We start from the raw sequence: 216,785 nt of genomic DNA on the forward strand, positions 1-216,785 counted from the left end.
CTTGACTAAATAATGTCAATAAATCATAACTTCCTGCCTTGGAGTGTGTACAAGTTGAATCCACCAAATGGGGAACACACCTACGAGCGCGTCTGTCACATCTCCATTTAAAATAGAGTTTCAGCAGTACATTCGTTCCATATGCGCTTTATTAAAAAGAAAGAATAAACTTTCCTCACCCCTTCTAAATAGATAATTTAAGACTGTATAGAGCATCTACTTAAAGAAACTAACTTTTTAAAAAAGGGTTTGACACGTATAGCTTTCGTCCATCTATAGCGAACATCGTGTCAAACCGGATTGATTATTCGACTTTCATGCCTATTGATTCTAAGACGAGATCGTAAAATTTGGAAACGTGTTGTTCAATCGGTACTAAAATCCCGCCATTCTTGTATGATCTTGATCCCATGTTTTCTTGACACCACTCGCACGCTTCAAAATCTTGCATATTGACACGATGGAACAATTCAACAGCATCTGCTGGATCAAAATCTGGCTTTTCAATTTCTTCCGGATCAAATAACCATTCACAAATAACTTTCGATTTCTCCGGACTAATTGGAAGGATACGATGAATAATGACATGATCCGGTGTTAAGTTAATGAATACGAGTGGAAGAATCGTTATGCCATAATATAAACGATCATCTTCTGGAAGTAAGCCTTTTAACATCGCTCTGCTACCTTTGCCGCTTATTGAGAAAGCTTCCAGCTCATCATTAAATTTGGCTGCTCCACTGACTGTATTTTGTGTACCAATGCCTGAACGGAATTCCGGAAGAGTCGCTGTTAATTCAGGATGAATAGAAGAGCAATGATAACATTCTTGGAAATTTTCCACGATGAGCTTCCAATTTGCCGCTACCTCGTACTCTTTACGATGAGCGACTTTTAAATTTTGAATTTGATATCGACTAAATGTAGCAAGGTCGCCAAAACGGTCAAATATTTGTGTATCTAATTGTTGTTCAACCGGCAGTGGATTTTCAGATAGGTTCAGCCAAATCATTCCATGCCATACTTGGAGATGCACTGGCTCTAAGCCATAGTTTTCATTGTTAACTAACTCTTCACGGCACTCAGTTGTATTTGGAACTCCAAGCAAGGAACCATCAAGACCATAACTCCAAGAATGATAAGGACAGCGAATAATTCCCGTTTTGCCACAAGGGTTATTGCATAGTGTCGCTCCACGATGGCGGCACACATTTAAGAACGCACGAAGAACATTGTCTTTTCCTCTGATAATTAGAATATTTTCGTTCTGCACCTTTGTTGTAATATAATGACCCGACTTCCCTACCTCATATTCAAAGCCAACAAAAGTCCATTTTTTTGTGAAAATATGCTCTTTTTCTAGTTCAAAAATTTCCGGAGATGTATAGAGATCCCCTTTTAATGTAGCCTGTAATTTTCCTGGATCACTTACTGTCGTCTGATTCATTTCCATCTTTTTTTCCTCCTTTATCCGCTTGGAAAGATTAAATAGAGCATCTATGGCTGATTCACAACTTACTGAAAAACAAAACGCTGGGGGCTGAATAAATCTATTGGGTGATTTGTTTGTCCATTAATCACTAAGTCTGCTAAAATCTCCCCTACAACACTCGCAAATTTAAATCCATGTCCGGAAAATCCAGCTGCGACTGCCACTTGCGGATAATCTGGATGATTGGAAATAACAAAATGTTCATCTGGTGTATTGGTATACATACATGTTTTCCCTTGTAAAAATCGACCATTTAACTGTGGAAGGCCTTGAGCAAGATACTCTCTAATCATTGCAACTTCATAGTCATACACAGTGCGGTCAATGGTTTCAGGTGTACAAGGTTTTCCCTTGCGAAAGAAAGCGACTTTTGCTCCTTCAGCACCTACTCCGAAAGAAGGAAAACCATATAACTGCACATTATCATCTGCTTCCCATACATAAATCGGTTGCTTCCCAACACGGAAAGGCTCTATTCCTCCTGTCGGCTCAAAGAACATTTGAATATGACGTTCAACTTGTAAGTTTACACCTATGTCTTTCAATAACTGGGGTGCCCAAGCCCCTGCCGAAATAATCATTTTCCCGGCTTCATATGTTCCATTATTTGTCACAACACGTACACCTTCACCAGAAGGGTGAGCTTCCCATGATTGAACAGCTTCAAAGAATCGGAGTTCAGCACCATGCTTCTCCGCTTGAAGAAGATGAGTATACACACTTAGTTCTGGTCGAACAAACCCAGCCTTTTCTTCATATAATGCAAGTGTGTTAGATGAAGGGGTGAAAACCGGGAAACGTCTGTGTATATCATTCGCTTCTAGAATCTCGTAAGAAAGATTCCACTGTTTGGAACTTTCAATACTGCCGGATACTGTTAAACTGTCAGGGGGTCCCATCATCAATCCCCCTGTAATAGTGAGAATTTCCTCTCCGCTTTCCCGTTCAATCTCATTCCATAATTCGTAGGCACGAAGTAATAAAGGAACATATGCAGGATCTTCAAAATAAGATTGTCGAATGATTCGTGAACCGCCATGACTTGACCCTTGGTCATGTGCCGGACCAAACTGTTCAAGTCCAAGTACCCGTTGACCTCTCTTTGCTAATTGGTATGCAGCTGTACTACCCATTCCTCCTAAACCGATAACTATGACATCATAATTGTTGGACATATCTATACCTCCTGTTATTGAGAAACTACGACAGATTGTGCCAGGATCTTCGCTCTGTGCCGCTGTCCGAAGTATTCAATACTTAATACATTACCTTCTTTTACAACTTCAGGTAATAGCAACGCATATACCACCCCTTTGCCCAGACTGTATGCATATCCAGCGCTCGTCACAAAGCCAACTGTCTTTCCTGTATGAAATACCGGTTCATACCCCATCACAACCATTGACGGATCATCCAACACTAACGTAGTTAACAATAGCTTAGGTCCCTTTGCCTTACGAACAAGCAATGTATCTTTTCCAATGAAGGCTGGTTTATTAAGGTCAACCATATGATATAGCCCTACTTCGTATGGATCATGTTCACTCCAGAAGTCTTTCCCGCTTCTTGACGAAAGTGATTCGATTCGAAGATTTTCAAGTGCACGGTCACCTGCAGCAATAAGCTGATGTGGGCGTCCTGCTTCAATTAATAAATCCCATAATAGTAATCCTTGATCAAAAGTCGTAAATAACTCCCATCCTTCTGTACCGAAATAGGAATCATAAACAGCTAACACCGGAACATTTTCAATAAATAGTTCCTTTGCTTTGCCAAGTACCCATCCTTCTGATGTAAAAGACTCAGAAACAAAAGGTTGCATAATTTCTTTTGTCTTAGATCCTATTACACCGAGGCTGCATATCCCAGCTGTTAAATCTTGGATCAAAACTCGGCTGGATGCTTGTAATTGTTTATTAATCCAACTCGCTTCAACGGCTCCCGTACAAAGAACAAAGAAGGTCGAAGCTGCTGTACGAATCACTCTTATTCGATCTTTTATTCCAGCTAATTCATGGAGCATCAATGTATCCGTTACATGACCAACTGGAATATCGATATTGCTTGTCGTTAATTTTTGTAAAAACTCTAGTGCCCCTTCACCGCTGATCTCGAGCCGTTTTTTGGTAGCCGTCATATCATAAAGCCCAGCATATTGCCGAGTATGCAGCTGTTCAGCCTCAATAACTGGTGACCAATACTGAGCTGCCCATCCTTCACGTTTCAAGATGTGTTTTTCATATTTTGCAACAAGCGAATCATTTGCTTCATACCATTGTGGCTGCTCCCATCCAGATCGTTCACTAAAATAAGCCCCTAAGGTTTTTTGACGCATATAATATGGACTTACACGCATATCACGCGATGTTTCCGGCGGCATAAATGGATGATGGATATCATATACTTTTTCATATTGTTCAATGGAACGCTTTTTAAAATAAGTAGGGCTTTGTGCATATGTGTCAAAACGATTAATATCACATAACTCCAGATCAAGGTTTGGCGCTCCATTTACAATCCACTCAGCCATCGCTTTCCCAACACCAGCAGAATGGGTCACCCATATAGCTTCTGCCACCCAAAATCCACGTACTTTTTGTGATTCTCCTAACAGCGGCATTCCATCAGGTGTAAAGGAAAATATACCGTTTATTCCTTTTTTCATGCCTGTTTGTTTTAATGCTGGAATAAGTTTAAGGGCATCATGCCATGGTTTTTCGAAGTCTTCAGGTGTAAAGGGCTTTACAGATGGCATTTCTTTCGCTTCGCCATACTTGGTAATCTCACTAAGCTCGACAGGCAATGGACGATGCTGATAAGAACCGATACCTAAACGATTGAATACTTGGCGGAAATATATGGCATCATCTTGTTGGCGGATAAGCGGTGCGGTTGCCTCTTCTGTTTCATCAGCCAGTTCTTGCAAATCATTGGTAAACACATATTGATGTGCCATTGGTTGAAGAGGAATAGTTACTCCTGCCATTTCTCCAATACGAGGTCCCCAGAATCCAGCACAGCAAATTATTAAGTCAGCTTCAAATCTTCCAGCACTTGTTTCGACCGCTTTTACTTGACCATCCACAATGTCGATTCCTGTTACCTCTGTGTGACCATAAAACTTAGCACCTAGAGATTTTGTAAAATTCGCCATTTTATCAATAGCACGAAGCGGTTTAGCAACTCCATCTGACGGTACATATAGTCCTCCACAAATGTTATCCGGATTAATTAGCGAGCATTTTTTGGCACATTCCTCGGGTGAAAGAATCAATGCTTCGATTCCCCACGATGCTCCCACACCTGCTTTTCGTTTCAAATCTTCTAAACGCTCAGGTGTAGTTGCAATTTCCAGACTCCCTACCGAATAGAAAGAAGGTTGTCCCTCAGCACTTAAATCCTTAAAAGTCTCCACTGTTTGAGAGGCTAAAGTAGTCAATACTTTAGAAAAACTAAGTTGAAACACAAGCCCTGGTGCATGAGAGGTTGATCCCCCTGTTTCAAACAACGGTCCTTGCTCAATGACTGTAATGTTTTGTTGCCCCATTTTGCTTAAGTAGTAGGCAGTACTGCATCCAACAATACCGGCTCCGATGATGACAATTTTCTTTTGCTTCATAACTCTGCACCTCACTCCCTAGTAAAACAAAGTCGTAATATTACGATTGGGCCAATTATAATTTTAAATTTTAGAATATTAAAAACATTTTGTGAGAAAATCTAACCCGTATTTTTTTTAGGTATTTTTCAAAAACGTTCGGAAAAGTCCTTTCATAGTTGTTTCTATAACAAAAATACACAACAACTACTTTCAATTCCCGATGATTTTATATAATACCAGCTTGACTTACTTTCCCTTCCTTTTTCAATAAGTGTGTTATTTGTAACTATATGTTTTATAAGTGCGTACTTTTTTTTTTGAAAATTACCACTTAGACTAAAATTACACCAAAAAAATAAGGAGTGAAATTGGATGGAACTTCAATTAGCATTAGATCTTGTTAATATTCCTGAAGCAAAGAAAGTAGTAAAAGAGGTTCAAGAACACATTGATATCGTTGAAATCGGTACACCTGTGGTAATTAACGAAGGTCTCAAAGCCGTAAAAGAGATTAAGGAGGAATTTCCTTCTCTAAGAGTATTGGCTGATCTTAAAATTATGGATGCAGGTGCATATGAAGTAATGAAAGCTTCAGAAGCCGGCGCTGATATTATTACCGTTCTTGGAGCAACAGACGATGCGACAATCAAGGGGGCTGTGGAAGAGGCTAAAAAACAAGGAGCGAAAATCCTAGTTGACATGATTAATGTAAAAGACCTTGAACAACGTGCGAAAGAAGTTGACGCACTGGGAGTAGACTATATTTGTGTCCACACAGGTTATGACCTTCAAGCAGAGGGAGAAAATCCTTTTGAACAGCTTCAAACGATTAAGCGTGTCGTAAACAATGCGAAAACTGCAGTTGCAGGGGGAATTAAGTTAGCCACACTTCCGGAAGTGGTGCAATCACAACCCGACCTAGTTATTGTAGGTGGAGGTATTACAGGTAACGAAGATAAAAAAGCTGTGGCGGCACAAATGCAAAACTTAATTAAACAAGAAACTTTTGCATAAGAAAGGTTACAACCATTATGCAGACAACCCAATACGTTAATGAAATTATCGAAGAGCTAAACCGTTCTGCTGATTTAATATCCAGTGAAGAAGCTGAAAAGCTGGTAGATTATATCCTCGAATCAAAGAAGGTTTTTGTGGCTGGGGCGGGGCGATCCGGATTTATGGCTAAGTCTTTCGCCATGCGGATGATGCACATGGGCTTAGACGCCTATGTCGTAGGAGAAACCGTTACTCCTAACCTGGAGAAGAAGGATATTTTGATTATCGGTTCTGGATCGGGAGAAACAAAGAGTCTGGTATCCATGGCTGAAAAAGCAAAAAAATTGGAAGCAACAGTAGCACTTGTCACAATATTTCCTGATTCCACTATTGGAAGAATGGCTGAAGTTTCTATTAAATTAGCGGCTCAATCTAAAACTGAAACAGGCAGTGAATATAAAACGATACAGCCAATGGGATCCCTATTCGAGCAAACTCTCTTATTATTCTTTGATGCTGTTATATTAAAGGTTATGGAGAAAAAAGGGATGAATTCGAAAACAATGTTTAGCAGACATGCCAATCTGGAGTAGAATCAGAAGCTCTGATCTTGGACTCAATAGAACCGTTTAGTTCATTTTTATTCAATGGGCATAAATGTAAGCAGCAGATCTTTTACTTCTGTTTACGAAAGAAAGAGCCTTACAGAATAGAAGAAAATCCTTCCACCCTTACGGCTATTTCTAAAACTAACAGGATTTCCACGAGACTGCACAGTTTGGAGGCTTGGGCTGTTTTAGGTAGAATTCTGTTAACATTTCTAATCAAAATCTTATGAGTAATTGTGTAGAGTGATTTTGGAGGATTTAATGATGAAACAAGATAAGATGATATATGATATTACAATTATTGGTGGAGGTCCTGTAGGCCTATTTGCTTCTTTCTATGGAGGTATGCGAAATTCATCCGTAAAAATAATTGAAAGCTTACCTCAGCTTGGCGGGCAGCTCTCTACCCTATATCCAGAAAAATACATTTATGATGTAGCCGGATTTCCTAAAATTCGGGCAAAAGACTTAATCACGGGCTTAAAAGAACAGATGGCGCAGTTTAATCCAAAAATTTGTTTACAACAAACAGTGAAAGATCTTGATATTAAGGAAGACGGAACAATTAAACTCACCACTGATATAGAAGAGCATCTAACAAGAACAGTTATTATCACAGCAGGAATTGGAGCTTTTAACGCTAGAAAAATAGGGCTTGAAGGATCAGAAAAGTATGAGAATAAAAACATTCATTATTTCATCGATGACTTGGAGAAATTTCGTAACAAGAAAGTAATGGTTTGTGGAGGGGGAGATTCCGCTATTGATTGGGCACTTATGCTCGAACCAATTGCTGAGAAAGTCATTCTCGTTCACCGTAGGGAAAAATTCAGAGCACATGAACACAGTGTGACCCAATTAGATTCTTCGAACGTTACTTTAAAAACTCCTTATGTTCCAGTGGAATTAGTTGGAAACGATGATAGGATTAACAAAGTAATTTTAGAAAGGGTGACAGTAGGCACTGAAGAAGCCATTGAGGTTGATGAAGTAATTATTAACTTTGGTTTTGTATCTTCTCTTGGTTCTATTAAGAATTGGGGGTTAGAAATTGAAAAAAATTCGATTGTTGTCAATTCCAAGATGGAAACTAATATCCCCGGAGTGTACGCTGCCGGAGACATTTGTACATTTGACGGAAAAGTAAAATTGATAGCGACTGGTCTTGGAGAGGCACCTACTGCTGTAAATAACGCTAAATCCTATTTAGATCCAAAAGCAAAAGTTCAGCCGCTTCATAGCACTTCTGTATTTGCTTAATAATGAAAGGAAATCGATAAAAAGATTCTGTAACAAAACCTTAAAACAATGGTAGCGCATGTATTCTTTTGGAGAACATATATAAAGGAAGAAACTCGACCATTATTAATGGATAAACCATGGAGAAGCGAAAAACAGTCGATTGTTTTTAGAGGAACCAAAGGAAGAACAGTGAACAGAAAAGTAAGGACAACAGTAACAAAAAAAACCAATATAAACTCCACTGGCTGCCGTTCTTCGGAGTTTATGAGTAATAATCATGTAAATGCCGCTTTTCCTTAAAAAGGATTAGCGGCATTTTATATTCCATTTGAAAGAATAGCTTTGTTTTAACTATCTGATAATAGATGTTCCATTTTGACTATGTGTTCTTCATCCATACATAGCCTCGGCACTTTTAAGTTATCCCGATACGTTTTATTCATATGGTCTGAAAAAGAACGGAAGAGCTTTTTGATTACAATAATTAATAAACTTCTTACACCCTTTTACTACTGCAGCGATTTGTTTGTATCCTTCAATACTTGGATTTAATAATATTCCTTCTTTTATACATGCGCTGGCTGCATTCATGAAAAATTATCATCGTGTTATGATGCTTTCTGTTGCTTTGATAAATGCAAATTCTAAGCCGTCTGCCTCAACATTCTTCCAGTCAATGTTCCCCCGCAAGTGTGAAACATCAATACCCTTTGTAGCATTCCAAACACTCACATTAGTCTTCCCCGCACGTCACAAACTGATTTCGTCTGCTATTCTGAGCAGCTTCCGCACTCCGCTTCGTATCTCGTTTTCGTTCACGAACGAGTAGCTTAGCCGAATCCACGCTTTTCTTTCTTTTAGCGGGTCACAAATTTCTCCAGGGACAAATGAAATCGAGTTTTTCAGGCATTCGTCCAGCAGGCGTTCGACGGGGATATGACCGGGAAGCTCTACCCATAGGTTTAATCCCCCTTTTGGACTTACCCACTTCCATCCTGATTTGTCCAGTTCTTCTTCCATAATTTCTTTACGAATGCTTAATGCGATTCGCAGCTTCTCCAAATGCGTTTGCATGCGATCTGAAAAGAAATAATGAAGAAACATTTTCTGATTTAAAAGCGGGGCACCGTTATCAGCCAAAGACTTGGCCGATTTGAGAATATTCATCAGCGGCGCGCGGCAGGCCGCAAACGCAATTCTTAGTCCGGGACTGACATATTTACTGTAGCCGCGAATGTAAATGACATACCCTTCCGTATCATACGAAAAGATCGGCGGCGGCGGTTTCTCATCAAAATAAATATCGTAATTCGTATCATCCTCCACGAGCAGGCATCCGTACGCTTCAGCTAGCTCAACCAGCTGTTTTCGCTGATCGGCAGGAACGGTGTAGCCGGTCGGATTATGAAACGTTGGGTTCAAATAAAATAGCCGTGGTTGATGCTTTTTCATCAGCTGCTCAATCTCAGCTATATCATAGCCGTCCGGAAAAAGCTCCACCGGAATAATCTCGGCACCTTGCTGCCGGAACGCGTCGATTGCCATACTGTAGCTCGGGCGTTCCAACAATACAGTGTCTCTTCGTTTCACAAAGGTTTGTGCCACGAGGTATATCACCTGTTGAGCCCCGGAAAAAACTACAAGTTCCGCAGGGTCCACATGCATATTATTTTTTTCGATAAAATAGGAAGACATATGCTTCCTCAATTTTTCATCGCCTTCAATCGTCGAATACGTCCCAAGAATTTCAGGCTCTGAGACGAGGACATCCTTTAAATATTCTGAAAAAAATTTGGTTGGCAATAGCTTAGGGTTCACAAGAGCTTTTGAAAATTGATAATCCACCTTAACCTGGTGAATTTCCGACAAGTGATTTTTATGGACATAAGAAGAAACAATCGGATTATCTGTTTGTGTAAAAACGCGTATGCCCTTAGGCTGAACATAGTAGCCTGACTTGTCTTTTACATAGAGATGGTTATCGTTTTTCAGCATTTGGTACGCTTTTAAAACAGTCAACCGATGCATCTTCATTTTAGCTGCCATGGTACGGACAGAGGGAACTTTTTCGTGCTCCTTCCAATCACCGCCTTCAATCCTTCTTAAGGCGAAATCATAGACTTGCTTAAAAAGCGGGATTTCATTATGAATTTGATTTTTCACACCCGTCGTCCCCCTTTTTTTCTATCATTTTATCATAATTGCAGAAAACTGTTCTATTCAATGATAACTGTTCTATCTCTTGTTATTTATGATGGAGAAAAGGAGGAATTTTAGTGGTTTACGCAGCTTATTTAACGATTTGTTTTATTTTTGGAACTACATTTTTGGCTATTAAGATTGGAGTAGATGAAGGGTTTCCTCCATTTTTATCAGCAGGGATCCGTTTTTTTGTCGCAGGGCTGATTCTTTTTTTGTGGATGGCATGGAGAAAAAAAGCTTCATTCTCTTTATTGCTTAAAAAAGAAATGATGATCACTGGCATGTGCTTAACATTCGGTACATTCGCTACCATTTATTGGGCAGAGCAATATATCTCTTCCGGAATCGCAGCCGTTTTATGCGCCACTGCACCGCTGATGATCGTAATCATTCAAACGACAGTGCTTAAGCAAAAAAGCAGCCGGTTGGGGTTTATCGGCTGTGTTGTTGGTTTATTAGGAGTAGTTTTGCTTACGCTGCCAAGCTTGAAAGGTGAAATGCACGTCAATTGGCTTATAGGGTGTATCGTTGTGTTGCTTGGCCAAGTGTTCTATGCATCTGGCTCCGTATATATGAAGCACATATCCCATAGAATGGGTGATGCTTCGCCTGTCACTCTTAATGCAGCACAAATGATACTGGGCGGACTGATGCTGATTGGCCTTTCACTAGTAACAGAACCTGTTTCGTTCGAAGCTTTTTCTTCTGTGCCGGCTGTTAGTTCCGTTCTTTATTTGATCGTTGTAGGTTCAATGATCGGGCATAGCTTATACTATTGGCTCGTCATAAAAACAGGACCGGTTTTCCCTTCCACATGGTTATACGTGGCACCATTTATCGCTTTAACTCTAGGGGTTCTTTTGTACAACGAATTCTTTTCATGGACCACTGTTCTTGGAGGCTTAACTATCGTTGCAGGAGTGCTGATGGTGAATGCTAACCATTTATTGCGCTTGCTCCGAAAATCACCGGTGTCCAAAACGACCTCTTATCAATAAGTATGTGCGGGCAATATGCATGTACGTTAACAAGACAACGGAGGTTTGTCCTTGATGCTAAATGAGAATAACAAAAATGGTTATGATATGGGGATTTAACATGAAGGTTATTGGCCTAGCATTACCGTTTATGAAAAAAGAATCAACATAAATATCTTTGAATTAAACTATCTATCCTCCGAAAAACAAAGCATTAGTTAATGTGTCTAAATATTTTTTGGAGAAACAATACTTTCGAATCATTTCATAGAAATTCACTATAATATATAATTTTCAGATGCTATAATCTCTTACCAAAGGAATAAATTGGAAGCAGGGAATTGGTAAAGTTTTTGAAAGATACATTAACTTCAAGCAATGAAAATCAGGATACTTTTTATTCTGGTATGAGTGACACATTCACAGCTACTGTTGCATATTCAACTGTCGTTGCGAAAACAACTGTCTCTAATGAATTTAGTTCGTTTACTCTTAAAAGTCATAGACCCTGACAAATTGGTAAGGAAGTGATCGTTATGGGGAACTTTAGCATCGAAGGTTTAATCGTGTTAATTATTTGCATCGCACTAGTAGTAATGTTAGTAAAAATGATAATAAGATCCGCTTTAAAAGATAAGTAATTCAAATTTAACTGGATTTTTCAGTTGTTTACCTCGTTTTCGTAAAACAGAGCAGAAACCTCGAGAAGTTGAAATAGTTTTAAGCCCCTCCAAAAGAAGGAAGGGCTTTTTCTTATAATAGTTAATAAGGTTCCATAAACCCTTTTGTTACTGCCGCGATTCACCTGAATCCTTCATTGGAAGGGTGTAAACCGTTCCAAGTGTATAAAGCGAGAGTCTTTTTCGTGAAGCCACTTCCCCTGTATTCTCGCTGTTCCCCCATCTAGCTACAGCCCACTTTGCATCAACAGAATAAGTGTTGTGAACTAGCAATCAATCCATTTGCATCAACGAAACAATCTTCACGTCCCCTGCTGTCTATTTAATCAACGATCGTTTCTTTCTGAGGATTTCTTAAAAACTCAAACAGCAGCTTTATTTGAGACTCTGTATTTCGATTAAGTGAAAGCTCGGGCAAATTGGATTCTGAGAAAAAACGAACATCATTGGTTTCTACACCCATACTCGGGGAGCCTCCAATCAATTCACATTGAATGAAAATTTTATAGTAATGAAAGATATCTGGCGGATGAGGATGCTTGTGATAGTCCAATACTGCAAGCAGCTTTGTACTAACTGTATCATAGCCTGATTCTTCTTTGATTTCTTTTACAGCATTTTCGGCAGGCGATAAGCCGACATCACAGAAACCGCCAGGCAATGCCCACCGTTGATCGCTATTTTCTTTTACTAGCAGGATTTTGTTTTCCTTAAAAACGACTCCCCGAACGTCTACTTTAGGAGTTTGATAGCCAGTTTCCTTCGAAAAAAATAGTTTGATTTTTTCCATACCAGAATCGGTATATTCGGCAAAAATCTCAGTACTAAGGCGCAGCAATTGTTCATAACGTTCTTTATCGTATACGTCCTTTGAATAAGCCAATCCTGTTTGCGAAATCGCGTGAATTTGCTTTGCCCAATCCAGCCATTTATTACTCATTCAACACATCCTTTTCCTCCATTTTTCGATAAAGCTCAATTTTATCCTCAATCGCTTCCAGGTTATGCTTCAACTCTTCGATTTGACTCGTCACCTGCTGATGGTGTGTTTCCAGCACCTGTAAATGGGTGCAAGTTCCTTACTCGTTTTCGTTCACGATTGCCAATATTTGATGATCCTCCCATTTTCCGTTGATCTTTACATTTTTCTTCGCTATGCCTTCTTTGTGAAATCCCGCTTTTTCCAGTACCTTCATGGACCCTTGGTTGTGCGGCATAACCCCGGCTTCGATCCGATGAAGATTCAGGTCATGAAAGGCATAGTGCACGGTGAGCCTGACAGCCTCTGTCATATATCCTTTCCCATTATGTTGTTTATCTAAATAGTATCCAATGAAGCAGCCTTGAATAGCCCCTCTTACCACCTCTGATAATGTGACTTTTCCGATTAATTCTTCGCTGCCGATTATGTAGATTCCAAAGGAATATTCCTGCTCCAGCTCTCTATTTTTCACGATTGATTGTATACGCTTTAATTGTCCTTCCATCATGTAAAAATTGTTGTTGCGTAATGGAGTATACGTCTGAAAAAACTCTTTGTTTCGTAATTCCAGCTGCAGAAAAGCCTCTGCGTCTGAAGTGTCCATCGTTTTAATAAATATGTTTCTCCCCGTCATTTTCATGACATCCCCTCCCATTTTTACTAAATAAAAAACACCACAGGGATCCTGTGATGTATCAAAATGACATACCACAGAAAAGCGAGCTGTGGCATGTCCTCCACGTATTCCTTCTAATAAAGAAATGAATCGCTAAGGCTTCCGTTTATAGACAGACTTCTCCCGTGATCCACAACTTTAAAGAAAACAGCAGTCGAGTACCCAATACCTTTAGATAGATTTGAAATAGATCTCTTCTTCATCCGGGCACCCTCCTTTCATGTTTTCACAATACTATTATTTTATTTCTCTTAATGCCAAATAGCAAGCAGAAATCGGGTGATAATCCGCTTTGGTCGCCGGGCTTTTCAATTCTGAATATTTCTTGTTTTGACGAGAAAGCAAAGCATACCAGGCACCATATTGATGATCGATAAAATAATAGTGGCTATATTGAAAGACTTGACGGTAACAATCCCAATACGCTTCATTTCCTGTTCTGGCAGCCAGCATGGCAGAAGCGGCTATTGCTTCGGCCTGGACCCAATAATTTTTATCATCATCTATCATTTCAAATTGCTGAGTTAAAGAATAAATCAGGCCGCCGTATTTTTCATCCCAAGCTTTATTCCATGTGTCTTTAAATAACGTTTCTGCTTTTTCTACAAGCCCTGGTTCATTTTGATATTTATCCAGCCAAACAAACATCTTGCACCATTCAAATTGATGACCCGGAACAAAACCGATCGGACGAAATTCATCACGTGTTTCGTTATTTGTTTCATTACTGTATTGAAAATTCGCCTTCCATTGTTCATCAAAGTGCTCCCAAATCCAGCCTCCGCTTTGACTAGCCAGCTTATTCACTACACTTTCTGCAAGCTCATGTGCTCGTTTCAAATATTTTTCATCCCCTGTTGCTTCATAGGCTGTCAACATAGCTTCACATGAGTGCATATTAGCATTTTGCCCGCGATAGCTTGAAAAATTGCTCCAATCTGCGTTTGCAAAATCCCTATATAAGCGGTGCTCCTCTTCCCAAAAATGCTTCTCCATTGTCTGATAAACGTCCTCGATCACCTTTTCTGATCCAGATATTCCGGCTTTTGCTGCCATTGAAGCGGCTAAAAGAACGAATGCATGCCCGTAAGCGTTTTTTGAGGAATCTGCCACCTCTTGACCGCTAAGCTCAGTAAAATACCCGCCGTTTTCCTTATCCAAATGAAAGGACTGCAGAAATCTTAATCCATGTTCAGCCGCTTCTTTGCACCATTCGGGTCCGTCTAGCAGAGCTCCGACACTAAAGGTATAGATGTGACGGCTCGTAGCAACAAGATGCTTCGTTTTGACATCAACTATGGTTCCATCATCCAGCATCTCTCCCACGTATCCGCCATTTTCGAGGTCCATACATTTTGGATAATAAAAATTCAACGCGGAAAATATCTGTTCTTTTATATATTCTTCTGATTTCACATTCACATTTAGGTCCCCCTTATTTGTTTTTTTAGATGTTTCCCTATCATCTTTCTTGATAAACTCTCCAATTTTATGTTTACTAAACATGCCAGTGGTTTTATTATGTAGATTTTGCAGGACGTGGTTCGTAACCATCCCACGATAAAAAACTAAGGAGAGAGAAAAATGAGTACCAAAACAATTGTAGGAAATGCTTTGTTTGCTGCTTTATACATTGCAGTTTCAGCTTTAATCCAGCCATTTGGGTTTACGAATATCCAATTTCGCATCTCAGAAATGTTCAATCATTTGGTCGTTTTTAATAAAAAATTTATTTATGGAATTATTTTAGGTGTATTTCTAACGAATTTGTTTTTTTCTCCATTACTTGCCTATGACCTCGTTTTTGGTGTCGGGCAATCTCTGCTGGCCTTATCAATTACGATTTTTTCGGCACGATTTGTCAAAAGCATTGTTGCCCGTATGGTGATCAACACACTCGTTTTCACATTTACAATGTTTTTGATTGCGATCGAGCTTCAATTGGCGATGGACTTCCCCTTCTTTGCGACATGGCTTACGACCGCCATTGGCGAATTTGTCGTCATGTTCGTTGGGATGCCGATCATGTATGCGTTGAATAAACGGGTGAGGTTTGATAAATTAGTTTAGTTTTTAGAATGATGCATACTCTCGCAATACTGCTTCACTTCCTATGAAAAATGCAATTCGTATACCCTGCCTTTTGTGTTGCCGGAATGCTTTAGGTTCATGGATTTGAGAAAATAGACGGAAGTAGTTCTAGAAGAAAGGTACAAGAAATCTCTAAGCTGTCGATTGGTGATTGTCGGCCCTATTAAAAGCGCGTAATCTTTCAATGATTCAATATGGGCATCTCTTAAAGAATATGAACAGGATTTGCAAAGCCATGCTTTATTCTTTCTCAACATTGGCAAAGAATGACACTTTGGACAGTATACTCCTTTAACTAATTCCGATTTCTTAATGTCAAACCTTTTTAATAGGTCTGGATTGCTCACTACATGCATTTTCTTTAACTTATGAGCAAGTTCTTTCAACTGTTTCATCGGGATGATTTTAGGAGGGTGCTTTTTGCCAAGATCGGTTATCTTTTGAGGAAGTAATGTTCCATGCATTACCGTTTCCTTAAGAAAAGTATTATTTGTCGTGGACTTAATGATTGTGGAAGGGTTGCTAATTACAACAAAGGTTTCTATGGGGATTTCAGGGAAATTTTTAAAATCATTAGATAACCAATGCATCAACTCTGACTGCTGCCTTCTGATTTGCAGCAGCGGGTCTAAAAACCCTTCCTCTTTTCCATCGGATGATCGAATAAGTTGATTAAAGTTGTCATCAAAATAGATGGTCCCTTTTATATTTTTGATTTCAAGGATTACAAGAAAGCTCTGGGAAAGAATTAACGTATCAATCTGAAAAAATCCGTATTTGTTTGCAAGTCTCAGATCTTGGAGAATAAAATATTTTTTATCCGGCAAAAAGCGCAGATGATAGTCAAGGGACTGCTCTCCATAATAACCTGCTTTCTGTTTAAGCAGCTCCTCTTCAATTAATGCTCTTTTTGATGAAAAGGAAGGTTTTTTAGGTAATCTTCTTAAGATTGCTTCAAGCTTCTGAATTGATATCGGGTATTTCCGTTCTTTAATGATCATCCTATCAAACTCCTTATGAAAAGTTTGATAGGATTTTCTATAATTATCTGCAAACGACCTGCTTTATTGTGAAAATAGTGAAATAATCATTCAAATTCAATTTTTATAAGGGGATTATCATGCGATCATTTCGGGATCATGTCAGCGCCGTAGACCAATTGAACAATTGAAACAATTATTTGCACAGGTTTAACCTAAAATTGAACAGATGCACTGCATAATTGAACAGATGTGCCCGTTTATTGAACAGGTTCGTGTCATATTTGCACAAAAACACTTCATAATTGCACATGGGTCTTCTGCCCACTATTCCTTTACATACAATTTATTTCACCTTTAACCGATCAAGAGCCAACTCCGCATTCACTCTCGCTTTTTCCACTGTGTCTGATGAAGATAGCACTACAGCGACACGGCGACCAGGTGTAGCCACGGGTTTCCCAAATACTCGGATCTGTGTCTCAGGAACGCCAAGAGCTTGTTCAACTCCGTCAATGGTGTAATCGCTATGTTCCTCCGCAGCTTTTAGCGGACGGCTTGCTCCTGGGGTTGTAAAAGTAATTTCCGGAATCGGGAAGCCTAAAATAGCACGCACATGCAAGGCAAACTCTGACAGGTTTTGTGTAACAAGCGTGACGAGGCCGGTATCATGCGGACGCGGAGATACTTCACTGAAATAAACTTTGTCCTTAGAAAGAAAAAGCTCCACGCCAAACAAGCCATATCCGTCTAGACCGTCGGTAATTGCTTGGGCAATCCTTTTCGCTTCACGTATTTGCTCCTCTGACATATCGTGAGGCTGCCACGATTCAATATAATCTCCGTCCTTTTGTTTATGGCCAATTGGGGCACAAAACTTGGTTCCGTCTACTGCACGAACGGTAAGCAGAGTTATTTCTGAGTCAAATGGAATAAACTCTTCGACAATGACTCGTCCTTTTTGCACTCGTCCGCCTTCCATGGCAAGGCTCCATGACTCTTTGATCTCTGCTTCAGTGCGGCAGACACTTTGTCCTTTCCCAGATGAACTCATAATAGGCTTGACTACACAAGGAAAGCCTATTTCGTGAACGGCTTGTACAAATTCCTCGTACGTATCGGCAAATTCATAATTTGCTGTTGGAAGCTGCAGTGTCTCAGCCGCAAATCGCCGAATTCCTTCACGATCCATTGTTAATTGAGCAGCTCTCGCATTCGGAATGACTCGAAATCCTTCTTTTTCTAATTGAATTAACTCAGCTGTCGCAATCGCTTCAATTTCCGGGACTATTAAATCCGGTTCTTCATTCTCGACAATTCGTCTAACTTCCTTCGGATCCATCATATCCACAACATAACTCCGATGTGCAACCTGCATCGCTGGCGCATGCTCATAACGGTCAACAGCGATCGTTTCCACACCAAGACGTTGTGCTTCGATGATCACTTCTTTCCCTAATTCTCCTGAACCTAACAACAGAATTTTCTTCGATTGAAACATATCATTAACCCTCCAGACATATACACTGCCATTATAAACGAAATATAGTATGATAAAAACAATATTTTATTCGGTTTTTAAATAGTTCTTGAAGATAAAATGATTAAGATTAGGAAAGAGAAGGCTTCATAGCCGCACAATAGAAGTGAAAGTAAACTGTGGTCTAATAGAGGAGAATTTTAATATTGATGGTTTAAAAGTCAACCTACATCCAAAAAAAATGCCCCCCATTTCAACTAAAATGGGGGGACAAAACCAAATTACCTTCCTTTTTTAACAAGCTCAACTGCTTCTTTGGATACATAGAACTTGCCGTTGGATTGAACCGTTACACTGTTAAGCTCCCGGTCTTTTCCATTCACAGTGACGATATTTTTGTTTACTGGAAGTTTCGCTTCTTTTTTGTCTTTTTTAACAACTAAAACCGGATTTTGCGAATCAGAGGAATCGATGCTTACTTTCGCTCCAATTTCTTTGAACGCTTTTTCTGCGTCAACGAATAACTGCTTGTCCAGTTTCTTTAAGTCAAAGCCTAAAGCTCCGGCTACTGTATGAGCGATGTCGGTATTTTGAACAAGTCCCTCAGGCTTTCCTGGTCCGTATGAATACAAGAACAAATCTTCACCTGTATGTCCTCCGGTAGTAAAGCCAATGTTAGCACGAGCAGCTAATAGCTGTACGAGCGTTTTTCCTAAGTCAGAAGATTCTTCAATCGCTTTTCTTTCTTCTGCTGAAGGGTGATCGATTCCATAGAGTGCTGCAACTTCAAGAGCATTCGATTTGTCAGGCTTAAGCTGTTTCAAAGCTCCTTCTAGAGTCATTTCTGCCTTCTTCAAAGGATCTACATATGCTGAAACAGGTGTAGAAGGATAAGACTTTGACGTATTTTGGTTTCCAATTGAAATCCCGCTATTTCCATGATCAGAAACAGCAATTACCATCGTATTTTTATCTTTTTTAGCATAATCCAAAGCTTCCTTTACCGCTGCATCATAAGCAAGGACATCACTGATCATTCCGACCGGATCGTTTGCATGTGCTGCCCAATCCGGCTTACTTCCTTCTACAAATAAGAAGAATCCATCTTTATCCTTAGAAAGAGTAGAGATCCCTTTTTTCGTCATTTCAGCAAGCGTTGGTTCATTAGGCTTCGTTTGAGGACGATCTAGATCGTAAGCCAATTCTGCGGGTGCAAAAGCCCCCCATAATTTGCTGGATTTTGATTTCAACAATTCGTCACGCGTATCGACGAAATCGTAATCCTTGCTCTCAATGACTTTTGTTAAGTCTTCTCCGTCTTTTCGATTGTTTTTGGCTGATCCTGTCGTAAAGGAGTCTTTTCCGCCTCCCAATACAACATCCATTCCTTGATAAACCTGCTGTTCAGCGATATTGTCATATTGACTGCGGTGGGTCGCATGAGCTGAAAATCCGGCAGGTGTGGCATGCTGAATTTCAGAAGTTGAGATAATTCCTGTCGCTTTTTTGCTTGTTTTCGCACCTTCAAGTACATTAGCCACGGGTTTTAACGGGTTGTCCGCCAATGAAGGATCCACTCCCGGACTTGTTACTGTTTCCGGTAATACGCCTACCAATTTATCATTTGATTTATTCCCTGTTGCAAGCGCCGTTCCTGCAGGAGCTGAATCAGTAATTGCTGACTCTGCTGAATATGTACGAACTCCTCCTGTTAGAATTCCGTCCATCGCAAGCGGCTCTCCCTTATACCAACGAGCGAGCGTTGTTGTACTTGAACTTACTCCATCCATAACCAGAACGATGACATTTTTCGCTTGTTGTGGATCTTTCTTAGCCTCTACTTTTTCATCACTGCTTCCAAAGCCAAGTGATCCTATAGCTAAACTGCCAGCCAATGTAATTCCCATTACCTTTTTACTTAATTTCATCACTGAATCCTCCCTGCTTGTGATACCAAATATAAGAATAAAGATAAAAAATTAAGCTTGTTTGTGGAAAATATAAATTTATTTTTACATAAAGATTTCGGAAATGTTTTTCTCATACTAATGGAGTGGGTAAAATGTCACTGTGATTCAGATTTCGATTTCCGTTGGATTATTATTTGAAAAGGATTTTCCATTATGCAATTTTTCTTCAACCTTGAATAAACAGCCAAACCGAGGACATTCTAACACATGAAAAGGAGGAGCTTTTTTGATGACGCAAACAAAACGCAATAACGCCATGACGATTGTTGCAATTGGTTCAATACCTCTGATATTAACACTTGGCAATTCAATGCTGATTCCAATATTGCCCCAAATGAAATCTGAATTGCAATTATCACAATTTCAAGTCAGTCTCGTCATAACAGTGTTTTCGATAACCGCGGCAGCCTTCATTCCCATTGTTGGCTATTTGGCCGATCGCTTTTCCCGAAAAATCATTATTATTCCTTGCTTAATTCTTTATGGAATAGGCGGGTTGTTAGCCGGTTTTGCCGCCGGTTTTTTTAACAATGCCTTTCCTTGGATTATGGCAGGGCGGGCTCTTCAGGGACTTGGGGCTGCAGGCACAGGACCAATCGCAATGACCCTTTCAGCTGATCTGTTTAAAGGATCTGAAGAAAGCAGAGTGCTCGGGATTGTCGAGGCGTCGAACGGGATGGGGAAAGTTCTTTCTCCAATTATCGGTTCTCTTATAGCTTTACTTGTTTGGTATGGAGCTTTTTTTGCATTTCCTGCTTTTTGTATCATTTCAGTATTATTGGCTTGGATTTTTATTAAGGAAAAGAAGAAAGAAAAAGAGCCGCCTCCAATCGGAAAATACGCAAAAGGAATGGTGAGTGTTTTTAAGCAAGAGGGCAGATGGCTTTTCTCCACCTATTTAGCTGGCGCAACATGCTTATTTACATTATTCGGCATCCTGTTTTATTTATCAGATGTATTGGAAAAAACGTATGACAGGGATGGTGTATTTAAAGGGCTTATTCTTGCGATCCCCTTATTGGTCATGTGCGTGACTTCTTATATTACCGGCAGCAAAATCGGCAAAAATCAAGCATTGATGAAAAAATTGATCGTTCTAGGCATGGTAATGATGACGATTTCGTATGTTGCATTAAATTTTTTTGAGCAGCTTGTACTTTTTATCAGTATTCTCGCATTAAGCTGTATTGGAACAGGTATTGTGCTCCCTTGCATCAATAGCTTTATTACCGGTGCCGTAGGAAAAGAAAGGAGAGGCTTTGTCACTTCATTATACGGATCCGTACGATTTTTAGGTGTCGCGATCGGACCTCCGATTTTTGGACGATTAATGGAATGGTCGCGAACAGGAATGTTTTTATCTATTGCAGGTTTGACGCTGCTTGTCGGTATTCTGGCTCTCACCATGATACATGCGAAAAAGGATGATGAAGAACCTGCAGAAAAAGGGAAGCAAAAGATTCCAGGTAATGCTTTGCAGCCCGCTGAAGAAAGCTAGCGAATACAGCAGCCAATTTATGATGATGGTTCTGTAGATATCACTGAACCATCTTTTCATTTCATGTCATTTATATATAGCCGCCTTCATAAAATAAAAGCAGTGGGACGAGTTCTGCATCCAAGTATTATTAAAGGAGTCTTTATCGTTCATGACAGGATGGCTGATGAAAGTAAAAATTACATTGATCATTTTAGCTGGAGGACTATTGCAAGGCTTGGCCATGTCCTTATTTTTATTTCCACATGACATTCCAACAGGCGGAGCAGCAGGCATAGCTGTTTTACTGAATTATTTATTTCATATTCCTCATGGATTATCAGTCTGGGCTGTAAATGTCTCAATGCTCTTCACCGCAGTAAAATGGCTGGAGGTACGAACTTTTGTCGGAACACTCGCTTCGATTACAGTTACTTCTGCATCGGTCATGGTTTTCGATATCATTTTTACTGAATTCTCGTCAAATCTTTGGCTTGATTTAGCCGGCGGAGCGGTTTTGTTAGGTCTTGGAATCGGTCTCTTATATAAATACAAAATTTCGAACGGAGGCTTTGGAGCGCTTGCTCTAATGATTTCGATCTATCGAAGCGGAAATCCCGGTACGATCTTACTTATAATGAACTGTGTAATTTTTATGGTTACCGCCTCTGTAATCGCATGGGAAATTGTAATTCAAGCGCTTCTTTGCCAATTCATCTCCACCAGAATCATTGATATCATCTATCAATACCGCTTTAAATCGCTTCCTATTGCTGCTCCCATTTACCGGTTTAGAAAGTAAATAATTCACTCACTCCCGCTATAGGAGTGAGTTTTTTCATGGATTTTTATGTTAAAATGTACGTGTTATTAACTATGTTGGATGTGACAATCTATGAATGAGAGACATTTTAACTTGAAAATCGTTGAGGCTGAATATGATGCCAAGGGAATTCTTCGGAATTTACTTAATCTTTATGCCTATGATAGAAGCGAGTTTACTGGCAATGATTCAAACAGTTTCGGAGTGTTTGAGTATGTGTACCTTGACCATTATTGGACGCCGCAAGGAAAAGATGAAGGCAGAATCCCATATTTGTTTGAAAGTAAATAACAAATTAGCAGGTTTTGTATTAGTAAATAGCGTATCATGTTTAAATCGAAAAGATATTACTCACTCAATAGCAGAATTCTTCATTATGAGAAAGTGGAGAAGAAAAGGAATTGGAAAAGCTACTGCTTTTGAGCTTTTCAATAAGCTTCCAGGTAAATGGGAAGTTTCTCAAGAGCGTAAAAATAAGAATGCTCAAATTTTTTGGCGTTCTATAATTAACGAATATACACAAGGGAGTTACGAAGAATTTAAAACTGATGACAAGTTTGTGCAAATATTTAAATCATCTTCGATCTATAATAAAGGAGCAACCTAGATGAAAAAAAGAGTCGCTTTAATTTTAGCAATTTATGCAGGAATTGTTGTTCTTTTAAGTGAATATTTATTGGATGATAATATTAGATTGTTTGTTGTTATTCCTGTTTTGATTGTTGGTATATTGATAATTAACCAATTCTTAAAGCCGCGGTGACTCTTCTTTTTGCGGGTGTTTAAAATAACTCTCCCTTGCTAAATAGAGGAAGCAGACAAGAGTTATTTTAAACACTTTTAGTCTGTTCGTTCTTCGATTCAAGAGAGATAGAAAGTATCCGATCTTAACCCTAATCTCAGTGTTTCTAAGGAGATTGCATCACAAAATGCGATATTTGCCAAATTTACATTAGGGCCAAGTTTTTTGATGAAAGTTGTCTGTAAAGTCTTGTTCGGCGCTTCAAAAATCAGCTGATTCATATCAATGCGAGACGACAGAATGTCATCCACAATCTCTAAACGCATTTCTCCGTTATTGGAACACAGCCCGCCTGTCCCGCTTTCTCTAGTTTCCGTAATTACTTTTTGTGATCCGGCTTCAATATCCTCGTGAATGTATTCGATCCATTCAGCAGAACTTTGCTCATTTGATAGGATAGGGTCCTTGCTGCCGACTTCACTGAAAACATGAAATTGATCTGAAAATTCAGCAATATAACGTGCCTTTTCTTTATTTGTTAATGGAAAGGTCCCGTTCGATATTTCAATATATTCACATCCGTACAAGCTGCAGTATGTGTAAAATTCGTCGACTTTGTTTTGGCTTACAAATTTTTCGAATAACGTACCGCCAAAAAAGTACTTCACATTGTTCTCTTTCAAACAAACAATCTTTTCCTCAAGGTCTTTCGTTATTAAAGAAGTTCCCCAGCCAAATTTCACAAAATCAATAAACTCGCTCGCACCGTTGATCGTATCCTTAAAAAAGTGAATAGGAAATCCATTATCAATTAAAACAGTCAAACCCGTTTGCCGCGGCTTTCTCGTTCTCTCTGGCAATGTAAGCGCCAAATTTTTCATCTTACAACCCTCTCAATCGTTGGAACTTTACGTTCTTGGTTCACTCTCATCACGAAATTACCCGGTATTTCTTTCGTGCAATAGGAAATATCCTCTTCATCGAATAATGGATTTTCACGATCAAAAAATTTCTCAGCAACTGAAGAGTTCTTGATCCTAGCAATTGTTTCAGGGGCTGTTATCGATTGATTATCTAAAATAATGCCTTTGATATAATCAGCACAGGCGAGGTCATCATCACCTGTCGGATGCGAAGCAACGATATTGATCACTGAAGTATTTGGATTCCCGCAGATGCTTCTGACATATTCCGCTGTAGTTTTCGCATTGGTAAAACCAGTAACAAAAACATGCCGGGCAGCTAATGCTCGCAACGTAGCATTGACACCATTTGTGGTTTTTTGGACGAGGCTCTTCCCTTTCAATTGGTGCTGCGTGATGCGTTTTGGAGAGTTATCAAAATCAAAGCCTTCGATGCCGACGCCCTTCACCTCCCCTGTTAATAAATATTCCGGACATTCTTCCTTCAATAGAAAAGCTTCTTTTTGCGTTTGCACCAGCAATATCTCTTTTACACCTTCTAGAAAAGCATAATGGGCGACAGTAAATGCTCTGATGACGTCGATGACAATGTTGATATCTGAAGGACTTAAAACATGGTGATTGCCTTGATAAATCGTTACCGGCAACATAAACCCTCCCTATCGCTCAAGTAGGCATGAACCCACTATACACGTCAAAAAAGTATATTCATAAGAGCGTCTATAGGTTCCAAATTGCTAATATCTAAAAAATGTGTAAAAAAAGAATGGATATTATCTCCATTCTGCGCTTATCTATGTAAAGCTGAGCTGCAATAAATTGAGCTCAGCTTATTTAACTGCTTAAGAAGCATACAATTCCTTATCCTCTACCTTATGCGTAAGCACCGTAAGTGCCAGGCCGAACACGATTATCCCTGCAGCAACGATTGTGATCATGGTGTAGTTAAAGCCGAAATTCAATAACATGCTCCCTAATGTTGCTCCAATACAGTTTGCTAAATTAAAAATTGATGCGGCAATGGTGCCGGATAAAGACGGCGCCTCGCGACCAGCAATAATAATTTTAGAGTTAAGAAGCGGCGTTGTACCAAACGTCCCCATTCCGAAGAAAAAGCAAATAACAAACGCCAAAATTGTAAATTGCAGAAAGAAGGTAAACAATACTAAGACAATCGCTAACATCACTAATGCTGCCATCAGTCTCTCTGTTAATAGACTCGGCCGGATTCTGCCAGATGCGAAGTTCCCAATCACCGCACCAAGTCCAAAACAAAACATTCCAACTGTGACACCAGGAACTCCAAAACCTGCGTACTCTCGCAGCATTGGCTCATTAAAAGTATATGCCGTGAAGACACCGGAAAATCCAAAGACGATGATCGCGAGGACCATTAGGACATTTTTATTTTTAAAGACGCTAAGTTCTTTTTTCAAATTAGGCGCTTCTGCCGGACGTTCATTCGGTGTGACGAGGATCAATCCGATCAATGCAATCACACCCAGGAATACAATGAACCAGAATACGTAGCGCCATTCAAACATTCCGCCTAACAAAGAGCCAAATGGCACACCAAGCATCACAGCAATCGTAAGCCCTCCTTGAACCGCCGCAATTGCACTAGTACGTTTCTCCGGAGCGGATATATTATAAGCTATAGACATAGTTAAGCCAAAAAACGGCGCATGCATAGCTGCTGATAACAAGCGAGAAACCAATAAGATCTCAAAGTTTGCCGCAGTTGCAGCAATGATATTACTCAGAATAAATACTGCCATTAGACCAATAAGCAAAGGCTTTGGCGGAAATTTTATCGTAATCATTCGAAGGAGTGGACCAAAGACTGCTACACTAATCGCATAGACACTCAATAGTAATCCTGTCGTTGATACTTCCACATTCAAATCTTCCGCGAATTGAGTGAGTAATCCTGTAACAACATACTCCACCATTCCAATGGCAAATGTACTAATCATAAAGAAAGCTAAAACAGTTGTTCTTGAGAAATTTAAACGAGTCATTGACCCACACCCCTTTTCATAATCTTTTTTAAGCACAAGATGAAATAATAAGACAAAAAAAAGATTATGTCTAGACGATTTGATAAAAAAAAATAAAAATTTAACTGTAATTGAAGTAGACGATTTTTGATTAATATTATTTGCTCAAAATGAGGATATTATTGATTAAGGTGAGGATGAAGACACCAATTATTAGGGCAGTCTTGAGGTTAATCCACGAAGGACTGAATGAAGTTGAAAGAACGAATCGGCAAATACCATATGTAATGAGCACGCGGGAAAAGTTAAGAAAGTTCATTACATTTTCTTAGGCATATTTATACCTGAAAGCTCTTTGTATTCAATTTTATATAGGAATGATACAAAGCGAACCAACACTAAAGCCCTGCTAAAATCACAGCAAGCAAGAAAACAATTTGAATAAGAGTCCGTGCTTTAATCAGCATCGCTTCTTTTCCAGCAAGCTGCAATTTTTCACGTGATGCACGGATATTCGCCGGAAACATGGCCAATAGCATGATTGCAAGGCTAATTGATGCTGCCGTAGAAGTGAATGGAATCACAAGTAAGACAGCACCGATGATTTCGAGCAAGCCAGTTGCCGTCACAATCCAATCTGGACGCGGGAAAATCATGGGTACCATTCGAATAAGATCCGGCCTTCTTTTCCCCCAATGAGCCGAAGCTGTCAGCAAAAACATTGCTGCTACAGCTCCTTGAAGAGCATGCTGCCATTGAGCCATGTATGTCCAGCCAAGTAAGCCACCAGTATATAATAAAATAAAAGCAAAAATAAGTGTGATAAATGGTGCCATCTGTTATCCCCTCTCTCCATTTAACGTTACTTTAAGAAATGAAGCAAAATCATCGATGTGAAAGGATGAATCTTTATCTGTCAGGAAAGATCGCATCCGAAGCCCGAATGAAATGAGGACGAACAGCTCCCCCATTTTGTTCGAATCCACCGAAGCTGGGATTACGCCATGTTTTTGCCCCGTTGCAATCCATTGGCGGGAAAGCCGAACAGATTGGTGGTAAAACCGATCGAGCACCTCGTCAATTTCCTTCTGGCCGTTTTTTGCGAGCAAATATACAAGGATTTGGTTCGTCACGCTTTCAGGATCTTGAAGTTCATCGAATCGTTTGGTGATTTCATTTAAAGGACCCTGAAATTCTTTTTTGCCGCTATTCACTCGATCGGTAAACCTTTGGTCAATGTCATCCAGTCCTTCCTGCAGGACCCATGCAAAGATCTCGTTTTTGCTTTTTACGTAATGAAAAATAGCCCCCTTGGAAAGACCGGATCTGTCCACAATGTCTTTCATCGTAACCGAATTGCACCCTTTCTCGCGAACCAATTGATTTGTGGTCTCAAGTAATAATTGTATGGTTTGTTGCCGCCTTTCTGCCTGCTTCAATTTGAATCCTCCATTTTAAACTGATTCTGATTGCTGTTTACCTCTACTTCCGCCGGCTTCCGTATCAATCCTATCCCAAGCAGTATAAGTCCTGCTGCTAAACTGAAAGCTCCTACGTACGCCAAATAGATAAAACCATTTGGCTCGGTTGCATCAGGGGTAAGAACAGAAAAGAAAAATGCCATTGGCAAGAGTATGGCCGATGCGGGAATCGCCGAGCGAATCAACCGCTTCATTTGCTTGCTCCAATTTGTACGATCAATGTAGAGAAAGGCCACTAAAGACAAAATAAGCAATATACCGGCAGGGGCATGGCCGGCTCTCCATAAATCTTGGCGAAGCGGATTTTCCTGATAGGCGGGTGAACCTATTAATAGCGATAAAATACTGACACCGCCAATAATCACTGTTGGCAGGATAATGATAAGCCATCCGGCAGACTTTCTTGTTTCCTCACTCATAAATAATCCCCATTTCATAAACAAACCGTCAGTCTGTTTTTATTTATATTATAAAAATCCTCTCCTCTATTTGTCAATTTATTTATTGTATCAATCGAAAAAGAAGCCAGCATCAACCAATACTGACTTCTTTTTGTTTCTATATAAGGTGTAACGTTAATCAGTTGAACATTTTTCTTCGTCTTATTACCAGCAGTAATGTTCCTGCAATCAGCAATATACCTCCTGCGGCTAACCAATTATACACATTTGTTGCTGTGTTCGGCAGGTTTTCATCGATTGGATCAAAAGATTCGTCTTGGCCATTATCATCGTTTTGCTGATCATGATCATCTGGATTGTAGTCAACTGGGTCCGTGTTGATTGGATCCTTGTCATCCGGATTTTTATCAATCGGATCTTTATCACTTGGGTCCTTATCGACTGGGTCTTTTTCATTCGGATCCTTATCGACTGGATCTTTATCAATCGGGTTTTTATCATTTGGATCCTTATCGATCGGATCTTTATCATCTCCGCCATCATCACCTGGTGGATTTGGAGATTCGGCAGGCCCTGTTGAGAATCTGTAGATGTCGGAACGTCTGGTAGCGCCATATTGGTCTGTAATGTTCATGTACCAGAAATATGTTTCGTTCGCTTTTAGATTTCTCCATTTAGCTGACGCAATTCCTCCGGATTCTACGTTCTTATGCTCGCCAATTTTTTCATTAGAGTACACGTTCGCAGCAAAGTAATCGGTCGCCACTCGTTTGTTGTAATCCTTCAGCTGAATGTCTTCGGTAAAGGTGTCCACATCTCCATCATCAAAGAAATTATAGTCGTTCTTATATGGAGAATAGGTTACTACATCCAGCTTTCCTGCTTCAGGATCAAAGGTTAAAAACCGTACATATCCTTGACCGCCTTCAGGACCTCCTTGATAGTCAGAAAGCATTTCCAGCACTTGTCTCTTGCTTCCGTCAGAGTTCGTAACGGTTGAAACTCTGCGGTTGGCGCCATGGTAATGTCCGCTGACCGTCATTAACACATTATCATTTTGCTTAACGACTTGATCGAATACATTTTGGGCCATTTTAGACAGAGTTGCATTTCCTTCTAGATAGGCATGCATGGCTAAAATCGCATTGCGGTCCGAATGTTTTTTCAACACTTCATTCGCCCACGCAATCGTTTCTGGTGTATCCTCGGTGCCAAATCCTATATAAAGGATAATGAAATCATGGCCGCCAAACGATACAAGATCGTAATGGTTGCGGTTGTTGTCCATGTCTCCGCCAAACCACGGCTTATTCTTATATCGATCAGCACCTACGTACTTTTTGTAATAGGAGTAATCCACACCGTCGATGATTACATCATGGTTTCCGCCCAGAACCCCGTACGGGACGCCTGCATCATCTAATTTTTTCAAGTTGCTGTCTGCTACTTTCCACTGGGCATCATCATTCGCTTTATTGACCAGATCACCTGTGTTAATGGCGTATTCAAAAGACCCTTTCTTATATTCATCAACGATCCAGTCACCGAGTGTGTCAAAAATATGCGGATAGGATTCAGCGTAAAACTGGGTATCTGTAAACCAAAGCATCGTAAACGGATCATTTGGATTTTTAATTTCATCCTGAACCATTGCTTGGATTTTTCCGTTTTTCACATACTTACCGATCTCGACCTCTGACGAAAGGACAATATCTTTTTCTTCTGCGTTGCCGGTTTCCGCTTTTAACGCCTGCCATTTTTCTTCTTGATAATCCCAAGCATAAAGCGTAACTTTTCGATTAGGTAAAGTTTTTCCTTTCCAGTAAAGCTCTACTGTACTGCCATTATTTAATTGCTCATCAACAGAAATTTCAAATCTGTGATATGGGAATCCAGAAGGACTGTCATTAACAAGGTATTTCCCATCTTCATAGGCAATTTTTGCTTGGTCGTTTTTTTCAATCGCGGTTTCCCCTGAAGGTGCCACTGTCAGCGGAGGTTCCCTGTCCGCAATGTTCGTAAAACCTTTGATATGGCCTTTTCTGGCAAAATCATATTTGCTGCCCTTGTAAAATCCTACATCCATGCGATCGCCGCTCGGATCTGTTACCTTTGCTCGAAGTGTCGCGTTTCTCGATACAGAATCAGCAAAGTCTTCTGGTGAAACTTGACCGGGCTCAAGCGGCTTCTCCTCATTGATATTGAACGTTACGGATTTCGTTGCCTGATTTCCGGCCCCATCATAGGCCGTTACAGAGATGACATGCTCGCCCGGCGAGAGAATAGCAGAAGAAGTCTCGTAAGGCAGTGAAATCTTTTTATCATCTAACTTTGCTTCCACTTTAGAAATACCTGTGAGATTATCATCAGCTTCTACTGAAAAAGTAATTGGCCCTTTAGGACTCTTCGAATCTTCCAAGTAATCTTCTGTACCGTATTTAATACCTTTTATTACAGGCTTCGTATTATCTATCTTTGTTTCTACCTTTTGAATTGAATCATTGCCTATCTTCATTTCAAGAGAATAGGTTCCATCAGCTAATTTTGACGTATCAATTTCAGAATATCTCGCCGTGTACTTGTCAGAAGGAATAGGAAATTTAAATTCGCTGATCAGCGGTTTATTTAAATTACCGCTGCTCCCGCCGCCGCCATCTCCGAGAGGGAAATAGACATTTTCACTATATGAAACTTCTGTTTCCGATTTACTTCCCAGGTAATTGCGGACTGTTTCCGGTTTAACAAGCGTACCGTCCGGCAAAATAATATGAACGTTTTTCACATCAAAATCATCGTAATTCGTTTTTCCAAAATATTTATCATGTGTGTCTAAGTCGTAAGGCATATTCTCGTTGCCCGTATGGATGGATACAGACTGATTGGATACGAAATAATCCGGCGACACATCATAGAGATACCACGCCTCTTGCAAATATTTCGGAAGCAATCTTTCAATAAATTTACTTTCACCTGCAGGATTTTTTGCACTCGCAGATGCTTGATAAATTTGATCAATGCTTCTTGATTGGAATCCGAACTGAACAGGTCCAGGCAAAGCAGGTCTCAGATTAAGCGGATCCCCATTGAGAGTGACCGTAATTTCATCGTTCGCATGTTCCCCGTACGCATAAAAACCGACATTTTCCTTAAGCATTGCTCCTTCGTTCAAGGACAATCCTTTTTCCGGAAGCGCTACTTCTCTTCCTTTTTCATTAACAGTCAGGACATTTCCTAATGAATTATAAGGAAACTTCGTTACGTTCCCGCTCTTATCTTCTGCGACAATCATATAGCGATAAGTTCCCGGCTCTGATATGGTCAGGGAACCCTCGTACACATAACGGCCGTCCGATTTTTCTTTCAAGGTAAGATCCATGCTCCCTGTAAAGTCGGTGCCTTTGTCCGTAGTTAATCCATATTTCAGTTCAGATTTGGAAAGTTCTTCATCACTTTCGATCGTTATTTTTGTTGCATTATTTTTTTCGACATTATAAATAAGTTGATCATGCTTAATCGATGGAGCAATCATATCATTCCCATCTATTAACGGCACCTGGCCTTTATCTAGATTGCCGGGATTGGCGTAATTTCTTGTATCAAGTCTCTCCATTTTTTTCCCTGAGTCAGGATACGAATATCGGATAACGCCATTTCTCACATCGTTTACCAATCTGTCAGGGCTTGAAGCATTCGCAGAATCATACCAAGCCTCAACGACAATGTCATTCACGCTGTCAGAGCTTGAAATCGCATACCCGCGATTCGTTGCATTTGGCAAATTGAAATCGGCAGGCTTGCTGTTGTCATAAAAAATAACGTCATTGTCTTTTAGTGTTGAATTGTAATGTGTATTAAAATCAGCTACGTTCGTAAACCCTGCGCTGATCGCTTCCTTTGCAAACCAAATGACACCCGTACTGTACGGTTCGATATTCGTATCCACAGGGATTGTCCACTGTTTAGGATCTGTGTTCCCAGGGTATAAATAGAAGAGGGAATAGCCTTTAAGATTAAGAGGTTTATCGGAATTATTGTAAAACTCGATAAACTCATATTGATTACCCGTACCTAATCGAAAATCTCCTGCAGGATGCGGTGCAATTTCCGTGATCAGAACAGGAGGCGTCTTAGGATTTGCTCCATGAACAGGGACAACATAGTCTGTTGAACGTGACACAGTTTCCCCGTCACTTGCTTCAAGATAATAGGATACTTTACTGCCTGACAGCTCGTCTTTTGGAATCGTATAAGAAAAATTGCTGCCTGATTCTTTAGTCATCTCTTTTTTTGTGTATTCCGCAGACTCAGATGTTTTATAATACAGCTTTAATGTCAACGGATCGCTATCAGCATCTGTGGCTTCAGCGGTCACCTTGAAATCCGACTCTGCTTTCACTGACTCCAATGGCTGATGCTGGATCAGCGGTTCTTTATTCTCAGAAGGGATTAGCTGATCCGGCGCTACATCTCCGGCTGATGTGTTACCCTTTTGAAGATAATTCACTAATAGCGAACCCGATTTCGGAACTCTTAGATGCTGACTTTTCCCGTCAGCTACATCATCGTTTGTATAAAAAACTTCGCTGATGATTTCATTATTGTTTTCTTTATTTGTAATCTGGAATCCCCTGTCGGCATTCGCAAGCCCGTCTTGGCCGCGAAGCTTAAATACGGGAACAGATTCCGGAATGTTATGATATGCTCTAAAATCTGCTTCAGTAACATTTTTTGCATCTCCGGTAATGCTTCCGCTCGTGCGCTCTACCCACAAAACTGCAGGGTTGTTCGCCGGGATGATTACGTTTTTATCTTGAGAGTCTGTAACAGATGTGACGGACAAATCCTTGAGATTTGAAACGAAATTGTATCTAACTTTATAACGCTCGTTAAAATTGATATCACTGCTCGTATTATTATAGATTTCAACATACTCATAAAGATCGTTCGATCCTGCTCCAGCGATATCCGAATGCGCTTTGTCATTTGGATAAACCTCTGTCAGCAAAACGGGCATGGCTGGTTTATTATCCTGAGAACCTGCCTTTTTGAGTGAAGCTTTTTTCTCGTCAATAGCTGTTGCAAATTCATCAGATTGTACCGAGGCTTTTCCATCACTAGCAGTTATATAGTAGGAAGCTTTATTCCCCGATAACTCTTTCGCTGGAATCGTATATGTATACTTTGTGCCAGACTCTTTTTTCATCTGGTATTCTTTATAGTCGTTACTCTCTTTTGATTTATAAAATAGTTTAACAGTTAATGGATCACCGTCAGTATCTGAGGCTTCTGCTGACACCTTGAGGTCAGAACCCTGCTCAACGGAATCAGCCGGCTTATGTTTTATGATCGGCTCACTGTTTTTCTGTGGAACGAATTGTTCGTTTTCAATTGTTCCGGCAGTTGGTTCTCCTTTTTGTTTATAGCTTTGTGACTTTGTACCCGAAGCCGGCACTCTTAGGTGCAAGCTTTTGCCGTCAGCTACATCTTGCTTTGTATAGGAAACTTCACTTAACACGTCTTCCTTATTGTCTTTTTTGGAAATGATGAAATCCCCATCACTATCAGCAATCCCGTCCTGACCGCGTACCTTGAAGACCGGGACATTGTCCGGAATGTTATGATAGTTTCTAAAATCGGCCTCAGTTAAGTTTCGGGCAGCTCCGGAAATCGATTCATTCGTTCTCTCTACCCAGAATACTGCCGGGCTGTTGGCAGGAATAATGACATTTCCATCATTTTTATCGGCAGAGGCTACTGACAAATCCTTATGCTTTGAATCGTAGCTGTAGCTAATGCCGTACAGCTTATTAAAATCTGCCTTTTCATTCGTATTGTTATAGATTTCAACATACTCAAACAAATCTTGATCGCCGGCACCTTCAATTTTCGGACTTGCCTTGTCATCCGAATAAACCTCCGTTATCGATAACGGCTTTGAACTTTTGTCAACATGCAATGGTACTAGCCTTTGATTCACATTCCCTACTGCATTTGCGCTCGAAGCAAACGTAGTACCGAATAGAGATAAACAAAGTAACATAGAAAGCATTCTTCTTCTCATAATTTTCTTTCTCCCCGCCCATTCCTTGTAACATTATTTTGTCCAAACAGCTATGGAGTCCCTTGACGTTACACTGTAGTAAGTTGAAATCACCTTCCCCTCTTATGTATCAAACACATTTAGTTTATAATTTGAATGTTAACCGTCCGTAAATATAAGAATTATTATTGTAAATTAATTATAAAGGTTGTAAATGATCTGAATATTCATTTAATTGATAGCGGATTCTGGTCGAGGGAAATTACGGGTGATACATCCTCTACATCATGTGGAGTGACTAAACGTAAAGCTTAGATCACCAAATGAAGATATTTCTGCTGCAATTGCACGATTACAGCATGGATTTGCACAATTCTTTCCGCTTTTTGCACAATTGGCTGAAATAATTGCACAAGTTCACGTCATAATTGCATTGTTACGGGGGATAATTACACAGTTCCACTCAATAATTGCACAATCCCTAGTTTTCAACCGAATTGAATTTTCTGGTATAATTTATCTAACTAAAATTTGGACAAGGAGAAAAGTACATATGTGGAAATCTTATGAGGCAGCAATTGAAAGCTTATATATAGCGGAAAAACAAAATACATTTGTAACTGAGCCCATCAAGCAGGCTGACCTTGATTACGGCGGCATTCCCGGTGATCTGCACTTCGGCCTTACGAAACTCGCAGGTGCAAGAGAACCGATGTATCCCAGAAAAACAAAGATTTTTAACCGCCGGCAAATTTCCATTGTTTCCGTAGAGGAATGTGCTGAGATTGCAGACATATTGGGAGTAGAAAAAATCCTTCCTGAATGGCTTGGAGCAAATATCGCCATCAGCGGTTTCAGTCATTTTACGCAGCTCCCTGAAGGAAGCAGAATTGTATTCCCGAGCGGTGCCGGCTTAGTGTGCGAAGGAGAAAACCACCCTTGTGTTCAGCCAGGAGAAATCATCCAACAGGCTTATAAAGATGAACCAAAGCTGGCTGCAAAATTCGTAAAGGCTGCTTATGGCAGAAGAGGAATTGTATGTGTCGTAGAGTGTCCAGGCAAAATCAAAGAAGATGATCAAATCGAAATCATTTCCTATCAGCCGCCTAAATTAAAATTGGATCCGCAGTTAGTCAAAAACTAAGAGAGAAGCAGAACCTGTTTATGGCCCTGCTTCTCTTTTAGGAGTATCTGTCGATGACATCGGATAGTTTATCAGTTAACGTTGATACATCATTTGGACCATACGTGAAACGAACAATGTTTTCGTCCATTTCGAGGGCTTCAAACAGAAATCCGCCCTTCCGATCAACCTGAAGGATAACTTCTACTTGATATTGAGAAACGAAGAATATCGCTTCCAGTTCATCTAACCGGCCTCTATACCTTCCGCTTGCCGGCGTAAATTCAAACTCTTGGACGAAAGGCGTTCTCTGCCTTAAATAACGCGGCGCTTCCTCGCAATCTACTTTATGTATGCGGAATCCTAACGTTTGAGCAGATTGCAGAAAAGCATTTACTAACGGATGAGGCAGAATTTGAATGTAGTCACGATCTTTCGGGTCGATCGCGTTTTTAATGTCCAGCCCAGTTTGAATCCAGACCTTCGTTTTGCCTTTCGTTATCGGAACATCGTAAGGCAATACAAATCGGAAAGAAACATTTTTGGTTTCATTAGGAGAAATCACAAAAGGGTCAAGCAGCTTATGGCGGAATAATTCAATCGTATCTTCATACTTTTTATCGTTTGACTCCCGGGTATAAGTACTAAATACGGAAAGATAGATGTCATCAATGTTTTGTTCCGTACTCCCTCCTTGAACTTCCACTGTACCTTCCACTTCTTCACCAGGTTCAAATTCAGTTTTTAATAATTTAGTTTCAACTCTGGCAGAACCAATGCCAACAGAACTCAGAAATTTTTTCAGCATGTAAAGTAAATACCTCCAGTATAGATATTTTTCATCCCTTAATTAATTTCAACAGTTCTCGTAATTCCCCTCTTAGAAAAAAAATGATAATAAAAAGTCTCCCACCTAGAAGTGTAAAAAGTCCAGATGGGAGAGCTTGATGTAATTGGTAACTCACGTAATCTGCTCTCGCAATTCTTCAGTCATTTGATCGACTAATTCGGGCATGCCATGAAACTGGGCAAGAGTATTCTGAAACAGCTGGATACGCCATTTTCCATCGATATTTTCGACAACTAGAGTCTGGTGTGTGTTAACTTCAGGATTGAGGTCTGATTCTCCGCGAGGCACCATCCCTGCTATCGCACGTAAAATGGCTGCATTTGTACCTAAAAAACGCAGCTCCTTCACTTTGCTTACAAACCGGGCAGTCGGGTGATCCTTAAAAATCGGCTTAAGGTGGGAAAATATCTCTTCCGGTCCGATCGAATGACTCCCGTCAAATCCGATACTTTCACCATCCTCGGCAAACAGATCCGCCATTCCACGAGCATTGCGATCATTCCACGCTTCTATCAACTGCTGATAGATCGCTTTGATTTCATTCGATTTTGACTCTGGCATCATCATTCCTCCTGAGATAGGCATTATTATCATTTCCCAATTTATCGTAAGTGCATATCCTACCCTCAGTCAAAGTTAACAAAAGCTCTTCTCTTTTATCATGTGATCAACTTGACTAACAATTTCGCTCATAATGTCTCTGGCTGATTTGTTTTTGCTTAATCTAGGTGCTTGTCCGGACCACATTGACATCCATTCCGGCCTATTCTGTTTCGCTGCTTCTTTTCTAATATCATTGGTTAAGGTGTTTTGGGCAGGATAAGCCAGCAGTTTATCTTCATGTCCTTTCATAGCTTGAATAAATTGATTATCGATACCTCTGGCAGGCTTGCCGCTAAAAGCTGAGGTCATTACTGCTTTCTCTTCTGATGTATTTAATATCGCTTCTTTATGTTGTTTTTTGGCACCGCTTTCTAAACATGTAACGAAAGCTGTTCCCATTTGGACACCTTGAGCTCCCAAAACTTGTGATGCGAGAACACCTCTTCCGTCCATAATACCGCCGGCTGCAATTATCGGTGTATGAATATGGTCTGCTGCTTGCGGAATCAAAGCCATTGTCCCTATCATAGCGTTCTCAAATGGGACAGAAAAAGTACCTCTGTGCCCGCCCGCTTCACTTCCTTGGACAACGATGAGGTCAACTCCTATTTCCTCATTGATCATCGCTTCCTCAACAGTTGTTGCAGTGCCAATCACCGTAATATTTTCTTTCTTTAAATCCTGAATGAGCTCTTTTGAAGATATTCCAAAGGTAAAGCTGCATACAGGAACTCTTTGTTCTAGAATCACTTCCATTTGTTTTTCAAAAAGAGACTCAGACTGTTCTGGAATATTTTTTGTTCTAATCTGCAATTCTTTCCGAAAAGGTTCTAACAGCTTGTTCGCTTCTTCGATCTCTTCTTTTTTCACTTCTGGATATTCCGGTATAAATACATTCACACCAAATGAGTTGGACGTGAGTTGTTTGATTTTCTGAATGTTCACAGCTACTTCATCTGAGCTCATATAACCTGCACCTAAGGTTCCCAGCCCGCCAGAATTTGAAACGGCAGCGACTAAATCAGGAGTTGTAATCCCTCCTGCCATACCAGCCTGTATGATCGGGTACTCAATTTTCAATCTTTGTGTAACTAGATTGTCATTCCACATTTTTGTAGATTCCTCCTTATCAATCATTTATTCTGTAGTTAGCAAATATCTCCTTCTCGTTTTTTCAGATGTACGTTCGTCAAGAATCACAAACCCATGAAAATAGGTGAAGATAATGATGGAATTAGAAACGTTATATAAGACATATCAACCGCTGCTTTTTTCCATTGCATACCGCATGCTTGGATCCGTTTCCGATGCGGAGGATATCGTGCAAGATTTATTCCTGCGTGCCGAACAGCTTGACACTGAGAAAATAAACGACATAAAGGCGTACCTGACAAAAATGACGGCAAACCGTTGTTTAACCTTTTTAAAATCTGCCCGCAAAAGAAGAGAAATTTACACAGGGCCCTGGCTGCCTGAACCACAGATAAACCAATTGAATCAGCCGGCAGAACGGGCTGAAGCCGAAGAAACAGTTTCTTATGCCTTTCTCGTTTTGTTAGAATTGCTGTCACCTATAGAAAGAACTGTATTCGTTTTGCGAGAATCATTTGAGTATGATTACAATGAGATTGCCAGAATGATAGACAAAACCGAGGTGAATTGCCGGAAGATTTACAGCCGCGCTAAGAGAAAATTAGAGAATGATACGCCGGTCCATCCGGAAAATACTGAACGGGTAAATGACCTTGCAAAAACATTCATTCATGCTTCGAAAACCGGAAACTTTGAGGGATTTATTAATATTCTGACAGAAGACGTTGTACTCATTACAGACGGTGGCGGAAAAGTAAGATCTGCCTTGAACCCAATTGTAACAAAACAGCGCGTTACGGCATTTATTAATGGAATTTCTTCTAAAGGAAGCTTCTCAGGCGAGCTTTACCCTGTAATCGTCAACAGTCAGAGAGGAATCGTGCAAGTAAAAGAAGACCGTCTCATCAGAGTGATTTGCTTTGGGATGGATTCGACCCAAAAAAACATTCAGAGAATCTTTATCGTTTCAAACCCTGATAAACTAAAACATATTCAGCTGCCTTAAGATTTTATATTTTGTTGTCACAAATCAATCCTCTATTTTGTCTTAATTAGTGAAAGACAAAAACTTATATTAATGGAGGAGATCATTTTGAAACAGCGTATAAATCACATGCAGGTAAATCCTGAAGCTATCAAATTAATGCTGCAGTTAGAGGAGTACAAGAATACAACCGGGTTTGACAAAAAATTAATCGAACTGATTAAAATCCGCACTTCGCAAATCAATGGATGCGCCTATTGCTTGGATATGCATACTAAGGATGCCCGGGCCATCGGGGAAACGGAGCAAAGAATTTACTGCTTGAATGCGTGGCGAGAGTCGCCTTTCTATAGTGAATCAGAACGTGCTGCGTTAGAATTAACAGAAGCCGTAACGAACATCTCGGTAAACGGTGTGCCTGATGAGCTGTATGAGCGAGTTCGCGAGCATTTTGATGAAAAACAATACGTCGATCTCGTGTTCCTCATCATGACGATCAATGGATGGAACCGTTTGTCGATTTCAGTTAATAATATTCCTGGAAGCTATAAGCCTGCCACTGTATAGGTATTCCAATAGAAGGGCCGACCCGTAGGAGAAAAAACCATTCTTATAAGGGTCACCTATTTTTTTGCAAATGAAATCAGGGTTTCTTTACATCTAAGATTCACTTAGACCTCTTAAACAATGAATGAAAGTCGATGCTTCCTTAACGTAGGAAAAATCGGCTTTTTTCATATCGAAATTTGCTTAGTGTCCGTTATTAAGACCTAAATCGTAAGAAGTCATAAAAAATAAGATGTGATACATATTATACATGACTAATATGTATCATCCCGTTTACTTTGTTTCACAATCGGCCCGATTCTTGAAAATCGCGCCATCATTATTACCAAAGAAAAAAAGCCCACCGCTGTTTTCAATAAGATTAAAAAGAGATTAAGTTACCAGTTCTATTTATAACAACTTCAGGAGTGCTTTGTAAGTTTTTTACTTCCATAAAAATTTTTAAGTTATATACAAAAAACATGCTTTGACATTGTCTAAAGCATGGTAATTATTTAAACAAATATAAAACTGCTAAGTTGATTTTTTTTAGCTCATCTATTTATTGAATTCATTAACTGAAAGAAATATTCAGGTTGATGAGTCTTATTTAGGTTATACCATGAATGTAATGTATCTGGTGCAAATACATCTAATTTTTTCAGTACTTCCATCGCAAATTCCAAAGGAGCTACTCCTGATGCAGTAACCAAATTCTCACCAGATACCGCAGGTCCCATCTCATAAAATTTTTCTCCTCTATAATTAGGGCAGACCATTTTAATATACTCTAGGTTATTGCTTGTATGCTTTCTAGAATCCAGGTATCCAATATTCGCGAGGCCCTCAGTTGCACCACAAATTGCAGCAACAATAGTGCCAAGCTTTAAAGCTTCGCCAATTTTTTTCAAGATAGGTTGATGAATATCTTCTCTCCAAGTATTCCCTCCAGGTAAAACTAAAAGATCTTTACTCTCAAGAGTACATTCATCAAGGGAAATATCTGGTTTTATGCTCAGTCCTCCCATCGTAGTAATAATTTCTTTATTAGCTCCTACTGTAACTACTTTTAAAGGTGCTAAATCTTTTTTGAAATATCTTCCTGAGTTTAGTTCAGCAATTAAATATCCATATTCCCAGTCTGACATTGTATTAAATACATAAAGATAAACTTTTTTTGTTTGCATCCAATGACACTCCAAATCACAATTGATATAGCCTATTATAATATAACTTCCCTGACAGCTAACGTCAGGGAAGTTATATTACTTGAAGATTCCGACAGAACTTCAATAAGTCTATTCTTAAGACTTATTGGCTCAATAACTTGAATAGATTTACCGTACGGTAAAAGTAAATAAGGTACATATGTATGTATGATATTTTTTTCAAGAAGAAATACTGCTTGATTTGAAGTCCGTTCTTGTAAATAATGTCCTAAATACCAATGTTGGCAAATATAACACAACGCTCGTGTTATTAGTTTTCCACTAAAGTCCCGTTAATTTAAAAATAGTCTTTCAACATAAAATTAGTTTTTAACAGTGCATTTTTTATCCATATGTTTTCTTTTTTCTGTATAGTCTATTTTCCACGCTTTCGTTTGTTCATCATAATATTCACAATGCTGCTGAATTTGCTTAGTCTCTCTCCATTGAATATATAAATATCTTTCTTTCGGATCATCTTTAAATATAACGTATGCAATGGTTCCTTTGATGCGCCCAGTATTATGTTTTAGATTATATGTAGCTTCAATATTAGAAATTTCTTTCTCCGTATATCCTTGTTCTAAAAGATATGCTTTTGTTTCCCTCTTCATCAGATAGTCACTAATAGGATTTCCATTTATTGCTGTATAAACGGCTAAAAATATTCCTAGTAAAGCTAAGATGAAAAATGATAATATAATAGTCCTTTTCTTCTTTTTCAAAACCTCACTCTCCCCTGAATTACTCATTTAACCGTGTGTTTGCTTCTTGTTTATCAAACGAACTAAACCATCGATACTGCTGGTCGTCAATAATTCGATAATGTTGGCTAACTAAATTTTGCTGTAATCGAAAACTCCCTTTTTTATCAATTTCTTTCCACCAGATTCTTTCTAGAGTCTATTAATCTATCTGGCACAATATTACGGATCTAGTCATGTCAGTATGCTTTATATCTTTTTAATCGAGTAGATGCTGCTAAGAACGCTGATATTTCTCGAATGATTTTGTATCGTAAAATGCATGAACAAAGAAATCGACTAGGCACCCATAGAACAAAGGATTTCCAATTGGGCTTGGTCATGCATCCACTTCGCTCGTAACTCCAGTAGGTTTTCCAAGTTGTCTTACTCTCCATAAGATAAAGAACGAGAATATGACAAGTACCAGACACACCCAAAAAACATTACGGTACCCAACAAACTGAGCAATGAAACCGCCACCAAGACTTCCTATTAACCTTCCAATGGTGGCTCCGTTCATATAGATGGTTGTGGTAATTCCTGGTGAATTAGGAAGCAGATCATTGAAATAGCTTAATCCATTACCCATGATAATAGCCACAAACGTTGCCTGTAGGAGCTGCGCTGCGATCAGCTGCCAGGTATGGGTCGACACACTTAAAATGGTGTAATAAATAACAGCGATCAAGCAGCCGTAAATCATTAGGGAATGGTTTGAAATCTTTTTACCCAAAGCACCCAGCACAAGCATAATCGGAATTTCCAAACCAGCACAAATACTGACTACTAATCCGACATCCATATGTGTCCCCTGAAGCTCATTCACAATAAATAACGGTGTGATGATCATACTAATGGTATTGACCACAAACAGAAAGATAAAAGCAATAAGCGGCTGATTGATTTCCTTGCTTTTGAGTGAATAGGTATCTGAACTTTTTTTCTTCTTGGTATTCTTTTGAACCGCTTTTTGTCTTTGCAAAAACAGGTATACAAGAGATGCAGTGATGAGAAAAATGGCGGCTGTTCCTAGAAAGAGACCCTTGTATCCAAGAGATCCCAAAATGACTGTCCCGCCTAATGGACCTATTAGGAATCCTAGAGATATAAGGGACCGTAATGTAGACATCGCAAAAGTATTATCGTCGGAGTTACTTGCGTTTGCCGATTCCTGTGCGGAAGCATAGATTTGCGGTATGGCTGGAGCCCCAAATGCGTTAAAAAGGCAGACAACAATCAGCAGAATAAAGAAATTATGAAATACTAAATAGGAAGCAAACCCCAAAGCAGATGAAATTGTGGCTACAATAATAATCCACTTTCTGTCTACCCCTCTATCTGAATGTTTTGCAATGAGAGAGTTCACGATCACGCCGCTTAACAAAATCACCGCCATGAAAATGCCAAAAGCTCCCGTACTCATTCCAAAATCTTCAGTTAAATATAGAGGTAAATACGGGTTTGTAATAGAAGAACCGATTCCAATCAGCAGTAAACAAATGACGAATAAGCTATATCCTTTAATAGTAAACAGTTTTTTAAACCGTGTATACAAATTTTAGTCCCCCTTTGATGTAATATTACTCATCGAACGATGCAAATTTAAGCGCTTTATTTTTTGTTTTTATTTAACGCTTCTCGTTTGATTGGCTGATATCTAATGAATAGAATAATAATATGAAATCAAATGAGGAGTTACTAATAAATTTAAAGATTGAGCTGTAACGCATCGATTCAACCAGTGCAGAAGTATATGACAAGTTGCGAAAAGACGGCCAACTACATAGCCGATTATTAGGGAGCTTTAAAAAGTCTGATCATATTGAAAAACACAATACATGGATTTTCTGTTTTTTTATGACAAACGTAAGAAAGCGCTTCAATATGTTGAAGCTATTATAACAAATATTAGTAGTGACAAAGCAAACGTTAAATCATTACAAAATGGAAAAGTTGTTGACAAAGATTTACACCAATCGTTGATGATCAAAAAGCAAGAACAATGACTAAACATGATAATGCTCAATAAAAGATATCATAACGGAGAATAAATATGTTGGAGGAGGAAAGTTAGCCTCCCTCCTCCAACATCAAACAAAATAAAAGCCGGCTCAGATCAGAGAGTACGATTTTGAATAGTTTTCCCTTACACAGACTTTCTTGACACAATCTTTCCCCAGCCTATTTTTTCTTAATTATACAAAAAAGCACCCTAAGATAGACCTTTTTTTAAAGTGTCTAGTCTATAGGGTACTTTTTGAAGGAGGTCGTTTTTTTTGCAAATGCTTCTCCAAGTTTTGCATGAATTTTTTAGGATTTATGGTTGTCACCAGATATTTACGCTAAGAAGACACCGATAGTCAAAAGATAAATACTTAATTCTAGTGTACTGAGACCGACTTTAAGTCCAAGCTGCAAAAGATCCGTATTTAAATAAAAATGGGCGTCATACAGAAACGCCCAATCAATCTGTGATTATTCAATTCCAAAGTGTTGTTTTGCTAACTCTAGAAATTTATTTTTTTCAATCTTTTCTTTGATCAGTTTTCCATCAACCCATTGTGTAAAGGAAGTATCGGTTAACGTTACATTTCCTGCGTTTGTAAGCTGGGTGATTAATCGCTGTTTATTAAACGTAGACTCTTCATTTTCGCTAAGAATTTTTTGGATCTGATTAAATTCTGCGACATCGCTTACAGGGCGTTTTGTATCAAAAATATAACCTATTTTCCAATTTGTATCTTTATATTTCCGCTTCATCTCAAGAATATAATCTCCGAAGTCATGATCAGCCTTTTTGATCCGAAATTCACCGTTAGGAGACGATACAGGTTCTCCATTTATAGGAACAGGTCTAAGTGGCAAATTAGCTCCAAAACCAGTATCAACAAGATATGTTTGTTCTTCGTGTTTTAATAAGATTGTGACATGGGTTCTTCCAAGTTGATACCATTTTTGTGTCTCATCATTGTATGTAACTCCACGAACTAAGGCTGCATCAAAGCCATTATCCACTAAGAAAAAATAAAGGCATGAATTTAATTCGTAGCAAAGCCCGCCTTCTTTTTTCACCAGCAGTTTATCTATCAAATTCTCTTTGGTAATGTCACGTGTTTTGTTTTCAATCATACGTAAATTTTCAAAAGGAAATGTTTTTGCCATTTTTTCAAGAACCTTTCCCAACGACTCAAATTTGATTTGTTCGGTTTCGGGAATATCGATCCTTTTACGAAATAATTGATTCATGTCTTTCACTGTTCTAACTCCCCCGATTGTATTTTTCTCATATTACTTTCTAACTTGGCCTGTAATGGTGGATGCAAGCGATCTCATCCCATCTTCATTTAATAATTTCATAGTAAGACGATATTTAATACACAATCAAACAATTGAACTTAATTCACACAAAATTCACATAATTTTCTCACATAAACGTTGACCTAGAGTACACTCCAGGTTCTATACTTAAAAAACCTTGATCTTAGTAAGGATGGTTTGAATTGAGAAATGTTGAAGGTAAAGTCGTTATTATTACCGGAGCTTCAAGCGGAAACGGTGAAGCTGCTGCGAAAGTGCTTGCTAATAATGGAGCTAAGGTTGTACTTGCTGCCAGGCGTGAAGAACGCTTGAAGGAACTTAAGTCAGACATTGAAAAACAAGGAGGAACAGCAGTATTTAAAGTGACTGATGTTGCTTCAGAAGAGGATATGGAAGAGCTTGCCCGTTTTACTCTCGAAACCTATGGACAAATTGATGTTCTAATTAACAATGCTGGTCTCATGCCGCTATCTTATTTACATGAAAAGAAGGTAAGTGAATGGGACCAAATGATTGATGTCAATATTAAAGGTGTGCTTTATGGGATTGCCGCGGTTCTTCCGCATATGCGGGAACGAAAGCAAGGACATATTATTAACGTGTCGTCCGTTGCAGGACACTTAGTCAGAAAGACATTTTCTGTCTATTCAGGAACAAAATATGCAATACGAGCGATTTCTGATGGCTTGCGGCAAGAAGAAGCTGAGAATAACATTCGCATTACAATTCTTTCACCTGGAACAGTGGGAACAGAGTTGTTTCATACGATTACGAATGAAGAAGTCCTACACAGTTTAGATGAGGTTAAAAAAATTGCCATACCTGCAGAATCCATGGCTCATTCCATTCTATTTGCAATCTCTCAACCTGAGTATACGGCGGTCAATGAAATGATTGTGAGACCAACAAAACAAGAAATTTGAGAAAAAAATATTTCATGGGGCTGTCTGAAAAGTCCCTTATCTTTCTTTATATTTACATAATCAAAAACATTATCGCATTAATTATTACAATAGTTACAACCAAGCCGAAGATAAATTTTTTGACAGTGAAAGTCATTTTGCCGTTTTTGACTCCCCTAAAAATTAATAGGTAAATGATAAGTACCACTAATAGAATCGAAGTTTGCATTATATCACCTCTATTGAAGTTCAGTCTAATAAGCTGCCATCCATGACATATGTACAATAAAAATACCACTTGTATGGCCAGTATTTCTAGTCGTAACAGCATCTGCTATCTTAGTAAAATAAACATCTGCTCACCTTTTTTGCAGGTGGGTATTTATTTTAAGTAAAATGAAATTGATTGATTCCAAATTATTTGAGAATATGAAAATACATGCTTAATAGAATCACGTAAATGATATTTATACAATCGTCAAAAATTGAATGGCAGACCCCTTTTTTATCTGATGGTATTTCTAATTAATAATTAATACTGGAGGAATAAAGTATGAACTATTCGATTGGTCAAGTATCAGATCAAACAGGTTTATCAATCCACACTTTGCGATATTACGAAAAAGAAGGCATTATTCCATTCGTTAACCGTAATGATAACGGCATTCGCATGTATGAAACGAAAGACATTGAATTGCTTAAATTTGTCTGTTGTCTCCGCGCTACAGGTATGGCAATTTCCGATTTAAAGGAATTTGTACGTTTGATCATACAGGGAAACGAAACAATTGACCAACGTATCATCATGCTTGAAAAACAAAAAGAAAACTTAAAATCACGAGTAGATCAACTAGTAGCTTATCAAGGTATGATTAATCAAAAAATTAATATTTACAGCGATATGCTGGTTAAGAATAAATAAGAAGACTTGCAATGACCAGATCTTCCTTGGGAGGATATGGTGCCGATCGATATCGATGGGGAATACCAAAAACAGTATTCTTCAGCATGAGTATTCATGCTCTTGTCTTAATTTTCTTATCAATTCTAACAGCTACAGGAATGACAGCTGCCATTTTGGTGGCGTTATGGATTGGTTCTGCATGGATGACGTCACCAACACTGCAAACTTATTTTATTTAGCAAACACCGTAATCCCCCGATTTGGCGTTAAGTTTAAATACGTCAGTCTTACAGTTTGGCATTGCTTTTGGCGCAGGATTAGGCGGTCTTATCGTGAACTCGACAGGGACTGTAACAAACACGCCATTGGTGGGCGGATGTTTGGTAATCGTGGGAATGATTGCTGCTTTTGCTTCCTTTTCGATTCAAACGAAGAAAAGTAATTATCCTTCTGTCTGATTATAATTGCTGAAAGCTAGAGCAAACTTCAGCTTAACATGCGCCAAACATTCTATACTCTTCTGTTTAAACTGAATAAGAAGATTAACTACTGGATTCCCCTTATTCCGCAGGCGATTATTGCAATGATTGTTATCGGGGTGATAATGATTGGTGTAGGTTAAGTATCCTGTGGAAGCACCAAAAACTACAGCAGGAAAAGGATTCTTTTTGAAGGTTATTATCATCTAGCCCAAAAAGAAAATCACCTCTTACGATATTCATATCCTAAGAGGTGATTTTGACTGTTCTTTTGTATATCATATGCTTTAATCTTAATCTAGTAACTTGTTCCCTTCATTTGCAGCATCCTTCATCGCTTCCTCAGGTGTTTTTTGATTAGAAAGCGCAGCTTCAAGATTATCTTGTATAACTTTATAAATACGTGTACCGCTTTTTCCGGAATAGTTATTCCATGGAACCATATTCGAAGTTTGTGTATAGGTTACGGCAGCCAACGGGTTTTCTTTTAAATATCCACCCAACAATTCTTCCTTTTCAACCGCACTTTTACGCGTTGCCATATAACCGACTGTTTTTGCTACACTTGCAGTGCTTTCAGGAGAAGTAAGATATTTCACTAATTCCCAAGCGCCTTTTTCCCTCTCGCTTGTCGATTTCATGATGAAAAGATTGTTGCCTCCGGCAGGAACTTTTCGTTCATGTTCTCCATCCGTCGGGAAAGGAGCAACTCCTAAATTAAATTTACTCGATGATCGAATGGAACCTAAAGAAGCAGTCGTAGTAATATACATTCCCAATTTTCCAGAAGTAAACGATTGAAGCGCTTGTGCCGCTTCTACTTTCGGCATTGACTTATCTTTATTCACAAGATCTGTCCAATGCTGAAGGGCTTTTACGCTTGGCTCTTGATCGAATCCAACCGATTTGCCGTCATCAGAAACCATTTGACCGCCCATTGTTTCAACCATTGCTTGGAAGATCCAGGCTCCTGTCATTGTATAATCATAGAAAATACCCTGCTGGCCGCCGGTTGTTAGTTTCTTGGCAGCTTCGCGGACTTCGTCAATTGTTTTCGGAGGATTTTCAGGATCTAATCCAGCCTTTTTAAACAAATCTTTATTGTAGTAAACGACTGGCGTACTTACCGCAAAAGGAAGGGCATTCTGTTTTCCTTCTTCACTCTTGCCTAAATCAAGCATGTTCGGGAAAAAATCAGACATATCGGTATTCTCTTCATCTATAAATTTCTGAGCTGGAACAATCGGCATATTGCTGTTTAAATATTTTGTGTATCAACCATTTATTAATATAGTGTTTGATTATTATTACTACTTTGTAAAATTTAGAATTTCCATTTTTGGAATTTCTCGGAGCACCCCTGAACTATTTCCCTCTAATTTTCTAATCTCCATATTTTAAAAATTCATTCTCGCTGCCATAAAAAACATTCAGGTCAATGAACTTTTCTTTTTCACTTCCATTATACCCTTCCAAAAGCCCTCGGTCTGTGTACTGCCAAAATGTCCAAGCCCTTTTATCTGACAAAGAAGGTTTCGTAAAAACATCTCTTATCCATATATCACATTGGTCATAACTGCCCTGTATGTACAAATTATAGGCTTTTTGTGTAGTGTAAAGAATAACTCGTTTACCGTAATGGTCTTCTAGCATTTTCACCATTTCTTTGAGCTCTTTTTCTACTTCCATGCGATTAGGAGGATTTTTTTCTTTGTCCCCATAAAATTCAACATCAATTACTGGAGGCAATGCTTGTTCGTCTATGGGTACATTTTTTATATAGTTCTCGGCTTGCCTCTTGCCTTCACTGTCATAACTAAAAAAGTGATAGGCTCCTATTCGCAAGTTTGTACTTTTTGCATTTTTCCAGTTGTCAGAAAATTGCTTATCAACAAAAGTGCTCCCTTCAGTAGCTTTGATAAAGGCAAATCGTATATTCTGTTCCTGAATTTTTGGCCAACTTATTTCACCCTGATAAGCTGACACATCCACGCCTTTCACTGAATATTTTTTGACATTGGAAGCATTAGGAATAAAGATACCTCGATGCCATAATACAAATGTCAAGACTACCGCGGCTAGCAAAAGAATTATGAGGGAAATAAATAATTTTTGTTTCTTATTTTTCAAACTCACTTCTCATCACCATTTACTTTTAATTTTGTATAAACTTTCTCAGAACTATCTATCTGTTTATTTTAACATAAAATTACAATTTGTTGGTTCAGATTTTTCGGGTGAACCACCTAAGATAGAATATGTCTTTTTAAATACGGAAATTTAATAGAAGCTATCTCCATAGCTTTTCTTCACAGTGGGACTAGCGTGGAAATTCCTCTTCAATTGGACCAATTATCTATACCAATGTTTGCTGTAACATAAAATATGAATAATAGTTGTATTTAATAATCTAACTTCATTTATACCATTCACCTAATCTAATATTCTTGGACACAGATTAATAGAGAAATTCTTTTTTCTAATAATAAAAGGAGAGGTATACTTATGACAAATGGATGTAATCGAAATCCAATAGGATTCTGTTCGGAAGCGGAAGGATTAAATACGACAGCAAATGGGGCTGCATCCCACGCCGAGGGATTTCAAACAATTACAAATGCTGGTTCTGCCCATGCCGAGGGAAGCATGACCACAGCAGGAGGCTCAGCGTCACATGCAGAAGGATTCCGTACGCAAACGACAGCCGATACTGCACACGCAGAAGGAACCTCTACCACAGCTAGCGGATTTACCTCCCATGCGGAAGGGCATTTTACAGTTGCTAGTGGAGCACATTCCCATGCCGAGGGAAATCTGACTACCGCGTCTGGCATTGCGTCTCATTCCGAGGGCGAAAATACGGTCGCCAGCGGAATCGTTTCTCATGCAGAAGGACAAGGGACAATAGCTCAAGGAGAATCTTCACATGCTGAAGGCGATAATACGGAAGCCAATGGGAGGGCATCTCATGCAGAAGGAAACTTAACAACTGCTGACGGAATTTTTGCCCATGCAGAGGGCCAGCGTTCAGTCGCTTCCGGCGATCTTTCCCATGCTGAGGGAAACCAGACGCAGGCGCTCGGCCAAAACGCACATGCTGAAGGAGCACTTAACATTGCCAGCGGTTTTACTTCGCACGCGGAGGGTGTAAACACAGTGGCATCCGGAACCTTTTCCCACACAGAAGGACAATCGACGAATGCAAACCTTTTAGAAGGTGTTCATGTCATGGGAAGATTCGGTGCGGCAAACGAGCTACCGTATTCATGGTATCTTGCAAATGGTACGGATGCCTCAACACCGGGGTTGGCTGCAAAAATATTAAGCAACGGCAACGTCAAAATTGATGGGGCTGTTACAACTCCTGCAGCAGATTATGCGGAAATGTTCGAAACGGCAGATGGAAATCCGATCGATTTTGGTTATTTCGTCACGTTAGAAAAGAATAAAGTACGCATCGCAAATGACAAAGATGATTTTATACTGGGTATCATAAGCGCAAAGCCGGCTTTCTTGGCGGGCGGCTGGGAACTTCGATGGAAAGACAAATACCTGACTTCCGAATGGGGAGAAATTTTGTACGAAGATAGCACAATTCCTTCGATATTTGACGACGAGGGTAATATGATCTTGCCCGAGCGAACAGAACGAAAACCAGTACTTAACCCTAATTGGGATTCTTCGAAGGAATATATTCCACGTTCCAAAAGACCTGAATGGGTGGCAGTTGGTTTAATGGGGCAGCTTCTTGTCCGGGATGATGGCACATCCCAAGAAAATTATTACTGCAAACCAAACGCTTACGGTATCGCAACAGCTTCAAATCACGGTTACAGAGTACTGAAACGTATTAGTCAAAATCAAATCTTGGTTCTCGTTTCGCAGTTTTATAGAAAACAAAGTGACAATTCAGTTGAGCAGCTAGAAAAACTAGCAAGATTAAAAGAACAAGGCTTCCTTACTGAAGAGGAATTTTTGCATGAAAAACGGAAGATATTATCCTTATAAGATTCTGAATGCACTCAGTGCTTAATTTCCCTCAAAACCATCTTTAATCCATATCACATCATTCGCTACTGTATTCTCTGCGGAAAGCCTCATTTATTATCACATTTTAAAAAGAGAATCACCTATTAAGACCATCGTGTTCTAAGAGGTGATCACTCCAAAACTATATTTTTCCTATATTAGCATTTACATATAATCCCTAATTGCTTCTGATCTATAATCTATTAAATTTTGACTTGTGTATGCTACTACTTCAGTTAAAGGTTATTTGCAATTCTTGTAATGATCTAAAACCCATTAGGTTTCTCCAGTGTAGGTCTGGTGTAACCAATTGGAGATTATCCATTCGCTGCAAGAGAGTTACAATAGCAATTTGTGCTTCAAGGCGTGCTAATGATGAACCTAAACAAAAGTGAATTCCATATCCAAATGCAAGATGAGGATTCGGATTCCTCGTGATATCAAGCACATTAGGATCAATAAATTTTTTGGGATCACGATTGGCTGCCCCAAGCAGAATGTAGACTTGCTCGCTTTTTTTTATGGTGATTCCATTCATTTCGGTATCTTCCGATGCAATGCGCGCTGTCATCTGTGTCGGGCTCTCATAACGTAAAAATTCCTCGACGGCCATTTTAATAAGGGATGGATTTTCCTTTAACTTCATTAATTGCTCGGGGTGGTTCAATAAAGCCAGAACCGAATTGCTAATGAGATTTACCGTTGTCTCATGTCCGGCGATCACAAGTAAAATACATGTAGCGAGTAATTCTTCATCTGTAAGCTTCTCACCTTGCTCTTCCTCTAGTATTAACATGCTGATGAGGTCATTCTGAGGAATATGTTTTCGCTTATTTATTAACTGTTTAAAATAAGCGATTAACATCTTGGTTGTATGGTTTCCATTTGCTAATGTCTTTCTTGACCGGGTAAAGTCAATCGTTTGGATTAAGCTTACAGTCCATTCTCTAAATTGATAGCGCTCTTCTGCTGGAACTCCTAAAATTTTTGCTATAATAAGACTTGCTAAAGGAAACGCAAAATCTGAAACAACGTCCATGCTTTTCTTATTCTGTACCTGATTAAGCAGATCATTTACAGTTTCTTCAATAAAAGGACGATATCCTTCGACAACATTTGGGGTAAATACTTTACTAACCATCATACGTAAACGTTTATGATCGTGTTGATTCTTAAAAAGCATCATATCATTCTGGATATTTTTAAGATGTTCATATTTTTTTGATGTTTGAGTCAGAGGTATACGATTTTTAAATCTGGTATCTTTAAGAACCGCAACTGCCTCCTCATACCCCGTTACATACCAACCTGGATATTTAAATGAATGCTCCTTAAAAATAGGATGTTTAGAACGCAGCTTGTCGTAAATAAGATAAGGATTTGTTAAAAACTCATGAGAAGAAAGTGAAAATGGTGCTTCTAGCTTTTGATTTAAATCATTTGTCATTCTATGCCTCCAATCCAACTTCACTTGATATAGATTTTCTCTCAACTCAGTATCCGTTCCTGTTAAAAATATCCGTTTATTTAATTATGTTCAGCTCTTTTCCTATTGCATCAAAAGTCTTTAACAAGTAATCTATTTCTTTTGAACTGTGGTCAGTTGTGACCGTTAATCGAATACGGCTTTCTCCATATGCTACAGTTGGCGGACGAATCGCTGGTGCGAATATTCCTTCTTCCTGCAGTCTTTCCGCAAATATCAAAGCCTTCCTGGCTTCTCCAATGATGACAGGAATAATCGGCGTATTGCCACCCTTTACGGTATAACCCATTTCAACTAAGCCTTTTTTAATCTGGATTACTTTTGAAAGCAATTGATGGTGTTTCTTTTTATGTTCAATAATCTCCAGGGCTACGTATGAAGCAGCACAAATTGACGGCGAAATCGAAGTTTGAAAGATAAATGTTCTGGCATGGTTTAGCAAATAGTCAATTAACACTTTCGATCCCGCTACGAACCCGCCTTCTGTACCAATTGCTTTACTAAGAGTACCAATAACCACATCTGGAGATACACCGAAATATTCGCTTGTACCTCTTCCGTTCTCACCTAAACAACCCGTTGCGTGTGCATCATCAACGATTACGAATGAATGATAGTGTTTAGCAAGTGACATTATTTTATCAAGCGGCGCGATCGTACCATCCATGCTGAATACTCCATCTGTTACAATAAAACGTCGCTGATAAGATTCTGATTCTTTCAATTTTTTTTCAAGATCATCCATATCAAGATGGTTATAAATCATCGTGTCAGCCTTTGATAAACGACAACCGTCGATAATGCTCGCGTGATTTAATCGATCGCTTAGAAGTACGTCTCCTTTTTCAGGTAAAGATGACAACACACCGACATTAGCTAAATAACCACTTGAAAACAGGAGGGCTGCTTCCGTTTGCTTAAAGTTCGCGATTCTTTCTTCAAGTTTATGATGCCATTTTGTATGACCAGTCGTTAATCTTGAGCCGCTGCTGCCTACCCCGAATTCATGTAAAACCGTTTCAGCTGCATATACCAAACGTAAATCATCCTTCAGCCCTAAATAATTATTGGATGAGAAGACAATTTGTCTTTTTCCAACACTAAAAACCTCCGGACTTCGAGAAGTATTTATTGATGGTAATTGCCGATATAAACCTTCCTCTTTTGTTTTATCTAATCGATGACTTAACCACCCATCAAACTTCAACATTCGTCACCTCGTTTGTTACTCGTGTACTGATCAGCGGAAGCATAAAAACATTACCTTTCGATCTCGTTTGCATATCAAACTCTCTCATTTTTAAGTAACCTGATAATCTAGCAAGAAAGGGCTCTTTTTGCCTTCATTGGCGAATAAGGCAGCTGGGTTCCTTCTTTCAATTAATTTTTTGTGTTCTTCTCTTCCTCCCATTGAATAAAAACCGGCTGTTTTTCTAAATAGTGTATATATGAATTCAATTCTTTTGATAAATCAATAAAGAAGATTCGGCAACCTCTTTCTTCTCCATATTCTTTCAGCTTCGTAATGCGTTGATACCCCAGCTTTTTACTTGCAACATAACCAGTTATGTATTCCGGATCATCTGACCAGCATAATTCTGCGACAGTAGCTGGATGCTCACAAACCTTTGTTGCAAGCGTAAGTGCCTCCTTCACTCTGGAATTCTTAGGCATTTTATAGTAGTCAGCCCATCTTTCAAAATTGGCTTTCAACCAGTCCATTCTGGAAACGCGTACACCTTTTTTGTCCCTGTCATCAATTCGTTCACCTGAATGACTATCAATCAATATCGCTCCATTAATTCCCGAATATTCAGTCATATGTTTATATGCTTTTTCAATGACATTCCTTTCGATACCAGATTTTTCTATAAGCCACCAAGACACCTCAAGTCCCATACCTGCTGATTCCACTTCATGTGTCTTTATTTGTAATGGCTTGATTCGTTTTATAGGCTGATCAATTGATTCAAACTGAATCTGCATAAAATCCGGATTTCCTCTTGAATGACTTAAGCCCTTTTCCAATAAAGCATTTACAGCATGTTTCATATTGCTATAGGTTGAAATGAGTTCTCCACCAGATATATGTTTTCCACCCTCTTCATGAGATCCATTCTTGGCAGCTCTCATCCTGACACTATAATACTTTTGCTCTTCCATACTTCTTATCCACCAACCTTGCCAACTGATTTTGAACACCATGAAAAGTAAAAAAGTTTTAAATAGACTATCCTATTGTTCATATACTAAGCGATCCAATAAATTTTCACTTTTCAATTGTTAACTTAAATATATAGTAAGTTGACAATTAAACAATAAATTTGTTAACCTTTTGTGTCAATAGGTTAACAAATTTTTAATTAGAAATTTATTTCTTTTCGGAAATTTTTATGTGGTAATATTATATTATTAGTTTTTCAATTATTTGATAAATCAATGGTATGAAAAGGTTTCTCACTGACACAAAAACAACTATGAATCAACCCTTTGATGATAAAGGATTGATTCATAGTTGTTTTTTTAAGATGGAATTGTATGATGTATACAGCCTTGAAATTGAGGTTTTAATCCAATCAACGGATCTAAAGATTGATTGTAGAGGGTTAAAGTTTTTCCATATCAGTAAGTAAATGCAACTTTCACTGATAAAACTAAAAATGTAAGAAATCCAATATCATTTTTTTTCATTTTGACAACCCCTTTAGCTTTGATACTTCAAACATACAGTAGTAAGAAATGCTTGTAAGTATTTCGGGAAGGTTATCTAACATAATTTTTAAAAGTTGCTTTCTACTTATCCAAATATGTAATAAATAGTAATTTTACTATTACTTTATTTCTATAAAAAGGCATGTTTGGAAAATATATAAAGGATTATATATTAGCCGGACACTCTGCCTTCGGTAGCAATGGCCTAACATGGAGAAGAAATAGAGTCTAATTGTCTGGGAACAACAACCTTTTGTAAGCTGGATATATTTATCATTCTAATCATTTGTAAAGTAAGCGATGCTTCTGCTTCTCAAACTTCTTCAATTAATCTCTCGTATTTTTTCCCTCCCAAAAAATCTTTAATTTTTCCCAATAGAATTCCCTGTTTCTTGTAATATTACACATTAACCATTCATTTTTTAACAAATATTCCTCTTGCTAATGACGTTACGTAATGTAATAAAATACTTGGTATATCAAAACCCTCTATGAAATCAATGGTTTGAAGATGCTAAGTTTGGCGTGTTTATCCACTGGGGGCCCTATTCTGTCCCTGGATTTGCACCCCTGGGTAGTTTTGCAGAAACTTTAAAGACAGATTATGACCGGGCAATGCTGGTCTACCCATATTCTGAAGGCTATTGGAATGCAATCAAAGATCCTGATACACCATCCGCTCAATATCACAAAGCTAATTATGGAAAGATGCCTTATCAGGAATTTAAAGAGATCTTTATGGATGGACTGGTAAATTGGGATCCTTCTGCTTGGGTAAAAACCTTTAGCGACGCCGGAGCAAAATACGTAGTAATCGTTTCAAAACACCATGATGGTTTTTGCTTATGGCCGACTGAAGTAAAAAATCCCCACGAGGAAAATTGGTTTAGCAAGCGTGACATTATAGGTGAGTTAGCTCAAGCAGTTCGAAAGGAAGGAATGCGTTTTGGCATCTACTATTCAGGTGGAATTGACTGGACGTTTCAGCGCAGGGTTTCAAAGACGTTTATTGATTATTCGTTTTCTACACCTGGTGGTAATTATCTGGACTACGCCGATACCCAAATCCGTGAGCTAATAGACAGGTACCACCCAGACATTTTATGGAATGACATCAGCTGGCCAACTAACGAGGAACGACTATTCCGATTGTTTGCCTATTATTATGATGTTGTTCCAGACGGTGTGGTAAATGATCGATGGAAAGCTGCAAGCCCGGTCAACAAGCTGTTGGGACTGAAACCTGTACGAGCATTGATGGATTTAATGGTGAAGCAAATGATCAAGAAAAATCCCGATATTCACTCTGCCTTTTCCCAACCTGTTATTCCCCATAGTGATTTTACGACACCGGAATACACTAAATTCACCGATCATACAAGCAAAAAAATGGGAGATGACACGTAGAATCGGAAATTCATTCGGCTATAACCGCAATGAGAGCGATGATGACTACACCTCCTTTGAGACATTATTTTTAGATTTTATCGATGCTGTGTCCAAGAACGGGAATTTACTTCTAAATGCAGGCCCTCGCGGTGAAGATGCACAAATACCGGATAAACAACTTAGCAGATTGTCAAAATTCGGGGAATGGCTGAATCAAAATGGGGATGCTGTCTATGGCACTAGGCCATGGACACAGGCAGAAGCAATCACAGAGACCGGAGAGGCTATCCGCTTTACTAAAAAAGACAAAAAGCTTTACCTGATGTTACTGGGTAATCATAGCGGGTCAAAAATAAAAGTAAAGCAAGTATCCATAGATGGTGAGGCTTGCCTGCTAGCTGATGGCAGTCAGGTAAAGTTAGAACGAGAAGGAGATGACATGGTCCTTACCTTTGCGCGGCAGCTTGATGATCTATTTGTGCCGGTTGTTCTTATTGATGGTGTGTGAAAAGTTTAAACATATTTCAAAGGAGTGTAGTTCTACAGAAGAAAGTTCACTTTGATAATAAAATCTCATCATGATTAAGAGCCTCTTCTTTTTTTGGAAAATCTCTTTACTTACTGTTTTCTTTTCTTACAGGTAGTGAACAGCACTCCGGGCTTCATTATATTGAAGTATGGGGCAAGTTTTCTCCTCTCGGCTACATCTCAGGTAGATCCTTAGACAAACTACGGCCGACCTGGCATAAATAGTAGTATCGATTGAAGAATCACGGATGTATCTGGAAATGTGAATAACAGATAAAAAGAATCTAGTTTTATTAGTTTTCTTGTTTCTTGACTTCTTAAGGGAAATTTACATCTTATTCCCTGTTATAAACCATTAATCTACCAGCGTTAGTATAAATTACTGGTTGTCCCTCCCTCCAAAATGTTTAACAATTAAAGTGCAAGCATTCAGTCAAACACTTAGGAGGGTATTATGAAGAATAAGAGATTACTACTTTCACTAATTGCATGCATGACCATTATTTTGTCTGCTGCTACTATTCAGCCTTCTGTTTCCAAAGCACAAACAAATGACCATGATCCAGTTATCTTCATTCACGGTGCTGGCGGTATTGGCGCAAGCTTTTACGGCATTGAAAATTATCTGAAAAAACAAGGCTGGTCCGATGATGAACTGTATGCTATTGAAATGAGTGATAAATCTGGTAATAATGAAAATAATGCAAAACAGCTGGCTTCTTATGTAGATGAAGTGTTAAAGAAAACAGGAAAGAGCAAGGTTGATATAGTTGGACACAGCATGGGAGGTCCTAATGCCCTGACTTATATTCTCAACGATGGAGGAAGCAAGGTGAACGATGTCGTCACATTTGGCTCTCCAAACAAAATGGTAACATCGAAAGCTCCAGTGGGTACCGATCCTAACGATAAAATTCTTTATACTTCGATTTACAGCACCAACGACTTTGTCGTGAACAATCGTCTTTCACCCCTTGATGGAGCGAAAAACGTTCAAATCAGCGGTGCAAGCCACTTGGGATTGCTCATGAACAGTGAAGTCAACGAACTAATTAAAGATGGATTGAATGGCAAAGGGGAAAATACAAATTAACAAAAGATTCTTATCTTGAGCTTAGTTATTTTAACAATTACAAACTGAAATACATCTATAACAAAAGAGCCTTCCACTCAGGAAAGGCTCTTTTCCTTCTGTTACATCTTTTCTTTCATCTAATTCTTTCTTTACAAGCAGTGAACAGCACTCCACATGACTCTAATAGTAATTGTAGATTAATATTGATGTAGCAGTGTTTACCTTAGACTATCTATTTCGAACTTCCATTCCTGAAAGTAGAAGATTACTTAATTTTGAGGGAAAGCTGGATTGAAGTGTCAAGTGATTATGATGAAGGGGCAATCCCTAGACAGAAAATCGGACAAGCAGAGACAAAAGATTTTTGTTAGAAATTGGGGCAATGAATTATGGTTTTGAATTAGATGGTATTATTGGACTGGATTTTTTGCAGCAAATAAAAGCAATCATTAATATAGACAAATTAACAATAGAGTTCAATTAAAAGGCAAGTAGAGACGATTATTCTGTACTTGCCTTTTAATTTACACGCTTCTGTAGATCAGTGTTCAATTTATGAGAAAAACTAATTATGTGGTGACCATTTCTAATGTATTCACTACAATTTATTAATTACAATTGATAATTTATAGTTCACATGCTTGTTTAAGTCTATCAAGAATTGATCTAATATTTCATTAGAGGGAAATTTACATTCAAGAAGATAACAACCATCCCCACTAATTTTATAATTATTTAACACATAGTTTTCTTGTGTTTCTACAAAAGAGAGATAAGGCTGATGATACGTACTTTTGGTATAAATCGTAATCCACGCATGTATCAAATACCCTAATTTAGAATTGTTAACTTTAATTGTATATCCCTCAATTACACCACTATCTTCTAATTTCGCTACTCTAGTCGCAGCTGCTTGGCCAGTTAAATGGACCTTCTCACCCAATTCTTTCATCTTGATACGACTGTTTTTAGATAGCTCATGTAAGATACTCATATCCGTATGATCTAACATATTTTCAAATCCTTTCAAAAATCAAGTCAAACGGATAAAAGACTTGATTTTATCTATGTATTGAGGCACTGGACATAGTATAAGCTATACGTAGATTAAAGAAAAGGAGTTGTCTTTTATGAACATTCAACAAATTCGAAATGCCACAATCGTTGTTAAATATGCAGACAAAAAGTTTTTAATAGATCCAATGTTAGCTGAGAAAGGTACGTATCCACCTTTCTCAAATTCAATAAGACAAGATCAATATAACCCTTTAGTGAGCTTACCCACATCAATTGACAATATTATTAATGTAGATGCTGTCATTGTCACTCATCTACATTTAGACCACTTTGATGAGGAGGCCCAAAGAATATTGCCAAAAGATATTAAAATGTTTGTACAAAACAAAGAAGATGCTAAAGAACTGAGAAACGTTGGTTTTCAAAATGTAGAAGTGTTACAAGAAGATACGGTCTTTAAAGGTATCCAATTAGTGAAAACCAAAGGTGAACACGGAAGAGGAGAAGAAACTTTAAAAGCTATGGGTGAAGTGTGTGGTGTTGTCTTCAAGCATCAAAATGAGAAAACGTTATATGTAGCAGGAGATACGGTATGGTATGATACTGTTCAGGACGAGATTGATAAACATAAACCTGACATCATTGTGGTCAATGGTGGAGATAATCAATTAATAGAATTCGGTTCTCTGATTATGGGAAAAGATGATATCTATGAAGTGTATAAGGCGGCTCCTAATGCCAAAATTATTTCAGTCCATATGGAAGCTGTGAACCATTGGGGACTATCAAGAGAAGAGCTGAAAACATTTATTCATGAAAAAAGAATGTCTTCTCATATTTTAGTTCCAGATGATGGCGAATCCTACACATTTTAAGGTAAAAAAACGGTCCAAAAGAGTAGTATAAATGTTAAGAAGAGCAAAGGAAAGAAGCTTATGATTATGTCGTGAATAATCATGAGCTTCTTCTTAATGATTGGATTCATTATTGACTGAAGCAATTGATAAAAGACCACTTTGCAATTTGCTTAAACTTATTTATCAAGCAATCATGAAGTTCAGCCTCTTCTGATGAGAAAGATAGTTGAATATGAATATATCAGAATCCTAAATGGAAGGATAATAGGATACAAGAAAATAGCTAATGGTTTGTCGTACTTGTCTTAATTTCAGAATGTTAGATAAAACACCTTCATGTCCTGTTTCTACTAAGAATGATTGGGTGGATGCGGTGAAATGGAATCATAAATCGATAACCTTCTGCAAGGCAAGCACGAGAAGCTAAAAAATTACTTTATTAGGAGGTGCCGTTTATGACCATTAAAGCAAGAGATAGCTTTCAATCAAAACAGCAACCGATTTGGTTGCAAGACTATATAGATTCACCAAACAAACAAAAGCAGCTCTATAAAAAAACATTGAGAGTCGTGGTTTTTTCGCAAATTTTGGGAGGAGCAGGGCTGGCAGCCGGTATAACGGTAGGCGCACTAATTGCCCAAGATATGCTTGGAACAGACAGTGTATCAGGGATTCCTACTGCTTTACTCACTTTAGGATCTGCAGGAGCTGCTTGGCTCATAGGTCGGTCTTCTCAGCGTTTTGGTCGAAGAGCAGGACTGGCAGGCGGTTTTCTTGCAGGCGGGCTGGGAGCAATCGGCATTATCATGGCTACCTTAATCAATAGCATCACACTTTTATTTATTTCTCTTCTTATTTATGGATCAGGTACTGCATCCAATTTACAAGCACGATATGCAGGTACAGATCTGGCAACAACTAAACAGCGAGCAACAGCTGCCAGTACGGCCATGGTGTCTACGACCTTTGGTGCTGTAGCAGGTCCTAATTTGGTCAATGTGATGGGAGAATTTGCGGATTCTATTGGAGTCCCGACTTTGGCTGGTCCCTTTATTTTATCAGGAACTGCTTTTATCTTAGCCGGATTGGTTCTTTTAATTTTTCTTCGTCCAGATCCTTTAGTGGTGTCTACAGCTTTAGCAAATGCTCAAAAGAATTATGATACAGATGCTGTCGATATAGAATCACATCAAGGAAGTTCCACTATAAACAAAAGAGGAACAGTCGTAGGGGCTACAATTATGGTTTTGACTCAACTCGTTATGGTAGCCATCATGACCATGACACCAATACACATGGAACACCATGGCCATGGACTGAAAGAAGTAGGATTGGTCATAGGGTTTCATATAGGCGCTATGTATTTACCTTCTCTTGTAACCGGCATTCTAGTAGATAAAATTGGTCGTATGGCGATGGCTATTGTCTCTGGTGCTACACTTCTGGCTTCTGGTATAGTGGCAGCTTTTGCACCAGCAGACTCAATGATACTGCTTATCTTGGCGTTAGTACTACTTGGTATGGGCTGGAACTTTGGCCTAATAAGTGGAACAGCTCTCATTATAGATGCAACACATCCATCTATTCGTGCAAAAACTCAAGGGTCGGTTGATGTCTTGGTTGCTTTATCAGGGGCTTCCGGCGGGGCGTTATCAGGAATGGTAGTCGCTCATTCTAGTTATGCAGCACTATCAATTTCTGGAGCGGTTCTGTCACTATTGCTTATTCCTGTAGTTGTTTGGTCTCGTAAGAGTCAGACCAAATAGCTAATATAAAATCATTCTAATTCATCTCCTTTTGATTAGTTAGACTGGTAATGTATAAGTTGATCTAGCAGGATACAATTAAATTCTAATGAATAAAGGCAGCTTTCAATTTCTTACCGAAAGCTGCCTTTTATATATATATTCATGTTACTCCAGTTATGAAGGAAAAAAGCATCCAAGCATTTAGCGATTATCTAGAAGGAAACAGTAAGTAAAATCACAAAAACCCCTGATTTCCCGAATGTGGTCAATTCACCTTTTCGACAGTTAAATAAAACCCTATGATTTAAGGGATAAACTCGCTACACACTCCACGTGCATCGTATGTACAATCGATGTTATGCGGATATATTTCGATATGAATGCCCAATTTTGATCGAGATTTTAGTATTGGGGGAATATTCATTATAGGGTGGAATATGACCCAATATGGATAAAAAGTGGTCAATTTGGTGGTCATGTGGTCAAGTTGTTTTGAATCAATATATAGGAGTCGGAATGGTCGTTGAAAGTTATTGAACTTAAATAAAAGGAGCCTACCCTATCGGTGGGCTTATGGTATTCCGGTGCTGTCCATCCTTTTCGAGAATAAAGAAGTTATGAATCCCAAGAGAGATTCGAACTCACGATCGACGGCTTAGAAGGTCGGTGATCTTTTTGCAGAGGTTTGATAAATGCTGATAACAAAGAAAAGGATTAAATTAAAGCAATTTACTCATTATTATTTCAAACTTAACAAATTTCAATATATTATAGATGTTGGGAGGTGGAATTAATGGATTGCACAAATTGTGGCAAAAATTCACTTATACAAGTACCAGAGTTTGAAAAAACTTATACTGTTTGCTTGGATTATGGGGAGGTGTTATCAATAAAGTTTGAGAATCTAGACAAATTAAAAAAATATAAGAATCACAAAAATTAAAATGAGATATTTTATAGTTACCTCTTTTTTCGAGGTCTTTATTTATGCTCTTCTTAACATTTCAATAAATGTTGATAAATTTAGAAAAACAAAAAAGGACTTGATTGTAGTCCTTTTTTGAACTCTTATTACACTAAAGCACCAGTTAGCTTAATAAGCGTAGGTAGCTTATGTATCTTTAGACCCCGAATATATATAATGGCTTTTATTAAAAATAAAGGATTCTTTTTCTTTAGTAAAACCAATTTTCTCTGCCACACGAATTGATGGAATATTTCTTGGATTAATGATGCTTATCAACTTATTTAAGCCTAATTGATAAAATCCATATTCCTTGCAACCTTTAGCTGCTTCCGATGCAAATCCCTTTGACCAGTACATCTTATCGATATGGTAACCAATTTCAACTTCCGTTCTGCCATCCACTTTTTGTTTAACCAGACCGCAATCACCTATTAATTCGTTATTTTCTTTTAAACAAATTCCCCATAATCCATAGCCATCTTCTTGGTATCTTTCTTGATTTCTTTTAATCCAATTTTGAGTTTGTTCAAAGCTAAATGGAGATGGGTAATATTTCATTGTTTCAGAATCTGAAAAAATAGAATAAAGAGAAGACATATCCTCTTCTTTATACTGTCTTAAAAACAACCTTTCAGTTTCTAAAATAATCATTCCTTTGAATCCTCTCCATTTCTTATATATAAGATAGTCATAATGTTCTTATTGTACTAACTGCCTCGTTACTTGAATAAGAAAAAATACTTTACTCTTTATTAAAGTAAAGCACCCGTTAGTTCAACAAGAAAACATAAGACAACTACCTACTTTTTTTCAACGAAATGCTCTGGGTTCTTTGGCAAATTATTTAGAGCCGTTCTTAAAAACTCTGGGTATAACGCTACTTCTTCAAGCTTCTCTATCGGCATCCACTTGAAAATCAACCGTTCTCCTTCCACTCCATAAAAAGATTCTTTATCAACTAACAGGGAATTTTCATCTGATAAAATATTGTAATAAAAACCTATCTCGTGAAAACTTCTGCCATCATATTCAAAGAAATTTTCTACTACCCAAAGCAGTCTAACTACCTTTATATCTATTCCTAATTCTTCCCGAAATTCCCTTTTGATACTTGATTGTGATTCTTCCGTGATTTCAACTCTTCCTCCAGGAAGTGCCCAATTTTTATCATTAACATCCTTATGTAAAAGAACGTATCCATTTTTAATCAAAATTCCTGCTACATGATAATTAAAAACTGCTTTTTCCGTTTGAAAAACTACATCCACCAACTCGTCCCCCTTAATAGTTAATGTTTTAATATAATATTTTCCTTAAAAAACTACAAACTCCTTGTTAAACTAATCTGCCCCGTTAGTTTAACAACAAAATCAACAACAATCTTAAACAAACCCTAAATGATTGAGGATTTCTTATAGAAGAATGTCACTTTAAGTTTTTTTGTCTTCTAATATTTCCAATTTCGCCGTTTTTACGTCCTAGTTACATTAAAAAGTCCCCTATTGTAAACAGATAATAAACGTTCTTATCTCTGTCTACAATATGGGGATCATATCAACCAAAAAGCTTTTTTCTTTTAATCTTCCCAAACATCATTCATTAAATTTTCTACTTCTTTTCTACGCTTTTCAGTCTCGTTTTTTAAAACTCTTACTTTATTCCCCTCAATTTCAACAACATCACCAACAGTTGCTTCTTTTGGGAAAATGGCTTTATCAAAGTCTTTGGTTACTCCTTCAACCTCAACAACAACTATTTCACCTTCGAAACGATCAATTATTCCTTTTAAAACTTTACTCATTTCTTTGCTGGACTCACAGAAATTTTAGTTCCACTGCTAGTGATTTTAACTGTGCTATTTTTATCGGTTCTATACACTTTCGATTTAACCGTCTTTAGTCGATTCAACGTCTCACTTGTAGGATGCTTATAACGGTTTCCTTTACCTACACTAATAACTGCATATGTGGGTTTAACTTTGTTTAAGAAATCCTTAGATGAAGAATCCTTGGACCCATGATGCCCCACTTTTAAAACATCAACTTTTGATAATAATTTTTTGGAAAGCATGTCTTTCTCAGATTTTAACTCTGCATCACCAGTAAATAAGAAAGAGTTTTTGTTGTACTGAATATGTACGACTGCACTCCAGTTATTTAGATCACTTTTTGAATAGTTTTTCACAGGGCCAATAAATTTGGCTTTAATAGACTTGTCCTTTAAGCCCAAAGTAGCACCGTTTTTTGCAGTTTTAATGGTTTTCTTTTCTCTTTTAACTGCTTGTAAAAAGTCCTTGTATGCTTGTGTGGTATGAGATACTTTTGGAGCATAAATATTTTCTACTCGATAGGCAGCAAGAACCTCGTCTAAACCACCAACATGATCAGCATCTGGATGGGTTGCAATCATCACCTCAATGTCGTCTACTTTTTGCTTTTTGAGATACTTAACAACATCGTCTCCTTTTGCTTTGTTGCCAGCATCGATTATGATGTCGTTACCTTTTGGTGTTTTGATATATATTGCATCACCTTGTCCAATATCGATGTAATGGACGACAAGATTTTTGCTTGCTGCAGAAACATGAGTTGCTAACTAAAGACAAAAGAAAAATTTTTAATTTTTTCATAGATTCTCCTCCTCTAAGATAATACACCACTATTTTCCTAGTATTTCCTACCTATTCATGGAAATTTTTTCAAGCAAGGTCAGAAAACAGGTTGCCCTCTAATCTGAAAACAATTTTTCGAAGAACATTGATCATGAAACATCAATTTTGTTAGCACAAAATGTCATTTTTAACTTCTTTCACCGAACCTACTGCCTTACAGACTATGAGCAGACCCTTCGGGCGATCCCAATAGATATAGTTGAATCAATCATCTTATAGGGACTTGATACTCCAAAAACCGTTGCATAATAACAAAACGTTTTTTTGGAGAAAACAGGAGGATTTTGGGATTATATGCCGAATAAGATTTTTCAAGTCAAAACGGGAGAGGAGGAATGAGTATGAAAAATTTGAAAATGATTGTCGTTGCATTGGTAGCTGCGTTGTTGGTCCCTTCTTCTACATTTGCAAGCAGCATAGAACCATTGAGTTCCGGATGGGATTACTTAGGAGAAGAAACCCTTTATTCTTATGGTGCTGAAAGTCATGTGTATGCCTCTACTGGCGGAGATTATAAGATTTGTCGGGATAGATACGTGGGTCCAGATAGTGATTTAAAAGTTGAATTATGGGAGTACGATCCTACAAGTTATAATGACTATGTAGGAACAAGATATCTAAAACCAGGCGAATGTGGGTATTTCTGGGGTATTGGTAACTTTGTTGATGGAGGAAATGAAGCGGAATTTTTTGCGAAATCAAGGACTAGCAGTGATATGCATTTAATCTTTTATGATTAATTAACAACTGAATGAAAAAAAGACCTGGTCCTTGGTCTGGTTGGCTCATAGCAATAAAATCGGCATTTCAAGGGCGGTCGACTCACCCTTCATGACTCTGGAGAGAAGAGGGGTGAGATCTTCATGCACTTTATCTCTTCTGTTTATCTGCCAAAAAACACGCACTATACTTTTCAAAGGTTGTTCCCCATAACGATGGATATTTTTTCTTGTTGAATAAAGAACGTACGCTCTATATAAAAAGCCTGAGTAAATTGAAACCCGATTAATTATATGAAGAGTGGAAATTGATTTTAGAAGCATTAGCGGTAGGGATTTCACCCAATGATAAACGTGATTTATTTTAAACATCTTATCTATCTTTTTTGCCGTTTTATTTCATTACTACTTTATGAATATTTTCCACTTTCACCCTATACCCTTGTACATTTCGAATTCATAGGACGAATCATACTATTAATAGTGAAGGAAATTCGTTTATTTAAAATGAAACTCCTTCAAAATTATTATAGAAATGAGGTAAACCTATGAAGTGGGAAAAACGCAAAAACCTCTGTCAGGAATTTGCCAGGATTCTTGGGGGAATGGGTAGTGTAGATGAAAATGATGTTTGTCTTGTGCAAAAGTTCAGAAACATAGATTTTACAATTCTTGGACGCCCAACGAAATCTCCATTGGTCATTCCGCAATTTTTTACTTTTGAAGATGTCGATAGTAGAGGAAGAGCTTTGAATTTAGGTGAAACAGTGCTATTACAAGAAGAAGTCAATCCCTTATTAACTGAACTTAGAAAACGAGATATTATTGTAACAGCAGTTCATAACCATTGGTTATTCGAAGAACCACGGGCTATGTATATGCACTTTGAATCAGTTGAACCGCCATTGGATTTTGCTAGGAAAGTAAGAGAAGCATTTAAAGTTTTGAGAGCATAAGCGATCGGCAGAACTAGATAAAGTTCAGAACAGAAGATATTCATATTTCTAATATTGTGCCCACCTGATGGTGGGTATTTTTTCTTGTTGTATAAAGAACGTACGTTCCCATATAATAAGTTCAAAAAGGAGCTTTATGAAATGAACGACATTGAACGAAAAGTCTTTCGAATTATATTCAATAACACAATTTCTCATCAGCCCGTAACACTGAAGCAACTTAAAATCAAAACTGGCCGGAATGAAAAAGAGCTGCGGCAGATCATAAAAAGCCTTATCGCTCAAAACAGGATTAAATGGGACAAAGAAAAGAATAAATGGATTGTGTACATGGAGGATGGATTTATTGTTTGACTAGTTTGTGAAGGATACGAATTTTATTAGGTTTGTGGATGTAAGAAAAAAATAAAAAAAGATCCGTTTGACGTTTTTTGAAAAAAGATGTTGGAATACACCCCAACATCTTCTTTATTGCTTTCGTAATTTTCTCATCAACTATAGAACAACAACACAAAAAATCAATTAAATTACGTATAAACGTACCGTATTCATCTTTGTTCGTATGTATGAATGGGGCTATAAATGGTAATAGGAAACGGTCGAAAATTCTTTTATTTGTTTCCAGGAGCCGGTTGGTCTACTCCCTTTATTCGATGCCTATGTCCATCATCAACAGAAGTATAGAAATCATAATAATGAACATGCATTCCATTTCCTACTGAGATAGCTGGACCAGACCAAGCACGATAATGATGGGTGTGCCCATCCTCAAATAACACATATCCTTCTGTATAATGAATATGATTTCCTTCTTCAGTGATTGTAGGGGGATACGTAACATCTAAACATTGATGAACGTGTCCGCCTTCAATTGAGGTGTAGTCAACAGACCCATGTGTATGTTGGGGGACAAATCCTTTAACAAAATCATCTTTCCCTACATTTTGCTTCATCGAAGTTCCTCCTTATATTTTATGTAACTGTAATAACCTAATTACCTTGGTTTTCTTAACATTAATAAAAGAAAAATCACCAAAATATCGGCGTTATGACAGGGAACTCAAGGATATTTCCTTTCATTATTCTACTCTTAGAAAAGATATAGAAAAGATAAAATATATTGTCCATTTTTTATGTCCTTAAAACATAAAGCCATTATACGTTGTTTATATTAAACACACACATAACATACTCTTGCTGCCAATTAGGTAAAAACCGGATTCCTGAGAAAATTCGGCTTTCTAGTTAAGTTGAGTTACTAATATAGAAAGAAATTTTTTACTATGAAATTCTTTTATTCTTTAATTCGTGGTTTAGTGGGATCACAGTTTGGCATATTAAGATTCGATGACTCAGCTAACTTCATTAGATAATAACATTCTTCACGAATCATATGATCTGCTATTAAAGGGGCGAATGTGCCTAATGCTTGGTAACTTAGCTCAAGTTCTTCTATTTCTTGTAAAAAGTTCTGAAATAATTTGATTTCCAACTGGGTGTCTGAATTCATTTTCATCAAAGCAGGAAACGTAGTTAAATTGGTTCTGAAATATCCTGCCATTTCTACTGCTTTCAAGTAAAAATCTTCAAAATGCTTCGTAAATGAATCACTTTTCTCCCTTAATCTTTTTTCAACACTGTCTAATTTTGAGGAAATCGCTTCTGAATGACCAGAAGCATCTAAAATGTAGTTCATGATAAACAGGAGGAACTTGCCCAGTTTTTAAATGTTTTAAAATTCTTAAATACTCTTCTAATTCATTTACCATATGATTAATAAAAGTAGGTGAAAGGTGAATTTTTATTTTTCCGATAAGGTGTTTTCTTAGTAATTCTAGCTTTAATTCTCGAAATTTAAAAACCTCTGCTTCAGCTTTGGCTGATAATTGTATAGGATCTTCAGTTTTTGCTTGATCCAGAAGTGTATCAAATACTCGAATAAATGTTGAAGCCGTTTCTATCTCTTCTTTTTGAACTGGTGATAAAGATTCATGAATAAATCTAGAATGATCGCCTAATATTTGAAGCCAAAAACGATGTTCAAATCTTGCTTTCATGTCAAAAACATCATTCATGCACTGCCTCCTTATGAAAATCCCCATACTATTTAATACCAAATTCTATTTATGGTTTATTGATAGCCATCCTGTAGAGTTTCATTCTTGGTATGCATTAAATACTTAATGCTAAGACCTATTGCCATGTAGGAGATGGAATCGGCCTGTCGAACGTATAATTTTGAATAACTAAATCTAATCGTTGGGTTCAAGGATTATTAAATAAGAACAGATAGAAAACCTTTATAAAAGATATACCCTTTTTTGTGTTATACCCATACATGATTGATTATTCAACTCGTACATTAGAGGATGCTTTACCGGTCAAACTTGCTTCAAACATATCTATAATAAATAGGAATCGTTCGGCTTCACGGAAAACGTGATCAGCGAGCAATGGATGGATATTACTTTTAATTCTGCATGCTTCAATCAAATCTCTTGCTGTTTTCTTAAAATTACGCAAAGACACAACTGATACACGATTCTGGTCAAGGAATTGGTCTAAAATTGGCGCAGTTTCTGATTGAGGACGCATGGAATCTAAATCAATTGCTTGATAAAGAAGTTGGTCAAAGTCATGACTAAAGTCCCTAGCTTGTTCGACTAATTTTCTTTCAGAAGGATCTAGAAGATGACCGATAAATTTGGCATGGTCTGCCATAATTTTTAAAAAGAATACATTTTCTTTAATGATTGCTGTTGGTAAAGGCACTAGTTTACCCTCATTTAATTCTTTTAATCGATTCGCAAAATACGCTGCTTCGCGGCTAGTATGGTCAATTAATAACGCATAGTTATTAGATCTAACTTTACATTGCAAAGTGAGTCCAAGTACTTTTCGTTTATAGGCATAAATAGATACAGCGGCTTGGTAAACCTGGTTATTAAATTGAACAATTTGCTGAGGATCAGAGTTTATAGAAAATCTACTAAGTTGCTCTTCAATTCTTTCAAATAAAGGAATAAATTGCTTTGCTTCTTGAATAAGTTGTTCATCATCGTAATTAAATCCTAAGCTTAAAAATAAAGCATGTTCCTTCATGATCCTTGACCAAAAACGTATCTCATCCAAAGATCGCGATACAAATGAATTAGTCATATTCCCACCCCTTTAATTTTTAACCGTTTAATTTATATTCACTTTGAAAAATGAATATGTGATATTTATGTACAGATATATAAATCCTTGTCTATTTTGAAATTAGATTGCTCTATACTTATTAGAGATTCTTTTTTACTTCTCATGCATACCATTTATTAAAAGAACCGTTTCAACGATATAACATAAAATTTTGCTTGTAATATTAAAGGATTTTTAATACATGAGGGACCATCAATAATTTTGTGTAAATACCAGAAATCCGTTTCTTAATAGATAGCTGGTTATTCTTTCGATTTGAACATAGCTGCGAGCTCAGCACGAGCTTGATCAAAACCAATATGACAACGTGTGGTTGTAATCATCAAACTGTGACACCAGGAATCGTTCCATTGCTTCTTCATTAGGGAATTGTTCTTTCCGTTTTGTATATTTCTTGATCTGTTTATTAAACGACTCAATTAAATTCGTTGAATAAATGCTTTTCCAAATAGATTTAGGAAAGCTGTAGAACGTGAAGATATAATGATTTTCACTGAGTGACTTCGTCACTTTTGGATACGCTGATTGCCATTTGGTACAGAATTCTTTCAATGCTTCTCGTCCTGCTTCTGCACTTTCAGCACGATAAATTGATTTGAAGTCATAACAAATTTTCGGACGGTCATTTACACGTACCTTATGGGCAATATTACGGGCTAAATGAACACAGCACGTTTGATAATTGGCATCTGGATACACACTAAAAATACTATCTGTAATACCTTTTAAGCCGTCCGAAATAAAGAGCAGGATTTCTTCTACACCACGGTCTTTCAAATCGAGCAGAAGTTCTTTCCACACATATTAAAAAAGGTTCCTCCGATATAGGAGAAACCTTGTCATATCAACGTTTATGTATAAGCTTCCAAGCGGGCTCGAACCGCTGACCTCTTCCTTACCATGGAGATAATGGTACAAGGCAGCAATATTCGACTTTATGACAAACCCTTATATATCAATGTTTTACAGATTGCCATTAGGCTACTTCATGACACTTAAAATCAATTTCTGGTCAGTTTGGTCAGTTGTTTAGTCAGTTTGGTCGGTTACCATACCTACTATTTAAAAGGTGTGGAAAAATGGATTATAAAAAATTAGATCTCGAATGGAGATTGTTGGTCTTGCACGCATTGGAAATAGGAATCAAGCCGGATGAAATCAAGGAATTCTTTAAGAAATATGAGATAAAAAAGAGAAATAGATGAACCGTTGAATATGTAGAAATAACCTTTAGAGCTCAGTTAGCATATGAGTTTTCTAAAAAATACCGTGCTTTAAGTTGTCAAAAATCTGAAAATTCCTTCAATGTGACTTCCCATTCTATAATGCTTGAAAAGATAGATAAAAAGATTAATGTTAGCAAAGAATTGTTTGTTTTACATCATAAAGAAAATTATAATAATCAATTCCCTTTTGTGGGTTGCTGTTGAATTGTTTTCAATGGATATGCTATCAAAATTCTATAAAAATATGCTAAACAATGATAAAAAAGTAATGTCAATTTGGGAAATGAGTGGAAAAAATGTTACTAGTATGTTACTTTGGTAAATGTGAGAATAGAATTTGGAGGGTTTAATTTTGAAGAAACTTTTTGTTGCTGGGATTGTAGCTTGTTTAACTCTTTCTATTAATATTGAGTTTCCTCAATCTACAAAGGCAGCTAGTGAAAACAAGTTAAAGGCAGACATTAGCAATGACGAACAGAAATGGTTAGAAGGATTAGGTTTTACCTCGGACGAAATTGTAAATATGTCTAAAGAAGATTTAGAACATACTTCTAAACGATTCAAAGGAAAAAAAGGGAAAATCATTGCAAAACAAGAAGAGTATTTTAAAGTTGATAACTACATCGATGAAAACGGAAAACAGCAAAAAAAAATGATAAAGTCAACAAAAGATGAAGCACTTAAAGAAGTTGAAAAATTAAAAAAACAGAAAGAAAATAAACATGGTTTAATAAATTTTAACAATGCTAGTGCGGCCTCAGATACTGAAAATGACGGGTGGATTACACAAACTACAACTGTATCTGATATTGGTTCTACATATCTCGCAAAAACATCCTATAAGTGGTTATCTAATCCTGATATTGGATTTTCTGATACTATAGCAATCACACATGGAGACAATGTAGATAAAATTGCTGGTTCAGAATATGCAAGACATTGGTATAAAGATGGTATAGGGACTCATTATTTACCAGCTGATTATAGTGCTGACACAAAGAATTATTATGGGTATGCAGACAAGTTTGACCTTAAAAAAGTGGGTACTAATCATCCACCTTATGATCATCAAGGATATTTTTACTTTGAATTTAATAGAGATAAAACTAGTGATAATACGGCTGATTTATATGGTCACTATGCTCATGCTTTAACATCACCTTATTACTCTGTTTCACTTTCTCTTGGTGCTATTTCTCTATCAGGAAGTGCAGCATCGAATGCAACAGATACTCATGTTGATTGGACTTACTAGTAAATAAAAAATGGCCCATTTTGTATAATGGACCATTTTTTATTATTTTTTTAAATTAGGTATTATTTGGTCGTCTATAGCATCATCTATATCTTCTAATTTCCCTTCTATGTTTGTAAATAAAAGCTCATATTTATTTAGTTGTTTGTTTTGTTGATAAATTACTACTAGCATTACTAAATTAATTATTAAAATAAGTGATAAAAGTATGTTGATTTTTTTCAAAGTTTCACTCCTAAATTATTGATCCAATAAAAAAAGTTATTTACATACATAATATCAAAAAATAGAGAAGAATTTTAGAGAGTAAGGAAACTTTTTTGTTACTTCATTGTTGTGCCGGGCAAATATCACAATTTTTCCACTGTCTTTGAAAGCTCTACGTATTCCATCAAACTTAAAATCACTTCACTTACTATATTTGTAAGTAATTTTTGATCTCTACCCAATTAATTTGATGAGATAAGTTATGGAAGGAAAAGCCCCTCTAAGATCATACATATCTCGAAGGTTATACCTGCCTAACTAGCGGGTGTTTTTTCTTATTGAATATAGAACACACGTTCCTATATAATTACCCTTAAAAGGAGGAATTACAATGAAATCAAATATGTTAACGCCGGGATCTAACATGAGGTGGGAGTCTTCAAGAATGATGCTGCCAGAACACCGTGAAGCGCTGCTGGCCCGTAAAAAGGAACAAATGAAGGTCGAAAAGCCGGAGCTGGATGAGCAACAGATTGAGAATATGGAGACCCTAATCTCTGAATCAATGGAGTTTGTTTTTCCGTTACTGTTTAAAGTGTATGATGATGGACATTTTCGTGAAGTCGCAGGGCTTGTGGAATACATAAACGAACGAACAAAACATCTGCATGTTGTGGATAGTAAAGATGATACGAATTTTATTAGGTTTGAGGATATTGTGGATTTAAAAAAGAATTAGTATGTACCGGAGAGAATTAATCTCTCCATAATGACAGCAAAATAATAGGTTTAGTGTTTGACCCATTTTTGTTCCATTAACGTTGGTTTAATTTCAGTTGAAGATTCATTTTTATTTGAGGATTTGTTTTCAGTTGAAGATTCTTTTTCAGTTGAAGAGGTAGGGGATCTATCTTCTTCATAATGTTCGCTCATGGTTTTTATCACTCCAATTTCTCAACTTTTTTATTTACTCAAAAAATATATTTTTCCTTTTTTTCAAACATATTAATAATCATATTCTGAGTAAGGTCCAAGTGCTTGTGCATATTCGCTAAGTATTATAAAAAGGCATAAAACTACAAGAATCGGCGCCAGGGGTATGTTGTGTACATTTTGAACCCCCCTCCAATCGGAAGGGTAATTCAATGGAACTTGTTTTTCCGTTACAGTTTATTGTGTATGATGATGGACATTTTCGTGATGTTACAGGGCTTGTGGAATACATAAGCGGGCGAACAAAACAGCTTCATGTTGTGGATAACAAGGGGGATACAAATCTGGTCAAATTTATAGATATTGTGGATGTACGGAAAAAATAAAAATCCTTTCCGCTTGGAAAGGGTTTATTAAAGAAGAATGGCATATTACCGTAAGATCCCAGCAAAAAATAAAAAAGGATATACTTACTCATTTACCATTGAACTCGGTAGAGATCCAATCACAAAGAAAAGAAAACAAATCACCAGAAGAGGATTCGCAACAAAAAGAGAAGCAGAGAAAGTAGCCAATGAAATTGAAAACCAAATCAACAAGGATACTTATATTGTTGACAGCAAAATGACTCTTAAGGAATACCTTAACAAATGGTTAGATTTAGCCGCAAAACGAAAAGTAAGAGATACGACGTTTACCAATTATAAGAGAGCAATTGATTATCGAGTCATTCCGGTTCTTGGCCATTTTCAATTAAGCGAACTAAAAAGTACTCATTACGAACAATTCATTAATTCATTATTACAAGATGGGTTATCCGATCGATACATCGAATACATTTACACGGTACTTTATGGTGCTCTTGAAAAAGCAGTTGATTGGGAGCTAATTATAAAAAACCCATTAAAGAAAGTCGATATTCCCCGAGGTAGAAGAAGAAAAACAATTACATGGTCACGTGAAGAATTAAATCGATTCCTGGGTCATGCTAAATTTGGTGATATTACCTACTATATGGCTTTTAAATTGGATGCCTACACTGGATTAAGACGCGGGGAATTATTAGGGCTTAAATGGTCTGATGTAGATTTCTCGGAAAATAGAATAAACGTATCCAGATCACTAATATACGACAAACAAGGATTTCGTTTCGGTCCTGTGAAAACGGAAAAGTCTGAACGTAGCGTAAAAGTAGATAAAAAAGTTATGGAGGAATTGCGTTCTTATAAAGCGAAGCAATCGGAATTAAAGATAGCAATACGATCGGAGTATGACGATCAAAATTTAATTTTTGCTCGGAAAGATGGACCGCCAATCTATTTCCGAACTTTCACTACTATCTTTAATCGAATAATTAAAGAAGCAAATGTGCCAAAAATCCGTGTTCACGATATTAGGCACACTCATGCTACTCTAATGTTAGAAGCTGGCGCAAGCCTAAAAGATGTACAAGAAAGACTTGGTCATACAAGCATTCAAATGACAGGTGACATTTATGCTCACGTTACACCTGTTATGCAGGAAAAAAGCAGCCAAGCGTTTAGCGATTATTTAGAAGAGAAAAGTTAAAAAACTCTAAAAATCACTTAATTTCCCCCGAATGTGGTCAAAATGTGGTCAATTCATCATTTTGACCGTTAAAAACCCTATGATTTAAGGGTTAATCTCGCTACACACTCCACATGCATCGTATGTGGAAACATATCCACAGGCTGAACCTCTTGAGTCTCATACCCACCGTCTTCCAGCACTCTCAAGTCTCTTGCTAGGGTTCCTGGGTTGCATGATACGTAGACGACGCGTTTCGGCTTCATGTCCAGAATCGTTCTGAGCAAGGCTTCGTCACAGCCTTTACGCGGGGGATCAACAACAATGGTGTCTGCCTTGATTCCTTGTTCGTACCAGTTTGGGATGACAGCCTCTGCTTCGCCCGCTGCAAATTCAGCATTTGTGATGTTGTTCAGCTCGGCGTTTCGTTTGGCGTCTTCTATCGCTTCCGGTACGATTTCAACGCCATAGACTTTTTCCGCTTTTTTGGCGAGAAATAAAGAAATCGTGCCGATTCCGCAGTATGCGTCAATTACGGTTTCTTTTCCCGTTAGCTCGGCGTATTCCAGAGCTTTGTCGTAAAGAACCTTTGTTTGTTCCGGATTGACCTGATAGAAGGACCTGGCAGAGATCGCAAACCTGATGTCGCCTATCGTGTCATAAATATATTCTTCTCCCCAAAGCACGTTGGTTTCGTCGCCGAATATGACGTTCGTACGTTTCGGGTTTACATTTTGGACGATCGATTTTACTGCAGGGAATCGTTCAATGATTTTTTCTAAAATAGCTTTCTTATGAGGAAAATCATTTGTTTTTGTAATAAAGACGATCATCATTTCTCCGGTGTTTACGCCGTAACGGACCATAATGTGGCGGAACCAGCCCTTATGCCGCGCTTCTTCGTATGCCCTTAGTCCAAATTGATTACAGATGTCCTTGATGGCTTGTACCGCTTGATCGTTTTTCTCGTGCTGGATCAAGCAGGCGTCCATGTTAATGATTTCGTGAGTACGCTGCTGATAAAAGCCGGCGATTAGCGCGCCTTCTCTTTCACCTAGCGGGACCTGGGCCTTATTGCGGTATCGCCACGGCTCGTCCATCCCAAGCGTTGGATGGACAGTGACACGGCTCATATCAAGCTTGCCGATTCGTTCTAAAACATCTCTAACCTGCTTTTCTTTAAAGGCTAACTGGCCGGCGTAAGTCAAATGCTGGAGCTGGCAGCCGCCGCATTGCTTGTAGACTGGGCAAGGCGCTTCTTGCCGATGAAGGCTTTTTTCCTTTATCTCCATCAGCCTTCCGAAGGCATAGCCTTTTTTTACACGCGTGATTTTAATTTGTGCTTTTTCGTCTGGAAGAGCATTTGGTACGAAAATAGGGAAGCCGTCTATTTTCGCAACCCCCGCCCCTTCATGAGTCAAATCCACAAATTGCACGTCCATATATTCATTTTTCTCAACCGGGGGATTTGTTTTCATTGCATTCACGTCCAATTTTTAATCGTCTAGCTGTTCTGCTTTTTCCTTTGGCATGATCACACGAATATGGCGATACAGGTTTTCGAATTCGCCTGGTAAAAGCCCGCCATACTCGCCGTCTAGATTAAGCTGCATTTTATCTTCCACGAAAACCTTTACACGATTCGCCTTCGTGTATATGACTTGCTGGTCATTAATATGCTCTCCGCGAAGCACCATGCTTGCGACACGGATAAATTCGGGCAAATTTGTCTTTTTTAGGATCATCAAATCAAACATGCCGTCATTTAAGCTGGAATCTGGCGCGAGCTTTTCAAAGCCACCGACTGAATTCGTCAGCGTCACTAAGAAAAGCATGATTTCTCCTTGAAAAAGCTTTCCATCATATTCGATTTCTACCTTTGTCGGCCTGATGGAAGGGAGCATTTCAATCCCCTTTAAATAATATGCAAGGTGCCCAAGCCTCGTTTTCAGCTTGCTTGGCACTTCATAGGTTAACTCAGTCAGCCGGCCGCCGCCTGCGATATTAATAAAATATTGTTCATTGACAAGCCCGATATCAATAGCTCGTGTTTCTCCGTTTAGCACCGTATCCGCAGCCTTTAAAATATCCTCTCTCGGAATGCCGAGTGCCCTGGCAAAATCATTTGTCGTGCCTACAGGAATAATCCCAAGTGTCGGACGATGTTCCAATGGAGCAATCCCATTGACAACTTCATTAATCGTTCCGTCTCCACCTGCAGCAACAATCAGGTCATATTCACGTAAAGCGGCGTCCCTTGCAGCTTGTGTTGCATCGCCTGCACATGTAGTCGCGTGAGTGGAGGTTTCATAGCCCGCCTGTTCAAACTTTATCAGAACGTCCGCCAATTGCCTTTTAAACATCTCCCGCCCTGAGGTTGGGTTATATATTATACGTGCACGTTTCATTCTCATCATCCTATACACAAAGTCCGTTCTCCGTAACAACCTTTAATTATACTATGAGTTGCAAAATACGCAAATATGGAACATTCATTTCATGGAAATGAATAACCCTCCTTGAAAAAATAGGAGGGTGCTAAGTCACGTGACTTTATTGGAAAACAGCGTAAGCCTTTCTTTCGTCCCGGTATTCGGCTGCGGTGTGAAAATGGTTAAAAACATATTTTTTTCCTCTGCCAGCAGCAAGTTGGTATAATCCATTTTTAGATTTCCCAGCTTCGGATGGTTCATTTCTTTGTTCCCTTCAGGGATGCTGAACACTTCATGTCTTGGCCACCATTCCTGAAACTCGCTGCTTGTTGCAAGGAGCTGTGTCACCAATTCGTTGTACCACGGGTCATCTGTATATTTTGCGTAAAAGCTTCTGAATTGTCCAAGCAACCCGCTGGCCATATACTCCCAATTCACAAATAATTTCCGATAATCATCACGGGTAAACATTCTCCAAATTATATTTCTTTCAAATTCATTCATATCGTAGGAATATCCAAATACCTCGGCTGCCATTTCATTCCACGCCGCTATATTCCAACGGTTTCCAATAATATAAGCAGGACAAGGGTGCAGTTCGTCGAGAATGAGCTGTAGCGCTGATGATATAGTATCTCCATTTTCCTTTTGCTCTAACACAGAATCGGAAGGAAGCCATTGGTTAGCTAATAAAAACAAATAACTTTTTTCGTCTTTATCCAGTTTCAGTGTCCGCGACAAGCTTTCCAACACTTGTTCAGAGACACGAATGGGACGGCCTTGCTCCAAGTTGGTATACCAGGCTAATGAAATGCCGGACAGTGCAGCAACCTCTTCCCTGCGTAAACCAGGGGTGCGCCTTCGCGTCGAGTCATTTTTCAAACGGCGCTTCTTCAGGAGAAATCCGCATTCTCCTAGTCCGCAAGAAATCTCCAAGCTCTTTATGCTTACTTGAATCTTGCATAGAAAAATCCAGCCCCTTCCTATTACTAGGATATATCCTACGATAAAAACTAGTATGATACGTATTCGTACGATAAACTCGCTCCTCACTATTATACAAAAAAACATATAAGATAAACATATTCCAAGCGTAAAAGGAGGCACAGCCCAATAACTATGAAAAAAACTGAAGATAAAGTCTTTCTTGTGACAGGTTCGACTGACGGCATCGGAAAACATACGGCACTTTCTCTCGCAAATATGGGAGCTACAGTTCTTTTGCATGGCAGAAATCCTGATAAATGCGTAACCGTGATGGAGCAAATTTCTAAGCGCACGGGCAACGAAAAGCTGCATTATTATGTGGCTGATTTCACATCCCTCTCCGACGTTCGCCATTTAGCAGAAGAGGTTAACGATAGAGAGGGACAGCTTGATGTATTAATTAACAATGCGGGCATAGGATCCGGCAAACTTAGCGATAAGCGAAGGCCGCTAAGTGAAGATGGACATGAACTCCGATTTGCGGTGAATTACTTGGCGCCATTTATGCTGACAAATTTGCTTCTTCCGCTTTTGCATACTTCTGCTCCTGCAAAAATTGTCAACGTGGCTTCTATCGGGCAGAGACCAATCGATTTTAACAACCTAATGCTGGAGCGGGGCTATGATCCTTTCGATGCGTATAAACAAAGCAAGCTGGCACTTATTATGCTTACATTTGAACTTGCGAATCAACTGGATCCTGAAAGGATAACCGTCAATTGTATTCACCCAGGGTCATTATTAAATACCAAAATGGTTCGCGAAAGTATCCCCATAGGTTTTGGCAGTGCAAAATCCGGAGCAGATAACGTTGTCCATTTAGCCGTGTCGGAAACTCTCGACAAAGTGACCGGCCGATATTTTGATAAAAAAAGTGAGTCTCAGGTCGATCCTCAAGCTTATAACAACGAAGCGCGCAAAAAATTATGGCACATTAGCGAAGAGCTCACGGAAACTTATTCCCCCAGCTAGAGGTATAAATTTTTTTGGAGTGTGATTATTTTGGCAAACAAAGGATATGTCTTTATTACAGGTGCGACCGGTGGAATCGGTTCAGCCATTGTAAAAAAATTAACGGAACTAGGTTACACCGTATTAGCCGGGGTTAGAAGCAAGGAGCAGGGCAAACGGCTAAAAAAAGAAATTTCGCCAAATATTGTTCCGATTGAAATGGATATAACGGTTCCCTCATCGGTTGAAACAGCTTCGCTTGAAGTCGGCAAGTTTCTCGGGAACAATGGAATTGACGGGTTAATTAATAATGCAGGCTGTATTATACAAGGACCTTTGGAGCTGCTTTCGTTGGATGAAATTAAATATCAGTTTGACGTCAATGTGTTCGGTCAAATTGCCGTCACGCAGGCACTTCTTCCTTTTCTTCGCAAAAATAGCGGCAGGGTAATCAACATTGGAGCAGTGACTGGAAAAACTGCTATGCCATTCATTGGCGCTCTGTCAGCCTCCAAGCATGCGATGGAGGCACTAACAGATGCACTTCGGGTCGAATTAAAGCCTTGGAATATCCACGTCACAATGATCCAGCCGGCTGCAATCGATACGTCTATTTTTGAAAAAGCCAATGCTACTTCAGATCGGTCCCTTCAGCAAGTCCCATCCGAAAAGCTTGCTCTGTATGAATCAGCCCTGGCAGCATACCATTCAACAATAGCCAAACAGCCTGTTTCTCCTACGGATGTTGTTGTAAAAGCCGTAACTGAATCACTATCCGCTAAGACGCCGAAAACCCGTTATGCTGTCGGAAGAGGCGCCCGGCTTGTTGTCACAATAAGCCATTTACCTGATCGGCTGCGCGACAGGCTTTTAATGAGCTCGCTCGGATTAACAAAGGTTTCCAACCCGAAACAAGCACACGATTTTAACTAAAATTGTTGGTAACCGGAACTTCTTCATAAGTTAAAGCCTGTCCAATTTATTTTGGAACAGGCTTTTATTTATTGTGAAGATGATATGTATATCGTAAATTCATACATTTCGTGCTGCTTTTTTGGGTTTATGCGCCTGTTCTGGCTACTTATGTGCTTCTTCCACTACTTATGTGCTTCTTCCGCTTTTTATGTGCCTCTCCCATCATTTATGTGCCTCTTCAATTTATCGAAAAAAAAGAGCGGCTCAGAAATTCTGAACCACCCACTACAACATTATTAAGCTTCTTTAACTGCTTCAACCGCTGTTTTTTTCTTTCTTCTTCTTGGCTTAGTTAAAATTTCATATACAATAGGCACGACAATCAAGGTTAAAAGTGTCGAACTCGTTAATCCGCCGATAACTGTGACTCCAAGGCCTTTTGAGATAAATCCGCTGCTTTCAAATCCGAAAGCAAGTGGGAGTAACGCGCCAATTGTTGCAATAGCGGTCATCAAGATTGGGCGCAAACGGGTTGTTCCTGCTTCGAGCAGTGCTTCTCTTGTTGTGAGCCCTTCTTTTTCCTTATGAATTACACGGTCGATCAACACAATTGCGTTAGTTACTACAATTCCGATCAGCATCAGCATACCGATCATTGTGTTCAAGCTGATCGTCTCTCCTGCAATCAATAGAGCGACTAACGCGCCGATGACTGTAAATGGAAGAGAGAACAGAATCGCAAATGGTGCACGTCCGCCGCCAAAGGTAATAACAAGAACAAGGTAGACGATTGCAATCGCGGCAAGCATCGCAATGCCAAGCTGCGAGAATGATTCGTTAATATCTGCAGAAACACCTGCTGTTTCCACACTGACATTTGATGGTACGTCCAGCTTATCTACCTCTTTTTGTACTTCTTGTGACGTAGTAGCAACATCATCAACAGTAAGCTCGCCGCTCACCTGTGCGTAAAGTTTTCCATCTTGTCTGGATACTGTATCTGACGTCGTACCTTCGTTTACCTTGGCAACATCACCGATTCTCACCTCTTGGCCAGTAGGACTCTGAATCGTCTTGTCTTCTAAATCTTGAACGTTGTCAAAGCTCTCTGTATCAGTTTGAACCTTCACATCATACGTATTGCCGTCACTTTCTACTTCTGTCAGAGCATCCTGGCTGCGTTCAGGCATTATAGCCATTGCGATTTGGCTCGCGGTAAGGCCTAGCTTGCTCAATTCTTCTTGGTTTGCAGCGAACGTATACTCTTTATAGGTTTCAGCCAGACTGCTATCAATGTTAGTCAGGTCCGAACGATCATTCATAATCTTTTCAATCTCAGATACAGTGCCTCTAATTTCATCCACGCTGTCTCCGTAAACATAGTAGGTCAACGCGTTGCTTGTGCCTGAACCGGACATATCCTGCATTGCCCACGTTCCGCTCTCTGTATCCTCTTGAAGCTCATTAATGACGTTTTCTTTTTCTTTTTCAAATTCAGGAGTATCTTTATCGTATTCTACGAAAAACAATGCACTGTTCGTATCTCCTGGATTCATTGGATTTTCTGATCCGAGAGAGTATTGAACCTGATTTACGTGTTCGCGATCCATTAAGAAGCCTTCTGCTTTTGTTGCTTCACTTTCCGCTTGCTCTCTAGTTTCACCCGGCTCCGGCTTATAGGTGATCATAGCGGTTTTTTCTTCTTCTGCCGGCAAGAAGCTCACGCCAATGAAAGGTGTAAGAAACAGGCTTCCCACTAGCATAAGAATGACAATACCAGAAACGATCCATTTATGGTTAAGCGACCAGTTTAAGATATTCCGATAGAAGCCTGCCAGTTTGCTAGGTTTATGCTCCTTCATTTGAGTTTGGCCAGCTAAATTTTTCTTAAAAAGCCTATGAGCCATTGAAGGTACGATTGTAATTGCAATCAACAATGATGCTAGCAAAGCAAATACGATGGTTAGCGCAAACGGCATAAATAATTCGCCAATTTGTCCTCTGACTAAGCCTAGCGGAAGGAATACCGCAATCGTAACAATGGTTGAGGATAAGATCGGCATAAACATTTCTTTTGTTGCCTCTTTTACAAGCTCTTTGCCTCTCAGTTTCTCTCCCTTTAATGCCATTCTTCGATAAATATTTTCAATAACGACGATGGAATCATCAACAACACGGCCAATCGCGACCGTCATTGCGCCAAGCGTCATGATGTTTAAGCTGATATCCATTTGATTGAGTACTAACAACGCAATCAACAGGGATAATGGAATAGAAACAATAGATATTAACGTAGATTTTATGTTTCGTAAGAAAAGCAAGATAATAATCACTGCAAACAATGCGCCGAAAGCAGCTTTACTAAGCATTGTACTTACAGAATCTTCAATCGGCAATGCTTGGTCAAACGTTGTGTCTACCTTTAATCCATCAATATCATCTTGAAAATTGTTCAATTCTTTTTTTACTGCTTCTGCGACTTGAACCGTATTCGCATCAGAAGATTTGATTACTTGAACCCCGATGCTTTCCTTGCCATTGGTTCTTGAAATTGATTCTGCTTCTCCAACTAATTCAATTTCAGCAAGTTCAGATAGCTTAACGGTTGGAAGCTCGGCGTTTTGCGCACCGGCACCTGACTGGGCTCCTCCTTGTGCACCTGCGCCTTGTCCTTGTCCGGCTGCACCTTGCCCTTGCTGTCCAGCTGCGCCCTGTCCTTGAGTACTAGGGGTAATTGGAATTTCGATGTTTTTAAAATCTTCAAGGCTCATGACATTTCCGTCAACAACAACAGACTCTTCGCTGTTGCCGAACGTGAAAAGTCCGAGCGGCATGCTAACGTTTGAGCCTTGGATAACATTTTTGACTGTATCTTCAGTCAGTCCGTTTTCTTCTAAAGCTTCTTGGTCATAGGTGAGCTTTACTTCTTTCACCTGCTGGCCTGAAATTTGCACGGAAGAAACACCGTCCAGCCCTTCAATTGCAGGAACGATCTCATCTTCCATTCGGTTAGTAAGATCCTCAAGAGACTCCTTTTCGCTTGAGATGCTCAACGCAAGAATAGGAAAAGCATTAAAGCTCATTTTTGAAATTGAAGGCTCTTCTGCTGTATCAGGCAACTCTACATTGGCAATTGCATCTGACGCTTCGTCCTGCGCTTCGTTCATATCCTTGTCAAAGTCATACTGAATCTGAACGTTGGACGCATTTTGCATAGAGGTTGAAGTAACTTTTTCAACACCGTTTAAATTTTTCAATGCATTTTCAATCGGTTCAGATACATTTTCCGCATTATCATCTGGAGTTGCACCAGGATTAATTGTCGTAACTGTAATGACAGGGGAAGTGATGCTTGGAATCATTTCTTGTTTCATGTTTGATCCCGCATATAACCCGGCTGCCGTGACGATAATAGTCATTAACAATACGGCAAATTTATTCTTCAATACAAAATTAATAATCGAATTCATTTTCTCCTCCTAAAAAATTTAGTATTGACTGACTGGTCATTTCTCACTAATAATAATCATATCTACTTTTCTCGTCAACAAATATATGGGAAAATAATAATAATTTAAACTAAATTTAAACTCTGAGGTGAGCACTTGAAAGAGAAGGAAATTATCATCATAGAAGCGGGGATAAAGCTCTTTGCAAAAAAGGGATTTTCTTCAACCACAATCCAAGAAATTGCTGAAGAGTGCGGTATTAGCAAGGGTTCATTTTATTTGCATTTCAAATCAAAGGAAGCTTTGCTTTTATCGACTTTTGAGTATTATTTAAACTTCAGCATGGAAAATTTAAATAAAATCAGGCTGAAGCACGATGATCCTCGAGAGGCATTTATAGAACAAACCGCTTATCAATTTAAAGAAATTTTTGACCATAGAGACTTTATTGTCATGATGATCCGTGAGCATACAATTCCGACTCGGAGATCTATGTCAGACTTTTTTCAAAGAGCAACAAAGTTTAGCAATGAATTTTATTTAAATGCCTTGTCTGATATTTATCGGTCAAAAATAGACGTTTTTAAATATGATTTGAACATGATTGTGCAAGGTATGATCACTTCCTATAAAAATCTTTTTCTATTCAGCAACATTACGCTTGATTTTACAAAGCTTGCTGAATTTATTCTCGAGCGCATGGATGATATTGTTGAGGGTCTTACACGATCAAATAAAGCCCCTGTTTTGACAGAACAAGCTGTATTTGACGGACTTTTCTTCCCGGCATCTTCGCAGGATCATATTCTTAAAGAAATCAAAAGGCTTTCAAGCGCGGAAAACATCATAGAGGACCACTTGATCACCCTGCAGGTGCTCGAAGAAGAAATGAAAAAGGATGAGCCAAGGAAACCGGTCTTGCAAGGAATGCTGGCAAATATCCAAGGAGACGAGGAATTTGATTCATTGGTACAATTAATCAAGGATGTCTATAAATTAGAATAATTAAGAAGCAGCTTTTCCATCCAAAAAAAGCGGTTCACGAAGATAACACTCTTCGCGAACCGCTTTTTCGTATCCTATCTTTTCTTTATTTCCTCTAAAAGCAATTTGTTAACCATTGGCGGGTTTGCTTGCCCTTTTGAAGCTTTCATAATTTGTCCGACGAGATAACCAATCGCACGGTCTTTCCCGTTTTTGAAGTCTTCAATCGATTGAGGGTTGTTGTCAAGCGCGTCCGTAACAAACTTTCTTAACTCGCCCTCATCAGAGATTTGGACAAGTCCTTTCTCTTTTACAATCGTTTCAGGATTTCCGCCATTTTCTATTAATTCTTTAAACACTTTTTTCGCAATTTTCGAAGAGATCGTTCCTTTTTCTATCAACTGAATCATCCCGGCCAAGCCCTCAGGCGTGAGCTTCACATCCTCGAGTTCCTTCTGGTTAGCATTCAGATACGCAGATACTTCACCCATAAGCCAGTTTGATGCTTGCTTGGCTTCAGCGCCCTTCTGTACTGTCTCCTCGAAGAAGTCCGACATTTCTTTTGTGAGAGTAAGAACCATTGCGTCATATGCAGGCAATCCAAGCTCATCAATGTAACGTTTCTGTCTTTCATCAGGCAGCTCCGGAATGCTGTTTCTAACTCTTTCTTTCCATTCCTCGTCAATATAAAGCTCGACTAAATCCGGTTCAGGGAAATAGCGATAATCATCAGAGCCTTCTTTAACCCTCATGAGAATTGTTTTTTTCGTAGACTCATCATAACGCCTTGTTTCCTGCAGAATGACCCCGCCGGAAAGAAGTACCTCAGCTTGTCTCTTTTCTTCGAACTCAAGGCCTTTTTGAACAAAGTTGAAGGAGTTTAAGTTTTTCAATTCCGTCTTTGTTCCGAATTTCTCTTGACCGATCGGGCGCAAGGAAATGTTGGCGTCACAGCGGAGTGAGCCTTCTTCCATCTTACAGTCAGAAACTCCTGTATATTGAATGATGGATTTTAATTTTTCCAGATATTTATACGCTTCTTCCGGCGTACGGATATCAGGCTCAGATACGATCTCTACAAGAGGTGTTCCTTGGCGGTTGAAATCAACTAAAGAGTATCCGTCACCAGTGTGAGTCAGCTTGCCGGCATCCTCCTCTAAATGAAGGCGGGTAATTCCAATTCGCTTCGTTTTGCCGTCCACTTCGATTTCAATCCATCCATTTTCGCCGATCGGCTTGTCAAATTGGGAGATTTGATATGCCTTCGGATTATCCGGATAAAAGTAGTTTTTGCGATCAAACTTTGTATCTGTGGCAATCTCGCAATTCAAAGCCATGGCAGCCTTCATTGCAAAATCTACTGCTTCTTTGTTCAAAACGGGAAGTACGCCAGGATAACCAAGGTCGATTACGCTTGTTTGCGAATTTGGTTCTGCACCAAAAGCTGTTGGTGCGCTTGAGAAAATTTTTGATTTTGTTTTTAATTCTACGTGGACTTCAAGTCCGATAACCGTTTCAAAATTCATGATTTCACCCCTTACAATTCAGGCTTTGCTTTATGATGGTCAGTTGCTTGTTCAAAGGCATGTGCTACTCGGTATACTGTTTTCTCATCAAAGTGCTTACCGATGATTTGCAGCCCAAGCGGCAAGCCGTTTGTAAATCCGCAAGGCACACTGATTCCAGGGACACCTGCCAAATTCACTGGGATCGTTAATATATCATTTGCGTACATCGTTAGCGGATCACTTGTTTTCTCTCCAATTTTGAAGGCTGGAGTAGGCGTTGTCGGGCCAATGATTACGTCATAATTTTCAAAAACGTCCTCAAAATCCTTTTTAATCAATGTCCGCACTTTTTGCGCTTTTTTATAGTAAGCGTCGTAGTAACCAGAGCTAAGCGCAAAGGTTCCAAGCATAATTCTCCGTTTCACTTCTTCGCCAAAGCCTTCGGAGCGGGTTTGCTTATAAAGTTCGATAAGGTTGTCCGCATTATCAGAACGGTAGCCGTACCGGATTCCGTCAAAACGGGCAAGATTGGCAGATGCTTCTGAAGAAGAAAGCAGATAATAGGTCGCCAAAGCATATTTACTGTGCGGAAGAGATACTTCTTCCCACGTGGCTCCAAGGCCTTCCAATACACGTAAAGCTTCTAAAACCGCTTGTTTTGCTTCTTCCCCTACACCTTCTCCAAGATATTCTTTCGGAACAGCTATTTTTAACCCTTTTACATCACCAGTAATTGAAGAAAGAAAATCAGGGACTTCTACATTAGCACTGGTGGAATCCATTTGGTCAACACCGGAAATGGATTGAAGAAGAAAAGCGTTATCTTCTACATTTCGGGTAATTGGTCCGATTTGATCTAGGGAAGAAGCAAATGCAACCAATCCGTACCTTGACACTCTTCCATAAGTTGGTTTTAAACCGACCACTCCGCAAAACGATGCGGGCTGGCGAATCGAACCGCCTGTGTCTGAGCCTAACGCGAATGGAACTTCGCCAGCAGCTACTGCGGCTGCTGAACCGCCGCTAGAACCTCCGGGAACCGTCTCAAGGTTCCATGGGTTTTTCGTCACCTTCACACCTGAATTCTCTGTGGAAGAGCCCATGGCGAATTCATCCATATTCAATTTCCCAATCGTAACGGCTTCCGCTTTTTTCAGATGCTCTACTACAGTTGCATCGTATATCGGGTCAAAGTTTTCTAGAATTTTACTCGCGCAGGTTGTTCGAAGATCCTTCGTTACGATGTTGTCTTTTACACCAATCGGCATCCCAAACAACAACCCCCGCTCGCTGCGGGAATCAATGGCTTCGTCCAGCTCTTTCGCCATAGCGCGCGCCTGTTCTTCATTCAATTCGAGGAAAGCTTGTACGCTTGACTCAACTTTTTCTATTCGTTTATAGGATTCGTCTACTAAATCAGAAACCTTTATTTCTTTTTTATGTAATAGCTCTTTTAATTCAGAAATCTTGTGGTCAAATAAATCCACTTAGGTTTCCCTCCTTTATTCCAAAATCGAAGGTACACGAATATAGCCGTCTTTTTGATCAGGAGCGTTTTTCGCAACTTCTTCAAACGAAAGCCCTTTATCCGGTTTATCTTCTCTCATGATATTTTTCATTTTTAAAACGTGAGTCGTCGGTTCGACGTGCTCTGTATCTACTTCGTTCAGCTCTTCTGCAAACGAAATAATGCTGTCTAACTGCTCAGTAAACATCTCCGCTTCCTCTTCTGTTATCGAAAGCCTTGCCAAATGAGCAACATGCTTAACTTCTTCTATTGAAATTCTAGACATTATAATCCACCTCCGCCTATTCTATCTGTAGCCATATAATATAGATCATATCAAAATTCAACCCTCTAAATCAACAAAGGGGCGACTTTCGGAAATTAGCTGTACCACTTGTCTGGCTCTTTTCTATTTTACATGAAATTGATTAGAAAATAGACATAGGGTAATATTCAGAATAGTTTTACTTTTTGTTATTTAAGAAAACGCTTTCATCATTGCTGTTAAACCAATTACTGCTATTTGGACTTTACTGCGGTTATGTTTCATACTGTTGATTGGCGGGGATATATTTGTTAGTTTAAGTTACCTACGTGTATTTTGCAGAAAATACTTGCAATACGTAGAAATAATATAAGAGGAGAGATTATTACGTGGATATTTGGGTTTTTATTTCCTTGGCAATTTATTTTATTGCCATGCTTTTAATAGGCTGGTACGCCTATCGAAAGACTTCAGATTTAAATGATTATATGCTAGGCGGAAGAGGCCTTGGCCCTGCTGTTACCGCTCTGTCTGCCGGCGCGTCTGATATGAGTGGATGGATGCTGATGGGGCTTCCGGGAGCTATGTATGCTACTGGTCTCGCCAGCGCTTGGCTTGCTATAGGGTTGACAGCTGGTGCATATGTTAATTATTTAGTTATCGCACCCAGGCTTCGTACCTATACAGAGGTTGCTAATGACGCGATTACGATCCCTGATTTTTTCGAAACTCGATTTGGCGATAAGACAAGAATTTTAAAGTTTATTTCGGCTCTTGTCATCTTAATATTTTTCACACTGTACACATCAGCGGGTATCGTTTCCGGCGGAACATTGTTTGAATCAGCATTTGGACTCGATTACCGAATTGGATTATTTGTTATCGCCGCAGTTGTTATTGCGTATACACTCTTCGGCGGATTTTTGGCTGTCAGCCTGACTGACTTTGTCCAAGGTATTATTATGTTCGTAGCATTAGTGCTCGTGCCGATCGTTGCCTTTACTCAAATGGGAGGAGTTAGTCCTGCCTTTGATACAATTAAACAAATTGATCCAGCGTTAATGGACATCTTTAGAGGAACGACCGTCATTGGCATTATTTCCTATCTAGCATGGGGACTTGGATATTTTGGCCAGCCTCATATTATCGTGCGTTTTATGGCAATTACTTCTGTTAAAGAGATTAAGCCGGCTCGCCGCATCGGTATGGGGTGGATGATTATTGCCGTAGCAGGTGCAATGCTGACAGGATTAGTGGGAAGAGCTTATGTGTCACAAAATTCGCTTTCACTTGATGATCCCGAGACTATTTTCATTTTATTCTCAAACGTTCTGTTTCACCCGTTAATTACCGGCTTCCTTATTTCAGCGATACTTGCTGCGATTATGAGTACAATTTCTTCTCAGCTTCTCGTAACGTCGAGTGCGATGACTGATGATTTTTACAGAACGTTCTTGCGAAAAGAAGCTTCTAATAAAGAACTTGTAACAGTAGGAAGAATATGTGTCCTTATTGTTGCTGCAGTTGCAATTCTGCTTTCATTAACTCCTAATGACACGATACTCGGTCTTGTCGGAAATGCATGGGCAGGCTTTGGCGCCGCATTCGGACCGGCAGTATTGCTAAGTCTATTCTGGAAGCGAATGAACCATTTGGGAGCACTAGCAGGTATCATCGTAGGAGCTGCTACCGTCCTTATATGGATCTCTACCGGTTTAAGCAAATCAACAGGTATGTATGAAATCATTCCAGGCTTTATTTTAAGCTTATTAGCTATTGTAGTAGTTACTAATATAACGAAAAAACCTGACGACGAAACAGTAAACATGTTTAAAGAGATGGAAAGCATCTTAAAATCACACAAACAATAATATATTAAAAAAACGTCCGGCAGCAAACCGGACGTTTTTGTTATTACTCCAAATTTTCAACTTCCACTTGAATAACCCCTGGGAGAGATTTCAACACATAATAAACATCAGTGGTATAGATTTTTTTATTTGTTGTCACAATGCTGCTAAGAACAATATCATTTTTTTCTTCTTTTAGCTTCAAGCGTTTAATCCCCAGTTCTTTTCCTTTAATCTGCTTCATCAGTTTCGTTAGCTCCGTAGACTTTTCAAGATATAATCTTACTCTAATCTCTTTTTCCGTCAGCTTTTTGGGACCAAGCTTTCCAAATAAATACGGGATAATCCGAATGCCAATAAATATAAACGCAACGCCCATTATCGCTTCGAGATAAAATCCCGCGCCAATCGCAATCCCAATACCGGCTGATGCTAAAACTAACGAAGCTGTAGTTAAACCTGAGATTGATTCATTTGATCTTCTTAAAATCACGCCAGCTCCTAAAAACCCGATGCCGCTGATGACATACGAAGGCAGCCTTCCCGGATCCATAGGCCTCGAGTACTCCTTAGAATAAATAAATGCTGATTCGTAGGAAACTACAGTTAATAGACAAGCAGCTACGGATACAATTAAACACGTTTTCAAGCCAAGAGGCTTTCCCTTCAATTCTCTATCCAGGCCAATCACGATACCAAATATCGATGCAAGGGATAGTTTCAAAAGTGTAGATAAAAGTGATATTTCAATCATCATGTACTCATCCTTTTTGTAATTGCTGCTACATTTTTGTTAATCTTTCTATTATATAATATTGTTTACTGTAATAGAACACCTGTTAGAATATATAGTTTGCCAATAGTAATAGAAAAATATAACGTTAAAATCAATAGAAAGCCAGCCTGTTTGCCTTATAAGGCATCGGGCCGGCTTCTATTAGTCGTAGATATGAACGGTAGGCTCATTTGCTCCTTCTTCTTTAACAATGACAGCTTCCTCACCTTCAGAGGAGGTAATTTCCACCTCGACTCGCAAATGATTGGCCGAGTAATAATCCATGATTTGTCCCGTTAAGAATTGCGTAAAAGCGATAACCTCTGTTTTTCCATAAAACTGCATAGGAATTTCAATCTTCATCTCTCGAAGCTGGTCATCCTTATAAAACGCTTTGCCAACAACACCTGTATAGTTAGGGAAATAATTGTCCACGTTATTTTTAAAGCGGTTAAAGATCTCCGCTTCATCCGGATGCTTTTTTTCGTTGGCTGAATTTGGGAAAAACGCATGTTCTTCGTTTAACCCTCTCCAGCTTCCAAGCTCTGTGGAGCCTGCTTTAACTTCCGATTTCGCAATAAAATCACCTGATACGATCGAAGTTTTAGGGGCTTGCTGATAGAGTGCAATCGTGACGGGAACATTTTTTAATTCTTCCTTGCTTCTGACTCTCTTAATAACCTCAGCTGCGATCTTTTTGCCTTCTTCCTCAATCTTCTTATCATCAATCGATACTTCTTTTTGCGGGTCTCCAATATTCTCGCGGTAATAGTATACCGAGTTTAATGCAAGGCCGATGACAACACCGCCCAGTTCCACCGATTTATCGTTTTTCTTAATAAGATAATTGTGCTCAAGCATCGTAGCCAAATAATTCGGGCTGCTTTCCGGAGAGCCCTTTTTCACCGGGTTCAGTCCGGCATTTTGAAAATTATTATCCTTTTTTTTAGCTTCTTCTAAATCTTTTCCTTCCAGCTTACGTCCCAGCATGCTTCTGACCGTATCTTCATCAAAGTATTGGCCTTCTTGAAACAAATAATCGTCCGTTGAGAACGAGTCCTGGGCAATCCTCATCAGCCCCGTTTCAAATTCATCAATGTCGAGGCGGGTGTTTAAATTTTCTGCCGTTAGTCCTCTGGCAGCCCCTGCTTTAAATGGAAGCACCATTTTATAATACGAGTCTGAAATGTTATAAGTGGGTATCGTCACCTTTTTATTTGTTTCATCCGTTTCCTGCTGCACAAGCTCCTCATCCTGATTTCCAAAATTCGGCGCACAAGCAGAAAGCAGCAAAACCATTGCAGCAGCCAACATCCATGCTTTTTTCAATCAAAACACTCCTCTTACTTCTTTAACTCTGTTACCAATCGCTGTTCATTCCATACTTCAATGTTCAGTTCTTCTGCTTTCGCCAGCTTGCTGCCAGCTGCCTCTCCTGCAATGACTAAATCTGTATTTTTGCTCACGCTCCCGGTAATTTTTCCTCCGAGCCTTTCGATTTCAGATTTCGCATCATTACGGGTAAGCTGTTCAAGCTTCCCTGTAAGGACGATCGTTTTATTCGCAAAGTAAGAGTCGCTTTCTTCCGCTGCATTCGCAAGCTTAGGACCCGTATAAGTCATATTTACCCCGAGCTGTTGCAGTTCATCAATTAGTTCAAGAACTTCTTTTTTCTCAAAATATGTGACAATAGCATCGGCCATTTTATCACCGATTTCATCAACTTGCACTAATTCATCCTGTGATGCTTTTTTCAGGCGATCCATGCTTTCATAATTCATAGCTAATGTTCTTGCTGCTTTAGATCCGATAAACCGGATTCCCAAGCCAAAAAGAAGCCGTTCCAATGAGTTTTCTTTTGATTTAGCAATAGCTTTGATTAGATTGTCGGCCGATTTTTCGCCCATCCGTTCAAGATTGACAAGTTGTTCTTTCGTGAGCTTATAGAGATCAGCAGCATTGTGTACCAAATTTTCTCGAAACAGCTGGGTTATGACCCGTTCGCCTAGTCCATCAATGTTCATCGCATTGCGTGACACGAAATGAATAAGACCTTCACGGATTTGGGCGGGGCATTCCGGATTTATGCAGCGCAGAGCCACTTCGCCTTCAATGCGGACAAGCTCACTGCTGCATTCGGGGCATTCAGTCGGCATATCAAAATTTTGTTCTTCGCCCGTCCTCTGCTCCACCAAGACATTAACAACCTCGGGGATAATATCTCCAGCTTTTTTGACGACAACTTTATCTAACAGCTTAATATCTTTTTCTCTAATTAAATCTTCGTTGTGCAGGGATGCTCTTTTGACTGTCGTCCCCGCTATTTTTACAGGCTCCAATACAGCTGTAGGAGTAATGACGCCTGTTCTGCCAACATTTAATTCAATATCAAGCAAAGTCGTGACTACTTCTTCCGCAGGAAATTTATACGCAATGGCCCAACGCGGACTCTTTGCGGTAAATCCGAGCTGCTCCTGCTGTTTTAAGGAGTCAACCTTGACAACAATTCCGTCGATTTCGTAAGGCAAATCCGCCCGCTTTTCCTGAAATTCTTCCACAAATTCGATGACTTCTTCAATCGTATTGCATTTTTTTCGAGTTTCGTTTGTTTTGAACCCCAGTTCATCAAGAAAATCAAGACCCCCGCTTTGCGTTTCTATGCCTTCTATCTCATCAAGCTCCGCTATACTATAGACGAATATATCGAGATTTCGTTTCGCAGAAATTTTAGGATCAAGCTGACGTAGAGACCCTGCCGCGGCATTTCTCGGGTTGGCAAAAAGCATCTCCCCGTTTTGTTCACGGATTTCATTGAGGGCTTCAAAGGAACGCTTCGGCATATAAGCCTCTCCCCTTACCTCTATCGATAGATCACGGTTCATGCGCAGCGGAATGCTCCGAATCGTTTTTAGATTTTCGGTTATATCCTCTCCGGTTGTTCCGTCTCCTCTCGTTGCGCCTCTTTCAAATACGCCGTTTCTATAGCGTAAAGAAACGGCAAGGCCGTCTATTTTCAGCTCAACATTATACTGAATGCTGTCTCCTGCCAACTGCCTCGCTCTTCTGTCAAAATCTCGTAAATCGTCAGCATGAAATGCATTGCCAAGACTTAGCATTGGCGTTCCGTGCTGAACCTTTTGGAATGCGTCCAACACGGCTCCGCCGACACGCTGAGAGGGAGAATCAGGACTTTTTAAATCCGGGTGCTCTTCTTCTAATGCGATCAGCTCTCTCATCCGTTCGTCATATTCTGAATCTGGCACACTCGGCTGGTCGAGCGTATGATATTCATAGTTGTATTGATTAATTAATTGTTTCACTTGTTCAATTCGATGTTTCGCTGCCTCTTTGTCCATTGATTTTGATCCTTTCCATTTCATCTAGGATTATTGTTTTTCAATTGGTGCAAAGGTAGCCAGCAATCGTTTTATGCCAATCGGCTTTGGAAACGCGATATCCAGCTCCTTGCTTTCGCCCTCGCCTTTTACGCTGACAACCGTACCAACTCCCCATTTTTTATGGGCAGCTTTATCCCCTACAGCCCATAGGATACCGTCTCCGCCCGTCTTTTCAGGAATCGTCGCAGGACGTGAAACAGGGGCACGCCGTTCTTTTCGCTGTCCAGATACAGGAAAGCTTGCGGATTTTTTCTCATTTAGGTTATCCAATAACTCCTGCGGTATTTCCGAAACAAATCTCGATTCGGAATTAAAGTTTGTCCGTCCAAAAAGGGTACGCATTTTCGCGTTGGTTAAATAAAGCTCTTCCTCAGCTCTGGTAATCCCAACATAAGCAAGCCTGCGCTCCTCCTCCATTTCTGCTTCTTCCATAAGGGAACGTGAATGAGGGAATACCCCTTCTTCAAGACCCATTAAAAAAACGACCGGAAATTCAAGCCCTTTTGCGGCATGAAGCGTCATTAAAATGACCGAATCGTCGTTCCCGCCGGTCTCTTCGTCATTGTCTACTTGGTCGATATCTGCGATGAGAGCAAGATCGGTTAAAAAGTTGACAAGGCTTTTATCCTCATTTTGTTTCTCAAAGTTTTTCGTGACAGATAAAAATTCATCAATATTTTCAAGGCGGCTCTGCGCTTCAAGAGACTTTTCGGCTTTCAGCATTTCTCTGTACTCAGCTTTTTCCAGGATTTCTTCCGTAAGCTCAGTTACAGATAAGTATTCTTGCATATTGGACAAATTTCCGATAAGCTGCCTGAATTGATCGATAGCATTCGCTGCTTTTTTGCTTACCCCAATAAAATCAACTTCGGCAGCCGCTTCGTAAAGCGATAAATCGTTTGCAGCAGCATATGCTTGAACTTTCTCTAAGGAAGTAGCTCCCACACCACGTTTCGGTACATTCACGACCCTTACAAAGCTAATGTCATCATCCGGATTGGCAATAAGGCGCAAATAGGCCAGGATATCTTTAATTTCCTTCCTGTCATAGAACTTGGTTCCGCCCACGATGTTGTAGTTAATATTGGACTTCATAAGCGTTTCTTCAATGACACGGGATTGGGCATTTGTCCGGTAAAGAATGGCGATATCCTTTAACTTGCGCTTCCCGCTTCTTACAAGTTCGTTGATCTTTCCGGCGACAAACTGCCCTTCACCAAACTCATTGTCTCCGCTGTAGTAGCTGATTTTTATCCCTTCATCATTTTCCGTCCAAAGGTTTTTCGGTTTGCGGTTTGCATTATTTTTAATGACCTCATTGGCTGCGGATAAAATCCGTTTCGTCGAGCGGTAGTTTTGCTCAAGAAGAATCACCTCTGCGGTCTTATAGTCCTTCTCAAAGGAGAGTATATTGGCAATGTCCGCTCCCCGCCAACGGTAGATTGATTGATCCGAATCACCAACAACACAAATATTTTGAAAGCGCTGCGCGAGCATTTTTACGAGCAAATATTGTGCTCTGTTCGTATCCTGGTACTCATCAACATGAATGTATTGAAATTTCCGCTGGTAGAATTCCAAAATCTCAGGTACACGCTTGAATAAAGTAATGGTTGTCATGATTAAATCATCGAAATCAAGCGATTGATTTTTCAACAGCTTTTTTTGGTAATCGCTGTACACATCACTGACCATTTGGCTGAAGTGATCTCCCGCCGTTTTGCTGTATTCCTCGGCGGTTATCAGTTCGTTCTTCGCACTGCTGATCGACCCTAGAAAGCTCCTTGGATCAAATTTTTTCGAATCAATATTGCGTTCTTTTAAAATTCCTTTAATGACAGAAAGCTGATCAGACGTATCGAGTATTGAAAAATTGCGGTTGATCCCGATTCTGTCGATATCTCTCCGAAGAATTCTCACGCACATGCTATGAAACGTCGAAATCCAAATATCCTCTGACCCAGGGCCGAGAATATTTTCTACACGCTCTTTCATCTCCCGCGCTGCTTTATTTGTAAAGGTAATCGCGAGAATATTCCACGGAGCTACATATTTCTCTGCCATTAAATAAGCAATACGATGAGTAAGCACCCGTGTTTTTCCGCTTCCTGCGCCTGCCATTAAAAGCAATGGTCCGTCCGTTTTCTTCACTGCTTGCTGTTGGACAGGGTTCAATCCGTCCAGTAAAAAGTGGCTGATTTTCATCAGGCATTCACCGTCCTTACCAAACATATGTTCTATATTATATCATTTCCTGCTGATTATCTATCATTTTTTACAGCCTGAACTGTTTTCAATGCTTCTTCAAAATTTTCATAAATGGCATTGCCAACCACGATTACATCAGCATGCTCTGACATTTCTCCTGCTTGGCTGCTGTTCGTTATACCGCCGCCGTAAAACAGTGTTGTATTCTGCAATGTTTTTTTAACCTCTTTCACCCAAGAGGGATCACCATACATTCCACTGTACTCCAAATAAAAAATGGGCAGCTTCAGCAAGCTGTCTGCAACTCTAGCGTAGGCTTTGACATCCTCCAGATCTAGACCAGTTTTTGCTTCAGTAAGTGCTGCTGCCTTGCAATCCGGATTTACGATGCAATAGCCTTCGACAACAATTTCTTCAGCAGACATTATTTCACCGTACTCCTTCATAGCCTCTTTATGGAGACCAACGATCCATTGCGGATTATTGCTGTTTAAAACCGTCGGAATGAAATACAGGTCAAAACCCGGCACAACAGATTCTATAGTTGAAACCTCGAGAATACAAGGCACAAGAAAACGTCTGACTCTGGACATTAAGTTCAAGACATTTTCTTCGCTTACATTGTCGCTGCCGCCGATAATGATTGCATCTGTTCCCGATTCACATAGCTTGTCCAGTTCAGTATCTGATATCGTTTTATCGGGATCGAGTTTAAAAACATGCTTCCACCCGTTTACTTCATACATCAAAAAGCTCCTCCATTTCGTGATGCCATTATCATATTATATCAACCGCCTTCATTCAAAAAAAGAGAAACCTAAAAGATTCATTATATGCTAAAATAACTGGTTAATGATCGGACTCTTTTTCGAAGTTGTCCCAAAGATCCCGATATAAGAAAATCTGAAATGGGGAATAAATGTGAAGGCAAATGATCTCCAGAGTATTTTACAAAATGAAGTGAATGAAACGGGGAAAGAAAAGCTTCTTTTTGCATTTAGCCGGAATCCTGATGACCCTCTTACCGCTTATTGCTGTGCCGCTATCCATGACAAACTCGGTTATGAACAGGAGGCGGTTCCTTTCTATTTAAAATCATTAGAAAACGGGATCAGTGGAAATGAAAGAATTGGAGCATTTTTAGGCTTGGGCAGCACGTATCGCACGCTGGGGAAATATGAGAAGTCAGCGGAAATTCTAAAACGCGGAGTGAAAGAATTCCCCGAAGCAAATGAATTAAAGGTGTTTTATACAATGACATTGTATAACCTCGGTTCTCATAAGGAAGCTGTACAGGAATTATTAAAGCTGCTTGCTGAAACGACGAAAGATGAAGCCATTCTTTCCTATCGCCGGGCGATTCGTTTTTACTCGGATAATTTGGATAAGACGTGGGAATGACTGTCCCCCCCTTAAAAAAGTAATTCGGCTGCAGCTAATGTTTAAAGAAAAAAACTAGCTCAGCGAACTGATCTAGTTTTTTTCGTAATCTGATAAACTCAACATCCTTATTTAAAAAGGTCACCTATTGGAGCGTTTCCTTCTAGTAGGGTTACTACCTTTTTGTATGCTGTTTCTTTACCTATAGCAGCGTTAATAACACGAGCAACATCTTCTCTAGGAATTCGTGATGTTTTGTAACCTGACGGATCAGTTGTTACTTTTCCCGTACCTTCTTCGTCAGAGAGAACCCCAGGTCTAAGAATTGTATAATTTAGATTGCTTTCTTTAATAATCCTATCCGCATAATGTTTTGCAATGAAGTAAGGCTTTATACCTTCTTCTGTCCAGTATTCCGGCTCATCTGCATGAATTGAGCTCACCATGATAAATTGTTTCGCTCCGATCTTCTCAGCAGCTGCCACTGATTTAGCTGCCCCATCTAAATCAATCATGATCGTCTTGTCCGGGCCAGTATGTCCCCCGGACCCTGCCGTAAATACAATCACTTCCGATCCTTTTATGGTGTCAGCAATTGTGTCTGCATCGTCTTCTAAATTTAGATAAGCAGGTTTTACGCCTTTTTCCTCAAAGAAGGAGAATTGTTCTTCTTTTCTTAATCCGACTGTTACATCATGCTCTTTTGACTCATTTAAGACATTGACTAAGTTCTTACCAACTTTACCATTAGCCCCGATAATGAATACTTTGCTCATGCCAATCCCTCATTCTTTCTTTTTTTATTTAAGGGTTCTACAATTATATTCCCCTTAATTTTCTTGGATAAGGCAAAAGGGAAAGGTTACTCAGGTAGGAGACGGCAGTCTCCTTTCCGATTGATTCTTGGTCCTTGGATTTTAACGCATTTGGAGGTTTTGAAGGTTTTGGAGTCGTTTCCCTGCATGAAGAAGTCCAATGGAACAATCAGAATGTTGTGAGGGAAAGGAGAAATACTCAAGAAAAAATCCTTCCTGGATAGGAAGGATTAAGGACTTTAACAACAGGAGAATCATTCATGCCGGTGATTAGTAAGTATCGGAAACAGTACTTTTGGATGATACAGATGGAGAGGGCTTCGGATAAGATTTATCACTCTGACTAATCGAATATATATTTCCGGCTCAGAAGCTGAAAGTTCATATACCCTTTTGGAGTACCATTGCTTGTATGGCTGAACAAAAGTTCGCGCCCCTTTAACTTCGGGATGACGAAGAGCCTCTGTTGTCGCCATTTCCCAAGGAACGTCGATAATCTTAGAAATCTTCTTATGTAAACTTTGACTAAATCCCTTGTCAGCCTTCTTCGTTTGAAGAAGAGAAGATTTCAACTCTAAAGCTTGCATCGCTGCAACAGACATACCTTGTCCGAAAAGAGGGTCAAAACGGCAATGAGCATCACCAATGATTAAAAAGCCGTCCGGAATGTTTTTTGCTAGATCAAAACGGCGCCGTACTTGATAAGGAACTCGATGTATTTTAATCTCGGAAAGTGGCTCTGCTCCCTCAAGAAATTGAAGAACATCAGGAACAGGAAGTTTTTTTGCATATGAGATAAATTCCTCATTTGTTTTCGGTGCCTGTGCATTAGCATATCCACTATACGTGACAGAGAATCGGTTTTCCTCAAGAGTTTGAATAAAGGCACCGTAAGGGTTATCGGGAATACTTGGTGATATAATGAGGCTTTGCCATTCGGGATGTTCTTGTTTTTTAAGAGAGTAAAGGCGTGTAGCATAAAACAATTGAATCTTAACTTTTTCTTCCTTTACTTTGACATCAAGTGCTTGTAGCCAATCGATACTCTTAGATGAGGAACCGCTGGCATCCACTACTAAATTGGCATCCAGTTCCTCTGTGAGACCGGATTTTAAGGAACGTAATCGGACTCCTTTAATGGTATTGTCATGCTTGTTTACTAACAGCTGTTCCGTTTTTGTTTCATATCGAGTGATAATATTAGGAACTTCTTCAACTCGTCTTTGTAAATGCCATTCAAGCATAGGCCGGCTTAGCTGAAGCATGATCAACTCTCCAGAAAACCGTTTTTTCCAATAACCAAAATGGTGCCACTTCAGATCTTTTGTAGGATTAGTGACGATGCTGCCATCTTCTATTAATTGAGACACGATCCCCGGAAACAAAATCTCAATCGCTTCTTCTCCTCTTTTCAATAAGACGTGAGGGTGGTAACTCTGAGGAACTCTTTTTCTAGGAACCTTTTCTTTATATTCTTTATCTGCTTCTACAATGATGACTTGCTGAAATGAATGAGATAACGCTTTAGCAGCTAATTTACCGGCAATCCCACTACCAATGACTACAGCCTTTTCCCGCATGTTACTTCCTCCATTTTTATTTTGTAATGATGATGCTGGTTCCAATTATTACAAAAGAGGACTAATTGGGCTAGTAATTTTTTATTGCTTTTGAAAAGACTTATTATTCGTTTTTGCTGATTTACAGACTATGAGCAGACCCTTTGGAAAATCATTCGAATTTATTGGATGAAAAAGGAGGTTTATGGGATTATATGGCGAATAAGATTTTTCAAGTCAAAACGGGAGAGGAGTAATGATAATGAAAAAGTTGCAAATGATTGTCGCTGCATTGATCGTGGCGTTGTTAGTCCCTTCTTCTACATTTGCTGAACTTAGTGAGGATAGTAAAGAGGGTGCTTATGAATTGAGGGAAGAAACTATTAGGAAGTACTCTTTGGACATTTCAGAAACTCAGTATGTAAAAATGCCATTAGGCGCAGATATCTTATCAACATCAATAGACCATTCAAATAGTGAACGTTTTTTTGTTCATGCTCTTGTAAACACACTAGAGAAACGTACGCAAGAAATGGAATTCAAATTGTATAGAACGGATCAGGATCTTGATGCTAATATTGGAGACTATAAATTCTTGGAGACTGTACAATTATCTTATGCTGAACACTTATTTCATGTTTTCTACATAAGAGCTAATTAATGCATTTTTCGTACAGTTTTCGTACAGTTTTCATACAGTTTTTCCTTACCTTTTGGGGGATAAAAAGCTCTATGAAGCGTGGTAATATGATAGTGAGCGAAATCCCTTACCACATAGCGTACCATTTTTAGATCCTATCCCGAAGTCACCCACATCCCGGTGGGTGGCTTTTGGTATGTCAACACTAAACTGGCATCCAGTTCCTCTGTGAGACCCGACTTTAAGGAACGTACACGGACTCTTTAACGGTATTGTCATGCTTGTTTACTAACAGCTGTTCCGTTTTTGTTTCATATCTAGTAGTAATATTAGACTTCTTCAACTCGTCTTTGTAAATGCCATTCAAGCATTGGCCGGCTTTGCTGAAGCATGATAACTCTCCAGAAAACCGTTTTTTCCAATAACCAAAATGGTGCCACTTCAGATCTTTTGTAACATTAGTGACGATGCTGCCATCTTCTATTAATTGAGACACGATCTCCGGAAACAAAGTCTCAATCGCTTCTTCTCCTCTTTTCAATAAAACGTGAGGATGGTAACTCTGAGGAACTCTTTTTCTAGGAACTTTTTCTTTACATTCTTGATCTGCTTCTACAATGATGACTTGCTGAAATAAATGAGACAACGCTTTAGCAGCTAATTTACCAGCAATCCCACTTCCAATGACTACAGCCTTTTCCTGCATGTTACTTCCTCCATTTTTATTTTGTAATGCATGATGCTGGTTCCAATTATTCCAAAAGAGGACTAATTAGGCTAGTAATTTCTTGTTGCTTTTGAAACGACTTATTATTCGTGGATATTTGTAACAAGAACGAGGTTTTGATTATGGAAAAAAGCTATGGAATATATTATACTCCCTTTAAAGATGTTAATTATTTACAATGTCTTTAATTATAAGGAGACTTTCACCTTTGATACCTGAATTAAATCCAAAACTTATTGATGAATTTAGAGATAAAGTCAACAGCAAAAGAGGATTTGTGAGACATTTTTTTGTAAATTATAAAAGAAGTTCAAGCACGGAGGGGAAAGACGTATGGAGTAAAATTTGCTCATGTATGGACTGGTTGACCGTAGCAGTTAAAGGTATAGAAAAACCTAAGCTTAAGAAAAAAATGTTACTAACATCACTTGAGTTTACTCATTTTTTAGTAACTATTGATATGATTATAGAAGCCGTAAATCAATTATGGTTGGCTATAGGACAAGAAACGAAAGGTAAACAACCCTATATTAACGACCGGAGCATTTTTCAAAAAAGAGAGTTCAATAAAGACTATACCGATGAAAAATATGTAAAGCAAATTCGTTCGTGGTTTGGAGTCCACGCTGTTAACGGAAATGAGGTAGACCTTGATGGTTTCGATAAAGGGCTCCGGTTTTTTAGTAGTTGGTCCGATCCTCATGACGGACAAGAATTTTCACTTCATCTTTATTCGAATAATCGGAAGGCACACAAAGAATATGGTGGAACTAAAAAAATTAAAGTAGATTGCCTTGTTAAGTTTGCAGCATTAAGGTATGAAACATTAAGATTGTTAATGGAAGAGATAGATAAACTTTATTTCAAAGTTATTAAAGAACTTCAACGTCATCCTGTCCATTTAGATGAAAGTTTACCCGAATTGAGCCAGTTGAGAGAACTTTATTCTCAGGCTCAAGATAGAAAATTGACAAGTGAGTATTATGAGGATCATGTTTTGCGATATATGTCTTTCTTAGAGTGTGATTTAAGTTTATTTGAGGAACCTGAGCGAAAGGTAATATGTAGTTACTTATCTGAATTGAAGCCAATCATACCTGTTTACAAGGATATTATTCAACAAGTTGAGTTCAAGGAATTTGAAATTTTCGAAAGACTCGAGATGAGATCACATATATACGCAGATTATTCGTACGAGTATGCAAAAATCTTAAACTATGCTGAAGGGACACCACAGGATATCGGAAACTACGGGATAGATACCATTTCATTAGACATATTGATTGAGGAAGGGTTGTTACCAGAATACAGTACTACTCTATCTGGTTCATCTCTATCGTTATTAATACATGCGCTAGACTATGATTGGAATAAGACTAATCGACGTGTAGATTTGAAATAAAAGCCTTCCTTGGACACGAAGGCTTTTTTTGTATTAAATTAATCTCTATTGTCAAAATAAGAAAAACCTATAGTGTCCTGCCGAAACTTTAGTTAATCCACCAATCAAAGTATATATTACAACTAAACTTCTAATTCTTCTTCTTCTTCTTCTTGTTTGAATCTATCGCAGGTTTCTTTAAAGACTAAGTTAAATTTTTCAAATGCTTCTTTTTTAAGTCCTTTTAATTTTTTAAAATTAAGAATCTCATCAAGATACTCTAAATATTCTTCAAAGGTTTCTTCATTAAACCAACCCCTTAAAGAACAGTCTTTCAATAACATTATTGCTTTATCGATTATCTTATCGGTTTCTTGTTCATTCACACATAAGACAGCTGATAATGCTGGTTTACGATACCTCTTAAATCTAAACCTTTTATTCTCATTGATAAACGTTTCTAAGAATATTCCTTCAACAAGATAAGGAGACGATTTAAATTCACTCTTATATAAGGATGATACAAAAGATATTGCATCCCTAGCTTGACCATCAGCAGCCTGCAATATATTCCTGCCTAACTCAATTAAAAATTCTGAATCAAGGGTATTGATTTTTTCAACTCCGAGTGATTGAATTGCTTCTATTACTGGATTTTGAGCATACCAGTTAGAAGTTTTTAAATCAGAAATTAATTCCGCCTGATACCATTCTAAAGGGATTCCTATTGATACTTTTTTACTTATATATAATTTTTCTACAGCAGACTTAAAACGTTCAACATGTCTCTCATTCAGTAAGTCTTGATTGTAGAGATTTAAAACACTTGTTAGATTCTCTAAACTAGGAGTTTCGACTTCTCCATCATCACCAATAGGTTCAATTAAATGGCCAATCATAGCGTCTTTTAAAATATCATTTAGATGAGTCCAATAATCTTCTTTTACAAATACCTTAGTTATAATTGAAGGGTATTTATGTAACAGTCCTTCTAATGACCAAGATTCTGTCGAAAAGTTTTTTAGTGAACATTTAAGTAGCATATCTAAAAACACAGAACCTCGTCTTTCAAATAAATCCTTTGTAAAGTCCTTAGATACCTTATTTAGATTTTCAATAAGTAGTTTAAAGAAATAAGGAAATACTGATGAATGAACATGGTTTAAAGTACTTATAGCAGCTTTTTGTACTGTCTCTGTACTATCATCAAGATAATGATGATTTTCAAAAATAGATGTCACCAAACTTTGTACAAAAGCGTGTTTTAACAAAGCAGGTTGACTTAGTACGATGTTCACACTTAACTCGATGGCCAGCTCTACCTCACTGTCAGATGGAGCTGCATTGAGAGGATGGGCATATACACCTCGCATATCCTTCATATGTTCTAATTTTTTGCTTTGCTCTGCACTAATTAAACCAAAATCTTTCGCAGACCTTATCAAGAAGCTATCTGTTGGCCTTTGTTTTTGTTCCAAATCTTCTATTTTACCAATAACCTTTTTCTTGATTTCATGGTCTCTAGAAGACATATCATAAAACTTTAATTTTAATGACTCTGCTGTACTAATCCATGTCGTAATATATGCTGCTCTTAATGCATTACCATTTAAACAATTAACAGCCTCGTCAAATAAAACTTTATCCCTGTCTTCAACTATTTGACCTCTTAGAACATTAAAATCCATATCCTCTTCCTCACTATTACTGAAATTTATTAAAAGATACCTAATTAAGAATTGAAAATACATTTTTTTATCAGGTAACAAGATTATAGCCTACATTTCTAAATTATGGTATATGTTTTTGTTTGTAGGTTGTTTCAAAATTCATTTTTAAGACGCTTATATCAGTGCATCGAAAAAAGTTTTCATAACTTAGTGTCATATACGACTGACAAAGAGGCTCAAGCATAAGAAATGCGATTGATCGGTTGAAATCGAATCGTAACAAAAACGAACAAAAGAGCAGGATGAAATTGCCCTGCTCTTTTATGTATGTGTTTACTGCTATGAGAGACCCTTAGGAGATCCAATTTAGGTGTGTATCCTTTAAAATGCGTAGGATATTTTCGCTCTCTGTTTCAATTTTTTCATTTTATAGCCATTTTTGGACTTACCTCAAAATAACATTAAAGGAGACATGCCTATGTGATCATGTCCTTGATGCTGAGAAACATCATCTACAGTTTTATCGCCACTCAACAATTTCATTGAGATTTTGTCTTGCTTTTGGACGTTTGGGATCCTCTTTCCGATATCCGAAAGCGACCATACAAGCTACACCGAAATCGTTGCCGTCAATGATACCCTCATTTTGCAAAATAGCGGTCACCTGCTTTTTATCAAAACCTTCTATTGGACAGGAATCAATACCGATCTGAGCCGCAGCTGTCATCATGTTTCCTAATGCTATATATGTTTGTTTGCTTGCCCATTCAAAAATGAGACGGTCATTATCTTCGAGTTCTGTTTCGACGAAGGATTTATAGAAACCAGAAAGATTTTGTACAACTTCTTCCGGCATATGGTGAATGTCTTTCATCATTTTGACCACGTGAACGGAATCATGCCTTAAGCCTTCTTTTCTTCTGGCCAATATAACTACAAAATGGCTGGCAGTAGGAAGTTGTCCCTGGGCACCGCCAGATACAGGTTTTAATTTTTCGCGAAGCGCTGCATCCTGGATCACGACAAACTTCCACGGCTCCAAACCAACTGAACTTGGAGACAACCTACCTGTCTCCAAAATAAAGTGAAAATCTTCATCCGAAATCTTTTTGTTGGTATCAAATACCTTGCAAGCATGTCTGAACTGGTAAGCTTTTAAAATTTCCTGTTTTTTACTTTCAGTTCCTATCATGTGGAATCATCCTTCCTTTTTAGTAATACTTTACTAAACCATATTTCTCCAAAAGTATTTTATTATCCTGCTAGTCAAGTCAGTTCAATAATCTTTATTTCATTACATGGTCCGATTGTTGAATAGAATGACCCGCATTTTTTTAACAACTTTATTATTTTTTAAACGACCTTTTTGTAAACTAAACAACGAATTTGTTACAGAGGGTGATGATCATCTTTGAGTCTTGTCACTTTAGGAGTTATTTCGCATCTATTTTAAGCGTTATTTTGCACTATAAGGGCTAGTACCAACATTTTGACGTAAAACCCACGTTAAGACATTATTTGGTAGGGAATTAGTGTTATTCCTTACTCTAAGCTAATTCCCTTTAACGTAAACAGTCCTGCGAAAAGGGAATTACTTTTAGGGAAGGGTTAAGGGAACAAAAATCTTCTGTTTTACAACCATTAGATAATTAGTATTTAACTTCCCCAAAATGGTCGTTAAAGGGAAATTACTTATTCATCAGTGGTTTTGTCCTTAGCGTGGGAAATATGATAAATGGTTGGTGATACCCCTATAAGGCTTAGTGACAGGGTTGCCGCTCTAGACCGCAAAGTATAGTTTCTAATCCTCTAATCAATAGATTACACTCAAAATAGTGATTATTCTAATATTAGGGGATGGATATTTATGAAACGAAATTGGAATGAAGATGAGTTGCTAGAACATTTTGTAGTAGTACCAATTGAAAGAAAACTGATTGGTAATAAAACTGGGGCAAGTCGTTTAGGATTTGCAGTATTATTAAAGTACTTTCAACAAGAGGCTAGATTTCCTTCTAAGAAACAAGATATTCCCAAAGTGGTAGTTGAATTCATGGCACAGCAATTGGGGGTAGCTTCAGCGCTCTTTGAGGAATATCGTTGGGGTGCAGATGAAAGAAACTTTACTTATCATCGAAAACAAATTCGAGAATTCTTCGGTTTTCGAGAACTTACAGCAAAAGATAACGAACTTTTGACAGAGTGGTTGCACGGACAAGTTCAGTTTACTCATGATATCGACTACTTAAAAAATCAGTCATATAGCTTATTTCGTAAGTGGAAAGTCGAACCTCCTTCGATTGGAAGCTTGAATCGGATGATTGATTCTGCCATTGACACTTTTGAAAAGAATTTATATCAATCGACTTATCATCAGCTGTCTCCCAGGACTTGTTCTCGATTAGATGCATTACTGGAATCTCATGTGGATGAGCACTCGGAAGAAGGTTTTGAAGAAGAGTTTCATGAGAAAATGGAATCTGACATTTTAACTTTTCGGCACCTTTTATCTTCTCCTCGTAAACCAAGTGTAAGCACCATGGAAATGGAAGTTCAAAAACTATTAGCGATCAAGCATCTACACATTCCTCCAGGATTATTTCATCATTTGACTCCGAAATTAGTAAAGAAATATCGACTTCGTGCAGCTACGGAGACCGTAACGGAAATGCGTGCACACCCAGCACCCATTCGCTATACCCTACTTGCCATCTTATTTTCGCATCGTCATGGGGAAGTCATTGATTATTTAGCTGATTTATTGGATGAAATTACCCTTAAGTTCGGAAATAAGGCCAAGTATACAACCCGAAAAGAAGCAGTAAAGGAATTAGAAAGAGTCCAAGGGAAAAATAAACATATTGTCAACTTATTAAAAGCGACGGTAGATTATCCAGAAGGCGTTATTCAAGATACTCTATTCCCTATTGTCAGTCCTTCCACGATTCAAAATATTATAAAAGATATGACAAAAAATAATCGGGAATACAAAGAAAAAATCTATACAAAGATGCATGCCTCTTATCGTGGATATTATCGACATGCTTTCTCTAATATTTTAATGAATCTTACCTTTCGGTCCAACAATAAATTTCATCAACCTGTGATTGAAGCCATTCAACTCATTCGAGAATATGGAGAAAGTGGGCAACGTTATTTCGCTGCTGGAGATGAAGTTCCTATTGAAGGCGTAATTCAGCCCAAATGGAAAGATGTCATTATCGAGACAGACAGCAAAGGCATAGAGAGAGTGAATCGTTCAATTATGAAATTGCAGTGATCCAATCGCTTCGTACTCGACTTCGTTGTAAAGAAATTTGGATTGAGGGCGCTGATCGATATCGAAACCCAGAAAGATCTCCCTCAAGATTTTGAAGAGCACAAGGAAGAATATTTTCAAGCACTGAAAGCACCACTTGATGTAGAGACTTTTATCGAAGATATTATACAGTTGATGAAAGATAAGCTCCAATTACTAAATCAAGGGTTAGAGGTTCAAAGTAACGAAAAAGTCGCGATTACTACTAGAAATAACAAGGGATGGATTCGAGTCACTCCACTTGAAAAGCAACCCGAACCCCCACATGTGACGAGGATAAAACAGGAGATTAAGAACCGTTGGTCCGACATCAACCTATTGGATTTACTAAAAGAAACAGATTTTCACACGGAATTTACCAAGCACTTTAAGACTACAGCCGATCGCGAGATTTTAGATCGAGAAACCATCCAGAGACGGCTTCTTTTAAGTTTATTTGGATTAGGAACGAACACAGGTTTAAAAGCCGTTTCAGCTGGAAACCACCTAGATAGTTATCGGGAACTTCGGTATATACGCCAAAAATTTATTCATTTAGATCATTTACGAAAAGCCAATGCAGAGGTTACCAATCATATTATCTACCATCGACAGAAAGAAGTATGGGGAGAAGCTACTACTGCATGTGCTTCCGATTCAAAACATTTTGGATCTTGGGATCAGAACCTGCTTTCCGAATGGCATCCTCGTTATAAGAGGCAGGGGGTTATGCTCTATTGGCATACAGATCGAAAATCGGCATGTATTTATTCTCAGCTTAAGTCCTGTCTTTCTTCCGAAGTGGCTACGATGATAGAAGGGGTCCTTCGTCACTGCACAGATATGGAAATTGATCGAAATTATGTTGATACACACGGGCAAAGTGTGGTTGCTTTTGCTTTTTGTCATCTGCTTGGTTTTAAACTGATGCCACGCTTCAAAAATATAGGTTCTCAAAAGTTATATCGTCCAGAAGCTGGCATGAATGAGGAATATCTTCACCTTCAACCGGTTCTAAGTAGACCGATTAATTGGGATCTTATCCGTCAACAGTATGAACAAATCATTAAGTACGCAACTGCCTTACGATTAGGAACCGCATCAGCAGAAGCCATTTTAAAGCGATTTACTAGGGATACGAAACATCCAACCTATCTGGCTTTATGTGAATTAGGGAAAGCCATTAAAACGATCTTTTTATGTGACTATTTACACTATGACGAGATTCGTAGAGAAATCCATGAAGGATTAAATACAGTAGAACAATGGAACTCAGTCAATACCTATATTTTTTATGGAAAAAACAGTGAAATGCGTTCCAATGCAATAGAAGATCAAGAAGTAGCTGCCTTATCACTTCAATTGCTGCAAAATTGCTTAGTCTATATGAATACCTTAATGGTACAAGAAGTACTTTATGACAACAATCAATATTGGTTGAAGAAAATGACCCCGGAAGATTTTAGAGGATTAACACCTTTATTTTATCATCACGTCAATCCATATGGAACTTTTGAACTCGATATGGATCAGCGAATACCTATTAAGTTGAAAGTATCATAGTTTTCATGATTTTGATTAGAGAGAAAACCAGCTAATATCCCGTCAGATATTAGCTGGTTTTCTGTAATGAACAAGAGCTCAATCCTTCCTCCAGAAAAGCGCCCGATTGCAGAATAACAATGAGATAAGAATAAGTTGCAGAAGTGGCTCCTAAAATAATAAGCTCACTTTTTAGTGATTCTGTCATATTGCATTTTGAACAACTTTAATAAATGAGGAATATCTTGCTCCCCTTTGATCCAAAAACTTACCCAGCCCGAATTGGGAAGAACATGATGTGGGTCCGCTAGTCTTGCTTGAATGAGTTCATCTCTAACCAATTTAGGAAAAGGAAAGTCAACAAGGTTTTCGCCATGCAAATGACCTAATTCTTTATTTTTATAGCGAAATTCCACTCCTCCAAACCGATGTGGATGCTCGCTAACACCATTCCAGCTAAGAAGCTCCTGTCTTAATGATTCAAGTAACATTCGCCTCACCCTTTCTTAAAAATGTTTATAAACAATTAGTTTTGTATTGATATAGCGTACTGATTAAAACAAATGTCAAAATGTTTTTGCAGCTTGAGATGCTTTCCGAAAACCTTCCTCAATAATAGCTTCACTTTGGTCAGGAAATTGATTGTGCCCTTCAATAACTATCGTTGTAATGTCTGTAATACCAAAAACGTTCAAATGATTCTTAACAAAACTTACAGCCATTTCAGAAGAATCCCCTTCTGCGTATACCCCGCCTCTTGCGTTCAATAAAGCCACTTTCTTATCAGGTAATAGACCTACTAAGCCTTCAGCTGTATACTTAAATGTTTTACGCGGGTGATGCATATAATCCAGATAGGAGTGTAGAACGGCAGGAACAGTTAAGTTCCAAAGTGGAAAAGCAATGACCAATTTATCAGTTGCGATAAACTGTTCTAGATGCTTAGTAACAATATCATGTACCGCCTTCTCTTCCAGTGTGAGTTCCATTCCCTGAGACGATTTGAAATTTCCACTAATCATAACATCACCTAAATAAGGCAATGTTTCTTTATACAAATCGAGTTCAGTCACCGAATCATTTGGATGGGATGCTCTATAGCTTTCCAAAAATGCATCATATAATTTCCCAGTAACAGATCCTTGACGATTGTTCGCTTTAACAAATAAAGTTGTTGTCATTTTAATCTCCTCCAAATATGAGTAATAGTGAAACTTAATCTAAACTAACTTCAGCCTTCTAACTGGATGCTTTTTCTCTTTGCTCTGCCAAACTGAAAATAGTAAAACAACAGAATGCCTAAATGCAAAGCAGCTAGAACGAGAAATATATTGCTGTAAATGATACCGTTTGGATAGATATTTGCCGGGTTCCAATGAACATCAGAGCCAAGATCCACCACCTTACTGTAAACCCCTGAAGCCATTCCTCCTGCAATGAAATTCAGCATCGATAAAAGTCCCATTCCCACTCCATCCTGTTCCTTTGGCAAGGTCATAGAGATTGAATTGGACATAGCAATCATCATAAAGGTTTGCCCGACATTACCGAAAATCAAAAAGATAGCAATGAATACTGGAGATATTCCAGTGAAGGTTGAAAGTAAAATAAAACAGGTCAATAACAATCCAGATGCAACAAAGTAGAGATACGAATTCCCTTTCAAGTCTGCTAGTTTACCACCTTTTTTCCCAAGTATTGCCGAGGCTACTGCAGCAGGAACCATCGCAAAACCGATCCAGCTAGGTGGCAACTGATGTACATGAGCCAAAAGCAATGGACTAAGAAAATAAAGGGAAAAACCAATTCCGCTTATTAGAAAAGCTATCGTTAGTCTGAGAGTATAGCTCTTATTTGTAAAAAGCCCAGGTTGAACAAACGGATCGGAAACGGAACGAATTCGTGCTATGAACAGCGCTAAAGCAAGTAATCCGCCAATAGTAAACCACCACGTTCCACTCGTAACGCCAAGAAGAAGCAAGGTTAATGTAATAGCCAGAAAACCACCACCAACCCAGTCAAGTTTACCGGGATCCCCCTGCTCTTCCCCCAAATTTTTACGATAAAAGGGCAACGTAATTAAAATGAAGAGAGGGATACAGAATAACCAGCGCCAATGCGCGACACTTACAATTAATGCAGAAATAACTGGACCAAGAGCACTGCCAAGAGCCAAACCTACGAACGCTGTACCCATAGCTGAACCTCTCTGCTCAGGAGGAAAATAGCGCAATGGAATAATCATAGCTGTTGCTGGGATAGCAGCAGCTCCTACTGCCTGCAAGCACCTTCCGACAAGCAACATCCAGAAAGTTTGGGAGGCGAGGCCAATCAGTGAACCGAAAGCAAAAAATAACAATCCAAACGTTAGCAAATTTTTGAGCTTGTATCGGTCTGCCAGCTTTCCGTAAATGACCGTTCCTATCCCGTAAATCAAAGCATACGATGAAGTGACCCAGCTTACCTGAGCAGTAGTAAGATCAAACGCTATACTAATTTCGGGAAGTACGAAGTTGAACATCAATACGCTCATTGCTGAAAGGACAAGTGTGAACATCACAATACGCATTAATTTCTCTCCTGTTTGTTGAGATACCTCCTTTTCCATTCTCCATAACCACCCTTCATTTAAGTACTATTTAAAAAAGATAAATGACTGTCTGTGCTGACTGTCATGTTGTTGGTGAAAAAACTAGGGAGTTAAAGCCCTAGTGAATGTTTGCACACTCTTCATTATAAATGCCTCTAGGGACACGGTTGGAAAGTTATCATTGGAATCCAGGTTGTTCATAAAAGCCCCGAAATTCAGCATCATGAACGACAACGCCTGTAGCTCTGGGTCCGTTCGAATCAGCTTTCCTTTTTCGTACATAGCCATAAAGTAATTGGTCAAAATTTCTAGCAATTGTCGAGGATGTTTTTGTGTTCTTTCTCTAAACCCGGGTAAATTACCTTCCTCCTTGAGGCTGATCATAATCATTTTCCGGTTACGATTCATAATTTCATGATATGTTCGACTGATCAGGAGCAAATCTGTTTGCAAATCCCATACGAGCTTTTCGTTAAAAAGTTTTGTTATCTCATCGGCATAATGAAAACGGTCAAACGCCGTTTCGAGAAGGTTTTGTTTGCTTCCAAATCGGCGAAACAGCGTTTTTTCACTCAAACCTGCCACAGTAGCGATTTCCTGGGTAGATACACCATTGTAGCCTTTCTCCGCCATTAGATCAATCGCTGCCAACAGCAGCTTATCATCGTTGCTTAAATTATTACTGCTGCTCATACTTTCATCCTTTCTGATAGACAGTAAGTACTGACTGTCATTCGATTATATTGTATTCCAGTTGTTATAAATTTGTCAAGATAGATTTCACTTTTAGCACTAATAAAATGATGGAGCGACTGAAAAAGCCTGAATTTCCCGAATGACCTTATATCGAAAAATAAACCAAAGAGAGCTAACGAAAAACCTCGTTGAAATCCAGCAAGGTTTATTTGTATACATTATTTGTAATTTACCTTGCGGTATTCGTAGTTTAGCTCTCTCTACCCCTATTAAACATTAACATAAATTATCTATTTTCTTTAAAAGTGTTGTTCCGCTATATGGCGATTGCTGAATAACGTAATGCTATGTTTATACACGCTATTACCAAAAACCAGTGTTTTTGCAATGTCCCCCCATCGCCCTGCTGTCCTTTGATTTTATTAAGATTAGCAGTTACCAAAAATAGCTTGCTGTTGCGCTACGGATGTATGATAGTAAAGAATATTCTATAAAGGAGATAGTCTCAGCAACTGGAATATCTCAAGGTTCCTTATATAGAGCAGTCAACAGAAGAAAGCTTGAAGAAATAAAAAAATAGGCGTGTTTTATTATTTCTTCAATTTTACTTTGCGGTCTACAGCAGGAACCCTGTCACTAAGCCTATAAGTAAATATAAAAAAACCCAATTTCTCAGCATTAAAATTGAGAAATTGGGTTTTTTTCGTTACTCCGGAAAAGCGCCCTTTCGTATATTCTGGAATAAGTGTGATGATGTTTTGAAACTTCTTGATTGTTGCTCGACTTTTGTTTTGGCAATGAACAAGCAATTTATTTGATTAAAGCATTTTTTAACCCCTTTTTATTGACATTAACACTAGTGTCATTCTTTAGACTGTAGTCAACAACATCAGAAAGGGGCATTTACATTGAAGAGAAATAACCAAAATGAGAAAGTATACAATCAGAGTAAATCATCAGTGAGTGAGTCGCACACCTGTGACGGTAATCGGTTTGGGAATGTTGGAAGTAAGCTGGCGAGGTGTTAAAGAAAAATAGGCATGATCCCTGCAGCTAAGTAAAGATCTTTTTGTTCAAGAATTTGCAAACCAAATGTGTTTGGTATACCCAATATAAAGGTTGTATTCAGTTTTGGACTACAAATGACCAGGAGGAAATTAACATGAAATCACGCATTTTAATCGCAGGTGGATATGGAGTTATCGGTACCAACATTGCTCGGAATATTAGAAAAATATACAAGGATGTCGAACTAATTCTGGCGGGGAGAAACCCGGAGAATGGGGAATCTCTCGCACAAGAACTGGGCGGTGCAAGAACCATCTATCTCGATTTGACAAATCCTCAATCATTAGAAGCAATTCGATTCGATCAGTTTGATCTCATTGTAGCCGCCTTGAAGGACCCGTTTGATATCCTTAGTCGCGCTGCTATTGAGCACAACATTGCTCATATTGGTCTCTCCGAAATGGCAGATGAAATTGTACCCATTTTATTTAAAGGGCTGCAATCGTCTCTAAAGCGTCCAATTGTTTTGTTGGCTCATCAAGATGCTGGTGTCATTACATTAATCGCCAAAAAGGCTGCAGATAAATTCAGTCAGATAAACTCAATCGAAATAGCTGGTGTTTACGATGATCTTGATCTGCTGGGCCCAATGAACCAAAGTGATTATGAAGACAGTTCAGGATTGACTGAACGTACACTTCTGCTTGAGAACGGAAAATGGATCTGGGTGGATCCTGCCATGTATGTGAGGAAAGTCCAGATAACAAAAGACCTTGTATTGAATGGTTTTCCAGTATCTTTACTTGATGTACCCAGTCTCGCAGCGATTACTAATGCGGCTAGTATCCGTTGGGATTACGTACAGGGCGACTCAATCGGGACAATAGCTGGGGATAATCCATCCCATGATACCTATATCGACATCGAGGGAACACTGCAAGATGGAGACACTGCCAAACATCGAATCGTTGTATCTGATCCAAAGGGTCAAGCGCACCTTGTTGGAATTGGCGTATTGGTTGGAATTGAGCGCATTTTTGGTCTAGGCGGGCAGGAGCCTGCTGCCGGCGGATTGCATTTGCCTGAAACGCTTGTGAACCCAGATGCAGCAATTTCACGTTTAGAACAATTCGGCGTCAAGATTTCAACCCATTCGATTAAGTAAAGTCAATGCTGTTTAGCATCGGCAGGAAATGCATGTGGAAATATGTAAAAACCGCCGCTGCGTCATAACCATGGAAAAAAGTTTGTAAAACGGATTAAACCAACGGATAGATGCTGATGTTTTCCTCTTCTTATTTTGATGAAAAAAATGTTTTAGTAGATGCCGGGTAGGTCTAAGTAAATAATAAATGGATTGAAAGAAGGCGAATAGGAATGAAAGTGCTGACAGTCGTTTCACACCCAAGGCAGGATTCTTTAACCTTTGCAGTTGCAAAGCGTTTTGAGCAAGGTTTAAAAGACGCAGGACATGAGACAGAAATATTGGACTTACATCGCATTGGTTTTGACCCTGTATTGTGGGAGGCTGACGAGCCAGATTGGTTAAAGAAAAACCAAACATTCTCTCCAGAGGTAGAGAGGGAAATCGCACGCATGAAGGAACATGATGCATTAGCTTATATTTATCCACTCTGGTGGTACAGTATGCCTGCCATGCTAATGGGGTATATCGAGCGGGTGTGGAACTATGGGTTTGCATATGGAACGAGCAAACTGCATCACGGGCGTGTACTGTGGCTGATTTTAGCAGGAGCATCGCCTGAACAATTAGCAAAAAGAGGATACGATAAGATGATCGAACATTTTCAAAATATAAGTTTAGCTAACTATGCGGGAATTGAAAATTCAAAAGTTGAATTTTTATATGAAACGTTAAAGAGAGATCCTGAACATATTAAAAGTTTGTTAGACCAAGCTTATAATCAGGGGTTTAATTACGCTAACGATTAATCGTGACTGTTCTAGTCAGGCATATTTATTTCAATAAAACCTTCCTTGTCAAAAAACGGAAGGTTTTTACCTTTTACCGGAACGTTTCGAAGGCACAGATGGCCAGTAACTGTGCATCATCTGATAAGTCCCACGCCCCCAAATGACAGTGTCGGCAGTACTCAGAATTTCTTTCGCGTGTTTCTCCAAATCAGCATCGTAGGAAACCCAGCCAATGTCCATTTCACCATTCGGCCCTTCTACAAAACCGTCAAGCGATGCGTGCAGAAATAGAACGAGTTTTCTCATTTTCAGTTCTCCTTTGTTCATGAGGGATATCTACATTATACATTTACTACATTTTAGCATAATTCAACTTGGGTTGTTTCTTATGGATTGCTAATCCCAAACCTGCCCGTTAGCTTAACAAGAATAAGCAGAAAGCCGAAGCTTTGTGTTCGTGTCGGTGACAGTAAACAGGCACGATTTGACCAACATATTTTTCTTATTCGATGAGGTATTCTCATATTCCTTGTTGTCTATATAACGGAACCAAGCCAAATAATTTTGCAAATATTTGGTTGCAACACCATTGAAGCGGTCCATCCATTTCTTCAAGCGGCTGTGATAGCTGTTTACGTTTTGGATATGGTAAACGCCTTTGACACGTTGTTTTCCGTCGGACTTAAATCAGTAATGAGCCAAGCCCTTTGCATTCGCATAGGAGCTGAATGCCCGCCAGGAATCCGTGCAAAGCACGTTTGAATCCGATAGATAACCGCCAATCGCCTCATCTAATTTCGTTGTCCGAATGCGACCGCGCCCAAGAACGCCAGAGTACGTCATTTTCTGACGGTCACGGGCAACGAGGACACATACTTGGTCCTTGCTTATGCCACGATATTTGGCTTTTCCGCCTCGTTTACGTGGCTTGCGTTCGGTGATGTTCCACTTGCCCTTTTCCGAGTACAGAAAGTAGGTCTCGTCCATTTCAACGATACCTTGGAATGATTCGGTTGGAATCTGTTTCAGGGCAGCAAGTATCTTATGTCGCCAGTAAAACAAGGTGACATATGTGTGGCTTCGTCGTTTAATTGCTCGGCACATTTTCTCAGCGAATAGCCCTCAATCATGCATTCAATAAAACGAACCCACACATGAGGTCTTCTCGTTCGTTGAAGAGGTGTGTTTGTAAGGTCATTAAAGGTTTGGCGACAGGATTTACAGCGGTAACGCTGACGTTTAACCTCTCCAGCACGTGTTTTTACGGCGTACTTCCCAAAACGAACGACAGAATGGGTTTTGCAATGCGGACAAACAAGCCCATCTTTGTGCTTCTGCTCTTGGATTTCGTCAATTGCTCGAACGGGAGCCGACACACCCTTGGTTCGGGATTGCAAAAAGAAGGAAAACATACGCTAAGAGAATTTTTTGTAAGAGATGAAATGATACAGGTTCATATAGCTAAAATACAAGGATTAGAGGTTAATGAAGCTTTTGAACAGACAAGAAATATGTTTCAGTCTTTACCTGTTAGTAAATATCCGTCTTTAGTTGAACTTGCCAAGCTTTTTTAGCTCCTTTAAATGGGGTAGTACCAGCGTAGCTGACACCACCCGCAAACGTATGGATATAAATGTAAAGAATCCTCTGATTTCTGATTTCGAGAGTTCTTTTTTATGGGTAATTATAATTTGATCAACTATCGTTCTCCGTTAACGAAGCAAAGCTGCCAATTGAATTGGCAGCCTTGTCATGGTTGAGATAAGCCTACTGCTCTGACAGTTCGCACGTTGAGTTTCTTGTTCTTTTGACGCCACTTCAGCCGATTTACCGTAGTACCTTGATGAGGGCGCCGAGTTCCTCGTTTCCGTAGCCCATGTCCAAGGCCTTCTGAAAAATCCCCATGGCGAACGTTGGAAATTCATTGTTAATTCCAGCTTCATGAGCTTGTTCCATAAATAATTTGATTGTTTTCATACACATATCGATAGCACTTTGAGGATTCTTATAATCTTCTTTTTGAATAACCTCACTCTCATACTTAACCATCTGTCCTAGAATAGGTGAGATATTCGCAATCATTGATCCTAGAGAATCGACTGGAATTCCCTCCGATTCAAAGATTCTTGCACCATGAAAGAAACCTGTCATTGAACCAAACATATTTGAAAGCACAGCTAAATCCCACGCAGCAGCAGCTCCTACCTGCTCACCCATAAAACTTACATTTCCCGCGAGAATCTTAAGAACTTCTTCATTTTGCTGGAATGCATCTTTAGCACCCGATACAAAAATAGGGGTATCCGCTTTCCCCATTTGGCTAGGAGTTGCTAAGATGGCACCATCTAGATATTTAGCACCTCTCTCATGTGCCCATGCTTCATTGTCTCGTGCTTCTTGGGGTGTACCTGTGCTCATCTGAACGATGCCTCGATCAGCCAGAGTTGAGAAAACCTCGTCAGTATCCAAAATCTTATACGTAGTATCGTAGTTGCTGACACAAATGATAACCACAGGACTCGCGCTTACCGCACTCGCTACACTAGATGCTAAAATGGCGCCTTGTTGAATTAGTTTTTTAGCTTTCTCACTTGATCGATTCCAGACTGTAACGCTTTTACCGTTTTGAATCAAAGTTTGGGCAATTGCTGTACCCATTGGACCCAAACCGATAACTGTAACATTACTCATACTATTTCCTCCTTGTGCTAAGTTCAATTTTCTTCACTCCACCAACTATGGACACACGTAACGAAAAAGAGTTAGGCCCTAAACCTCCTGTCCTGCGTTCGTCACATTGCTGCTAGAACTATGTAGATTAAAAATAAATAAGACTAAACAGTATCGTACACCAGATAAGATACTACACCGTTTAGTCTTATGTCAATGGGATTCGTAAAAAGTTTTTCGTATCACGGACGAATTTACTCCTAGAAATTTCACTAGCCCTGTTGGTATACTCCTGAAAATCAAAATTGCCCCAACAGAATCGCATTAAAATAACCAAGTGTTATTCCAATGAAATTCAAAAGGGGCAATTCAAATTGGTGTTAAGAAAAGTCTTGATTATGAATGTTTAAAGCTTCTCATGAACATTCGGAAGATGTAGGTCAATCAGATATGTTGTAATTGTTTTGAGTTGGACTGCAGAGCCCTCCAATCCTAGAACCGGGATTGAAGAATAAGCTCCATTGATCACCATCAGAATCTGATCTGTCCAACCATCATCACTTACACCCGCCTGCTGGCTCAGACGAGACAATAGCGATCGTAATGTACGATTGTATTCTAACGAAAACTTGTGCGCAGGATGATTTTCTTCAGAGAATTCTGTAAATGCATTCAAAAAGGGACAACCCCGGTAATATTCAGGCGTTAATAATTCAATCGTGGCGTCAATCAATGCCATCAACTGTGCTTTTGGCGATCCTTCATGCTGAGTGATAGCCTTATCAAAATGTTGCCAAATGTGATCATCGACTTCCTTAAGATATGCCATAATTAAATCATCTTTGGTTGGAAAATGTCGATAAAGAGTTGCCTTACTTACACCAGATCGCTCAACAATTGTATCCATACTAATTGAACGGATGCCCTCACGATAAAACAAATCGGAAGCCACATCCAGTAAGCGCTGGCGTGCGGAAGAACGTGCTGGTATCATTTCTTTCACCTGACCAATCTCAAATGTTTATTTTCTCAGAACTTGTTTCTTCGAAAAAGACGAAACCGTTCAGTATTTAAGTATATCACGTGTGATCACCTCAATCAAAAGGAAGAACTAATAAGAGGCCAGTACGGGTGTGGCCACCTGTAGTGAGAAGCGCCGTACTCAGCTGGTCGGAGAGGTTTTCAGCAAGCGGCCGTCGCGCAGGCGAAGGTATCGCTAGCGGCCTCGATCTATCGTTCTTCGTCCCTCGGTTTTAAGGGTTTTGTAAGAAAATCATATCTTACCGGGGGAACTTAATGATAAGTTCAAAACATAACTAATCTCTTGTACTGAAAAACCAGTCCCCCTAAAGGACTAGTTCACGCGGCGTTTATTCAACTATTGTACCCGTTAGCTTAGGAACCTTCATTTAATGAAGTTCCGTTTTTGATTTTGTAAATGGAACATTGAGCTTTGTGAGACTTATATTGTCTAAAATGTACAACTTATATATACTAATTTCAAGTGATAAGTTCCGATACTCACCAACAGAAGAAGAACTAAAACGTTACTACGATGTGGTCTGGAAGGCGAAAAACTTTCAAGATATGATGATTGTCAAAACATTACTATATACGGGTGTTCGGGTAAGTGAATTAATCAATATTCAGCTAATCGATGTAGATTTCAACTACTGCCAGATCCGCATTAACAAAGGAAAAGGAAGCAAGGACCGTATTGTTCCTTTTCCTCATTCATTTAAAGAGACGCTCGCTATGCACGCTGATTCTATGAGGAAAAAGCATGCGATCTATTTGTTTGAATCCTCATGGAAGAAGAAATATACGGATCGAGGTGTTCGTAAAATATTGGCTAAATACTCAGAAGAAGCAGGGCTTGCCCAAAGCCTGTCGCCACACAAGCTACGTCACTTCCTATTAACTTGGTTGAAAAAGCAAGGAATCGATGATGCTTTGATTCAACCTTACTCAGGCCATGAAAGCAGAAAATCCTTGGAGGTCTACTCAAAGCTGGCTATTACAGATGCCCAACAAGAATATAACGAAGTAATCAATAGATTTCCAATTTAATTCCACCCAATTTGCGGGTGGTGTCAGCTACGCTGGTACTACCCCAAGGAGGAAAGAAAATATTTGCACTATTACTACCTCCGTACCTTTCTTTCCATTCAATTGATTAATCCGAATAGCAAATAAAAACCATCATTTTGAAAAAAAGATTGATCAAAATATGGTTTTTTTGAATTTAATTATCAATTTTTTATATTAAAATTTTGATCATTTCTTAGCCTTTTGATACTCTTTTATCATCTTAACAAATCCAAGAAGAAAATGTATATTGCGAGGTAATTTAAGTTCTGAAAATAAACTGCTGGTGTAATTCATCCTCTTACGATTATTTGAAAGGCTTAAAAAAACTTCTGTTCCTTTTATCTTATCTAATATTAAGTTCGCAGCTTTTTCGTAGTCAGCATTTTTGAAAATATGTTTATCCATTATATTACCAGGCATTCTATTATAACCATTTTTAAATGAATCATAAGCTCTTATTGCATTATCCTCTAACTCATTTAGCGATGAAAATGATGTATTCTCTAAAGGAATTAAACTAATACTAAATTCATCCCCTAAACTATAATCCTTATATATTTCAGCATTTCCTGCATTTATAACAAAGTGCTGATAAGCCCTGTCGAATATTCTTTCTGCTTGTCCAACGTAATAAATATCTTTTACACAATTATGTATGATATAAATACCAGAGAAATTATAAATACCTCGTCTCTCTCTTACATTTTTATTTCTAAATTCAAGCAACTCTTGTGGAGTAACTTTTATCATTTTTTTTCTTAGTTCATCTAACTCTTTTCTCACAATTCCTTTATTCCCATTTCGTTCAATTTCAGTTGTCATTTTATAAAAATATGACGGCGATATTTCAAAAGGTTTATAATTACTTAAAACATGCCTTATCCAATTTAGTTCATCTTCTGTTAGCATATAATCACCTATCTAGATATTCTTATTTTGCTAAGAGGGGTATCGCCCTGGCGGTACCCCATGAAGAAATGTACTTAAGTTAAAGTTACAGGTCAAGAATAATAAGGAAATAAAAGGCTATCTGAACGAAAAAAGTAGTTCTTCATATCATTAAAAATTAGAGCAGATAGACCATTTCAAAAAGCCCTAGGTAGTTTGCTTGTGCAATTTAAAACTCCTTTTCATAGAGTACTAGAGAATAAGCAATATGTCACCAATGGATCTTAAATCTCAAATGTAAAAAAGGGGTAATGATATATGTGTGTAATTAAACGGAGATCGGCTTTTAGAGCTACTGGTGTTAATCAAAGCCTACCAGCTAATAATACGGTAAAAGTTAATTTTCCAAATCAACAATTCGATCTGGCAAATGAATACGATGCAGCTACATCTACATTTATTCCAGCAATTGATGGAGTATACATTATACAAGCAACTATTACATTTCAGACTAATTTTAATGATAGAAACCTTAATTTTTTTGCGAGAGCAAATATTCGGTTGAATGGCAACTTTGTTAAAGGTGTTGATACCGGTTACCGACTTGCAGCAAATTTAGTAGGAAACCAAAACCTTCCTAATACTGTAACCGTTTCTACTATCGTTCAGCTGGAAGCGGGTGATCGTGTGGATGTAACTGCTATAAGTAGTACAGCCGTGAATATTACACCAGAAATAAGTGTAGAAGATAATATAGAAGCAACTTATTTTACAGCAGCTAGATTATGATTACCGTTCTGTATAAAATGACTATAGTATGCAACCAACTTGTTCATCTAAAGGATAGGATAGCTTTTGTTTGCAGTATGTAAAAAGAAATTCAATTTAGATTGTCTTTTCAAGGGCATAGTAACCACACCATCCCACTAAGCTTTTCGGTATATCGTAGCTTAGCTCCCTCTACCCCTATTTGCGGTATCCCGTAAAATCAATAGAAAAAAGTTTTCGATGAAAAAATCTTAATCCACTGGCGAGAGTGTAAACTAAACTGTGTAAGTGTGAGAGCGTACGGCTCTTGCTTCCCAGTTTTGTTTTTTTATTGATAGAATAGAAACAAATGAATGGGGAGGTTTACATTCTGGCTAAATCAAAACGGGATCCAAAATCTGTAGAGTTAGCGAATCGAATTCTGGAAAATTATCAGCTGGAAACGGCGGAAGATATGCAAAATGCTCTTAATTCCAAGGTATGTGCCACATGAAGTTAAGGATTCTTATGGAGGAAAATGTTGAAACGGAATTGAAACAAAGAGCATATTATCTTGGTGCTCCTTTGACTTCTGTTATAATACTGCATTTAGTTCTGTATTCGAGTTCATTTTCTGCTTCAAAAGCAAATCTTGATTTATTTAAAGGAACAAAAAGTATTCAAATCAATTTTAGAGATTACGTTGTTAATTTGTACAATGATAAGCCTAGGTATAATCATCAACTTCATTTTCTCATCTCCTACCACCTAAATAAGGTTGTCAAGAAGACAAACGAACAGTGGAAATCCTTCAAAGCCGATAAGAAGCAGCGATTGATTTTTAATACCTATTTGATAGACAAGCAGATTATAAACAATATAAAAGACTTTAAAGATAAAACGGGATTGTCTTTAACTGTTATTATAAACTATGCAGCAATCTTAGATCTACAAGATCAAATTTCCAATGTAGTGGGGGATAAACAACCACAAGGGTTTCAATTGTCAGAAAGCATTATCGGCAATTTAACACAAGAATGCGAGAATAAAAATTTGAAATTAGGGTATTTGTTAGGGGAAAAGTTAGAAATTTTAATCAATTCCCTCTCGAGGTCTTTAAAAGTAAGAGCTTAGGTTTTTTCCTAGAGGAGTACTTTCTAAGATGCTCCTCTTTGATGGCGATGAAAAGATTTTTAAATTAAACCTTATTAATAGTTAATATAATTAATTCATTAGATCATTTGACGGAACGTTAGTTCGTGATTTATACTTATTTTTAATAGTCAAGATAAGGATGCATTATCTTGAATAACCATCCTTTTATTTACATATTCCAAAATTAAGTAAGTTCATGAAATAAAGTAAGTTACTTATTAAAAAATACTCAATCGACTTGATCATGGAGAGGGAGGGTTACATGAATCATTTGGAAATCTTGAATCAAGCCAAAAAAAGTGATGAACTTCAAACCTTCATACAAAATTTAGAAATCAATCACTTTTTAGATGAGAACCGAAATTTGAATCTCTCAAATGCTAGTGAACGAGATTTTATTGAGTTGTTCTTCTATTCCAGGATCTTCATCAAAGGGAAGGAACTATCGAAGCATACCATTCGGGCCTACAGAGGAGATGCGAAAACCCTTCTGGATTTTCTTTCGACACATAAGCTCTCTTTTCGAGACATCGGGTATCCAGAAGTAAAAGTGTACAACGATTACATTACAGAGAAATACGCAGCAAAGACTGCGGTCCGAAAATTAGAGTTTTTTCGGCGGCTGCTCGATTTTGGGTTTGATACGAGCTATTACTCCTCCCCTCTTTCCAGATGGATTCATAAACCAGCCGTTAGACGCGGCCACTATTTGAACGAGGAGAACAAAAACCGTGTACAGCTACGGGAACTCACCCAAGAAGATGCGGAAAATCTCATCGATTATTTTCCTAAGGTCGTACGAACACAAACCTACAGGAGACATCTCCAACAGCGAAACCTTTTGCTGGGTTATCTTCTCTATACTACAGGTTTACGAGCGAGTGAGTTCGTAAGCTTAAATAAAGGAAGTTTCTATTATCGAAAGGGTGAACTTTGGGTCGATGTCATTGGGAAGGGAAGGAAACATCGAGAGGTTCCTGTACGGGTAGAGACGGAAATGGAGCTCTTACGATACCTTGAAATGTGGGAAGGTTCAAGTGAGATCAATCCACGTGATGAGACCCCCTTATTTTATTCTCTATATAATAAGGAAGAAACTCGTCAGAGAATTACTTATAATCACCTCTATAAGATTGTTAAAGAGGTGGTCCGAATCGCTGGGGCGAACCAAAAGATCAGTCCTCATTGGTTCCGACATACGTTCGTTACGACAATGCTCGAGAACGAAGTACCACTGGTGGATGTGAAAGAATGGGTGGGTCACTCTGATATCTCAACCACAAACATTTACCTCGATCGAGTGAACAAGGGTAAGAGTTATCAACGTCTCAAGAAGGTCTCGCTTTTTGAAAACAAAAATTCACCGTCGCAAGAATATTAGGCCCGACACGACCAAAAAAAGAAAAATTGCACGTCAAGGAAATATTTTTACACATAAAAACCCGATTCTCACGTATTTAAGAATCGGGTTTTTATTACTTTCTTTTTATTTTTGTTTTGATCGATCATAATATTGAACTTGATTTATGGGATTGTTTGGTATGATGATTATAATAACTCGATCGAGGTGGTTGATTTGTCAGGGTTGAAAGAGTATGTAGGATCAATTATTCGGATGTTTAGAGAGTCAAAGGGTCTAACTTTAATAGAATTAGCTAATGATTTAGATGTTACTATTAGGCCTAGTGACAGGGTAGCTGCTCTAGTCCGCAGGATTTATTCCAATAAAAGTAATTTACTTATTTAATATGGTAATGAAAAAGAAATCCTTGAAATTACCATGAGAGTCCTAATTCATCGCAATAAACATCTGCTTCAATAAAACAATTCCTCATATCAGCCTCACTATCTAATTCACCGAGAATATCATACACTGTCTTTTTTAACGCATCGACAGTTGTATAAGGGACGTAGATTATATACTCGTTAGCTATGATCTCCATTTTGTAATTATCTTTTAGGAACTGCTCGACACTTTCTCTTACCTTTCCTTTACTACGTACAAATTTATTGTTATTTTCTATTCGCAGCCACATTCTTATTTTTGCAGTGAGAAAGCCTAGAAATATTATCCTCATCAAGAACGTTGCCACGATTGCGAAGAACTTGTAGTGCGGATTCCATATAACGAGTATTCCAGACTACAATAGCATTTACGACTAAACCCAATGCACCTAATTGATCTTCTTGGCCGTCTCGATAGGATTGATGAAGCTCTCCTCGCTTTCCGTAAAATACAGCCCTTGCCAAACTATGTCTTGCTTCTCCTCTATTTAATTGTGTTAGAATTTTGCGACGATAGTTCTCATCATGTAAGTATAATAGTAGATAACGTGTCTTAAAAATCCGCCCAAATTCTCCGATTGCTCGTCCTAACATGGTAGGTTTTCCATTCTGTTGCAACGCCTGAATAAGATGAGTTGCATTTACTTTATTAAGTTTAAGAGAGCCAGCAACTCGAAGCATATCCTCCCAATGACGGTGTATCAAGTCTTCACGAATACGACTTTTGGATAACTGATTCAGAATTCCATAGTCTGACGTGGAATGGAAACGCCAAAGACGTGACTCACCAACATCAGCTAAACGTGGGCTAAATTGATAACCTAACAATCCAAAGAGCCCAAAGATGATATCACTATAACCAGCTGTATCGGTCATAATTTCTCTTGGCTGTACGACCTGTACCGAAATATTTAGGGTTGGGACCGGAATGTACAGATTTCACTGGAGTGACAAAACGCAATCCATCCGCGGAAGCAACCTCGCCACCTCCCCATATAAGTCTTCAAACATGAATGGGGCACGTCCCGTTGCGATTGCTACTTCATGTCCTTTCTCTTTTAAAGCTTGAATTGCCTCTTTTGTTGAAAGAAGTATTTTCTTGTCATGGTTAAGTAGTGTTCCATCTATATCAAAAAAGATCATCTTCCCAGTCATTTTATCACCTCATTAATTATTTATGAGATTTCCATATTTCTTTGTTTAAAATCGATTTTTAATCAAAGAAACGACTTCTTCTGTTGTGGTCATGGAAAGAATGGATTCTACATACTGTTCAATGTCTTCCTTTGATAACTGACTGATTTGGGAACGAGCTTTTAAAATGGATGTAGCACTCATGGAGAACTCATCTAATCCTAATGCAAGTAGAATGGGAATCGCAATTTCATCCCCCGCCATCTCCCCACACATGCCTACCCATTTTCCTTCTTTATGGGCAGCTTTAATCACCATATGAATGAGACGGAGAATAGCTGGATTGTATGGCTGGTATAAGTACGATACCCGCTCATTCATACGGTCAGAAGCTAATGTATATTGAATCAGATCATTTGTTCCGATTGAGAAAAAATCCACTTCTTTTGCAAAAAGATCAGCTATTACCGCTGATGATGGTATTTCCACCATCATTCCTACTTCTATGTTCTCAGAAACAGTTATTCCCTCACATTCAAGCTTCTCTTTTTCTTCTATTAAAATTGCTTTTGCTTGGCGGAACTCATCAAGTGTGGCAATCATAGGGAACATAATTTTTAAGTTTCCATAGATACTCGCACGTAATAAGGAGCGTAACTGTGTTCGAAATATATCCTGTGATTCTAAGCATAAACGAATCGCACGATACCCTAAAAATGGGTTCATTTCTTTTGGTAAATCAAGATATGGAAGTTCTTTATCTCCCCCGATATCTAACGTACGAACCACTACCGGCTTGCCTTCCATTTGCTCTAACACCGATTTATATGCGTCAAACTGCTCTTCTTCTGTAGGTAGCTGGTCACGACCCATGTATAAAAATTCTGTCCGGTATAAACCGACTCCTTCCCCGCCATTTTTCAAAACCCCTTTTACATCTTCAGGTGTCCCAATATTGGCTGCAAGTTCAACATGGTGAGCATCAGCTGACACCGTATGCTCATTTACAAGCTTTGTCCACTCGGCTTTTTGAGCTAAATACATAGCTTTTTTCTCTTCGTATGTTTTTACGACTTCTGGAGTCGGATTTACAATTACCTTGCCATCTATCCCATCAACAATAACTAAGGTGCCGTTTTCGATATGTCCTGTGACTGTTTTCGTTCCGACAACAGCTGGAATTTCCATAGATCTAGCCATGATCGCTGAATGAGATGTACGGCCTCCAATATCGGTTGTAAAACCTTTTACATATTGACGATTTAATTGGGCTGTATCTGAAGGTGTTAAATCTTCCGAAATGATAATAACCTCTTCGAAAATCATACTCGGATTTGCAATCGTGACCCCTAAAAGATGAGCTAATATACGTTTTGTCACGTCACGGATATCTGCGGCACGTTCTTTCATATATTCATTGTCCATGGATTCAAACATAGTAATGAACATAGTTGCCACTTCATGTAAAGCAAATTCAGCATTTACTCGTTCACTTTTAATTTTATCTTTAATAGGATTACTAAGCTCTGGGTCACTTAACACAAGAAGATGTGCAGCAAAAATCGCTGCTTTGTCTTCTCCAAGTTCTTTACGAGCATGCTCTTTAATCACTTCAAGCTCTGCTTTTGATTGCGTAAGCGCTTCTTCGAAACGACCTACCTCTGCATCAATATCCGTTACTACTGTTTTTTCTATTGTTAATTCTGGGGTTTCTAAGCGAAAAGCTTTGGCAATTGCAATACCCTCTGATGCAGCAATTCCAATCATTGTCTTTGTTATATCAATTGTATTTGTCACCATACACCAAGCCCTTCTTGTTGCATGACCATATCAATGCTTTCGATTACTTGTACTGAATCGTACCCTTCAGCAGTGACTTTCACTTTTGCACCTTCAGGGATTCCAAGTGACATCACACCAATAATTGATTTTAAATTAATTTGTTTGTTTTTATACTCAATAAAAACTTCTGAAGTAAATGAAGTAATTGTGTTTACTAATAATGTTGACGGACGAGTATGAAGTCCTGATCCACTTGTAATGGTATAGATTTTTTCGACCATAATTGTAATCCTCCACTCTTGTTGATGAAGATGCGATTAAACTTGCAAATGAATCCGAATTTGGTATTGCATGTCTTGTAGGTACCAATTAGACTGAAATATCTCTATTTTAATCTAGTTGTTAAAAAATCTATTCTTTCTTCCGAATTCTCTTTGATCATAATATCCACTCCACTATCAATCCTTTTTTCAAGTTGGTCTCCCATTATCGCTTTAAGTGCTTTCTCAACGCTTATATATCCCATGTCATAAGGATTTTGAGCTATAGTAGCACTTATCCTTTCCTCTTCAACTTCCTTTAACATCTTCATGGTACCATCCGTTCCAACGACTGGGATCTGAAGCTCTTTTTCTGTAAATTCTTTCAAGGTATCGATCGCAATTATATCCTTAGCAGCAAACACACCATTGATGTTAGGAAACGTCTGCAAAATATTTCTGACTGCTAACTTTACTTCCCCCGATTCGTTATCAGCCGGCAATTCCTTGACAACCCCGATCCCAATAGCTTCCAAAGCATCCCTAGCACCTTTCAGACGCTTAACCATATCAGGATTGACGATAGTTGAATGAATAAGTGCTACCTGACTCCCAGGCTGCAACATAGAGCCCAATAGTGCTCCTGCTTTTTTACCTAATTCATAGTGATCTGTCCCTATATACATTGTCTGTCCATTCCAATCTGCTTCTGTATCCACAAGCAATACAGGAATATTGTTCTTCTTATATTCCTCTAAAATAGGAATAGTCGCAGAAGGTTGAATCGAGGCAACGATCAGTGCATCCGGCTTTGTTTTTAGAACATTTTTTAGTATATCTACTTGTTCTGAGACTTGTGATTCCCAAATCAGGAGCAATCACTTGACCATCTATTTTAAAATCTTGAAAGGCTTTTTTTGCTCCAGCCCCTACTATTTTCCAATACTCTGACTCAGATTCTATTGCTTTTAAAACGACAACAACCTTAGGCTTCTTGTCATTACATGAGAATTTACAATATATATTAATAAAGTAGAAATAGCGACAGCGTAAATAAGTTGAAATATCAAGCGCTTTTTAAACTTAACCATCCATCTACTTCCCCCATAAATTGAAAAGTCAATTACCTATTCCAAAGTTTTTTGAACTGTAAACAGATAGGTCAAAACATCAACAGCCTACTGTCTTTTGATAAGACCTTAGGCTGTCTACTTAAAAAAACTCTTTAAACATGTATTCTTTACAATCTATCTAACTCATTAATGCTACAATTATTTTTATCTAATTTATACAAAGAAGAAATTGAAAATCGAATCTAACCAGGGTTCTTTCTATATATATCTATATTTTATTAATATTTGGTTACTTTATTTCTGAAACCTCTATTAAAAGTCATTCATTAATTCAAGAAAATTATTTATTTGTTACTGGCTTTTTCCCAATCAGTAGAGAATTTCTCCAGCCCTTGATCTGTTAGTGGATGCTTAGAAAGCTGCTCAATGACACTATAAGGAAGAGTTGAAATGTGAGCACCAACCATAGCTACACGAGTTACATGATCTGGATGTCGAACAGAAGCTGCAATAATTTGTGAATCCAAGTGGTGAACACGGAATAATTCAGCAATTTTGGCTACTAATTGTACACCATCTTCAGAAATATCATCCAAACGCCCTAAGAATGGAGAAACATATGTGGCACCTGCACGTGCAGCCAAGAGTGCTTGGTTTACAGTAAAGATAAGCGTAACGTTGGTTTTAACACCTTTATCTGCAAGATAACGGCAAGTCTCTAAACCAGCTAATGTCATAGGAAGTTTAATTGTAACTTTCTCATCCCCGCCGTTGATTTTGATTAGCTCTTCAGCTTGAGCAATCATTTCTTCAGCTGTCACAGCATCAGGAGTTACTTCAGCCGATACAGATTCTACACGTGGAACTGCTTGGCAGATTTCTGTAATACGATCTTCGAATTTCACACATTCTTTCGCCACTAAAGAAGGATTAGTGGTAACCCCTGATAAAATCCCCAAGTTATAAGCCTTTTTAATGTCCTCAACATTTGCTGTATCAATAAAAATTTTCATATTACCCTCCATATTTCATTTGTATTATTAAATTTAAAATTGATTTTATACACCTAGGCCTTCTTCTTTCATCTTTTCATCAATACTTGATATCACTTGTACTGCATCATATCCTTGAGCAATTATTTTAATTTTTTCCCCCTGTGGGATTCCTAGTGACAATACACTCATAATGGATTTTAAATTCACCTGTTTTCCTTTATACTCAAGTATCACTTCTGAAGAAAATTGCGTAACCGTGCTAACTAATAAGGTCGCAGGTCTTGCATGAATTCCAGAATCGCTAGTTATTGTAAAGATTTTTTCAACCATTTTTATCCCTCCGTCTCTTAAAAAACACTTTTCATTTTATAAGTGTAAAGACTTCAATAATTCTTTTACTTTTGACACCACATTCTCTACGGTAAAACCGTATTCCTTCAAGACCTTGGATTCTGCACCCGAAGCACCGAAACGATTAATGGCTAACACGTCCCCATGGTCTCCTACATAACGATCCCACCCTAAAGATGATCCCATTTCGATTGCTAATCGCGCCTTTACATGGGACGGAAGAACCAATTCTTGGTAATCCTTGGATTGGTTTTCAAATCGATCCCAAGACGGAAAACTAATGACGGATACAGGGATGTTTTCCTTGGCCAATTCACTCTGTGCTTCTAAAGCTAACTGCACTTCTGAACCCGTTGCCAACAAGAGTGCCTGCGGTGTATCAGTTTCAGATTTGGAAACCACATATGCCCCTTTTCCGACGCCCTCATAGGCATGTTCCTTCGTTCCAGCTATTGTAGGGAGATTTTGGCGAGACAAGATCAGCGCCGTCGGAGTTTCAGTAGATTCCACCGCGATTTGCCAAGCCGCCACTGTTTCATTTCCATCTGCTGGACGAATCACGCTAATATTCGGTAATGCTCTTAAAGAAGCAAGTTGCTCAATCGGTTGGTGAGTTGGACCGTCTTCTCCTACCGCAACACTGTCATGCGTAAAGACATACGTGACTGGCAAGTTCATTAAGGCTGCTAAACGAATCGCAGGACGAAGGTAGTCCGAGAATACAAAAAATGTACCGCCGAACACCTTAAGACCGCCATGAAGAGCCATTCCATTTAACGCTGCCCCCATTGCAAACTCACGTACACCAAACCAAATGTTACGTCCAGCGTAATCAGTTGCAAAAAAATCACCAGCATCTTTAATAGTTGTTTTGTTTGAACCTGCTAAATCAGCCGATCCTCCAAAAAATTGCGGTACTGCTTTTGCAATGGCATTTAATGCCTCACCTGAAGATGCCCGTGATGCTAAGCTTGTCCCACTTTCATACGATGGTAATTGATCTATCCAGCCTTCAAGCAGTTTCCCTTCGATTGAGTTATCTAATTTTTTCGATAATTCAGGATACTCTTTTTTATAGGCAGCATATAATGTATTCCACTCTTCTTCTTTCCTTTGCCCTTTCTCTACTACAAGTGATTGAAAATGTTTATACACCTCTTCAGGAACATAAAAGTCTTCTTCAAATGTCCAATTATATGCCTCTCTTGTCAGCTTAATTTCTTCTTTTCCAAGTGGTGAACCATGTACATCAGATGTACCCGCATAGTTTGGTGAACCATAACCAATCGTTGTTTTCACTTCAATCAATGTAGGCCGATCTAGATCATTCTTTGCTTCTTCAATTGCTTGATTAATTTCAACTAAATTATTACCGCCTTCTACACGAATTACTTGCCATCCGTATGCTTTAAAACGATTTTCTACACTTTCAGAGAAGGAAAGGTTTAAGTCTCCATCGAGTGAAATATCGTTTGAATCATATAACACGACAAGTCGTCCTAATTTCAGATGTCCTGCTAGTGAAGCTGCTTCAGCAGAAACACCTTCCATCATATCTCCATCTCCGCAAATGCTATAAGTAAAGTGATTAATTAGTTCATAACCGTCTTTATTAAATGTTGCTGCTAAATGACGTTCAGCCATCGCCATCCCGACTGCCATTGCAATTCCTTGTCCAAGTGGTCCTGTAGTTGCTTCTACACCAGGAGTATGTCCAAATTCAGGGTGTCCAGGTGTTTTACTACCCCATTGACGGAAATTTTTAATATCTTCCATCGATAAATCATAACCAGATAAGTGTAATAAGCTGTACAGTAACATCGATCCATGCCCAGCTGATAAAACAAATCGGTCTCTATTAAACCATGTTGAATTATTTGGATTATGATTCATATGATTTGTCCATAATTCATATGCCATAGGAGCTGCTCCCATAGGTAGACCAGGATGTCCTGAGTTGGCCTTTTCGATGGCATCTATTGATAAGGTACGAATCGTATTAATTGCAAGTTCATCCATTACATTAAAATTATCCATAAATATCAACTCCTCTTTTTATTAATTTATTAGAAAACGTTTACTTTAACTAATAAGTAAACGTCTACGAAGCCAACTAAACTTAAAATCTCGAAATTCTAACTCTTTGAAGCTACATTGTTGTATTATGCCCCTCCAAATAACTTCAAAATGGATAAAATAAGTATTCCAATTATCCCAAAATCTGAATCACCAAATGTTGTGCCTTCAAATCCAATTTCTCCCAAAAATGCCAATAAGATAGCCGGTAAAAAACTAATTAGGATTCCATTAGCAAATGATCCTAACATAGCCCCACGTCGACCACCAGTAGCATTTCCAAACACCCCTGCTGTTGCACCAGTAAAAAAGTGTGGTACAAGTCCTGGGACGATTACTTTTAAACCAACAACAGGTAGTAAAAACATAGATATTAGACCAGCCGCAAAACTTACTAAAAACCCAATGATTACAGCATTTGGTGCAAATGGAAAGATAGTTGGTGCATCCAATGCAGGTTTAGTATTAGGTGCAACTTTCTCTGCAATTCCCTTAAATGCTGGAACAATTTCTGCAATCAACATACGCACTCCTGCTAGAATAATAAAAACCCCTGCTGCAAATGTAATAGCCTGCATGAGCGAAAATACAATATAATTAGAACCAGCTGATAGTTGTGATTCAATATAATCTTGACCCGTGAACAACGCTACAATAACAAAGAATAAAACCATTGTAAGTGATACAGCTACTGAAGTATCTCGTAGAAATCCAAGGGATTTAGGAACTTTAATTTCTTCTGTTAATTTCTCCTTGTTTCCGAAATATTTTCCAATAGCGGCCGATAAAAAGTACCCTATTGTTCCAAAGTGCCCTATTGCGAAATCATCACTTCCTGTTATCTGTCTTACAAATGGTTGTAGCATCGCAGGAAATAACACCATACATAACCCTAAGATAATAGAACCAATAATAACAAGTGGAGCGCCTTGCAAGCCTCCAACAGATAATGTAACAGCAATTAAGCAAGCCATAAATAATGTATGATGCCCAGTTAAAAAGATATATTTAAATGGTGTAAAGCGTGCAAGTAGAATATTAACAATCATCCCGAATACCATAATAAGCGCAGTGGAAGTTCCAAACTTACTTTGAGCAGCAGCTACAATCGCTTCGTTGTTTGGGATAACTCCTTGAACGTTAAATGCATAATTAAACATTTGACTAAATATATCGAGTGAGCCAATAAGAACCCCTGCACCAGCTCCAATAATGACAAATCCCATTACTGTTTTTAACGAACCAGATACAATATCTGCAGTGGCTTTACGTTGTAATAACAAACCTACAAGAGCAAAAAGTCCTACTAAAATAGCTGGTGTTCCTAAAATATCTTTCATAATAAGTTCTAACATCTTTTTTACCCCCTCTTTGTTTTGTTTTTAGGATAGATGAGACTCTAGCTTAGATTTAATTTCTGGAATACTCATCATATTTTCTAATGTAACAATAGTACGAGTTCCATCATTCAATTGTCCTACAATATCCGCAGCACCAATGAAAAGATCTGCTTGAACCGTTTTTGCTGACGTTAAATCCGTATGATCTACTTCTGCTGTTTTTCCCATTTCTGTTAATGCCTTTTTTATATTCATTTCCATAATAAAACTGCTTCCTAATCCATTTCCGCATACAACCATAATTTTCATGATGCTTCCTCCTCTGAATATCTCTTAATGTAATCTAATAACACTGATTTATCTGGACTTTGTAAAATATCCTCGATGTTAGATGGTTCACCTAACATTTGTGTTAACTGAACTAATGCACGCAAATGTGACTCACTATCTGCAGCAGCCAATACAATAATAAGCCGAACAGGTTTATCTGGTGCAAAGTTTACTGCTTCATCTAGTCTCAAAAGGCTCATCGATAAAGAACGTACTCCCTGCTCAGGACGCGAATGAGGAATGGCTACCCCTGGAGTAATAACTACGTATGGTCCGTTAACTTCAATTGATTGAATCATGGCCTCTACATATCTTTCTTCTACGGTTCCTAATTCTACAAGAGGTTGCGATGCAACGCGAATGCCCTCTTTCCAATCAGAAACACGGGACTGTAATTGAATAGTTTGTGATGTGAGTAATTCTTCTAACACGGGTTTCTCTGCCTCCCTTAATGAATGCTTATTTATTTTTTGTGTAGGAATATAGATATGTGATTGAAGAGCTTTTTCAAGTTGACTCGGTTCATGAATTGTCGCATATTGAGAAATAACTTTTAATAAGTAAGCAACGTCCAAGTTCTGTGTTGTATATCCATACAACTCCTGCATCACTTGCTGGCGCAGCTTTTGCTTGTCCTGCATTTCCAAAATGGGCGGCACTACAAATAACACTGCTTCTGTTCTAAGGTGCACAGTTGAAAACACCAGATCATATGATAAAATGTAATTGGCTGCATCTCTTATGGATAAAGCATCTAAAAATAAAATATCTGGGAACAATTCCCGTAGGGTATAGATTAAGATATTACTAATACCAACCCCATTTGGGCACACAACAATAGCTCGCTTTCGATCGTCTAGTGTAGTTCCTTGTCTTCGAAGCCATCCTCCAAAGTGGACAGTAAAATACGCCACTTCATCTTCTGGAACAGAAAAACCTATAGCTTGTTCTACTGGCCACAAGGATTTTTTCGTGAGATGATATAGCTCGGGATACACCCTTTGAACCCTCTCAGTCATTGTATTTATAATCGAAATGCGATACTGAATACGGTAATATGCGGGTCTAAAGTGCACATACAACTGTTGATACAACAGTTCCTTTTCATGCAATTGTATGCATGCTAACTTCTCAAACTCTTCCATAATTTTTCGTAAGAGATCTTGAATGACATTATCCTCTTGTAACGGGGATACATCTCTCGTTCGATTCATACTTAGTAGGTGTAAAGTTACATACAATCGTTCAGTTTGATTCCAAACAGATTGAAAGGCATTCGTTTGCGTCATTTGCTCAACCAATTTGTATTCCTTAGTAGAGGTCAACTCTTCCCAGCTATCAATAGAGTGCAATCCTTCTCCTTTTCCAATTAGCTGGTCTGTACATAAAAACAAATAGGTCAACTCTTGTAGTCGTTCATCAGTAAATGTAATGCCTAATTGCTTCTCAATCTGTTCCAATTGCAACTGTATAGAACGAATTAGTTCTTTTTGATCTCCCCATATGCATTCAATAATGAGATTACTACTTGTACTATGCAATACATCATGTATGATCTGTTCTATGACATATCTCTTTGTACTGCTATCCCCTTTTATCAAGTAACCATTCTGCTTGGAATATTGAATTTGAAGTTGTAGTAAGTGCACCTTTTCCTTAAGCCGTTGCAAATCCTTCAATACTGTATTGCGAGAAGCTCCTGTGATGTACTGAAAGTGATATACAGATAACGGCTCCCTACTGAGTAAAAGCATAAGATAAAAGACCTTTTCTCGATCCACCTCAGAAAACACATAGGTGCGTTTAGTTAGATTTACTTGCAAATTCTCATCCCGAATTTTATCAGACAAGTAATATCCAACTTTCCGATCGTAGCCAATAGGTTGATATCCATGAGATTGAAGCCAGTCGTTAACTTTTCCTATACCATATTGTAGCTGTCTTCGAGTCAGAGTGGTTTGTGCTTCAAGTTCACCCATCTTTAGAGGGGATGATTGTTGTAATAATCGTAGTAAGTTTGCACTTCGTTCATCGAGAATCATCTTGTTGTCCTCCTCTGTCTCTACAATACATTACCCTTTGCGAAAACTGTATTGTTTTTGAGTCCGAATATTGTCGAATGAACTGCACAACAATATACTCTATATGTTGTAATAATACATAGCAGCCATTTTACTAGTAGAGATTGCTCAATTGGAAACAGAATTATTGGGATTATTTTAGTGATATTGCCTCCTCTTTACCGTTAGTCATGTATGCTACCGAAGCAGCAGGACAGATTATGAAAGAAATTCAGCTCTTACAAGGGGAGATTAATGGATCTGTTTAGTAATGTGAGATCGCATAAAATCAATCATAATGGTTAAATTACGAAAGGAAGCTTATTTCCCACTTCTTTAAATTTCAAAAGAAAAATCCTATTTACTTAGGGAGTGTGATTTTTTGAAGGTATTATTTATCTTTCTACTATTCCTTTTACTTATTCATCTTGTGGATTTTACTTTTCAACTTCTAGTTGGAATTAAAACGGATATTGCTATCTCAAGTATTTTAAGCCCATTTCAGATGATGGATACGGCACAATACATCATTTTAATTTTTTTAATCCTAATTTTTCTGATTAGCATTATTCCTTTCTTTAAAAAAAGGGGCCAAACAAAGAGTTAGCGCGATCCAAAATACCTACGAATTAGTGCTACTATCAGCAATAATAATGGAACGACGGCCGAAACCGGGACGTGAATATAAGGAGGGAGTAACTTTTGTCCAATTTTTATGTGTTCAGAAAAACTCCCTGAAACCGTCAGTGAAGCTAATAATATGATAATTCCAATAGGAAAAATAAGATTTTTATGGTTTTTTATTCTAAATAAATCTGAAATACAAATAACAGTAGCATAGAAAAAAATAATGACCTTAAAGAAATTACCTATAATAAGTGTGAGGAGGACAATAGGATCTAAGCGCTCTATAAATTCCATAAGCCTTACTCTTCTAATAGTTTCAAATAGTGGAAAGTTAGATCTGGTAAAACCATCTACGCTAAGAACTGAAATATTCAAAATAGCTGTCAAACTTAATATGATTGCACTAAAAAGAATAGCAGAAATCCCCACCTTCTTTACCGAACCTGAGTTATTTAGATAAGGAAAAACCAAAGTAAAAGATAACATTTCAGTCCACGGGAATGAAAATAAATAAGGAAATGCAGTGATAATGACTGGCTTCCATCCGTATTCTAGAACGGGAAATAAGTGAGATATATTTATTTTCCCTGATAACAAAACGGAGATAATCCCCAAAAAACCTAAGAAGAACATCATCACAAGGTAAATTTCCGCCATCCTACCTAGAACTTCAATACCAAGGTACAGTATATAAATCATAGTAAGTATCATCATTACATGGATGATAAATAATGGTGTTTTATCGAATATAGTTGTACTAAGCAAATCCCCATAATCACGAAGATCTCTTGCGGCTAAATGGAAAAAATCCATAATAAAGATTAATCCTAATAATGTTCCAATCCATTTCCCTACGATTTCTCGAGCATAACCGGTTAAGGGGAGATTTGGATACAACTTGTGAAGGGAGCCATATACAAGAAGTAGCAAGACTCCAGGGATTGCACTAAGTAAAATAGCCAGCCAGGCATCTTGTTTTGCACTTGCACCCAAATTCACCACAAGGGCCGTCCCAAGATCAAATAATACTATAAGACAAAACAATTGCAGCGAGTTAATCTTTTTATTTCCTATTTGAGTCTACCACCTTCGTATTTTGGCATACTGAAAATTCTGTTGCCTGTTATCAGTTAGAGGTTTCACCTGAATCGAGTTATTTGTTTTTAAGAGGTGTGTTACGTATGCCGGATCGGCGAATATACACATCGGTCTTTATCTCAGCCTCGATTTCGGCAAAATCCTGATTCCAATCCTTCTTTAATTTTCCCCACTGTTTAGGATAGGATTTATGAATAGATGCTCCAAAACCAAAAGGATCCACTTGATAACTTTTTGCGATATCAATGGCTGAATTAGCTTCCTTTTTAATCAGTTTTTCCACTTTCTCTTGAATCCAGACTAATTCATCAGGATTCATAAAATCAACGTAGCACCCCGTTTCCCCTATACTGGCTTCCGCTTTTATCATAACTAGAATTTTAGTTTTTCCATTTTTTATTTGAGGTCGTACAGACGTCTTTGAACGGATTATCTCAATACTAATATTATCTTCTTTATTTTTACAGTTAACCTTAACCAGTGTGCTTTTAACCTTTCCTAGGACCCATAACAGACCTCGAGCTTGATTATCTTTTAGCCAACCTTGCAGCTCTCCTCCACGGAAAAGGGCAATTCCATCAGATCCAACAATGGCTTTCGGTTCAATCTGTTTAATGTTGTCACTCTTTGCTTCCTGAGGATTTCCAATCAGCATAATCCCCCCAATAAAGGGTTCTTTGCCTTCGAGGGCAATCGATTGAATTACCTCATCAATATCAACTTCTATATTAAAAGCCAACTTCTCTTCAGTCACCTTAACTTCTTTTAATAAGTTATTAGATGGAATCTTCTCCAATGGCGCCATGATATCGAGAACAGTCTTTGCATCGTTTCCTTTTACGATTAAAATGGTTGTTAGAGGACGCATTTCATGATCTCTCTCAAAAAAATCCATAAAGTCTTTGAGACCATCCTTTGCTACCTCTTCACTAAAAATAAACAGTTGTGAATGAGGAAAAAACAATTGATTTGGTGTTTTTTGTGATGCACGACGTATCGCTTCAAATAGTGTTTCTCCCTTTTGAGAAATGATAGTCACAGTGGCCTGTTCACCTCCCCCTCCCCCTTGTCCAGAAGAAATTTGACGAGGGATAACAATCTGAAAAGTAAAAAGATAAGCATCATCTTCCGGCGCTTTATCTACCCCTATACTGGTGACCAAGGCAATTTCATCTAATTCCCTTTGATTCCAACATCCTGTAAGGAATGCACTGACAAATAGGATACATAATAATAAGAACATAATCCTCAACCAATTGCTTGTCATATCATCATCTCTTTACAAATGCTCAAAGCATCGACTGAATTTTTAATTTACTTCCTTAAATCATTTTCCCTTACTATTCTCCTTATTGTCATGATCTAGGAGTGTAAACGGAAAACGGAGTATAGTATCCTTCTGTTTCTCTAAATAAAAAGGAGCAAATGGAGACAAATAGCAAACCCCAAATGAATATAAGCTACATAAATGCGCTACCATTATAAAATATCCTAAAGTTATTCCATAAATCCCTGAAAATGAAGCCAATATCATAAAAATAAAACGAAGTATCCTGGTTGTATTCGACATGCTGTATGAAGGAATAGCAAAACTTGAAACAGCTGTTAATGCGACTACGATGGTCATTGTAGGGGAAACAAGACCTGCAGATACAGCTGCTTCACCGATTATTAAAGCACCAGCAATCGAGACTGTTGGTCCTATAGCTCGAGGGATACGGATTCCAGCTTCCCTCAAAATTTCAAAAGTGAATTCCAATAACAGAGCCTCAATCATAACAGGATAAGGAACCCCCTCACGTTGGGCCATCAGACTGATCAAAAAACGTGTCGGGATGATTTCTTGGTGATAAGTAATTAATGCAATATAGAACGGCGAACTGAATATAGAAAAATGAAAAGCGATATATCTTAATATCCTTATTAAACTGCTGATATCATAACGTTGGGTATAATCCTCAGATGTTTTAAAGAATTCGGAAAATACAGTAGGGACAGTAAGAGCAAACGGGGTTCCTTCTACAAAAATTGCTACTTTACCTTCCAATAAATTCCTTGATAATTGATCAGGTCTTTCTGTATTGAACACAGTAGGGAATGGAGTAATTATTTTATCCTGAATAATCTCTTCAATATGTCCAGATTCTATAATTGCATTAATGTCTACTTTACCTAGTCGTTGCTTTACATCAGTTATAAGTTGGGCTTTTGCGGTACCTTCTATATACATGAAAACTACATCGGTCTGAGACATATCACCGATTTGAATCTTTTCTATTCTTAGATTTCTATTTTTGATTCTGCGACGAATCATAACCGTGTTGGAGCGAATAGATTCAATAAAACTTTCTTTGGAACCCCTTACCACTGCTTGTGTTGTAGGTTCGGATATAGACCTATAATCACCGCCTGTTGTACTAATATTCAAAGCATTATTATTACTATTAAATAGGACAATTGTATTTCCATCTAATAAGGATGAAACAACATCCTTCCAATTTATAACAATTGTTACGTGACCAATTGTTAAGGCAACTTCTTTTGTTAAATAAAAAATATTGTCTTCATAAGATTCTTTAATATCGCCTGTTTGGAATAATTCAAACATTAAAGAATGAGAGTGAGTAATGAATTCATTAACAAGTTCACTGTCTGCCAAACCTTCAATGTAAATCGCTGCCGCCTCTTTTGAAGTTGATTTGCCAATAATGAACTTCCGAATGACTAAGTCACTGGTATTCCCAAACTCCTGTTTAATCGTATTTAAATTCTCCTGTAAATCAACACTCAGTTGATTTATGTTGAGTTGGAAATCATCAGGATTGTTAAAAAGAATTTTTTTGTTTTTCCTCTTAAATGTTTTCCTGAAATTATACATATTATTCCTTCCCGTCCTACACCATATTTTTTATATTATTTGCATTAATATACTTTTTTATTCGCTGAAATCTTGAGTTGGGTTTTTAAAGGGTTCTGGTCAAAAATCTGTTAAAATTGTAAATACTAATAGGAGGACCGAAACGATTCGAGGAATGAGGAACCATATGCGAAAAATTTCCAATTACTATGTATTATCTTTTTCCATTTCTTTTAGTTTGCGATAAAACGCTGCACGAGATGTTGCGAATAGTGGTTGTTGTTCCTTTTTTCTTATTCAAGGAAAGGGCGTTTTCTGGAGTAAGGATTGCACTCTTTTCGTAACTAAATTTTCATTGCAAAAACCAGCTAATCTTGCCATGATATTAGCTGGCTTTTTTGTCACCGATCAAAACAATGAAAACTACGACACTTTCAACTTAATAGGTATTCGCTGATCCATATTGAGTTTGAAAATTCCATAAGGATTCACATGATTATAGAATAAAGGCGTTAATCCTCTAAAATCTTCAGGAGTCATTTTCTTCAGCAAATATTGGTTGTTATCAAATAGAACCTCTTGAACCATTAAGGTATTGATGTAAACTAAGCAGTTTTGAAGCAATTGGAGCGATAATGCAGACACCTCTTGGTCTTCTAGAGAATTGGAACGAATCTCACTATTTTTTCCGTAAAAGATGTAGTTATTAACGGAGTTCCAGTGTTCAACGGTATTTAGCCCTTCATGGATCTCTCTACGAATCTCTTCATAGTGTAAATAATTACACAAGAAGATAGTTTTGATTGCTTTTCCCAATTCACATAAAGCCTGATAGGTTGGATGTTTCGTATCTCTGGTAAATCGATTTTAAAATCGATTCTGCTGATGCAGTTCCTAACCGTAGAGCCGTTGCGTACTTAATGATCTGTTCATACTGCTGACGGATGAGATCCCAGTTAATCGGTCTACTTAAAACTTCCTGTAAATGAGGATACTCCTCATTCATGCCAACTTCCGGACGATATAGCTTTTGAGAACCAATATTTTTGAAGCGTGGCATCAGTTTAAAACCAAGTAGATGACAAAAAGCAAAAGCAACGACACTTTGTCCATGCGTGTCGACATAATTTCGGTCTACTTCCATGTCCGTACAATGACGAAGGACCCCTTCCATCATAGCTGCAACTTCCGAAGAAAGGCAGGACTTAAGCTGAGAATAAATACAAGCTGACTTTCGATCTGTATGCCAATAGATCATGACTTCATGTCTCTTATAACGAGGATGCCATTCGGAAAGCAAGTTTTGATCCCACGAACCAAAATGTTTTGAATCTGAAGCACATGCAGTGGTAGCTTCCCCCCATACTTCTTTCATTCGATTGTAGATGATATTGTTGGTAACCTCCGCATTAGCTTTACGCAAATGATCTTTATGTATAAATTTATTACGAATATATCGAAGTTCCCGATAACTATCTGTGTTGCTACCAGCAGAGACAGCTTTCAGACCTGTATTGGTTCCCAGTCCATATAAACTGAGAAGAAGTCGACGTTGGATCGTTTTTCGGTCTAAAATCTCTCGTTCCGCCGTAGTTTTAAAATGTTTAGTAAATCCTGTATGAAAATCTGTTTCTTTTAACAAATCTAATAAGTTAATATCTGACCATCGATTCTTGATTTCATATTTGACTTGAGTCAAATGTGGAGGATCAGGCTGCTTCTCTAAAGGAGAAACTCGAATCCAGCCTTTATTATTTTTTGTCGTAATGACAACTTGCTGATTACTGTTCTCTTTGAATCCTTGATTCAATAGAGTTAGTCGATCCTTCATTAACCGTATGATTTCCGAAATAAACAAATCTGCTTCAAGAGGTACTTTCAATGCTTGAAAATGTTCTTCTTTACGTTCTTCAAAATCTTGAGGTAAGTCTTCATCAGGGTTTCGGTATCGATCAGCACCCTCAATCCACACTTCTTTACAACGAAGTCGAGTTCGAAGTGATTGGAGAACAGCAATTTCATAATTGATTCGATTTACCCTTTCAATTCCTTTGCTGTCTGTCTCGACAATGACGTCTCTCCATTTTGGCTGAATTACGCCTTCAATGGGAACTTCATCTCCAGCAGCAAAATAACGTTGCCCACTTTCTCCATACTCCCGAATGAGTTGGATAGCCTCAATAATCGGCTGATGAAATTGATTATTTGATCAAAAGTAAGGTTGTTTAAAATTTTAGAAAGGGAATTCCGATAATGCCCTTGGTAAGAAGAATGCATTTTCGTATAGATTTTTTCTTTGTAATCCCGGTTATTTTTTGTCATGTCCTTAATAATATCTCTAATCGTATCAGAGCTAACAATGGGGAATAGAGTATTTTGAATGACCCCTTCTGGGTGATCTACTGTTGCTTTTAATAAATTGACAATATGTTTATTTTTCCCTTGGACTCTTTCTAATTCTTCTACTGCTTCTTTTCGGGTTGTGTTCTTGGCTTTATTTCCGAATTTAAGCGTAATTTCATCCAATAAATCAGCTAAATAATCAATAACTTCCTCATGACGATGCGAAAATAAAATGGCAAGAAGGGTATAGCGAATGGGTGCTGGGTGAGCACGCAATTCCGTTACGGTTTCTGTAGCTGCACGAAGTCGATATTTTTTTACTAGTTTAGGAGACATCTGTTTACATAAACCATCAGGGATTTGAAGATGTTGAATGGCTAATAGTTTTCTGATTTCCATTTCCATCGTACTTACACTTGGTTTGCCTGGAGAGGATAGTAACTGGCGAAAGGTTAAAATGTCGTTGTTTTCTTCATCAGGAATTTTAGCTTCGATATAACCATCGGACCCTTCATCAGAATGGGATTCAAGAAAGGCATCTAATCGTGAACAGGTCTTTGGAGAAAGTTGCTGATAGGTCATTTTATATAAATTCTTTTCAAAGTTATCGATAGCAGATTCAATCATTCGCTTCAAACTTCCTACGGAAGGTGGTTCAACTTTCCACGTGCGAAAAAGACTGTATGATTGGGTTTTCAAGTAGTCGGTATCATGTGTAAACTGAACCTGTTCTTCTAACCACTCTGCAAAAAGATGATTGTCATTTGCAGTAAGTTCTCGGAATCCAAAAAGGTTACGTATTGCCTTTCGATGTTCTGTATAACTTCTTTCTTTTCCACCCCAACCATAGCTGTCAAAAAAATCTTCAACCGAGGCATCTACTTGATCAGCTAAATGTTGAACGACATCTTTGGGTACATCTTGCTTCTTGTTAGGAAATTGGGCTTCCTTTTGAAAATATTTAAGAAGGACAGCAAACCCTATACGGTTTGCACTTGTTTTCTTACTCAGTACTAAATGATTTTCATTTGGTAATAAACTAAAATGTTCGTCGAGTTCTTTTTGATTCCAATTTCTCTTCAATGGTTTCCCTCTTCTCGCTATGTCATTTTATAAACAGTATAAATTTCGACATAGCTAGCTATCAACAATACTTATCAAAATTATCAAAAAACATTTTTACTTTTATTGGAAGTAATCTTGCGGACTAGAGCAGCTACCCTGTCACTTACCCTAAAAGAGTCTGCCTATCGAATCATTTCGTTTATGCTCCGAATAGAAGGTAGGGATATTTATGACCAATTCATCCAATAATCGAGATCGTTACTCTGTATGATTGCACAATTACAAGGCTTAAATAGTAGCCTGGGTACTCCTTTAGTAGTATTCAGCTTTCCCTTCTGCAGGAAAGAAGATAGCAAAATAAAAGAGGTTCGGCAGGATTTCCCGCCGAACCTTTGTAAGTCTGAATTATCCAATTGAACCTTCCATTTCGAATTTGATTAGTTTTTGTTTTTCAAAACATTTCATTACGTTTCTAAACATTGATGCAATAAGCTTTTTATAAATTCTATGTTCATATCGTTTCACACTTTTTAAAATAATTGTGGGTGATTTATGGGTAAAGAATGAAAACAGACCTCAGAAACTAGAGGTCTGTTTTTCTAATGTGTGTTAAATGAAACAGAATGGGGATTTACTTATTCAACAATCGCACCCGATTGCTGAATAAGCCAAAATGGTTACTGGGATATCCTTTATTTGAGGTGAATCATCTTTATCCTAAACACGGGTAAACTTATCTGGATTCCTTACAGCGTAAATGCTAGCAACCTTTCCACCGCGAGATTGTAGCAAAAAAACGGCCACGATTTCATTTCCTGCACGGACGATGATACCAGCCTCTCCATTTAGAGGGACAATCTCAAAGTGAACCTTTTCTTGAAAATAGAAAGCTATGTCTTCAAACCCTTTGAGTAGAACGCGAGCCACTTGATTTCGCATTTGCACTGGACGCTTGAATGCAGTTACTTTTCCGCCTCCGTCGGCGATAAACATGACATCTTCGGTTAGCAGAGACAGCACATGATCGATATCCCCTTGCTCGAGAGACGCCAGGAAATGGCTAACCCATTTTGAGTCGACCGCTTCGGTTAAAACGGCCCCCTCCTCAGATAGCCCTATTTTGCTTTTTGCCCTGCTCATCAGCTTGCGGCAATTTGCCTCTTGCTTATCGAGTAGTTCCGCGATTTCGGAATATGGGAAGCCTAATGCTTCACGTAGAACAAAAACTGCCCGTTCCGTCGGCGTCAGCCGCTCCAATAGTACAAGCATGGCATAAGAAAGCAGATCGCGGCGAACGACTGTCATCTCGATCGTTTCCGACTCTGGTGTTCGAATCGGCTCGGGTAGCCATGGGCCGACATACACTTCCTTCTTTTTCCGTGCTGACTTTTGAAGGTTGAGACAGCGATTGGTTACCATTTTGCATAAATACGCTTTTGGCTCTTCCAAGTGCTCCAGACGTGCATCATACACCTTGAAAAATACGTCTTGTACCACGTCTTCTGCATCTGCCACAGAACCTGTCAATTGATAAGCCAGTGTGAACAGCAGCGCTCGATATTGATCGTATAGTTCCTCCATTCTCTGTCTCCCCTTTCCGGGCACTTTGAAATATTATCTTCGTTATAAAAGCCTACTACCACCATCCCAGGCAACTTTTCTAATTTTCCATGCAATTTTTCCCGTTAAAATCATATTCATTCCCCATTTGTTTCCCCATACCAATCCACGATTTTCCCCTAAACCCATGCAGAAGACATCGACCATCGATTTGTGAACCGGCGCAGTGCGTCCCTCTAGATCAGCTACCACAACTTTCCCTAATCGTTCTGCCTGTAACGAACCATCTCCGCATCTCATCCGATCCACTTTGCCAGTCTTCGGGTCGACTATTCTCGTACAGTCGCCAATGCTATATACGCCTGGTGCACCTTGAACGCGATAAGATTCATCCACCACAACTTGACCATCCGAAGTAAGTGGTAAGCCCATACTGCGCAGAGCAGGATTTGGTATCAGACCAATTGTCCATATACACAGGCTAACCGACAGACGATCTCCATTGCTAAGCGTCACTACTCCTGCTTTTTCCCCTAGCACTTTACGGTTATAAATCACTGTCACTCCAGATTCGCTAAGTATTTGATCCAATTTTCGTCCAACTTTCTCAGGAGCTTCCATAAACAATCTCTCCTGTGCACTTAGCAAATAAACCGAGATATCAGACGGATTTAGCCCTAGTGACGATGCTTCTTTCTGCATCTCTAGCACCAACTCAGCGGCTGTCTCAATTCCACTGATACCTGCTCCCGCAACTGCGACTGTCATCAGTTGTTTTCTCTCTTTTGGATCTGACTCACGAACCGCCTGCCGTAAATTAGCGCGCCAGCGTTCGCGGATGACTGCCGCAGTATCCAGATCGTTCAAAGAGATGCCCCCTTGATCAGGATCAGGTTGCCGAGCGACGCTACCAACCGCTACAACTAAAAGGTCATAGCTCATCTGGACACTATTTCCTTGCACATCCTCATATTGAATCTGCTTTTTCTCACTATCTACAAACGTAACTGCACCTTGGACAAATTCGACCCCCTCAAAAAACTTATAATGTGTCCACGGAACGACAATATCTTCCTCACATACGGCTGGCCGGAACAACAGTATTTTGCGCACATGGCCAGACTGCTTATCGATCAAAACAAACCGAATTCGACGTCCGTTCGCTATCCCACGAGTTTTTTCCTTTATTGCTTTGAGCGCTCCAAGCCCAATATGGCCGCCTCCGATAATGATACATGTCAAGTCTTTCATCATTCCTCAGCTCCTTTTTTACGTTTCATCCATATAACAAGGTAAGACTCTGATTTGTGACATTGGAAACGAACGAATGAACATTCTGGCCCAATTATTGAATAAAAAAGGAGAGCTGTTATCAGCCCCTCTGGATCTTCAACTAAAGCACCCGTTTGTTGAATAAACGAAAGAAAAAACCAACCAAAAAAAGCTGGTTTTTTTAAGCTCAAATGGTTCTACGTTATTGATTAACATAAAATTGTTCAAGCTTCAGAATAAATTCTTCAACATCCTTTCCTCGAGCGTTGGAAAAACCCTTATCCTCAGAGGTAATTCTAAATCCGCATTTTTCCAAGACCCGAATGGAGGCAATGTTGTCTTTGGCGGCACGAGCAAAAAGCGGGCGTATCTTAATATAATTCAGAAACTCAGATAACGCCTTAGTTGCAATCCCCTGACCCCAATATTCTTTTCCAATCCAATAACTGACTCCAGGTTCACCGAACTGTTCAAAGTTCGAGATGTGACCCGAGACTTTTCCATTGAAAATGATAGTCTTAATGGTAATAGTCTCGTCGGCTATAATTTTTGTCCAGTGGTCCATAAATGTATCCTTATCCGATGGGTCCTTAGCTGTGAAGGCAGCGATATAGTTCGCGGTAGAATCGAGTTTCTTGCTCGAAGAAGGTAGGGATGTCTTCCTCTGTGACATCTTGGTATGTCAACACTAAACTGGGCAAATTTTTAAAGGTGCATTAACTTGAATCCAGACGGTGTTTGATAGTCCAATGATCCATGTATTCGGATATTATTAAACCAGTTCACGTAATCAAAAAGTTCAAGGTCAAGTTCTTGCTGGTTAGAGAAAACCCTTCCATGAATGAATTCGGTTTTGATTGTTTTAAATGTTGCTTCAGCGACGGCATTGTCATACGGTGTACCTTTTTCACTCAAAGATCTCTCGATTTCAAACGTTTCTAATACCTCATCTATGTCTTGGTTCTTAAACTCTTTGCCACGATCTGTGTGGAATAATTTAAGGCTCTTTAAATTGTATTTTACTGTGGCGAAGGCGCGTTGTCCCAATTCTGCATTCTTTTGTGGTCCAGCGCTGTATCCGATAATCTCCCGATTATATAAATCAACTAATATACAGATATAATGCCATTTCTGCTGGACTCGAACGTATGTTAAATCACTCACAATCACTTTGAGTTTCTGGTCTTGTTCAAATTCTCGATTTAACACATTTTCTACTTCCGACTCATTACAGCTTGTGACTGTATACTTCGAGACAAGACCTTGCTCGTTCATGATTCGTCCAATACGACGTCGTGAGACTTGACACCCAAGCTTTTCAAGCTCTTTTTGATCTTTCTCTGTCCATAAATATTTCGGCTGTTTTTAAAGATATCTATCACCATATTCGTCAGTTCTTCTTCATTGTTCTCACGAATTTTGGATTCATAATAATACGTACTTCTTGGAAGTTGCAGGACGGCACACATTGCTGATACCGAGTATTTGTGACGATTATTTCTAATCACATCTACTTTCGTCCCATGATCAGCGCAGCTTGCTTTAAAATATCGTTTTCCATCATGAGCTTTTGATTTTCTTTACGAAGTCTTATTAACTCTTCTTGTTCAGGGGTACGATTGTCTTTTTCTTGAAAGGAACCAGATGTCTGGTGTTGACGAACCCATTTATCAAAGGCCGAAGGCGTCAGGTCATATTCTTTGATAATTTCACTCCTTGGTTTACCTGAAGCATGCAACTGAACAATTTGTTCTTTAAACTCTTTTGTGAATGTTCTTCTTTCTCTTTTCGTCATATTGATTTCCTAAGTTTTTATTTGAATCAAGTGTATATGACCTTAACTTTTCTGTCCAACTAAGTGTAACCTATCCACTACTACTAACTAGCCCTTATAGTAAGAAATATAACATAGATGCCCCTTTTCCTTTGAAATTCACCTCTCGATATCCTGTTTTTTCTGCTGTTGTCTCTTTTTAACTTGCTCTTGATGCTGCATTTCCCTTTGAATTTCTCTTTGCTTTTCTGCATTTTTCCCGAGATTCCCGTAAAATATATTGCGATCCTGTTTAAGCATAGACACTTTAGCATAAAGGCTGGATTCATCAGTAATACTGTATTGTTTTTTTAGATAACTCATATTCCGTTTTGCAATATCATATTGCTTAAATTTTGAATAATTTTCTTGTTTAAATTGAGTTTTATCTTCGGACTTTTTATAAGCCTGTATTAATGAATAGCTGTTTTTATAAACAGCAAAACAATCTTTCATTTTATCCAGTTTATATATTTCATCATCAAATAAAGTAAGCTGTTTTTTAAAGTTTTCGATTAAATGATCTTTCTTTAATTCAAGCTCATTAAGTTCTTCCAGTGTGATATTTTTCTTATACAATTGGCTGCTGATCTCATTTAAATAGTCGATATTTTTTTCGTGGCCCACCTGTTCAAACCTCTATTATTTATGAATTTTGCTTGTGATTTGTCGATCCATTGTTTATCAATTACCGACTGCTTAATAGGACCATATTCTTTATTCTCAATCCTATATTTGATTGAGGATTCCAAGTAGTTGATTCCTAATGTTTTTGTTCGCATAAATTTATTTGATTTTGGATTTTTGAAAGATAAATATTTTCCTTGTTTGCTTTCATATCCTTGCTGATCCATCAGGTTCAAAAAATTTTCAAATGAATTAGCTTTTTGAATAGTATTGTCAATAATTCCTTCTAATGTTCCTTTAAATGACTTCTTTTTAGCCCTTGAAACATACTCATTAAATGCTAAATATTTATCCTTTTTCTTTCCTTTATTTTCAATAATGAATAAGCCATGTTCTTTAGATACTCTGTCATTTTCCCTTCTTAAATCATACAGTGAATGTTGCCTGCTGCTATCAAACATTTTTAAGTCCTGAAAGTTAATCGAGTTGAAAATAATATGGTTATGAAGGTTATCTGTTTCGGTATGAGTGATAACGGTATATTGGTGTTTGCCTTTGAAGTAATTCTCTGCTAATTCAACTCCATATTGATGTGCTTGTTCAGGTGTCAAATTATCATCACCATCAAAAGATTGGATAATCATTCTTGCTGATAATTTTTTATTGCTATTATTCTTTTCATTGTAATCAAGCAAAGTAAGTTTAAAATCCCTTTCGATTGTTTCAACATCACATTCATAAGAGGTTACCAATTCTTCATTCGTTTTGTGTTCCTGAAGGCTGTAATTAACTACGGCTTTCAGGTCTTTTACTGGTTGAATCTTGACAATGGACATTCGGATACCTCCAAAAAGAATCTGCTTAATAAACCTCGTATTTATCTAATATTTCTTTAAATGAAAACCAATCATCATCATCAAAAATATTATCTAATTTTGCAAGTTTCATTTTTAATTTTTGAGTATATATAAATATCTCATTTGCAAACTCAATAAGCTTTTCATTATCCAGTGAGAAAATTGTATCTCCATATAAATACTCCCAAACATAATCCTCAATTTCCTTGTCTTGTTGTGGTGACTTCTCGAGTGCTTGAACAACATAAATAAAGTCATCTTTTATCTGTTCATATATTTCCTCTAAAACAATCTTTTTGGGTACTTCTAATTGTTTTTGTTGTAATGCTTTTATTAAATTTTCCTTGTCATTTAAATTTAAATTTTCACTGTTGAAATTCTTCTTCAAGTTGAGAAGCCTGTCATATTCTTTATTCATTAGATTTATGATGATTTTTTGATTTGTTTTTAAAAAATCAATGTCACTATCTGAATAAAATCCGTCTGTATTTATCCTGCGGATTAAGCTGTTAATATTTTTCCAATGTAATTTATTTCTCTTGCTAAATTTTTATAAACGCTCATATCAACATTTAATTTAAAATGGCTTTTTGCACTTTCTAAAAGGAAAGCAGAAACATAATTATATCCAAGTTGTTTTGCTTTGTTTTGTATAAATTCTCCCATGGTTACCTAATCCATCAATTCCACTCCCCACTTACAAATAATAGGGAGGACGAATATGGACAGGATCTAACCAAGTTTGGCCGGGAAATCATTCAAGCAGCTAAAGCGGAAATACCTATCGATATGCCTCTAATGATGCGTATCTCTGCAAAGGAATATGTAGAAGGTGACTATGGAATAAACGAAAGTATTGCATTCTCTCGAGTTTATCAGGAAGCTGGAGTGGATATATTTGATATTTCTTCTGGTGGAGAAGGTCAAATCGCAGCTTGGGGAAGACCAGGAACACATGCAGCTTATCAAGTGCCGTTAGCTAGACAGATCAAAGAAGCGCTTTAGGTTCCGGTGATAGCTGTCGGCAGACTGGATGATCCAAAGTTAGCAAATGCAATTATCGGGAACGAAGAAGCAGATCTGGTTGCTGTCGGAAGAGGTATGCTGAGAAATCCTTATTGGACATTGGAAGCTGCTAAGCAATTGAAAAAAGAAACAAAAGTTCCGACACAATATTCTACAGGATTTTAAAAAATTGACAGGGTTTAACGAAGGGTCTCATATATCAAAGATAAAGTGATCATCATTACGGTAGATTCAGTGGCATCAGATATCTTTCTTGCTAAAAGAGGTGCAAAAGTTGTTTTGGCAGCAAGAAGTGATTGATTCAAGGGGGCTGTCCAATAAGTCGCTTTTTCGACTTTTGGAAGCCCTTTTTCATATTCGAGAATGTTGGTATATCAACATTCTTGAATTTTAAATTTTATCGGATTCCCCTTTCGGACAGTCCGTTAGATCAATAATTGTTATGGTTTAAAATCTATACTTTTAAAAAATTCAACCGAGAATATCTTGATTTACCAAGCAACCTGGCTGCGGTTCAGGGTGAAAAAAATAAACCACCTGCAATCTTGCAAGTGGTTTGACGGTTATGTGGCTTTCGATTCGGAATCCTGTTCCTTTATGCGATCAAGTGCCATCTCATAAGCATCATTTCCGTAGTTTAAGCAACGTTTCACTCTTGAGATCGTTGCTGTACTGGCACCGGTTTCAGTTTCGATTTTGTGATAAGTATATCCTTCTCTGAGCATTCTTGCTACTTCCAGACGCTGAGAAAGAGATTGAATTTCGTTTACAGTGCACAGATCATCAAAGAAACGATAGCATTCCTCTAGATCTTTTAAAGATAGTATGGATTGAAACAATTGATCGAGCTCTTTGCCGCGTAATTTATCGATTTGCATCGCTATACACCTACTCCTTTACCTGATGAAAGTTCGATTAGATTAGGCACACTCGAGATATGTGGTTTATCTAATGCAGTTAAGCCGTTCATTTCAAAAATGTCTCATATAATCGTACATATAACTTTTACCATTTGTAATGTGATTTGTACAATAATCTACATATCTTTGCATTTAGATAATAATGGATTGTTCCTACACTTTTATATTTTAACGCATTATTGACGGAAAGAGTACCGTTTTTTTCATTACATCGAAGATTCCTCTCGGTGTGACACGAATATAAGGCAGATGTGTACTTTGCAAAAACAATAATGTATAGATCGGATCAGGAAACTTGTAGCCCCTGTCCTTCAATAGGTCTTTTAGCTTCTGCTCCTGAACAAGCAATATATCATACGGAGCAGAGGATGCAGCGCCTCCCAATTGAAGGGGAATTTCATGGATAACTTTCCCGTTCTCAGCAAGCACTATCCCCCCTCCTATTTCTTTGAGCCGCTCAAAGGAGAGGAGAATATCCTCTTTATTTTTTCCAATGGCAAAGATATCCCCCGTATTGGAGTATGAGCTTGCAAAACCTTGTACATGTGTGGCGAAGCCTTTAATTATTGTATTCACACGCCACTTCCCTCTTTTATCCAGAAGAACGAGATAGCTCTCATCGTGGCTAAAAGAAAGCTGATTTCCTGTATGCTCAAGAGAGAGTGAATATGGCTCCAGAATAACTGAATTTCTCATTTTCACGCCAAGCGGCATCGAAAATTGCAGGTCATCAAGTGTCATTGAATAAGAGAGATTCATAGGCTTAATCCCGCATTTTTCCCATTCCGTTTTCACAAATGCATCCTGATTATGTCCTTCCTTCACAAGAAATTTCCCTTTTGATATTACGTATTCCGGATTCGGGTTCGACGGGTCGGATAGAATATTTAATGTGGCCAATCTTCCTGGAGCTATGACGCCGGTCAGGTGCTCAAGATGAAAATATTTTGCTATGTTAAAGGAAGCCATATTATAAGCATCTATTTGTGGAACTCCTTCATCCAAGGCAATAGAGATTAATCGGTTCATCATACCCTCTTTGTAAAAATTAGGTGTTGACCCGTCAGTCGTGTAAAACAAATGATCATAAGTCCTGAAATTTTTCTCATGAAGCTCGCGAAGTATGCTTCTGAGATCCGGCCGAATGGACGAGTGCCGCAAGCCAACATACAGACCAAGCTCCAAGCGTTTCATGACATCCTCGCCTGTCATTGCTTCATGATCACAATCCACTCCGAAAAGTTTCATTTTTGTTAGCGTTTTCAAAGAAGCTCCTGGAAAATGCCCCTCTATCCGTTTTCCCTGTTTTTTCGTTTCAAGCATGCAATGGAGAATTAAATCGTCTCCATCCAACACTCTTGGCCAGCTGGTCAATTCCCCACCTTGAAGGACATCGGGGTGTTCAATCCATTTTTTTCGATAATCAATTGATAATACCTCATCCTCATTTTGAACCTCGGTTTGTAAATCATATCTCGACCACCAATAATACTGAACAGGCTGACGGCTTAGCTCTTTCAATATAGAAAGCGCTTTCTTTTTTCCGCACTGAAGAAGCAGGAATAGGTTATCATTTACGAATGTCGTCGTTCCAAATCGCGACGCATATTCAGCTAACGATTGGGGATTATATAATTGAAAAGGATGGGCATGAGGCTCGATATATCCAGGGACAATGTATTTATTATCACATTCAATGATATTTTTTGCATCCATATCATTGGGAAGATTCGGTCCAACATACACAATTCTATCCTTATGTATCCAAATGTTTGCTTTCTTCCATGTTCTTAAAAATGGATTTAACACATTTGAATTTTGCAAAAGGAGTGTCGGAAGAATTTTTCCATCTATGATATCTACCTGAGTCCGAATTTGACGATTTTTCCAATAAAAGTTACTCTCGGACATTCGCAAACCCTCCTTACGATTTTTACATAATCCTATCACAAATTAAGCGCTTACGCATTAATGTGATTTCACATTTTTTAATTCTATGATAAGGAGTTGAATATTATTATGAAACCGAACATCAATTTAATAAATGCTTTGTTTAGAATTGCTTGCGGATTGACATTGCTCACGATTGCAGGCGCTAATTTTTCAAAAAAGCCTTGGTGTAAAGGATATGTTATGTACATGTTTATAGGAGCACTGAAAGCAGCTTCCGGAATGCTTCAATTCTGCCCTGTCACTTATGTTTGTCAAATGACGGCAAATGAAGGATCTAATGATAATGATAAGGAATCAGAGTCGGCCACCTTTAATCCTTCATAATGGATGGTGATGATTGGACTAAAATTGTGCATTTGGATGTGGGGATGAGGGAAATGCGCATTTATCCCGTGGATCATGTAATTCCAGCTGAGATCCGTGTGCAATTACCTAGTCTCTTACTGTAAAAAAACAATCGACTTCTTTCTCCATAGTTCAAAAACACCTCCACAGCAGATAAACTGTGGAGGTGTTTCGTTACTTATTTTTTGCTTTTATAGCGCGGGTGCCGATATCTTTTCGATAAAACAGCCCCGGACAAATTAGCTCGTCAATGGCTTCGTATGCAGTTTCCCTTGCTTCTTCAAAGGTTTCAGAAAGGGCAGTCACGTTTGCCACCCTTCCCCCGTTTGTTACAAATTGGCCATCTTTATGTTTCGTTCCTGCGTGATAGACGATTACTCGCTCCTGCGTCGTAACTAAATCACCGATCGGAGTCCCGTTTTGATAGGTTCCCGGGTACCCTTCAGAGGCAAGCACGACGCTGACAGCCGCGTTATTTTTCCATTTTAAATCAACTTCACGGTCATTTAGCAAATCAAGGATAACCTGAATAAGATCAGACTCCATTCTCGGCAGAACAACCTGAGTTTCCGGATCTCCGAATCTGGCATTAAATTCGATGACCTTTACTCCATTTTTCGTCAGCATCAGTCCGGCATAAAGCACGCCTGTGAATGAACGGTTTTCTTTGACCATTGCTTTAGCACAGGGATTCAAAACAGTCTCAACTGCAAGACTGACAATGTCTTCAGAAATTTGCGGTACCGGGGAATAAGCGCCCATTCCGCCGGTATTCGCCCCTAAATCATTTTCAAATGCTCGTTTATGGTCTTGGGCAATCACCATAGGATAGACTTTTTCTCCTTTGACAAAGCCCATCAGCGAAAATTCTTCTCCTTCAAGGTATTCCTCGATAACTACAGATGCACTCGCATCACCAAAGCGGTTGTCCTCAAGAAAATCATAAAGACAGCTGACCGCTTCTTCTAGCGTCATTGCTACAGTAACACCTTTTCCAGCGGCAAGTCCGTCTGCTTTGATCACAATCGGAGCGCCCTTTTCCTCGACGTAGCTCTTTGCCTGTTCAAAGGAAGTAAAGGTTTCATATTCCGCTGTCGGGATCTTGTACATTTTCATCAGATCCTTGGCAAATTGCTTGCTTCCTTCAATGATTGCTGCTTGTTTTGAAGGGCCAAATACAGGAAGGTTTTCTTTTTCAAACTCATCCACAAGGCCTTCGATCAAAGGTACCTCTGGCCCTACGATTGTTAATCCCACATTGTTTTTCTTTGCAAATTCTATCAGGCCTGCGTGATCACTTTCTTCAAGATCCACCAAGGCAGCGACGTCCTTCATGCCATCATTTCCCGGAGCGGCAAAAACCTGTTCCACTATGCTGCTCTCTTTCGCTTTCCAAGCAATGGCATGCTCTCTTCCGCCTTTACCGATAATTAGTACATTCACTTAAGCTCACCTCATTAATGTTTAAAGTGGCGTACGCCTGTAAAGACCATGGCAATGCCATATTCGTCTGCTTTTTTGATTGATTCCTCATCGCGGATCGAACCGCCTGGCTGAATAATGGCTGTAACGCCGGCTTTTGCAGCTTCTTCGACTGTGTCTGGCATTGGAAAGAACGCATCGGACCCAAGCGCACTGCCAGTTGCTTTCTCACCGGCCTGCTCTATGGCAATCTTTGCTGAACCGACACGATTCATTTGTCCTGCGCCAACGCCTACTGTCATATTATCCTTTGCAAGAACGATCGCATTGGATTTCACATGTTTAACAATATTCCAGGCAAGCTTTAAGTCTTCCCATTCCTGTTCTGTAGGTTCTCTTTTCGTTGGAATCGAAATTTTCGCATCATCGAGCTTTAAAGTATCTGTATCTTGAACAAGAAGCCCTCCTTGCACGGAAGTGAGCTGCTTCTCCTTTGATTCAGGAGCATCGACATCAACGGTCAACAAGCGAATATTCTTTTTGCTTGTTAAAATCTGAAGGGCGTCACTTGCAAACGATGGAGCAATAACGATTTCCAGAAAAATTTCATGGAGCATTTCAGCTGTTTCTTTCGTAACCTCTCGATTCAGTGCTACGATTCCTCCAAAGATCGAGGTTGGATCTGCTTCATATGCTTTTGTATATGCTTCTTTAATCGTTGCTCCAGTCCCTGCACCGCATGGGTTCATATGCTTTACGGCAACTGCTGCCGGCCCCGTGAATTCACGAAGGATTTGCAGGGCAGCATCAGCGTCCTTAATATTATTGTAAGATAACTCTTTACCATGAAGCTGCTTCGCCTTAGAGATAGAACCTGCGCTCGGGAATGCGCTTTGGTAAAAGGCAGCTTCCTGATGAGGATTTTCTCCATAGCGGAGGGACTGCTTTTTCTCATAAGTGACCGTATACTGCTCAGGTTCAGTCTCACCGACATAAGCTGTAAGGTAGTCAGCAATCAAAGCGTCATAAGCAGCGGTGTGGCGGAAAACCTTTGCTGCAAGCTCACGGTTTTTCTCAGCTGTCACAGCACCAGTTTCCTTGATTTGCTGAAGGACGGACTCATAATCAGCCGGATCGACAAGAACAGTCACATCCTGATGGTTCTTCGCTGAGGCGCGAAGCATCCCTGGACCGCCGATATCTATATTTTCGATCGCTTCTGCAAACGTCACATCTTGTTTAGAAATAGTTTCTTTAAACGGATACAGATTCACAACAACTAGATCAATCGGCGTAATGCCATGCTCATTCAGCTGAGCCATATGTTTTTCGTTGTCTCTAACAGCAAGCAGACCGCCATGGATATTTGGATGAAGCGTTTTGAGCCTGCCATCCATAATTTCCGGAAAACCGGTAACATCTGAAATACCGATTGTTTCAACCCCGTTTTCCTGCAGGAGCTTATTCGTTCCTCCTGTGGAAATGACTTCAATGCCAAGTGCCGTTAATTCTTTCACAAAAGGCACAAGGTCTTTTTTATTAGAAACGCTAATAAGTGCTCGTTTTACCGTCATGTCTTGTCACCTCAGGTCAATTTTGTTGAAGAAGCTTTTTTATGACTTCCGGGTATAATTCGTGCTCGAGTTTATGCATTTTGTTCTCCAGCTGTTCTCTCGTTTCGCCTTCTTGAATAGGCAGAGCTCTTTGGGCAATAATCGGTCCTGTATCCATTCCCTCATCTACATAATGAACGGTAATTCCCGTCACTTTTACCCCTTGTGTTAATGCTTGTCCGATGGCATCCTTTCCCGGAAAGGCAGGAAGCAAGGAAGGATGAATATTCACAATTCTTTGCGGATAAGCGCGCAGCAAGGTGCTTCCTATCAATCTCATGTATCCTGCAAGGATAATCCACTCTACTTGCCGAAGCTTTAACTGCTCCAAAATGGCCGTTTCAAATTCCTCTTTGCCAGCAAAGGATTTGGGCTGAAACGCGTAGGTCGGCACACCCGCTTTTTCAGCCTTTTCTAATACCTTTGCATTTGGTTTATCAGAAACAACAAGAGCAATTTCGGCATCCCAATTTTCAAGTGACAATCGATTGCATATTGCTTCAAAATTTGAGCCTGTTCCTGAAGCAAATACAGCTATTTTTTTCATAAAGAATTGACTCCGCTAATCGTAACCCCGCTGCCTGCTTGAACACGGCCGATTACATATGCTTTTTCGCCATTTGACTCAAGAAGCTGAATCATCTCTGCCAAATCCTTCTCTTTAATCGCGAGAACAAAACCGATTCCCATATTAAAGACGTTAAACATTTCTTCCTCGCTCATGTTTCCCTTTTCCTGCAGAAAAGGAAAAATAGGAGGAACAGGCCATGAGCCGTTATCAATTTCAATTCCCAGACCTTCAGGCAGCATCCTCGGGAGGTTTTCAATAAATCCTCCTCCGGTTACGTGGGCCATTCCGTCGATCTTGCCAGTGTTCAAAGCCTCAAGTACAGGTTTTACATAAATTTTCGTAGGCTCAAGAAGCTCTTCGCCAAGCGGACGATTAAACGGAGAATAGCTTTTATTCAAATCCAATCCTGCTTCTTCTAACAGAACTTTACGAACAAGGGAAAAGCCATTGCTATGGAGTCCGCTAGAGCTCAGACCGATTAAAAGATGGCCGGCTTCTATTTTTTTACCCGTAACGATTTCGTCTTTTTCAGCCACACCAACTGAAAAACCAGCGATATCGTATTCCTCTTCTGAGTACAGCCCCGGCATTTCGGCCGTTTCGCCGCCGACAAGAGCTGACCCTGATTGTTCACATCCGTCGGCTACACCTTTGACGATGGCTTCTATTTTTGCCGGATCTGCTTTACCGACTGCAAGATAATCCAGGAAGAATAAAGGCTCCGCTCCTTGAGCAAGCACGTCATTGACACACATAGCTACGGCATCAATTCCGATCGTATCGTGTTTGTCCATTTGGAACGCAAGCTTCAGCTTCGTTCCTACTCCATCAGTGCCGGAAATAAGAACTGGTTTCTTATAGGACAGCTCAGATAAATCAAACATGCCCCCGAAGCCTCCGAGTGCACCCATTACTCCTGCACGCTTCGTACGCTCGACATGCTTTTTCATGCGTGTGACGGCTTCATATCCTGCTTCAATATCCACACCTGCATTTTTATATGCTTCAGACATCAGTGTCACTCCCTTAGGTCGATGATCGATTACTTGTTTAATACGGCTTCTTTTACATGCGGAAGAACTGTGTCCTGATAAATTTCAGTAGGGTATTTGCCCGTAAAGCAAGCGAGACAATGGCCACGCCGTTCTCCTTCATATTGTCTTCCGACTCCGTCCAATAGCCCATCCACACTTAAAAAGGATAGCGTATCTGCTCCGATTTCTTTGCGAATCTCTTCAGCAGAATGGGATGATGCAATCAATTCTTCATGAGTTGACGTATCGATCCCGTAAAAGCACGGGTGCGCGATCGGCGGCGAGCTGATTCGTACATGTACTTCCGTTGCCCCGGCTTCCCTGAGCATCGTGACAATTCTCCTGCTCGTTGTGCCGCGGACGATTGAGTCATCTACCATAACGACACGTTTCCCTTCTACAACTCCGCGCACTGCAGAAAGCTTCATACGTACACCTTGCTCTCTTAAAGCCTGTGATGGCTGAATAAACGTCCGTCCGACATAGCGGTTTTTAATCAGGCCAAGCTCATACGGGATTCCGGTTGCTTCGGCAAATCCGATCGCTGCTGAGATGCTTGAATCAGGTACTCCAGTGACAACATCTGCCTCAACAAAAGCTTCTTCAGCCAGTTTTTTCCCAAGATTTTTTCTCGCGCTATGAACATTTATTCCATCAATATTACTGTCCGGTCGCGAAAAATAAATGTATTCCATACTGCAGATTGAACGGTTAATATTCATCGAGAAGCGATCTGATGTCAGCCCTTCATCATTAATAATCAAAAGCTCTCCCGGCTCCACATCACGCAAATAGGTTGCGCCTACCACGTCAAAGGCACACGTTTCAGAAGCAACGACATAAGCATCGCCGAGCATCCCGAGAGAAAGCGGGCGCAATCCGTTTGGATCAAGGGCCACAATCATTTCAGTCTCTGTCATGAGTAAGAAAGCATAAGCCCCTTTAAGCATACTGAGTGCATTCTTTACCTGATCCTTCAATGTAAAATGGCCGCTTCGTTTAATTAGATGGGCAAGGACTTCTGTATCTGATGTCGTCTGAAAAATGCTGCCTTGTCCTTCAAGCTGATGCTTCAAATGTGTCGCGTTGACAAGATTTCCGTTATGGGCTAGCGCAAGGCCTCCGTTTTGGGAACGGAAAAGGAGCGGCTGGACATTTTCATAGCCGCCTCCGCCTGCTGTTGCATAACGGACGTGTCCGATTGCGCCTCTTCCTTTTAGATTATTTAATTCTCCATTGCCAAAAACTTCAGTTACAAGCCCCTGACCTTTATGAAAAGACAGATTATCGCCGTTCGTACAAACAATACCGGCTCCTTCTTGCCCTCTATGCTGAAGGCTGTGCAGCCCGTAATACGTTACTTGTGGAGATTCTTCGTGCCCCCAAATTCCGAATAAGCCGCATTCTTCATTTAATCCCTTGATTTCAGCAAACATGGGATAGCTCCTTTCCACGCTTGTTCTAGCTCATCTACGCTCGCGTGAATCATTTGTTTTCCATCTTTATCTGCAACAGAAAGCACGCCTGACGAAGTAACTTCACCAATCAAATTCGCATCGGGGATGATTTTTTCAAACGAGTCTTTATCTTCTTTTTTCACAGAAACGACAAATCGGGATTGAGTTTCACTGAACAGATTAACAACTGCATCGCCAAAAAGTTTAATTTCCGCGCCTAGACCATCCGTAGACATGATGCTTTCAGCAAGTGCCACCGCAAGGCCGCCTTCAGCAAGATCATGAGCAGATTGGACAACACCGGAACGAATCGCTTTGAGTAGCGAATCCTGGCGTTCTTTTTCAATCTTTAAATCTAATTCTGGAGCTTTGCCGAAAATGCGTCCCTCAGTAAGCTTTTGCAGCTCGCTGCCGGCAAATTCTTCTTTTGCCTCGCCGATGACGTAAACGGCATCGCCCGCTTGCTTAAATGCTTGAGTCGTAATATAATCCGTGTCTTCAATTAATCCAACCATTCCTACAACCGGAGTAGGGTAGATGGCTGTTCCGCTCGTTTCATTATATAGAGAAACGTTACCACCGATGACTGGAGTATTTAGGATGCTGCACGCTTCACTCATTCCGTCAACCGATTTTTCGATTTGCCAGAAGATTTCCGGTTTTTCCGGATTTCCGAAATTTAAGCAATCTGTAATAGCAAGAGGGGTTCCTCCCGAGCAGACGATGTTTCGCGCTGCTTCAGCAACAGCAATGCGACCACCAACCTCTGGGTCTAAATACAAGTATCTGGAGTTGCAATCCGTTGTCATCGCCAGAGCTTTTTTGGTGCCTCTGATTCTTAAAACCGCCGCATCTGAACCGGGCGCAACAACCGTATTGGTTCGAACCATATAGTCATATTGGTCAAATACCCATTCTTTGCTTGCAATGGTTGGCTGCTTTAACAAATCAAGCAAGGTTTGCTTTGCATTAGTTACTTTAGGCACTGGAACAATTGTTTCAAGGAATTCTTGATAATATGCCGGTACTTTCGAAGGCTTATGGTAAACAGGTGCTTCTTCAGCCAAAGCATCGACAGGAAGCTCAGTTACGACTTCTCCTTTATGCAGAAGACGAAGCATTTTATCATCTGTAACATGGCCTACCGATACGGCTTCAAGGTCGTATTTCTTGAAAATATCGACGATTTCTTGTTCACGTCCGCGCTCGATTACTAGCAGCATACGCTCCTGAGATTCAGACAGCATCATTTCATAAGGAGTCATTCCTGTTTCCCGCTGAGGAATCAGATCGAGGTTCATCTCAATACCAGAGCCTGCTTTACTTGCCATCTCTGCGCTTGAGCTTGTTAAGCCTGCTGCACCCATATCTTGAATTCCGACAAGTGCATCGTTCTTGATTACTTCTAAGCAGGCTTCCAAAAGAAGCTTCTCCATAAACGGATCTCCCACTTGGACCGCCGGACGCTTCGAATCTGATTCATCCGTTAACTCTTCAGAAGCAAAGGTGGCGCCGTGGATTCCGTCGCGGCCGGTTTTCGCTCCTACGTACATAACGGTATTGCCAACGCCCTTCGCTTGGCCTTTTTGAATATCATCATGATTGATTAAACCGACACACATGGCGTTGACAAGCGGATTTCCTTCGTAGCAATCTTCAAATTGGATTTCTCCGCCGACTGTCGGAATGCCGATACAGTTTCCATACCCCGCAATTCCTGCCACTACTTCTTCAAACAAGTATTTCACGCGAGGTGAAGTCAGTTCGCCAAATCTAAGCGAATTTAAGATTGCAATCGGGCGGGCTCCCATTGAAAACACATCACGAATAATTCCGCCGACTCCTGTAGCAGCCCCTTGATAAGGCTCAATGGCTGACGGGTGGTTGTGAGATTCGATTTTAAATACGACTGCTTGATTATCGCCGATATCGACAATTCCCGCTCCTTCTCCAGGACCTTGAAGAACCTGAGAGCCTTCTGTCGGGAATTTGCGAAGCACAGGCTTCGAATTTTTATAGCTACAGTGCTCGGACCACATAACTGAAAAAATACCGATTTCTGTGTAATTTGGCAGCCGTCCGATGATAGATTCAATTAACGCGAACTCTTCATCACTGACACCCATTTGCCTATAGAGCTTTTCTTCTTTAATCTGTTGTTTACTTGGTTCAAGCAGTAGTGACATGAGTTTCCCTCCAATTTTTCACGATCGATTGAAACAGCTTCAGACCATCCGCGCTTCCAAGCATGGAATCCACCGCACGCTCGGGATGGGGCATCATCCCCAGAACATTCCCGTTTTCATTCACAATCCCCGCAATATCTTCGAGGCTTCCGTTCGGATTGTCTCCATAAACAAAAGCGATTTGATTGTTTTTCTTTAATGATTCTAACGTCTCTTCGTCACAATAATAATTTCCTTCGCCATGGGCAATCGGAATAGTAATGGACCCGTTTTTTCCGTACATGCTTGTAAACATTGTTTCGTTATTCTCTACGACCAGCTCAACAGGGCGGCAGATGAATTTCAGATCTTTGTTTCTTCTCATGGCACCAGGAAGGAGGCCTAATTCAAGCAGCACTTGAAATCCGTTGCATACACCGAGAATGGGCTTTCCTGCATTTGCAGCTTTTTTCACTGCCTTCATCACATTGGAAAAACGTGCGATGGCACCAGAACGCAAATAGTCGCCGTAGGAAAATCCGCCGGGAAGCAGAATGCCATCATAGCCGTCGAGATCTGTTGAATCATGCCATACGTAGTCTACTTCTTCGCCAAGCTCATCGGCGATGGCATGGTACATATCAATATCACAGTTTGAGCCCGGAAATACTATGACCGCAAATTTCACTGTGCGACAACCTCCTCAACCTCATATGTGTAATCCTCAATGACCGTATTTGCCAAAAGCTTTTCGCACATTTCTTTTACCAATACATCAAGATCTTTATTAGACTTTTCAATGGTCAGTTCCATGTATTTACCGATACGGACTTCTTGAACCTCTTTGTAGGACATGCTGTGCAAAGCGTGCTGCACTGCAGTTCCCTGTGGATCCAATACGCTCTCTCTTAACGTTACAAATACTTTTACTTTATACATATTACTGCCTCCTTAGTCTTTTAAAAATCTCTTCATATGCATCTGTTAGCTGCCCTAAATCTCTTCTGAACACGTCTTTATCCAGCTTTTCATTCGTTTCTGCATCCCATAACCTGCACGTATCGGGAGAAATCTCATCTGCCAAGAGCACTTGGCCGTTATTATCGATACCAAACTCAAGTTTGAAATCTATTAATCTCACATTGCAATCTGCAAAAATTTGAACCAGCTCTTGATTGACCCTTTTCGTAATAGATTTTATTGTGTCTACTTGTTCAGGAGTTGCCGCTTTTAATATCCAAATATGATCTTCTGTAATGAGCGGATCACCAAGAGAATCATCCTTGTAGTAAAACTCAAGTAAAGGCTGCTCCAATGCAATGCCTTCCTCTATCCCGAGTCGCTTTGCCATGCTTCCGGCAGTAACATTCCTAACAACTACTTCTAAAGGAACTATCGTAACTTTTTTGATAAGCTGTTCGGTTTCAGAAACTCTCTCCACGAAGTGGTTTTCAATCCCTTGTTTATCAAGCCACTCGAAAATCAAGCTTGAGATTTCGTTGTTTAATCGTCCTTTTCCAGCAATCGTCGCTTTTTTTTCCCCATTAAAAGCTGTCGCAGAATCCTTGTAAGAAACGAATAGAATATCATCATGATCTGTTTTAAAAATCTGCTTCGCTTTTCCTTCGTATAAAAGTTCCTGTTTCGTTATGTTCAAGAAAAGGCCTCCCTAATAGCGTTTTGGCAAAAATGTTGACAGGACTGCCCAGGAAAAGAGGCTGTCAAACTAGCCTCTTTAAGATAATCCAAGACGTTCAAAGATCAAATCAACGTTCTTCAAGTGATAGTTATAATCGAAGCAATCATCAATCTTCTCAGCAGACAGACGGGAGGTAATTTTCTCCTCCGCTTCAACCAGCTGGCGGAAAGGAACTTGCTTCTCCCATGCTTCCATTGCTTTTGGCTGCACTGTGTCGTATGCTTCTTCACGAGATAGACCAGTATCGATTAAAGCAAGCAGTACGCGCTGGGAATAAATCAATCCAAGTGTCCGATCCATGTTTCGTTTCATATTTTCAGGGAAAACCGTTAAGTTCTTAACGATGTTCGCAAATCGGTTCAGCATATAGTTAAGGGCTATTGTCGCATCCGGCAAAATAATTCTCTCAGCGGATGAGTGGGAAATATCTCTTTCATGCCAAAGCGGAACGTTTTCGTAAGCCGTTATCATATGACCGCGGATTACACGGGCGATTCCAGTCATATTTTCTGAACCGATCGGGTTGCGCTTATGAGGCATAGCCGATGATCCTTTTTGGCCTTTGGCGAAAAATTCTTCTACTTCACGAGTCTCACTTTTTTGCAGCCCGCGAATTTCAACCGCAAATTTTTCGATGCTCGTTGCAACAAGAGCAAGGGTTGACATATAGTCGGCATGACGGTCTCTTTGCAACGTTTGTGTAGAAATAGGTGCTGCTTTCAAGCCCAGCTTTTCACAGACGTAAGCTTCAACAAAAGGGTCAATGTTCGCGTAGGTTCCGACCGCACCAGAAATCTTGCCAAATTCAATTCCGGCTTTTGCCTGCTTAAACCTTTCCAAATTGCGCTTCATTTCTTCGTACCAAAGACCTAGCTTGAGGCCAAATGTTGTCGGTTCAGCGTGGACTCCGTGTGTACGTCCCATCATCACTGTATACTTATGTTCCATAGCTTTTTCTTTTAGTATGTCAATAAATCTCTCAATATCCTTGAGCAATATGTCATTTGCCTGTTTTAATAGATAGGAAAGAGCGGTATCAACTACGTCTGTTGAGGTTAAGCCGTAATGAACCCATTTCTTTTCTTCTCCAAGTGTCTCTGAAACAGCACGGGTAAATGCAACAACATCGTGCCTTGTATCTTGTTCGATCTCAAGGATGCGATCGATATCGAATGAAGCATTCTCGCGCATAACAGTTACATCGTTTTTCGGAATTACCCCGAGCTCCGCCCATGCTTCACAAGCTAATAACTCAACCTCAAGCCACGCTTGAAATCGATTTTGATCTGTCCAAATCGCAGCCATTTCAGGCCTTGAATAACGTTCTATCATCTTTGGTCAACCTCCGCATAGTTCGTCCATTTTGCTGTTAATTCTTTTATCAAGTTTTCATTCGGTTCTCTTACAAATGTGATATGTCCCATTTTTCTTCCCGGCTTCGCTTCATGCTTGCCATAAAGGTAGAGCTTTGCATCCTGCAGCCAGTTCAGGTTTTCTTGAATCAATTCAATTTCTTTGCCTAACATGTTTACCATTACTCCTGATTGCAAGAGTTTCGTTTTCCCAAGAGGAAGGCCGCATACTGCGCGGATATGCTGTTCGAATTGGCTCGTCTCGGTTAAATCGAGTGTATAGTGCCCGGAATTATGAGGCCTTGGCGCCAATTCATTGACATACAGCTTTCCGTCCTTTGTTAAGAACAACTCTACAGCAAGTGTTCCTACAAGCTTTACATGTTCAGCAAGCTGAATCGCAAGCTCCGTTGCCTCTCTCTGAACCTCTTCTGCTGCTCTGGCCGGTACAATAGACTGAAACAGCACGTTGTTTTTATGAATATTTTCTGCCACAGGAAAGGTCGTCATTTCTCCCGTAACCGATCTTGTCACAATGACAGACAGCTCCATTTCAAATGGAATCCAGCTCTCCAATACACACGTTCCATGCTCCAGAAGCTTGGCCGCCTCCGTCAGTTGTTCTTTGCTCCTAAGTACATGCTGTCCTTTGCCGTCGTAACCGCCACGGCACGTTTTTAAAACAGCAGGAAAACCAAGCGCGTTTAATCCGCTTTGCAGATCCTCGATACTATGAATGACCCGATAAGGCGCCACAGTACATCCCGCTTGTTCAATTCCCTTTTTTTCTGTTTCCCTGTTTTGCGTCATTAAGAGCAGCTCACTTCCTTGAGGAAGATAAGCATTTTCTTTTAACCAAACAAGCGAGTCATAGTCGATATTTTCAAATTCATACGTAATGACGTCACTGATTTCAGCTAGCGATTGAATGGCATCGAAATCGCCGTAGCCAGCAGTAATTTCTTGATCAGATACCTGGCCGCACGGAGATCCCGGAGTCGGGTCTAATACCGCTACTTTATACCCCATGTTTTTGGCGGAAATCGCCATATGCTTGCCAAGTTGTCCTCCCCCGATTATGCCGATTGTTGATCCAGGTAAAATCAATTGATTAGACAAGCTGATCACTGCTTTCCATGACTTTTTCTTTTAATAGTTCTCTTCTTTCATCAAGCTTCAGTGCAAGCTCTTCATCGAATGCAGAGAGAATTTGGGCAGCAAGCAAACCGGCATTGGTCGCACCTGCCTTGCCAATCGCAACTGTCGCTACCGGAATTCCCCCCGGCATTTGCACGATAGACAGCAATGAATCCATTCCTTGCAAGGCTTTGGATTGAACCGGTACGCCGATAACAGGAAGAGTCGTTTTTGCTGCGACCATACCAGGTAGATGCGCCGCTCCTCCAGCTCCTGCAATAATTACTTTTAACCCTTTTTTTCTGCCTTGTTCTGCATATTCAAACATTAAATCCGGCGTACGATGTGCAGAAACAACTTTTTTTTCATACGGGATTTGAAGCTCGTCAAGTATGTCACACGCGTGCTTCATCGTTTCCCAATCTGATGCGCTTCCCATGATGACGCCCACTTTAGGCTGCATACCGATTTCACCCTCTATCACTTCTTTATTCCATAAAAAATGCCCGTTTCTGATGCAATTCTATTAGGAAGCAGCACAAAACGAGCATGGTTGGCTATCGCAAGTCTCGTTACCTGTGATATCCATGTCTGTTATAGGTTCACTTTCCTTCATAGTCCAATGATTTAAGGTCATTGGGTAGAGACTTATGGGCCGTATTCCCAAGATTATATGAGGTCGTGTTCATTTGTCATGTTTATCTTAACAACACACAAATCAATTGTCAACGAAATTTCGAACGATATTATTATCTATCCAATTAATGTTCGGTTTTTAACTCAACTTCCCTTCAAAAATCGTTTTTTTGCCGTGTGGAACAATTTGAATAGCTCCATTTTCTGTTTGTTCTTTGAAAATCGGCTCTTCCATTTTTCTTACAGGCAAGTACCCTTCTTTTTTCATTTGGTCAAGCACCTGCTCGATCGTTTGCCCTTCATTCACTTCAAATCGTTTCTTCTTTGGCTTGGACATTATTTTTTGATTCTCCTTTTCTTAACGGCCTTCACCCAGAATCCGCCATGGATTGTTTTCGGTTCATAGGAAATAATAAATGCTTTGCTGTCGAGATTATTAATCGTTTCATAGAGCTGCAGCTCATATTTTCTCGGCGTCAGGATCTGCATGGCTGTCCGGTCTCCTTCTAGTCCCCCAGCTACCCAGTTGGTTACTCCGTATCCTTTTTCCCTCAGCTGTTTTGGAAGGTCCAAGTCCAGTTCTTTCGTAATCACATTTACAGTAATATACCCGAGTGCCAGCTTTTCTTCGATTTTCATTCCGACAATCACGCCAATGCCAAATCCAATCGCATAGGCCAAAATATTTTGGATTTGATTTAAGTTATTTAAAACCAGCCCTAAACCTATAACGTAAACAAAAACTTCAATCGTACTAATAAAAGCTGCCATGTACCGTTGGCCTTTAAGAGTTAAAATGATTCGAATGGTGTTAAAAGAGACATACACAATATTAACTAAGAGAATAATCAGAATCATTAAAAAACTGTTGGAAAGTATAGCTTCCATGCCATGCTCCCTCCTGACTTTTGCTTCTTTTTAAAATGTAGAAACAAGTTATATTTTACCTTTGATTACGCACAATGTAAAAAACAGTCCTTCTATACATTAAATATTTCCTCTTTACGCTAATAAAAAACACGGCGCTTAAAAACGCCGCGTCTATCCTTTTCTCACTTAAAGAGGAATAAGCGAAGATAATAGATAGTCCGAAATAAATCTCCAAATGAAACCCACAAACGCTGCCTGAATGAGCAAAGCTATACCCGCACAATAGAACAAGTCTATCAGCGGCCGACTACTGCTTTTATACGCACTTTCAATTAGAGCATAAATTGAAAACAGATAGTAGCAAAATCCGAAGACAGATAGAATTGATGTCAAAAAAATCAAATGCGGTATTGAAAACACCATCCATAGCAGTGTGAGTGTAGTTACAGGAACAAAGAGAACACTTAATCGATTAAGTACATTTCTAAACGCAAATGGATATCTAATTATATATTTCGAAACGACCCAAATCGAACCGGCTGAGATTAGCAGGAATGTGAAAGCAAATAATAGCACGAAAAAGAATGCCTCATAAAACGGGTAAGAAACACCGAATCCAAGCACTCGCTCCCTGCTTGCCCGCAACTGAATAAAATTCCCAAGGGAAAAAAGCACAGTAAAAAGAAACAATGAAACATATCCATATTTCGCGCTTTTTTCATCAGCAGCCCTCATTGCAGCCAGAGGGCTTTTCAATACGGAATAAAAATAGCTTAAGTAACGCAAAACAGATCCGCCGAAAGCCCTGAAGCCAGATACATATTTATTCGCAGAGGGCTTCTCGCTGTTTTTCGTTCGCGTTTTAGCTTTCGTTTGTTTTTTTGCTTGATTTCTCGAAACCCTCGATAAGCGGGATTGTTCTTCCACGGTTTCTTCCTCTACAGCGGAAGCTTCCTCCCGTTCATTATGATCATCGTTGTATCTATCTTTATTACGCATTTCTTCCATAATATTGATTCTCCTCGTTATTGAATAAATAAAAAAACCCGCAAAATATTCATCAAGCGAATCTTATTCTATATTAAAGTAACGAAAACTGCTGATTTCGTCAAAAGCATTTTTCGCATGCTATAACTAGACGTACGAACCAGTGCTTTCGTTTCAATAATGACTCTGGACATCGTTCAAATCAAAAAAACCGGCTCTGCCAAATAGGCTGAGCCGGCTCTTACCTTCTATCGCTCACTTTAAAAAGACAAAATACAAAATAAAAATCACAAACAATCCGTACATAATCGGATGAATTTCTTTTGCTTTCCCTTTGGCAATCATCGTAACAGGATAAAAAATGAATCCCATCGCAATTCCGGTCGCAATGCTATATGATAACGGCATAGCGATCATCGTTAAGAAAGCTGGCACGGCAATTTCAAACCGATTCCATTCAATCTTATTGAGTGATGAAACCATCAATACTCCTACAATAATTAACGCAGGTGCCGTTACTTGCGGTGTCACCACACCCAATAATGGTGAGAAGAAGAGCGACAATAAAAACAGCAAGCCTGTTACGACTGCAGCAAAGCCGGAGCGTGCACCAGCTGCCACTCCCGCTGTTGATTCAATATACGCGGTAGTTGTTGAAGTACCTAAAATCGCGCCGATCGATGTCGCTGTAGAATCCGCAAGCAACGCTTTTCCTGCTCTTGGAAGCTTATTATCCTTCATTAGCCCGGCTTGATTAGCCACTCCGACCAACGTTCCCGCTGTGTCAAAGAAATCAACAAATAAAAAGGTTAATATGACGATCAGCATATGAATGGTGAAAATTTGGTCTAAATTGAATAAAGCTTGTCCAAAGGATGGCTCCAGACTTTGAATCGGGCCGACAATAGCTTGAGGTGTCTGGATCAGTCCAAAGATCATACCGGCAATTGCAGTCAGAATCATTCCGATAAAAATGCCGCCATATACACGAAGAACCATTAAGATAATAGTCACGACCAAGCCAAATACAGTAAGCAGAGTTGTACCGCTTCGTATGTCTCCAAGGCCGACGAGTGTTTCCGGATTTCCAACGACAATACCGGATTCCTTAAAGCCGACAAAGGTAATAAACAAACCGATCCCCGCTCCTACCGCAAGCTTTAACTCATGCGGAATTGCATTAATAATTTTTTCGCGCAAGCCGCTTAAAGATAGGAGAATAAAAATAATACCTGAGACAAAGACACCCGATAAAGCGGTTTGCCAAGGAATCCCCTGACCTAATACGACCCCAAAGGTGAAAAATGCATTTAAGCCCATCCCCGGCGCCAGTGAAATCGGGTACTTTGCAAGAATCCCCATCACGAGGGATCCGATTGCAGCCGCTAACGCAGTTGCTGTAAAAACAGCATTAGGATCCATTACTTTTCCCAAAATGCTCGGATTAACAAATAATATATAAGCCATGGATAAAAAAGTTGTTAAACCACCGATAATTTCAGTACGAAAATTTGTACCAAGCTCGTCAAATTGAAAGTAGTTTTTCAAAGCATGGTTCCCCTCTCTATGAAATGAAATACTTAGTTGAATAAGAAATCGTTCTTATTTTATAAGATCACTTGGACATTTTACCAACAATCGATTTTGAATTCAATATAAAAACGGACATTATAGTGAATAATGTCCGTTTTGTTCGTAAATTATTCCCACTCAATTGTAGCTGGCGGCTTGCTGGTAATATCGTAAACAACACGGTTAATATGCTTAACTTCGTTTACGATACGTGTAGAAATTTTCTCTAATACATCCCATGGAATGCGGGCCCAGTCTGAGGTCATTCCGTCAATTGACGTAACAGCCCGGATCCCGATTGTGTAATCATACGTGCGGGCGTCACCCATTACCCCTACGCTTCGGATGTCAGGAAGAACAGTGAAATACTGCCAAATGTCTTTTTCTAAATCTGCATTTGCAATTTCTTCACGGAGAATCGCATCAGATTCCCTCACAATTTCCAGCTTTTCTTCTGATATTTCGCCTAAGACGCGAATTCCAAGTCCCGGACCTGGGAACGGCTGGCGCCAAACGATTTCATCAGGAATTCCCAGCTCTGTTCCAAGAGCACGAACCTCATCTTTGAAAAGCGTATTAAGCGGTTCTATCAGCTTGAATTGCATATTTTCAGGCAGTCCGCCTACATTGTGGTGAGACTTGATCGTTTGTGCCGTTGCTGTCCCGCTTTCAATGATATCCGTATATAGTGTTCCTTGGGCAAGGTAATCAATACCTTTTAATTTTTCAGCTTCATCATCAAATACATAAATGAATTCATTGCCAATAATTTTTCGTTTTTGTTCAGGATCCGAAACACCCTTCAGCTTGTCTAGGAAACGGTCCTTTGCATCCACCTTAATCACATTCATTTGGAATCCTTCGCTAAAGGTTTTCATAACGCCTTCTGCTTCGTCCTTACGAAGAAGTCCGTGATCGACAAAGATACAGGTGAGCTGGTCACCAATTGCCTTGTGTATCAAAACAGCAACAACCGAAGAGTCAACGCCTCCGCTCAGGGCACATAAAACGTTTTTATCCCCGACAGTTTCACGGATTTTTTCCATTTCGACTTCAATAAAATTTTCCATTGACCAATTTCCATTACATTGACAAACATCAAACACAAAATTTTTCAATAAATCATTGCCGTATTCCGAATGGCGAACTTCCGGATGAAATTGAACACCATACCATTTTTTATCTTTTTTGCTCATTGCTGAATTCGGACAATGGCGGCTTGTCGCGTCAACAGAAAACCCTTCTGGCACTTGAACCACTAAATCTCCGTGACTCATCCAGACAACTTGTTCATTCGGGAGGCCTTTGAACAAATCTGGTTCTCCCTCAATATGTATGTCAGCTTTCCCGTATTCACGTTCGGAGGCTGCTTCAACTTTTCCTCCAAGATAATGAGTCATAATTTGCATGCCGTAGCATATCCCTAAAATCGGAATATCAAGTTCAAATATTTTTTCATCACAGCGAAAGGCTCCTTCATCATTAACGCTGTTCGGCCCGCCGGATAAGATAATTCCTTTCGGGTTCATTTGCTTGATCATGTCGGCAGTTAATGTATGTGGATGCAGTTCACTGTACACACCGAATTCTCGGATTCGCCGGGTAATTAATTGATTGTATTGACTACCGAAATCAAGGACAAGAACCATTTCATTCGTGATGTTCGTCATAATATTACACCTCTGGTATTTTATAGTATCGAAGAAAATAAATAAAAAACCGGAAATCCGCACATAAAAATGAAGGCAGAAATCCGATTTGTGTATCCAATGGTTCTGCCTTCATAGTCAGGCCATTTACGGCGGCCCGGTAGAAACTCTTGAACCTTATTATCAAGGATATATGAAGGGAATTTACTTTAATTTTCACTTATTCTAACAACAGGACAAGGGAAGGTCAATACTAACTCTTTTTAATTAAATTTTCCCATAATTCAATTGAATGGCTCCAGAGCGTATGTGTGCTCTCATTTCTGTAAACTGCACGTTCATACTTTTCAGTTAATGCTTGCATATCCGTCGTCTGATATATTTCATCGACTCTCTTGGCAAATTCACGCAGCGTTTGTCCATCTTCTTTTCTTAAGCCTTTCCTTTTGAGCTGTTTTAGCAGTGCATCATAAGCTTGGAAAAATACCTCATCTTCATTTTTGTTTTTCAGTCTGGCAATCACTAGATAAGGAAGCCATTTTGCACGGAAAAAATACAAGACAATGGACAAGACAATAATAATCGCTGCCGCTGTATACCAAAACCAATCCGCCACTTCAAAAAATAACGGCGACCTGTCATTTGCTGACCCTGCTGCCTGGTTATTATCCTGAGGCTGTTCCTGCGGTTTTTGTTCTTGTTGAACAGGTTCTTCCGGCTGCTGGTCTGCCTGAGGAGTATCCGGGACAGGTGTGTCACTGCCTGTATTAGTTTCTTCAGTAATTTGCTCAGGACTCGTGAATCCTTTTGTCGGTTCAAAAGTTACCCAGCCTTGTCCGGGAAAATACGCTTCCACCCATGAATGGGCATTGTTGTTACTTACTTCATAGCGTCTTATGTCCCCATCAACTGTTTGGGCATAATCTCCGGAAGTGTACCCTTTTACCCAACGCGCCGGAATGCCTGATAACCTCAAGAGAACGATCATCGCAGAAGAAAAGTTGTCACAGTAACCAAGTTTCGTTTCAAATAAAAATTGATCAACATAATCTTCATTCTCTGACGGTAGTGCTACATCGTTTGTTTCATAAGAAAACTCACTCGAACCGAGGTATTCTTCAATTGCCTTTGCTTTATCGTACATATTCCCTTCATTTCGGGTCAATTCGTCTGACAGATCCTTTACCCGCTGCGGCAATGATTCTGGTAGCTGAAGAAAGTCCTCCAAATCGAGGCTTTCAATCTCATTTTCTGTAGGAACATTTACTTTCTTCAACTCATTCAGCTTATAAATCGGTGAGTCAAACGTTAGCTCATATTCTCCCAGATTACGGAGTCTTTTGTCTTCATCGCGTAGTGGTTCGATTCTTTCTACGGTTGGATTAATCTCCAGGGGAACCGAATCTTTCTGGTCCACATTATTCAATCCAAGGGGATACATCAAGTGGTTAAACCTGTAATTTTGATCCACATTGATTTTCATTGAATATTCTTTACTGTTAACCGTATTTTCAAACCAATGATTTGTAAGTGACCCCGAACGCAATCGAACCGAAGGGCTTGTATCACCGCTTTCCAGCCAGCCTTTTCCTGTGTAGATATTTTTCGTCTCCACTCTAAAGTAAGCTTTCTCTTCACCTTCCCAAGTGAAAACCTGCGTATTATCAGGTGCAAAAGGCCCGCCTAAACTTTCATCATTTGTACCATAGCCGACTTTATTTGCCCCTGCTCCATTGTCTCCTCTTGAAAAGGATTGGATAAACGGAACTGGATCGTTCCAGATTGGAGCCGACTTAGGAGCAGCGATACCAATACTTGCCGCCGCAAATATAAATACAAATAATGGGGCAATCCATTTGATAATTTGAGGTCGTTTTATATCGATCCGTTCTTTTATCCTGAGACGTTCAATATAAAGCAGCCCCAGTAACGTGAAGCCTATGAAAACGATACGAACAATCGCAATTGTTGCATCGTATGGAGAAAATGTATCGAGTACCGTCACGTAAATAAGCGTCATTAAGAAAAAGAAAAAGATTTTGTGTTGAAAAATCACCCAATAGTGCAGCAGATACACTAGCAGCCATAGCAACACAAAGAAAAGCAGCGTTCGAAAAGAAGGTGTCATGTCCTGCCATAGTCCCGATCCAATAAACGATAAATTGGATGCAATGTCTTCAGTAAACACGCTGATCCACGAAATATTCAAAAACATATCTTCATTGAAAAGCAGCTGAAGTGCAATCGCAATATACCCAAAAACAATCGGTAAAATGAAGTACCATTTGAATTTAAAATAAGTCAACAGAAAGGAAAGCCCGACAAAGATAACAAAAAATGTAGTCGATCCTGTGTCAGTAAAATCTTGAAGCGGACGAAGCCACTCCAGCAGAAGAAAAAACGCCAGCACATAAAAGACAAGCGAATGAATCAGTCCTTTGTGCTGCTTTTGTCCATCCATTCAATATTCACCTCTTTGAACCGATTAGGTGTTTCGCCTTAAAAAAGCTATATGACGGCTACGTCAATTTTTTGTTTTTTCAATCTGTCAATAATCACTTTTTCTTCTTGAGAAATCCCAATATCTCTTTTCTTCACCAAATATAGCGTTGTCTGGGAATAAGAAATACCAGTTTCAATCTTTCGCAACAAGTCTAAATTGACTTCTGATGTAATGATAAATTTAACTGCATTTCGGACGGTTTGGCTGCCAAGCTCTCTTTCCAAAATTGCACTTAGCGGGTAAGGAGAATTTGGTTCTACGAGTGCCAAATGGTAAAAAATCTTATTTAAGTGCTGCTCTCCGTGCTGAATAGGAAACACTGCTCTATCCTTGCCGACAGAAGAAAAACCGACATCTGCCCCTGCACGTAGCGCAGCCCGCACAATAGATGCAGCCAGCGTAACCATTTCTTCGAAAGAATCTGATTTTGATCTATCCATAAGAATATAAAGATCCTGGCTTTTTGACTGCTCAAATTCCTTCGTCATTAAACGGTCTCTTCTTGCAGATGATTTCCAATCGACCCATGAAAACCGGTCCCCCGGCTGATATTCTCTAACTCCTACAGCAATCGAATGATTCTTTAAATTCAGTTTCGTTGAATGCTGCGTTCCGTCTTCAAGGTGATTATCCTGTTTATTGTAGCTCATATTTGTATAAGAGGGGTACACTAGGAAGGTTTGCTTATATTCGAAAAAAGCTTCTTTTTCAATCAATCCCAAAAGATCTCCGGTCACAATACGAATCGTCTGAAACTGATGTTCTCCCCGTACCATTGAGGAGAGAGAATAAGTCAGCTTAAATTCTTTTTTAAACCACGGAAACAGCATTTTTTTTGTTTCCGGCTGCTGCCCGTTTTTCTTAAGTGATTGCGGAATCTCATCTTCTATTAAAATATAAAACAACGGAAAAGGGAATTTTCTTCTTATCAAGACAGTGGCTTCCAGCTTCTCTCCTAATTTAAATTGGTCTTTGTTCATTTCCCGTACAACTCCCATTTTCGAGATAGGATAAAACGCAAGCAATAACGCATAGAGACCAAATGGAAGAAATGTGTAGAACAAAAACCAGCTGACAAACCCGCCTTGAAACATGGCATAGCAGAAAAGAATAATAATCCATAACAATACTGCCGCGAGCTTCCATCCGTAAAGCAATTGTCTGAACGTCGCTTTCATCAGCGGCTCATCGACCTTTGGACCGGCACGCTTGTTTTCGATAAAATTTGCTTGATGACTTTTGCTGCATCTGCACCTTCAAATTTTGCTTCAGAACGTAATATCATTCTGTGAGGCATACAAAACGGTGCTAAATATTGGATATCATCAGGTATCACGTAATCGCGACTATGGACAAACGCATATGCTTGAGCAGCTTTCATTAACGCAATTGACCCTCGCGGACTGACTCCAAGATAAACAGCAGGATGGTTTCTTGTCTTTTGCGAAATGCTGACAATGTATTCTTTTATCGTTTCATCGACATATATATTTTTTACCTCGTCTTGCAAGTTGACAAGCTGTTCCTTTGTAATTACTGATTCGATATGATCGATCGGCTTTACTTTTTCTTGAAGGTTAAGTACTTGAAGCTCCTCGCTCGTTGTAGGATAGCCCATCCGGATTTTAAATAAAAAACGATCTAATTGAGCCTCAGGAAGCGGATAGGTACCTTCGTATTCTACAGGGTTTTGCGTCGCCATAACAAAAAAAGGCTTTGCAAGCTGCATCGTGTTGCCGTCGACTGTCACACTGCCTTCCTCCATTCCTTCAAGAAGAGCGGACTGGGTCTTTGGCGACGTCCGGTTGATTTCATCTGCCAGTACTATATTCCCGGTAATCGGACCGCTTCTGTATTCAAATTCAAGCGTCTTCGGATTATATACGGACACTCCTGTCACATCGGAAGGAAGCAAATCAGGAGTAAACTGTATTCTCTTAAATTCCGCGCCAACTGATTTCGCTAGTGCCCTGACCATCATCGTCTTTCCGACACCAGGCACATCCTCCAGCAATACGTGCCCCTTTGCAAGAATGGCAACCAGGCTTAACACAGCAACGTCTTTCTTTCCAATCATGACGCGGTCGATATTTTCAACAACCTTTCCTAATTCAGGGTGCATTTTTTCTTGATAAGCCATCCTTTTCCTCCTAGCGCTAATGCCATTTATTATCCTTTTAACTTTACCATAAAAGATGTTAAAGCATAAAACAACTAGTTTGATAATTTGACATTCTTCAACAGTTTCATTCCAATCAGGCGAAGTTAAACAGATTCAAAACGTATATGTTATAATTTTCCCAGATTAAAAAATACAAAAAATTGGGAAGGAACTTTACCATGGAAGCTTTTTTCGGAATAGGACTTGTAATCATTTATCTAATTATTATCGCTGTATCGTTTTTACTTTGCTTCGGATTGCCCGCTATCACCCTGTATTTTGTCATCAAAAATGGCAATGAGACAAAACAAAGGTTACAAAACATGGAGCGGAAAATGGAAGAACTTCATGAGAAGATCGCCAAAAACAATGATTCCTCAAATACAACAGATGAAGAATCCCCATTCGAAGCTCATTCGGTTCAGGAAGAGCTATCTGCCAACGAGAAAAGAATAGATTCGTAGGTAGAAAAAACCATTCGATGTGAATGGTTTTTCTTCGTACTGGAAAGAAAAATAGTGTTAACATTTAAACTATGGTCAAAAACTTCCGATAACAATAAAGTAGACAAATTGTAAAACCATACCAAACTGCTAGTTTATGGAGGGACAGTCAATGCCAACAATTGCTGCACTTATCGCAAAGCATTTAAAAAATATGGGGATAGAGTATGCTTTCGGAATCCCTGGAAAACCAGTAGTCCCCCTTATCTTGGAAATGGAGGAACAAGGAATTCATTTCGGATTGTCCAGACATGAATGCGGTGCAGGATATATCGCCACCGGGTATGCGATGCAAAACAAAACTCTCGGTGTAGCTATAGGTACGTCCGGACCCGGCGGAACAAATATGCTGACCGCAGCTGCACAAGCAAAAGCCTATCATGCCCCAGTCCTCTTTATCACCGGCCAGCCGCCAACTACTGAAAACGGCAAAGCCCTTGGCCAGGATTCCAGTATGTTTGGAACAGATCTAGTTGAGATGTTTCGTCCGGTTACGCTTTTTAGTGCTCGTGTAGAGGATCCTAGAACTATCCAAAGCTACTTGCAGCACGCACTGGAAAAATCGCTTACGGGACAAAAAGGGCCCGTCCACCTTTCCATCCCTTTGAACGTTTTAACTTCTGAAACGATGCCTCATCAATTTCCTGAGTTTCAATTAGAGGATATCCCGGTCTCCGGCAACATACATCAAGCGTTGGATATAATTAACAAGGCTAAGAAACCCCTCCTCTATCTGGGCAAAGGCATACATATTGCTAATGCTTATGAAGAAGTTTTAACCTTCGCTGAAACTTGGAATATTCCGGTCATGACAACCCCGGGGGGAAAAGGAACATTTCCTACACAGCATCCCCTATCCCTCGGAAGCTTTGGGTTAGGTGGAACGGAAGCCTCCTCTTCCTATTTATCTTCGGGGATTGATCTATTAATCGTCATAGGTTCTAAGTTAAGTGACATGTCCTTGGCAGGCTTTTCGCCCGACTTATATCCAAAGCATGTTATTCATTTTGATATGAATTCTACATTTGTCGGAAAATCTATTCCTGTTAAAACGACGCTTGTTCAAGGGGACGCCAAGCGAAACTTGCAGGAATTGCTGCAATACAAGCAGCATGCAGCAGTAAAGAGCGTGGACCTTAGCATCCATAAGCAAAAAGACTTGGAAAACTTTGACGGACAAACAGAGAGCGGACCCCGATTATCTGCAGCTAAAGTCATGGGCGAGTTGAGAGAGTTATTGCCTGAAGAAACGGTCATGTACGGCGATGATGGAAGCCACACCTTCTATGCGATTAAATACTACGATATTATTAAACAAGGCACATTCTTTTTTGATGATGTGTTTGGAGCCATGGGCCACGGCATTGGTTTTTCAATCGGCGCAAAGCTTGCAAATCCGAATATCCCCGTTGTCTGCTTGACAGGAGATGGCTGTCTTTTCATGCATGGGACAGAAATTTCTACCGCTGTAGATTTAAAAGCCAATGTCCTTTTTATCGTCCTCAATAACGGGATGCTCGATATGGTAGATAAAGGAATGCTTTATAATATTGGCAGAACGGCAGGTACACGGTATGATTTCGAATTAAATGCAAAGGAATTTGCCCGTAGTATGGGGGCAAACGGGTATCGCTGCAGTACAATTAACGAATTAAGAGAAGCCGTAAGCAAAGGCCTTTCTGAGGACGACCCGACTGTTATTGAAGTAATGGTAAATAAGGATGAGATCCCTCCTACAATGAAGCGGGGATAGTAGAACTATAATCTAAAGGGTCTTACTGTTCGAAAAAATCGGGAAAAATACATATAGTGGAGGATGCTTTCACAATGGAAAGAAGCGAATTAGGTTGGAAGTCCATTCAAAAATTGGCTGGAGAAAAAGGAATCCTCGCAATGGAGGAACTATTAAAAACGTCTCCGAGACTTGGCAAGCTTGCCCTTGAATTCGGCTATGGCGATATTTATTCCGATCAAACACTGGATTTTAAGCAAAGGGCGATCATTACATTATCTTCATTAATCACACAGGGAGATGCCGGCAGAGGTTTACACTATCATTTTAGGGCGGCCCTTAAAGTTGGGTGGACAAAAGAAGAAATCATGGAAGTTATCAGCCATTGTGCAGCCTATTGCGGATTTCCAAAGGCATTAAGTGCTGTTTTCATCTTTCAATCAATTATAGAAGAACAAGAAATCAATTAAAAAACGGAGTGAGAAAAATGAAAAAATTCGAAATGAAAATATACAATGACGTATTTTATTTTAAATATAACGAAATGGCGACAACTGTTGAAGAAGCAAAGCAGCAAGCGGAAGTCGTAAAAAAAGAGCTCAGCGATCCGAAAATCACAAAATTTTTAAACGATAACAGCAATATTAAAACCGTAGCTTCACAGGAGGTAAACGAAGTTTGGGGAGAGCTTATGGCGTGGGTTGGGCAAAATGTAGAAAAAAATGCAACTGTTGCGCCAAATATGGCGCTAAAAATGCAATTAAACCGGTTATCCCGGACGGCCGGAACAATAGACAAAATCAAAGCATTTACCACCGTCGAGGAAGCCATGGAGTTTTTAGACATATCGGATATGAAACTATAATCGTTGTTTAAGGAAGAAGGGAAAATCATGGACAAGATAAAAAATTTGAACAACTACCAATTAATTCTCCTTATTTTACTTTCGTTTATGCTAGTGTCTATGCTTATTCCAATCGCTGCATTTTCAATTGGTGCCCTGCTGACCGAAAGTATTTCCATCGAGTGGAAGAGTACACTAATTGTTGTGCTGATTAGCCTTATTGCTACAGTGGCACTTGGTTACTTTATTCTGCAGAAATTTCTTTCGCCATTAGAAAAAATAAGCAAGTGGTCAACAGGTGATAAAAGCCAGCCCATTTTCGCAGAACAAAAAAATCCAATTGGCCGAATTGTCACCGACGTGATTGGACAATCCAGCTATGAGAAAGAAGACCGAAAAGGAATGGATTTTAAAGAGGAAATCATGCACTTATCTCATCAAACCGCTGAAGCTTCACTCCAGCTGAAAACAACAACCGAAGAAACGAGCAATGCAACAGAAGAAATATCTTCATCCGTACAGGATATTTCCAGCGGCGCAGAAAGACAATTTCAAGCGATTCAAGATATAAACAATAATTCTTCCGCGATCTTTTTTACGCTTACTGAAATTTCCGAAAGCATTAAATTTATTAAAAACACATCTGGAAACGCACTCGCCAATTCAAACAATGGAAAACAGCTAGTTGAAAAAATAACAAATCAAATGAACACGATTCAAGAGCGAGTAAACCGATCTGTGCAAGTCGTAAATCAGCTTGGTCAAAAGTCAAATGAAATTGGAAATATCTTGTCGCTGATTACCGATATCTCTAACCAGACGAATCTGCTTGCATTAAATGCTGCGATTGAAGCGGCTAGGGCTGGCGAACACGGAAGAGGATTTTCCGTCGTTGCCGATGAGGTAAGAAAATTAGCAGAACAGACAAATCATGCAACCGGAAATATACAAGAATTAATTGATGAGATTAATAAAGAAACAACCCAAGTTGTCAGTGTCATTAAAGACAGCGGCGATTCAGTCGAAGAAGGAATCACGTTAAGCAGTGAAGCAGGATCAGTATTTACTGAGCTTTACGGAAACAACGATGAATTAGCTGAAATCATTTCAGACATTTTAGTCGCTATAAATGAGGTTACAACGAGCATGGACACTGTTTCGAATTCGATCGAACATGTCTCGGAAATTACGAATACATCGTCCGGCAATTTGCAAAATATTGCTGCAGTGATCGAAGAACTGACTGCTTCTATGGAAGAAATATCGACGTCTGCCAGGATGCTGTCTGGTGTCTCCAACAGCTTGCAAAATAAATTAGGCGCATAAATAATAAAAATCCCCTTTTTCAGTAGAGCTACATCAGTATGCCTTCTGAGAGTAAAGGGGATTTTTCAATCACAGCTTCGTATCGTCTATACCATTCAGCCAGTTTTCAATCTCACCGATCACGGAGGCTGCACAACCTTCTTGAAACGGTGAGATTAAACCCGCTTGCTCAACAAGACTGGTAAATGGCTTACTCCCTCCAACTTGACACAATTGAAGGTAATCCTTCCATGCCGCATGATAATCCTCATTCAGTTTTTTCCAAAATTGCAGAGCACAGATTTGAGCGAGAGTATAGTCGATATAATAAAACGGAGCAGCAAAAATGTGCCCTTGCTTGTGCCAAAACCCGCCTCGCTCCAAATAAGCATTATCTTCATAGTTCCTATGCGGCAGATATTTTCTCTCAATCTCTCTCCAAGCAGCTTTTCTATTAGCAGGTGTTGCTTCCGGATTTTCGTAAACAAAATGCTGGAATTCATCTACGGCTACACCGTATGGAATAAAAGTGAGAGCCTCTGACAAATGGTTGAATTTATATTTTTCCGTCTCCTCTTCGAAAAACAGCTTCATCCATGGCCAAGTAAAAAACTCCATGCTCATCGAATGGATCTCAGCAGCCTCCATTGTCGGGAAACTGTATTCAGGGACTTCCAAATGTCTGCTCTGGTATACTTGAAATGCGTGCCCCGCTTCATGGGTCAGTACATCAATATCTCCTGAGGTTCCATTAAAATTCGAGAAAATAAATGGCGCTTTGTACTCGCTTAAATACGTACAGTATCCTCCGCTTTGTTTTCCTTTTTTACTGACCAGATCCATAAGGCCGTTTTCGATCATGAAATTAAAAAATTTATTGGTCTCATCTGAAAGCTCTTCATACATTTTACGGCCGTTCTCAATAATCCACTTCGGATCGCCCTTTGGTGCCGCGTTTCCGGATTTAAAGCTGAATTCTTCATCGTAATAATTTAGTTGTTGAACCTCAATGCGATTGCGTTGACGTTCCCGGAGCTTTGTCGCTGCCGGAACGATAATTTCCAACACTTGATTTCTGAAGTTTGCAACCATTTCCGCGTCGTAACCGATTCTGCTCATTCGAGCGTATCCAAGCTCAACGAAATTTTCATAGCCAAGCTCTTTGGCAATCTTCGTTCGAATCTTAACCAAGTCATCATAGATCCGATCCAATTGCTCTTCATTTTCACTCATAAATTGATATTTTGCTTCTGCTGCCTTGCGTCTAATGTCCCTGTCTTTTGATAGCTCAAACGGCTTCATTTGGGCTAATGTCCGCTCTTCCCCCTCAAATAGAATTTTCGCAGAGGCGATCAGCTGGTCATATTCTGTACTTAGCTTATTCTCCTTTTGCAAATCTTCTATAATTTTAGGATGAAAGGTTTTTACCGAAAGCTCTGCCAATTGAAAAAGCTGGCTGCCCCACTTCTTTTCCAGCTCCTTACGAAACTCTGAATTGACCAGAGCTTGATAAAAATCTGTTATGTATTCTTGGATGACAGGACCAACTTCGTCGATATAATCCTGTTCTGCTTTATAAAACGAATCATTTGTATCGATGGAGTGGCGGATATACACAAGATCGGATGCGGTATTAATCTTGTTGCGAAGCTTATTCACAGCAGCAAGCGCCTGATCCTGTTCATCGAAGCTTTCTGCCTTTCCGAACGTTTCGATGAGTTGTTTAAAGCTCTTTTCTATTTCTGTAATATCCGGCCGCTCATATGGGTAATCTTTAAATTTCATCACTCAAACTCCCTCTTTCGAAAAATAGTTTTTCTATTTTATTATACTGAATATTTCCATATTAGAATATGAATTTGGCAAATCTTGCATCAATCATTCCATACTTATATTAATTGAAATGCAGAATCTTAATAAAAGTGAAGCCACATGCTTTGAATCTTATTTTTACTGAGCGTATACTTTTTATTGAGCACATACATAATGCATTGTTAAACAAAAGGTGAGGTGGGAGCGATGAATGTAAAGCAGGAATGTGCAAAAGCCGCTATGGAGTATATACAGAGCGGAATGGTCATAGGGCTGGGCGGCGGAAGCACGATCAGTTATTTAATCGATTTCATAAAAAATGAAAACATAAAGGTGAAGGTAGTCACTCCATCCTTGAAAACAAAGCTGCTTTGCTTGGAGCAAGGATTGGAAGTACTGCCTGCTTGTGTCGTGGAACAGATTGATGTTGCGTTTGATGGCTGCGACCGGGTTGATGAGAAGCTGCACGCGCTAAAAAGTGCAGGAGGTATCCATACACAGGAAAAGCTGATCGCAAAAATGTCAAAGGACTATATACTGCTTGCTGATGTAACAAAATTTGTTCCAACGTTAACGTATGACCACCCAGTTACACTTGAAATTTTACAGGAATCACTAAGCTTTGTTCTAAAAAAGGCCGAAGCATTAGGCGGGAAACCCGTTGTACGTACCGGCTCTGAAAAGGACGGGTATACCATCAGTGACAACGGTAACTTTTTGGTAGATGTTTATTTTCAAGCTGAACAGGACAGCAAACAGCTGGAAAATAAGTTAACGCAAATAGCGGGTGTGATTGACGTCTCGCTATTCACCACCGTTGTAACCAAGGTTTTGGTTGCAGGTGAAAATGGAGTAAAAGCAGTAACAAAATAATAGCAAAGGTGGGCTTAACGTGGGGAAAGTAAATTGGGCTATACTTGGACCGGGTGCAATAGCAGCAGATTTTGCCAAAGCAATTGTTGACGTAAATGGGAGTATCGGCGGAGTTTGGGCGAGAAATGCAGAGAAAGCAAAAAGTTTTGCAGAGCAATTTAACATTGAAAAGGTATACACAAGCAGTGATGAAATGCTTCAGGACGATACAATTGACGTTGTCTACATCTCTACGCCTCACAGCATCCATTACGAATACATAATCGATGCACTGCGAAACAACAAGCACGTACTTTGTGAAAAAGCGATTACAATGAATGGTAAACAGTTGAAGGAAATTGTGGACCTCGCAAAGGAGAAAGGCTTAATCGTTGCAGAAGCAATGACGATTTTCCATATGCCACTCTACAAAAAATTACGCGATATTGTGGATGCCGGGAAGCTTGGCAAGTTGAAAATGATTAACGTAACCTTTGGAAGCTGTAAGGAAGACGACCCAACTAACAGATTTTTCAACCCCGATCTTGCCGGTGGTGCGATGCTTGATATCGGTACGTATGCGCTATCGTTTACAAGGTATTTTCTCTCCCGTCAGCCCAATGAAGTGTTGACGACAGTCAAAAGGTACGAAACAGGTGTGGATGAACAATCCGGAATAATCTTAAAAAATGATGCGGATGAATTGGCAGTGGTTTCACTTGCCATGCGGGCGAAAATGCCAAAACGGGGAATTGTCGCTGGTGAATTGGGATATATTACGGTAGAAGATTTTCCCAGAGCTCAAAAAGCAATAATTACATATACGGCGGATGGAAGTGTTGAAGTTGTTGAAGCGGGTGCTGCTGAAAAAGCGTTGAACTATGAAGTGGAAGCAATGAATCGATACATTTTAAATCAAGAGGAAAACAGCACTTTGCCATTATCTGTTGATGTGATGTCAATTATGGATGAAGTGCGGAATCAGTGGGGAAATGAGTAACAAGTGCCTAGAAAGCCGGCGTCACGTTAACATCGCCGGCTTTTTTTCTTGCCCCCAGAAAATGGATTAGACTTGGTTTCTGATTAAAGATCACTTAGAAATTGGCGGAAAGGAGTAAATACATTTTATGCAATATATTGTTTTTCTAGTAATTGCACTTATTGCCGGCGCAGTACTTCCTCTGCAAACTGCGATTAATTCAGAACTGCGCAATGCGGTCCACTCCCCTTATTTAGCTGCTATGTTCTCCTTTTTGGGCGGCACTATTTTATTAATCGCTTTGTCACTCACGATGAATCATACGATCATACCGGATCGAAGCGCATTTACTAAGCCGTGGTGGATTTGGACCGGCGGAGCATTAGGAGTCGTTCTCGTATTGGCGAATGTAATATTGATGCCGAAAATCGGATCGGCTCTCACCGTTGGACTACTGCTTGCGGGACAATTAATCATGGCCGTTTTGATTGACCATTTTGGCTGGTTCAACCTGCCTGTACACGAGATTAGCCTTCCGAGAATCGTAGGAATTGTGCTTATTTTAGTTGGAATATTTTTGGTCCAACGATTTTAAATTTATATTGAGTGGAGCATAGTAATCGAAAGAGCAACTTAAAGAAGAAGCGATCAAAAAGATGAGGACAAGGAACCCTTCCTTGCCCCCATCTCTATGCTTTTTAGGAACGATATCGCTTGAACTCTTCTTGAAAATAATTAATCTAATTCCCATTCAATCAAGCGATAAACAAGTATATTAAAATAAGACGTTGCTCTTGTGCTCCATCAATCGATCGAATTGAATTGGATCTGTCGTATATGACCCAATCGTTGAATCCGTATCACTATAAAACCCGTGGAAATCTGATCCGCCAGTTTGAATCAGGTCAAATCGCTGAGCAAGATCTATTGCTTTTGCTCGATGATTTGCATCGTGCAACGGATGTTTCACTTCGATGCCTTTCAAACCAATCCCAACCCATTCCTCCGCTGCTTCAAAGTTGTCGAATTGTCCTGGATGGGCAAGGATAGGAATACCTTCTGCCTCTTGAATGGCACGAATGGCTTCTTCTGCAGGGATATAGTCAATCGGGATAAATGCAATGCCCGCACCTTCCGTATCGCTTCCTCTTCGGAACAGCTCTTTATATAACGCTCCGTAAATCGTTTTCGTGTAGCCTTTTTCCAAGAGGGCATGCATAATATGCTGTTTGTAGACGCCGGTTCCACCTTCAGCTAAAGCTTTTACTTGCTCCCACGTGATATCGTAGCCGGCAGCTATTATTCTTTCCACCATCATTTTAGAAACGAGATGACGCTTTTCCACTAATGGCTGGCACAGTTCTTTGATGCTTGGATGGCCTGGCGTTATGTACAAGCCCAACAGATGCGCGCGGCGTCCTCTCTTTGTATCGAATGCGGAAATTTCGATACCCGGAATTATATTCACACCTGCTTGCTTTCCGATCCGAATCGCATCCTTCAATCCATCCGTAGTGTCGTGGTTAGTAATGGCAAGGTTGGTCACACCACGCTGTTTGGCCATTGCTATCACTTCTTCATTTGTATATGAGCAATCAGATACTTTTGTATGACAATGTAAATCGATCATTTGTTTATCAACTCCGTTCTAAAGCTTACTCCATGCCTTTCAAATCCGATATTCTCATAAAAGGAATGGGCCTCTGTACGAGTTTCGTTGCTGGAAAGCATAAGCTTATAACAGTTATTTTCGGATGCGATCTCTCTGGCTTTTAACATCATTGCCTTACCGATTCCCTGGCTCCTAAACTCAGGATGAACCACGACGTTTTCAACAATGGCAAATTTCAAGCCTCCATGGCCGAAGTTGTCACAAATTATCAGCGAGAATGTCCCAGTAATTTGACCTTCCTCGTTCAATATGAGAAATATTTTATAATACGGATAGCATCTTATTTTTCCTACTAATTGTTCCGCCTCTGTCAAAGACATGCTGTTGTGCTCGTCCAGCACCTTCAGAAGGTTTAAATAGTCAGGTAGATCGTTTTGTTCCAATTCACGGATTTCCATAACGTGCACCCACTTTTTAATTGCTGTGCCCACCTGATAATGAGCCGTTGGATAAATTGTATTGGCAATCTACTACAGTTTCCATGAAATCGAGGTCATGGAAAATACCGATCATGCTTGTTCCCTCTTCTTTTAATTGGATGATCATATCTTTTACCGCGATCTTTGAGGCTTCATCGAGAGAGGCAGTTGGTTCATCCAGCAGTAATAATTTCGGCCTTTTGACCATGGCTTGGGCTAAGTTTAAACGAAGTTTTTCTCCGCCGCTAAAGGTCCGGGGATAAGAATCCCACAAAGATGACGGAAGCTTAAAGTGTGCCAAAATGTGTTTTGCTTGTTCCACCGCATCGTTGCTTCGTTCTCCTATTTCAATTAACGTCGCTGTCACCAATTCTAACGCTGTTACACGGGGCATGACGTTAAGAAATTGTGAGACGTAGCCGATCTCTTTTTTTCGGATGGCAATAATTTCTCTTTCTGTGGCCTGAACAAGATCAATCGATCCAAACTGCTCTGATCGATAGACAATTGAGCCTCCAGTTGGTATATACGTACGATAAATGCTTTTTAACACTGTCGATTTTCCCGCACCACTCCTTCCGGTGATGCCAATGAACTCTCCTTCATTTAAAATGAAGCTGATGCGATTGCAGCCGACAATGTGTTTATTATCGGATTGATGCATCGTAAAGGTTTTTTTCAGGTCATCTATTTTCAATAATTCGCTCATGATTGTCCTCCTCTAGTCTATCGAAGATCCTTGTCCATACTTTTTGATAAATCGTTCGACGTCCTTAAGGTCTTCAAAACACTCCTCCAATTGCTGCCTATCCCAATTCCACCATTCGATTTTCAAAAGTTCATCAGTGATTTCCTTGGGGAATCTTTCTTTCAGAGGTGATGCCGGAACACCGACGGCTATCATATAAGGGGGTATATCCTTTGTGACAATGGCCCCGGCCCCGATGACCGCTCCTGTTCCTATCGTTACTCCCGGCATAATAATCGCCCCGTGGCCAATCCAGACATCATGCCCGACGGTTACTTTATGATCTTTTCTCCATTGGAAAAATTCTTCATCATCCTGAGAATCGAAGCCATACTGGACACGGCGATACGTTAGATGATGCTGTGTCACTCTCCAGGTTGGATGGTTGACAGGATGTATGCGCACATTTGTGGCAATCGAACAAAACTTCCCGATCTCCGAGTAAATGATTTGTACGTCCCCTGACGTATACGTGTAGTCGCCAATGATTGATTCTTCGATTTTGGAGTTTGGGCCGATGTCCGTCCAGCTTCCGATTATGCTTTTTTTGACGTCTGCCGTTTCGTGAATGGTCGGCTCTTCTGTTAAACGTTTGGCTTCCATCTTCTCATTCTCCTTATGGCAAGATTCCCGCTGTTACCGGCGTTTGATAATTCATTTGGCAGACAACCTTTCCGCCGACGATGACGGTTTGCAGCACCGGCCGCTTTTTTTCTTCACTGACAATCAGTAAATCAGCCTTTTTCCCTACCTCAATCGAGCCTACTTCATGATCTATTTTCAAGGCTTTAGCTGGGTGGATGGAAACCATATTCACCGCTTCAAAAATTGGCATGTCTGCATGATACAACTTGAACGCTGCATGCAAGAGAGATGAAGGATAATAATCGGAGCAGAGAATATCGACTGCACCATGCTGGATGGCTTTAAGCGCGGAAACGTTATTGCTATGCGATTTCCCTAACAAAACGTTTGGAGCGCCCATTACGACATAGAGCCCTGCTTCTTTTGCTTTTTTTGCTACTTCCAGCTCGATCGGAAATTCGCTGATGGATGCATTCCAGCTTTTAACAACTTCAAGCTTTTCGATCGTGTCATCATCGTGGGAAGCCAGCGGAATGTTGAGGCGGTCAGCAAGCCCGGCTAACTCTTGTAAAATTTTCGGATCAAGCTTAGCGAAAAGCTTACTTTCTTCAATCGTCCTGTTAGCTTCTTCATCCGTAAGATGGCGGTGTTCGATGAGAAAGCGTTTATGCAATTCGATATCCCTGAATTGTCCTTGCCCGGGAGTGTGATCCATAAACGACAGCTGATCGATATTCCCGTCCTTCATCAGCTTTTCTACACTCTTTACAGCGACCGTATTCGTTATTTCATAGCGAAGATGGGTTTTATGGCGGATTAAATGCGTTCCGTATGACAGCTGTTTAATTGCTGCTATCATCTGTAAGACGATGTCATTTTTCCGGGTCCATTTCTTTGCGTTTTCTTCCATTAGAGACATGGAATGATAGATGGTCGTAATCCCTTCTCCTACGAGCTTCTTTTCCAATTCGTAAAAGGAGACTTCGACTGGAAAGATGCTGTTTGGCCTTGGTTCTAATTCCAGTTCGATTGCATCACTATGGGAATCAACCAGTCCGGGAAGCACCCACTTCTTTTCGGCATTGATGTCTTCATTTCTGGTGGTGTCGGGTAATCCTTCTGTCATGGAGACTATTTTATCATTTTCAATTTCAATCGTTCCGTTCTCGATGACTTTGTCGGGAGTAACGATATTAGCTTGATAGATTTTCATTTTTTCACCTCATCTCTGTTATAAAAGCGAATGAACAAGCAACTGTGTATATTCATGCTGCGGATCCTCTAAAATTTGGTCTGTTAGGCCCTGTTCAACTACTTTTCCGCTCTTCATCACCATCGTACGATCTGCCAGCATCCGAATGACCCCTAAATCATGAGACACAACGATCATCGCAACACGAAGCTCACGCTGAATGCTGCGTATCAAATCCAATACCTTTGCCTGGACGGATAGGTCGAGCCCTGTCGTTACCTCATCTAAAAGCAGAATTGGTGGATTATTGGCAAGGGCTTTAGAGATCTGAACACGTTGCTGCATACCGCCGCTGAAATTTTTTGGCAGCTCATCCATCCTTGCAACAGGAATTTCGACGTGCTCCAGCAAAGCAGAGGCGCGCTCGCGAATCGTTCCCACATGATAGGTTCCGGACGCAATGAGCTTCTCTGCAATGTTTCCGCCACTGGAAAATGACATCTTCAAGCCGAGCCACGGATTCTGATAAACCATTCCCATTAAATAATTTCGAATGTACCTTTTTTGTTGGGGCGATACAGAAAAGATGTCGGCGGTGCCTTCTTTATAGGATGAAATGCTCGCTGTTCCCGAAGTAATACTGTCATCAAAATAAAGACTTTTAACAAGTGTACTTTTTCCAGAGCCGCTCTCACCGACGATTCCAAGAATTTCACCTTCGTATAAGTCAAAGATTACGTTCCGGCAAGCCCAAACGCTTCCGCAATATGCGCAGCGATTTTCTTCTCCCAGCATATCCGGAGCCGCGCATTTCGGGCATCCTTCTCCGTATCTCTTATTGACATTTCGTACCTTTAATAGCGGTGTTTCCGTCATCATGCTTCAACGCTCCTTTTGTTTTGTACTTTTGCACAATGAGCTGTATCCGAGCATTGATATACTTTTTCTCCTGTTTCGCTGTTGTAAATCTCATCGAGGAACGTATTATCACTGCCGCAAAGCTGGCATGATAACCCATCAAACTGCTCGACTTTAAAACGATAATCCTCAAACTCAAGCGGTTCAACATTCGTATAGGGCGGTACGGCATATATCTTCTTTTCACGCCCAGCCCCAAAAAGATAAAGCCCGTCAGCTTGGTGAAGCTTTAATAGATCGTAGCGGGGAATCGGGCTGGGATTAAAAATATAGCGTCCGTTTACGAGACCCGGATAGTCGGCTCCAATCGTAATTTCTCCCCAGCGGACAATATCCTCATAAAGCCTGAGCCACATACTGCTATAATCCATTTCGGCATGAAGCCGCTTCGTCTCTTGTTCCTTTGCTTCCACACGTCGCAGAGGTTCTGGCATCGGAACCTGAAAGACAAGGATTTGATCCTCACGGAGCGGAACCTCTGGAATACGGTGTCTCGTTTGAATAATTGTCGCCTCTTCAGAATCGTCTGTTGGAATCACTTCTGAACAATTTTCCACTAATTGTTTGATGCTCACCGCATTGACACTATCATCGTGTCCTTGATCGATGACCTTCAATCGATCATTATCGCCAATCAGTGATAACGTGAGCTGGAGCCCGCCTGTGCCCCAGCCTCTGCCAATCGGCAGCTCTCTTGAAGCAAAAGGAACCTGGTAGCCGGGAATAGCAACAGCCTTTAGCGTAGCCCGGCGAATTTCTCTTTTTGATCCTTCATCTAAAAAAGCATAATTGTACGTTTGTTCGATTTGATACTCCATCTTCGCTTTCTCCTTTCCCTGACTATATAAGACTGTTCTTTTCAGCTACTTTCGCATTATCGTCTGTTGCCGGCTTTTGTGCCTGCCTGATCCGATCGAGCATTGATTGGAACGTAATATAATGCGGCAGCTTTAAATGTGATACAAACCCGTTTGATTCAACACTGTCGATATGTAACAGAACAAACTCTTCATCCTGAGTAGGGCTGTTTCCTGCTGTTTCCAGGCTTCGCTCTAAAATCGCCATCGAGATCGCTTTTACTTCGTTTTGTCCAAATGCCAGGCCATAACCAAGCATGAATTCTACATCGCCTTGATCATTTTGCGTAAACGAGTTGATTGTTTCTACTTCTGTCAGCATTACTTCACCGATATACAATTCCTCGTCATCCCCAAACGGATAAGGGATGTGAACCTCTGAATACCCTACTCTCAGCTCTCCAATCGTAGGGTGGACTGGACCATACCCTCTCATACTGCTATAAGCAAGTGCAGTCATAGCCCCTGTCTCTCCGCGGGCAAGTGTTTGAAGCCGGGCAGAACGCGAAGCCGGAAAGGTCATTTTTTCTCGTGTAATATCAAATGGCTCGGTCTCCTCTGCCTCTCGATTAGCGAGAAGCCCCTGTTCCCTTAATAGATCAGCTACTTTTTTCATAGTCATCGCTACAGATTCTTGTTCCTCATGTTCCAGCTCTATAGAATCAAGAAAATCCCGGAGCGCCATGTCATCTTCGTTTCTTAAGTCAAAGTTTAATAACCGGTGCTTATAGTCATAGGTTGGTCCGAGCAGCTGTCCTCCCGGGATATTTTTAAACGCTGATGATATTCTTCTAATCACGCGCATATTCTCTGGCTCAACCGTTGAAGAATAGTAGTTTCTCGGTAAAGTTGATCGGTAGGCTCTTAGTAAAAATGCCGCTTCAGCGGGATCGCCCTCTGATTGCTTTAAAGCAAGAGCAGCGTATTCCGGTGCATATAGTCCGCCTTCCCCCATGACACGATCCACTAACAGTCTCATTTGCTTCTCAATCTGCTCGCTTGACAATACTTCCTTTGCATCCTGCAGCCGGTAACAATCGATTAGCTTGCTTGCATGCTCAATCGCTTTTTGTCCGCCCGTCACCGCAACGTATCCCATTTAGCATTCCTCCCATTCGATTACCGTAGTTCTGGGGATTGCTAGTACTTCACCGGCTCTTGAAACAAGAATCATGTCTATTCCGATTGGAAACTCACCGTTGATCCTTTTTCTTTCCTCAAGCCAATCGATTGAAAATCCAGTAATATGAATCTCACAAGAATGTTGAATTCCCGGTCCTCTTAATATCAGCTTTTGTCCCTTCACAGCTTCCTCTGAAAATGATTCCACAGCGAGAAGCAGTGTTGCACTTTCATGAGGATTTTCCAAAGTACCAGTCCGAAGGCTGCCCGTTACTTGCTGGATTTCTTCCTTTTCCAAGGCTTGATTTATGAAAACATAATCTGCTGCATCAGCAGCAACAATGGGGCTCAATGTTTTCCAATGTATATGCTTTTCAATTTCTTCCTTTGGGACGGATAGAACAGCGAAGCTTGCTTCCCGGTCAACTAACGTATAAGCTAACCCCAATAAAGCAGTTGGAAAATCCGCTATTTGTTCAACGCTTGAGATGATTGGCGCAATGGAATTGATTTTTCCTGGTCTTGCCATTCCGTCGAGCAGCTTACGGTAAATCGCTTGTGTATCGTGAACCATGTCAAAACTTGAATCTTTAGCTTTTTGCATTGTAATCCTCCATCGTATCAAAATTCACTCTGGAACCGGATAATCTAGTTATTTCTTTCTGCTGCTTCTGCTTGATATATTGCTCTTCTTTTTCGAGTGCCGGCAGCCAGGCTTCTGTGATCGGAAGCTTGGCATTAAATGCGCCATCTACCAGGGCGATTTGATATGCTTTTTGCGGTTCTTCCCCCATTAATACACCCATTCCGTAATGTCCGTTTACTTGGACAACACATTCGGTCACGAGCACCTCACCCGTGTAAAACGGCTGCCTTGAGACGGAATCTCTTGTTTTCATCATCACGAGTCCCGTTCGCGGAGAACGCTCCAAGTTTAAGTCTGCAAATGCCTCTACCTGGGTCGCGAATTGTTCCAATAACTCACGATTGCCTTCTATCAAAATTTTCGTTAATCTAGCTTTTCTCATAGCTTCTCCTTTCACGAAATGTTTTCTTAGGAGCTTTCACTCTTGATTACTTTCAATCTAACTTGTCACCAAGTTTCTATGGTTAAGCGAATGTAAAAGAATATGAAATGTATGTAAATATGTTCAAAAAAAAAGAAAGTAACCAAGTCTGGCACTTTCTTTGGGCAAAATAGATATTAATTTACATTTAATCTTTTCTTTAATTGAGTCGCTAGTACTTCCAATAGAATGGCAAAGGCAAGAATAAAGTACGTGATCATACCAACTTCACGCAGATCAAAATAAAAGCCGCTCGCCATAAACATATCATAACCAATTCCACCGGCACCCGCGGCTGCACCCATAGCCACAGAAACACCAAAATTGATCTCAAATCTCACGAACGTCCAGGACACCAGATACGTTAAGCTTGAGGGAATAACAGCTTGGAAAACAATCTGCCACCAGCCTGCTCCGCTCCCGCGCAATGCTTCGATGACACCTTCATCGAGTTCTTCAAAGGATTCAGAGAATGCTTTCGTCAAGTAGCCGATTGAATGAAACGTCATGCCGATGACGGCAGCTACACTGCCCAGACCAGCCGAAATGGCAAAAATAAGCACCCACAATACGGTCGGAACAGCGCGAATAAAGGCAATGATTCCTTTAATGGCTTTCGAAGCGGCTTTCGAAGACAAATTTTGAGCTGCAAACAAGCCTAAAAATAAAGCAATAACAGCTCCGAACAGGGTCGTCAGGAAAGCTAGTCCAATCGTAATTAATACCTGGTAAATCGCTTCAGAGAATGTAAAATGGGCAAAGTGCGCTTCCACAAACATAATCTTGAAGTTTTCAATGGTTGCAGCGATCGCACCAATTATTTGAATATCCTTATAATCAAAACTAAAAAAAGCGTAAACCGTTAGTATCGCCAGCATAACCAAGGTAACCCGAAGGGCAAAGGTAGATTTGTCAAATGGCTTCTTTATTGTAAAGTCAGAACTCATCTCAGGGTTGGCAGAATCAGTTACGGACTTCATAGATCCTTGAGTCTTCATTACAATATCACCCTTCTCACGTAGTTTGATACCAGTTCAATAAGCAGGATGGACAGAATGATTGTAATGACCACCAAACTAGCCGAATTATAATTTAGGCTTTTATAATAAAGATCAAAGGAAAATCCGATTCCAGTCCCTGTTAAAATCCCGACTAGCGTTGCACTTCTTATGTTCGTTTCGATCATGAAAAGAATCCAGCTGATGATTTGCGGAATACTGGCAGGAATAACTGAATGGATAATTACCGGAAAATATTGTGCCCCTGTTGCCTCCAAAGCTTCAACAGCTCCGCTTCCGACTTCATCAATCGTTTCCGTAAATGCTCTCGTTAAAAATCCAAATGAAACGAAAAACAGTGCAAAAAAACCTGTTAAAGAACTTTGGCCAAAAGAGAAAAGCAGGATCATCGACCATGCTGCTACATCAATATTTCTAAAAAGTGTAGCAATTCCTCTGCTAATCACTGACAGGACACCATTTAAACTAGTCGTTTTTGATCCGAAAATTGCAAAAAACAGTGCAAAAATTGCCGCTATCGAAGAAGAGGCAATTGACATAAAAATAGTCTCTAATAATTTATCCAAAATAGAAGGCAGATTTCTTAGCGAATCTTGATCAGGATAAAAATTGCTGAACCCCCAAAAAATCGCTTCCGGAATAGAGGTGAACCCTTCTACAATATTATATTGTGTAATGATCATAGCTCCGTAAGTAATCATTACGATAATTGCCAGAACAATGATCGAACGCAGTCTTTTTTTTAGAAAGAAATCAGATTGCATGCTGTCCACCTGCATCCATAATCAATTTTCCGGACTCAGATCCATAAATCTCATGAATCTTTTCCTTCGTCATATCTTCCGGTGATCCATTGTAAACGACCTGGCCTTTGCTGACTCCGATAACTCGATCCGCATAGTTTAAGGCGACATCCACTTGGTGAAGATTGACGAGCACAGTAATTCCCATGGAAGTTGAAATATTTTTCAAATGATCCATAATCACTCTAGACGCATTCGGGTCTAGAGAAGCTATCGGCTCATCACAAAGTAATAATTTCGGATTTTGAATTAAAGCTCGGGCGATCCCAACTCGCTGCTTCTGTCCTCCGCTCAGTTGATCACACCGTTTGTAAATCTGATCCTCCAGGCCTAAAATATTTAAAATTTTGACTGCCTCCATTTTTTCTTCCTTGGAATACAGTCCTAACATTCCTGCCATCATCGATTTGTATCCGAGTCTTCCGTGTAATACATTTTCAATGACGCTCAAACGATTTACGAGATTATAATGTTGAAAGATCATACCGATTTTCGTTCTGACCTTTCGTAAATTTCGCTTTCCTAACGACATCATTTCGACATCATCAAAATGTACTTCTCCGCCGGATGCATCGATCATTCTATTGATGCAGCGAAGGAGAGTTGATTTCCCTGCTCCCGAAGGACCAATGATGGAAACAAACTCCCCTTCTTTTACGGAGAAGCTAACATTTGATAACGCCTTCGTTTCTTTTCCATACTGCTTTTCAATTTTCTTTAATTGAAGTAACGTTGTCAATGCCAACCTCTCCTTGTTTGCATGATTATTTACTACTTAGAAAGCTCACGGATCGGATCGAACCAAGAATCTTCCACTTCTACAAAACGTTCTTTGTCTGTTTTAAAGAATAATCCCGGTTTTCCAGAATCTTTCGGAACAAAAATCTTATCATTATTCATAACTTCATCTGAAACTAAAGCTTCTTTAATCTTCTTAACATCTTCTTCATTGACCGTTTCGGTATTCACTGCAAAAGGTGCATTTAACACAGGAGTTGTAGAGATAATGGAAAATTCTTTACCTTTAACTGTGTTAAATGGTTCAGCTGCATCATCTTTTACTTTGTAAACCGCTCCAGCAGTATTCTCTTCACCATCTGCCAATTCTACATAGTTCGCGACACAAGTATCACAGAACGCAGCAGCATCCGCTTTTCCTGATAATAGGTTTACTGCAGATCCTTGGTGAGAGCCGCCAAATAGCACTTCACTAAAGAATTTTCCGCCTTCAAGCAGGTCTTCTGCCTTTAAATCCTTGTATTTATCCATTTTGCTGAAGTAAGAAACAATATTGGTAGAAGGTACTTTGAACCCTGATGTTGAGCTGTTGGAAACGAATGAAAATTTCTTATCTGCAATGTTATCGATCTTGAATTCGCTGCCGTCTTTGTACTTATCCTGTTCCCCATTGTTAACTGCAAGCCAGCTATTATACTTAGCATCGTCCAGAGTACCGGAAGGACCGCTTGGAACGACAATCGATTGAACCTTGTTATTTTTCGTATTTGCTTCAATATAACCTTGCGCTCCCATAAATGCTACGTCAGCAGAACCATTAGCAAGAGCCTCGATGGCAATAATATAGTCTGTTGTTGTTTTATGTTCTACTTTTTTACCAGTAGTCTCTTCGAAAACCTTGCCGATTTCTTCACGGGCATCTGCCATATCAGCACCGGATTCGTTCGGGTACCAAGCAATGGTTAGCGTATCGTCCCCAGATCCATTTGCACCGCTTGTACCACAAGCAGATAATGCAAAAACCAAAGTCAACAACATTAAAAGCTGAATCATTTTTTTCATTTTTGACTCTCCCCTAAATATGTAATATTTTTAACTGCTCTCTGTTTGGATAGCTCCCGATTTAATATACGATTAAACATTTATGCATATCGCTTCGCATCCTTGAAACACTATATTCAACCGGGGATCCGCTTGGGTGATTCATTAAGTTTTCCATTTGAATGATCGGGATGTTTTCAGGCATTTCCAGGATTTCAGCATCCTTCCATACAGGAAGGCATCCTTGAAACACTGATCTGCTTCGGATCGGGCGGAAGTGATATTGCTTCTCCAGCAAACCATATAAGGAAGAAAAACCATCAAAATGATGTTCGAGATTAGGGACTTCTATCTCAGGAATGACAGTTGTCGTAATCGAAATCGGTTTGTCATCTACATATCTTAAAATCTCTAAACGATAAATTGTTTCATCTTCATGAATTTGCAGATTTGACCGCTCAGCTAATGAAGAAAGACCCTTTTCCCAATGCAAAAGCCGACTTTCATGCTGCACTCCTTGACTGTCCATAATTTCCGAAAAACGTGTTTGAGAGGATAAGACGTATTGAATGGGCTTGGGAATTCGATTAATATAGCAGCCTTTCCCTTGCACTGGAGTGACCCAGCCTTGATTGGTAATTCTGGCTATCGCCTGCCTAACCACATGCCTATTCACTTGAAAAAGGTGGCAAAGCTTATGTTCAGACGGGATTTTCTCATTTTCCTTATACTCTCCATTGCGAATGTTTTCAATTAAAAACTCGGCAATTTTCAAGTGCTGTGCGGAGTCATCATTACCCTTCATGATCGCAATATTTCTCCCCTCCTGACGAATTACTAGTTCATTTTAACTTGTCAACAAGTTGTAATGGTTAAGGCAGTGTAAAAAATTGTATACTCCGTGTAAATTGTCGAATTACAAAAGCTTCATAATTTTATAAAAAAGGGAAGAAATATAAGTGACTTTTGGCGTGTATTTTAGCGAAAGTCATTGTAAACGAAAGATATTTAATATTAAAAATGAAAATTACAATTATATATATAGATAAATAGGACAATCTTTAGTCCACTTTGCCATGAGTGTTGCATCGAAACCGTCTGAATAGTAAAGTAAAGAGCAAATAACATTCACAAGACAAAATAATCAAATTAAATTTTTATATAAAAGGGGATAAGAATGGGCAGAAATTCTAGGAAGATAGATATCCTAACGGCGGCTTCTAAAATTGTAAGCGATCGTGGAATCTTTAATTTAACGCTAGAAGCAGTAGCGGAGGAAGCGGGAATTAGTAAGGGTGGTTTGCTTTATCACTATCCGTCGAAGGAAGCGCTTGTAAAAGGCATGGTCGAGCATTTGGCAAGTAACTACCAAGAAAAAATTAATAAGAATGCATGCGCTGACCCAATTGAAAAAGGAAAATGGACACGGTCTTTTCTAGATGTCACATTTAATCAAAGTTATGAGAACAAAGACATGAATGCCGGGCTGCTTGCTGCTAAAGCTGTGAATTCAGACTTGCTAGAACCGATCCGAGAGGCTTATAAAAGCTGGCAGAAGGAGATTGAGAATGATGGATTGGATCCCGTGAAAGCAACGATCATCCGTCTGGCGATTGATGGAATCTGGTTATCCGAGCTGTTTGATCTTTACCAACTCGACGAAGAGAAAAAGGAAGAGATCTATAACACGTTAAAATCATGGGCAGAAGAATGAACATAATTATATAATAATCCGCAAGCTCCACCCTTTTTAGGGAGGAGCTTTTATTATGCAATTTTATAAAGGTGAACATATTAAGAGTAATAAGGCTGTTAATTCCTAATCCAGACTACTAGAGACTTGAAACAAAACCGTCCGGATGGTATAGTTTCTGATTTCATCCCAAATCTTGACACACCTGCAGCAGGCAGCAATGGAACGGATATGCAGACACCTGCTGAACGTCACCAGCCTGTAGGAGAACTGCTTCCGGAAATGTGTACATTGGACTGCGGAAGTACAAACTTCGGTAATATGATTTATTTGAGTCCGACTGACTGGCTTAGAGAACAGGCGAAATTAATACAAGAATGCGGAGTTAAACCTGAGCTGGAGTGTTTTGATACGGGCCATATCCGTTTTGCCAATCAACTGATTCAAGAAGGGCTTATAGACGGCGATCCAATGTTCCAGTTTTGCATGGGAATTCCTTGGGGAGCGGAAGCAGACGCTGAAACGATTTTATATATGAAGAATCGTATCCCTGAAAATGCTCATTGGTCTGCGTTTGGAATCGGACGTATGCAAATGCCGATTGCCACGCAATCTGCTATGCTCGGCGGCAATATCCGCGTTGGTCTGGAAGATAATATATATTTGAAAAAAGGTGTGCCGGCACGTAACGACCAGCTTGTTGATAAAGCTGTTCAGATGCTGCACGGCAATGGATTGGACGTCTTGACACCACAAGAAGCTCGCGAACAATTCAATCTACGAAATCCTCATAAAGGAGGCCAATAAAAATGAAGGAAGCAATCAAGAAAGTTTCCGTTATCGGAACCGGAGTTATTGGAAATGGCTGGATTGCACGCTTTTTAGCACAAGGCTATGATGTTACCGCATTTGACCCGGCAGAAGGTGCTGAAGAACGCACACGGAAAGCGATTGATCACGCTTGGACGTCACTCGAAAAACGAGGTCTTGCTCCAGACGCTTCTAAAGATCGTTTAACGTTTAAAGACGACTTAGCAGAAGCAGTGGCAGATGCTGACTATATTCAAGAGAATGTTCCGGAACGTGAAGAATTGAAAAAGAATGTGTTGAACACGATTGATCAGCATGCCAAACCAGAAGACATGATAGGATCAAGTACTTCTGGAATTATGCCAAGCATTTTACAGGCCGGCATGAAGCATCCTGAGCGATTCTTTGTTGCGCATCCGTTTAACCCTGTTTATTTACTTCCGCTTGTCGAAGTGATAGGGGGCAAAAAAACCAATGGAGCAGTCATTGAAATGGCTAACAAGTTTTTCGAATCCATTGATATGAAGCCTCTAGTTCTTCATAAAGAAATAGATGGCCATGTTGCAGATCGTTTAATGGAAGCATTGTGGCGTGAAGCACTTCACCTTGTTAATGATGGAATCGCCACAACAGAGGAAGTAGATAATGCGATCATTTACGGAGCGGGACTGCGCTGGGCTCAAATGGGTCCTTTCCTTACCTTCCACTTAGCTGGTGGTGAACAAGGCATGCGCCATATGTTAGAACAATTCGGACCAGCACTGAAACTGCCTTGGACAAAGCTCGAAGCTCCCGAACTCACAGATGAATTGAAGGAGCGCGTCATTGCGGGATGCGAAAGCTACTCCGGCGATCAATCCGTTGCTGAGCTCGAAGCCAAGCGTAATGAATTCCTAGTGAAATTACTGGATCTTGTAGAAGAATATTGGCCAGAATCGAAACAGTAGATTGGAGTGAAAAACATGCCTGAGCAAGCTTTTAATTATACCGATTATGTGCGAGAAGAGTGGGTCGATTATAACGGTCATATGAACGATGCGGCTTATGCTGCTGTATTCAGCTACGCAGTGGATTCTTTTATGGATGCTGTCGGTTTAGATGAAGAGTCGCGTCACTCACTAAGCTATACGATTTTTACACTTGAAACACACCTATGCTATTTAAAAGAAGCGCACAAAAATGAGCCGCTGCATGTTTCTGTTCAACTACTGGATGATGACGCTAAACGGCTGCACGTATTTTTCACCATGAAAAATGAAGCGGGAGAGCAGCTTGCTACAAGTGAGCAAATGTTAATGGGGATGAACACCTCAGAAGGCAGACCAGCTCCATTCCCGGAATCAGTATCGCAGCATATTCAGGAACTGCGACAGGAGCATGAACATTTAGAAACACCGAACCAAGTAGGGAGAAAGATTGGGATTAGACGATAAATTTTTTTAAACTCTCGATCCTTTCTGTATATTGACGCATCGTTTCTTTCGATAGAAACAACTGCGTCAATAACAGATCTTCTATCCATTAATATAGTTAAACAAGACTTCATTTTTTCTCTCATCGCCAAATGAGCGGGTGACTCCCCAAATCTTATCTACTTCAGTGCCATTTATTTCAGCGTCTAAATCATGAAAAATCCGGTGCAAATAACGAATCGACATTGAATCTCCCTCCTGCCCGATGACGAAAAAAGCCTCAGCATTAGAAAGATCATTCAAAACTTCTGAATCACTAAAGCCATCCTTTTTCAAATACGAAATATCCTCTTTTAATTGCTGCCATTCGGGGCTTTCTGCAAGCGTATGTAAATCAACAGAATCCAAGTGCCCCCAGCCGGCTAAGTCGTTTAAGTAATTATGCTGTTTACGAATAATCTCTTTCACCTTTGCTTCATCTTTATAAGCGACGTCCGTATCATAATCTCCATACTGGAATGTAACAAGAAAGTCCTTCGCTTCTTTGGACAAATTCTTTGCTTCGGCGATATTTCGACCGCCTTTTTCAGAAGAGTTTGCTGTTTTAGAAGCCTTTTCCTCATTGTTTATTTGGTTAGCAGCTTCTTCTCCCCCACCTTGCTTGCTCGCTTCGATTCTTTGATTGGTTAGATAAAAATAGACCCCTGTACCCGTTACCACTATGATGCTTAAACAAAGTAATGTAATTAAAAACACCTTCAATAAGTCCATCTCCTCTGTTTCCTAGTAAATTATTACATAACACAACCTATTATAACAATGAAATTCCATTTTCTGAATAATAGGATATAGAATAATAAATGACGTAAAAATGGATTATCGTAGATACAAAATGAAAAAAAGCTTCCCACAAGTTTCATTGAACTTATGAGAAGCTTCTTACTTTCATTTTAAAAAACCGGCAAACCGGCATCGGAAACATCATCTAGGACCTTGCTTTACCTTTTGTAGGCCAAAAGTTGCTGTAACGTGTGAATGTAACATCTAAAAAATCTTTTTAGAAATACTCCGTGGTTAAGGTTTAATTGTTCGTACCTTCAATTATCCACCAAGTTCTAATCGAGATCATTCCTTCTACTCGTTAATGAATAGACCTCAGGGTTCAGTGCTGAATCGAGATATTGCTTATTACTAAGTAATTTTCCTATTATATTTTTATTTTCTCTGACTGATTGATCTTTTTTTATAGTCTCCGTTTATAGCAGTCTGTTCAGAAAAATTATAATATAAACTTATATATTTTAAGTTCTTTTATAAAAGTTAGGCAAATGTTGGGCAAAAGGGGAACCCCCCCTCCTCCCCTCTAAAACCTTGGTATATCAAGGTTTATAGAGAAGAGATTACATCATGCCGCCCATGTAATGTGCAGTTTTATAGGTTCATATCTTCTTGTAGTAACCCCTTAGTTGCAACCTTGCATATAAAACTCCTTTTTAACTTTCAGGATAAAATTTTACTACTTTTTATACAAAGGATGGGCAAAATCATTTCGCTTAAAAACTGACGAATTAGATCATGAGTGGAAACTGTTAATCTTGCACACGCTGGAAATCGAAATAACGCCGGATGAAATTAGAGAGTTTTTTTAAAAATATAAAATAAAAAAGCTTAAATAAAAAGAAGGCTAACCTCTAATCATTTATTAAAGTTATTAGCAATTTGATCGAACATTATTCTAAAGCGTGTAATCAATTTCAGTTGGACTCATCTCGAAGGGCTCGACGGCGTTCGTGCAGCACCAGCAGGATAATCATCCCCATTATTACACCTAAGACGATGCCGGCCTGGGTGGTCAACAACCATGCCAATGGGTACTCTGGGGAGGGTGGCGCATCGAGTCGAACTGAAGATAAGGCGGAATAGAGGTTGTTGGAGAACAACGCTCCCGATGAAATCCATGCCGCTGCCATAGGGGGTAGAAACCACCTCGACCCACGGCGGGATGCTATCACCAGTATGCCCCACGCACCAGCAAAGGACCACACGCCTGTACTCAATGACATCAGGTGCCACCACACATCGCGTTCACCCATGGTTGCCGGATCGATGCCGAAAGAGCCGCCAACGGCCCAAAACACCTTGATGATACCGAGCAGAATGCAGCCGGCAAAGACGATCCTAGCCAAGATGATCTGCAGTTGTCGAGTATTGCCCGGCAACTCCTTGTAGTCGGTTATACCACTCAGCGCCTCTGGCCAACGTGCCTTTGCATACCCCGTTAATGCAAGCGGCAGGAAGATGCCGATCCCGAAAAGTGAGATCATGACAAAAATCTGCTCGTATACCCAGAAGTCGGCGGCACCTGCCTCTTGATCCCGGATCATAGCTGCAGGGCCCAGAACCGGTGCAATCAACAGCATGGGAACGAGCAAACCGGTACCAACCCAAATGGGTAGAGCAACCAACCACGCAGGTAGCCGCTCCCCCCACGGCCTGCAGAACGCCATTGCCAGAAGGATACCAATCGCAGCGAGAACGGCGGTTACTGCGTTTATAATGCGCCAGCTGGAGTCACCCATTTGCTCAGTTGGAAGGAAGAGACCGAAAGTCCATACGATTTTGATCAGCAGATAAGGTGTTACTGCTATTACGGCACCATAACCGCAGATTCTACGCAACCACATCAATCTTGAGGCCTGCCTCTCAGCACTATTTGTCATCTTCTCATCTCCTCTACAAGTTCTAACTCACTTTGTTTCATACTTTTACCGCTTTTAAACCTTTCTTGTACAACTTTCAAGTACTTATATTTCCTAGACTCATATTAGTGCCTTGCATAATGTGCAGCAATGCCGAGTGAAATGCCCCATACAAGAAACAGTCCATACCAAACATACCCCCATGCTGCCATTGGGTTCGCGTCTTGTGCAGCAAATGCGGGAGTTGATTGGACTCTGCCGATCGCAAACTGAAATTGAAGGACAAAATAGCTAAAGCCCCATACAGAAAGTCCGATCGAACCGATCCAAGCAGGGACAACCAACAACCATCTTGGAATCCGGTTACCCCAAGACTTTGAAAAGGCAAGCGCAAACATGGCTGCGAGAACAGAGAGACCTCCCATTACCCAAAAACCGATCGCCTGAGCCCAGAAATCATTTGGAGCTCTATCGAAGTCTCCAGGAAAAGCTAGTGGCACCCCTAATCCCCACCAAAAGTGCGGGAGAGCATATAATAAGGCTGATATGCAGGCTGAATATCCAGCCCAATTCATTCGTTTAACATTCATAATAAAATCACCTCAAAACCATTGTACTCAGCAAAAGGAAAGTCGAGGTGACCTCGAGTTTAAATCTAGTTTAAGTTTTGATATAAGAAAAGCAGAAGTATGCCTGGTTTCACAGATGCGGGTTTGATCATCCTAAAGATGTTTACACCACGTATTTCATTGGTGTAACTTTGAAATAAAGTTTGATTAAAAATATCCCACAAATCCTCATTCTACGGCAAAAGAAAATATCCATTTTGAAAAAAGATTTTATCAAGACCTAAATTAAAAAAATAAATAAATTAAAGGACATTACATATTTTATATGACTAATATGTAATGTCCTTTCTTATTCCCCTGGATCGACTTATCTCCACCAAAGAGAAAAGTTAAAAAAAGAAGCTTCCGACAAGATCAATTCTCTTACCGAAAGCTTCATTTTTTAACGTTTTTTATAAAAGTTGGGCAAATGATGGGCAGAAGGGGATTTCCACCCCTTCAACCGCCTCCAAAACCTTGATATATCAAGGTTATTAGAGGGAAGTTTACATCATGCCGCCCATTCCACCCATGCCGCCCATGTCAGGCATTCCGCCGCCAGCGCCGCCGCCTTCTTCAGGCTTATCAGCGACAACTGCTTCGGTAGTTAGGAACATAGCTGCTACAGAAGCTGCGTTTTGAAGTGCGTAGCGAGTTACTTTTGTAGGGTCAACGATACCAGCTTCGATCATGTTTACCCACTCATCGCTTGCAGCATTGTAGCCTATGCCGATTGCTTCTTTTTTCAAGCGCTCAACGATTACAGAACCTTCAAGGCCAGCGTTGTGTGCGATTTGGCGGATTGGCTCTTCTAGTGCGCGAAGAACAATGTTCACACCTGTTTGAACGTCGCCTTCTCCTTCGATAGCAGAAACTTTGCTGTATACGTTCACTAGCGCTGTTCCACCACCGGATACGATTCCTTCTTCTACTGCAGCGCGAGTAGAGTTCAAGGCATCCTCGATGCGAAGTTTACGCTCTTTTAATTCTGTTTCAGTTGCTGCGCCAACTTTGATGACAGCTACACCGCCAGCAAGTTTAGCTAAGCGCTCTTGAAGCTTTTCTTTATCGAATTCAGAAGTAGTTTCTTCTACTTGTGCACGGATTTGGTTTACGCGTGATGCGATATTTGCAGAATCGCCGGCTCCTTCAACAACTGTCGTGTTTTCTTTCGTTACAACAACTTTTGAAGCGCGTCCCAATTGACCGATTTCTGCAGATTTCAAATCAAGGCCAAGATCTTCTGTGATTACATCTCCGCCTGTAAGAACAGCGATGTCTTCAAGCATAGCTTTACGGCGGTCACCGAAGCCTGGAGCTTTAACAGCTACCGCATTGAAAGTTCCGCGAAGTTTGTTTAATACTAATGTAGCAAGAGCTTCACCTTCAATGTCTTCAGCAATCAATAATAGCGGCTTGCCTTGTTGAACAACCTGCTCAAGCACAGGAAGGATCTCTTGAATGTTAGTGATTTTTTTGTCAGTGATCAAGATGTAAGGATCGTCAAGAACCGCTTCCATCTTATCAGAGTCAGTAACCATGTAAGGAGATGCGTATCCGCGGTCGAATTGCATTCCTTCAACCACTTCAAGTTCAGTTGTGAAGCCTTTAGATTCTTCGATCGTAATAACGCCGTCGTTTCCAACGCGCTCCATCGCTTCTGCAATCAAGCTTCCTACTTCTTCGTCAGCGGCAGAAATAGCAGCAACCTGAGCAATAGATTCTTTTCCTTCGATTGGTTTAGAGATTTCTTTTAGATTTTCAACAGCAACAGCAACAGCTTTTTCAATCCCTTTGCGAACGCCGACAGGGTTAGCGCCAGCTGTTACGTTTTTAAGACCTTCACGAATCATAGCTTGAGCTAGAACTGTAGCAGTCGTTGTACCGTCACCAGCTACATCGTTTGTTTTACTAGCAACTTCGGCTACTAGCTTCGCACCCATGTTTTCAAATGCGTCTTCCAGCTCGATTTCTTTTGCAATCGTTACACCGTCATTTGTAATTAAAGGTGAACCGAATTTTTTCTCAAGAACGACATTGCGTCCTTTCGGTCCTAACGTTACTTTTACAGCATCAGCAAGTGCATCTACACCGCGAAGCATGGCACGGCGAGCTTCTTCGCTAAATTTAATATCTTTTGCCATCGTTTCGAAACCTCCTCATAATTTTAAAAATACGTTATTTATTTCTTAACCGATAACAGCTAAAATGTCGCTTTCGCGTAAAATTAAGTATTCAGTGCCTTCATATTTTACTTCAGTTCCGGCATATTTTGAGAAGATAATACGGTCTCCTGTTTTTACTTCTAATGCAACGCGCTCTCCGCTTTCTAACACGCGACCTGAACCAGCAGCAACAATTTTACCTTCCTGCGGCTTTTCTTTTGCGGAATCAGGCAAAACAATCCCGCTTGCAGTTTTTTCTTCAGATTCAACGAGTTCGATGACAACGCGATCACCTAATGGCTTTAACAATGAAACAACCTCCTCAATATAGTAAGTATGTAGTATTAGCACTCAACACTAATGAGTGCTAACACAGTTAATATAATATAGAAACTCTCAAGCAATTTCAAGTATAATGATTAAATTTTTTTCACGCTTACATGTATCGACAGTTTTCTTCGGAAACCCTTTGTAACCGAATATTTTCACTGTTTATGATACAATAATATGAAGTTCCACCCGACCTATTTAGAAAAGGAGTTCCGAGTCTTTGAATAAACAATATTGGTTCATCATTCTCACATACGTCTTGATGCATCTTTCATCAATTATTGGTTTGCCTCTTCTTTTTGCAATGGGCTATGAGCAAACTGAAGCAGCGGGCATCTGGACCATTTCCAGCTTTACAATCTGCCTGATCGTCGTTTTATTGATTTTGCGAACAGCACCCAAAACAACGCTTCGCAATAAATCGAAGGCATCGGTCGGTGCATCAATCGGATGGGCGATTGGCGGTATTTTTCTTGCATATTTCTCGCAGATCATAGCCGCTACCATCGAAATGTATATTTTTAGAATTGATCCGGGTTCTGAAAATACTGAGGCCATTTTAGCGCTTATTAAATCACTTCCATTAGTAATCGTTGTTTCCTCTATTTTCGGCCCGATTTTAGAAGAAATTATTTTCAGGAAAATTATCTTCGGCTCGCTGTATAAAAAAATGAACTTTTTCTTTGCTGGTTTAATCAGTTCGGTTATTTTTGCGGTCGTGCACATGGATTTCACCCATATTCTTCTTTATACTGCTATGGGGTTTGCCTTTGCCTTTTTATATGTAAGGACAAAACGGATAATAGTGCCGATTATCGCCCATATTTCGATGAACACGTTTGTCGTGATACTTCAGCTCAATTATGATCGCATACTCGAATTGCAAAAAGAGCTCGAGAAAATGCAGTTGATCATAGGTGGTTTCTTTTCATGAGAAGTCCTGCAGCATGGGGTGCCATCTATCTAATTGTAGGAATCATATTCATCTACTTTGCGGCTGTATCTCCTGAAAACATGTGGTCCTTCCACAGCTTCCTACTCATGATACTAGCCGCTTATAATATCTACACGGCTATAAAAATGTTTGCATTTTCGAACCAGCTCAGAAAAGCAAAGAAATAGAAAAAGACGTCTCGCTCATGAGACGTCTTTTTCTATTTTCCGGACTGCCGAAATGACAACAATCTTAAACCATTTTTTCTTCTGTGGAATAATGCTTTAAGAAATAAACCAATGATTGAAGCTCTACTGCCAAGTCTATATGATGAATGCGAATGTGTCCCGGCACATTCAAACGGGCCGGTGTGAAATTAAGAATTCCCTTGATACCCAATTTAACTAGACGATCGGTTATCGATTGAGCAGCTTGCGCTGGTACAGTTAAAATCGCAACGGGAATGTCAGCCGGAAAACGGCTCTCAAGCTCATCTAAATCATAGACGGGCACTCCGCCTACATCTGTACCTATTTTGTTTTCACTGATATCAAAAGCCATCGAAATTTTCGTATTATTGTTTTTGATAAAATTATAATGAAGAAAAGCAGTACCCAAATTTCCTACTCCGATTAAGGCTACGCTCGTCATTTCATCCTGATTCAGCGTTTTGCTGAAAAAAGAAAGCAGGTAATTGACGTTATACCCATAGCCTTTTTTGCCGAGCGCTCCAAAATATGAGAAGTCCCGGCGAATCGTCGCTGAATCTACTTTTACTGCATCACTAAGCTCTGCTGAAGATACTCGCTGCTTCCCAGAGGCATGCAAATTTTTTAAAAAACGATAATACAGCGGCAGACGCTTTGCTGTCGCTTGGGGAATTTTTGATTGATCCATATTCATTTGCGATCCTCCATCGTTGATTCTCTAGATTTTACCCCTTGAAAAATCGCCGCTCTTCCCTCCTGTTTTTTTCATTAGATAGGTTGGGCCAATAATCATCCCCTTGTCTATCGCCTTACACATATCATAGACGGTGAGAGCGCAAACGGACGCGGAAGTTAGCGCTTCCATTTCTACCCCCGTACTTCCCTTTGTTTTTACCATTGCTTGAATCATTAATTCATGATTCTCTTCGTCATTGCTCCAGCTAAAAGAGATGTCTACTCCTTTTAAGGGAATCGGATGACACATGGGAATAATAGTCGACGTTTGTTTTGCGGCCATAATGCCGGCAATTTGTGCTACGGAAAGGACATCTCCTTTTCCAATTTCCTGCCTGACGATTTTATCATATACTTCCTGATTCATTTGAACGCTTGATACTGCGATCGCCGTACGGACAGAATCGCTTTTCTCGCTAATATCGACCATCTTGGCTCTGCCTTGGTCATTAAAATGAGTGAATTTATTCATAGTAAAACTCTCCTTAAAAAGATCATACACTATTTTCTTCAATCTGTCTTTTTTTCTGGATAGTTTCTTTGATCTTATTGCCGTATTGTTTGCCGCTCTTTGCACAATAAGCTACACTAAAACTAACAGAGGTGAATCATCATGATTGTATTACAAGTCAACCAATTATATAAATCGTTCGGAGCAGAACCAATTCTATCCAATATCAAACTGGAGGTTAAATCCTCAGACCGTATAGCGATCGTCGGAAGGAACGGAGCAGGAAAATCCACCTTGCTAAAAATTATCGCAGGTCAGCTTGGATATGAAAAGGGAGAAATTATTAAACCAAAGGATTTATCTCTCGGCTACCTGGCTCAGCATACCGATCTTCAATCGGAACGAACGCTGCAAGAAGAATTGCTGTCCGTTTTCAGCCATCTTCAGGACATGGAAAAAGAAATGCGGTCTCTTGAAGAAAGAATGGCATCGGTTCAGCCTCAAGAGTTAGATCAGCTTATGAAAACCTACGACCGGCTGCAGCATGATTTTAAAGAACGGGGCGGCTACCAGTATGAAGCGGATGTCAGGTCCGTCTTGCACGGCTTAGGCTTTGCTGATTTTGATCAGGGAACAAAGATACAAAGCTTAAGCGGGGGTCAAAAAACCCGGCTTAAGCTTGGAAAGCTCTTGCTAAGCAGTCCGGATCTATTAATTCTTGATGAGCCGACCAACCACTTGGATATCGATACATTAACATGGCTTGAGCATTACTTGCAATCTTACAACGGAGCGATACTGATTGTTTCCCATGACCGCTACTTTCTGGATAAAGTCGTAACTCAGGTTTACGAGCTCTCACGTACAGAAAGCAAAAAATATAATGGAAATTACAGCTCCTATTTGAAGCAAAAAGCGGAAGATCTGGAAAGAAACATGAAGATCTATGAAAAACAGCAAACAGAAATTTCTCAGCTAAAGGATTTTGTCGAGCGAAACATTGCCCGCGCGTCAACAACAAAAAGAGCACAAAGCAGAAGAAAGCAGCTTGAAAAAATGGAAGTGCTGAATAAACCGCTTGGTGATGAAAAATCCGCTTCTTTTCGGTTTGAAATCACCCGGCAGAGCGGAAGCCAAGTCATCAGTGCAGAGGAGTTAACGATCGGCTATTCGGGTAAACCTCCGGTTCTCGAGGATATCTCCTTTCAAGTAACCAGAGGAGAAAGCGTAGCACTTGTCGGTCCGAATGGAATCGGAAAATCCACCCTTCTTAAAACCCTCATGCAAACGATCTCTCCCACTACCGGCCATATTCAAATAGGCACTAATGTTAGTATTGGGTACTATGATCAGGAACAAGCAAGGCTGAATTCTTCCAAAACGGTCCTGCATGAATTATGGGACGATTATCCTGGAGTCAATGAAAAAGAGATACGGACATGTTTAGGTAATTTTTTATTCTCCGGTGATGATGTACTAAAAAATGTGCAGTCGTTAAGCGGAGGTGAAAAAGCCAGACTTGCATTGGCCAAGCTCATGATGCAAAAGGCAAATTTTCTTATCCTTGACGAGCCGACAAACCATCTCGACCTCGACAGCAAAGAGATTCTGGAAAATGCTCTTATTGAATATCCCGGTACGATCCTGTTTGTTTCTCACGATCGATATTTTATTAATCGAATTGCTTCCAAAGTATTTGAGCTGTCACCAAAAAACGTGGAAGAATACTTAGGCGATTACGATTACTATATTGAGAAAAAAGCAAACCAGTTGGAGCTGGAACGCTTGGCTGAAGAAGGAGCAAATAAACAGCAAACCCCCCCCTCATCAGAAGCTAAACGAAGCTATGAAGATGAAAAGGAATTGAAAAAAAAGAAGCGCCAGCGCGAACGCAGAATAGCCGAAATTGAAGAACGGATCACAGAGCTGGAAGAGCTGATAGATATGAACAACCACAGACTTACTGATCCTGAAGTATATCAAGATCATGAACAGGTTCAGGACATTGACGCCGGTACAGAAAAAATGAATCTTGAACTGGAAGCCCTGCTTGCAGAATGGGAAAGCTTATCTTCAGAAGAATAAATGCACAGCTCCGCAGACGAATGCGGAGCTGTTTTTATCCACAGGTTAAATCCTTTGTTCACAAGATAAAATAGATGTTACCCACATAATCCACTATCTTGATAATATTTATCCACAAAACCACCATAGATTGAAGTACTGTTTTTCAATAAAGAAAGCGATTTTATTCACACCTGTTAATTAGTGTGGATAACTGTGTGTAAAAAGTTTTGGTTGAAAAGTCCGACAAATGGGATTAGTGCTGTTAATGAAGGACGTGGAGCACTCGTGCAATACATGCGTGCACTCGTAGTAAAGGGGGCTTCTGTTCAATTATCCCTGACATTTGTTCAATTACTCCCAAGTTCTGTCCAATTATATTTAAGATCTGTTCAATTTCTCCCGTAATCTCATTGTTTCAGAACAAAAAAGCCCCATCCATTTGATGAGACTTTAAAAAGCTGTTAACGGCAGACCTGGTTGTCCGTTCATATCCAGTTGTCCCCGTGATCCCTTCTCAAACGCCACTGTCCCTGCGGCTGCGATCATTGCCGCATTATCGGTACATAAAGACAGCGGAGGGATGACAAGTTCAATTGATTCATTGTTGCGGAAGGCTTGCTCAAGCGACTGCCTTAATCCTTGATTTGCCGCTACTCCTCCTGCAAGTAGGATTTGTTTTACTTCATACTCTTTTGCCGCTCGTTCTGTTTTGTTTACAAGAACATCAATGACACTTGATTGAAAACTTGCTGCTAAATCTTCTTTCGGGATCGAAATGCCTTTTTGTGAAGCATTGTGAAGAGTGTTTATAACAGCAGATTTTAAGCCGCTAAAGCTAAAGTTGTATGAATCCTCCATCCATGCCCGGGGAAGCGGGATGGATGCTTCACCTTTTTGCGCCAGCTTATCAATTTGCGGCCCTCCCGGATAGGGAAGCCCCATTGTCCGCGCTACTTTATCGTATGCCTCTCCGGCCGCATCGTCCAGTGTCTGTCCGATGACTTCAAACTCTCCATGCTCCTTCATATAAATCAATTCGGTATGACCACCTGAGACAACCAAGGCAAGCGCAGGGAATTTGATCTCTTGAATCAGCCGATTGGCATAAATATGCCCGGCAATATGGTGAACCCCTACAAGCGGAATTTGATGGGCAAAGCTTAACGCCTTAGCGGCATTAACTCCGATCAACAGAGCGCCAACGAGCCCAGGTCCTTCGGTAACCGCAATTGCATCTATCTCTTGAAAAGTTAAGCCTGATTGCTGTAAAGCTTCTTCCAGCACAATCGTCATTTGTTCCACGTGATGTCTCGAAGCGATTTCCGGCACCACTCCGCCAAATCGTTTATGGCTGTCGATTTGGGAAGCAACGACATTCGATACAATTTCCGTGCCATTTTTAACAATGGCTGCTGCTGTTTCATCACAGCTTGTTTCAACGCCTAAAATATAGATATCTTTTTTATTCTCCATTTAATTTCACCCACATGACATACGCATCTTCCCCGTTATCCGTATAATAGTTTTTTCTGATGCCGCCTGGAAGGAATCCTAGCTTTCGATACAACCCTTGAGCTGGATAGTTAGTCACCCTCACTTCCAATGACAGCTGCTTTGCTCCTTTTTGTTTACACACTCTGATCGCCGTTTTCAAAAGCTCTTCTCCATAGTACTTTCCCCTATATTCTTTCAAAATTGCTATGTTCGTAATTTGTGCATTATCTATTATGATCCATATGCCGCAATAGCCGATGACACGATTGTCTTTTTCAAGCACTAAATAATGAGCGTATTGATTATGGTAAAGCTCATGATAAAAGGACTCCTTTTTCCATGGAGTAGTAAAAGAACTTCTTTCTATATGATAAACTTCATCTATATCTTTTACTTCCATATATCTGATCATCAATTGAGTGTCCATAGCTCACCTTATTTTTGCTGTCTTTTCAGCCATTTTGCCTCTGCTTCTGCCAACCGGATATAATTGGGAACAAGGGTATGCGTACTTTCCGGATCTACATCCTTTCCCAGAAACGCCAGCTCTGAAGGTCTTGGCGAACTAAGTCCTTCTTGGCCAAAGCAAGCCTTTTCTCCTAATGCCTCCTGAATCTCATCTTGGTAAACAGAAACATCATGGCCGAGAAAAAGAACAGGCATATTTTCTTTTTTTAGTTGTTCAAGCCAATCTTTCATTAACACATTTTGATCTTCTTCAATCGTAAGAAGTTTTTCGTCTTCGTATTGATAAAGCCCTGTGTATACCTGACCTCGTCTCGCATCGAACAGAGGACAGATCTTACCTGCAAAATAACGGCCGTTTGCTGCGAGTACCTTTAAGCTGGATACGGGTACTACGGGAATTTGTAAAGACCAAGCGAAAGTCTTTGCAATCGTCACTCCGATACGTACCCCAGTATATGAACCAGGACCGTTTGCTACTACAATTTTCTTTACTTCTGATGGACTTTTATTTGCATCTTGCAACAGCCTTTCGATACCGGGCATAGCCCGCACCGAATGATTTTTTTGTAAATAGGTAATATGCTCTGCAATTATTGTTTTACCTTCAACCAGTGCTAGACCTAATGTCTGGTTGGAAGTGTCTATTGATAATATTGTCATTATTTGTTGATCTCCCTGCCAATCGATTCATAACGCTCGCCTGTTGCCTTGAGGGTGATTTCTCTTTTTTCATCACCGGCTCGCTTAATTACAATATCAATGCGTTCTTCTGGCAGCTGGTCTGCAATGAGATGCGCCCATTCCACAAGACAAACGCCGGAGCCGTAAAAGTACTCTTCAAGTCCGAGATCCTCTTCACCTTCACCCATCCGGTAAACATCCATATGGAAAAGCGGCATTCTTCCGCTTTGATATTCCTTGATAATAGTAAAGGTAGGGCTATTAACAATTTCTTTAATGTTCAGCCCCTCAGCAAACCCCTTTGTAAACGTCGTTTTTCCTGCCCCAAGATCGCCTTCTAATGTAATAACATCTCCTTCTTGAACATGCACGGCAAGCTTTTTGGCAAGGGCTTTAGTTTCTTCAGGTCCTGTTGTATAAAATAATAATGGTTTCATCATATTTCACCTATCTTTGTTTAAAATGATTATAGCCCTTTTTTCCAAGGATCTCCGCATGATTATTTTCATTCAAGAAAACCTTAGAAACTCCTTGTTTCGTCACATGCCCAATTGGATACACTTGAATCTTTGCAGCTTCACATTCTTTATAAAAATCATCCCACACTTCATGCGGAATCGTTCCTGCCAGTTCAAAATCTTCTCCGCCAAATAAAACCCATTCCTCCCATTTCGAACCCAGTTTTTTTAATTCAGGGTGTACAGGGAGCTGCTCTTTATTTATTTCTATTGTAACATTGCTAGCTTCTGCAATTTCATTTAATTCACTAGAAAGACCGTCACTAATATCATTCAATGCAACTCGTCCATATCGTGAACATATCAGTCCCACATCGACTCTGGGCACTGGTTTTTTATGACGCTGTAAAAAATATTGGCGCAATGCATCACTCTCAATTTTACATTCTTTATATAATAGAGACAGGCCTGCCGCTGATGAACCTAAATAACCCGTCACGAAAACAGTATCACCTGGTCTGGCGTAGCTTCGTAAACAAGCCTTTCCTTTTTCAATTTCTCCGATAGCCGTTACAGTAATGATCAGCTTATCCTCCGTGGATACTGTATCTCCGCCCAGTAAGTCCATATGATACAGCTTTGCCAGGTCCTTCATTCCTCCATACATTTCATCGATTTGTTCCTCTCTCCACGTTGAAGGAATAGCGAGGGAAACTAAATAATACTTCGGAATTCCGCCCATTGCAGCAATGTCACTTATATTTATGGCAAGCGCTTTGTAACCAATTTCAGACGGAGAAGAAAAGTGAGTCAGAAAATGGATACCTTCCACCATTGTATCTACACAGACAATTTCATTGAATTCAGTTCTGGCAGAGTAAATCGCTGCATCATCGCCTACTCCAACTTTCACTTCTTTTCTATTATATGTATTATGAGTAATACGACTGATCAGTTCAAATTCATCCATCCTTCCCCCTCCTCCCTTCATAGCATGCTTTCACTTTTATACATTAGTTTATCCGATTTGTTCACGCGTTCCAAGCACTAGATTTTTCGCTTATAGTCAAAATAAAATTTAGACATAAAAAAAAACGAAAACATTATGTTTCGTTTAGAAATTTATTATAATGGCGGTCCGGACGGGACTCGAACCCGCGACCTCCTGCGTGACAGGCAGGCATTCTAACCAACTGAACTACCGGACCATTGTTTTAACGCATTCTATTGACTCTTCTGAATATGTATATTCAATAGAAATACTTTGAATTTTGGTTGCGGGGACAGGATTTGAACCTGTGACCTTCGGGTTATGAGCCCGACGAGCTACCGAACTGCTCCACCCCGCGATGATATAAAATATACATGCGTTAGTTTTGCGTATATATAAACCAAGCTTGGCGGCGTCCTACTCTCACAGGGGGAATCCCCCAACTACCATCGGCGCTGAAGAGCTTAACTTCCGTGTTCGGCATGGGAACGGGTGTGACCTCTTCGCCATCGCCACCAAACTATGGGTTACGGCTTCCGATGAACGGCGGACTTCGTTGTCATCTTCGTTCAGTCGCATCCTCACGTACTTAAGTACGCTCCGGTGCTCCTTCACTCGATTCCTAGAATTCCTTGTTCCTCGGGAACCCTCTTGGGTTCGATAAGTGAACCGTAAGAGAGATATGTTCTCTCAAAACTGGATAACGTGGGGAGTATATGACATTCAATTAAACTAGGTTAAGTCCTCGATCGATTAGTATCTGTCAGCTCCATGTGTCACCACACGTCCACCTCAGACCTATCTACCTGATCATCTTTCAGGGATCTTAC

General features: G+C 39.5%; 191 protein-coding genes, 2 tRNA genes, 2 rRNA genes, 18 pseudogenes and 3 riboswitches. Of the genes and pseudogenes, 65 read left to right on the forward strand and 148 right to left on the reverse strand.

Annotated elements, in window-relative coordinates; genetic code table 11:
- Positions 1 to 304: 304 nt before the first annotated feature.
- The 3 genes from JOC74_RS16525 to JOC74_RS16535 all read right to left on the reverse strand — a co-directional run bounded on the left by JOC74_RS16525 (position 305) and on the right by JOC74_RS16535 (position 5,111).
- Positions 305 to 1,453, reverse strand: a complete 1,149-nt coding sequence (locus JOC74_RS16525; RefSeq protein WP_053605875.1) for an aromatic ring-hydroxylating oxygenase subunit alpha — start codon at positions 1,451 to 1,453, stop codon at positions 305 to 307.
- Positions 1,454 to 1,515: 62 nt separating this feature from the next.
- Complete coding sequence (gene solA / locus JOC74_RS16530; RefSeq protein ID WP_053605874.1) at positions 1,516 to 2,667, reverse strand: N-methyl-L-tryptophan oxidase; 1,152 nt, start codon at positions 2,665 to 2,667, stop codon at positions 1,516 to 1,518.
- A gap of 14 nt (positions 2,668 to 2,681) precedes the next feature.
- On the reverse strand, positions 2,682 to 5,111 hold the full coding sequence (locus tag JOC74_RS16535) for a GcvT family protein (RefSeq protein WP_053605873.1): 2,430 nt from the start codon (positions 5,109 to 5,111) through the stop codon (positions 2,682 to 2,684).
- A 354-nt stretch (positions 5,112 to 5,465) separates the two neighbouring features.
- On the opposite strand from JOC74_RS16535, the gene hxlA reads away from it, so the two are divergent.
- The 3 genes from hxlA (at position 5,466) to JOC74_RS16550 (ending at position 7,957) form a co-directional block, all read left to right on the forward strand.
- The gene (hxlA, locus tag JOC74_RS16540; RefSeq protein ID WP_053605872.1) at positions 5,466 to 6,107 is read left to right on the forward strand and encodes a 3-hexulose-6-phosphate synthase; all 642 of its coding nucleotides are present in this window, start codon (positions 5,466 to 5,468) and stop codon (positions 6,105 to 6,107) included.
- Between the two features lie 17 nt (positions 6,108 to 6,124).
- Positions 6,125 to 6,682, forward strand: a complete 558-nt coding sequence (gene hxlB / locus JOC74_RS16545; RefSeq protein WP_053605871.1) for a 6-phospho-3-hexuloisomerase — start codon at positions 6,125 to 6,127, stop codon at positions 6,680 to 6,682.
- Positions 6,683 to 6,961: 279 nt separating this feature from the next.
- On the forward strand, positions 6,962 to 7,957 hold the full coding sequence (locus tag JOC74_RS16550; protein ID WP_053605870.1) for an NAD(P)/FAD-dependent oxidoreductase: 996 nt from the start codon (positions 6,962 to 6,964) through the stop codon (positions 7,955 to 7,957).
- A gap of 582 nt (positions 7,958 to 8,539) precedes the next feature.
- Here the strand turns inward: JOC74_RS16550 and JOC74_RS23990 are convergent.
- Both JOC74_RS23990 and JOC74_RS16560 read right to left on the reverse strand, forming a co-directional pair.
- Entirely contained in the window at positions 8,540 to 8,671 is a 132-nt protein-coding gene (locus JOC74_RS23990; RefSeq protein WP_082364312.1) for a GH25 family lysozyme, read from the reverse strand.
- Positions 8,672 to 8,689: 18 nt separating this feature from the next.
- Positions 8,690 to 10,102: an aminotransferase-like domain-containing protein gene (locus JOC74_RS16560; RefSeq protein ID WP_053605869.1), complete on the reverse strand. Its 1,413-nt coding sequence runs from the start codon at positions 10,100 to 10,102 to the stop codon at positions 8,690 to 8,692.
- A 113-nt stretch (positions 10,103 to 10,215) separates the two neighbouring features.
- Here JOC74_RS16560 and JOC74_RS16565 point away from each other — a divergent pair, with 113 nt between their 5' ends.
- Positions 10,216 to 11,139, forward strand: coding sequence for a DMT family transporter (locus tag JOC74_RS16565; protein ID WP_053605868.1), 924 nt, complete (start codon positions 10,216 to 10,218; stop codon positions 11,137 to 11,139).
- Between the two features lie 981 nt (positions 11,140 to 12,120).
- Here the strand turns inward: JOC74_RS16565 and JOC74_RS16570 are convergent.
- The 5 genes from JOC74_RS16570 to JOC74_RS16580 form a co-directional block, all read right to left on the reverse strand.
- Positions 12,121 to 12,738, reverse strand: coding sequence for an NUDIX hydrolase (locus JOC74_RS16570; protein ID WP_053605867.1), 618 nt, complete (start codon positions 12,736 to 12,738; stop codon positions 12,121 to 12,123).
- On the reverse strand, positions 12,731 to 12,856 hold the full coding sequence (locus JOC74_RS23995; protein ID WP_280882631.1) for a MerR family transcriptional regulator: 126 nt from the start codon (positions 12,854 to 12,856) through the stop codon (positions 12,731 to 12,733). Before JOC74_RS23995 ends, JOC74_RS16570 begins: the two co-directional genes overlap by 8 nt.
- A 21-nt stretch (positions 12,857 to 12,877) precedes the next feature.
- Positions 12,878 to 13,420, reverse strand: a complete 543-nt coding sequence (locus JOC74_RS16575; RefSeq protein WP_053605866.1) for a GNAT family N-acetyltransferase — start codon at positions 13,418 to 13,420, stop codon at positions 12,878 to 12,880.
- Between the two features lie 110 nt (positions 13,421 to 13,530).
- A complete protein-coding gene (locus JOC74_RS24000; protein WP_264080144.1) occupies positions 13,531 to 13,659 on the reverse strand; it encodes a hypothetical protein in 129 nt (42 codons plus the stop codon).
- Between the two features lie 34 nt (positions 13,660 to 13,693).
- Positions 13,694 to 14,878 carry an AGE family epimerase/isomerase gene (locus tag JOC74_RS16580; RefSeq protein ID WP_053605865.1) on the reverse strand — a complete coding sequence of 395 codons (1,185 nt, stop codon included), beginning with the start codon at positions 14,876 to 14,878 and terminating at the stop codon, positions 13,694 to 13,696.
- Between the two features lie 111 nt (positions 14,879 to 14,989).
- Positions 14,990 to 15,034: riboswitch (PreQ1 riboswitch) on the forward strand.
- 6 nt (positions 15,035 to 15,040) lie between these two features.
- On the opposite strand from JOC74_RS16580, the gene JOC74_RS16585 reads away from it, so the two are divergent.
- Positions 15,041 to 15,526: a QueT transporter family protein gene (locus JOC74_RS16585; protein WP_053605864.1), complete on the forward strand. Its 486-nt coding sequence runs from the start codon at positions 15,041 to 15,043 to the stop codon at positions 15,524 to 15,526.
- Positions 15,527 to 15,567: 41 nt separating this feature from the next.
- Here JOC74_RS16585 and JOC74_RS16590 read toward each other — a convergent pair whose 3' ends face one another.
- The 3 genes from JOC74_RS16590 to JOC74_RS16600 all read right to left on the reverse strand — a co-directional run bounded on the left by JOC74_RS16590 (position 15,568) and on the right by JOC74_RS16600 (position 19,938).
- Positions 15,568 to 16,548: a nuclease-related domain-containing protein gene (locus JOC74_RS16590; RefSeq protein ID WP_053605863.1), complete on the reverse strand. Its 981-nt coding sequence runs from the start codon at positions 16,546 to 16,548 to the stop codon at positions 15,568 to 15,570.
- Between the two features lie 325 nt (positions 16,549 to 16,873).
- Positions 16,874 to 18,028, reverse strand: a complete 1,155-nt coding sequence (gene purT / locus JOC74_RS16595) for a phosphoribosylglycinamide formyltransferase 2 (RefSeq protein ID WP_053605862.1) — start codon at positions 18,026 to 18,028, stop codon at positions 16,874 to 16,876.
- A 260-nt stretch (positions 18,029 to 18,288) separates the two neighbouring features.
- The gene (locus JOC74_RS16600) at positions 18,289 to 19,938 is read right to left on the reverse strand and encodes an alkaline phosphatase (protein ID WP_192841126.1); all 1,650 of its coding nucleotides are present in this window, start codon (positions 19,936 to 19,938) and stop codon (positions 18,289 to 18,291) included.
- Positions 19,939 to 20,206: 268 nt separating this feature from the next.
- Between JOC74_RS16600 and JOC74_RS16605 the strand changes: the two genes are divergently transcribed.
- The 5 genes from JOC74_RS16605 (at position 20,207) to JOC74_RS16625 (ending at position 23,040) form a co-directional block, all read left to right on the forward strand.
- The gene (locus JOC74_RS16605) at positions 20,207 to 21,475 is read left to right on the forward strand and encodes an MFS transporter (protein ID WP_053605860.1); all 1,269 of its coding nucleotides are present in this window, start codon (positions 20,207 to 20,209) and stop codon (positions 21,473 to 21,475) included.
- Positions 21,476 to 21,626: 151 nt separating this feature from the next.
- A complete protein-coding gene (locus tag JOC74_RS16610) occupies positions 21,627 to 22,256 on the forward strand; it encodes a YitT family protein (RefSeq protein WP_053605859.1) in 630 nt (209 codons plus the stop codon).
- Positions 22,257 to 22,349: 93 nt separating this feature from the next.
- A complete protein-coding gene (locus tag JOC74_RS16615; RefSeq protein WP_053605858.1) occupies positions 22,350 to 22,568 on the forward strand; it encodes a hypothetical protein in 219 nt (72 codons plus the stop codon).
- The gene (locus JOC74_RS16620; RefSeq protein ID WP_211086229.1) at positions 22,531 to 22,884 is read left to right on the forward strand and encodes a GNAT family N-acetyltransferase; all 354 of its coding nucleotides are present in this window, start codon (positions 22,531 to 22,533) and stop codon (positions 22,882 to 22,884) included. The genes JOC74_RS16615 and JOC74_RS16620 overlap by 38 nt, the downstream gene beginning before the upstream one ends.
- The gene (locus tag JOC74_RS16625) at positions 22,885 to 23,040 is read left to right on the forward strand and encodes a hypothetical protein (RefSeq protein ID WP_158320336.1); all 156 of its coding nucleotides are present in this window, start codon (positions 22,885 to 22,887) and stop codon (positions 23,038 to 23,040) included.
- A 98-nt stretch (positions 23,041 to 23,138) separates the two neighbouring features.
- Here JOC74_RS16625 and JOC74_RS16630 read toward each other — a convergent pair whose 3' ends face one another.
- From JOC74_RS16630 to JOC74_RS16660, 7 genes are all read right to left on the reverse strand, one after another.
- A complete protein-coding gene (locus JOC74_RS16630; protein ID WP_053605856.1) occupies positions 23,139 to 23,900 on the reverse strand; it encodes a phosphosulfolactate synthase in 762 nt (253 codons plus the stop codon).
- Positions 23,897 to 24,589 (reverse strand): 2-phosphosulfolactate phosphatase, encoded by a 693-nt coding sequence (locus JOC74_RS16635; protein WP_053605855.1) that lies wholly within the window; start codon positions 24,587 to 24,589, stop codon positions 23,897 to 23,899. The genes JOC74_RS16630 and JOC74_RS16635 overlap by 4 nt, the downstream gene beginning before the upstream one ends.
- Before the next feature lie 195 nt (positions 24,590 to 24,784).
- Positions 24,785 to 25,963: an MFS transporter gene (locus JOC74_RS16640; RefSeq protein WP_053605854.1), complete on the reverse strand. Its 1,179-nt coding sequence runs from the start codon at positions 25,961 to 25,963 to the stop codon at positions 24,785 to 24,787.
- A 377-nt stretch (positions 25,964 to 26,340) separates the two neighbouring features.
- Complete coding sequence (locus JOC74_RS16645; protein ID WP_053605853.1) at positions 26,341 to 26,778, reverse strand: DoxX family protein; 438 nt, start codon at positions 26,776 to 26,778, stop codon at positions 26,341 to 26,343.
- A 3-nt stretch (positions 26,779 to 26,781) separates the two neighbouring features.
- The gene (locus tag JOC74_RS16650; protein ID WP_053605852.1) at positions 26,782 to 27,381 is read right to left on the reverse strand and encodes a TetR/AcrR family transcriptional regulator; all 600 of its coding nucleotides are present in this window, start codon (positions 27,379 to 27,381) and stop codon (positions 26,782 to 26,784) included.
- Positions 27,378 to 27,842, reverse strand: coding sequence for a hypothetical protein (locus JOC74_RS16655; RefSeq protein ID WP_053605851.1), 465 nt, complete (start codon positions 27,840 to 27,842; stop codon positions 27,378 to 27,380). Before JOC74_RS16655 ends, JOC74_RS16650 begins: the two co-directional genes overlap by 4 nt.
- 160 nt (positions 27,843 to 28,002) lie before the next feature.
- Positions 28,003 to 33,885, reverse strand: a complete 5,883-nt coding sequence (locus JOC74_RS16660) for a lamin tail domain-containing metallophosphoesterase family protein (RefSeq protein WP_211086230.1) — start codon at positions 33,883 to 33,885, stop codon at positions 28,003 to 28,005.
- A gap of 532 nt (positions 33,886 to 34,417) precedes the next feature.
- Here JOC74_RS16660 and JOC74_RS16665 point away from each other — a divergent pair.
- A complete protein-coding gene (locus JOC74_RS16665; protein WP_053605849.1) occupies positions 34,418 to 35,008 on the forward strand; it encodes an MOSC domain-containing protein in 591 nt (196 codons plus the stop codon).
- 37 nt (positions 35,009 to 35,045) lie between these two features.
- Here JOC74_RS16665 and JOC74_RS16670 read toward each other — a convergent pair whose 3' ends face one another.
- From JOC74_RS16670 to JOC74_RS16680, 3 genes are all read right to left on the reverse strand, one after another.
- Positions 35,046 to 35,795, reverse strand: coding sequence for a sporulation protein (locus JOC74_RS16670; protein WP_053605848.1), 750 nt, complete (start codon positions 35,793 to 35,795; stop codon positions 35,046 to 35,048).
- 153 nt (positions 35,796 to 35,948) lie between these two features.
- Positions 35,949 to 36,398, reverse strand: a complete 450-nt coding sequence (locus JOC74_RS16675; RefSeq protein WP_053605847.1) for an SgcJ/EcaC family oxidoreductase — start codon at positions 36,396 to 36,398, stop codon at positions 35,949 to 35,951.
- Between the two features lie 75 nt (positions 36,399 to 36,473).
- Positions 36,474 to 37,550 (reverse strand): NAD(P)H-dependent flavin oxidoreductase, encoded by a 1,077-nt coding sequence (locus tag JOC74_RS16680; RefSeq protein ID WP_053605846.1) that lies wholly within the window; start codon positions 37,548 to 37,550, stop codon positions 36,474 to 36,476.
- Between the two features lie 118 nt (positions 37,551 to 37,668).
- Between JOC74_RS16680 and JOC74_RS16685 the strand changes: the two genes are divergently transcribed.
- A complete protein-coding gene (locus tag JOC74_RS16685) occupies positions 37,669 to 38,538 on the forward strand; it encodes an RNA polymerase sigma-70 factor (protein ID WP_053605845.1) in 870 nt (289 codons plus the stop codon).
- Positions 38,539 to 38,625: 87 nt separating this feature from the next.
- Entirely contained in the window at positions 38,626 to 39,084 is a 459-nt protein-coding gene (locus tag JOC74_RS16690; protein WP_053605844.1) for a carboxymuconolactone decarboxylase family protein, read from the forward strand.
- A 533-nt stretch (positions 39,085 to 39,617) separates the two neighbouring features.
- Here the strand turns inward: JOC74_RS16690 and JOC74_RS16695 are convergent.
- The 6 genes and pseudogenes from JOC74_RS16695 to JOC74_RS16715 all read right to left on the reverse strand — a co-directional run bounded on the left by JOC74_RS16695 (position 39,618) and on the right by JOC74_RS16715 (position 44,272).
- Positions 39,618 to 40,250, reverse strand: a complete 633-nt coding sequence (locus tag JOC74_RS16695) for a type 1 glutamine amidotransferase family protein (RefSeq protein ID WP_053605843.1) — start codon at positions 40,248 to 40,250, stop codon at positions 39,618 to 39,620.
- A 35-nt stretch (positions 40,251 to 40,285) separates the two neighbouring features.
- Positions 40,286 to 40,531: pseudogene (locus tag JOC74_RS16700) on the reverse strand (hypothetical protein); the annotation flags it as partial.
- 63 nt (positions 40,532 to 40,594) lie between these two features.
- Complete coding sequence (locus tag JOC74_RS16705; protein ID WP_053605842.1) at positions 40,595 to 40,996, reverse strand: DUF3139 domain-containing protein; 402 nt, start codon at positions 40,994 to 40,996, stop codon at positions 40,595 to 40,597.
- Positions 40,997 to 41,015: 19 nt separating this feature from the next.
- A pseudogene (locus tag JOC74_RS23660) lies at positions 41,016 to 41,165 on the reverse strand (transcriptional regulator); the annotation flags it as partial.
- A 189-nt stretch (positions 41,166 to 41,354) separates the two neighbouring features.
- Positions 41,355 to 42,572 (reverse strand): sugar efflux transporter, encoded by a 1,218-nt coding sequence (locus JOC74_RS16710; protein WP_053605841.1) that lies wholly within the window; start codon positions 42,570 to 42,572, stop codon positions 41,355 to 41,357.
- A gap of 920 nt (positions 42,573 to 43,492) precedes the next feature.
- Positions 43,493 to 44,272 carry an arylamine N-acetyltransferase family protein gene (locus JOC74_RS16715; protein WP_053605840.1) on the reverse strand — a complete coding sequence of 260 codons (780 nt, stop codon included), beginning with the start codon at positions 44,270 to 44,272 and terminating at the stop codon, positions 43,493 to 43,495.
- A 245-nt stretch (positions 44,273 to 44,517) separates the two neighbouring features.
- On the opposite strand from JOC74_RS16715, the gene JOC74_RS16720 reads away from it, so the two are divergent.
- The 4 genes from JOC74_RS16720 to JOC74_RS24005 all read left to right on the forward strand — a co-directional run bounded on the left by JOC74_RS16720 (position 44,518) and on the right by JOC74_RS24005 (position 46,599).
- Entirely contained in the window at positions 44,518 to 45,258 is a 741-nt protein-coding gene (locus JOC74_RS16720) for an SDR family oxidoreductase (protein WP_053605839.1), read from the forward strand.
- 532 nt (positions 45,259 to 45,790) lie between these two features.
- Positions 45,791 to 46,159, forward strand: a complete 369-nt coding sequence (locus tag JOC74_RS16725) for a MerR family transcriptional regulator (RefSeq protein WP_053605838.1) — start codon at positions 45,791 to 45,793, stop codon at positions 46,157 to 46,159.
- Between the two features lie 11 nt (positions 46,160 to 46,170).
- On the forward strand, positions 46,171 to 46,380 hold the full coding sequence (locus JOC74_RS16730) for a hypothetical protein (RefSeq protein WP_053605837.1): 210 nt from the start codon (positions 46,171 to 46,173) through the stop codon (positions 46,378 to 46,380).
- A 93-nt stretch (positions 46,381 to 46,473) separates the two neighbouring features.
- Positions 46,474 to 46,599, forward strand: coding sequence for a hypothetical protein (locus tag JOC74_RS24005; RefSeq protein ID WP_264080143.1), 126 nt, complete (start codon positions 46,474 to 46,476; stop codon positions 46,597 to 46,599).
- Between the two features lie 314 nt (positions 46,600 to 46,913).
- Here JOC74_RS24005 and JOC74_RS16735 read toward each other — a convergent pair whose 3' ends face one another.
- Positions 46,914 to 47,870, reverse strand: coding sequence for an ABC transporter substrate-binding protein (locus JOC74_RS16735; protein WP_082364309.1), 957 nt, complete (start codon positions 47,868 to 47,870; stop codon positions 46,914 to 46,916).
- Between the two features lie 133 nt (positions 47,871 to 48,003).
- Positions 48,004 to 48,750, reverse strand: a complete 747-nt coding sequence (locus JOC74_RS16740; protein ID WP_053605834.1) for a glycoside hydrolase family 25 protein — start codon at positions 48,748 to 48,750, stop codon at positions 48,004 to 48,006.
- Between the two features lie 375 nt (positions 48,751 to 49,125).
- Here JOC74_RS16740 and JOC74_RS16745 point away from each other — a divergent pair, with 375 nt between their 5' ends.
- Positions 49,126 to 50,628, forward strand: coding sequence for a peptidase G2 autoproteolytic cleavage domain-containing protein (locus JOC74_RS16745; RefSeq protein ID WP_211086231.1), 1,503 nt, complete (start codon positions 49,126 to 49,128; stop codon positions 50,626 to 50,628).
- A gap of 253 nt (positions 50,629 to 50,881) precedes the next feature.
- On the opposite strand, the gene JOC74_RS16750 is transcribed toward JOC74_RS16745, so the two are convergent.
- From JOC74_RS16750 to bioW, 3 genes are all read right to left on the reverse strand, one after another.
- Positions 50,882 to 52,096 (reverse strand): cytochrome P450, encoded by a 1,215-nt coding sequence (locus JOC74_RS16750; protein WP_053605832.1) that lies wholly within the window; start codon positions 52,094 to 52,096, stop codon positions 50,882 to 50,884.
- 76 nt (positions 52,097 to 52,172) lie between these two features.
- Positions 52,173 to 53,342: an 8-amino-7-oxononanoate synthase gene (bioF, locus tag JOC74_RS16755; RefSeq protein WP_053605831.1), complete on the reverse strand. Its 1,170-nt coding sequence runs from the start codon at positions 53,340 to 53,342 to the stop codon at positions 52,173 to 52,175.
- A gap of 173 nt (positions 53,343 to 53,515) precedes the next feature.
- On the reverse strand, positions 53,516 to 54,298 hold the full coding sequence (bioW, locus tag JOC74_RS16760; protein ID WP_053605830.1) for a 6-carboxyhexanoate--CoA ligase: 783 nt from the start codon (positions 54,296 to 54,298) through the stop codon (positions 53,516 to 53,518).
- A gap of 1,059 nt (positions 54,299 to 55,357) precedes the next feature.
- On the opposite strand from bioW, the pseudogene JOC74_RS16765 reads away from it, so the two are divergent.
- From JOC74_RS16765 to JOC74_RS16775, 3 genes and pseudogenes are all read left to right on the forward strand, one after another.
- Positions 55,358 to 56,254, forward strand: a pseudogene (locus JOC74_RS16765) (alpha-L-fucosidase); the annotation flags it as partial.
- A complete protein-coding gene (locus JOC74_RS16770; protein ID WP_053605828.1) occupies positions 56,244 to 56,744 on the forward strand; it encodes an alpha-L-fucosidase in 501 nt (166 codons plus the stop codon). The pseudogene JOC74_RS16765 and the gene JOC74_RS16770, both read left to right, overlap by 11 nt.
- Before the next feature lie 474 nt (positions 56,745 to 57,218).
- Positions 57,219 to 57,857, forward strand: coding sequence for an esterase/lipase family protein (locus JOC74_RS16775; RefSeq protein ID WP_053605827.1), 639 nt, complete (start codon positions 57,219 to 57,221; stop codon positions 57,855 to 57,857).
- Positions 57,858 to 58,437: 580 nt separating this feature from the next.
- Here the strand turns inward: JOC74_RS16775 and JOC74_RS16780 are convergent.
- Positions 58,438 to 58,851 (reverse strand): Lrp/AsnC family transcriptional regulator, encoded by a 414-nt coding sequence (locus JOC74_RS16780; RefSeq protein ID WP_053605826.1) that lies wholly within the window; start codon positions 58,849 to 58,851, stop codon positions 58,438 to 58,440.
- A gap of 118 nt (positions 58,852 to 58,969) precedes the next feature.
- Here JOC74_RS16780 and JOC74_RS16785 point away from each other — a divergent pair, with 118 nt between their 5' ends.
- Both JOC74_RS16785 and JOC74_RS16790 read left to right on the forward strand, forming a co-directional pair.
- Complete coding sequence (locus JOC74_RS16785) at positions 58,970 to 59,731, forward strand: MBL fold metallo-hydrolase (RefSeq protein ID WP_053605825.1); 762 nt, start codon at positions 58,970 to 58,972, stop codon at positions 59,729 to 59,731.
- Between the two features lie 437 nt (positions 59,732 to 60,168).
- Positions 60,169 to 61,479, forward strand: coding sequence for an MFS transporter (locus JOC74_RS16790; protein ID WP_053605824.1), 1,311 nt, complete (start codon positions 60,169 to 60,171; stop codon positions 61,477 to 61,479).
- A 1,093-nt stretch (positions 61,480 to 62,572) separates the two neighbouring features.
- Here the strand turns inward: JOC74_RS16790 and JOC74_RS16795 are convergent.
- The 4 genes from JOC74_RS16795 to JOC74_RS16810 form a co-directional block, all read right to left on the reverse strand.
- Positions 62,573 to 63,079 carry a GNAT family N-acetyltransferase gene (locus JOC74_RS16795; protein ID WP_053605823.1) on the reverse strand — a complete coding sequence of 169 codons (507 nt, stop codon included), beginning with the start codon at positions 63,077 to 63,079 and terminating at the stop codon, positions 62,573 to 62,575.
- 149 nt (positions 63,080 to 63,228) lie between these two features.
- Positions 63,229 to 63,696 carry an NUDIX hydrolase gene (locus JOC74_RS16800; protein ID WP_053605822.1) on the reverse strand — a complete coding sequence of 156 codons (468 nt, stop codon included), beginning with the start codon at positions 63,694 to 63,696 and terminating at the stop codon, positions 63,229 to 63,231.
- Between the two features lie 308 nt (positions 63,697 to 64,004).
- A complete protein-coding gene (locus tag JOC74_RS16805) occupies positions 64,005 to 64,229 on the reverse strand; it encodes a DUF3006 domain-containing protein (protein ID WP_053605821.1) in 225 nt (74 codons plus the stop codon).
- Positions 64,226 to 64,975, reverse strand: a complete 750-nt coding sequence (locus tag JOC74_RS16810; RefSeq protein ID WP_312883841.1) for a ComEC/Rec2 family competence protein — start codon at positions 64,973 to 64,975, stop codon at positions 64,226 to 64,228. Before JOC74_RS16810 ends, JOC74_RS16805 begins: the two co-directional genes overlap by 4 nt.
- Before the next feature lie 465 nt (positions 64,976 to 65,440).
- On the opposite strand from JOC74_RS16810, the gene JOC74_RS16815 reads away from it, so the two are divergent.
- The 3 genes from JOC74_RS16815 to JOC74_RS16825 all read left to right on the forward strand — a co-directional run bounded on the left by JOC74_RS16815 (position 65,441) and on the right by JOC74_RS16825 (position 67,128).
- A complete protein-coding gene (locus JOC74_RS16815) occupies positions 65,441 to 65,839 on the forward strand; it encodes a YndA family protein (protein ID WP_053605820.1) in 399 nt (132 codons plus the stop codon).
- 527 nt (positions 65,840 to 66,366) lie between these two features.
- Positions 66,367 to 66,774: a DUF1259 domain-containing protein gene (locus JOC74_RS16820; protein WP_053605819.1), complete on the forward strand. Its 408-nt coding sequence runs from the start codon at positions 66,367 to 66,369 to the stop codon at positions 66,772 to 66,774.
- A gap of 141 nt (positions 66,775 to 66,915) precedes the next feature.
- Positions 66,916 to 67,128: a hypothetical protein gene (locus JOC74_RS16825; RefSeq protein ID WP_053605818.1), complete on the forward strand. Its 213-nt coding sequence runs from the start codon at positions 66,916 to 66,918 to the stop codon at positions 67,126 to 67,128.
- A gap of 257 nt (positions 67,129 to 67,385) precedes the next feature.
- On the opposite strand, the gene JOC74_RS16830 is transcribed toward JOC74_RS16825, so the two are convergent.
- The 4 genes and pseudogenes from JOC74_RS16830 to JOC74_RS16845 form a co-directional block, all read right to left on the reverse strand.
- A complete protein-coding gene (locus JOC74_RS16830) occupies positions 67,386 to 67,727 on the reverse strand; it encodes a YmaF family protein (RefSeq protein ID WP_053605817.1) in 342 nt (113 codons plus the stop codon).
- Between the two features lie 341 nt (positions 67,728 to 68,068).
- Positions 68,069 to 68,849, reverse strand: a pseudogene (locus JOC74_RS16835) (DUF2935 domain-containing protein).
- 271 nt (positions 68,850 to 69,120) lie between these two features.
- On the reverse strand, positions 69,121 to 69,933 hold the full coding sequence (locus tag JOC74_RS16840; protein ID WP_053605816.1) for a DUF2935 domain-containing protein: 813 nt from the start codon (positions 69,931 to 69,933) through the stop codon (positions 69,121 to 69,123).
- A 284-nt stretch (positions 69,934 to 70,217) separates the two neighbouring features.
- A pseudogene (locus tag JOC74_RS16845) lies at positions 70,218 to 70,779 on the reverse strand (IS256 family transposase); the annotation flags it as partial.
- Positions 70,780 to 71,054: 275 nt separating this feature from the next.
- Here JOC74_RS16845 and JOC74_RS16850 point away from each other — a divergent pair.
- From JOC74_RS16850 to JOC74_RS16860, 3 genes and pseudogenes are all read left to right on the forward strand, one after another.
- Positions 71,055 to 71,180: an anti-repressor SinI family protein gene (locus JOC74_RS16850; protein ID WP_082364308.1), complete on the forward strand. Its 126-nt coding sequence runs from the start codon at positions 71,055 to 71,057 to the stop codon at positions 71,178 to 71,180.
- 15 nt (positions 71,181 to 71,195) lie between these two features.
- Positions 71,196 to 71,405 (forward strand): annotated as a pseudogene (locus tag JOC74_RS24350) (Abi family protein); the annotation flags it as partial.
- A 148-nt stretch (positions 71,406 to 71,553) separates the two neighbouring features.
- The gene (locus tag JOC74_RS16860) at positions 71,554 to 72,456 is read left to right on the forward strand and encodes a hypothetical protein (protein WP_053605814.1); all 903 of its coding nucleotides are present in this window, start codon (positions 71,554 to 71,556) and stop codon (positions 72,454 to 72,456) included.
- Between the two features lie 42 nt (positions 72,457 to 72,498).
- Here the strand turns inward: JOC74_RS16860 and JOC74_RS16865 are convergent, their stop codons facing one another.
- Positions 72,499 to 72,681 (reverse strand): hypothetical protein, encoded by a 183-nt coding sequence (locus JOC74_RS16865; RefSeq protein WP_053605813.1) that lies wholly within the window; start codon positions 72,679 to 72,681, stop codon positions 72,499 to 72,501.
- A 373-nt stretch (positions 72,682 to 73,054) separates the two neighbouring features.
- Between JOC74_RS16865 and JOC74_RS16870 the strand changes: the two genes are divergently transcribed.
- Positions 73,055 to 73,402: a YolD-like family protein gene (locus tag JOC74_RS16870; protein ID WP_225970300.1), complete on the forward strand. Its 348-nt coding sequence runs from the start codon at positions 73,055 to 73,057 to the stop codon at positions 73,400 to 73,402.
- Positions 73,403 to 73,452: 50 nt separating this feature from the next.
- Here the strand turns inward: JOC74_RS16870 and JOC74_RS16875 are convergent, their stop codons facing one another.
- Positions 73,453 to 73,596 (reverse strand): hypothetical protein, encoded by a 144-nt coding sequence (locus JOC74_RS16875; protein WP_158320335.1) that lies wholly within the window; start codon positions 73,594 to 73,596, stop codon positions 73,453 to 73,455.
- 212 nt (positions 73,597 to 73,808) lie between these two features.
- On the opposite strand from JOC74_RS16875, the gene JOC74_RS16880 reads away from it, so the two are divergent.
- Together JOC74_RS16880 and JOC74_RS16885 are read left to right on the forward strand one after the other, a co-directional pair.
- Complete coding sequence (locus JOC74_RS16880) at positions 73,809 to 73,982, forward strand: YolD-like family protein (protein ID WP_082364306.1); 174 nt, start codon at positions 73,809 to 73,811, stop codon at positions 73,980 to 73,982.
- Positions 73,983 to 74,019: 37 nt separating this feature from the next.
- Positions 74,020 to 75,165 (forward strand): site-specific integrase, encoded by a 1,146-nt coding sequence (locus JOC74_RS16885; protein ID WP_053605812.1) that lies wholly within the window; start codon positions 74,020 to 74,022, stop codon positions 75,163 to 75,165.
- Positions 75,166 to 75,242: 77 nt separating this feature from the next.
- On the opposite strand, the gene rlmD is transcribed toward JOC74_RS16885, so the two are convergent.
- From rlmD to JOC74_RS16900, 3 genes are all read right to left on the reverse strand, one after another.
- Entirely contained in the window at positions 75,243 to 76,622 is a 1,380-nt protein-coding gene (gene rlmD, locus JOC74_RS16890; protein ID WP_053605811.1) for a 23S rRNA (uracil(1939)-C(5))-methyltransferase RlmD, read from the reverse strand.
- An 18-nt stretch (positions 76,623 to 76,640) separates the two neighbouring features.
- Positions 76,641 to 77,552 (reverse strand): diacylglycerol kinase, encoded by a 912-nt coding sequence (locus tag JOC74_RS16895; protein WP_053605810.1) that lies wholly within the window; start codon positions 77,550 to 77,552, stop codon positions 76,641 to 76,643.
- 135 nt (positions 77,553 to 77,687) lie between these two features.
- Positions 77,688 to 78,458, reverse strand: coding sequence for a helix-turn-helix transcriptional regulator (locus tag JOC74_RS16900; protein ID WP_053605809.1), 771 nt, complete (start codon positions 78,456 to 78,458; stop codon positions 77,688 to 77,690).
- 237 nt (positions 78,459 to 78,695) lie between these two features.
- Here JOC74_RS16900 and JOC74_RS16905 point away from each other — a divergent pair, with 237 nt between their 5' ends.
- Together JOC74_RS16905 and JOC74_RS16910 are read left to right on the forward strand one after the other, a co-directional pair.
- Positions 78,696 to 79,535: an SDR family NAD(P)-dependent oxidoreductase gene (locus JOC74_RS16905; RefSeq protein ID WP_053605808.1), complete on the forward strand. Its 840-nt coding sequence runs from the start codon at positions 78,696 to 78,698 to the stop codon at positions 79,533 to 79,535.
- A gap of 30 nt (positions 79,536 to 79,565) precedes the next feature.
- Complete coding sequence (locus JOC74_RS16910; RefSeq protein ID WP_053605807.1) at positions 79,566 to 80,447, forward strand: SDR family oxidoreductase; 882 nt, start codon at positions 79,566 to 79,568, stop codon at positions 80,445 to 80,447.
- A gap of 278 nt (positions 80,448 to 80,725) precedes the next feature.
- Here the strand turns inward: JOC74_RS16910 and JOC74_RS16915 are convergent, their stop codons facing one another.
- A complete protein-coding gene (locus JOC74_RS16915) occupies positions 80,726 to 83,899 on the reverse strand; it encodes an efflux RND transporter permease subunit (RefSeq protein ID WP_211086233.1) in 3,174 nt (1,057 codons plus the stop codon).
- Between the two features lie 135 nt (positions 83,900 to 84,034).
- On the opposite strand from JOC74_RS16915, the gene JOC74_RS16920 reads away from it, so the two are divergent.
- Positions 84,035 to 84,883 carry a TetR/AcrR family transcriptional regulator gene (locus JOC74_RS16920; RefSeq protein ID WP_053605806.1) on the forward strand — a complete coding sequence of 283 codons (849 nt, stop codon included), beginning with the start codon at positions 84,035 to 84,037 and terminating at the stop codon, positions 84,881 to 84,883.
- Positions 84,884 to 84,957: 74 nt separating this feature from the next.
- Here JOC74_RS16920 and gatB read toward each other — a convergent pair whose 3' ends face one another.
- The 3 genes from gatB to gatC are packed head-to-tail and all read right to left on the reverse strand — an operon-like array spanning position 84,958 to position 88,163.
- Positions 84,958 to 86,388 (reverse strand): Asp-tRNA(Asn)/Glu-tRNA(Gln) amidotransferase subunit GatB, encoded by a 1,431-nt coding sequence (gene gatB / locus JOC74_RS16925; RefSeq protein WP_053605805.1) that lies wholly within the window; start codon positions 86,386 to 86,388, stop codon positions 84,958 to 84,960.
- Between the two features lie 11 nt (positions 86,389 to 86,399).
- Positions 86,400 to 87,857, reverse strand: coding sequence for an Asp-tRNA(Asn)/Glu-tRNA(Gln) amidotransferase subunit GatA (gene gatA / locus JOC74_RS16930; RefSeq protein ID WP_053605804.1), 1,458 nt, complete (start codon positions 87,855 to 87,857; stop codon positions 86,400 to 86,402).
- Between the two features lie 15 nt (positions 87,858 to 87,872).
- The gene (gene gatC, locus JOC74_RS16935) at positions 87,873 to 88,163 is read right to left on the reverse strand and encodes an Asp-tRNA(Asn)/Glu-tRNA(Gln) amidotransferase subunit GatC (RefSeq protein WP_053605803.1); all 291 of its coding nucleotides are present in this window, start codon (positions 88,161 to 88,163) and stop codon (positions 87,873 to 87,875) included.
- Positions 88,164 to 88,531: 368 nt separating this feature from the next.
- Between gatC and JOC74_RS16940 the strand changes: the two genes are divergently transcribed.
- Positions 88,532 to 90,013 carry a proline transporter OpuE gene (locus JOC74_RS16940; protein WP_053605802.1) on the forward strand — a complete coding sequence of 494 codons (1,482 nt, stop codon included), beginning with the start codon at positions 88,532 to 88,534 and terminating at the stop codon, positions 90,011 to 90,013.
- 43 nt (positions 90,014 to 90,056) lie between these two features.
- Here JOC74_RS16940 and JOC74_RS16945 read toward each other — a convergent pair whose 3' ends face one another.
- The 5 genes from JOC74_RS16945 to pcrB all read right to left on the reverse strand — a co-directional run bounded on the left by JOC74_RS16945 (position 90,057) and on the right by pcrB (position 97,119).
- Positions 90,057 to 90,746: an MgtC/SapB family protein gene (locus JOC74_RS16945; RefSeq protein ID WP_053605801.1), complete on the reverse strand. Its 690-nt coding sequence runs from the start codon at positions 90,744 to 90,746 to the stop codon at positions 90,057 to 90,059.
- Positions 90,747 to 90,929: 183 nt separating this feature from the next.
- Positions 90,930 to 92,096 carry a CamS family sex pheromone protein gene (locus JOC74_RS16950; RefSeq protein ID WP_053605800.1) on the reverse strand — a complete coding sequence of 389 codons (1,167 nt, stop codon included), beginning with the start codon at positions 92,094 to 92,096 and terminating at the stop codon, positions 90,930 to 90,932.
- A 14-nt stretch (positions 92,097 to 92,110) separates the two neighbouring features.
- Complete coding sequence (gene ligA, locus JOC74_RS16955) at positions 92,111 to 94,123, reverse strand: NAD-dependent DNA ligase LigA (protein WP_053605799.1); 2,013 nt, start codon at positions 94,121 to 94,123, stop codon at positions 92,111 to 92,113.
- A gap of 30 nt (positions 94,124 to 94,153) precedes the next feature.
- Entirely contained in the window at positions 94,154 to 96,370 is a 2,217-nt protein-coding gene (gene pcrA / locus JOC74_RS16960) for a DNA helicase PcrA (protein WP_053605798.1), read from the reverse strand.
- A gap of 56 nt (positions 96,371 to 96,426) precedes the next feature.
- Positions 96,427 to 97,119: a heptaprenylglyceryl phosphate synthase gene (gene pcrB, locus JOC74_RS16965; RefSeq protein ID WP_053605797.1), complete on the reverse strand. Its 693-nt coding sequence runs from the start codon at positions 97,117 to 97,119 to the stop codon at positions 96,427 to 96,429.
- Positions 97,120 to 97,294: 175 nt separating this feature from the next.
- Between pcrB and JOC74_RS16970 the strand changes: the two genes are divergently transcribed.
- Positions 97,295 to 97,774 (forward strand): tetratricopeptide repeat protein, encoded by a 480-nt coding sequence (locus JOC74_RS16970; protein ID WP_053605796.1) that lies wholly within the window; start codon positions 97,295 to 97,297, stop codon positions 97,772 to 97,774.
- 107 nt (positions 97,775 to 97,881) lie between these two features.
- On the opposite strand, the gene JOC74_RS16975 is transcribed toward JOC74_RS16970, so the two are convergent.
- On the reverse strand, positions 97,882 to 98,529 hold the full coding sequence (locus JOC74_RS16975; protein WP_053605795.1) for an SDR family oxidoreductase: 648 nt from the start codon (positions 98,527 to 98,529) through the stop codon (positions 97,882 to 97,884).
- Between the two features lie 293 nt (positions 98,530 to 98,822).
- Positions 98,823 to 100,148: an FAD-dependent oxidoreductase gene (locus JOC74_RS16980; RefSeq protein WP_053605794.1), complete on the reverse strand. Its 1,326-nt coding sequence runs from the start codon at positions 100,146 to 100,148 to the stop codon at positions 98,823 to 98,825.
- A gap of 241 nt (positions 100,149 to 100,389) precedes the next feature.
- On the opposite strand from JOC74_RS16980, the gene JOC74_RS16985 reads away from it, so the two are divergent.
- Complete coding sequence (locus tag JOC74_RS16985; protein WP_148564361.1) at positions 100,390 to 100,788, forward strand: DUF7352 domain-containing protein; 399 nt, start codon at positions 100,390 to 100,392, stop codon at positions 100,786 to 100,788.
- Positions 100,789 to 101,008: 220 nt separating this feature from the next.
- Here JOC74_RS16985 and JOC74_RS16990 read toward each other — a convergent pair whose 3' ends face one another.
- Positions 101,009 to 101,473 carry a hypothetical protein gene (locus JOC74_RS16990; protein WP_053605792.1) on the reverse strand — a complete coding sequence of 155 codons (465 nt, stop codon included), beginning with the start codon at positions 101,471 to 101,473 and terminating at the stop codon, positions 101,009 to 101,011.
- Positions 101,474 to 101,702: 229 nt separating this feature from the next.
- Between JOC74_RS16990 and JOC74_RS16995 the strand changes: the two genes are divergently transcribed.
- Positions 101,703 to 102,896 (forward strand): hypothetical protein, encoded by a 1,194-nt coding sequence (locus tag JOC74_RS16995; protein WP_053605791.1) that lies wholly within the window; start codon positions 101,703 to 101,705, stop codon positions 102,894 to 102,896.
- Between the two features lie 122 nt (positions 102,897 to 103,018).
- On the opposite strand, the gene JOC74_RS17000 is transcribed toward JOC74_RS16995, so the two are convergent.
- Both JOC74_RS17000 and JOC74_RS17005 read right to left on the reverse strand, forming a co-directional pair.
- Positions 103,019 to 104,563 (reverse strand): hypothetical protein, encoded by a 1,545-nt coding sequence (locus tag JOC74_RS17000; RefSeq protein WP_211086234.1) that lies wholly within the window; start codon positions 104,561 to 104,563, stop codon positions 103,019 to 103,021.
- Between the two features lie 502 nt (positions 104,564 to 105,065).
- Positions 105,066 to 105,737: an NAD(P)H-dependent oxidoreductase gene (locus JOC74_RS17005; RefSeq protein ID WP_053605789.1), complete on the reverse strand. Its 672-nt coding sequence runs from the start codon at positions 105,735 to 105,737 to the stop codon at positions 105,066 to 105,068.
- A 675-nt stretch (positions 105,738 to 106,412) separates the two neighbouring features.
- Between JOC74_RS17005 and JOC74_RS17010 the strand changes: the two are divergent.
- Positions 106,413 to 109,406 (forward strand): annotated as a pseudogene (locus JOC74_RS17010) (Tn3 family transposase).
- A 164-nt stretch (positions 109,407 to 109,570) separates the two neighbouring features.
- On the opposite strand, the gene JOC74_RS17015 reads toward JOC74_RS17010, so the two are convergent.
- The 4 genes from JOC74_RS17015 to JOC74_RS17030 form a co-directional block, all read right to left on the reverse strand.
- Positions 109,571 to 109,876 (reverse strand): luciferase domain-containing protein, encoded by a 306-nt coding sequence (locus tag JOC74_RS17015; protein ID WP_053605787.1) that lies wholly within the window; start codon positions 109,874 to 109,876, stop codon positions 109,571 to 109,573.
- A gap of 75 nt (positions 109,877 to 109,951) precedes the next feature.
- Positions 109,952 to 110,566 (reverse strand): FMN-dependent NADH-azoreductase, encoded by a 615-nt coding sequence (locus JOC74_RS17020; RefSeq protein ID WP_053605786.1) that lies wholly within the window; start codon positions 110,564 to 110,566, stop codon positions 109,952 to 109,954.
- 50 nt (positions 110,567 to 110,616) lie between these two features.
- Positions 110,617 to 111,993, reverse strand: a complete 1,377-nt coding sequence (locus JOC74_RS17025; RefSeq protein WP_053605785.1) for an MFS transporter — start codon at positions 111,991 to 111,993, stop codon at positions 110,617 to 110,619.
- Positions 111,994 to 112,077: 84 nt separating this feature from the next.
- Positions 112,078 to 112,668 carry a TetR/AcrR family transcriptional regulator gene (locus JOC74_RS17030; RefSeq protein ID WP_053605784.1) on the reverse strand — a complete coding sequence of 197 codons (591 nt, stop codon included), beginning with the start codon at positions 112,666 to 112,668 and terminating at the stop codon, positions 112,078 to 112,080.
- Between the two features lie 451 nt (positions 112,669 to 113,119).
- Between JOC74_RS17030 and JOC74_RS23665 the strand changes: the two are divergent.
- The 3 genes and pseudogenes from JOC74_RS23665 to JOC74_RS17040 form a co-directional block, all read left to right on the forward strand.
- Positions 113,120 to 113,251 (forward strand): annotated as a pseudogene (locus JOC74_RS23665) (recombinase family protein); the annotation flags it as partial.
- A 582-nt stretch (positions 113,252 to 113,833) separates the two neighbouring features.
- Positions 113,834 to 114,844 (forward strand): NAD-binding protein, encoded by a 1,011-nt coding sequence (locus JOC74_RS17035; protein ID WP_211086235.1) that lies wholly within the window; start codon positions 113,834 to 113,836, stop codon positions 114,842 to 114,844.
- Between the two features lie 212 nt (positions 114,845 to 115,056).
- Positions 115,057 to 115,632, forward strand: a complete 576-nt coding sequence (locus tag JOC74_RS17040) for an NAD(P)H oxidoreductase (RefSeq protein ID WP_053605781.1) — start codon at positions 115,057 to 115,059, stop codon at positions 115,630 to 115,632.
- Positions 115,633 to 115,701: 69 nt separating this feature from the next.
- Here the strand turns inward: JOC74_RS17040 and JOC74_RS17045 are convergent.
- The 4 genes and pseudogenes from JOC74_RS17045 to JOC74_RS17060 form a co-directional block, all read right to left on the reverse strand.
- Positions 115,702 to 115,920 (reverse strand): annotated as a pseudogene (locus tag JOC74_RS17045) (dihydrofolate reductase family protein); the annotation flags it as partial.
- A 114-nt stretch (positions 115,921 to 116,034) separates the two neighbouring features.
- Positions 116,035 to 117,026 (reverse strand): annotated as a pseudogene (locus JOC74_RS17050) (IS1595 family transposase).
- A 415-nt stretch (positions 117,027 to 117,441) separates the two neighbouring features.
- Positions 117,442 to 118,305 carry an NAD(P)-dependent oxidoreductase gene (locus JOC74_RS17055; protein WP_053605779.1) on the reverse strand — a complete coding sequence of 288 codons (864 nt, stop codon included), beginning with the start codon at positions 118,303 to 118,305 and terminating at the stop codon, positions 117,442 to 117,444.
- A 385-nt stretch (positions 118,306 to 118,690) separates the two neighbouring features.
- Positions 118,691 to 119,278: a TetR/AcrR family transcriptional regulator gene (locus tag JOC74_RS17060; RefSeq protein WP_053605778.1), complete on the reverse strand. Its 588-nt coding sequence runs from the start codon at positions 119,276 to 119,278 to the stop codon at positions 118,691 to 118,693.
- 461 nt (positions 119,279 to 119,739) lie between these two features.
- Between JOC74_RS17060 and JOC74_RS17065 the strand changes: the two genes are divergently transcribed.
- The gene (locus JOC74_RS17065) at positions 119,740 to 120,354 is read left to right on the forward strand and encodes a tyrosine-type recombinase/integrase (protein ID WP_312883836.1); all 615 of its coding nucleotides are present in this window, start codon (positions 119,740 to 119,742) and stop codon (positions 120,352 to 120,354) included.
- A 207-nt stretch (positions 120,355 to 120,561) separates the two neighbouring features.
- On the opposite strand, the gene JOC74_RS17070 is transcribed toward JOC74_RS17065, so the two are convergent.
- Entirely contained in the window at positions 120,562 to 121,284 is a 723-nt protein-coding gene (locus JOC74_RS17070; protein WP_098945275.1) for a GIY-YIG nuclease family protein, read from the reverse strand.
- Between the two features lie 297 nt (positions 121,285 to 121,581).
- Between JOC74_RS17070 and JOC74_RS17075 the strand changes: the two genes are divergently transcribed.
- From JOC74_RS17075 to JOC74_RS17085, 3 genes are all read left to right on the forward strand, one after another.
- Entirely contained in the window at positions 121,582 to 122,052 is a 471-nt protein-coding gene (locus JOC74_RS17075; RefSeq protein ID WP_053605776.1) for a hypothetical protein, read from the forward strand.
- Positions 122,053 to 122,538: 486 nt separating this feature from the next.
- Positions 122,539 to 123,144, forward strand: a complete 606-nt coding sequence (locus tag JOC74_RS17080) for a hypothetical protein (protein WP_211086236.1) — start codon at positions 122,539 to 122,541, stop codon at positions 123,142 to 123,144.
- Positions 123,145 to 123,427: 283 nt separating this feature from the next.
- Entirely contained in the window at positions 123,428 to 124,546 is a 1,119-nt protein-coding gene (locus tag JOC74_RS17085) for a tyrosine-type recombinase/integrase (protein ID WP_053605774.1), read from the forward strand.
- Positions 124,547 to 124,940: 394 nt separating this feature from the next.
- Here JOC74_RS17085 and JOC74_RS24180 read toward each other — a convergent pair whose 3' ends face one another.
- The 12 genes and pseudogenes from JOC74_RS24180 to JOC74_RS17145 form a co-directional block, all read right to left on the reverse strand.
- Complete coding sequence (locus tag JOC74_RS24180; protein ID WP_312883837.1) at positions 124,941 to 125,108, reverse strand: hypothetical protein; 168 nt, start codon at positions 125,106 to 125,108, stop codon at positions 124,941 to 124,943.
- An 88-nt stretch (positions 125,109 to 125,196) separates the two neighbouring features.
- Positions 125,197 to 125,944 (reverse strand): annotated as a pseudogene (locus JOC74_RS17095) (Tn3 family transposase); the annotation flags it as partial.
- Positions 125,935 to 126,105 (reverse strand): annotated as a pseudogene (locus tag JOC74_RS17100) (HAD hydrolase family protein); the annotation flags it as partial. The pseudogenes JOC74_RS17095 and JOC74_RS17100, both read right to left, overlap by 10 nt.
- Before the next feature lie 45 nt (positions 126,106 to 126,150).
- Positions 126,151 to 127,851, reverse strand: a complete 1,701-nt coding sequence (gene ptsP, locus JOC74_RS17105) for a phosphoenolpyruvate--protein phosphotransferase (protein ID WP_376773412.1) — start codon at positions 127,849 to 127,851, stop codon at positions 126,151 to 126,153.
- 26 nt (positions 127,852 to 127,877) lie between these two features.
- Positions 127,878 to 128,147 carry a phosphocarrier protein HPr gene (locus JOC74_RS17110; protein ID WP_053605771.1) on the reverse strand — a complete coding sequence of 90 codons (270 nt, stop codon included), beginning with the start codon at positions 128,145 to 128,147 and terminating at the stop codon, positions 127,878 to 127,880.
- A 104-nt stretch (positions 128,148 to 128,251) separates the two neighbouring features.
- Positions 128,252 to 129,004, reverse strand: a complete 753-nt coding sequence (locus tag JOC74_RS17115; RefSeq protein WP_053605770.1) for a sugar ABC transporter substrate-binding protein — start codon at positions 129,002 to 129,004, stop codon at positions 128,252 to 128,254.
- 539 nt (positions 129,005 to 129,543) lie between these two features.
- Positions 129,544 to 130,212 carry a fructose-6-phosphate aldolase gene (gene fsa / locus JOC74_RS17120; protein WP_053605769.1) on the reverse strand — a complete coding sequence of 223 codons (669 nt, stop codon included), beginning with the start codon at positions 130,210 to 130,212 and terminating at the stop codon, positions 129,544 to 129,546.
- 45 nt (positions 130,213 to 130,257) lie between these two features.
- A complete protein-coding gene (locus JOC74_RS17125) occupies positions 130,258 to 130,524 on the reverse strand; it encodes a phosphocarrier protein HPr (RefSeq protein ID WP_053605768.1) in 267 nt (88 codons plus the stop codon).
- Positions 130,525 to 130,560: 36 nt separating this feature from the next.
- Positions 130,561 to 132,582 carry a transketolase gene (gene tkt / locus JOC74_RS17130; protein ID WP_053605767.1) on the reverse strand — a complete coding sequence of 674 codons (2,022 nt, stop codon included), beginning with the start codon at positions 132,580 to 132,582 and terminating at the stop codon, positions 130,561 to 130,563.
- A 125-nt stretch (positions 132,583 to 132,707) separates the two neighbouring features.
- Positions 132,708 to 133,976: a PTS ascorbate transporter subunit IIC gene (ulaA, locus tag JOC74_RS17135; protein WP_053605766.1), complete on the reverse strand. Its 1,269-nt coding sequence runs from the start codon at positions 133,974 to 133,976 to the stop codon at positions 132,708 to 132,710.
- Between the two features lie 27 nt (positions 133,977 to 134,003).
- Positions 134,004 to 134,270 carry a PTS sugar transporter subunit IIB gene (locus JOC74_RS17140; RefSeq protein ID WP_192841125.1) on the reverse strand — a complete coding sequence of 89 codons (267 nt, stop codon included), beginning with the start codon at positions 134,268 to 134,270 and terminating at the stop codon, positions 134,004 to 134,006.
- Positions 134,267 to 136,333, reverse strand: a complete 2,067-nt coding sequence (locus tag JOC74_RS17145) for a BglG family transcription antiterminator (RefSeq protein WP_053605764.1) — start codon at positions 136,331 to 136,333, stop codon at positions 134,267 to 134,269. Before JOC74_RS17145 ends, JOC74_RS17140 begins: the two co-directional genes overlap by 4 nt.
- Positions 136,334 to 136,733: 400 nt before the next feature.
- Between JOC74_RS17145 and JOC74_RS24475 the strand changes: the two genes are divergently transcribed.
- Positions 136,734 to 136,958 (forward strand): YczF family membrane protein, encoded by a 225-nt coding sequence (locus JOC74_RS24475; RefSeq protein WP_053605763.1) that lies wholly within the window; start codon positions 136,734 to 136,736, stop codon positions 136,956 to 136,958.
- Here JOC74_RS24475 and JOC74_RS17150 read toward each other — a convergent pair.
- The 11 genes and pseudogenes from JOC74_RS17150 to JOC74_RS17195 all read right to left on the reverse strand — a co-directional run bounded on the left by JOC74_RS17150 (position 136,955) and on the right by JOC74_RS17195 (position 151,136).
- The gene (locus tag JOC74_RS17150) at positions 136,955 to 138,052 is read right to left on the reverse strand and encodes a GerAB/ArcD/ProY family transporter (RefSeq protein WP_082364293.1); all 1,098 of its coding nucleotides are present in this window, start codon (positions 138,050 to 138,052) and stop codon (positions 136,955 to 136,957) included. The genes JOC74_RS24475 and JOC74_RS17150 overlap by 4 nt on opposite strands.
- A 79-nt stretch (positions 138,053 to 138,131) precedes the next feature.
- A complete protein-coding gene (locus JOC74_RS17155; protein WP_053605761.1) occupies positions 138,132 to 139,343 on the reverse strand; it encodes a Ger(x)C family spore germination protein in 1,212 nt (403 codons plus the stop codon).
- 60 nt (positions 139,344 to 139,403) lie between these two features.
- The gene (locus tag JOC74_RS17160) at positions 139,404 to 140,954 is read right to left on the reverse strand and encodes a spore germination protein (protein ID WP_053605760.1); all 1,551 of its coding nucleotides are present in this window, start codon (positions 140,952 to 140,954) and stop codon (positions 139,404 to 139,406) included.
- A 402-nt stretch (positions 140,955 to 141,356) separates the two neighbouring features.
- Positions 141,357 to 144,359 (reverse strand): annotated as a pseudogene (locus JOC74_RS17165) (Tn3 family transposase).
- A gap of 699 nt (positions 144,360 to 145,058) precedes the next feature.
- Positions 145,059 to 145,922 (reverse strand): RNA polymerase sigma factor SigJ, encoded by an 864-nt coding sequence (gene sigJ / locus JOC74_RS17170; protein ID WP_053605759.1) that lies wholly within the window; start codon positions 145,920 to 145,922, stop codon positions 145,059 to 145,061.
- Positions 145,923 to 145,964: 42 nt separating this feature from the next.
- Positions 145,965 to 147,152, reverse strand: a complete 1,188-nt coding sequence (locus JOC74_RS17175) for an NAD(P)/FAD-dependent oxidoreductase (protein WP_053606220.1) — start codon at positions 147,150 to 147,152, stop codon at positions 145,965 to 145,967.
- 223 nt (positions 147,153 to 147,375) lie between these two features.
- Positions 147,376 to 147,874: pseudogene (locus JOC74_RS17180) on the reverse strand (GNAT family N-acetyltransferase).
- A gap of 4 nt (positions 147,875 to 147,878) precedes the next feature.
- A pseudogene (locus tag JOC74_RS17185) lies at positions 147,879 to 148,968 on the reverse strand (IS3 family transposase).
- A gap of 138 nt (positions 148,969 to 149,106) precedes the next feature.
- Positions 149,107 to 149,565, reverse strand: coding sequence for a hypothetical protein (locus tag JOC74_RS24185; protein ID WP_312883838.1), 459 nt, complete (start codon positions 149,563 to 149,565; stop codon positions 149,107 to 149,109).
- Between the two features lie 17 nt (positions 149,566 to 149,582).
- Positions 149,583 to 150,449: a relaxase/mobilization nuclease domain-containing protein gene (locus JOC74_RS24190; RefSeq protein WP_312883839.1), complete on the reverse strand. Its 867-nt coding sequence runs from the start codon at positions 150,447 to 150,449 to the stop codon at positions 149,583 to 149,585.
- A gap of 25 nt (positions 150,450 to 150,474) precedes the next feature.
- A pseudogene (locus JOC74_RS17195) lies at positions 150,475 to 151,136 on the reverse strand (hypothetical protein).
- Here JOC74_RS17195 and JOC74_RS17200 point away from each other — a divergent pair.
- Positions 151,131 to 151,661 (forward strand): annotated as a pseudogene (locus JOC74_RS17200) (oxidoreductase); the annotation flags it as partial. The pseudogenes JOC74_RS17195 and JOC74_RS17200 sit on opposite strands and share 6 nt — an antisense overlap.
- A gap of 398 nt (positions 151,662 to 152,059) precedes the next feature.
- Here JOC74_RS17200 and JOC74_RS17205 read toward each other — a convergent pair.
- Both JOC74_RS17205 and JOC74_RS17210 read right to left on the reverse strand, forming a co-directional pair.
- Entirely contained in the window at positions 152,060 to 152,374 is a 315-nt protein-coding gene (locus JOC74_RS17205) for a YerC/YecD family TrpR-related protein (protein ID WP_053605756.1), read from the reverse strand.
- A 210-nt stretch (positions 152,375 to 152,584) separates the two neighbouring features.
- Positions 152,585 to 154,327 carry an adenine deaminase C-terminal domain-containing protein gene (locus tag JOC74_RS17210; RefSeq protein ID WP_053605755.1) on the reverse strand — a complete coding sequence of 581 codons (1,743 nt, stop codon included), beginning with the start codon at positions 154,325 to 154,327 and terminating at the stop codon, positions 152,585 to 152,587.
- 108 nt (positions 154,328 to 154,435) lie between these two features.
- On the opposite strand from JOC74_RS17210, the gene JOC74_RS17215 reads away from it, so the two are divergent.
- A complete protein-coding gene (locus JOC74_RS17215) occupies positions 154,436 to 154,693 on the forward strand; it encodes a YgaP family membrane protein (RefSeq protein WP_053605754.1) in 258 nt (85 codons plus the stop codon).
- A gap of 195 nt (positions 154,694 to 154,888) precedes the next feature.
- Here JOC74_RS17215 and purD read toward each other — a convergent pair whose 3' ends face one another.
- The 20 genes from purD to JOC74_RS17315 form a co-directional block, all read right to left on the reverse strand.
- On the reverse strand, positions 154,889 to 156,157 hold the full coding sequence (purD, locus tag JOC74_RS17220; RefSeq protein WP_211086237.1) for a phosphoribosylamine--glycine ligase: 1,269 nt from the start codon (positions 156,155 to 156,157) through the stop codon (positions 154,889 to 154,891).
- Between the two features lie 14 nt (positions 156,158 to 156,171).
- A complete protein-coding gene (purH, locus tag JOC74_RS17225) occupies positions 156,172 to 157,710 on the reverse strand; it encodes a bifunctional phosphoribosylaminoimidazolecarboxamide formyltransferase/IMP cyclohydrolase (protein ID WP_053605752.1) in 1,539 nt (512 codons plus the stop codon).
- Between the two features lie 16 nt (positions 157,711 to 157,726).
- On the reverse strand, positions 157,727 to 158,296 hold the full coding sequence (gene purN / locus JOC74_RS17230) for a phosphoribosylglycinamide formyltransferase (RefSeq protein ID WP_053605751.1): 570 nt from the start codon (positions 158,294 to 158,296) through the stop codon (positions 157,727 to 157,729).
- Positions 158,293 to 159,333 (reverse strand): phosphoribosylformylglycinamidine cyclo-ligase, encoded by a 1,041-nt coding sequence (purM, locus tag JOC74_RS17235; protein ID WP_053605750.1) that lies wholly within the window; start codon positions 159,331 to 159,333, stop codon positions 158,293 to 158,295. Before purM ends, purN begins: the two co-directional genes overlap by 4 nt.
- Before the next feature lie 29 nt (positions 159,334 to 159,362).
- Entirely contained in the window at positions 159,363 to 160,790 is a 1,428-nt protein-coding gene (gene purF / locus JOC74_RS17240; RefSeq protein ID WP_053605749.1) for an amidophosphoribosyltransferase, read from the reverse strand.
- Positions 160,766 to 162,997 carry a phosphoribosylformylglycinamidine synthase subunit PurL gene (gene purL, locus JOC74_RS17245; RefSeq protein ID WP_053605748.1) on the reverse strand — a complete coding sequence of 744 codons (2,232 nt, stop codon included), beginning with the start codon at positions 162,995 to 162,997 and terminating at the stop codon, positions 160,766 to 160,768. The genes purF and purL overlap by 25 nt, the downstream gene beginning before the upstream one ends.
- On the reverse strand, positions 162,981 to 163,664 hold the full coding sequence (purQ, locus tag JOC74_RS17250; RefSeq protein ID WP_053605747.1) for a phosphoribosylformylglycinamidine synthase subunit PurQ: 684 nt from the start codon (positions 163,662 to 163,664) through the stop codon (positions 162,981 to 162,983). The genes purL and purQ overlap by 17 nt, the downstream gene beginning before the upstream one ends.
- Positions 163,661 to 163,915, reverse strand: a complete 255-nt coding sequence (gene purS / locus JOC74_RS17255) for a phosphoribosylformylglycinamidine synthase subunit PurS (protein WP_053605746.1) — start codon at positions 163,913 to 163,915, stop codon at positions 163,661 to 163,663. Before purS ends, purQ begins: the two co-directional genes overlap by 4 nt.
- Before the next feature lies 1 nt (position 163,916).
- A complete protein-coding gene (gene purC / locus JOC74_RS17260; RefSeq protein WP_053605745.1) occupies positions 163,917 to 164,633 on the reverse strand; it encodes a phosphoribosylaminoimidazolesuccinocarboxamide synthase in 717 nt (238 codons plus the stop codon).
- Positions 164,634 to 164,711: 78 nt separating this feature from the next.
- Positions 164,712 to 166,007 carry an adenylosuccinate lyase gene (gene purB, locus JOC74_RS17265; protein WP_053605744.1) on the reverse strand — a complete coding sequence of 432 codons (1,296 nt, stop codon included), beginning with the start codon at positions 166,005 to 166,007 and terminating at the stop codon, positions 164,712 to 164,714.
- The gene (purK, locus tag JOC74_RS17270) at positions 166,004 to 167,155 is read right to left on the reverse strand and encodes a 5-(carboxyamino)imidazole ribonucleotide synthase (RefSeq protein WP_225970298.1); all 1,152 of its coding nucleotides are present in this window, start codon (positions 167,153 to 167,155) and stop codon (positions 166,004 to 166,006) included. The genes purB and purK overlap by 4 nt, the downstream gene beginning before the upstream one ends.
- Positions 167,139 to 167,627, reverse strand: coding sequence for a 5-(carboxyamino)imidazole ribonucleotide mutase (gene purE, locus JOC74_RS17275; RefSeq protein ID WP_053605742.1), 489 nt, complete (start codon positions 167,625 to 167,627; stop codon positions 167,139 to 167,141). The genes purK and purE overlap by 17 nt, the downstream gene beginning before the upstream one ends.
- A 132-nt stretch (positions 167,628 to 167,759) precedes the next feature.
- A riboswitch (purine riboswitch) is annotated at positions 167,760 to 167,861 on the reverse strand.
- A 78-nt stretch (positions 167,862 to 167,939) separates the two neighbouring features.
- The gene (locus JOC74_RS17280; protein ID WP_053605741.1) at positions 167,940 to 168,137 is read right to left on the reverse strand and encodes an NETI motif-containing protein; all 198 of its coding nucleotides are present in this window, start codon (positions 168,135 to 168,137) and stop codon (positions 167,940 to 167,942) included.
- Entirely contained in the window at positions 168,137 to 168,688 is a 552-nt protein-coding gene (locus JOC74_RS17285) for a DUF2179 domain-containing protein (protein WP_053605740.1), read from the reverse strand. Before JOC74_RS17285 ends, JOC74_RS17280 begins: the two co-directional genes overlap by 1 nt.
- Positions 168,689 to 168,856: 168 nt before the next feature.
- Positions 168,857 to 169,678 carry a DUF6574 domain-containing protein gene (locus JOC74_RS17290; protein WP_053605739.1) on the reverse strand — a complete coding sequence of 274 codons (822 nt, stop codon included), beginning with the start codon at positions 169,676 to 169,678 and terminating at the stop codon, positions 168,857 to 168,859.
- A 234-nt stretch (positions 169,679 to 169,912) separates the two neighbouring features.
- Positions 169,913 to 171,205, reverse strand: coding sequence for an NCS2 family permease (locus JOC74_RS17295; RefSeq protein ID WP_053605738.1), 1,293 nt, complete (start codon positions 171,203 to 171,205; stop codon positions 169,913 to 169,915).
- Positions 171,206 to 171,357: 152 nt separating this feature from the next.
- Entirely contained in the window at positions 171,358 to 172,899 is a 1,542-nt protein-coding gene (gene guaA, locus JOC74_RS17300) for a glutamine-hydrolyzing GMP synthase (RefSeq protein WP_053605737.1), read from the reverse strand.
- Positions 172,900 to 172,993: 94 nt separating this feature from the next.
- Positions 172,994 to 173,095: riboswitch (purine riboswitch) on the reverse strand.
- Positions 173,096 to 173,131: 36 nt separating this feature from the next.
- Positions 173,132 to 175,339 (reverse strand): DUF4129 domain-containing transglutaminase family protein, encoded by a 2,208-nt coding sequence (locus JOC74_RS17305; protein ID WP_053605736.1) that lies wholly within the window; start codon positions 175,337 to 175,339, stop codon positions 173,132 to 173,134.
- A gap of 47 nt (positions 175,340 to 175,386) precedes the next feature.
- Complete coding sequence (locus JOC74_RS17310) at positions 175,387 to 176,559, reverse strand: DUF58 domain-containing protein (protein WP_053605735.1); 1,173 nt, start codon at positions 176,557 to 176,559, stop codon at positions 175,387 to 175,389.
- Entirely contained in the window at positions 176,559 to 177,521 is a 963-nt protein-coding gene (locus JOC74_RS17315; protein WP_053605734.1) for an AAA family ATPase, read from the reverse strand. Before JOC74_RS17315 ends, JOC74_RS17310 begins: the two co-directional genes overlap by 1 nt.
- A gap of 200 nt (positions 177,522 to 177,721) precedes the next feature.
- Between JOC74_RS17315 and JOC74_RS17320 the strand changes: the two genes are divergently transcribed.
- The 5 genes from JOC74_RS17320 to JOC74_RS24355 all read left to right on the forward strand — a co-directional run bounded on the left by JOC74_RS17320 (position 177,722) and on the right by JOC74_RS24355 (position 181,947).
- A complete protein-coding gene (locus tag JOC74_RS17320) occupies positions 177,722 to 178,006 on the forward strand; it encodes a hypothetical protein (RefSeq protein ID WP_053605733.1) in 285 nt (94 codons plus the stop codon).
- 151 nt (positions 178,007 to 178,157) lie between these two features.
- Positions 178,158 to 179,798, forward strand: a complete 1,641-nt coding sequence (locus JOC74_RS17325; RefSeq protein ID WP_053605732.1) for a thiamine pyrophosphate-binding protein — start codon at positions 178,158 to 178,160, stop codon at positions 179,796 to 179,798.
- Between the two features lie 74 nt (positions 179,799 to 179,872).
- The gene (locus tag JOC74_RS17330) at positions 179,873 to 180,247 is read left to right on the forward strand and encodes a carboxymuconolactone decarboxylase family protein (protein ID WP_053605731.1); all 375 of its coding nucleotides are present in this window, start codon (positions 179,873 to 179,875) and stop codon (positions 180,245 to 180,247) included.
- Between the two features lie 17 nt (positions 180,248 to 180,264).
- On the forward strand, positions 180,265 to 180,642 hold the full coding sequence (locus JOC74_RS17335) for a hypothetical protein (RefSeq protein WP_053605730.1): 378 nt from the start codon (positions 180,265 to 180,267) through the stop codon (positions 180,640 to 180,642).
- Positions 180,643 to 181,326: 684 nt separating this feature from the next.
- The gene (locus JOC74_RS24355) at positions 181,327 to 181,947 is read left to right on the forward strand and encodes a methyl-accepting chemotaxis protein (protein ID WP_376773413.1); all 621 of its coding nucleotides are present in this window, start codon (positions 181,327 to 181,329) and stop codon (positions 181,945 to 181,947) included.
- A 69-nt stretch (positions 181,948 to 182,016) separates the two neighbouring features.
- On the opposite strand, the gene JOC74_RS17345 is transcribed toward JOC74_RS24355, so the two are convergent.
- Positions 182,017 to 183,711, reverse strand: coding sequence for a M3 family oligoendopeptidase (locus tag JOC74_RS17345; RefSeq protein ID WP_053606219.1), 1,695 nt, complete (start codon positions 183,709 to 183,711; stop codon positions 182,017 to 182,019).
- A 234-nt stretch (positions 183,712 to 183,945) separates the two neighbouring features.
- On the opposite strand from JOC74_RS17345, the gene rpiA reads away from it, so the two are divergent.
- The 3 genes from rpiA (at position 183,946) to JOC74_RS17360 (ending at position 186,164) form a co-directional block, all read left to right on the forward strand.
- Positions 183,946 to 184,611, forward strand: a complete 666-nt coding sequence (rpiA, locus tag JOC74_RS17350; protein WP_053605728.1) for a ribose 5-phosphate isomerase A — start codon at positions 183,946 to 183,948, stop codon at positions 184,609 to 184,611.
- 19 nt (positions 184,612 to 184,630) lie between these two features.
- Entirely contained in the window at positions 184,631 to 185,590 is a 960-nt protein-coding gene (locus JOC74_RS17355; RefSeq protein ID WP_053605727.1) for a Gfo/Idh/MocA family protein, read from the forward strand.
- 127 nt (positions 185,591 to 185,717) lie between these two features.
- A complete protein-coding gene (locus tag JOC74_RS17360; protein ID WP_053605726.1) occupies positions 185,718 to 186,164 on the forward strand; it encodes a DMT family transporter in 447 nt (148 codons plus the stop codon).
- A 180-nt stretch (positions 186,165 to 186,344) separates the two neighbouring features.
- Here JOC74_RS17360 and JOC74_RS17365 read toward each other — a convergent pair whose 3' ends face one another.
- The 15 genes from JOC74_RS17365 to JOC74_RS17435 all read right to left on the reverse strand — a co-directional run bounded on the left by JOC74_RS17365 (position 186,345) and on the right by JOC74_RS17435 (position 198,555).
- Complete coding sequence (locus tag JOC74_RS17365) at positions 186,345 to 187,199, reverse strand: PHP domain-containing protein (RefSeq protein WP_053605725.1); 855 nt, start codon at positions 187,197 to 187,199, stop codon at positions 186,345 to 186,347.
- On the reverse strand, positions 187,196 to 187,639 hold the full coding sequence (locus JOC74_RS17370; RefSeq protein WP_053605724.1) for a GNAT family N-acetyltransferase: 444 nt from the start codon (positions 187,637 to 187,639) through the stop codon (positions 187,196 to 187,198). The genes JOC74_RS17365 and JOC74_RS17370 overlap by 4 nt, the downstream gene beginning before the upstream one ends.
- Before the next feature lie 16 nt (positions 187,640 to 187,655).
- The gene (gene phnL, locus JOC74_RS17375; protein ID WP_053605723.1) at positions 187,656 to 188,369 is read right to left on the reverse strand and encodes a phosphonate C-P lyase system protein PhnL; all 714 of its coding nucleotides are present in this window, start codon (positions 188,367 to 188,369) and stop codon (positions 187,656 to 187,658) included.
- A 12-nt stretch (positions 188,370 to 188,381) separates the two neighbouring features.
- Positions 188,382 to 189,011, reverse strand: coding sequence for a DapH/DapD/GlmU-related protein (locus JOC74_RS17380; protein ID WP_053605722.1), 630 nt, complete (start codon positions 189,009 to 189,011; stop codon positions 188,382 to 188,384).
- A gap of 13 nt (positions 189,012 to 189,024) precedes the next feature.
- Complete coding sequence (locus JOC74_RS17385) at positions 189,025 to 190,206, reverse strand: alpha-D-ribose 1-methylphosphonate 5-triphosphate diphosphatase (RefSeq protein WP_053605721.1); 1,182 nt, start codon at positions 190,204 to 190,206, stop codon at positions 189,025 to 189,027.
- 18 nt (positions 190,207 to 190,224) lie between these two features.
- The gene (locus tag JOC74_RS17390) at positions 190,225 to 191,061 is read right to left on the reverse strand and encodes an ATP-binding cassette domain-containing protein (RefSeq protein ID WP_053606218.1); all 837 of its coding nucleotides are present in this window, start codon (positions 191,059 to 191,061) and stop codon (positions 190,225 to 190,227) included.
- Complete coding sequence (locus JOC74_RS17395; RefSeq protein WP_376773414.1) at positions 191,061 to 191,909, reverse strand: alpha-D-ribose 1-methylphosphonate 5-phosphate C-P-lyase PhnJ; 849 nt, start codon at positions 191,907 to 191,909, stop codon at positions 191,061 to 191,063. Before JOC74_RS17395 ends, JOC74_RS17390 begins: the two co-directional genes overlap by 1 nt.
- A 34-nt stretch (positions 191,910 to 191,943) precedes the next feature.
- Positions 191,944 to 193,059, reverse strand: coding sequence for a carbon-phosphorus lyase complex subunit PhnI (locus tag JOC74_RS17400; RefSeq protein WP_053605719.1), 1,116 nt, complete (start codon positions 193,057 to 193,059; stop codon positions 191,944 to 191,946).
- On the reverse strand, positions 193,060 to 193,686 hold the full coding sequence (phnH, locus tag JOC74_RS17405; protein WP_053605718.1) for a phosphonate C-P lyase system protein PhnH: 627 nt from the start codon (positions 193,684 to 193,686) through the stop codon (positions 193,060 to 193,062).
- The gene (gene phnG / locus JOC74_RS17410; RefSeq protein WP_053605717.1) at positions 193,673 to 194,110 is read right to left on the reverse strand and encodes a phosphonate C-P lyase system protein PhnG; all 438 of its coding nucleotides are present in this window, start codon (positions 194,108 to 194,110) and stop codon (positions 193,673 to 193,675) included. The genes phnH and phnG overlap by 14 nt, the downstream gene beginning before the upstream one ends.
- Before the next feature lie 176 nt (positions 194,111 to 194,286).
- Positions 194,287 to 195,096 carry a PhnE/PtxC family ABC transporter permease gene (locus JOC74_RS17415; protein ID WP_225970419.1) on the reverse strand — a complete coding sequence of 270 codons (810 nt, stop codon included), beginning with the start codon at positions 195,094 to 195,096 and terminating at the stop codon, positions 194,287 to 194,289.
- Positions 195,097 to 195,146: 50 nt separating this feature from the next.
- Positions 195,147 to 195,932, reverse strand: a complete 786-nt coding sequence (locus JOC74_RS17420) for an ABC transporter permease subunit (RefSeq protein ID WP_053605715.1) — start codon at positions 195,930 to 195,932, stop codon at positions 195,147 to 195,149.
- Positions 195,922 to 196,710 carry a phosphonate ABC transporter ATP-binding protein gene (gene phnC, locus JOC74_RS17425; RefSeq protein ID WP_053605714.1) on the reverse strand — a complete coding sequence of 263 codons (789 nt, stop codon included), beginning with the start codon at positions 196,708 to 196,710 and terminating at the stop codon, positions 195,922 to 195,924. Before phnC ends, JOC74_RS17420 begins: the two co-directional genes overlap by 11 nt.
- Before the next feature lie 32 nt (positions 196,711 to 196,742).
- Positions 196,743 to 197,771 (reverse strand): phosphate/phosphite/phosphonate ABC transporter substrate-binding protein, encoded by a 1,029-nt coding sequence (gene phnD, locus JOC74_RS17430; RefSeq protein WP_053605713.1) that lies wholly within the window; start codon positions 197,769 to 197,771, stop codon positions 196,743 to 196,745.
- Between the two features lie 61 nt (positions 197,772 to 197,832).
- Positions 197,833 to 198,555 carry a GntR family transcriptional regulator gene (locus JOC74_RS17435; RefSeq protein WP_053605712.1) on the reverse strand — a complete coding sequence of 241 codons (723 nt, stop codon included), beginning with the start codon at positions 198,553 to 198,555 and terminating at the stop codon, positions 197,833 to 197,835.
- A gap of 372 nt (positions 198,556 to 198,927) precedes the next feature.
- On the opposite strand from JOC74_RS17435, the gene JOC74_RS17440 reads away from it, so the two are divergent.
- The 4 genes and pseudogenes from JOC74_RS17440 (at position 198,928) to JOC74_RS17455 (ending at position 201,686) form a co-directional block, all read left to right on the forward strand.
- Entirely contained in the window at positions 198,928 to 199,464 is a 537-nt protein-coding gene (locus JOC74_RS17440) for a TetR/AcrR family transcriptional regulator (protein WP_053605711.1), read from the forward strand.
- 153 nt (positions 199,465 to 199,617) lie between these two features.
- Positions 199,618 to 200,250 (forward strand): annotated as a pseudogene (locus JOC74_RS17445) (beta-keto acid cleavage family enzyme); the annotation flags it as partial.
- A gap of 2 nt (positions 200,251 to 200,252) precedes the next feature.
- Positions 200,253 to 201,200 (forward strand): L-carnitine dehydrogenase, encoded by a 948-nt coding sequence (locus JOC74_RS17450; protein WP_053605710.1) that lies wholly within the window; start codon positions 200,253 to 200,255, stop codon positions 201,198 to 201,200.
- Positions 201,201 to 201,215: 15 nt separating this feature from the next.
- Complete coding sequence (locus JOC74_RS17455; protein WP_053605709.1) at positions 201,216 to 201,686, forward strand: thioesterase family protein; 471 nt, start codon at positions 201,216 to 201,218, stop codon at positions 201,684 to 201,686.
- A gap of 81 nt (positions 201,687 to 201,767) precedes the next feature.
- Here the strand turns inward: JOC74_RS17455 and JOC74_RS17460 are convergent, their stop codons facing one another.
- The 5 genes from JOC74_RS17460 to groES all read right to left on the reverse strand — a co-directional run bounded on the left by JOC74_RS17460 (position 201,768) and on the right by groES (position 207,446).
- Positions 201,768 to 202,427: a hypothetical protein gene (locus JOC74_RS17460; protein ID WP_053605708.1), complete on the reverse strand. Its 660-nt coding sequence runs from the start codon at positions 202,425 to 202,427 to the stop codon at positions 201,768 to 201,770.
- Between the two features lie 992 nt (positions 202,428 to 203,419).
- A complete protein-coding gene (locus tag JOC74_RS17465) occupies positions 203,420 to 204,385 on the reverse strand; it encodes a hypothetical protein (RefSeq protein ID WP_211086238.1) in 966 nt (321 codons plus the stop codon).
- Positions 204,386 to 204,489: 104 nt separating this feature from the next.
- On the reverse strand, positions 204,490 to 204,954 hold the full coding sequence (locus JOC74_RS17470) for a DUF3995 domain-containing protein (protein WP_053605706.1): 465 nt from the start codon (positions 204,952 to 204,954) through the stop codon (positions 204,490 to 204,492).
- A gap of 524 nt (positions 204,955 to 205,478) precedes the next feature.
- Positions 205,479 to 207,116, reverse strand: a complete 1,638-nt coding sequence (gene groL / locus JOC74_RS17475) for a chaperonin GroEL (protein WP_053605705.1) — start codon at positions 207,114 to 207,116, stop codon at positions 205,479 to 205,481.
- A 45-nt stretch (positions 207,117 to 207,161) separates the two neighbouring features.
- Positions 207,162 to 207,446, reverse strand: coding sequence for a co-chaperone GroES (gene groES, locus JOC74_RS17480; RefSeq protein WP_053605704.1), 285 nt, complete (start codon positions 207,444 to 207,446; stop codon positions 207,162 to 207,164).
- Positions 207,447 to 207,687: 241 nt separating this feature from the next.
- On the opposite strand from groES, the gene JOC74_RS17485 reads away from it, so the two are divergent.
- A complete protein-coding gene (locus JOC74_RS17485) occupies positions 207,688 to 208,401 on the forward strand; it encodes a CPBP family intramembrane glutamic endopeptidase (RefSeq protein WP_053605703.1) in 714 nt (237 codons plus the stop codon).
- Positions 208,398 to 208,589 (forward strand): DUF4305 domain-containing protein, encoded by a 192-nt coding sequence (locus JOC74_RS17490; RefSeq protein WP_053605702.1) that lies wholly within the window; start codon positions 208,398 to 208,400, stop codon positions 208,587 to 208,589. Before JOC74_RS17485 ends, JOC74_RS17490 begins: the two co-directional genes overlap by 4 nt.
- A gap of 64 nt (positions 208,590 to 208,653) precedes the next feature.
- On the opposite strand, the gene JOC74_RS17495 is transcribed toward JOC74_RS17490, so the two are convergent.
- Together JOC74_RS17495 and moaC are read right to left on the reverse strand one after the other, a co-directional pair.
- On the reverse strand, positions 208,654 to 209,304 hold the full coding sequence (locus tag JOC74_RS17495) for a redox-sensing transcriptional repressor Rex (RefSeq protein WP_053605701.1): 651 nt from the start codon (positions 209,302 to 209,304) through the stop codon (positions 208,654 to 208,656).
- A gap of 24 nt (positions 209,305 to 209,328) precedes the next feature.
- Positions 209,329 to 209,817, reverse strand: a complete 489-nt coding sequence (moaC, locus tag JOC74_RS17500) for a cyclic pyranopterin monophosphate synthase MoaC (RefSeq protein WP_053605700.1) — start codon at positions 209,815 to 209,817, stop codon at positions 209,329 to 209,331.
- 141 nt (positions 209,818 to 209,958) lie between these two features.
- Here moaC and JOC74_RS17505 point away from each other — a divergent pair, with 141 nt between their 5' ends.
- A complete protein-coding gene (locus tag JOC74_RS17505) occupies positions 209,959 to 211,881 on the forward strand; it encodes an ABC-F family ATP-binding cassette domain-containing protein (RefSeq protein ID WP_053605699.1) in 1,923 nt (640 codons plus the stop codon).
- 432 nt (positions 211,882 to 212,313) lie between these two features.
- Here the strand turns inward: JOC74_RS17505 and tsaD are convergent, their stop codons facing one another.
- From tsaD to JOC74_RS17550, 9 genes are all read right to left on the reverse strand, one after another.
- On the reverse strand, positions 212,314 to 213,336 hold the full coding sequence (gene tsaD / locus JOC74_RS17510) for a tRNA (adenosine(37)-N6)-threonylcarbamoyltransferase complex transferase subunit TsaD (RefSeq protein ID WP_053605698.1): 1,023 nt from the start codon (positions 213,334 to 213,336) through the stop codon (positions 212,314 to 212,316).
- The gene (rimI, locus tag JOC74_RS17515) at positions 213,326 to 213,784 is read right to left on the reverse strand and encodes a ribosomal protein S18-alanine N-acetyltransferase (RefSeq protein WP_053605697.1); all 459 of its coding nucleotides are present in this window, start codon (positions 213,782 to 213,784) and stop codon (positions 213,326 to 213,328) included. Before rimI ends, tsaD begins: the two co-directional genes overlap by 11 nt.
- Positions 213,785 to 213,792: 8 nt before the next feature.
- Positions 213,793 to 214,485, reverse strand: coding sequence for a tRNA (adenosine(37)-N6)-threonylcarbamoyltransferase complex dimerization subunit type 1 TsaB (gene tsaB, locus JOC74_RS17520; protein ID WP_053605696.1), 693 nt, complete (start codon positions 214,483 to 214,485; stop codon positions 213,793 to 213,795).
- Positions 214,485 to 214,943 (reverse strand): tRNA (adenosine(37)-N6)-threonylcarbamoyltransferase complex ATPase subunit type 1 TsaE, encoded by a 459-nt coding sequence (gene tsaE / locus JOC74_RS17525; protein ID WP_053605695.1) that lies wholly within the window; start codon positions 214,941 to 214,943, stop codon positions 214,485 to 214,487. Before tsaE ends, tsaB begins: the two co-directional genes overlap by 1 nt.
- Positions 214,944 to 214,953: 10 nt before the next feature.
- On the reverse strand, positions 214,954 to 215,934 hold the full coding sequence (thiL, locus tag JOC74_RS17530) for a thiamine-phosphate kinase (RefSeq protein ID WP_053605694.1): 981 nt from the start codon (positions 215,932 to 215,934) through the stop codon (positions 214,954 to 214,956).
- Between the two features lie 161 nt (positions 215,935 to 216,095).
- Positions 216,096 to 216,172, reverse strand: a tRNA-Asp gene (locus JOC74_RS17535).
- Between the two features lie 64 nt (positions 216,173 to 216,236).
- Positions 216,237 to 216,313: transfer RNA gene (locus JOC74_RS17540), tRNA-Met, on the reverse strand.
- Between the two features lie 46 nt (positions 216,314 to 216,359).
- A 5S ribosomal RNA gene (gene rrf / locus JOC74_RS17545) occupies positions 216,360 to 216,475 on the reverse strand.
- 213 nt (positions 216,476 to 216,688) lie between these two features.
- Positions 216,689 to 216,785, reverse strand: a 23S ribosomal RNA gene (locus JOC74_RS17550); the annotation flags it as partial.

Source organism: Bacillus capparidis (genome assembly GCF_017832095.1).
GTDB lineage: Bacteria > Bacillota > Bacilli > Bacillales > Bacillaceae > Bacillus > Bacillus gobiensis.

Bases quoted from the DNA above. Each gene is read 5' to 3' on its own strand.
- JOC74_RS16660 (WP_211086230.1), bottom strand. From the start codon at position 33,885: ATGAGAAGAAGAATGCTTTCTATGTTACTTTGTTTATCTCTATTCGGT.
- JOC74_RS16575 (WP_053605866.1), bottom strand. From the start codon at position 13,420: ATGAAAATGACGGGGAGAAACATATTTATTAAAACGATGGACACTTCA.
- JOC74_RS17085 (WP_053605774.1), top strand. From the start codon at position 123,428: ATGAATCATTTGGAAATCTTGAATCAAGCCAAAAAAAGTGATGAACTT.
- JOC74_RS17370 (WP_053605724.1), bottom strand. From the start codon at position 187,639: ATGGAAATCCGTGAATTGGAACAAAACGATCTACCTGACTATTTAAAC.
- purS (WP_053605746.1), bottom strand. From the start codon at position 163,915: ATGTATAAAGTAAAAGTATTTGTAACGTTAAGAGAGAGCGTATTGGAT.
- ulaA (WP_053605766.1), bottom strand. From the start codon at position 133,976: ATGTTAGAACTTATTATGAAAGATATTTTAGGAACACCAGCTATTTTA.
- JOC74_RS17145 (WP_053605764.1), bottom strand. From the start codon at position 136,333: ATGATTCTCGATGAACGAAGTGCAAACTTACTACGATTATTACAACAA.
- JOC74_RS17005 (WP_053605789.1), bottom strand. From the start codon at position 105,737: ATGATAGGAACTGAAAGTAAAAAACAGGAAATTTTAAAAGCTTACCAG.
- JOC74_RS17160 (WP_053605760.1), bottom strand. From the start codon at position 140,954: ATGTATAATTTCAGGAAAACATTTAAGAGGAAAAACAAAAAAATTCTT.
- JOC74_RS16630 (WP_053605856.1), bottom strand. From the start codon at position 23,900: ATGAAAAATTTGGCGCTTACATTGCCAGAGAGAACGAGAAAGCCGCGG.
- gatC (WP_053605803.1), bottom strand. From the start codon at position 88,163: ATGTCTAGAATTTCAATAGAAGAAGTTAAGCATGTTGCTCATTTGGCA.
- JOC74_RS17055 (WP_053605779.1), bottom strand. From the start codon at position 118,305: ATGAGTAATGTTACAGTTATCGGTTTGGGTCCAATGGGTACAGCAATT.
- JOC74_RS17330 (WP_053605731.1), top strand. From the start codon at position 179,873: ATGGAAAGAAGCGAATTAGGTTGGAAGTCCATTCAAAAATTGGCTGGA.
- JOC74_RS17465 (WP_211086238.1), bottom strand. From the start codon at position 204,385: ATGACAAATAGTGCTGAGAGGCAGGCCTCAAGATTGATGTGGTTGCGT.
- JOC74_RS16640 (WP_053605854.1), bottom strand. From the start codon at position 25,963: ATGACTCGTTTAAATTTCTCAAGAACAACTGTTTTAGCTTTCTTTATG.
- JOC74_RS17470 (WP_053605706.1), bottom strand. From the start codon at position 204,954: ATGAATGTTAAACGAATGAATTGGGCTGGATATTCAGCCTGCATATCA.
- JOC74_RS17075 (WP_053605776.1), top strand. From the start codon at position 121,582: ATGTGTGTAATTAAACGGAGATCGGCTTTTAGAGCTACTGGTGTTAAT.
- JOC74_RS17490 (WP_053605702.1), top strand. From the start codon at position 208,398: ATGAGAAGTCCTGCAGCATGGGGTGCCATCTATCTAATTGTAGGAATC.
- JOC74_RS17390 (WP_053606218.1), bottom strand. From the start codon at position 191,061: ATGACGGAAACACCGCTATTAAAGGTACGAAATGTCAATAAGAGATAC.
- JOC74_RS16535 (WP_053605873.1), bottom strand. From the start codon at position 5,111: ATGAAGCAAAAGAAAATTGTCATCATCGGAGCCGGTATTGTTGGATGC.
- JOC74_RS16775 (WP_053605827.1), top strand. From the start codon at position 57,219: ATGAAGAATAAGAGATTACTACTTTCACTAATTGCATGCATGACCATT.
- JOC74_RS16780 (WP_053605826.1), bottom strand. From the start codon at position 58,851: ATGTTAGATCATACGGATATGAGTATCTTACATGAGCTATCTAAAAAC.
- JOC74_RS16785 (WP_053605825.1), top strand. From the start codon at position 58,970: ATGAACATTCAACAAATTCGAAATGCCACAATCGTTGTTAAATATGCA.
- JOC74_RS24180 (WP_312883837.1), bottom strand. From the start codon at position 125,108: ATGGAGATCATAGCTAACGAGTATATAATCTACGTCCCTTATACAACT.
- JOC74_RS16850 (WP_082364308.1), top strand. From the start codon at position 71,055: ATGGATTATAAAAAATTAGATCTCGAATGGAGATTGTTGGTCTTGCAC.
- JOC74_RS16825 (WP_053605818.1), top strand. From the start codon at position 66,916: ATGAACGACATTGAACGAAAAGTCTTTCGAATTATATTCAATAACACA.
- tsaB (WP_053605696.1), bottom strand. From the start codon at position 214,485: ATGACAATATTATCAATAGACACTTCCAACCAGACATTAGGTCTAGCA.
- JOC74_RS16870 (WP_225970300.1), top strand. From the start codon at position 73,055: ATGAAATCAAATATGTTAACGCCGGGATCTAACATGAGGTGGGAGTCT.
- JOC74_RS17205 (WP_053605756.1), bottom strand. From the start codon at position 152,374: ATGCAAATCGATAAATTACGCGGCAAAGAGCTCGATCAATTGTTTCAA.
- JOC74_RS16610 (WP_053605859.1), top strand. From the start codon at position 21,627: ATGACAGGATGGCTGATGAAAGTAAAAATTACATTGATCATTTTAGCT.
- JOC74_RS16665 (WP_053605849.1), top strand. From the start codon at position 34,418: ATGTGGAAATCTTATGAGGCAGCAATTGAAAGCTTATATATAGCGGAA.
- JOC74_RS17365 (WP_053605725.1), bottom strand. From the start codon at position 187,199: ATGATCGATTTACATTGTCATACAAAAGTATCTGATTGCTCATATACA.
- purM (WP_053605750.1), bottom strand. From the start codon at position 159,333: ATGTCTGAAGCATATAAAAATGCAGGTGTGGATATTGAAGCAGGATAT.
- JOC74_RS16590 (WP_053605863.1), bottom strand. From the start codon at position 16,548: ATGATCATTAAAGAACGGAAATACCCGATATCAATTCAGAAGCTTGAA.
- purB (WP_053605744.1), bottom strand. From the start codon at position 166,007: ATGATAGAACGTTATTCAAGGCCTGAAATGGCTGCGATTTGGACAGAT.
- JOC74_RS17380 (WP_053605722.1), bottom strand. From the start codon at position 189,011: ATGGAAGCCAAACGTTTAACAGAAGAGCCGACCATTCACGAAACGGCA.
- JOC74_RS16655 (WP_053605851.1), bottom strand. From the start codon at position 27,842: ATGAGTGAGGAAACAAGAAAGTCTGCCGGATGGCTTATCATTATCCTG.
- JOC74_RS24000 (WP_264080144.1), bottom strand. From the start codon at position 13,659: ATGAAGAAGAGATCTATTTCAAATCTATCTAAAGGTATTGGGTACTCG.
- JOC74_RS16875 (WP_158320335.1), bottom strand. From the start codon at position 73,596: ATGAGCGAACATTATGAAGAAGATAGATCCCCTACCTCTTCAACTGAA.
- JOC74_RS16735 (WP_082364309.1), bottom strand. From the start codon at position 47,870: ATGCCGATTGTTCCAGCTCAGAAATTTATAGATGAAGAGAATACCGAT.
- gatB (WP_053605805.1), bottom strand. From the start codon at position 86,388: ATGAATTTTGAAACGGTTATCGGACTTGAAGTCCACGTAGAATTAAAA.
- JOC74_RS17020 (WP_053605786.1), bottom strand. From the start codon at position 110,566: ATGACAACAACTTTATTTGTTAAAGCGAACAATCGTCAAGGATCTGTT.
- JOC74_RS16975 (WP_053605795.1), bottom strand. From the start codon at position 98,529: ATGAGCAAAGTATTCATTATCGGGGCTAATGGTAAAGTTGGTAAGAAC.
- JOC74_RS17385 (WP_053605721.1), bottom strand. From the start codon at position 190,206: ATGAAAATCTATCAAGCTAATATCGTTACTCCCGACAAAGTCATCGAG.
- JOC74_RS17060 (WP_053605778.1), bottom strand. From the start codon at position 119,278: ATGATACCAGCACGTTCTTCCGCACGCCAGCGCTTACTGGATGTGGCT.
- JOC74_RS16880 (WP_082364306.1), top strand. From the start codon at position 73,809: ATGGAACTTGTTTTTCCGTTACAGTTTATTGTGTATGATGATGGACAT.
- JOC74_RS17495 (WP_053605701.1), bottom strand. From the start codon at position 209,304: ATGAATATGGATCAATCAAAAATTCCCCAAGCGACAGCAAAGCGTCTG.
- JOC74_RS17280 (WP_053605741.1), bottom strand. From the start codon at position 168,137: ATGTCCAAGCCAAAGAAGAAACGATTTGAAGTGAATGAAGGGCAAACG.
- purF (WP_053605749.1), bottom strand. From the start codon at position 160,790: ATGTTTGCTGAAATCAAGGGATTAAATGAAGAATGCGGCTTATTCGGA.
- purH (WP_053605752.1), bottom strand. From the start codon at position 157,710: ATGACGGTAAAACGAGCACTTATTAGCGTTTCTAATAAAAAAGACCTT.
- groL (WP_053605705.1), bottom strand. From the start codon at position 207,116: ATGGCAAAAGATATTAAATTTAGCGAAGAAGCTCGCCGTGCCATGCTT.
- JOC74_RS17155 (WP_053605761.1), bottom strand. From the start codon at position 139,343: ATGACAAGCAATTGGTTGAGGATTATGTTCTTATTATTATGTATCCTA.
- JOC74_RS17210 (WP_053605755.1), bottom strand. From the start codon at position 154,327: ATGTCCGAGAGTAACTTTTATTGGAAAAATCGTCAAATTCGGACTCAG.
- JOC74_RS17030 (WP_053605784.1), bottom strand. From the start codon at position 112,668: ATGAGCAGCAGTAATAATTTAAGCAACGATGATAAGCTGCTGTTGGCA.
- JOC74_RS17450 (WP_053605710.1), top strand. From the start codon at position 200,253: ATGAAGGAAGCAATCAAGAAAGTTTCCGTTATCGGAACCGGAGTTATT.
- JOC74_RS17440 (WP_053605711.1), top strand. From the start codon at position 198,928: ATGGGCAGAAATTCTAGGAAGATAGATATCCTAACGGCGGCTTCTAAA.
- tsaD (WP_053605698.1), bottom strand. From the start codon at position 213,336: ATGGAGAATAAAAAAGATATCTATATTTTAGGCGTTGAAACAAGCTGT.
- JOC74_RS17325 (WP_053605732.1), top strand. From the start codon at position 178,158: ATGCCAACAATTGCTGCACTTATCGCAAAGCATTTAAAAAATATGGGG.
- purL (WP_053605748.1), bottom strand. From the start codon at position 162,997: ATGTCACTACTGCTTGAACCAAGTAAACAACAGATTAAAGAAGAAAAG.
- JOC74_RS16840 (WP_053605816.1), bottom strand. From the start codon at position 69,933: ATGACTAATTCATTTGTATCGCGATCTTTGGATGAGATACGTTTTTGG.
- JOC74_RS16790 (WP_053605824.1), top strand. From the start codon at position 60,169: ATGACCATTAAAGCAAGAGATAGCTTTCAATCAAAACAGCAACCGATT.
- thiL (WP_053605694.1), bottom strand. From the start codon at position 215,934: ATGGATGAATTTGAACTGATCAGTCGTATTACTCATAATACATATAAT.
- JOC74_RS17290 (WP_053605739.1), bottom strand. From the start codon at position 169,678: ATGGAAGAAATGCGTAATAAAGATAGATACAACGATGATCATAATGAA.
- bioW (WP_053605830.1), bottom strand. From the start codon at position 54,298: ATGGAAGAGCAAAAGTATTATAGTGTCAGGATGAGAGCTGCCAAGAAT.
- JOC74_RS16615 (WP_053605858.1), top strand. From the start codon at position 22,350: ATGAATGAGAGACATTTTAACTTGAAAATCGTTGAGGCTGAATATGAT.
- purT (WP_053605862.1), bottom strand. From the start codon at position 18,028: ATGTTTCAATCGAAGAAAATTCTGTTGTTAGGTTCAGGAGAATTAGGG.
- JOC74_RS17360 (WP_053605726.1), top strand. From the start codon at position 185,718: ATGCAATATATTGTTTTTCTAGTAATTGCACTTATTGCCGGCGCAGTA.
- JOC74_RS16885 (WP_053605812.1), top strand. From the start codon at position 74,020: ATGGCATATTACCGTAAGATCCCAGCAAAAAATAAAAAAGGATATACT.
- JOC74_RS16620 (WP_211086229.1), top strand. From the start codon at position 22,531: ATGAAGGCAGAATCCCATATTTGTTTGAAAGTAAATAACAAATTAGCA.
- moaC (WP_053605700.1), bottom strand. From the start codon at position 209,817: ATGAATAAATTCACTCATTTTAATGACCAAGGCAGAGCCAAGATGGTC.
- JOC74_RS16570 (WP_053605867.1), bottom strand. From the start codon at position 12,738: ATGAGTAATAAATGGCTGGATTGGGCAAAGCAAATTCACGCGATTTCG.
- guaA (WP_053605737.1), bottom strand. From the start codon at position 172,899: ATGACGAACATCACGAATGAAATGGTTCTTGTCCTTGATTTCGGTAGT.
- JOC74_RS16745 (WP_211086231.1), top strand. From the start codon at position 49,126: ATGACAAATGGATGTAATCGAAATCCAATAGGATTCTGTTCGGAAGCG.
- JOC74_RS17040 (WP_053605781.1), top strand. From the start codon at position 115,057: ATGAAAGTGCTGACAGTCGTTTCACACCCAAGGCAGGATTCTTTAACC.
- JOC74_RS17335 (WP_053605730.1), top strand. From the start codon at position 180,265: ATGAAAAAATTCGAAATGAAAATATACAATGACGTATTTTATTTTAAA.
- phnL (WP_053605723.1), bottom strand. From the start codon at position 188,369: ATGAGCGAATTATTGAAAATAGATGACCTGAAAAAAACCTTTACGATG.
- JOC74_RS16750 (WP_053605832.1), bottom strand. From the start codon at position 52,096: ATGACAAATGATTTAAATCAAAAGCTAGAAGCACCATTTTCACTTTCT.
- JOC74_RS16820 (WP_053605819.1), top strand. From the start codon at position 66,367: ATGAAGTGGGAAAAACGCAAAAACCTCTGTCAGGAATTTGCCAGGATT.
- JOC74_RS16585 (WP_053605864.1), top strand. From the start codon at position 15,041: ATGAGTACCAAAACAATTGTAGGAAATGCTTTGTTTGCTGCTTTATAC.
- JOC74_RS24190 (WP_312883839.1), bottom strand. From the start codon at position 150,449: ATGTCCATTGTCAAGATTCAACCAGTAAAAGACCTGAAAGCCGTAGTT.
- JOC74_RS17015 (WP_053605787.1), bottom strand. From the start codon at position 109,876: ATGTTACTTGAATCATTAAGACAGGAGCTTCTTAGCTGGAATGGTGTT.
- JOC74_RS17070 (WP_098945275.1), bottom strand. From the start codon at position 121,284: ATGCTAACAGAAGATGAACTAAATTGGATAAGGCATGTTTTAAGTAAT.
- JOC74_RS16685 (WP_053605845.1), top strand. From the start codon at position 37,669: ATGGAATTAGAAACGTTATATAAGACATATCAACCGCTGCTTTTTTCC.
- JOC74_RS17110 (WP_053605771.1), bottom strand. From the start codon at position 128,147: ATGGTCGAAAAAATCTATACCATTACAAGTGGATCAGGACTTCATACT.
- JOC74_RS17285 (WP_053605740.1), bottom strand. From the start codon at position 168,688: ATGGAAGCTATACTTTCCAACAGTTTTTTAATGATTCTGATTATTCTC.
- JOC74_RS24355 (WP_376773413.1), top strand. From the start codon at position 181,327: ATGAACACGATTCAAGAGCGAGTAAACCGATCTGTGCAAGTCGTAAAT.
- JOC74_RS16730 (WP_053605837.1), top strand. From the start codon at position 46,171: ATGACCAGATCTTCCTTGGGAGGATATGGTGCCGATCGATATCGATGG.
- JOC74_RS16915 (WP_211086233.1), bottom strand. From the start codon at position 83,899: ATGAATTCGATTATTAATTTTGTATTGAAGAATAAATTTGCCGTATTG.
- rpiA (WP_053605728.1), top strand. From the start codon at position 183,946: ATGAATGTAAAGCAGGAATGTGCAAAAGCCGCTATGGAGTATATACAG.
- JOC74_RS17345 (WP_053606219.1), bottom strand. From the start codon at position 183,711: ATGAAATTTAAAGATTACCCATATGAGCGGCCGGATATTACAGAAATA.
- hxlA (WP_053605872.1), top strand. From the start codon at position 5,466: ATGGAACTTCAATTAGCATTAGATCTTGTTAATATTCCTGAAGCAAAG.
- ligA (WP_053605799.1), bottom strand. From the start codon at position 94,123: ATGGACAAAGAGGCAGCGAAACATCGAATTGAACAAGTGAAACAATTA.
- JOC74_RS17215 (WP_053605754.1), top strand. From the start codon at position 154,436: ATGAAACCGAACATCAATTTAATAAATGCTTTGTTTAGAATTGCTTGC.
- JOC74_RS16725 (WP_053605838.1), top strand. From the start codon at position 45,791: ATGAACTATTCGATTGGTCAAGTATCAGATCAAACAGGTTTATCAATC.
- solA (WP_053605874.1), bottom strand. From the start codon at position 2,667: ATGTCCAACAATTATGATGTCATAGTTATCGGTTTAGGAGGAATGGGT.
- JOC74_RS16645 (WP_053605853.1), bottom strand. From the start codon at position 26,778: ATGGCACCATTTATCACACTTATTTTTGCTTTTATTTTATTATATACT.
- JOC74_RS17140 (WP_192841125.1), bottom strand. From the start codon at position 134,270: ATGAAAATTATGGTTGTATGCGGAAATGGATTAGGAAGCAGTTTTATT.
- JOC74_RS17025 (WP_053605785.1), bottom strand. From the start codon at position 111,993: ATGGAAAAGGAGGTATCTCAACAAACAGGAGAGAAATTAATGCGTATT.
- JOC74_RS17415 (WP_225970419.1), bottom strand. From the start codon at position 195,096: ATGAGTTCTGACTTTACAATAAAGAAGCCATTTGACAAATCTACCTTT.
- JOC74_RS17305 (WP_053605736.1), bottom strand. From the start codon at position 175,339: ATGGATGGACAAAAGCAGCACAAAGGACTGATTCATTCGCTTGTCTTT.
- JOC74_RS17455 (WP_053605709.1), top strand. From the start codon at position 201,216: ATGCCTGAGCAAGCTTTTAATTATACCGATTATGTGCGAGAAGAGTGG.
- JOC74_RS16945 (WP_053605801.1), bottom strand. From the start codon at position 90,746: ATGATTGAAATATCACTTTTATCTACACTTTTGAAACTATCCCTTGCA.
- JOC74_RS17435 (WP_053605712.1), bottom strand. From the start codon at position 198,555: ATGAAGGGTAATGATGACTCCGCACAGCACTTGAAAATTGCCGAGTTT.
- JOC74_RS17315 (WP_053605734.1), bottom strand. From the start codon at position 177,521: ATGGCTTATCAAGAAAAAATGCACCCTGAATTAGGAAAGGTTGTTGAA.
- JOC74_RS16985 (WP_148564361.1), top strand. From the start codon at position 100,390: ATGAAAAAGTTGCAAATGATTGTCGCTGCATTGATCGTGGCGTTGTTA.
- JOC74_RS16830 (WP_053605817.1), bottom strand. From the start codon at position 67,727: ATGAAGCAAAATGTAGGGAAAGATGATTTTGTTAAAGGATTTGTCCCC.
- ptsP (WP_376773412.1), bottom strand. From the start codon at position 127,851: ATGATTGGAATTGCTGCATCAGAGGGTATTGCAATTGCCAAAGCTTTT.
- JOC74_RS16550 (WP_053605870.1), top strand. From the start codon at position 6,962: ATGAAACAAGATAAGATGATATATGATATTACAATTATTGGTGGAGGT.
- purN (WP_053605751.1), bottom strand. From the start codon at position 158,296: ATGAAAAAAATAGCTGTATTTGCTTCAGGAACAGGCTCAAATTTTGAA.
- phnH (WP_053605718.1), bottom strand. From the start codon at position 193,686: ATGCAAAAAGCTAAAGATTCAAGTTTTGACATGGTTCACGATACACAA.
- JOC74_RS16680 (WP_053605846.1), bottom strand. From the start codon at position 37,550: ATGTGGAATGACAATCTAGTTACACAAAGATTGAAAATTGAGTACCCG.
- phnG (WP_053605717.1), bottom strand. From the start codon at position 194,110: ATGAGAAAAGCTAGATTAACGAAAATTTTGATAGAAGGCAATCGTGAG.
- JOC74_RS17420 (WP_053605715.1), bottom strand. From the start codon at position 195,932: ATGCAATCTGATTTCTTTCTAAAAAAAAGACTGCGTTCGATCATTGTT.
- JOC74_RS17035 (WP_211086235.1), top strand. From the start codon at position 113,834: ATGAAATCACGCATTTTAATCGCAGGTGGATATGGAGTTATCGGTACC.
- JOC74_RS17505 (WP_053605699.1), top strand. From the start codon at position 209,959: ATGATTGTATTACAAGTCAACCAATTATATAAATCGTTCGGAGCAGAA.
- tsaE (WP_053605695.1), bottom strand. From the start codon at position 214,943: ATGAAACCATTATTATTTTATACAACAGGACCTGAAGAAACTAAAGCC.
- rimI (WP_053605697.1), bottom strand. From the start codon at position 213,784: ATGGACACTCAATTGATGATCAGATATATGGAAGTAAAAGATATAGAT.
- fsa (WP_053605769.1), bottom strand. From the start codon at position 130,212: ATGAAAATTTTTATTGATACAGCAAATGTTGAGGACATTAAAAAGGCT.
- rlmD (WP_053605811.1), bottom strand. From the start codon at position 76,622: ATGAAAACAAATCCCCCGGTTGAGAAAAATGAATATATGGACGTGCAA.
- JOC74_RS17175 (WP_053606220.1), bottom strand. From the start codon at position 147,152: ATGAAAGACTTGACATGTATCATTATCGGAGGCGGCCATATTGGGCTT.
- JOC74_RS17125 (WP_053605768.1), bottom strand. From the start codon at position 130,524: ATGGTTGAAAAAATCTTTACAATAACTAGCGATTCTGGAATTCATGCA.
- JOC74_RS16675 (WP_053605847.1), bottom strand. From the start codon at position 36,398: ATGCCAGAGTCAAAATCGAATGAAATCAAAGCGATCTATCAGCAGTTG.
- JOC74_RS17310 (WP_053605735.1), bottom strand. From the start codon at position 176,559: ATGAAAGCGACGTTCAGACAATTGCTTTACGGATGGAAGCTCGCGGCA.
- JOC74_RS16770 (WP_053605828.1), top strand. From the start codon at position 56,244: ATGACACGTAGAATCGGAAATTCATTCGGCTATAACCGCAATGAGAGC.
- JOC74_RS16605 (WP_053605860.1), top strand. From the start codon at position 20,207: ATGACGCAAACAAAACGCAATAACGCCATGACGATTGTTGCAATTGGT.
- pcrA (WP_053605798.1), bottom strand. From the start codon at position 96,370: ATGAAAATCAGCCACTTTTTACTGGACGGATTGAACCCTGTCCAACAG.
- JOC74_RS17320 (WP_053605733.1), top strand. From the start codon at position 177,722: ATGGAAGCTTTTTTCGGAATAGGACTTGTAATCATTTATCTAATTATT.
- JOC74_RS16525 (WP_053605875.1), bottom strand. From the start codon at position 1,453: ATGGAAATGAATCAGACGACAGTAAGTGATCCAGGAAAATTACAGGCT.
- JOC74_RS16905 (WP_053605808.1), top strand. From the start codon at position 78,696: ATGAAAAAAACTGAAGATAAAGTCTTTCTTGTGACAGGTTCGACTGAC.
- JOC74_RS17400 (WP_053605719.1), bottom strand. From the start codon at position 193,059: ATGGGATACGTTGCGGTGACGGGCGGACAAAAAGCGATTGAGCATGCA.
- purE (WP_053605742.1), bottom strand. From the start codon at position 167,627: ATGCAGCCTAAAGTGGGCGTCATCATGGGAAGCGCATCAGATTGGGAA.
- JOC74_RS17000 (WP_211086234.1), bottom strand. From the start codon at position 104,563: ATGGATTTTAATGTTCTAAGAGGTCAAATAGTTGAAGACAGGGATAAA.
- JOC74_RS16980 (WP_053605794.1), bottom strand. From the start codon at position 100,148: ATGCGGGAAAAGGCTGTAGTCATTGGTAGTGGGATTGCCGGTAAATTA.
- phnD (WP_053605713.1), bottom strand. From the start codon at position 197,771: ATGAAAAAAATGATTCAGCTTTTAATGTTGTTGACTTTGGTTTTTGCA.
- tkt (WP_053605767.1), bottom strand. From the start codon at position 132,582: ATGGATAATTTTAATGTAATGGATGAACTTGCAATTAATACGATTCGT.
- JOC74_RS17080 (WP_211086236.1), top strand. From the start codon at position 122,539: ATGGAGGAAAATGTTGAAACGGAATTGAAACAAAGAGCATATTATCTT.
- JOC74_RS16815 (WP_053605820.1), top strand. From the start codon at position 65,441: ATGAAAAATTTGAAAATGATTGTCGTTGCATTGGTAGCTGCGTTGTTG.
- hxlB (WP_053605871.1), top strand. From the start codon at position 6,125: ATGCAGACAACCCAATACGTTAATGAAATTATCGAAGAGCTAAACCGT.
- JOC74_RS16670 (WP_053605848.1), bottom strand. From the start codon at position 35,795: ATGCTGAAAAAATTTCTGAGTTCTGTTGGCATTGGTTCTGCCAGAGTT.
- JOC74_RS16990 (WP_053605792.1), bottom strand. From the start codon at position 101,473: ATGCAGGAAAAGGCTGTAGTCATTGGAAGTGGGATTGCTGGTAAATTA.
- JOC74_RS16625 (WP_158320336.1), top strand. From the start codon at position 22,885: ATGAAAAAAAGAGTCGCTTTAATTTTAGCAATTTATGCAGGAATTGTT.
- JOC74_RS16695 (WP_053605843.1), bottom strand. From the start codon at position 40,250: ATGCAAACAAAAAAAGTTTATCTTTATGTATTTAATACAATGTCAGAC.
- pcrB (WP_053605797.1), bottom strand. From the start codon at position 97,119: ATGTATGAAGTAAACGGGTGGAAGCATGTTTTTAAACTCGATCCCGAT.
- JOC74_RS16895 (WP_053605810.1), bottom strand. From the start codon at position 77,552: ATGAAACGTGCACGTATAATATATAACCCAACCTCAGGGCGGGAGATG.
- JOC74_RS16795 (WP_053605823.1), bottom strand. From the start codon at position 63,079: ATGATTATTTTAGAAACTGAAAGGTTGTTTTTAAGACAGTATAAAGAA.
- JOC74_RS16805 (WP_053605821.1), bottom strand. From the start codon at position 64,229: ATGAGTAAAGTTTTAAAAGGAATAATTGATCGTTTCGAAGGTGAAATA.
- sigJ (WP_053605759.1), bottom strand. From the start codon at position 145,922: ATGGAGGAACTATACGATCAATATCGAGCGCTGCTGTTCACACTGGCT.